This is a genomic window from Gluconobacter japonicus (assembly GCF_015244665.1).
In the GTDB taxonomy this organism is placed as follows: domain Bacteria; phylum Pseudomonadota; class Alphaproteobacteria; order Acetobacterales; family Acetobacteraceae; genus Gluconobacter; species Gluconobacter japonicus.
Window position 1 is genome coordinate 266303 of sequence record NZ_JABCQN010000003.1, and the last position, 230686, is coordinate 496988.

At 54.8% G+C, this 230686-nt stretch carries 207 protein-coding genes, 6 tRNA genes, 3 pseudogenes and 1 CRISPR repeat array (2 of these 217 cut by a window edge); of the genes and pseudogenes, 108 read left to right on the forward strand and 108 right to left on the reverse strand.

Annotated features, from left to right (window positions below):
- Together secD and secF are read left to right on the forward strand one after the other, a co-directional pair.
- A protein-coding gene (gene secD / locus HKD32_RS07660; RefSeq protein ID WP_026017428.1) for a protein translocase subunit SecD crosses the window boundary here: on the forward strand, positions 1 to 1387 show its 3' portion. The gene continues 155 nt to the left of window position 1, outside the view; 1387 of the gene's 1542 nt are visible here — the last part of the coding sequence; its start codon lies off the left edge, out of view; it ends in the stop codon at positions 1385 to 1387.
- Between the two features lie 5 nt (positions 1388 to 1392).
- Positions 1393 to 2340 (forward strand): protein translocase subunit SecF, encoded by a 948-nt coding sequence (gene secF / locus HKD32_RS07665; protein WP_062016049.1) that lies wholly within the window; start codon positions 1393 to 1395, stop codon positions 2338 to 2340.
- Positions 2341 to 2417: 77 nt separating this feature from the next.
- Here secF and HKD32_RS07670 read toward each other — a convergent pair whose 3' ends face one another.
- Both HKD32_RS07670 and mscL read right to left on the reverse strand, forming a co-directional pair.
- Complete coding sequence (locus tag HKD32_RS07670; RefSeq protein ID WP_194257805.1) at positions 2418 to 2750, reverse strand: hypothetical protein; 333 nt, start codon at positions 2748 to 2750, stop codon at positions 2418 to 2420.
- Positions 2750 to 3208, reverse strand: coding sequence for a large-conductance mechanosensitive channel protein MscL (mscL, locus tag HKD32_RS07675; protein WP_194257806.1), 459 nt, complete (start codon positions 3206 to 3208; stop codon positions 2750 to 2752). The genes HKD32_RS07670 and mscL overlap by 1 nt, the downstream gene beginning before the upstream one ends.
- A gap of 191 nt (positions 3209 to 3399) precedes the next feature.
- Here mscL and rpmE point away from each other — a divergent pair, with 191 nt between their 5' ends.
- From rpmE to HKD32_RS07705, 6 genes are all read left to right on the forward strand, one after another.
- Positions 3400 to 3624 carry a 50S ribosomal protein L31 gene (gene rpmE / locus HKD32_RS07680; RefSeq protein WP_007281980.1) on the forward strand — a complete coding sequence of 75 codons (225 nt, stop codon included), beginning with the start codon at positions 3400 to 3402 and terminating at the stop codon, positions 3622 to 3624.
- 155 nt (positions 3625 to 3779) lie between these two features.
- A complete protein-coding gene (locus tag HKD32_RS07685) occupies positions 3780 to 4262 on the forward strand; it encodes an Hsp20 family protein (RefSeq protein ID WP_194257807.1) in 483 nt (160 codons plus the stop codon).
- A gap of 212 nt (positions 4263 to 4474) precedes the next feature.
- Positions 4475 to 5059 carry a DUF1013 domain-containing protein gene (locus HKD32_RS07690; protein ID WP_010501648.1) on the forward strand — a complete coding sequence of 195 codons (585 nt, stop codon included), beginning with the start codon at positions 4475 to 4477 and terminating at the stop codon, positions 5057 to 5059.
- Between the two features lie 162 nt (positions 5060 to 5221).
- The gene (locus tag HKD32_RS07695) at positions 5222 to 5422 is read left to right on the forward strand and encodes a YdcH family protein (protein ID WP_007281975.1); all 201 of its coding nucleotides are present in this window, start codon (positions 5222 to 5224) and stop codon (positions 5420 to 5422) included.
- Complete coding sequence (gene purE / locus HKD32_RS07700) at positions 5422 to 5946, forward strand: 5-(carboxyamino)imidazole ribonucleotide mutase (protein WP_010501649.1); 525 nt, start codon at positions 5422 to 5424, stop codon at positions 5944 to 5946. Before HKD32_RS07695 ends, purE begins: the two co-directional genes overlap by 1 nt.
- On the forward strand, positions 5943 to 7073 hold the full coding sequence (locus HKD32_RS07705; RefSeq protein WP_194257808.1) for a 5-(carboxyamino)imidazole ribonucleotide synthase: 1131 nt from the start codon (positions 5943 to 5945) through the stop codon (positions 7071 to 7073). The genes purE and HKD32_RS07705 overlap by 4 nt, the downstream gene beginning before the upstream one ends.
- 7 nt (positions 7074 to 7080) lie before the next feature.
- Here HKD32_RS07705 and radC read toward each other — a convergent pair whose 3' ends face one another.
- On the reverse strand, positions 7081 to 7839 hold the full coding sequence (radC, locus tag HKD32_RS07710) for a RadC family protein (protein WP_194257809.1): 759 nt from the start codon (positions 7837 to 7839) through the stop codon (positions 7081 to 7083).
- A gap of 124 nt (positions 7840 to 7963) precedes the next feature.
- Positions 7964 to 8418: a CRISPR direct-repeat array (repeat unit 28 nt; unit sequence GTGTTCCCCGCACACGCGGGGATGAACC).
- Positions 8419 to 9114: a JAB domain-containing protein gene (locus HKD32_RS07715; protein WP_010501652.1), complete on the reverse strand. Its 696-nt coding sequence runs from the start codon at positions 9112 to 9114 to the stop codon at positions 8419 to 8421.
- Between the two features lie 27 nt (positions 9115 to 9141).
- On the opposite strand from HKD32_RS07715, the gene HKD32_RS07720 reads away from it, so the two are divergent.
- Genes HKD32_RS07720 through HKD32_RS07740 form a run of 5 tightly spaced genes read left to right on the forward strand, consistent with a single transcriptional unit; the run spans position 9142 to position 15478 of the window.
- A complete protein-coding gene (locus HKD32_RS07720) occupies positions 9142 to 11367 on the forward strand; it encodes a UvrD-helicase domain-containing protein (RefSeq protein ID WP_194257810.1) in 2226 nt (741 codons plus the stop codon).
- Positions 11367 to 12272: a 50S ribosomal protein L11 methyltransferase gene (locus HKD32_RS07725; RefSeq protein ID WP_061933026.1), complete on the forward strand. Its 906-nt coding sequence runs from the start codon at positions 11367 to 11369 to the stop codon at positions 12270 to 12272. Before HKD32_RS07720 ends, HKD32_RS07725 begins: the two co-directional genes overlap by 1 nt.
- A gap of 2 nt (positions 12273 to 12274) precedes the next feature.
- Positions 12275 to 12805 (forward strand): GNAT family N-acetyltransferase, encoded by a 531-nt coding sequence (locus tag HKD32_RS07730; RefSeq protein WP_061933024.1) that lies wholly within the window; start codon positions 12275 to 12277, stop codon positions 12803 to 12805.
- Positions 12802 to 14592: an aminopeptidase P family protein gene (locus tag HKD32_RS07735; RefSeq protein ID WP_061933022.1), complete on the forward strand. Its 1791-nt coding sequence runs from the start codon at positions 12802 to 12804 to the stop codon at positions 14590 to 14592. The genes HKD32_RS07730 and HKD32_RS07735 overlap by 4 nt, the downstream gene beginning before the upstream one ends.
- Before the next feature lie 43 nt (positions 14593 to 14635).
- Positions 14636 to 15478, forward strand: coding sequence for a transglycosylase SLT domain-containing protein (locus HKD32_RS07740; protein WP_061933020.1), 843 nt, complete (start codon positions 14636 to 14638; stop codon positions 15476 to 15478).
- A gap of 11 nt (positions 15479 to 15489) precedes the next feature.
- Here HKD32_RS07740 and HKD32_RS07745 read toward each other — a convergent pair whose 3' ends face one another.
- Entirely contained in the window at positions 15490 to 15657 is a 168-nt protein-coding gene (locus HKD32_RS07745; RefSeq protein ID WP_167347224.1) for a hypothetical protein, read from the reverse strand.
- 581 nt (positions 15658 to 16238) lie between these two features.
- Here HKD32_RS07745 and HKD32_RS07750 point away from each other — a divergent pair.
- Positions 16239 to 16790, forward strand: coding sequence for a twin-arginine translocation signal domain-containing protein (locus tag HKD32_RS07750; RefSeq protein WP_061933018.1), 552 nt, complete (start codon positions 16239 to 16241; stop codon positions 16788 to 16790).
- A 125-nt stretch (positions 16791 to 16915) separates the two neighbouring features.
- Positions 16916 to 17301, forward strand: a pseudogene (locus HKD32_RS15205) (IS5/IS1182 family transposase); the annotation flags it as partial.
- Positions 17302 to 17534: 233 nt separating this feature from the next.
- Here HKD32_RS15205 and HKD32_RS07755 read toward each other — a convergent pair.
- From HKD32_RS07755 to gatC, 4 genes are all read right to left on the reverse strand, one after another.
- A tRNA-Ser gene (locus HKD32_RS07755) sits at positions 17535 to 17626 on the reverse strand.
- A gap of 95 nt (positions 17627 to 17721) precedes the next feature.
- Positions 17722 to 19179: an Asp-tRNA(Asn)/Glu-tRNA(Gln) amidotransferase subunit GatB gene (gene gatB, locus HKD32_RS07760; RefSeq protein ID WP_061933016.1), complete on the reverse strand. Its 1458-nt coding sequence runs from the start codon at positions 19177 to 19179 to the stop codon at positions 17722 to 17724.
- Complete coding sequence (gene gatA / locus HKD32_RS07765; RefSeq protein ID WP_061933014.1) at positions 19176 to 20663, reverse strand: Asp-tRNA(Asn)/Glu-tRNA(Gln) amidotransferase subunit GatA; 1488 nt, start codon at positions 20661 to 20663, stop codon at positions 19176 to 19178. The genes gatB and gatA overlap by 4 nt, the downstream gene beginning before the upstream one ends.
- The gene (gene gatC / locus HKD32_RS07770) at positions 20663 to 20950 is read right to left on the reverse strand and encodes an Asp-tRNA(Asn)/Glu-tRNA(Gln) amidotransferase subunit GatC (protein WP_023942393.1); all 288 of its coding nucleotides are present in this window, start codon (positions 20948 to 20950) and stop codon (positions 20663 to 20665) included. The genes gatA and gatC overlap by 1 nt, the downstream gene beginning before the upstream one ends.
- Before the next feature lie 67 nt (positions 20951 to 21017).
- Here gatC and ruvX point away from each other — a divergent pair, with 67 nt between their 5' ends.
- On the forward strand, positions 21018 to 21509 hold the full coding sequence (ruvX, locus tag HKD32_RS07775; protein WP_010501673.1) for a Holliday junction resolvase RuvX: 492 nt from the start codon (positions 21018 to 21020) through the stop codon (positions 21507 to 21509).
- A gap of 22 nt (positions 21510 to 21531) precedes the next feature.
- On the opposite strand, the gene HKD32_RS07780 is transcribed toward ruvX, so the two are convergent.
- Both HKD32_RS07780 and HKD32_RS07785 read right to left on the reverse strand, forming a co-directional pair.
- Entirely contained in the window at positions 21532 to 21687 is a 156-nt protein-coding gene (locus HKD32_RS07780) for a hypothetical protein (RefSeq protein ID WP_167347223.1), read from the reverse strand.
- A gap of 123 nt (positions 21688 to 21810) precedes the next feature.
- Complete coding sequence (locus HKD32_RS07785) at positions 21811 to 22035, reverse strand: hypothetical protein (protein ID WP_228118866.1); 225 nt, start codon at positions 22033 to 22035, stop codon at positions 21811 to 21813.
- Positions 22036 to 22287: 252 nt separating this feature from the next.
- Here HKD32_RS07785 and HKD32_RS07790 point away from each other — a divergent pair, with 252 nt between their 5' ends.
- From HKD32_RS07790 to HKD32_RS07800, 3 genes are all read left to right on the forward strand, one after another.
- Entirely contained in the window at positions 22288 to 22542 is a 255-nt protein-coding gene (locus tag HKD32_RS07790) for a hypothetical protein (RefSeq protein WP_010501675.1), read from the forward strand.
- Between the two features lie 349 nt (positions 22543 to 22891).
- Positions 22892 to 23098: a cold-shock protein gene (locus HKD32_RS07795; protein WP_010501677.1), complete on the forward strand. Its 207-nt coding sequence runs from the start codon at positions 22892 to 22894 to the stop codon at positions 23096 to 23098.
- A gap of 93 nt (positions 23099 to 23191) precedes the next feature.
- Positions 23192 to 23359: a DUF2256 domain-containing protein gene (locus HKD32_RS07800; RefSeq protein WP_194257811.1), complete on the forward strand. Its 168-nt coding sequence runs from the start codon at positions 23192 to 23194 to the stop codon at positions 23357 to 23359.
- Between the two features lie 102 nt (positions 23360 to 23461).
- Here the strand turns inward: HKD32_RS07800 and HKD32_RS07805 are convergent.
- A tRNA-Val gene (locus HKD32_RS07805) sits at positions 23462 to 23536 on the reverse strand.
- Positions 23537 to 23613: 77 nt separating this feature from the next.
- On the opposite strand from HKD32_RS07805, the gene HKD32_RS07810 reads away from it, so the two are divergent.
- The 3 genes from HKD32_RS07810 (at position 23614) to HKD32_RS07820 (ending at position 26731) form a co-directional block, all read left to right on the forward strand.
- Complete coding sequence (locus HKD32_RS07810; protein ID WP_194257812.1) at positions 23614 to 24495, forward strand: N-formylglutamate amidohydrolase; 882 nt, start codon at positions 23614 to 23616, stop codon at positions 24493 to 24495.
- Positions 24496 to 24606: 111 nt separating this feature from the next.
- Positions 24607 to 26067 (forward strand): xylulokinase, encoded by a 1461-nt coding sequence (xylB, locus tag HKD32_RS07815; RefSeq protein WP_194257813.1) that lies wholly within the window; start codon positions 24607 to 24609, stop codon positions 26065 to 26067.
- Positions 26068 to 26131: 64 nt separating this feature from the next.
- Positions 26132 to 26731, forward strand: a complete 600-nt coding sequence (locus HKD32_RS07820) for a nucleoside 2-deoxyribosyltransferase (RefSeq protein ID WP_010501685.1) — start codon at positions 26132 to 26134, stop codon at positions 26729 to 26731.
- 345 nt (positions 26732 to 27076) lie between these two features.
- On the opposite strand, the gene HKD32_RS07825 is transcribed toward HKD32_RS07820, so the two are convergent.
- On the reverse strand, positions 27077 to 28555 hold the full coding sequence (locus tag HKD32_RS07825) for an MFS transporter (protein ID WP_194257814.1): 1479 nt from the start codon (positions 28553 to 28555) through the stop codon (positions 27077 to 27079).
- Between the two features lie 358 nt (positions 28556 to 28913).
- On the opposite strand from HKD32_RS07825, the gene HKD32_RS07830 reads away from it, so the two are divergent.
- Positions 28914 to 30350: a GGDEF domain-containing protein gene (locus tag HKD32_RS07830; protein WP_061933002.1), complete on the forward strand. Its 1437-nt coding sequence runs from the start codon at positions 28914 to 28916 to the stop codon at positions 30348 to 30350.
- A 16-nt stretch (positions 30351 to 30366) separates the two neighbouring features.
- Here HKD32_RS07830 and HKD32_RS07835 read toward each other — a convergent pair whose 3' ends face one another.
- Positions 30367 to 30981 carry a YitT family protein gene (locus HKD32_RS07835; protein WP_061933001.1) on the reverse strand — a complete coding sequence of 205 codons (615 nt, stop codon included), beginning with the start codon at positions 30979 to 30981 and terminating at the stop codon, positions 30367 to 30369.
- Positions 30982 to 31309: 328 nt separating this feature from the next.
- Positions 31310 to 31384: transfer RNA gene (locus HKD32_RS07840), tRNA-Val, on the reverse strand.
- 122 nt (positions 31385 to 31506) lie between these two features.
- Between HKD32_RS07840 and HKD32_RS07845 the strand changes: the two genes are divergently transcribed.
- On the forward strand, positions 31507 to 32631 hold the full coding sequence (locus HKD32_RS07845) for an acyltransferase family protein (RefSeq protein ID WP_228118867.1): 1125 nt from the start codon (positions 31507 to 31509) through the stop codon (positions 32629 to 32631).
- Here HKD32_RS07845 and HKD32_RS07850 read toward each other — a convergent pair.
- The gene (locus HKD32_RS07850; RefSeq protein ID WP_194257816.1) at positions 32613 to 34487 is read right to left on the reverse strand and encodes a hypothetical protein; all 1875 of its coding nucleotides are present in this window, start codon (positions 34485 to 34487) and stop codon (positions 32613 to 32615) included. The genes HKD32_RS07845 and HKD32_RS07850 overlap by 19 nt on opposite strands.
- Before the next feature lie 11 nt (positions 34488 to 34498).
- Entirely contained in the window at positions 34499 to 35431 is a 933-nt protein-coding gene (locus HKD32_RS07855) for a mitochondrial fission ELM1 family protein (RefSeq protein WP_194257817.1), read from the reverse strand.
- Here HKD32_RS07855 and HKD32_RS07860 point away from each other — a divergent pair.
- Positions 35415 to 36653 carry a DEAD/DEAH box helicase gene (locus HKD32_RS07860; RefSeq protein ID WP_194257818.1) on the forward strand — a complete coding sequence of 413 codons (1239 nt, stop codon included), beginning with the start codon at positions 35415 to 35417 and terminating at the stop codon, positions 36651 to 36653. The genes HKD32_RS07855 and HKD32_RS07860 overlap by 17 nt on opposite strands.
- On the opposite strand, the gene HKD32_RS07865 is transcribed toward HKD32_RS07860, so the two are convergent.
- Together HKD32_RS07865 and HKD32_RS07870 are read right to left on the reverse strand one after the other, a co-directional pair.
- Positions 36650 to 37714: a glycosyltransferase gene (locus HKD32_RS07865; protein WP_061932991.1), complete on the reverse strand. Its 1065-nt coding sequence runs from the start codon at positions 37712 to 37714 to the stop codon at positions 36650 to 36652. The genes HKD32_RS07860 and HKD32_RS07865 overlap by 4 nt on opposite strands.
- On the reverse strand, positions 37705 to 38910 hold the full coding sequence (locus HKD32_RS07870; protein WP_061932989.1) for a glycosyltransferase family 4 protein: 1206 nt from the start codon (positions 38908 to 38910) through the stop codon (positions 37705 to 37707). The genes HKD32_RS07865 and HKD32_RS07870 overlap by 10 nt, the downstream gene beginning before the upstream one ends.
- Before the next feature lie 150 nt (positions 38911 to 39060).
- Between HKD32_RS07870 and argE the strand changes: the two genes are divergently transcribed.
- The gene (gene argE, locus HKD32_RS07875) at positions 39061 to 40254 is read left to right on the forward strand and encodes an acetylornithine deacetylase (RefSeq protein WP_234781811.1); all 1194 of its coding nucleotides are present in this window, start codon (positions 39061 to 39063) and stop codon (positions 40252 to 40254) included.
- The gene (locus HKD32_RS07880) at positions 40251 to 41300 is read left to right on the forward strand and encodes a M14 family metallopeptidase (protein WP_061932985.1); all 1050 of its coding nucleotides are present in this window, start codon (positions 40251 to 40253) and stop codon (positions 41298 to 41300) included. Before argE ends, HKD32_RS07880 begins: the two co-directional genes overlap by 4 nt.
- On the opposite strand, the gene glyA is transcribed toward HKD32_RS07880, so the two are convergent.
- Positions 41297 to 42601 (reverse strand): serine hydroxymethyltransferase, encoded by a 1305-nt coding sequence (gene glyA / locus HKD32_RS07885; RefSeq protein ID WP_010501708.1) that lies wholly within the window; start codon positions 42599 to 42601, stop codon positions 41297 to 41299. The two genes, HKD32_RS07880 and glyA, sit on opposite strands and share 4 nt — an antisense overlap.
- Positions 42602 to 42693: 92 nt before the next feature.
- Here glyA and HKD32_RS07890 point away from each other — a divergent pair, with 92 nt between their 5' ends.
- The 3 genes from HKD32_RS07890 to HKD32_RS07900 are packed head-to-tail and all read left to right on the forward strand — an operon-like array spanning position 42694 to position 45519.
- Complete coding sequence (locus HKD32_RS07890) at positions 42694 to 44136, forward strand: APC family permease (RefSeq protein ID WP_194257819.1); 1443 nt, start codon at positions 42694 to 42696, stop codon at positions 44134 to 44136.
- Between the two features lie 16 nt (positions 44137 to 44152).
- Positions 44153 to 45151: a porphobilinogen synthase gene (gene hemB, locus HKD32_RS07895; RefSeq protein WP_061933352.1), complete on the forward strand. Its 999-nt coding sequence runs from the start codon at positions 44153 to 44155 to the stop codon at positions 45149 to 45151.
- A 56-nt stretch (positions 45152 to 45207) separates the two neighbouring features.
- Positions 45208 to 45519: a YraN family protein gene (locus tag HKD32_RS07900; protein ID WP_268761860.1), complete on the forward strand. Its 312-nt coding sequence runs from the start codon at positions 45208 to 45210 to the stop codon at positions 45517 to 45519.
- Positions 45520 to 45522: 3 nt separating this feature from the next.
- On the opposite strand, the gene HKD32_RS07905 is transcribed toward HKD32_RS07900, so the two are convergent.
- From HKD32_RS07905 to purB, 9 genes are all read right to left on the reverse strand, one after another.
- On the reverse strand, positions 45523 to 45822 hold the full coding sequence (locus HKD32_RS07905; protein ID WP_061932981.1) for a hypothetical protein: 300 nt from the start codon (positions 45820 to 45822) through the stop codon (positions 45523 to 45525).
- Positions 45823 to 46013: 191 nt separating this feature from the next.
- Positions 46014 to 46349, reverse strand: a complete 336-nt coding sequence (gene grxD / locus HKD32_RS07910; protein WP_007281919.1) for a Grx4 family monothiol glutaredoxin — start codon at positions 46347 to 46349, stop codon at positions 46014 to 46016.
- A gap of 89 nt (positions 46350 to 46438) precedes the next feature.
- The gene (locus HKD32_RS07915; protein WP_023942351.1) at positions 46439 to 46669 is read right to left on the reverse strand and encodes a BolA family protein; all 231 of its coding nucleotides are present in this window, start codon (positions 46667 to 46669) and stop codon (positions 46439 to 46441) included.
- Positions 46670 to 46672: 3 nt separating this feature from the next.
- The gene (purL, locus tag HKD32_RS07920) at positions 46673 to 48877 is read right to left on the reverse strand and encodes a phosphoribosylformylglycinamidine synthase subunit PurL (protein ID WP_061932979.1); all 2205 of its coding nucleotides are present in this window, start codon (positions 48875 to 48877) and stop codon (positions 46673 to 46675) included.
- Positions 48874 to 49575: a phosphoribosylformylglycinamidine synthase subunit PurQ gene (gene purQ, locus HKD32_RS07925; RefSeq protein WP_061932977.1), complete on the reverse strand. Its 702-nt coding sequence runs from the start codon at positions 49573 to 49575 to the stop codon at positions 48874 to 48876. Before purQ ends, purL begins: the two co-directional genes overlap by 4 nt.
- Complete coding sequence (locus HKD32_RS07930) at positions 49572 to 49973, reverse strand: Rap1a/Tai family immunity protein (protein ID WP_061932975.1); 402 nt, start codon at positions 49971 to 49973, stop codon at positions 49572 to 49574. Before HKD32_RS07930 ends, purQ begins: the two co-directional genes overlap by 4 nt.
- Positions 49970 to 50212, reverse strand: a complete 243-nt coding sequence (gene purS, locus HKD32_RS07935) for a phosphoribosylformylglycinamidine synthase subunit PurS (RefSeq protein ID WP_061932973.1) — start codon at positions 50210 to 50212, stop codon at positions 49970 to 49972. Before purS ends, HKD32_RS07930 begins: the two co-directional genes overlap by 4 nt.
- Positions 50209 to 50973, reverse strand: coding sequence for a phosphoribosylaminoimidazolesuccinocarboxamide synthase (gene purC / locus HKD32_RS07940; RefSeq protein ID WP_010501729.1), 765 nt, complete (start codon positions 50971 to 50973; stop codon positions 50209 to 50211). Before purC ends, purS begins: the two co-directional genes overlap by 4 nt.
- A 143-nt stretch (positions 50974 to 51116) precedes the next feature.
- On the reverse strand, positions 51117 to 52448 hold the full coding sequence (gene purB / locus HKD32_RS07945) for an adenylosuccinate lyase (RefSeq protein WP_061932971.1): 1332 nt from the start codon (positions 52446 to 52448) through the stop codon (positions 51117 to 51119).
- Between the two features lie 90 nt (positions 52449 to 52538).
- On the opposite strand from purB, the gene HKD32_RS07950 reads away from it, so the two are divergent.
- The 3 genes from HKD32_RS07950 to HKD32_RS07960 are packed head-to-tail and all read left to right on the forward strand — an operon-like array spanning position 52539 to position 55471.
- Positions 52539 to 53141 carry a YjbE family putative metal transport protein gene (locus HKD32_RS07950; protein ID WP_010501731.1) on the forward strand — a complete coding sequence of 201 codons (603 nt, stop codon included), beginning with the start codon at positions 52539 to 52541 and terminating at the stop codon, positions 53139 to 53141.
- Positions 53122 to 54999, forward strand: a complete 1878-nt coding sequence (locus HKD32_RS07955; RefSeq protein WP_194257820.1) for a transglycosylase SLT domain-containing protein — start codon at positions 53122 to 53124, stop codon at positions 54997 to 54999. The genes HKD32_RS07950 and HKD32_RS07955 overlap by 20 nt, the downstream gene beginning before the upstream one ends.
- A complete protein-coding gene (locus HKD32_RS07960; RefSeq protein ID WP_010501733.1) occupies positions 54986 to 55471 on the forward strand; it encodes a CinA family protein in 486 nt (161 codons plus the stop codon). Before HKD32_RS07955 ends, HKD32_RS07960 begins: the two co-directional genes overlap by 14 nt.
- 56 nt (positions 55472 to 55527) lie before the next feature.
- Here HKD32_RS07960 and HKD32_RS07965 read toward each other — a convergent pair whose 3' ends face one another.
- From HKD32_RS07965 to HKD32_RS08020, 12 genes are all read right to left on the reverse strand, one after another.
- A complete protein-coding gene (locus HKD32_RS07965) occupies positions 55528 to 55842 on the reverse strand; it encodes a hypothetical protein (RefSeq protein ID WP_010501734.1) in 315 nt (104 codons plus the stop codon).
- 93 nt (positions 55843 to 55935) lie between these two features.
- Entirely contained in the window at positions 55936 to 56409 is a 474-nt protein-coding gene (locus HKD32_RS07970) for a type II toxin-antitoxin system RatA family toxin (RefSeq protein WP_010501735.1), read from the reverse strand.
- Entirely contained in the window at positions 56409 to 57377 is a 969-nt protein-coding gene (gene lipA / locus HKD32_RS07975) for a lipoyl synthase (protein ID WP_010501738.1), read from the reverse strand. Before lipA ends, HKD32_RS07970 begins: the two co-directional genes overlap by 1 nt.
- A 4-nt stretch (positions 57378 to 57381) precedes the next feature.
- A complete protein-coding gene (gene lpdA, locus HKD32_RS07980) occupies positions 57382 to 58788 on the reverse strand; it encodes a dihydrolipoyl dehydrogenase (protein WP_061932967.1) in 1407 nt (468 codons plus the stop codon).
- A gap of 3 nt (positions 58789 to 58791) precedes the next feature.
- Positions 58792 to 60021 carry a pyruvate dehydrogenase complex dihydrolipoamide acetyltransferase gene (locus HKD32_RS07985; protein WP_061932964.1) on the reverse strand — a complete coding sequence of 410 codons (1230 nt, stop codon included), beginning with the start codon at positions 60019 to 60021 and terminating at the stop codon, positions 58792 to 58794.
- A gap of 6 nt (positions 60022 to 60027) precedes the next feature.
- Positions 60028 to 61395 (reverse strand): pyruvate dehydrogenase complex E1 component subunit beta, encoded by a 1368-nt coding sequence (locus HKD32_RS07990; RefSeq protein WP_061932961.1) that lies wholly within the window; start codon positions 61393 to 61395, stop codon positions 60028 to 60030.
- Between the two features lie 5 nt (positions 61396 to 61400).
- Positions 61401 to 62405 carry a pyruvate dehydrogenase (acetyl-transferring) E1 component subunit alpha gene (pdhA, locus tag HKD32_RS07995; protein WP_010501745.1) on the reverse strand — a complete coding sequence of 335 codons (1005 nt, stop codon included), beginning with the start codon at positions 62403 to 62405 and terminating at the stop codon, positions 61401 to 61403.
- A 170-nt stretch (positions 62406 to 62575) separates the two neighbouring features.
- Entirely contained in the window at positions 62576 to 63499 is a 924-nt protein-coding gene (gene trpC / locus HKD32_RS08000) for an indole-3-glycerol phosphate synthase TrpC (protein WP_061932957.1), read from the reverse strand.
- On the reverse strand, positions 63496 to 64587 hold the full coding sequence (trpD, locus tag HKD32_RS08005; RefSeq protein WP_194257821.1) for an anthranilate phosphoribosyltransferase: 1092 nt from the start codon (positions 64585 to 64587) through the stop codon (positions 63496 to 63498). The genes trpC and trpD overlap by 4 nt, the downstream gene beginning before the upstream one ends.
- On the reverse strand, positions 64584 to 65180 hold the full coding sequence (locus HKD32_RS08010; protein WP_194257822.1) for an anthranilate synthase component II: 597 nt from the start codon (positions 65178 to 65180) through the stop codon (positions 64584 to 64586). Before HKD32_RS08010 ends, trpD begins: the two co-directional genes overlap by 4 nt.
- Before the next feature lie 48 nt (positions 65181 to 65228).
- The gene (trpE, locus tag HKD32_RS08015) at positions 65229 to 66641 is read right to left on the reverse strand and encodes an anthranilate synthase component I (RefSeq protein ID WP_061932952.1); all 1413 of its coding nucleotides are present in this window, start codon (positions 66639 to 66641) and stop codon (positions 65229 to 65231) included.
- The gene (locus HKD32_RS08020) at positions 66641 to 68578 is read right to left on the reverse strand and encodes a peptidylprolyl isomerase (protein WP_061932950.1); all 1938 of its coding nucleotides are present in this window, start codon (positions 68576 to 68578) and stop codon (positions 66641 to 66643) included. Before HKD32_RS08020 ends, trpE begins: the two co-directional genes overlap by 1 nt.
- A gap of 123 nt (positions 68579 to 68701) precedes the next feature.
- Here HKD32_RS08020 and tpiA point away from each other — a divergent pair, with 123 nt between their 5' ends.
- The 4 genes from tpiA (at position 68702) to kdsA (ending at position 72364) form a co-directional block, all read left to right on the forward strand.
- Positions 68702 to 69502 (forward strand): triose-phosphate isomerase, encoded by an 801-nt coding sequence (gene tpiA, locus HKD32_RS08025; protein WP_061932948.1) that lies wholly within the window; start codon positions 68702 to 68704, stop codon positions 69500 to 69502.
- Positions 69499 to 69849, forward strand: a complete 351-nt coding sequence (gene secG / locus HKD32_RS08030) for a preprotein translocase subunit SecG (RefSeq protein ID WP_061510564.1) — start codon at positions 69499 to 69501, stop codon at positions 69847 to 69849. The genes tpiA and secG overlap by 4 nt, the downstream gene beginning before the upstream one ends.
- 62 nt (positions 69850 to 69911) lie before the next feature.
- Positions 69912 to 71543 (forward strand): CTP synthase, encoded by a 1632-nt coding sequence (locus tag HKD32_RS08035; RefSeq protein ID WP_015074107.1) that lies wholly within the window; start codon positions 69912 to 69914, stop codon positions 71541 to 71543.
- Positions 71540 to 72364 carry a 3-deoxy-8-phosphooctulonate synthase gene (kdsA, locus tag HKD32_RS08040; RefSeq protein ID WP_061932946.1) on the forward strand — a complete coding sequence of 275 codons (825 nt, stop codon included), beginning with the start codon at positions 71540 to 71542 and terminating at the stop codon, positions 72362 to 72364. The genes HKD32_RS08035 and kdsA overlap by 4 nt, the downstream gene beginning before the upstream one ends.
- On the opposite strand, the gene HKD32_RS08045 is transcribed toward kdsA, so the two are convergent.
- Entirely contained in the window at positions 72352 to 72837 is a 486-nt protein-coding gene (locus HKD32_RS08045; RefSeq protein WP_228118868.1) for a DUF3429 domain-containing protein, read from the reverse strand. The genes kdsA and HKD32_RS08045 overlap by 13 nt on opposite strands.
- A gap of 101 nt (positions 72838 to 72938) precedes the next feature.
- Here HKD32_RS08045 and eno point away from each other — a divergent pair, with 101 nt between their 5' ends.
- Together eno and HKD32_RS08055 are read left to right on the forward strand one after the other, a co-directional pair.
- Positions 72939 to 74219 carry a phosphopyruvate hydratase gene (gene eno / locus HKD32_RS08050; RefSeq protein ID WP_061932942.1) on the forward strand — a complete coding sequence of 427 codons (1281 nt, stop codon included), beginning with the start codon at positions 72939 to 72941 and terminating at the stop codon, positions 74217 to 74219.
- A 137-nt stretch (positions 74220 to 74356) separates the two neighbouring features.
- A complete protein-coding gene (locus HKD32_RS08055; protein WP_061932940.1) occupies positions 74357 to 74686 on the forward strand; it encodes an FtsB family cell division protein in 330 nt (109 codons plus the stop codon).
- 102 nt (positions 74687 to 74788) lie between these two features.
- Here HKD32_RS08055 and rpmG read toward each other — a convergent pair whose 3' ends face one another.
- Positions 74789 to 74956: a 50S ribosomal protein L33 gene (gene rpmG, locus HKD32_RS08060; protein ID WP_007281888.1), complete on the reverse strand. Its 168-nt coding sequence runs from the start codon at positions 74954 to 74956 to the stop codon at positions 74789 to 74791.
- Positions 74957 to 75263: 307 nt separating this feature from the next.
- Between rpmG and lexA the strand changes: the two genes are divergently transcribed.
- Positions 75264 to 75989: a transcriptional repressor LexA gene (gene lexA / locus HKD32_RS08065; RefSeq protein WP_061932938.1), complete on the forward strand. Its 726-nt coding sequence runs from the start codon at positions 75264 to 75266 to the stop codon at positions 75987 to 75989.
- Positions 75990 to 76041: 52 nt separating this feature from the next.
- On the opposite strand, the gene HKD32_RS08070 is transcribed toward lexA, so the two are convergent.
- From HKD32_RS08070 to HKD32_RS08085, 4 genes are all read right to left on the reverse strand, one after another.
- Positions 76042 to 76647, reverse strand: a complete 606-nt coding sequence (locus HKD32_RS08070; protein WP_061932936.1) for a hypothetical protein — start codon at positions 76645 to 76647, stop codon at positions 76042 to 76044.
- 101 nt (positions 76648 to 76748) lie between these two features.
- Entirely contained in the window at positions 76749 to 77351 is a 603-nt protein-coding gene (pgsA, locus tag HKD32_RS08075) for a CDP-diacylglycerol--glycerol-3-phosphate 3-phosphatidyltransferase (RefSeq protein WP_010501774.1), read from the reverse strand.
- A 108-nt stretch (positions 77352 to 77459) separates the two neighbouring features.
- Positions 77460 to 79379: an excinuclease ABC subunit UvrC gene (gene uvrC, locus HKD32_RS08080; RefSeq protein WP_061931064.1), complete on the reverse strand. Its 1920-nt coding sequence runs from the start codon at positions 79377 to 79379 to the stop codon at positions 77460 to 77462.
- A gap of 315 nt (positions 79380 to 79694) precedes the next feature.
- Positions 79695 to 80702 (reverse strand): dipeptidase, encoded by a 1008-nt coding sequence (locus HKD32_RS08085; protein ID WP_061931061.1) that lies wholly within the window; start codon positions 80700 to 80702, stop codon positions 79695 to 79697.
- 80 nt (positions 80703 to 80782) lie between these two features.
- On the opposite strand from HKD32_RS08085, the gene HKD32_RS08090 reads away from it, so the two are divergent.
- Positions 80783 to 81580 (forward strand): exodeoxyribonuclease III, encoded by a 798-nt coding sequence (locus HKD32_RS08090; RefSeq protein WP_061931119.1) that lies wholly within the window; start codon positions 80783 to 80785, stop codon positions 81578 to 81580.
- 17 nt (positions 81581 to 81597) lie between these two features.
- Here HKD32_RS08090 and HKD32_RS08095 read toward each other — a convergent pair whose 3' ends face one another.
- Positions 81598 to 82332 (reverse strand): response regulator transcription factor, encoded by a 735-nt coding sequence (locus tag HKD32_RS08095; RefSeq protein ID WP_010501781.1) that lies wholly within the window; start codon positions 82330 to 82332, stop codon positions 81598 to 81600.
- Between the two features lie 155 nt (positions 82333 to 82487).
- On the opposite strand from HKD32_RS08095, the gene HKD32_RS08100 reads away from it, so the two are divergent.
- The gene (locus tag HKD32_RS08100; protein WP_194257823.1) at positions 82488 to 82997 is read left to right on the forward strand and encodes a L,D-transpeptidase family protein; all 510 of its coding nucleotides are present in this window, start codon (positions 82488 to 82490) and stop codon (positions 82995 to 82997) included.
- On the opposite strand, the gene HKD32_RS08105 is transcribed toward HKD32_RS08100, so the two are convergent.
- On the reverse strand, positions 82994 to 84817 hold the full coding sequence (locus HKD32_RS08105; RefSeq protein WP_194257824.1) for a cation:proton antiporter: 1824 nt from the start codon (positions 84815 to 84817) through the stop codon (positions 82994 to 82996). The genes HKD32_RS08100 and HKD32_RS08105 overlap by 4 nt on opposite strands.
- A gap of 98 nt (positions 84818 to 84915) precedes the next feature.
- On the opposite strand from HKD32_RS08105, the gene HKD32_RS08110 reads away from it, so the two are divergent.
- A complete protein-coding gene (locus HKD32_RS08110; protein WP_228118869.1) occupies positions 84916 to 85440 on the forward strand; it encodes a GNAT family N-acetyltransferase in 525 nt (174 codons plus the stop codon).
- Here the strand turns inward: HKD32_RS08110 and HKD32_RS08115 are convergent.
- From HKD32_RS08115 to HKD32_RS08125, 3 genes are all read right to left on the reverse strand, one after another.
- Positions 85388 to 86716: an RsmB/NOP family class I SAM-dependent RNA methyltransferase gene (locus tag HKD32_RS08115; RefSeq protein ID WP_061931048.1), complete on the reverse strand. Its 1329-nt coding sequence runs from the start codon at positions 86714 to 86716 to the stop codon at positions 85388 to 85390. The genes HKD32_RS08110 and HKD32_RS08115 overlap by 53 nt on opposite strands.
- Before the next feature lie 56 nt (positions 86717 to 86772).
- On the reverse strand, positions 86773 to 88266 hold the full coding sequence (gene guaB, locus HKD32_RS08120) for an IMP dehydrogenase (RefSeq protein ID WP_061931045.1): 1494 nt from the start codon (positions 88264 to 88266) through the stop codon (positions 86773 to 86775).
- Between the two features lie 149 nt (positions 88267 to 88415).
- Positions 88416 to 88489: transfer RNA gene (locus HKD32_RS08125), tRNA-Gln, on the reverse strand.
- A gap of 157 nt (positions 88490 to 88646) precedes the next feature.
- On the opposite strand from HKD32_RS08125, the gene HKD32_RS08130 reads away from it, so the two are divergent.
- From HKD32_RS08130 to HKD32_RS08140, 3 genes are all read left to right on the forward strand, one after another.
- Positions 88647 to 89771, forward strand: coding sequence for a Ppx/GppA phosphatase family protein (locus tag HKD32_RS08130; protein ID WP_061931042.1), 1125 nt, complete (start codon positions 88647 to 88649; stop codon positions 89769 to 89771).
- Entirely contained in the window at positions 89768 to 90568 is an 801-nt protein-coding gene (locus tag HKD32_RS08135; protein WP_023942314.1) for an RlmE family RNA methyltransferase, read from the forward strand. The genes HKD32_RS08130 and HKD32_RS08135 overlap by 4 nt, the downstream gene beginning before the upstream one ends.
- 84 nt (positions 90569 to 90652) lie before the next feature.
- Positions 90653 to 92014 (forward strand): sodium:solute symporter family transporter, encoded by a 1362-nt coding sequence (locus HKD32_RS08140; protein ID WP_061931039.1) that lies wholly within the window; start codon positions 90653 to 90655, stop codon positions 92012 to 92014.
- Here HKD32_RS08140 and HKD32_RS08145 read toward each other — a convergent pair.
- The 4 genes from HKD32_RS08145 to hpnD form a co-directional block, all read right to left on the reverse strand.
- On the reverse strand, positions 91982 to 92614 hold the full coding sequence (locus HKD32_RS08145; protein ID WP_061931037.1) for a nucleoside phosphorylase-I family protein: 633 nt from the start codon (positions 92612 to 92614) through the stop codon (positions 91982 to 91984). The two genes, HKD32_RS08140 and HKD32_RS08145, sit on opposite strands and share 33 nt — an antisense overlap.
- Positions 92614 to 94569, reverse strand: coding sequence for a squalene--hopene cyclase (gene shc / locus HKD32_RS08150; protein WP_061931116.1), 1956 nt, complete (start codon positions 94567 to 94569; stop codon positions 92614 to 92616). The genes HKD32_RS08145 and shc overlap by 1 nt, the downstream gene beginning before the upstream one ends.
- A gap of 106 nt (positions 94570 to 94675) precedes the next feature.
- The gene (hpnE, locus tag HKD32_RS08155; RefSeq protein WP_061931034.1) at positions 94676 to 95971 is read right to left on the reverse strand and encodes a hydroxysqualene dehydroxylase HpnE; all 1296 of its coding nucleotides are present in this window, start codon (positions 95969 to 95971) and stop codon (positions 94676 to 94678) included.
- A gap of 4 nt (positions 95972 to 95975) precedes the next feature.
- Complete coding sequence (gene hpnD / locus HKD32_RS08160) at positions 95976 to 96851, reverse strand: presqualene diphosphate synthase HpnD (protein ID WP_061931031.1); 876 nt, start codon at positions 96849 to 96851, stop codon at positions 95976 to 95978.
- Between the two features lie 135 nt (positions 96852 to 96986).
- Between hpnD and HKD32_RS08165 the strand changes: the two genes are divergently transcribed.
- Complete coding sequence (locus HKD32_RS08165; protein ID WP_061931028.1) at positions 96987 to 97430, forward strand: cupin domain-containing protein; 444 nt, start codon at positions 96987 to 96989, stop codon at positions 97428 to 97430.
- Positions 97431 to 97513: 83 nt separating this feature from the next.
- Entirely contained in the window at positions 97514 to 98689 is a 1176-nt protein-coding gene (locus HKD32_RS08170) for a pyridoxal phosphate-dependent aminotransferase (protein WP_061931025.1), read from the forward strand.
- Between the two features lie 41 nt (positions 98690 to 98730).
- On the opposite strand, the gene hpnC is transcribed toward HKD32_RS08170, so the two are convergent.
- The 3 genes from hpnC to hpnA are packed head-to-tail and all read right to left on the reverse strand — an operon-like array spanning position 98731 to position 101725.
- Complete coding sequence (hpnC, locus tag HKD32_RS08175) at positions 98731 to 99591, reverse strand: squalene synthase HpnC (protein WP_061931022.1); 861 nt, start codon at positions 99589 to 99591, stop codon at positions 98731 to 98733.
- Positions 99588 to 100730 carry a glycosyltransferase gene (locus tag HKD32_RS08180; protein WP_061931019.1) on the reverse strand — a complete coding sequence of 381 codons (1143 nt, stop codon included), beginning with the start codon at positions 100728 to 100730 and terminating at the stop codon, positions 99588 to 99590. Before HKD32_RS08180 ends, hpnC begins: the two co-directional genes overlap by 4 nt.
- Entirely contained in the window at positions 100730 to 101725 is a 996-nt protein-coding gene (gene hpnA, locus HKD32_RS08185; protein WP_010501810.1) for a hopanoid-associated sugar epimerase, read from the reverse strand. The genes HKD32_RS08180 and hpnA overlap by 1 nt, the downstream gene beginning before the upstream one ends.
- Before the next feature lie 138 nt (positions 101726 to 101863).
- On the opposite strand from hpnA, the gene HKD32_RS08190 reads away from it, so the two are divergent.
- Positions 101864 to 103030, forward strand: a complete 1167-nt coding sequence (locus HKD32_RS08190; RefSeq protein ID WP_061931016.1) for a lysylphosphatidylglycerol synthase domain-containing protein — start codon at positions 101864 to 101866, stop codon at positions 103028 to 103030.
- A complete protein-coding gene (locus HKD32_RS08195; RefSeq protein WP_061931113.1) occupies positions 103030 to 103908 on the forward strand; it encodes a prephenate dehydrogenase/arogenate dehydrogenase family protein in 879 nt (292 codons plus the stop codon). The genes HKD32_RS08190 and HKD32_RS08195 overlap by 1 nt, the downstream gene beginning before the upstream one ends.
- A gap of 54 nt (positions 103909 to 103962) precedes the next feature.
- On the opposite strand, the gene pyk is transcribed toward HKD32_RS08195, so the two are convergent.
- The 4 genes from pyk to HKD32_RS08215 all read right to left on the reverse strand — a co-directional run bounded on the left by pyk (position 103963) and on the right by HKD32_RS08215 (position 107584).
- Positions 103963 to 105393 (reverse strand): pyruvate kinase, encoded by a 1431-nt coding sequence (gene pyk, locus HKD32_RS08200; protein ID WP_010501813.1) that lies wholly within the window; start codon positions 105391 to 105393, stop codon positions 103963 to 103965.
- A gap of 25 nt (positions 105394 to 105418) precedes the next feature.
- Entirely contained in the window at positions 105419 to 106354 is a 936-nt protein-coding gene (locus HKD32_RS08205) for an SH3 domain-containing protein (RefSeq protein ID WP_194257825.1), read from the reverse strand.
- Positions 106355 to 106433: 79 nt separating this feature from the next.
- A complete protein-coding gene (locus HKD32_RS08210) occupies positions 106434 to 106811 on the reverse strand; it encodes a DsrE family protein (protein ID WP_061931013.1) in 378 nt (125 codons plus the stop codon).
- The gene (locus HKD32_RS08215) at positions 106808 to 107584 is read right to left on the reverse strand and encodes a HesA/MoeB/ThiF family protein (protein ID WP_061931010.1); all 777 of its coding nucleotides are present in this window, start codon (positions 107582 to 107584) and stop codon (positions 106808 to 106810) included. Before HKD32_RS08215 ends, HKD32_RS08210 begins: the two co-directional genes overlap by 4 nt.
- A 97-nt stretch (positions 107585 to 107681) precedes the next feature.
- On the opposite strand from HKD32_RS08215, the gene HKD32_RS08220 reads away from it, so the two are divergent.
- Positions 107682 to 108212: a DUF2939 domain-containing protein gene (locus HKD32_RS08220; protein WP_061931007.1), complete on the forward strand. Its 531-nt coding sequence runs from the start codon at positions 107682 to 107684 to the stop codon at positions 108210 to 108212.
- Positions 108213 to 108225: 13 nt separating this feature from the next.
- Here the strand turns inward: HKD32_RS08220 and HKD32_RS08225 are convergent, their stop codons facing one another.
- Positions 108226 to 108450, reverse strand: a complete 225-nt coding sequence (locus HKD32_RS08225) for a DUF3126 family protein (protein WP_010501823.1) — start codon at positions 108448 to 108450, stop codon at positions 108226 to 108228.
- 190 nt (positions 108451 to 108640) lie between these two features.
- On the opposite strand from HKD32_RS08225, the gene HKD32_RS08230 reads away from it, so the two are divergent.
- Positions 108641 to 109240: a hypothetical protein gene (locus HKD32_RS08230; RefSeq protein WP_061931004.1), complete on the forward strand. Its 600-nt coding sequence runs from the start codon at positions 108641 to 108643 to the stop codon at positions 109238 to 109240.
- Positions 109241 to 109278: 38 nt separating this feature from the next.
- On the opposite strand, the gene HKD32_RS08235 is transcribed toward HKD32_RS08230, so the two are convergent.
- From HKD32_RS08235 to HKD32_RS08260, 6 genes are all read right to left on the reverse strand, one after another.
- Complete coding sequence (locus tag HKD32_RS08235) at positions 109279 to 109980, reverse strand: pyridoxine 5'-phosphate synthase (RefSeq protein WP_061931001.1); 702 nt, start codon at positions 109978 to 109980, stop codon at positions 109279 to 109281.
- Complete coding sequence (pdxA, locus tag HKD32_RS08240; protein ID WP_061931107.1) at positions 109977 to 110972, reverse strand: 4-hydroxythreonine-4-phosphate dehydrogenase PdxA; 996 nt, start codon at positions 110970 to 110972, stop codon at positions 109977 to 109979. Before pdxA ends, HKD32_RS08235 begins: the two co-directional genes overlap by 4 nt.
- Position 110973: 1 nt before the next feature.
- The gene (locus HKD32_RS08245; protein ID WP_061930998.1) at positions 110974 to 112392 is read right to left on the reverse strand and encodes a M20/M25/M40 family metallo-hydrolase; all 1419 of its coding nucleotides are present in this window, start codon (positions 112390 to 112392) and stop codon (positions 110974 to 110976) included.
- 4 nt (positions 112393 to 112396) lie between these two features.
- Positions 112397 to 115603, reverse strand: a complete 3207-nt coding sequence (locus HKD32_RS08250) for a glycosyltransferase (RefSeq protein ID WP_194257826.1) — start codon at positions 115601 to 115603, stop codon at positions 112397 to 112399.
- A 48-nt stretch (positions 115604 to 115651) separates the two neighbouring features.
- Positions 115652 to 116218, reverse strand: a complete 567-nt coding sequence (locus HKD32_RS08255) for a protein-export chaperone SecB (protein ID WP_061930993.1) — start codon at positions 116216 to 116218, stop codon at positions 115652 to 115654.
- An 82-nt stretch (positions 116219 to 116300) separates the two neighbouring features.
- Positions 116301 to 116591 (reverse strand): hypothetical protein, encoded by a 291-nt coding sequence (locus HKD32_RS08260; protein WP_194257827.1) that lies wholly within the window; start codon positions 116589 to 116591, stop codon positions 116301 to 116303.
- 165 nt (positions 116592 to 116756) lie between these two features.
- On the opposite strand from HKD32_RS08260, the gene HKD32_RS08265 reads away from it, so the two are divergent.
- The 6 genes from HKD32_RS08265 (at position 116757) to HKD32_RS08290 (ending at position 121411) form a co-directional block, all read left to right on the forward strand.
- Complete coding sequence (locus HKD32_RS08265) at positions 116757 to 117089, forward strand: lipopolysaccharide assembly protein LapA domain-containing protein (RefSeq protein WP_023942288.1); 333 nt, start codon at positions 116757 to 116759, stop codon at positions 117087 to 117089.
- An 8-nt stretch (positions 117090 to 117097) separates the two neighbouring features.
- Positions 117098 to 117808: an orotidine-5'-phosphate decarboxylase gene (pyrF, locus tag HKD32_RS08270; RefSeq protein ID WP_061930990.1), complete on the forward strand. Its 711-nt coding sequence runs from the start codon at positions 117098 to 117100 to the stop codon at positions 117806 to 117808.
- A complete protein-coding gene (locus HKD32_RS08275) occupies positions 117805 to 118440 on the forward strand; it encodes a phosphoribosylanthranilate isomerase (RefSeq protein ID WP_061930987.1) in 636 nt (211 codons plus the stop codon). The genes pyrF and HKD32_RS08275 overlap by 4 nt, the downstream gene beginning before the upstream one ends.
- 40 nt (positions 118441 to 118480) lie before the next feature.
- Positions 118481 to 118571, forward strand: a tRNA-Ser gene (locus tag HKD32_RS08280).
- Positions 118572 to 119573: 1002 nt separating this feature from the next.
- Positions 119574 to 119951, forward strand: a complete 378-nt coding sequence (locus tag HKD32_RS15210; protein WP_228118871.1) for a hypothetical protein — start codon at positions 119574 to 119576, stop codon at positions 119949 to 119951.
- Positions 119951 to 121411, forward strand: coding sequence for a PepSY-associated TM helix domain-containing protein (locus HKD32_RS08290; RefSeq protein ID WP_194257828.1), 1461 nt, complete (start codon positions 119951 to 119953; stop codon positions 121409 to 121411). The genes HKD32_RS15210 and HKD32_RS08290 overlap by 1 nt, the downstream gene beginning before the upstream one ends.
- Before the next feature lie 356 nt (positions 121412 to 121767).
- On the opposite strand, the gene HKD32_RS08295 is transcribed toward HKD32_RS08290, so the two are convergent.
- The 4 genes from HKD32_RS08295 to HKD32_RS08310 form a co-directional block, all read right to left on the reverse strand.
- Positions 121768 to 124170 (reverse strand): penicillin acylase family protein, encoded by a 2403-nt coding sequence (locus HKD32_RS08295; RefSeq protein ID WP_228118872.1) that lies wholly within the window; start codon positions 124168 to 124170, stop codon positions 121768 to 121770.
- Positions 124171 to 124368: 198 nt separating this feature from the next.
- The gene (locus HKD32_RS08300) at positions 124369 to 125544 is read right to left on the reverse strand and encodes a serine hydrolase domain-containing protein (protein ID WP_061930980.1); all 1176 of its coding nucleotides are present in this window, start codon (positions 125542 to 125544) and stop codon (positions 124369 to 124371) included.
- 95 nt (positions 125545 to 125639) lie between these two features.
- A complete protein-coding gene (locus HKD32_RS08305; RefSeq protein ID WP_010505371.1) occupies positions 125640 to 127016 on the reverse strand; it encodes a methyl-accepting chemotaxis protein in 1377 nt (458 codons plus the stop codon).
- 134 nt (positions 127017 to 127150) lie between these two features.
- Complete coding sequence (locus HKD32_RS08310; RefSeq protein WP_061930977.1) at positions 127151 to 127915, reverse strand: GntR family transcriptional regulator; 765 nt, start codon at positions 127913 to 127915, stop codon at positions 127151 to 127153.
- A 177-nt stretch (positions 127916 to 128092) separates the two neighbouring features.
- On the opposite strand from HKD32_RS08310, the gene HKD32_RS08315 reads away from it, so the two are divergent.
- From HKD32_RS08315 to HKD32_RS08340, 6 genes are read left to right on the forward strand one after another with little or no spacing between them, the layout of a single operon-like run.
- A complete protein-coding gene (locus HKD32_RS08315; protein WP_061930974.1) occupies positions 128093 to 130444 on the forward strand; it encodes a TonB-dependent receptor in 2352 nt (783 codons plus the stop codon).
- Positions 130445 to 130449: 5 nt separating this feature from the next.
- The gene (locus HKD32_RS08320) at positions 130450 to 131802 is read left to right on the forward strand and encodes an NCS2 family permease (protein WP_194257829.1); all 1353 of its coding nucleotides are present in this window, start codon (positions 130450 to 130452) and stop codon (positions 131800 to 131802) included.
- Positions 131803 to 131813: 11 nt separating this feature from the next.
- A complete protein-coding gene (locus HKD32_RS08325; protein ID WP_194257830.1) occupies positions 131814 to 132890 on the forward strand; it encodes a nucleoside hydrolase in 1077 nt (358 codons plus the stop codon).
- Entirely contained in the window at positions 132883 to 134661 is a 1779-nt protein-coding gene (locus tag HKD32_RS08330) for an adenine deaminase (protein ID WP_061930965.1), read from the forward strand. The genes HKD32_RS08325 and HKD32_RS08330 overlap by 8 nt, the downstream gene beginning before the upstream one ends.
- Positions 134661 to 135923, forward strand: coding sequence for an amidohydrolase (locus HKD32_RS08335; protein ID WP_061930963.1), 1263 nt, complete (start codon positions 134661 to 134663; stop codon positions 135921 to 135923). The genes HKD32_RS08330 and HKD32_RS08335 overlap by 1 nt, the downstream gene beginning before the upstream one ends.
- Positions 135920 to 136573 (forward strand): phosphoribosyltransferase, encoded by a 654-nt coding sequence (locus HKD32_RS08340; protein WP_061930960.1) that lies wholly within the window; start codon positions 135920 to 135922, stop codon positions 136571 to 136573. The genes HKD32_RS08335 and HKD32_RS08340 overlap by 4 nt, the downstream gene beginning before the upstream one ends.
- A gap of 20 nt (positions 136574 to 136593) precedes the next feature.
- Here HKD32_RS08340 and HKD32_RS08345 read toward each other — a convergent pair whose 3' ends face one another.
- Complete coding sequence (locus HKD32_RS08345) at positions 136594 to 137478, reverse strand: DNA/RNA non-specific endonuclease (protein ID WP_194257831.1); 885 nt, start codon at positions 137476 to 137478, stop codon at positions 136594 to 136596.
- A gap of 174 nt (positions 137479 to 137652) precedes the next feature.
- On the opposite strand from HKD32_RS08345, the pseudogene HKD32_RS08350 reads away from it, so the two are divergent.
- Positions 137653 to 138407, forward strand: a pseudogene (locus tag HKD32_RS08350) (IS5 family transposase).
- Positions 138408 to 138423: 16 nt separating this feature from the next.
- On the opposite strand, the gene HKD32_RS08355 reads toward HKD32_RS08350, so the two are convergent.
- Positions 138424 to 139701 carry an MFS transporter gene (locus tag HKD32_RS08355; RefSeq protein ID WP_194257832.1) on the reverse strand — a complete coding sequence of 426 codons (1278 nt, stop codon included), beginning with the start codon at positions 139699 to 139701 and terminating at the stop codon, positions 138424 to 138426.
- A 443-nt stretch (positions 139702 to 140144) separates the two neighbouring features.
- On the opposite strand from HKD32_RS08355, the gene HKD32_RS08360 reads away from it, so the two are divergent.
- The 6 genes from HKD32_RS08360 (at position 140145) to HKD32_RS08385 (ending at position 150337) form a co-directional block, all read left to right on the forward strand.
- A complete protein-coding gene (locus HKD32_RS08360; protein ID WP_010503341.1) occupies positions 140145 to 141437 on the forward strand; it encodes an NAD(P)/FAD-dependent oxidoreductase in 1293 nt (430 codons plus the stop codon).
- A gap of 234 nt (positions 141438 to 141671) precedes the next feature.
- Entirely contained in the window at positions 141672 to 142448 is a 777-nt protein-coding gene (locus HKD32_RS08365) for an SDR family NAD(P)-dependent oxidoreductase (RefSeq protein ID WP_234781758.1), read from the forward strand.
- A 532-nt stretch (positions 142449 to 142980) separates the two neighbouring features.
- Complete coding sequence (locus HKD32_RS08370; RefSeq protein ID WP_228118873.1) at positions 142981 to 144309, forward strand: DUF2252 domain-containing protein; 1329 nt, start codon at positions 142981 to 142983, stop codon at positions 144307 to 144309.
- 106 nt (positions 144310 to 144415) lie between these two features.
- Positions 144416 to 145294, forward strand: coding sequence for a formyltetrahydrofolate deformylase (gene purU, locus HKD32_RS08375; protein ID WP_061930937.1), 879 nt, complete (start codon positions 144416 to 144418; stop codon positions 145292 to 145294).
- A gap of 109 nt (positions 145295 to 145403) precedes the next feature.
- On the forward strand, positions 145404 to 146630 hold the full coding sequence (locus HKD32_RS08380; protein ID WP_061930935.1) for a metallophosphoesterase family protein: 1227 nt from the start codon (positions 145404 to 145406) through the stop codon (positions 146628 to 146630).
- Positions 146630 to 150337 carry an AAA family ATPase gene (locus HKD32_RS08385; protein WP_194257833.1) on the forward strand — a complete coding sequence of 1236 codons (3708 nt, stop codon included), beginning with the start codon at positions 146630 to 146632 and terminating at the stop codon, positions 150335 to 150337. Before HKD32_RS08380 ends, HKD32_RS08385 begins: the two co-directional genes overlap by 1 nt.
- A 19-nt stretch (positions 150338 to 150356) precedes the next feature.
- Here HKD32_RS08385 and HKD32_RS08390 read toward each other — a convergent pair.
- Together HKD32_RS08390 and HKD32_RS08395 are read right to left on the reverse strand one after the other, a co-directional pair.
- Positions 150357 to 150441 (reverse strand) — tRNA-Leu (locus HKD32_RS08390).
- Between the two features lie 141 nt (positions 150442 to 150582).
- Entirely contained in the window at positions 150583 to 151365 is a 783-nt protein-coding gene (locus HKD32_RS08395; RefSeq protein ID WP_061930928.1) for a class I SAM-dependent methyltransferase, read from the reverse strand.
- 181 nt (positions 151366 to 151546) lie between these two features.
- Between HKD32_RS08395 and ypfJ the strand changes: the two genes are divergently transcribed.
- From ypfJ to HKD32_RS08415, 4 genes are all read left to right on the forward strand, one after another.
- Positions 151547 to 152404: a KPN_02809 family neutral zinc metallopeptidase gene (gene ypfJ / locus HKD32_RS08400; protein WP_061930925.1), complete on the forward strand. Its 858-nt coding sequence runs from the start codon at positions 151547 to 151549 to the stop codon at positions 152402 to 152404.
- A 129-nt stretch (positions 152405 to 152533) separates the two neighbouring features.
- On the forward strand, positions 152534 to 153052 hold the full coding sequence (locus HKD32_RS08405; RefSeq protein ID WP_194257834.1) for a hypothetical protein: 519 nt from the start codon (positions 152534 to 152536) through the stop codon (positions 153050 to 153052).
- Positions 153049 to 153942 carry a cytochrome-c peroxidase gene (locus tag HKD32_RS08410; RefSeq protein ID WP_061930919.1) on the forward strand — a complete coding sequence of 298 codons (894 nt, stop codon included), beginning with the start codon at positions 153049 to 153051 and terminating at the stop codon, positions 153940 to 153942. The genes HKD32_RS08405 and HKD32_RS08410 overlap by 4 nt, the downstream gene beginning before the upstream one ends.
- Positions 153943 to 153991: 49 nt before the next feature.
- On the forward strand, positions 153992 to 154450 hold the full coding sequence (locus HKD32_RS08415; protein ID WP_061930916.1) for a c-type cytochrome: 459 nt from the start codon (positions 153992 to 153994) through the stop codon (positions 154448 to 154450).
- Here HKD32_RS08415 and HKD32_RS08420 read toward each other — a convergent pair whose 3' ends face one another.
- The 4 genes from HKD32_RS08420 to zigA all read right to left on the reverse strand — a co-directional run bounded on the left by HKD32_RS08420 (position 154451) and on the right by zigA (position 158291).
- Positions 154451 to 155149 carry a cytochrome c1 gene (locus HKD32_RS08420; protein WP_061930913.1) on the reverse strand — a complete coding sequence of 233 codons (699 nt, stop codon included), beginning with the start codon at positions 155147 to 155149 and terminating at the stop codon, positions 154451 to 154453.
- Complete coding sequence (locus tag HKD32_RS08425; RefSeq protein WP_061930910.1) at positions 155149 to 156333, reverse strand: cytochrome b; 1185 nt, start codon at positions 156331 to 156333, stop codon at positions 155149 to 155151. Before HKD32_RS08425 ends, HKD32_RS08420 begins: the two co-directional genes overlap by 1 nt.
- Positions 156334 to 156341: 8 nt before the next feature.
- Complete coding sequence (petA, locus tag HKD32_RS08430) at positions 156342 to 156998, reverse strand: ubiquinol-cytochrome c reductase iron-sulfur subunit (RefSeq protein ID WP_061930907.1); 657 nt, start codon at positions 156996 to 156998, stop codon at positions 156342 to 156344.
- A 93-nt stretch (positions 156999 to 157091) separates the two neighbouring features.
- Entirely contained in the window at positions 157092 to 158291 is a 1200-nt protein-coding gene (gene zigA / locus HKD32_RS08435; RefSeq protein ID WP_061930905.1) for a zinc metallochaperone GTPase ZigA, read from the reverse strand.
- Between the two features lie 95 nt (positions 158292 to 158386).
- Between zigA and HKD32_RS08440 the strand changes: the two genes are divergently transcribed.
- The 3 genes from HKD32_RS08440 (at position 158387) to HKD32_RS08450 (ending at position 161775) form a co-directional block, all read left to right on the forward strand.
- Positions 158387 to 159001: a DUF1826 domain-containing protein gene (locus HKD32_RS08440; protein ID WP_061930903.1), complete on the forward strand. Its 615-nt coding sequence runs from the start codon at positions 158387 to 158389 to the stop codon at positions 158999 to 159001.
- 4 nt (positions 159002 to 159005) lie between these two features.
- The gene (locus HKD32_RS08445) at positions 159006 to 159572 is read left to right on the forward strand and encodes a hypothetical protein (protein ID WP_061930900.1); all 567 of its coding nucleotides are present in this window, start codon (positions 159006 to 159008) and stop codon (positions 159570 to 159572) included.
- A gap of 109 nt (positions 159573 to 159681) precedes the next feature.
- Positions 159682 to 161775: a phosphocholine-specific phospholipase C gene (locus tag HKD32_RS08450; RefSeq protein WP_194257835.1), complete on the forward strand. Its 2094-nt coding sequence runs from the start codon at positions 159682 to 159684 to the stop codon at positions 161773 to 161775.
- Positions 161776 to 161824: 49 nt separating this feature from the next.
- Here HKD32_RS08450 and nadC read toward each other — a convergent pair whose 3' ends face one another.
- The 7 genes from nadC to HKD32_RS08485 all read right to left on the reverse strand — a co-directional run bounded on the left by nadC (position 161825) and on the right by HKD32_RS08485 (position 169745).
- Complete coding sequence (nadC, locus tag HKD32_RS08455; RefSeq protein ID WP_061930895.1) at positions 161825 to 162682, reverse strand: carboxylating nicotinate-nucleotide diphosphorylase; 858 nt, start codon at positions 162680 to 162682, stop codon at positions 161825 to 161827.
- Positions 162679 to 164160: an L-aspartate oxidase gene (locus HKD32_RS08460; protein WP_061930892.1), complete on the reverse strand. Its 1482-nt coding sequence runs from the start codon at positions 164158 to 164160 to the stop codon at positions 162679 to 162681. The genes nadC and HKD32_RS08460 overlap by 4 nt, the downstream gene beginning before the upstream one ends.
- Before the next feature lie 2 nt (positions 164161 to 164162).
- A complete protein-coding gene (nadA, locus tag HKD32_RS08465; RefSeq protein WP_061930889.1) occupies positions 164163 to 165146 on the reverse strand; it encodes a quinolinate synthase NadA in 984 nt (327 codons plus the stop codon).
- 80 nt (positions 165147 to 165226) lie between these two features.
- Positions 165227 to 166111, reverse strand: a complete 885-nt coding sequence (locus HKD32_RS08470) for an NUDIX hydrolase (RefSeq protein ID WP_061931098.1) — start codon at positions 166109 to 166111, stop codon at positions 165227 to 165229.
- A gap of 98 nt (positions 166112 to 166209) precedes the next feature.
- Positions 166210 to 167280, reverse strand: a complete 1071-nt coding sequence (locus tag HKD32_RS08475; RefSeq protein ID WP_061931095.1) for an NAD(P)-dependent alcohol dehydrogenase — start codon at positions 167278 to 167280, stop codon at positions 166210 to 166212.
- Positions 167281 to 167382: 102 nt separating this feature from the next.
- Positions 167383 to 168741, reverse strand: coding sequence for an amidohydrolase family protein (locus tag HKD32_RS08480; RefSeq protein ID WP_061930886.1), 1359 nt, complete (start codon positions 168739 to 168741; stop codon positions 167383 to 167385).
- Positions 168738 to 169745, reverse strand: coding sequence for an ABC transporter substrate-binding protein (locus tag HKD32_RS08485; RefSeq protein ID WP_194257836.1), 1008 nt, complete (start codon positions 169743 to 169745; stop codon positions 168738 to 168740). Before HKD32_RS08485 ends, HKD32_RS08480 begins: the two co-directional genes overlap by 4 nt.
- A gap of 317 nt (positions 169746 to 170062) precedes the next feature.
- Here HKD32_RS08485 and HKD32_RS08490 point away from each other — a divergent pair, with 317 nt between their 5' ends.
- Positions 170063 to 171073: an isopenicillin N synthase family dioxygenase gene (locus HKD32_RS08490; RefSeq protein WP_061930883.1), complete on the forward strand. Its 1011-nt coding sequence runs from the start codon at positions 170063 to 170065 to the stop codon at positions 171071 to 171073.
- A 13-nt stretch (positions 171074 to 171086) separates the two neighbouring features.
- On the opposite strand, the gene HKD32_RS08495 is transcribed toward HKD32_RS08490, so the two are convergent.
- Genes HKD32_RS08495 through HKD32_RS08515 form a run of 5 tightly spaced genes read right to left on the reverse strand, consistent with a single transcriptional unit; the run spans position 171087 to position 175966 of the window.
- Positions 171087 to 172268 carry an MFS transporter gene (locus HKD32_RS08495; protein ID WP_194257837.1) on the reverse strand — a complete coding sequence of 394 codons (1182 nt, stop codon included), beginning with the start codon at positions 172266 to 172268 and terminating at the stop codon, positions 171087 to 171089.
- Between the two features lie 59 nt (positions 172269 to 172327).
- On the reverse strand, positions 172328 to 173638 hold the full coding sequence (locus HKD32_RS08500) for a lipase family protein (RefSeq protein WP_061930877.1): 1311 nt from the start codon (positions 173636 to 173638) through the stop codon (positions 172328 to 172330).
- The gene (locus HKD32_RS08505) at positions 173635 to 174507 is read right to left on the reverse strand and encodes a methylenetetrahydrofolate reductase (protein WP_194257838.1); all 873 of its coding nucleotides are present in this window, start codon (positions 174505 to 174507) and stop codon (positions 173635 to 173637) included. The genes HKD32_RS08500 and HKD32_RS08505 overlap by 4 nt, the downstream gene beginning before the upstream one ends.
- A complete protein-coding gene (locus HKD32_RS08510; RefSeq protein ID WP_194257839.1) occupies positions 174504 to 175358 on the reverse strand; it encodes a tetrahydrofolate dehydrogenase/cyclohydrolase catalytic domain-containing protein in 855 nt (284 codons plus the stop codon). The genes HKD32_RS08505 and HKD32_RS08510 overlap by 4 nt, the downstream gene beginning before the upstream one ends.
- 26 nt (positions 175359 to 175384) lie before the next feature.
- Positions 175385 to 175966 carry an NAD(P)H-dependent oxidoreductase gene (locus HKD32_RS08515; RefSeq protein WP_062503432.1) on the reverse strand — a complete coding sequence of 194 codons (582 nt, stop codon included), beginning with the start codon at positions 175964 to 175966 and terminating at the stop codon, positions 175385 to 175387.
- Positions 175967 to 176113: 147 nt separating this feature from the next.
- Between HKD32_RS08515 and HKD32_RS08520 the strand changes: the two genes are divergently transcribed.
- Together HKD32_RS08520 and HKD32_RS08525 are read left to right on the forward strand one after the other, a co-directional pair.
- Positions 176114 to 176869 carry an IclR family transcriptional regulator gene (locus tag HKD32_RS08520; RefSeq protein ID WP_194257840.1) on the forward strand — a complete coding sequence of 252 codons (756 nt, stop codon included), beginning with the start codon at positions 176114 to 176116 and terminating at the stop codon, positions 176867 to 176869.
- A gap of 8 nt (positions 176870 to 176877) precedes the next feature.
- Entirely contained in the window at positions 176878 to 177756 is an 879-nt protein-coding gene (locus HKD32_RS08525) for a bifunctional 5,10-methylenetetrahydrofolate dehydrogenase/5,10-methenyltetrahydrofolate cyclohydrolase (protein ID WP_061931089.1), read from the forward strand.
- Between the two features lie 36 nt (positions 177757 to 177792).
- Here HKD32_RS08525 and HKD32_RS08530 read toward each other — a convergent pair whose 3' ends face one another.
- Positions 177793 to 179151, reverse strand: a complete 1359-nt coding sequence (locus HKD32_RS08530; RefSeq protein WP_194257841.1) for an FAD-binding oxidoreductase — start codon at positions 179149 to 179151, stop codon at positions 177793 to 177795.
- A complete protein-coding gene (locus HKD32_RS08535) occupies positions 179148 to 179984 on the reverse strand; it encodes a creatininase family protein (protein WP_061931086.1) in 837 nt (278 codons plus the stop codon). The genes HKD32_RS08530 and HKD32_RS08535 overlap by 4 nt, the downstream gene beginning before the upstream one ends.
- 225 nt (positions 179985 to 180209) lie before the next feature.
- Between HKD32_RS08535 and HKD32_RS08540 the strand changes: the two genes are divergently transcribed.
- From HKD32_RS08540 to HKD32_RS08575, 8 genes are all read left to right on the forward strand, one after another.
- Positions 180210 to 180734 carry a DUF2165 family protein gene (locus tag HKD32_RS08540; RefSeq protein ID WP_061930858.1) on the forward strand — a complete coding sequence of 175 codons (525 nt, stop codon included), beginning with the start codon at positions 180210 to 180212 and terminating at the stop codon, positions 180732 to 180734.
- A 124-nt stretch (positions 180735 to 180858) separates the two neighbouring features.
- Complete coding sequence (locus tag HKD32_RS08545; protein WP_228118874.1) at positions 180859 to 181860, forward strand: ABC transporter substrate-binding protein; 1002 nt, start codon at positions 180859 to 180861, stop codon at positions 181858 to 181860.
- Complete coding sequence (locus HKD32_RS08550; RefSeq protein WP_061930850.1) at positions 181857 to 182654, forward strand: ABC transporter ATP-binding protein; 798 nt, start codon at positions 181857 to 181859, stop codon at positions 182652 to 182654. The genes HKD32_RS08545 and HKD32_RS08550 overlap by 4 nt, the downstream gene beginning before the upstream one ends.
- Positions 182651 to 183415, forward strand: a complete 765-nt coding sequence (locus tag HKD32_RS08555; protein WP_194257842.1) for an ABC transporter permease — start codon at positions 182651 to 182653, stop codon at positions 183413 to 183415. The genes HKD32_RS08550 and HKD32_RS08555 overlap by 4 nt, the downstream gene beginning before the upstream one ends.
- A complete protein-coding gene (locus HKD32_RS08560; RefSeq protein WP_061930843.1) occupies positions 183412 to 184695 on the forward strand; it encodes a cytosine deaminase in 1284 nt (427 codons plus the stop codon). Before HKD32_RS08555 ends, HKD32_RS08560 begins: the two co-directional genes overlap by 4 nt.
- The gene (locus HKD32_RS08565) at positions 184695 to 186323 is read left to right on the forward strand and encodes a CocE/NonD family hydrolase (protein WP_061930839.1); all 1629 of its coding nucleotides are present in this window, start codon (positions 184695 to 184697) and stop codon (positions 186321 to 186323) included. The genes HKD32_RS08560 and HKD32_RS08565 overlap by 1 nt, the downstream gene beginning before the upstream one ends.
- A 5-nt stretch (positions 186324 to 186328) precedes the next feature.
- Complete coding sequence (locus HKD32_RS08570) at positions 186329 to 186754, forward strand: cupin domain-containing protein (RefSeq protein WP_010503212.1); 426 nt, start codon at positions 186329 to 186331, stop codon at positions 186752 to 186754.
- The gene (locus HKD32_RS08575; RefSeq protein WP_061930836.1) at positions 186751 to 187530 is read left to right on the forward strand and encodes a cysteine hydrolase family protein; all 780 of its coding nucleotides are present in this window, start codon (positions 186751 to 186753) and stop codon (positions 187528 to 187530) included. Before HKD32_RS08570 ends, HKD32_RS08575 begins: the two co-directional genes overlap by 4 nt.
- A gap of 135 nt (positions 187531 to 187665) precedes the next feature.
- Here the strand turns inward: HKD32_RS08575 and HKD32_RS08580 are convergent.
- Positions 187666 to 188319: pseudogene (locus HKD32_RS08580) on the reverse strand (IS5/IS1182 family transposase).
- Between the two features lie 133 nt (positions 188320 to 188452).
- Positions 188453 to 190855, reverse strand: coding sequence for a TonB-dependent receptor (locus tag HKD32_RS08585; protein WP_194257903.1), 2403 nt, complete (start codon positions 190853 to 190855; stop codon positions 188453 to 188455).
- Between the two features lie 394 nt (positions 190856 to 191249).
- Here HKD32_RS08585 and HKD32_RS08590 point away from each other — a divergent pair, with 394 nt between their 5' ends.
- Positions 191250 to 192248, forward strand: a complete 999-nt coding sequence (locus tag HKD32_RS08590) for a LysR family transcriptional regulator (RefSeq protein ID WP_228118875.1) — start codon at positions 191250 to 191252, stop codon at positions 192246 to 192248.
- A 4-nt stretch (positions 192249 to 192252) separates the two neighbouring features.
- Here HKD32_RS08590 and HKD32_RS08595 read toward each other — a convergent pair whose 3' ends face one another.
- Positions 192253 to 193368, reverse strand: a complete 1116-nt coding sequence (locus tag HKD32_RS08595; protein WP_061930833.1) for a THUMP domain-containing class I SAM-dependent RNA methyltransferase — start codon at positions 193366 to 193368, stop codon at positions 192253 to 192255.
- A 263-nt stretch (positions 193369 to 193631) separates the two neighbouring features.
- Here HKD32_RS08595 and HKD32_RS08600 point away from each other — a divergent pair, with 263 nt between their 5' ends.
- The 7 genes from HKD32_RS08600 to HKD32_RS08630 all read left to right on the forward strand — a co-directional run bounded on the left by HKD32_RS08600 (position 193632) and on the right by HKD32_RS08630 (position 201673).
- Positions 193632 to 194654 (forward strand): aldo/keto reductase, encoded by a 1023-nt coding sequence (locus tag HKD32_RS08600; protein ID WP_061930831.1) that lies wholly within the window; start codon positions 193632 to 193634, stop codon positions 194652 to 194654.
- A 325-nt stretch (positions 194655 to 194979) separates the two neighbouring features.
- Positions 194980 to 196626: an FGGY-family carbohydrate kinase gene (locus tag HKD32_RS08605; protein ID WP_061930828.1), complete on the forward strand. Its 1647-nt coding sequence runs from the start codon at positions 194980 to 194982 to the stop codon at positions 196624 to 196626.
- Between the two features lie 32 nt (positions 196627 to 196658).
- Positions 196659 to 197975 (forward strand): ABC transporter substrate-binding protein, encoded by a 1317-nt coding sequence (locus HKD32_RS08610; protein WP_061931077.1) that lies wholly within the window; start codon positions 196659 to 196661, stop codon positions 197973 to 197975.
- 12 nt (positions 197976 to 197987) lie between these two features.
- The gene (locus HKD32_RS08615) at positions 197988 to 198896 is read left to right on the forward strand and encodes a carbohydrate ABC transporter permease (RefSeq protein WP_061930825.1); all 909 of its coding nucleotides are present in this window, start codon (positions 197988 to 197990) and stop codon (positions 198894 to 198896) included.
- A gap of 1 nt (position 198897) precedes the next feature.
- Positions 198898 to 199725 carry a carbohydrate ABC transporter permease gene (locus HKD32_RS08620; RefSeq protein WP_061930822.1) on the forward strand — a complete coding sequence of 276 codons (828 nt, stop codon included), beginning with the start codon at positions 198898 to 198900 and terminating at the stop codon, positions 199723 to 199725.
- Positions 199726 to 199778: 53 nt separating this feature from the next.
- Positions 199779 to 200882: an ABC transporter ATP-binding protein gene (locus HKD32_RS08625; RefSeq protein ID WP_061930819.1), complete on the forward strand. Its 1104-nt coding sequence runs from the start codon at positions 199779 to 199781 to the stop codon at positions 200880 to 200882.
- A gap of 17 nt (positions 200883 to 200899) precedes the next feature.
- Entirely contained in the window at positions 200900 to 201673 is a 774-nt protein-coding gene (locus HKD32_RS08630; protein ID WP_061930817.1) for an SDR family NAD(P)-dependent oxidoreductase, read from the forward strand.
- Positions 201674 to 201715: 42 nt separating this feature from the next.
- Here the strand turns inward: HKD32_RS08630 and HKD32_RS08635 are convergent, their stop codons facing one another.
- The 3 genes from HKD32_RS08635 to HKD32_RS08645 form a co-directional block, all read right to left on the reverse strand.
- The gene (locus HKD32_RS08635; RefSeq protein ID WP_194257843.1) at positions 201716 to 203743 is read right to left on the reverse strand and encodes a phosphocholine-specific phospholipase C; all 2028 of its coding nucleotides are present in this window, start codon (positions 203741 to 203743) and stop codon (positions 201716 to 201718) included.
- A gap of 12 nt (positions 203744 to 203755) precedes the next feature.
- Entirely contained in the window at positions 203756 to 206125 is a 2370-nt protein-coding gene (locus tag HKD32_RS08640) for a TonB-dependent receptor (protein WP_194257844.1), read from the reverse strand.
- A 188-nt stretch (positions 206126 to 206313) separates the two neighbouring features.
- Complete coding sequence (locus tag HKD32_RS08645) at positions 206314 to 207666, reverse strand: inorganic phosphate transporter (RefSeq protein WP_194257845.1); 1353 nt, start codon at positions 207664 to 207666, stop codon at positions 206314 to 206316.
- A 383-nt stretch (positions 207667 to 208049) separates the two neighbouring features.
- Here HKD32_RS08645 and HKD32_RS08650 point away from each other — a divergent pair, with 383 nt between their 5' ends.
- Positions 208050 to 209705, forward strand: coding sequence for a phospholipase C (locus HKD32_RS08650; RefSeq protein WP_194257846.1), 1656 nt, complete (start codon positions 208050 to 208052; stop codon positions 209703 to 209705).
- Between the two features lie 155 nt (positions 209706 to 209860).
- Positions 209861 to 211033: a cytochrome-c peroxidase gene (locus HKD32_RS08655; protein ID WP_061930802.1), complete on the forward strand. Its 1173-nt coding sequence runs from the start codon at positions 209861 to 209863 to the stop codon at positions 211031 to 211033.
- 4 nt (positions 211034 to 211037) lie between these two features.
- Here the strand turns inward: HKD32_RS08655 and HKD32_RS08660 are convergent, their stop codons facing one another.
- The 4 genes from HKD32_RS08660 to qhpR form a co-directional block, all read right to left on the reverse strand.
- Entirely contained in the window at positions 211038 to 213167 is a 2130-nt protein-coding gene (locus HKD32_RS08660; RefSeq protein WP_194257847.1) for a M3 family metallopeptidase, read from the reverse strand.
- Between the two features lie 81 nt (positions 213168 to 213248).
- Positions 213249 to 213797 carry a DsbA family protein gene (locus HKD32_RS08665; protein WP_061930796.1) on the reverse strand — a complete coding sequence of 183 codons (549 nt, stop codon included), beginning with the start codon at positions 213795 to 213797 and terminating at the stop codon, positions 213249 to 213251.
- 11 nt (positions 213798 to 213808) lie between these two features.
- Positions 213809 to 214231 carry an alternative ribosome rescue aminoacyl-tRNA hydrolase ArfB gene (arfB, locus tag HKD32_RS08670; RefSeq protein WP_194257848.1) on the reverse strand — a complete coding sequence of 141 codons (423 nt, stop codon included), beginning with the start codon at positions 214229 to 214231 and terminating at the stop codon, positions 213809 to 213811.
- 40 nt (positions 214232 to 214271) lie between these two features.
- Entirely contained in the window at positions 214272 to 215333 is a 1062-nt protein-coding gene (qhpR, locus tag HKD32_RS08675; protein WP_194257849.1) for an AraC-like transcriptional regulator QhpR, read from the reverse strand.
- Between the two features lie 182 nt (positions 215334 to 215515).
- Here qhpR and HKD32_RS08680 point away from each other — a divergent pair, with 182 nt between their 5' ends.
- The 6 genes from HKD32_RS08680 (at position 215516) to HKD32_RS08705 (ending at position 222636) form a co-directional block, all read left to right on the forward strand.
- Positions 215516 to 216898 carry an ethanolamine ammonia-lyase subunit EutB gene (locus HKD32_RS08680; protein ID WP_194257850.1) on the forward strand — a complete coding sequence of 461 codons (1383 nt, stop codon included), beginning with the start codon at positions 215516 to 215518 and terminating at the stop codon, positions 216896 to 216898.
- A 2-nt stretch (positions 216899 to 216900) separates the two neighbouring features.
- A complete protein-coding gene (gene eutC, locus HKD32_RS08685) occupies positions 216901 to 217695 on the forward strand; it encodes an ethanolamine ammonia-lyase subunit EutC (RefSeq protein WP_194257851.1) in 795 nt (264 codons plus the stop codon).
- A complete protein-coding gene (gene eat, locus HKD32_RS08690) occupies positions 217692 to 219056 on the forward strand; it encodes an ethanolamine permease (protein WP_061930784.1) in 1365 nt (454 codons plus the stop codon). Before eutC ends, eat begins: the two co-directional genes overlap by 4 nt.
- Positions 219057 to 219104: 48 nt before the next feature.
- The gene (locus HKD32_RS08695; protein ID WP_194257852.1) at positions 219105 to 220550 is read left to right on the forward strand and encodes an outer membrane beta-barrel protein; all 1446 of its coding nucleotides are present in this window, start codon (positions 219105 to 219107) and stop codon (positions 220548 to 220550) included.
- 135 nt (positions 220551 to 220685) lie between these two features.
- Positions 220686 to 221423: a DeoR/GlpR family DNA-binding transcription regulator gene (locus HKD32_RS08700; protein WP_337905509.1), complete on the forward strand. Its 738-nt coding sequence runs from the start codon at positions 220686 to 220688 to the stop codon at positions 221421 to 221423.
- Positions 221416 to 222636, forward strand: coding sequence for a multidrug effflux MFS transporter (locus HKD32_RS08705; protein WP_194257853.1), 1221 nt, complete (start codon positions 221416 to 221418; stop codon positions 222634 to 222636). The genes HKD32_RS08700 and HKD32_RS08705 overlap by 8 nt, the downstream gene beginning before the upstream one ends.
- A gap of 14 nt (positions 222637 to 222650) precedes the next feature.
- Here HKD32_RS08705 and HKD32_RS08710 read toward each other — a convergent pair whose 3' ends face one another.
- Complete coding sequence (locus HKD32_RS08710) at positions 222651 to 224246, reverse strand: alkaline phosphatase D family protein (RefSeq protein ID WP_194257854.1); 1596 nt, start codon at positions 224244 to 224246, stop codon at positions 222651 to 222653.
- 162 nt (positions 224247 to 224408) lie between these two features.
- Here HKD32_RS08710 and HKD32_RS08715 point away from each other — a divergent pair, with 162 nt between their 5' ends.
- The 3 genes from HKD32_RS08715 (at position 224409) to HKD32_RS08725 (ending at position 228635) form a co-directional block, all read left to right on the forward strand.
- On the forward strand, positions 224409 to 224909 hold the full coding sequence (locus HKD32_RS08715) for an RNA polymerase sigma factor (protein ID WP_228118876.1): 501 nt from the start codon (positions 224409 to 224411) through the stop codon (positions 224907 to 224909).
- Positions 224906 to 225844, forward strand: coding sequence for a DUF4880 domain-containing protein (locus tag HKD32_RS08720; RefSeq protein ID WP_194257855.1), 939 nt, complete (start codon positions 224906 to 224908; stop codon positions 225842 to 225844). The genes HKD32_RS08715 and HKD32_RS08720 overlap by 4 nt, the downstream gene beginning before the upstream one ends.
- Positions 225845 to 225944: 100 nt before the next feature.
- Positions 225945 to 228635 (forward strand): TonB-dependent receptor plug domain-containing protein, encoded by a 2691-nt coding sequence (locus HKD32_RS08725; protein ID WP_194257856.1) that lies wholly within the window; start codon positions 225945 to 225947, stop codon positions 228633 to 228635.
- Positions 228636 to 228677: 42 nt separating this feature from the next.
- Here the strand turns inward: HKD32_RS08725 and HKD32_RS08730 are convergent, their stop codons facing one another.
- A protein-coding gene (locus HKD32_RS08730; protein WP_194257857.1) for a TonB-dependent receptor crosses the window boundary here: on the reverse strand, positions 228678 to 230686 show its 3' portion. Its footprint extends 349 nt past the window's final position; only the last 2009 of its 2358 coding nucleotides appear in the window; the start codon falls outside the window, past its right edge; it ends in the stop codon at positions 228678 to 228680.

Sequence of the window (230686 nt, forward strand, 5' to 3'; positions counted from 1 at the left end):
TCTTCAGCTTGATCTGAAGTCTCTTGAGCATGATCGTTTGCAGTCCCTGCAGGATCAGGCGCGTCAGACCCTTCTGGATAAATCTCTCGGTTACCGGGATTTTCAGAAGGACGATCAGACCGCCAGTCTCAGCTTTGCGCCGCGTTCAGATGATGAGCGTGCTGCAGCGTTGAAGACCATGCAGGATCTTCCAGTTGTTGTGCCGGATGAGTTCCATGTCACAGAAGCGAATGGTCGCATTGTCCTGACGCTTCAGCATGACGCCATGCTGGCCCGTGCCCGCGATGCTGTGGCTCAGTCCATTGAGATCGTGCGTCGTCGTATTGATGCGACGGGTGCGATTGATCCGAGTATTGCCCGTGAAGGTGATGACCGGATTGTCGTGGAACTGCCGGGCGTGAGTGATCCGGAGCGGATCAAGACCCTTCTAGGAACGACTGCTCGTCTAACATTCCGTCTGCTGGCGCCCAATCCCAGCGTCGCAAGCCCCGGCTCAACGATGCTTGAGGATATCAGCACGCACTCTCAGGTTGCTGTTCAGGATCATGTCGATGTTGATGGAACAGATCTGACGAACGCTGGTGCTGTTATTGATCAGCAGAGTGGTGGTTGGGCTGTCACGTTCCAGCTTAACAGTGCTGGCGCGACAGCTTTTGCGAACACGACCCGCGCGAATGTCGGCAAACGCTTTGCGATTGTTCTGGACAACAAGGTTATTGAGGCTCCGAACATCATCAACCCGATCACGGCTGGAAGCGGCCAGATTACGGGTGGATTTGATGCGCATAGTGCGTCTGACCTTGCCCTTCTGCTGCGTGCTGGTGCCCTTCCCGCTCCGCTCGCCGTCATTGAACAGCGGACGATTGGTCCGAGCCTTGGTGCAGCCTCTATCCATGCCGGTATCATCAGCCTGGGTGTGGGCTTCCTGCTGGTTGTTGTGTTCATGGTGCTCTTCTACGGACGCTTTGGTCTGTATGCTGATATCGCCCTGTTTGCGAACCTGATCCTGATGGTGGCGATCCTCTCGCTGTTCCAGGCAACGCTGACGCTACCGGGTATGGCGGGTATGCTTCTGACATTGGGTATGGCGGTGGATGCCAACATCCTGATCAACGAGCGTATCCGTGAGGAAGTGAAGCGTGGTCGTGGGCCGTTGCAGGCTCTTCAGGCCGGGTTCGAACGTGCGACCAGCACGATCGTGGATAGTAACGCCACGGCGTTTCTGGCTCACGTCATGCTGTTCGTGTTCGGTACGGGGCCGGTGCGAAACTTCGCTCTGACCATCACGATCGGTATCGTGACGACCCTCTTTACGACCCTGCTGCTGTCACGCTTCCTTGTCGTGCGGTGGTATGCCCTTGCCCGTCCCAAAGAACTGCCGGTCTGAACGTCATGCTGTCACGTCCCCTACTCCGTTTTGTCCGTGACGATCGGCGCATTAATTTCATGCGTGGCCGTCACATGGGGCTTATCGTTTCGGCGGTTCTCTCCATTGCGTCTGTTATTCTGTTCTTTCAGCCGGGTTTGAAGCTTGGTCTGGATTTCCGGGGTGGCATCATTGTTGAAGCTCAGACGCCTGGTGCGGCTGACTTTGGTAAACTGCGCTCTGCTCTGGAAAAGGCAGGTATCCATCCGGATGCCGTGCAGGCTTTTGGTTCTCCGCGTGATGTACGGATCTCGATCAATGCACCTGAAGGTGCTGACCGGGAGGCTCAGACGCAGAAGCTTGTAGATGGCGTCAAGACTGCCATCTCCGCTGCTGAGCCTGGAACGCAAGTTTTGCGGGCGGATGCCGTTGGTGCTTCCGTGTCTTCCGAACTGTTCCGGGATGGTCTGCTGGCGCTCGGTTTCAGTCTTGCGATGATCCTGGCTTATATCTGGATCCGCTTTGAGCGTGAGTTCGCCATCAGCGCGGTTATCACGCTCATCCTTGATCTGACGAAGACGGTTGGTTTTCTGGCCATCACACGTTTCGAATTTGATCTGGTTATGGTGGCAGCCCTGCTGACGATTCTTGGTTATTCAACCAATGACAAGGTCGTGGTTTATGACCGGATCCGGGAAAATCTGCGCAAATATCGCACGATGCCGCTGCGGGAGCTTCTGGATCTTTCCATCAATGAGACGCTGAACCGTACGCTTGGAACGTCCATGACGGTGTTTCTGGCGGCTCTACCTCTGGCGCTGTTTGGTGGCAGTACCCTGACGGGTTTTGCGACTGTCATGCTGTTTGGTATCGTGGTCGGGACGTCTTCTTCCATCTTCATTGCGGCGCCACTCCTGCTGCTGATGGGGGAGAAGCGTCTGCGTAAGGGGGGCTCCACTCCCGAAGCGGAATGAGCTTTTCTCCAGAATTTTGAGACAAAAAAAACCGGCTCCATAAGGGCCGGTTTTTTTTGTTTCAGAGGTCTGGCTGTTTAACTCGACAAGCTGCTCAGAAGTGCTGCGATTGCAGCATCCGCCTTTCGGTTTTCCGCAGATGTCTGAGAGCGCATCGCATTCAGAACGGCTTTTTGGGCATCATGATCCAGAGAGATCAGCTTTGGAACATTCCGGGCGGTAATCCGCCCTCCCATCAATGCTCCGCGCGCCATGCCGTGAGCCATAAGATAGGCATATAAGCGGGCATTTGGGGATGGTGGCACGCCTTCCATCGGACGTGCCACGCATCCTGCAAGCAGGCCTGTCATCAGAACAAAAATGCTCATTCTTTGAATGAAGGTCGTTCCGGGAAAGGCCTGCCGAGACATCAGGACGCCTTGCTGGCGAGGATGTCGCGGATTTCCGTCAGAAGGACTTCTTCCTTTGTGGGTGCTGGCGGAGCTGCTGGAGCAGTTTCTTCCTTACGGTGCAGCTTGCCGATGAGGCGCACGACCCAGAAGATGAAGAACGCAACGATCAGGAACTGGATGACGGCATTCAGGAAAACACCGACGTTGACGGTGACGGCACCAGCCTTCTGGGCTTCTTCAAGGGTGTCCTTAACCGGTCCTTTGAGGGTGATGAACAGGTTAGAGAAGTCAACACCGCCGGTCAGAAGGCCGATGAACGGCGTCAGGACGTCCTTGACGGCGCTGTTCACAATGGTTGTGAACGCTGCACCGATGATCACGCCGACGGCGAGGTCCAGAACATTGCCGCGCATGATGAATTTCTGGAAATCGCTGACCCAGCCCAGAGTGTGCAGGGCGTGTTTCGTTTCGCTCATAAAAAACCTTTCTTGGGGGAGCCGCAGAGACGCGGTTGCAGGCCTGAAAAGTTATGCCTGCATCAGCCCAGAAATAAACGGACTCAGGCGATCCCGTAAAGTCTGCTTTCATCCTGTAGGACTTTCCGTTATACGCGCCTCATGATTCGCTCCGGTCGGTATCGGAGCTTTCTTCCTGGAGTAGAGAATTCATGAAATCCGGCATCCATCCCGACTACCACGAAATCACCGTCATCATGACCGATGGCACCGAATACAAGACCCGCTCCTGCTACGGCGAGCCGGGTGCCACCCTGCGTCTGGACGTTGACCCGAAGTCCCATCCGGCATGGACGGGTGTGCAGCGTATGCTCGATACCGGAGGCCAGGTTGCCAAGTTCAACAAGCGCTTCGCTGGTATCGGTACCCGCAAGTAAGCTTGTCTGCCTCCATGCGCGCCTCTTGAAGCGTCGCAGGACAGGTACCATCTGGAATATCGGTCATGACGCCTTTCGGGTCGTGACCGATAGACCAATCGCGGTTCGCCTCTTTGGGAACTGCGCCAGATGAACCCTGCCTTAAGGAGGTTTCCATGTCCTACGACTTTACGCCGTTGTTTCGCAGCGCAATCGGCTTTGACCGTCTGGCCCGCATGGCCGGAAATGCTGCCAATGCTCAGGCCATGCCGAGCTACCCCCCTTACAATATCGAAAAAACGGCTGAGACGGATTACGCTCTGACCATGGCGCTTGCCGGTTTTGGGCCGGAAGATGTCGAGGTGCTTCAGGAAGAGAACACGCTTGTCATTCGCGGGCGAGTGCCTGAGAGCAACCGTGAACGCGAGTGGCTGCATCGCGGCATTGCGACGCGCGCATTCGAGCGCCGGTTTGTGTTAGCGGATCATACCGAGATTGATGAAGCTGAATTGCGGAATGGATTGCTGACGATTGTTGTTCGGCAGGTTGTGCCGGAAACTGCAAGGCCACGTCGTATCCCCATTGTTACTGCGGCATCGTCCCAGACGGTCTCGCATGAAGCCCAGCATTGTCATATTGAGTCACATCAGGCGGCATGACGACGGGAGGCAGGGCTGCTTTTTGTTCAGTCCTGCCGTTTCGACCTTGACCGGAGGCCGGATGGTGCCCCATATCGTTTCCATTATCGCCGCGCATCCAGCAGGTGCCGCGATTATATCCCGAGCGGGCTTTCAGTTCTCCTCTCCGGGTACGCCAATCGGTGCCTGCGCTTTCGCGGGCCCCTGAAGCGCCCCACAAGGAACGCACTGACATGACTCTGCCTTTGATGCCCAAGGCCACGGCCGTCTGGCTGATCGAAAAAACCGGCCTGACATTCACACAGATTGCTGAGTTCTGCGGCATGCATCCGCTTGAAGTGCAGGCGATTGCTGATGGCGAAGTTGCTGCCGGCATCAATGGCTACGATCCAGTCAAGAATCACCAGCTTTCCGAAGCTGAAATCAAGCGCTGTGAAGCCAACCCTGACGCCAAGCTCAAGATTCTGTCTTCCGGAAGCCCGGTCAAGCGCCGTGCCAAGGGGGCCCGCTATACGCCGGTTGCGAGACGTAACGATCGGCCGGATGCGATTGCGTTTATCCTTCGTCAATTCCCGCAACTCACGGAAGCCCAGATCGTCAAGCTGCTTGGCACGACGAAGGATACCATCATCAAGGTGCGTGATCGCCAGCATTGGAATAGTGCCAACATCAAGCCCCGCGATCCGGTTATTCTTGGGCTGTGCACGCAGATGGATCTCAATGCTGCTGTGTCAGCGGCTAATGACCGTCTTGCGCGTGAGGGACATACCCTGCCAGTTGTCAGCGCGTTTGACGCCCACGAAGACGAAGCTCTCTAAGTCAGACGATGGGGATGCAGTGCCGGATGGGGCTGCATCCTTTTTTATTGGCATGGGCTGGAAACAACCTCTGCCTTTTTGCCTGTGATATGGAGACATGATGGTGGACGGAACGACTTCAGTTCTCCATCATGCCCAGACAGAGTTCCGGGACTGACAGCGATGATGACTGACAATAATGCCATGCTCAGACGCCTCCACGAACTGCGGAGCGAGCATCGCGATCTTGATACAGTCATTGAGCGTCTGGTGGACCATCCCCTCAACCAGCTCCAGCTTCAGCGTCTCAAAAAACGCAAGTTGCAGCTTAAAGACGAGATTTCCTGGATCGAGACCCGTCTGATTCCGGATAACATTGCCTGATGAGCCAGATCCTTTCTTCCAGCGAGACCCTTCAAGCCGAGAGCGCCGTGCGCGTTGGCGTCATCATGGGAAGCCAGTCTGACTGGGAAACCATGAGGCATGCCTGCGATATTCTGGATGAACTCGGTATCGCCCATGAACGTCGGATTGTCTCCGCGCACCGCACGCCTGACCGTCTTGCCGACTATGCCCGGACGGCCCGGAGCCGTGGGTTGCATGTGGTGATTGCGGGCGCTGGCGGCGCTGCCCACCTGCCAGGTATGTGTGCGGCATGGACCTCTTTGCCTGTTCTGGGAGTTCCTGTTGAAAGCCACGCCCTGAAGGGACAGGACAGTCTTCTGTCCATCGTTCAGATGCCGGGTGGTGTGCCTGTGGGAACACTGGCAATTGGCAAGGCGGGCGCGAAAAATGCTGGCCTTCTGGCTGCCTCTATTCTGTCTCTCTCTGATCCTGAACTTGCGGCGCGGCTTGACGCATGGCGCGGCACGCAGACGGCTGCGGTTGCGGACGTACCAGTCGAATGACAGTGCAGACGAACGCCGTATTTGAGCCGGGGAGCACGATTGGGATTATTGGCGGAGGGCAACTCGGCCGCATGTCAGCCATGGCTGCGGCCAAGCTGGGCTATCGCGTTCATATTCTGAACCCTGCTCCGACGAGTCCTGCAATCGAAGTTTCGGCTTCTGCGACGATTGGCTCGTATGATGATCCAGCGGCTCTCGAAGAATTTGCATCTCGTTGTGATGTCATCACATTTGAATTCGAGAATATTAGCGCCGAAGGATTATCGCTTCTGGCGAAGCATCGGCCTGTTCGCCCTGCAGGCGAAATCCTCCGTGTGAGTCAGGATCGTATTCTGGAAAAGACGCGTCTGGCCAAAGCGGGGATTACACTTGCTCCCTGGAAGGCTGTGTCTGGCCCGGAGGACCTGAAGGCTCTGGAAGAACTCGGTTTTCCTCTCCTTCTGAAGACCACGCGTTTTGGGTATGATGGCAAGGGGCAGTTCCGCGTTGAGAGTGCGGAAGCGCTTTCTGCACTGACAGATCTTCCCTACCCTCTTGTTGCCGAGAAGATGATTGATTTCCAGCGTGAACTGAGCGTCATGGTCGTGCGTGGTATTGACGGGACTGTCCGGTGTTTTGATACGGTCGAAAACCGTCATCGAAACGGTATTCTGGATGTCACTCTCGCACCTGCCCGGATTATGCCTGATGTGGCTGAGGAAGCTCAGGCGATCGCGATGAAAATTGCGATGGAACTGGAACTTGTAGGCATCATGGGGGTGGAACTGTTCCATGGAGCCGATGGTCAGCTTCTGGTGAATGAAATTGCTCCTCGCCCGCATAATTCAGGGCACTGGACGATGGATGCGTGTTTGATCGACCAGTTTGAGATGCACATCCGCGCTGTGACCGGGTTACCTCTACCGCCTGCACGGCGTCATTCAGATGCCGTCATGCACAACCTTGTTGGTCCGGAAGATATGGCGCGCGTGACGGGTATTCTGGCAACGGATGGCGCATCGCTTCATCTGTACGGAAAACGTGAAGCCCGACCGGGCCGGAAGATGGGGCACGTTAATACGATTTTTCCTCGTGGTGCCCTGCCGGGTGAACTGGCGCTGGAAGGTCTGCTGCCCCCACGAGGCTGAAGCAGTTCTAGAGCAGGCCTGTACGCTGAAAGCTGGTATGGCGGCCATTTCCGATGATGAGATGGTCCGTAAGTTGAATGCCCACCACTTCCAGCGCAGCCTGAACCTGCTGGGTCATCTGGATATCGGCCTGTGAGGGCGTTGGATCGCCGCTAGGGTGGTTGTGCACCAGAACGAGAGAGGTTGCTTCTACCTCTATAGCGCGTCTGGCCACTTCTCTTGGATAAACGGGGGTATGGTTGACGGTCCCGCGGGCCTGAGCCTCATCTGCAATGAGGCCTTGCTGCTCGTTGAGAAAAAGAATGCGGAATTGTTCAATATTCTCACGGGCAAGCCGGGCTGTCAGATAGTCGAGCAGCTTCTGCTCACTATCGAGCAAATCGGCCGTTGGTAACCGTTCCCGGTTATACCGGAGCGCTGCTTCCTGCAGGACGCGGATCATGGGAACCATGTGGTTACCCATGTCCCTGATGCCTGCGAGTTCCCGATTGCTGGCGGAAAGCAGGGCTGCCACCGAACCAAAGCGTTCCAGAAGTGCTGGAACGAGGGTGTCCACTTTTTCTTTACGGCCCGTAAAAATCTGAACGATCAGGCGTAACAGAGTGTCATCGTCCAGGCGCCGTCCCCGCCCGCTCAGAAGGGCGACAGGGGGCGGAATATGCTCGTTGTTTGTCGGCTGTGGGCTGATGGAAAATGGTACGGTTTGGAAAAGGATTTTTCCTGAGTATTCAGCAAACCCATCATCAGAGGCCGGAGCATTAGTCATTTGTTTTTCTGGCACTGTAAGGCGCAGAAGATCAAGGTAGCATCGGCACTCAAAAAAGCTTAAAAAATCGGTAGATTTTTCGAGGGCTGTTTTTCCTTTGGAAAACAGCTATCTAACAGGAAGAGTGTTCCCCGCACACGCGGGGATGAACCGCAAAATGGCGCGCAATTCAGAACCGGCATGATGTGTTCCCCGCACACGCGGGGATGAACCGACTGTACGGCGTCCGTACACCTTACCGACAATGTGTTCCCCGCACACGCGGGGATGAACCGTATGCCCGCAAAGGGATCAATCTGCCTGACCTGTGTTCCCCGCACACGCGGGGATGAACCGGCGGCTGGTTTCAATGTTCCGACACTTGATGCGTGTTCCCCGCACACGCGGGGATGAACCGAACGACAGAACCGTGTCCGAACTCTCATTCGTGTGTTCCCCGCACACGCGGGGATGAACCATCGCCGTGCCTGATCCCTCGTCCGACTAGGGCGTGTTCCCCGCACACGCGGGGATGAACCGCAATGACAAATCCGTACAGCATTGGCCTGAACGTGTTCCCCGCCCATGCGGGGATGAAATTTACAGAAGGCCTTCCTGTCTGAGGCTGCTGAGAGTTGCTGTTTTGGTGCTGATAAGGACATCATGCAGAACAATGGAGAGTGGCCTGAGAGCGTTTTCCAATGTTCGTGCGGCTGTTGAGAGGGCTGGTGCTCTCAGGGCGGGCTGGACGTGTACGCCGATGATGGCTGTAGCGTGCAGAGCCAGGGCGCGAATGGCGATGGCGCGGTTCAGGAAAGTAATATCTTCCTCTTCGGGGGCAGCTTCATCAGCGAGGAGCCGGTTGCGGTTATCCAGATAGAGAACGCGAAGCTGTCCGGCGACTGCGCTTTTCAGTGCTGTTTCAAGGTACTCTGTCAGTTGGGGCCAGTTTCCCAGAATGGGGCGTTCACGGTGTTCCGCTGAAGCGAGGCGTTCTGCGGCGACTGATGGCAGACGAAGGGCTCGGATGGTATCGTCGTTCAGGCCGGCATTTCGCAGATCCCGCGTTGGCGCACGGAAGACGTTGATGAGACTTCCGAAGTGGCTGATGAGGCCCTTGGCAAGAGGTTTCGTGTCTTTGCGCGGGATCCCCAGGAACAGCAGCATTTCCAGAAGTTCGTAATCCGCAAGGGTTTCGGCACCGTTGGTTTCGACGCGGGTCCGCATCCGGGCGCGATGTCCCTGCGGCCCAGTACCGCGTGTCAGGTCAATCCGGGAAGATGATGTGTTGGCCATAGGAGCATCACACTCTATATCGGGAGTGTGCCGCAAGACCCTCTCATCCCCACCCCCGACTATCTCTCCCGTCTGAACCCGGAGCAGAGACGTGCCATCGAAACTACCGAAGGCCCGCTTTTGATCCTTGCTGGTGCAGGAACGGGAAAGACCCGCGTTCTGACGACACGGTTTGCCCATCTGCTTCTGACTGGCCGTGCCTATCCGAGCCAGATTCTGGCCGTGACCTTTACCAACAAGGCGGCGCGGGAAATGCGCGAGCGTGTTGGGGCGATCCTTGGCGAGCCGGCCGAAGGGCTATGGCTCGGCACGTTTCATGCCATCTGCGCGCGGATGTTGCGGCGGCATGCGGAATATGTGGGCCTGACGAGCGGGTTCAATATTCTGGATACGGACGATCAGCTTCGTTTGTTGAAGCAGATCATGGAGCCGTTTCGGCTGGATACGAAGCGTTGGCCGCCAAACCAGCTCATGGGGATTATCCAGCGCTGGAAAGACCGTGGGCTGACGCCGGATCGCGTGACGCCTGCTGAAGATACCGATTTTGCCAATGGGCACGCGCTGGCGATCTATCGGGCCTATCAGGTGCGGCTGCGGGAACTGAATACCTGCGATTTTGGCGATCTGATGCTGCACATGGTGGAGATCCTGCGGTCCCAGCCGAACGTGCTGGCGCAGTACCACCGCATCTTCCGCTATATTCTTGTGGATGAGTATCAGGATACCAACACGATCCAGTATCTCTGGCTGCGTCTGCTGGCGAAGCGCGAGCATGGTCCGTCCAACATTGCCTGCGTAGGGGATGACGATCAGTCGATTTATTCCTGGCGTGGGGCCGAGGTTGAGAACATTCTGCGGTTCGAGCAGGATTTTCCGGGCGCAGCGGTCGTAAGGCTGGAGCAGAACTATCGGTCAACGGCGCAGATCCTGGCGGCTGCTGCGGGGTTGATTGCTCATAATGAAGGGCGTTTAGGCAAGACACTTCGACCAGGACGCGAGGACGCGCAGGGCGAGAAGGTGCAGATCATCGGTGTTCGGGATTCCGATGAGGAAGCCCGGATTGTCGGCGGAGCGATTGAACGTCTCCATGCCGATGGGCACCCCTTGTCCGAAATGGCTATTCTGATGCGGGCCGGTTTTCAGACGCGGCCCTTCGAAGAGCGCCTGATGACGATAGGTGTCCCCTATCGGATTGTTGGCGGTCTGCGGTTTTATGAACGGGCGGAAATCCGGGACTGTCTGGCGTATATGCGGGTTCTGTCGCAGCCTTCTGATGATCTTGCGTTCGAGCGCATCATCAATGTTCCCAAGCGTGGTGTGGGTGCTGTCGCGGTGCAGAAGCTGCATGGGCTGGCGCGCACCCTGCCCGGCCCGTTGACGGCTGCTGTTCTGACGCAGATTGAACAGGGCGCGCTCAAGGGAAAGTCCAAGGAGGCTCTGACCAGTCTGATGGAAGCGTTCCAGCGTGCGAAAGCGACGCTGGAGACGGAAGGTCAGGTTGTGGCGGTCGAGCAGCTTCTTGAGGATAGCGGTTATTTGCAGATGTGGCGCGATGACCGGTCTGTGGAAGCGCCGGGGCGGCTCGATAATATCCGTGAACTTTTGCGTGCGATCGGTGAGTTTGCGACGCTTGAAGGTTTTCTGGAGCATGTGGCGCTTGTCATGGATACGGAAAGCGAGACGACCGACGATAAGGTCAGTCTCATGACGTTACATGGTTCCAAGGGGCTGGAGTTCGATACGGTGTTTCTGCCCGGTTGGGAGGAAGGCGTTTTCCCGTCTCAGCGGTCTCTGGATGAAGGCGGGAACCGGGCGCTCGAAGAAGAACGGCGTCTGGCCTATGTCGGGCTGACGCGGGCGAGGCTTCGGGCCATCGTTGTTCACGCGGCCAGTCGGCGGATTTACGCGAACTGGCAGGCGTCGATGCCGAGCAGGTTTATCGAAGAAATTCCGTCCGAATACGTTCAGACAAGTGGGCAGTCTCTTGAAAGCCGGCGGCAGGCTGCAGCGGCGCCGTCCATGTTTGCGTCCGGGCCTTTTACGAGCACCCGTCCTTCCGGGATGTCTCAGGTCCCTCGCCCCCGCGTCACGGATGTGCAGCCGCCGGCGAATGTTCCGGTTGGAGCGACGGTTTTTCATCAGAAGTTTGGCGAGGGCACCGTGATTGCGGTGGATGGCAGCCGGCTTGAAATCAACTTTGAAAATGGCGGCATCAAGCGCGTCATGGCAAATTTCGTGGAGATCAGATCGTGATGGCACCCCGCAGCATTGGCCGACGCCATGCCAGTGCGCTTGAAACCCTGTCCATTACGGTGGAGGAGGAATACGTTCCTCTCTTCGAGCAGGTTCTGATGTGCGTCTGCGAGACCGTTGGTATTTTCGAGGCTGATGACGAGCAGAAATACTGGCGTCTCGAAGGCGTTAAAGACATTGGCTATAAGGAAGACGAGCTTGAAAGCGCGTTGGCTGTGGCTCGGCTTCTGACGGGGTGTGATGCTGAACTTGTTCGGGAAGCGACCGAGGCTGAGGGTTGGCTGGCGCGGACGTATGAGTCCTTTCCGCAGCAGAATGTTGGCAAGCGTTTTGCCATTCGCGGCACGCATCTGCATGGTGCCCCGGACCAGTCCCGCCTGACCATCACGCTGGATGCGGGTATCGCGTTTGGTTCGGGTGAACATGGCTCGACGCGGGGCTGTCTGCGCGCTCTGGAAATGGTGGCCTACCGCAAGCCTCGGCACATTCTGGATATGGGATGTGGATCGGGCATTTTGGCCATGGCGGCAGCCAAGCTGCTACATCGTCCCGTTCTGGCAGTGGATATCGAGCCATGGTCTGTTCGGACGGCGAAGACCAATGCCCGGTTGAATGGCCAGGGTAATTTGCTGGATTGCCGCTTTGGCAATGGCTGGAATACCAATCAGGTGCGGGTCAAGGCGCCGTACGATCTGGTGTTTGCTAATATTCTGGCGCGCCCGCTCTGCCGGATGGCACAGTCTCTAGCCCTGAATCTTGCTCCGAACGGTACCGCCATTCTGGCGGGTCTGCTCTACACACAGGCCAATATGGTTCTGGCGGCACATCGCCGTCAGGGGCTTGTTCTTGAGCGGCTCTTGCGTGAAGGCGACTGGGCGACACTGATCCTGCGCAAGCGAGGCTGATAATGGTGTTCGTGATCCGAGGCGTTCAGGATGAGGACCTGCCTGCAATTCTGCGGATCACGAATCATGCGATTGCCCATACGGATGCCTTGTGGATCAGCACACCATTCACGCTGGAGCAGCGTCAGAAATGGGTTTCGGATCGCTTGGTTCAGGGCTTCCCGGTGTTCGTGGCTGTGAGCGAAAACGGAGACGTTTGCGGATATGCTTCCTATGGGGCTTTTCGCGCCTTCGAGGGCTACGCCAAGACGATCGAACACTCAGTGTATGTGGATGTCGAGCATCAAGGACGAGGTCTCGGGCGCATGTTGTTGGCCCGATTGATCGATCATGCCAGAGAGGCCGGTTTCCATGTCATGGTGGCTGGTATTACGGCTGGTAATGAGGCTTCGGTTGCTCTTCATCGCCAGTTTGGTTTTCAGAACAGCGGTATTTTACCTCAGGTCGGGCGAAAAGGCGGGCGCTGGCTCGACCTTCTCTTCATGACACTCTGCCTTGAGGCAGTATTCGAACCGGAAAAGGATTTTCCATGACCGTTTCTTCCATTCCCCTGAATGAGCGCCCTGCCCTTGTTCGCAAGGCCTGTGAGGCGCTGGGAGTTTCAGGCTTCATTATTCCTCGTGGAGATGAATATCTCGGGGAATATGTGGCTCCCTGCTCTGATCGTCTTGCCTGGCTGACGGGTTTTACGGGAAGTGCGGGTCTTGCAGTTCTTTTGCCGGACGCAGCGGCTGTGTTTTCCGATGGTCGTTATACGGTTCAGATGGAAGAGCAGGTTCCGCATGAGCTATGGGAGCGGCGACATGTGACGCTGGAACCGGCTTCGGATTGGCTGGCGGAGAAAGCAGCCGGTTTGCGGGTTGGCTACGATCCGAAGCTGGTCAGTCGTTCCATGCTGGCCGCATGGGCTGCGCCGGGCGTTGAACTGGTTCCACTGACGGTTAATCCGATTGATCAGGCTTGGACGGATCAGCCTTCCGCTCCGGCGAGCACTATTGTTGAACAATCGCTGGCGCTTGCAGGGGAAAGCAGTACGAGCAAACGGGAGCGTCTTGCTGCATTCCTGATGCGTTCGGGTCAGGATGCCGTTGTGCTCGCGGATTGTACCTCTATTGCGTGGTTGCTGAACATCCGTGGGAATGATGTGCCCCTCACCCCTGTAGCGCACGGCTATGGTATTCTTCATGCTGATGGCAGGGCAGAACTGTTTGCAGATCCTGCTCGCCTTGAGAGCGGTCTGGTCGATGTTCTAGGTGCAGATGTTGCAGTCTATACGCCGGAGCTGCTTGAAGAGCGTCTGAGTACGCTGGCGGGCAAGGCTGTTCGGCTTGATCCGGTGACGACGCCGGTGTGGTTTGAAACGACCCTGAAAGCTGTTGGCGCCAAGGTTGTGGATGGTAATGATCCGTGCACCTTGCCCAAGGCCGTCAAGAACGGTGTGGAGCAGGAAGGGTCACGCCGGGCGCATAAGCTGGACGGGATTGCGATGGCGAGGTTCCTGCATTCGCTGTCTAGCTCAGCAGCCGGTCAACGTGAGACGGATCTGGTCGACCGTCTGAACGGCTTTCGTGCCCAGTCTTCTGATTATCGGGAGCAGAGCTTTGACGCGATTTCTGCGGCGGGACCGAATGGCGCGTACCCACATTATCGTGCGGAAGTCGGCAAAGACCGGGTTCTGGCGCAAAACAGTGTGTATCTGATTGATAGCGGTGGTCAGTATCCGTTCGGGACGACGGATATTACCCGCACGCTATGGATCGGGCCTGATGCCGCTCCGCAGAGCATTAAAGAGAATTTCACGCGTGTTCTGAAGGGAAATATTGCGCTTTCGCGCGTGCGCTTCCCCCCCGGTACAACGGGGCATCGTCTGGACACTCTGGCGCGTGCTGCGCTGTGGGAAATCGGACTGGATTACGATCACGGGACAGGTCATGGAATTGGCAGTTATCTGTCAGTTCATGAAGGGCCGCAGAACATTTCCCCTGCCCCTCGGCCAACGGCCCTGGAAGCGGGTATGATCGTTTCCAATGAACCCGGATATTACGAGCCGGGTAGGTATGGCATTCGTATTGAAAACCTGATGCTCGTAAAGCCATCAGCTTATCATGGCGCCAAGGGTGTTTTCCTCGAGTTCGAGCTCTTGAGCTATACGCCGATTGACCGCGAACTTATTGATGTGACGTTGTTGGATGATGCTGAACTGGCGTGGCTGAACGCCTATCATGCTGAAGTTCTGACGCGTGTTGGACCTGATGTTGAAGCGGATGTTTTGGGTTGGCTTGAACAGGCCTGTGCGCCTGTGCTGAGAAATAACGCCTGATCTGGTAAGCGTTTCTTCATATTTCCCGGTCATATAGAGCATTATGACCGGCAAAACGCTTCTCCTGCTCTTCTGCATTGTTCTGGGCTTGCCGAAATTGGGGCATGCTAATGACTGGGATGTGGCGGGCGCTGTTTGTCACGAGGCGGTTGCTGATGCCGAGCGAAATACAGCTATTCCGTCTGGATTGTTAAACGCTATCAGTCGTGTGGAAAGTGGTCGCCGCGATCCGCTGTCGGGTCAGGTCGTAGCATGGCCTTGGACGGTCAATGCCGCAGGACGGGGATATTTTTACGGTTCAAAAGCAGACGCTATTGCCGCAGTAGAAGAGTTTCGGCGGGCAGGAATCGTTTCGATTGATGTAGGGTGCATGCAGATCAACCTGCATCACCATGCTGACGCGTTCGCTTCGCTTGAAGAGGCGTTCGATCCATTCAGAAATGCTCGTTATGGAGCTCTGTTTTTAAGAAATCTTTTCAGTCAGTTTCACGACTGGCCGGCTGCTACTGCGGCCTATCATTCACTGACCCCCTCTTTAGGTGCTGAATACGAACAGCATGTGATGGCGGTCTGGAATGGAAAGCCTGATACTTATCGACCCCCTGACTTCCTGCCTCAGGTTGTCATGACGGGCACAGGCCCCAGGGTCCTTATGCCGGAACCGACGTGGCATGCACCCAGCCAGAGCCAATATGCTTATCCTCGTCCTATTCCGGCCCCGCAGAGAATTCAGGGGGGAGAGGTAGGACGTGTCGTTTATGGGCCCCCACCTCGTGTCATCAGGCGACCCGAAAATTCTGGAAGTAATGTGTCTGGCGCAGGCCGCGGCCGGGACCTGATGTCTTACAGGGCCGCGCCTGTCCGATTGGCCTGGCGCCAGAATTAGAAAAACCGATGTCAGTTATGTGGTGCCGTCCACCGGTTCTGCTTGTAGCCTGAGTATGGTCCGGGTGTATCCCCCTGGCGCCAGTGCGTTCGGTCTGTCCGGTCATGGTGGTGATGGTCGACGCAGGCTGTCAAAGACAGGGCAAGCAGTACGGGCCCCAAGAGCAGATGGAACCTCATGATGTTTCTCCGTTAAAGGCCGGCCGGATATAAGCAGGCCGACGATAACGTCTCATCTGGTTTAATGTTGCGGGGGAAAACCTGTCAAAAGATGATAGAGATAAAGCATCAGGCGATAAAGCGCCTTTAACAGTTCCCAGAGATCGCGAAAGACCTCGAACGGATTGAAGTTTCCACCGAAAGACAGTGTGAATTATTCCTCGAAAAAATATATTTCGTAGTGACGTTTTAGAGAGTGGAATTGGCGCGAGACCAGATATCATACTGCTGTTAATTAGCTTTGCTATAGGCTGGCTGACTTGCTCCATCAAGACATTCCGTGTGACGCTTGGTGTCAATTTGTTAGCCTTTAAGAGCAGTGAATTTGCATTTCTGACACTGAAAAATAAGTGTTTCCTACTTTTAATTTTAGGCCAGACGATATTCTTTGATTGACAGGGATTTTTCTTTAATGAACGCAATTTCTTTTTGTTAATAAGTAATTCTTCAAACAGCTATCAATGAATTTTTCTGATGGTTATTTGAGTTGTTGATAGATTGTATCTTAAAAATATTAAATGTTTTATTTAAAAGAGAATTAAATGATTAATAATCGCAGAGATTTTCTTAAATTCCTTGCGGCAGGATCTGCTCTCGGTACGTTAGGGGCATGCACGATCACAAGCTCTGGAAATGTAACGACCGTGACGCTGAACGTTGCAAAAGTCAAAGCTTATGGAGTTGCAGGCCTTAATGCCGTAACAACAATCTTATCTATCGATGCGGTAGCTTCAGCGATTGGCACCTCATCTGTAACAGCAATAGAAACTGCTGGATTGACGCTACAGAATGCTTTGACTGCATTTTTAAATGCAGCAGGCTCGAACGTCACAATTACTTATGACAGTACGTCTTTTAAGAGTCAGATTGATTCCATTTTGGCAGATTTACAGAATGTCTCTTCGTTGCTTGGAGTAGCTGTATCTCAGGCATCATCTATGTTTCCTGGCTCGATCCTGGAGAACGCCGGTACGGTTGTATCTGCTCTGAAAACAATTCTGTCTATCTTTGAAGGTGTACTTGGAATTGTATCTGCGCCCGTTTCACGCATGACGGAGGAGCAAGCCTTCCGAATTCTGCACGTTTTCCTATGAGTGCTCGCGTCGCCCTACAGACAAGTTTGAGGGCCTGATCTGGAGAAGGCTGTTGCCATCCCCTTCTTTGGCTATGAACGTGTATTTATACCGACCTGAAGTGTTTCCGGCTGATCTAAAAATGAAAGGCCACAGGTGCCGCCTCCAGTGATGGTATGAGATTGAAAGAAGGACTGCTCGATAGCAGCAATACCGCATCGGATGTCTGGGCCGGCACGACCTATCAGTCAAAAGCCAATGAAGCCTTCATAGAAAGGCAGGGTTTTGTTCCAAAGGTTTACAGGAAAAAGCCCCATCTCAAGCCTATGCCCTGACACGTCCAGAGATTAAATACTGGAAAATCGGTCATTCGGTCCCGGGTCGATCAAGTCTTTGTTGAACGCAAAGCACAGACGGGACTGTTTGTCCGGACGCGGGTATTGCCTATGCCATCATGGGGATCGGACGGGCCAATATCATTTACAACATGCGCCGCTTTCTGTTTCTGGAGCAGGTCAGCGGCCCAATTTAGAAACAAGGCTATAACGTTCCCTACTCTAGCCTTAGATGCAGAGTGAAAGTCATCGCCCAGAACCATCAATGCCTACTGATTGCAGTCCAAAATCAGGACAATGGCACTTCAATCAACGATTCTTCAATTTCTCCAGGGTGCCGCAAAGATGACGCTAGAGCAGTGACGTAGCGTTAACCTGAGGTAATTTTGTTTTTGATTAAGTGCTTATTTTTCTTAGGAAAAATTAGGACTGGCGGAGGGGATGGGATTCGAACCCACGATACGACTTACATCGTATAACGGATTAGCAATCCGCCGCCTTCAGCCTCTCGGCCACCCCTCCGCGCTAAAACGCGATTTTTTGTATCGCGCTTGCAGGAGCGTTCTTAGGGGGGAACGGCGTTGCCGTCAAACCCCCCAAGACACTTTTTTTACGTCTTATTCTGAAAGAAGCTTTTTCAGCATTTCGTTGACCAGAGCCGGGTTACCTTTTCCTTTCATGGCCTTCATTGTTTGGCCCACGAAGAAGCCAAACAGTTTGTCCTTGCCGGATTTGTATTCCGCAACTTTATCGGCATTCGCAGCCAGGATTTCGCGGATAGACGTTTCGATCGCTCCGGTATCCGTGACCTGACGCAGCCCCTTGCGTTCAACGATTACGGAAGCCGATTCGCCGGTTTCTACCATGTCTTCAAGGACTTCCTTGGCGATCTTGCCATTGATCGTGGAGTCCGAAATCAGAGCCAGAAGCTCGCGCAGGCCTTCTGCGCTGACTGGACTGTCCTCAATGGAACGGCCAGTCCGGTTCAGGGCTGCGAAGAAATCTCCGAGCATCCAGTTCGTGGCCAGACGGGCATCTGCCCCCTTCGCAACAGTCTCGTAGAAGTCTGCGACGGCCTGTTCTGCGGTCAGGACGCTGGCTTCATAACGGCTGACACCGTAGTCCTGCTCCAGACGTTCGCGCTTGGCTTCTGGCAGTTCCGGGAGGGCAGCTTTCAGTTCATCAACCCAGGATTGTTCGATGACGAGCGGCAGAAGATCCGGGTCTGGGAAGTAGCGATAATCATGCGCGTCTTCTTTGGAGCGAAGCGAACGTGTTTCGCTGCGGACGTGATCGAACAGACGTGTTTCCTGATCGACTTCGCCGCCCGCTTCCCAGATCTCGATCTGGCGCTGTGCTTCGACTTCGATTGACTGCATGACGTAGCGGATCGAGTTGACGTTCTTGATCTCGCAGCGGGTGCGATATCCTTCTTCGCCCGGCTTGCGTACAGAGACGTTGACGTCAGCACGCATGGAGCCTTCTTCCATGTTGCCGTCGCAAGTCCCAATGTAGCGCAGAATCTGGCGAAGTTTACGCAGATAGGCGCCAGCTTCTTCCGGCGAACGGATGTCCGGCTCACTGACGATTTCCATCAGCGCCACGCCTGCGCGATTCAGGTCGATGAAAGAGCGTGTCGGGTCCTGATCGTGGACGGACTTGCCTGCGTCCTGCTCCAGATGGAGGCGCGTGACGCCGATTTCACGCGTGGTTCCGTCTGCCAGATCGACCAGCACCTTGCCCTCACCCACGATCGGATGGGCGAACTGGCTGATCTGATAGCCGGTTGGAAGATCGGCGTAGAAATAGTTCTTGCGATCGAAGCGGCTGAACAGATTGATCTGTGCATTCAGACCAAGACCCGTACGAACTGCCTGCGCAACGCATTCCCGGTTCAGAACAGGCAGCATACCCGGAAAGCCTGCATCAATCAGGCTGACATGCGTGTTTGGCTCGCCACCATAAGAGGCGGATGCGCCGGAGAACAGCTTGGCATTGCTGATGACCTGGGCATGAACTTCCAGCCCGACGACGATTTCCCATTCGCCGGTGTTGCCGGTGATACGATAGCTCATGCCGACACTCCTGCATGGATGGCGGGTCTGTGGGTGAAGGACGCAGCCTGTTCGATGACGTGACCTGCGGCGATCAGTGTTTCTTCGTCGAAGAACTTGCCGATGAGCTGAAGCCCAAGCGGAACGCCTTGTGCGTCCAGACCGGCCGGAACGGACAGAGCCGGAACGCCTGCCATGCTCGCTGGGACAGTAAAGACGTCGTTGAGGTACATCTGCACCGGATCGGTTGGCTTCTCGTCCTGTGCGAAGGCGCCGGATGGAGCGGTCGGCGTCAGGATCACGTCCACATTTTCGTAAGCGTTCAGGAAGTCACGCTGGATCAGCGTACGGACCTTCTGCGCGCGGAGATAATAGGCATCGTAATAGCCAGACGACAGAACGTGCGTGCCGATAAGGATACGACGCTTCACTTCCTCGCCAAAGCCTGCTGCACGGGTGGCTTCGTAAAGTGCATCCAGCGAGGAACCATTGACGCGTTCACCGAAGCGGACGCCATCATAGCGAGCCAGATTGGACGAGGCTTCTGCCAGTGCTGCGATATAATAGGTCGGCAGACCGTACTTTGTGTGCGGCAGAGAAATATCGACGATTTCCGCGCCGGCCGCCTTCAGCCAGTTGATGCCCTGCTGCCAAAGTGCCTCGATTTCCGCAGGCATTCCCGGAGCATGATACTCCTTGGGAATCCCAACGCGCAGGCCTTTGACGCCGCGTGTCAGAGCGGCTTCGTAGTCTGGAACAGGTGTATCGACGCTTGTGGAATCCCGCTCATCGAAACCTGCCATGGATTTCAGAAGAATCGCGCAATCCTGAAGGTTGCGAGCCATCGGGCCAGCCTGATCCAGCGAGCTTGCGAAAGCGATCGTGCCGAAGCGGGAGCAGCGGCCATAGGTCGGCTTGATACCAGCAATGCCTGTGAAGGCGGCCGGCTGACGGATCGAACCGCCTGTGTCCGTACCCGTTGCGCCCAGGACCAGACCCGCAGCCACAGCTGCGGCAGAGCCACCAGAAGAGCCACCAGGAACCAGCTTGGCATCAGAGCCATTGCGCTTCCACGGGTTTTCAACCGGACCGAAAGCGGAAGTCAGGTTCGCGGAGCCCATGGCGAATTCGTCAAGGTTCAGCTTGCCCAGAAAGACTGCACCGTCACGAAGCAGGTTGGACGTGACCGTGCTTTCGTAGGGGGGGACAAAATTGCCCAGGATCTTGCTGGCAGCAGTGGTGCGGACGCCATTCGTGCAGAACAGATCCTTGATGCCGAGGGGGATGCCCGTTAGCGGTCCGCCCTCACCTTTCGCCAGAACCTCATCGGCAGCCTTGGCGGCTGCACGAGCCTGATCAGGCGTGCGAGTGATGAAGCTGTTGAGGCGGCCGTCCAGACGCTCGATGGCATCAAGATGAGCATTCGTCAGTTCAACGGCGGAAATCTTGCGGGCCTTGAGGGCATCCCGGGCAGAAGCCAGCGTAAAATCATGCATGCTGGACATTATTCGACTACCTTCGGAACCGTGTAGAACGGACCTTCACGGTCCGGAGCGTTGGAAAGCACGTCATCACGGCGATTGCCGTCCGTGACGCGGTCTTCCCGCAGACGTGGCTTGGCAAGGCCCGTGCCGATCATGGGAGGCACATCCGTGACGTCCACTTCGTTAAGCTGTTCCACCCAGTCGATGATGGATCCCATCTCCTTGCCGAGAGCGTCAACCTCTCCCGGTTCGAGACCAATTCTCGCCAATCTGGCGATGCGCGTGACCGTTTTCGCGTCGAGCGACATGAACATTCCTGAAAAAGAGGAAATTATGGTAGCTTTTCAGCCGTCAGACGGATCATAACGCCGGGATATGTCCCTGTTCAATCCACATGACCTCCGTAATGTCCTTCAAACTGATCAGCGCATCCTCGGGATAGACCCAGGATCGAAGACGATCGGTGTCGCAGTGACAGATGTTTCCCTCATGCTTGCCTCTCCTCTGATTGGCCTGAAACGGCGCAAACTTGGAGAAAATGCGAAGGAGCTTGCAGAGATCGTCAAGCGTCAGGATGTTGGGGCGATTGTTGTCGGATTGCCATTGTCACTTGATGGATCTTTTGGCCCTGCAGCGCGCGCGGCATCGGATTGGACAACGGCTCTTTCCGAACGTTTGGGCGTGCCTGCGTGTTTGTGGGATGAGCGGTTGTCTTCGAGTGCGGTGAATCGTTTTTTGATTCAGGATGCAGATATGACTCGGGGTCGACGCGCTGAAGTCGTGGATAAGATGGCTGCTGCCTACATGCTTCAAGGCTGGTTAGATGCGACCAAGCCTGAGTCTGTTCAGACCTTTTTCCAAGACTAGAAAAACTGATGCGAGTGCATCTTTACATAAAGCTGAGACCAATAAGAATTCCGACGATAGAAAGACCAATCAGGATGCAGACCGGAAGCATAAGGCTGGAGAGCAAGGACTCTCCCTCCTCTGTGGTATCCAGTGCGACATCGTCTTCAGCGTCATCTAGATCGGTTTGGTCTGTCATGTCCTAAAGCATAAGACAGGCCTCGGAGTGATGCGAGTAAATTATGGCTCATCACTCCGTTTACTATGGTCAATGAGAGGATTTTCTCTCTGTTATTGTTTCTTGTCAGTCAGATTTGTGCCCTCAATGTTGGTCTCGCACGGGTAGACACGCCTTCAGGGTCTCATGGAGGTCTGGTTGCGTGTGTACCGGAGGGGTGCTCACGGTCCAGAGAAGGACAGACGGTGTCATGTGTGACCGCGGCTTCAGAAACATATCCGAATGTCTGGCGCAGGCTTCCAGCATTCCACCTTTGATGGATTCATCAATTCTGTTCTGAAGAGAGAGGCTGGAGATTTTGTCGACCATGAAACTGCCCTCCATTAATCTGGACCAAATATACCCTATTTGAACTGTGAGCGGTAGAAAAATCCTGTTCCAAGGGGAAAAATTTATCAGTCCGATCAGAGTGGTTTATGAAAAGATGGAAAAAGCGCCTTTCTGCGCTGTTGTCGAAAATGTTTCATCTTTCATGAGGCGGTACGGCTAGATTCTCTGCTTTCAAAGGAATTGACACCATACATGAAAGAGCCTCTCCTCTCGCTAAGGAGGACCATTATCATGGCCGATGAAGATATTGCTGGTGACGAAGTCGCAGGTTACCTGATCCGCCGCGAGCTGGAGAATGGGGACGATGAGTTCTGGAATCCTGCGGAAAAGTGGGTTTCGGATCCAGGTGATGCCGAACTCTATGAAGAAGAAGATGAAGCCAACGCGGTTGCTGATCTTCTGAGCGAGAATGACACTCTTTCTATCACTGTCGAAGAAGTTCTTTATGATGACGGTGAAGAAGACGAATTCAACGACGGCGAGTAAGTTTCTTTGAGTTTTGTAAAAGCCGGTCCACCGTGGAGGTGGTCCGGCTTTTTTGTTTTTCAAAGAAAATTCAAGCGGATGAAAATTATTTTTCTAAAAATCCGTCTGAGAATTGAATGATAAAAATATTGCGTTTCAAATATTTGGGTTCTTTCTCGTTTTATAATGACAACATTATTTTCAGTATATTTTATGTTTTTCTTGCATTTGTATATCGCTTAAATATATATCGTCATTGGCGGATGCTTTTATCCGGATCATGGATGCGCGTTGCATCAATTTTTCCCTTAAAAGTTATGATTGCGTGCGTGTTTTGCGCGCGACCGCCTTTCTAATAAGGAGCCTCGTTATGACAACAGGCACCGTAAAATGGTTCAACCCGACCAAGGGTTTCGGTTTCATTCAGCCAGAAGGTGGCGCTCAGGATGTGTTTGTTCACATTTCTGAAGTTGAGCGTGCAGGTCTGCGGACTCTGAACGAAGGCCAGGAGGTTTCCTTCGAGGTCGAAGCTGGCCGTAACGGCAAGAAGTCTGCGGTCGCTCTCAAGGTCGCATGACGTCCGGACATTCTTGCCTGTAGAAAAAGCCGCCTGTTTGGGCGGCTTTTTTGTATACTTTGCGCGTGGATATTCTCAAGAACTGAAAAAATTATGCGCGGTAAGGGAAAAATTGACCGTAGGCCTGCTAAGGCTCATTTGCCCGAAAAGATTTGTCCTGTTTGCGTCCGGCCGTTTTTCTGGCGTCGGAAATGGGCCAAGGACTGGGATCAGGTCAGATATTGTTCAGAAGCCTGTAAGCGAGCCAAGCGCGAGGTATGATTATTTTTGCTTGTTAAGGGGCTATAGTGCCGCTTAGAAAAGATGCTGGTTCAAGCATTCTTTGAGTTGCAGATTTTTAGGAAAAATTCTGACCGGATCGGGTGGTGGGCGCAACAGGGATTGAACCTGTGACCCCTACCATGTCAAGGTAGTGCTCTACCGCTGAGCTATGCGCCCCCGATCCGGTGAGGCGGTGTTTAGCTGTATCAGTTCGGGGTGACAACCCCCAAAAATGAAAAAAATGCACCGAGGTTATGACGACCCTTCCCCCCTATCCTGCTGTTATCATTAAAAAACCTCAGAAAACTGCCATTCCGATTGTGGTTTCCTCTCCCCATTCCGGAGAAAAATATTTTCCCGATTTTCTTCAGATGACCCGATTGTCTTTACGGGAGCTTCAGCAGACAGAAGACAGGTTCGTTGACGGGTTGTTTAACTATACCCCTGAGATGGGCGGTACGCTGCTGACGACAGAATTTCCGCGTGTCTGGTGTGATGTGAACCGGGATTGTCGGGAACTGGATCCGGGAATGTTTCGTCCCGCACTGCCGAGTGAAGGTCTTGTGCAGAGTGCGAAAGTCCGGGCGGGATTTGGTGTTATTCCGCGATGTGCTTCTCAGGGACGGCCGATTTACACTCATTGCCTTCCTGTCGAAGAAATTCATCGGCGGCTGCAGCTAGCGTGGATCCCTTACCATGAGAGCCTGAACAGATTGCTTAAGGAACTAAAGCAACAGTTTGGTTTCGTGATTTTGCTGGAAGCACATTCAATGCCACCTCTCCCCCAGGCTCGTGCGTGTGACATGGTGATCGGAGATATGCATGGAAAATCCTGTTCCCAGCACCTTACGGAAACGGTGCAGCAATCTCTGTGTCAGCTTGGATATGAGGTTCGGCGGAATGTTCCTTATGCAGGCGGATACATTACAAGTCATTATGGTCGTCCCGCTGAAGGAATACATGCCATCCAGTTGGAGATCTGCCGCTCGCGGTACCTGAACCCTGCGACCTTGCAACCATCGCGTGGTTTCCTGCAGGTTCAGAGTGATATGGCAGTCCTTCTGGAGACTCTTTCTCGCTTTATGGAAGACCGTCTATCCTGGCACGCCCCTTCCAGAGTGCAGTCAGCCTCGTGATGGCTTTTCTGTGGCATCCGGAAGATTGGGACAGTCACTTAAAATTGCGGTGAGTAGCAGCCGGAAGTATGCCCTAAAGGCGTGTTTTTGAATCTGAGTTTGGACAAGTGCATGTTTCTGGGAATTGACGTCGGGACATCCGGAATCAAGGCTTTGCTGGTGGATGAAAACCAGCACGAAGTTGCTTCCCATACGGAGAGCCTGACGGTGAGCCGGCCTCATGCGGGGTGGAGCGAGCAGGATCCGGAAGACTGGTGGAAAGCCGCTTGTCGCGCCATTGATAAACTGCACGGTCAGCATCCTGAAGCGGTTGCGGCGATCCGTGGCATTGGTCTCTCAGGACAGCAGCATGGCGCGGTTCTGGTTGACGCATCTGGTGAAGTCTTACGCCCGTGTATTCTTTGGAATGATACGCGTGCAGAAGCGGAATGTGCACTCTTTGAGGAACGGTTCCCGCTCAGTCGTGAAGTGACGGGCAATATTGCCATGTCGGGCTTTACCGCTCCAAAGCTGCTCTGGGTAGCACGGCATGAGCCCGAAATTTTTGCCAGGATCCGGCATGTTCTGCTTCCAAAAGCGTGGCTGCGGTATCGGATGACTGGCGAGATGATTGAAGACATGTCGGATGCTTCGGGGACGCTCTGGCTGGATGTTGGGAAGCGTGCCTGGTCGGTCGAGGCTTTGAAGGCCACTGGTTTGACGCTGGCCAATATGCCAACTCTCTGTGAAGGAACGGAGCCTGCCGGTGTTCTGAAGGAGGATCTGACGCACCGTTGGGGCATGACGTCTGCGCCTGTATTTGCGGGAAGTGCCGGAGACAATGCTGCCGGAGCGGTAGGCCTTGGCGCTATTCGCAATGGGGATGCTTTCGTTTCTCTGGGAACCTCAGGCGTTGTGTGGGTGACAACCAATGAGTTCAGGCCAGAGCATCAGTCTGCCATTCATGCTTTCTGTCATGCCGTACCGAAAACCTGGCATCAGATGGGGGTAACACTTTCTGCCGCTGCGTCTCTCGCCTGGTGGGCAAAAGTGTGTGGTGTAACGGAGCGGGAACTGCTGGCTGAGCTACCAGAGCGCCCTGCCCGCCCGTCATCTGTTCTTTTTGCGCCTTACCTGTCCGGAGAGAGAACGCCTCATAATGATGGGACCATCCGGGGCGGATTTGTTGGATTGTCTCATGATACGAGCCGGGCAGAATTGACGCAGGCTGTTCTTGAAGGGGTCGCGTTCTCTTTTCGTGATGCTCTGGAAGGTTTGACGGCTTCCGGGTCCGTAATCACCGAAGCCGATGTGATTGGTGGGGGATCTCGCAGTCCGTTCTGGATTGCTATTCTGGCTTCGGTTCTTGGTTTGCGGCTGCACAGCCTTGCACATGGGGAGCACGGAGGTGCGTTCGGGGCAGCGCGGTTGGCCCGAATTGCTGCGACGGGTGAGAGTGTGGAGAGTGTGTGCACACCGCCGGAGCGGGTTTCTGCCACTGATCCTGTCCCGGAATTACAGAACGCCTACGATCAAGCCTATAGCCGCTATCGTCGTCTCTATCCTGCTCTTCGGGGAATTCAGGACGCCTGAATACACCAAACAGGCCGAAAAGAAGATGTTTTGCCTGTGATGCCGGTATGATAATCCCGGTCATATGCAGGCAAAATTTCCTTCCGTTTATCTGGCCGGTGATCTGGTGTTTCGGCCGGATGCGCTCTCTCTTTTCGAACGTCTTAAAGCCATCTGTGCAGAGGTAGGCCTTGAAGGTATCGCCCCTTTTGACGGGCAGGCTGAAGCAAGGCTGATGCCGCCGGGGCGGGAGACCATTCTGGCTTTCGTTCGTGCGGATCGCGAACTGATGGATCAATGTGATGGCGGGTTGTTTTGCGTAGATCCATTCCGTCGTTCAGCGGATATGGACCCTGGGACTGCGGTGGAAATTGGCTACATGCACGGTCTGGGAAAGCCGATGGAAGGCTACACTGTGGATGGTCGGCTTTATCCTGAAAAGGTCGAAGCTTACTGGCATGAAGCCTGGGGGGAACCGCTTCGTGCACGGAAAGAAGATGGGGCACCCACTTCGGGGAGTATGGAAGATCCGGACGGAATGCTGGCGCATTCCGAAGGGTTGTATCAGAACGGCATGATTGATGGATTTATCGGGTTTTCTGGCGGACAAATTGCGGTAGATGCCGATTTTTATGAAGCGTTTCGGAAGGCTGCAAAACGTCTCTCTGAGCGTCTGGGCCGTTAAGAGATCACAGCCCTTCTGGTAAGGACAAATGATCGTCAGACTTGCTTGCGGGGCTGATGATCATTGTCTTTGCATGAAGGAAATCGCGGTGCGCACGTCTGGTCTGATGCTGATTGCCATACTGGGGCTGTCTGCTTGCGCAGTCCCGCAGCGGGAAGATACCCGGGCAGATCTTTTAAGGCCCGTCAAAAGCGACCGCTCGGGAACAGACCTCTCCTCTGCTTTTCAGAAAGACGGAAAGGTCCATGGGACCATGTCGATGAGTTCCGGTTTTGGGGCTGGCTCAGGGATGGGCACTGGGGGCGGTCCTTCTTCTCTGAATGGCCCAGTTGGATGGTAGCCGTTTTATTGCGTATGGGTTCGAAAACTCGATAGCGGCGGAGCCACCTCTTCGAGAGATTTATTCTCGGCATCAACGCCGAAAATCCACGCGACAATACTGGCGCCAATCATAAGAACGGCTGCAAAAACATATCCTGCAACAACGGAATCAAGTCGACCCGTCTCAATCAGGTATCCGAAAAGCACGGGAGCTGCCGCGCCACCAAATAATGTTCCCAATGCATAGAAAACCGCGATCGCGAAAGCGCGCATTTCAAGTGGAAAAAGCTCACTGGCGGTCAGATAGGCAGAAGAAGCTGCTGCAGATGCAAAAAAGAAGACGGCGCTCCAGCCCAGTGTCTGGGTAAGTGCAGTCAATATTGAGGCGTGCATGGCCCAGGCCACCATCATCATGAGCAGTCCCGAAAGCGCGTAGCTTGTTCCAATCATGCGACGGCGACCGATCGTATCAAACCAGCGTGCCAGAAGAAGCGGTCCGAGGAGGTTTCCAAGAGCCAGAGGAAGAATATACCAACCCACATGCCCCGTAGGGACGGACAGGTAAGTGGTTAGAACCATTCCATAGGTAAAGAACACAGCATTGTAGAGAAAAGCCTGTGCAATCATCAAAACAAGAACGTAAAATGTTCTGCCGCGATAATCCTTCAACATGATCCGGATCATATCCAGTGGCATGAAAACGCCTGCGGGATAGATCAGAACTTTTGGGAGCGCACTGCTGCTTTCAAGGTTTGATGAGTGGGCCTCCATTTTGGAAACGATGGCTTCGGCTTCCCGTATGCGGCCATGTGTCATCAGCCAACGAGGGCTTTCAGGAACAAAAGCTCGCAGGAAAAGAATGATGAGGCCAAGCATGGCTCCGATGGCAAAGGAGACCCGCCATGCAATGGCAACGGGGAAAACAGTGGTGTTTAGAAGGGCTATGGATCCCAAGGCCCCAAGGGCTGCACCTGCCCAGAATGTTCCATTGACCATGAGATCAACACGTCCGCGCAGACGGGCGGGCACCAGTTCATCAATGGCTGAATTGATTGCGGCGTATTCTCCGCCAATGCCGAGACCTGTCACCATGCGGGAAAGAGCGAAGCTAACCGTCCCCCATGCGCAGGCGGATGCACCCACACCAAGGACATACAGTCCGAGTGTCAGGAAGAAAATCTGTTTGCGTCCCAGTCGATCTGTCATCCAGCCAAAAACAAGAGCCCCGAGGACTGCGCCTGTTACGTAGGCGGACGAGGCAAGACCAACGCCTTCAGCGCTCAAGTGGAGCGTATCTGCTCTTTGAAGTGACGGCCCGAGGGAGCCGATGATGGTTACTTCCAGCCCGTCAAGGATCCATGTGATTCCCAGTGCAATGACGATGAGCATATGAAACCGGGACCAAGGTAATCGGTCCAGGCGCGCAGGGATATTTGTTTCCAGTGGCTTTCCATTGTGGAAAGCGTTGATGGAAGAATGGAAGTCCTGAACATTTTTCTGCAAGTCAGTCCCCTTTCTGCTTTCACGTCCAGACAGTTGATTAATGCTTTAGGAAACGCAGGGAGTTTGACGTTGCAGTGGCAAAAAGTGCTTAGAGCGCTCACATTTTCTCGAGTGGTCGACGCTGGAGAAAAGAGTATCAGTAGGGCACAGGAAAATTTCTGGAATTTATTTCCAAATTCAATGTTGGAAAACGCATTGTTGGACAAGATTAATTTTCTTTTTGTTAACCTGGTGTAACTTATTTTTCAAAATAAAAGATTGATTGTTTGTTTTGAGCTAATATCTTAAGATATTAGAAAAGGTTATTGAGGTAAATTCAATCTGTTACTCTTTAATCTTAGGAACAATTTAAAGTCGTATGTTGTCCCGGATCGCAGAAAAATACACTCCTGCATTGCTTGTTGGCGGAATTGTATTTTCTGCTGCCGTAATCGGTATTTATTCCAGACATTTTGGTCAGCTTGCCCAGATATGGCCAGCAAATGCGCTCCTGCTCTGGATGATGATTACCTATCGCCAGCTTGACCGATGGCCCGGATGGTTAGGAGCCTGCATTGGCTACTTGCTGGCAGGCTGGATCATGAAAGACCGGTTTGTGGTCAATGTCTGGCTTGCATCCGCCAATCTGGCGGGTGTTTGTGCCGGATATCTTCTGTTCAGAGTATTCAGAAAACGCGGGAATGGGCTTGAGGGACCTAAATCAGTTCTCTCTCTTCTGCTGGTCTGTAGCGGAGCTGCGGGTGCCTCCGCATCTGTCGGAACACTTCTTGCAATATCCCTTCCCGGGACGACGACATGGAGCCGCTTTATTTTGTGGTTCAGCAGTGAACTGAATCGTCATCTGGTCCTGTTGCCTGTGTGTTTTTCAGGCCGGGAATGGTTTTCCCGACAGACCCTCCGTCACTGGTACCAGATTTTCAATCTTCGGAGTGTGAATGTCGCTCCGGCAGCAAGTCTGGCTATATCTGTGGTTCTTGCAACTCTTACGGGCGGCCCGGGGGCTATAGCATTTCCGGTTCCTGCCCTGTTGTGGTGTGCCTTGAGTTACACGGTTCTGCCGTTGTGCCTCATCATCCTGATTTTTAACGTCTCTGTGATGGGGATAGTCGAGGCCGGGCTTCTGGACTTCGGCCAGGCATATCCGCATCTTGCGGGAATCGTTTCCTTCCGCCTGGGACTGTCGTTCCTGGTACTTGGTCCATTGACTGTTACTGCAATCATGACAACACAACGTGCTTTGGTCGAGCGCCTGAATAAATCCATTACTTGGGATAGTCTGACAAAAGTTTTGAGTCGACAGGCCTATCTGGAGCAGAGTGAGTCTTTCATTGAGAGAGAAAGAAAGAAAACTACTTCAGGAATTTCTATTCTGATGCTTGATATTGATCAGTTTAAAAGAATTAATGATACATACGGTCATTTTGTTGGAGACAATACTCTGGAGGCAGTCGCTAAAGCGATTTCGGATATTTTGTCCGAAGGGCAGATCTGTGGCCGTCTCGGAGGCGAGGAGTTTGCGCTTACCATTTCGGTTGGAGCGCTTGATAAAGCGATCTGTCTGGCTGAAAAGATCCGACAGTCTGTTGAGAAAATCCTTATTCCAGTAAATTCGGATACGTTCATTCATATGACTGTTAGTATCGGTGTCGCGTTTCAGTGGCTTACAGAGGATTTGAAGTTTCGTGATCTGTTGGCGCAGGCGGATGCAGCGCTTTACGAAGCCAAGTCCAACGGACGAAATCAGGTTGCGCTATCCTCGTCGCTATTGGAGGAACTTGCTGTTCACGTTTCCTGATGTCGGAATTTGTTTTTTAATGGCCGATGTAGCGGCCTGGTCTATGGAAGACCACGAGAACGCTACTCATCGCAAATGCACTGATGGCGGAGAGTACAGCTTTTTCCCATGGCAGGAAGAAGGCTGAGGCAGCGAGAATGGCAGCATCAATCATGATCTGTACGCGACCGGCATTGAGGCCGCGGCTTTTCTGAAGCCAGAGCGTTATAACACCTGTGCCGCCAACACCTGCCTGATGGCGAGCCAGAGACAGAATTCCCATGCCAATGACGGTACCTCCAAAGAGAGCCGCAAAGAGTGGTTGAATGTAGGAAAGTGTCATGATGGCGGGGAGAAGGCTGGATAGGACTGTAATACCAAAACTCGCAAAGGTTGTTTTGAAGGCGAACTGTGGCCCCATTGCTCGGATTGCAAACAGCAGAAACGGGATATTGATGAGTGTGAACAGGTTTCCAGGCGTCACAGGGAGAAGGTATGAAAGCAGCAGTGCAATGCCTGCAACGCCTCCGGTGACCAAGCCGGCCTTGTGAAGACACATCAGGCCCATGACAATCAGGGAGCAGCCGATGAGAAAGGCATAAATATCCTCGGCATAAGAATGGCGCAGTCCAGGTCCGTATGGCGAAGTCATATCCGGAAAATCCAGCCGTTCAGCAAAAAAGCCACTTCGTAAACCGAAATGAATTGATGATATTTTCAGCCAGATAGTTCAGCTTTGACGTACTGCCCAGCCCCATTCAGCATCGGAAAATATTGTTTCAAGAATGCCATCCTGGACTTGTTTTAAACTTCTTTTGATACGCAATAAGCGGCTGTTTGAGCCTGCACGATGGTGCAGGTTACGATTCTCGGGCGAGCCTGTTTTTAAAATTATGCCTTGGCGTCCGGGAGAGACATGCTCATAGCGAAGTTCTCACTGACTATATGAGATTTGAGGCAGATTTTCAGCGAAGTTCGAATGGTGGGCACGACAGGGATTGAACCTGTGACCCCTCCCGTGTGAAGGGAGTGCTCTACCGCTGAGCTACGCGCCCATTCGATGGACGGGCTTTTATCAGTGGGCCAACTCCCTGACAAGACGCTTTTTTCGCCACGCGCCCGCCTTTCTTTGAACTCATTGCGCCTCCAGAAACACTTTGTCTGACAGGGAATGGCAATGAAACGGAATGCGGCTCTGGATTGTATGCGCGGTGCTGCAATCCTTCTCGTCCTTGGAAACCATCTTGGGATCCGTGTTCCCCTCGCTCATACGGCTTTGGGTGATTTCCTTCCGCACTGGCTTTTGGTTGGCATGAACTACAATGGTGGCGAAGCTGTCAGCATCTTCTTTGTGCTGTCGGGCTTCCTGATTGCATCGCGCGTCATTCAGCGATTTGGAGAGCTGGATCAGATCCAGCCCCTGCCCTTCATTGCTCATCGGGCCGCACGCATTCTGCCGTGCCTTGTGGCACTCGTCACGGTGTTGGGACTGCTCGATTATATCGGCTTCGAGGACTATCGCTTCGTGAAGCCGGGCCAGAGTTTTTCCGGTGCAACACTGGCTGCGTTCGGTCTGTACTTCAATGTTTGGCAAGCACGGCATGGCTGGAGCGTGGCAGGTTGGACCGTACTCTGGTCCCTCTCGATTGAAGAACTGTTCTATCTCTTTTTCCCGTTCTTCTGTCACCTGAACAGTCGTATCCGGGTTGGGGTTCTCGTTGCTCTCGCCATCACCGCGCTGATTTACAGGGCAACATTGCATGGCAACGAAATCTGGCGCGAACAGGCAACGCTGACGGGCGTCGGAACCATCGCAATGGGCGTCCTCATGGCGATTGTTGCTGCCGACTACAGACCCAAAGGGCGCTGGCCTGTTGTCATGGGGGCTGTGGGTTTACTCATGATGCTGGCGGAGATGTGGGGCCCGATGTCTTGGTGGCGCCTGCTCCCGAATGGCCTGATCGCTATCTTTTACGCCGGGATTGCCATGCTGGTGCTGGCCTGTGGCTGGAGGTCTTTCGAAGGAGGCGCAGGAAGCTGGTGGGTCCGCCGAATGGGGCAGTTGTCCTATGAGGTTTATCTGACACACATGTTCGTTGTCATGGCGGCTGTGCGGATATGGAAACACAACCACTGGCCACAAAGTATGGGCTGGATCGTCTATCCGATCTGTCTGGTGCTGATCTGGGGGCTGGGAGAAGCGGTATCCCGCTTCTTCTCCCGCCCGGTTGCCCTCCTGCTGGACCGGGAAGTTGCCTCCCGGTTCCGACAGCGGGTGCTGGTTCAGAACCCGAACATGTGATCGAGGGAGAAGCCGCCTTCACCATTTTCGAGGCCATGATAGCCGAACAGTCGGCACGTCAGATCACGGATCAGAACATATCCGCCAACGCCTGCCCGCGCCAGGTGCACGCCTTCGAATAGGTCATGCGGACGGACCATGAAGGAACCTGACGGCTGAATGTGGATGGTGGTCTCCGCGATGAGGCTGCCATCTGCGGCATGAAGCAGCAGAACCGTTTCGGACGGACTGGTGCCTTCGATGGAGGCCGGATGGATCAGGCAACAGAAACTCCGCAGTGCATCATGGCCAAGTTTCAGGAACAGGCGTGTCGTCAGGCCCGGCGGCGGTCCGGAATAGGACTGCGGCTCGGAGCGCCATGTCATCAGCGTGTTGAAGATGTGGGCGCCAAAGCTGGTTTCGGCAGCATGATCCGTGTCCCGGTTGCGATAGCGCATCAGGGCATGAAGCCAGCCATCTGCCTCCCCGCCATCGCGAAAATCATAGACCAGATCAGCGTGGCCCGGACGATCGGTCAGGTCATGCAAGGCAATCGCCGTGGAATGGTCGCGGGGCAGATTTCCGAGGAAATGCGAGCCGACGGGCTGGCCAGCCTCATCGAAAATATCGAGCCGAACGGGGAGTGTTTCCAGAGCTTCGGACATCGGGTTGGGCTGAACGAAGCTCTCGAACTTCGCCGGATTCAGAATGGGGAATGGCAGAAGGAACCCACGGCCCAGCGACGCTGCGAAGTTCCGGATAGCCGGGTCTGGACGGATATTGTCCCGCTCGACGTTCAGGTGCGCAATACGGGTTCTTCCACGCTGTTCGATTTCGTAGCGGGGACGTACAAGATGGCGACCAGACCGCATTTCAAGCTGCGCTGGCCAAGCCAGATCCGGAAAAAGTGCCCCGACATTAACGGCCAACGTCTCAAATGGCCCAATCACACGATCCACGCCCCGATGATCGTTCACGCCCATTGGGTTGAACGTAATGGCGCCAGCCGGAATGGTCGTGGCGTGGCTGTTCTGTACCCAGACCGTGAGGGTTTCGTCGGCTTCAGGAGCGGGAAGCGTCGCATAGCGCACAGACGGCCAGGCGTTGGCGTCATGTGTGACTGAGAGGCTCGGATCGCCGTTCTTGCCCCACACGTCGAGCGCATATTTCACGACGTCATGCCCGCGGGCACCAATGACGTGGATGAACAGTTGTCCCATGAAGGCAGGAAGACCAAAGCGTTTACGGATATCCGCACTGTCGATGGTGATGCCAGCGCCAGCGTGTTCAACGGGCTGTTCCCACTGCGCGATGATCTTCCCTGTTCCGTCATAGAGACGCAGCCAGTAACGCAAATTCTGCGCGCCGTAATTGGACCAGTAGTTCGCTGTGACGATCCGCGTGGAGAAGCGGTCATCATCGCGGAAGAATGCAAAATTCGTCGCAAAATTCAGCTTGTCGAGATACGGACGGCCACGAACGATCATGTCGTCCGGTAGGCGTGCAGGCGCGAGTGTGTGAAGGTCGCGGCCGTTCAGGAGTGAGTCCAGCCGACCACGCATTTTTGCATCGTCGAAAGACAGCGCGAGGATGATATCCGCATCCACATGCGGCAGGTCCACAAGGGCTTTTCGCGCACCGCCAAATCCGTCCGGCTGGCCGACCTGTTCCGTATCATGAACCAGAACGACAGAGGGGCGCAGGCCAGGATAAAGGGCCACCAGCGTCCGGACCGTATCTTCGGGATCGTAAATGGCGATCGTCTGCCCGGCGAAGTCCTGCTCCATCCACGTCAGCGCCTCGGCGGCAAGCGGGTGGGCCAGCGCCTTGTAGAGCACATTGCCACCCTGTGGACCGAACGTGCGGATATCGAGCATAGAGGGCCCTTTCAGAGCTTCAGTCGTTGGCGCATTTCTCTCGCCGTAGCAGGGGTGTCGTCAAGCGGGTGGACGGACCAAGGTTCAAGATCGGGGCTGAAGGGTCGGATACGCCCGGCGTTCTGGAGGGTTTCGATAAACCTCCCAATCCGAGTGGACTTGCCGGGCAGCGGCAGGATCATGACCGGAGCGGTCGTCGCCGCGGCCTCCGAAATCATTGAGACACTGTCTGTCGTGACGGCAAGGACGTCCGCGCAGGCCAGCATCCCCAGATAGGGGTTATCGTTGCCCTGTCCTTCCAGAATCCGTATTCCCGCCGGGATGAGTTTTTCCTTCAGGACCGTCAGCGCGGCGGCATCCGTTCTGCGGGATGGTGTCAGAGCGGCCTGCATACTATTGCGGCTGGCGAAAGCGATCAGTCCATCAGCCATTTCTGCTGCTTCGGCGGCTCCAAGAGAAAAACGTCCATTCGTTCCGCCGATCAGGATAGACAGGAGTGGTCTGTTATCAAGTTTCAGGCGGTCTTCCCACGCGGTGCGTGCGACCTCTAGCTTGTGCGGCGTTACGGGGTGAAGCGCATTGCGAGAAATCAAAACATTCTCGCCGGTGATGCCATCATGTGTATTGGCGATTACGAGATCGAACTTGGCCAGCGCTGTTCTCGGGTTCTGGATCTGGACGACCGGTAGCCCTTCCCGTCTGGCAACAGCAGCCCCGACAATCCCGCCCGTTCCGCCAATGCTGATAATGAGGCGGCTATCAGGCGAAATGCTGATCGGAGCAATCCGTTTCAAAGGAGAAGGCCAGTAGCGGGCTGGAAAGTGGCCCCAGGGTTTGCGGATCAGAACGGGCCGGAACTCCCACTCAAGACCTGCCTTTTCGGCCAGCCCTGCCCCCTGTGCCCGCATGCCGGCGAAGTCTTCTGCGATGATTGTTGCCCTCATGGCGGGCCTCCTGAAAAAAGAGCTATTTCCCGAAACGGAAGAAATTTGGCAAGAAGCGCATATGACGATGCCAGAAACACCCTCGACTGACACTCCTGACGGCTTTGCCGCTTTTGGGCTGATCCCGCCTCTTCTCGCCACATTGGAACAGGTAGGGCACAAGCGGCCCAGCACGATTCAGGTTCAGGCCATCCCGCCTTTGCTGAAGGGGCGCGATGTTCTTGTGGCATCCCAAACGGGCAGCGGCAAAACGGCTGCTTTTGTTCTCCCCATGCTTCAGATCCTGTCCAAGGGTGAGAGCGCCCATGGGCCGCGTGCACTGATTCTGGAGCCAACGCGTGAGCTGGCTGCGCAGACAGCCGCAGTTTGCCGCCAGCTCGGCCGTCGCCTTTCCCTGAAGACGCGTGTGATCTGTGGCGGAACATCACGTGAACAGCAGGTTCGTTCCATTGTCGATGGCGTTGACATCGTTGTCGCTACGCATGGTCGTTTGCTGGATCTTGTGATGCAGGGTGATCTGGTTTTGGAGTACCTGAGCTATCTCGTTCTGGATGAGGCTGACCGTCTTCTGGATGAAGATTTTTCCGAGAGCATGACGGCTCTGACACCTTACTTCCCCGACGTTCCACCCCAGACGGTTTTCTGTTCTGCTACGCTGCCGGAGCCAGTCATGGATCTAGCCAAGCGTGTGACGCGTGATCCTGTTCGGGTTGAGGTGGCTGCAGAGACGTTCACGCCCAAGAAGATCCGCCAGCGTGCGATGTTCGTGGAAAAGGAAGACAAGCCTGAGACGGTAGCCCGTATTCTGGAGCGTTTTCCGGGGCGGAGTATGGTGTTTACCCGCACGAAGGCGAATGTTGATCTGTTGGCGAGGGTTCTGCGCAAGCACAACATCAAGTCTGAAACCCTGCACGGAGATCGGACGCAGGGCGCGCGAAACAAGGCGCTGGATCTGTTCCGTCAAGGACGCGTGCCGGTGTTGGTCACGACGGATATTGCGTCCCGCGGGCTGGATATTTCCGATGTGGATCTCGTGATCAACATGGATATGCCTGAGACGCCCGAAGCTTATGTTCACCGCATTGGGCGGACCGCGCGTGCGGGTAAGAAGGGCGCTGCGTTCTCGCTCATCAATATTGATGAGCGTTTGTCCCTTCGCGATATCGAGAAGCACATTGGCTATCGCATCCGAATTGCAACGGAAGATGCCCTTGATACTTAATCCGCGGCACTGAGGATTTTTTGCCCCAGGGCCTGCCATGCCTTAGCGCTGTCAGGGACCGGGGCGATAGGCGGCGGAGCATTTAGAAGCTGAGCAATGGCTATTGCAATGGACATGGAATCAGGCTCGCAGAGCATGGCTTGGGCATGTCCGGAAAATTGTTCTGACAATCCACCAACATTGGTGGCCACCACATACCGCCCCCCCGCAACGGCCATGGCGCCGACACCGCTTTGCGATGCTTCCCGATATGGAAGAAGCAGTACGTCTGCCCAGGCGATCAGCCGCGACAATTCGTCTTCCGGCACCCAACGATTTTCTACGATCACGTCGCGCATTCCGGACAGTTGAAGCAATTCCGGGCTTTGAGGGCCTTTCCCGATCACTCTGCAATCTACCCTCATTTCCAGTTGAGGAAGGGCGTCGGCAAGAAGATCCAGACCCTTGTAGGGAAGTAATCGACCAAACATCAGCAGCCTGGGTTTCCCCCCATGACTGAAAGGCGGAGGTGCCTCGGTTCCCACGAAAGGCGGATGTGAGAGGGAAACAACCGGTTTTCTGCGACAGATGGTATCGCCTGACAACACAGTGGCGACGTGCTGGCTGAATGTCACCAGAAGAGACGACTGGCTAATAAGCGCTTTTTGCAGAAACATCTGTAACGGGTAGCCGTCTCCCGGATGGGCCCTGGCGTCATGAACAATCGTCACGACTTTGACGCCTGCCCTTCGAAGAGCATGAGCCATAAGAACATCAAGCGGCGCTGGCATCGCGCAGATGGCGATGTCCGGCTTGTCCTGGAGCATCGACAGGAACAGTTTTGAAATGATCAACGGGGCCTGAAGAAATCTGCCCAACAATCCGAAGGCGGATCTGTAGGTTTTGAACACCAGAGCATCTTGCGGGGCATGATGACTGTGAAGGATCTCCGCGTCTTCCGACAGGCACAATCTCACGGAGACGTCTGGTAACGCTGTCAGCCCATTGGCGAGGTCGACCGCAATGCGTGGTCCTGCTCCTCTTTTGCCCCATTGCCAGACAAGGACAGTCTTTATCGCCACGCTTCAACTCCTGCCGCGTGGATGGCTTTCAGAAGGCTGGTTCCGTCGAGATGCTTTGCAATGCGCTTCTGAGCCGCAGTTCCAAGGCGAGCCCGAAGATCAGGATGGTCTGCTGCCAGACGAAGGGCCTGCACCGCCGATTGCCTGTCCGGCAGTGCCCAGCATGTCTGGGGCATCTCCAGCACGCCTCGGGGGTCATGGGCGGGGACGAGGCTATAGGCGGCAGGGAGGCCGCAGGTGCTGTCCAGAAATTCTGCCGTAGCAGACCAGTCGGTTGCAACAACGCATCGACCCAGAGCCATTGCCTCGGCAACGACAAGGCCGAAACCCTCGCTGCGATGCAGGGACAGGACGATATCACAGCATTGCATCAGGGCCAGACGATCGGCTCCGTTGTAATGTTGTGTCTGTATCTGGATGTTGGGGGCACCGTTAACAGCTGTGCGAATGGCGGCCATATCTTCAGGATAATGTTCCGTATGGCCGATTTTCAAAATCAGGATTCTGTCTGGACGATCCCCGAACGCTTCACGAAACGCCAAAATCGTATCAATCGGGTTTTTACGCACCATGCTGGACGCCAGATTGAAAGAGACCAGAACAGTAACGGCCTTTTCTGGTAGCCCGAAAAAAGCCCGGTTCCGTGCGGAAGGTATCTGCCCTGCAAGGCCCACGGGATGTTCCACAATCCGCACTGGACGATTCAACGAAACCAGAGCATCTGCCGTAAATCGGGACGGTGCCCAGATTTCATGAATATGCCGTCGTGCATGTTTCCAGGTATCTGGTACGATCGGGAGTTCCCAGGCCCAGTATCCGATGACTTTACGTCCCGTTCGGAGTGTGCGTGGCATTCTGAGCAGCACGGCTGGGAGCATCGGTGCGTTGACGTGTACGATAAGCGGCGCGCCGGGCCCGACAGCGTCTCCATCCAGTCGGTATGTTTCAATGTCCCAGGTGGCACAGAGAATGCCGAGTTTGCGAAGGGCTGCCACCATAAGACGTGCACCTTCGCCCAGACCGGAACCTCGGCTGAACTCCCCTGCAATGATGACACCAGAGGCGTGTCGAGGGTAACTGGCTCTGACGCCAGGCGTTACGATGGCTGTCGCCCATGCAAAGAAGCGTCGTCTTTGCTGCGGGGGAAGTTTTCGCCACAATCTGTGAAAAACAGAAAGGCCCGCACTGCGACTCACAGAAAATCCTTCAAGGTGTTTTTGGGAAGGCGCGAAAAGTGTCGGAAACTAAAACCACAATTTTCGCGCTTCATTTTTTACAACGTGTTGCGGGCGTACACATCGTCCTCCTCTCCTCTCCCAAAGTCTCTATGGTGAGAGGTGAGGAACGTGCTTACAGTACAAGCTATGACGGATCAGCGCCCCATTTCCCTCAATGCAGAAACGATTCTTTCGGCATTGATATCGTTTGATACAACGAGCAGCCGATCCAACCTGCCGATCATCGAATGGATTGAAGCCTATCTGGCGTCACACGAAGTTCCTTTCGTTTGTTATCCAGGCGGAGACGAAGGGAAATGGAACCTTCACGCTATCATCGGCCCGCAGACTGCTGGTGGCATAGCGTTCGCTGGGCATGTGGATTGTGTCCCGGTCGAAGGGCAGGACTGGTCATCCGATCCATTTGTTTTGCGTGAAGAGAATGGCTGTCTCTACGGGCGTGGCACCGCAGACATGAAAGGCTATGTGGCTTGCATGCTGGCCGCTATTCCTGACTTCAAGGCCATGGCACTTCCCAAGCCCGTTCATCTCCTTTTCACCTGTGATGAAGAGATTACCTGCGATGGTGCGCGGCATCTGATTGCAGATATCCAGCGTGCCGACCGGCTTCCGGAACTCTGTGTCGTTGGCGAGCCAACGATGATGAGTCCCGTGATTGCGCACAAGGGCCGTTTTGCCGTCAGAGTCCGGCTTGTGGGGAAGCCCGGTCACTCCTCTCTTCCGGAAGGTGGTCGAAACGCGCTGCATGCCATGGGGCGAGCCATTGCGTTATGTGCGGATGAAGCGGATCGGTTTGCTCTCGCAGGGCGTCGGATTGACGGCTTTACGCCTCCCTACACCACCATGCAGGTCGGGCTGGCTTCAGGAGGGAGTATTCTCAATATCATTCCTGAGCATGCGCAATTCGATGTGGAATGGCGGAATGTGCCGGGAGACGAAGGCGCTGAAGAGTTCCTGAAACTCCAGAATACTTTGGCGTCTTTGGATGAGGATCTTAGAAAGAATAATCCCGAAGGCGGTATCAGTTATCTCCAGTTGGTAGATCTTCCGCCCCTCGCCTTGCCTGCGGACCATCTTCTAACCGAGATAACCTGTCAGATCACGGGTCGAAACAGTCCTGGCATGGTTTCTTACGGCACCGAGGCTGGTATCTATCAACGGGGCGGTATGGATAGCATTGTCTGTGGGCCTGGCGATATTGCACAGGCTCATCGGCCGGATGAATTTATTACCAGAGAACAACTGGAATGTTGTGAAAAGGCGCTGCGAGATTTTGCGCGGAGGGTAAGCGGGACAGCATGAGTTGCAAGGCCGGCCAGAGACATCATCCTATCAGGATCCGTCAGCCTCGCCTGACGGAGGACCTGCCAGGATGTGGTCGTCCGGCTTATCCTTTGGATATATGTCTGAAGGTTCCGGATCTTTCTGCCTGGCGTAATACGGCCTCTGGCGTTCCCGGTGTTCATGTTTTTGATTCCGGTTTGAGTGGCCCTGACCTCGTCATTGTCGGGATGGTCCATGGTAACGAGTATGCAGGTGGGCATGCTCTTGAAATCCTTCGGCAGAATAATCCGGTTCCGCGTACCGGCCGGCTGACGCTGATTCTTGCAAACCTGGCCGCCTTTGATCGGTTTGAGGCAAACACGCCGATGGCCTCCCGTTATCTGACGGAAGATCTGAACCGTCTGTGGCATCCGTCACGGCTGAACAGTGGCGAGCAGTTCAGTGAACTGGATCGAGCCCGACAGATTTTACCTTTTATCGAGCGGGCAGATCTGTTGTTGGATCTTCACTCCACACTTTGGCCATCTGATCCCGTCTTTATTGTGCCTCCGCGACGGCGTTCCAGCGATTTCGCCTGTATTCTGGCCTCCGAAGAGCATCCGGCCGCATTGGTTTTGACTGACCTTGGGCATCAGGGGGGCTCACGCCTCGTTGAGTATTCCCGTTTTATGGCAATTGGTGGAACTGGCCGTGCCTGCCTTCTGGAAGCCGGTCTGCACTGGCAGCCAGAGACCGTGGAGATGATGGTGAAGATTTCCGAGCGTTTCCTGAAAGACGCAATGCGGATTCATTTTCAGGGACGTGGAACCGATACGAAGCAGCCCGCAGAGATGGGCGTCGTGACGGATAATGTCCTGGCGCGAAGCGCAGACTTTAGATTTGTGGAGCCATGGGTTGGCAATACCTGCATCCCGAATGCGGGAACCGTCATCGCCCGGGACGGACATGATCTGATCTGCACACCTTATGACAAGTGTTTACTGATCGTTCCGAATTTGCGCCCCAGACAGGGGCAGCTTGCGGTGCGGCTGGCCAGACGCACCGCAGTCCACCTCAACGCTTAGGCGGAAGCGCGATCATAGATCGGGAAGCGACGGCAGAGCGCCTTCACTTCTTCATGGACACGGTTGGTCGTGTCATTGACGTCGCCCTCTTCCAGAGCTGCCGTCAGAACTTCGTCCATCATGCGGGCAATCGTGCGGAATTCTTCTTCGCCGAAACCACGTGCTGTTGCAGCAGGGCTGCCCAGACGAATGCCGGACGTGACGAACGGCTTTTCCGGGTCGAACGGAATGGCGTTCTTGTTAGCCGTGATGCCAGCGCGCTCCAGAATTTCTTCTGCAAGCTTGCCCGTCACCTTTTTGGGGCGAAGATCAACCAGCACCAGATGGCTGTCCGTGCCACCTGTCACGATGTCGAAGCCACGTAGCTGAAGTTCGTCGGCCAGTGCCTTGGCATTGGCTACAACGCGCTTCTGGTAGTCGCGGAAATCGTCCTTCAATGCTTCACCAAAGGCAACGGCCTTGCCAGCGATGACATGCATCAGTGGACCACCCTGAAGGCCTGGGAATACGGCAGAGTTGACCTTCTTGGCCAGCTCTGCGCTGTTCGTCAGGATGATGCCACCACGGGGGCCGCGTAGCGTCTTGTGGGTCGTGGACGTCACGATGTCCGCGTACGGGAGCGGGCTCGGATATAGGCCAGCTGCGACCAGACCGGCAAAATGCGCCATGTCCACCATCAGATAAGCGCCAACTTCGTCGGCAATCTTCCGGAAGCGCGGGAAGTCGATGACGCGCGGATAGGCGGAGCTGCCGGCGACGATAATCTTCGGCTTGTGCTCACGGGCCAGTTCTTCCATCTGATCGTAATCGATCAGGCCGTCCTGCGCGCGCACGCCATACTGAACGGCGTTGAACCATTTGCCGGAATAGTTCGGAGCTGCACCGTGGGTCAGATGTCCGCCAGCCGCGAGGCTCAGACCCAGAATGGTGTCGCCCGGTTTCGCCATTGCCATGAAGGCTGCCTGATTGGCATTGGCACCAGAATGAGGCTGCACGTTTGCAAATTCTGCGCCGAACAGCTTTTTAAGGCGTTCGATGGCGAGGGTTTCAACGCGGTCCACGTCAACGCAGCCACCATAGTAGCGCTTGCCCGGAAGGCCTTCAGCGTACTTATTGGTCAGAACAGAGCCCTGCGCTTCCATCACGGCAAAAGATGCCATGTTCTCGGACGCGATCAGCTCGATACCATCCTGCTGACGGGTCAGTTCGTCGTTCAGGATGGCGGCAACTTCGGCATCAGCCTCTTTCAGAGGCGCGTGGAAAAAAGGATTCAGCGTGGACTGGCTGGCGTGTTCCGACATCGTGGTCCATTCTCCAGGGTGAGTTCGCCCCGTCACTACCGCAGAATGCGCGCGTCGGCAAAAACAATCCGTATTTCCAACGAGGATCTTTCATGACCAATCCGCTCTGGCGGACCAAGCCTGTGTCTTCCGCTGCGTCTGACAATACAGGCCTGAAACGTGTTCTTGGCCCCTGGCATCTCATCGCACTTGGCGTCGGTGTGACCATTGGTGCTGGTCTGTTCTCGCTGACAGGCGTTGCAGCAGGCCAAAATGCAGGCCCTGCCGTCACGCTGTCCTATCTTATTGCTGCCCTCGCCTGTGGCTTTGCCGGCCTCTGTTACGGCGAACTGGCTGGTATGATCCCGTCAGGCGGGTCGGCGTATTCTTATGCCTATGCATCCATGGGGGAGTTGATCGCATGGATCATCGGCTGGGATCTTGTGCTGGAATATACAGTGGGGGCTGCTGCTGTCGCCTCAAGCTGGTCCGGCTATGTGGCCTCCTTGCTCTCGGGTTGGGGAATCACGATTGATCCGAGGCTTCTGGCTACGCCCATGACGCCCGTGACACTTTCGGACGGGTCAGTCGTCAGCTCCTGGTTCAATTTCCCGGCGGTTCTGGCCATCTGGGTCGTGACGGCGTTGCTGATGCGCGGTGTCAGCCAGTCCGCTGCCGTGAACAATGCCATCGTGGTGATAAAGCTGACAGTCATCGCGTTGGTACTGGTATTCTGCATCCCGCATATCAAGCTGGCCAATTACCATCCTTATATCCCACCGAATGATGGCACCTTCGGGCATTTTGGCTTCTCTGGCGTGATGCGTGCCGCGGGGATGGCCTTCTTTGCCTATCTGGGATTCGATATCGTCTCCACCACCGCGCAGGACAGCAAAAACCCGGCTCGGGACATTCCCGTGGGGATTATAGGAAGCCTGCTGATCTGTGGTGTTGTCTATGCTGTGTTCTCGGCAGTTCTGACAGGCGTTGTGAACTATAAAGGCATGGCGAATGATCCAAGCCCGGTTGCAACAGCGATCGATGCTGCGGGTGCGCCCTGGCTCGCCAGTCTTGTGAAGCTGGGAATTACTGTCGGGTATGTTTCTGTTCTCTTTGGACTGCTTCTAGGACAGGCACGCGTATTTCTGGCGATGTCACATGACGGCCTGCTTCCGAAAGTTTTTGCGAAGCTGAACACAGGCACTCATACGCCGTGGACGTCCCATCTCTGTTTTGCTGCGCTCACAAGTGTTCTGACAGCCGTGTTGCCTATTAGTGAATTGGGCAACATGACATCCATTGGAACCCTCCTTGCATTCATCATCGTCTGCGTTGGTGTTCCACTTTTGCGGATGCGGGAGCCTCAGGCGCCACGTCTCTTCCGTGTGCCAGGTGGCCCGATCATTCCGGTTCTGGGCGTGCTGTCCTGCGGTGCGGTCATGGTGTCTCTGGACCTGCTGACCTGGGTCAGGCTGGTTGTATGGCTTGCAATCGGGCTGGCGATCTATTTCTGTTACGGAGTACGTCACAGCCTGCTTTCCAGATCAAAAATATAGGAGCATGATTGGGGGCATGACGAACGCATCATTCCCCCTCTTCCGCCCGCGGCGTAATCGCCACGATGCCTTTACACGTCGGCTGGTTCAGGAAAATCGACTGCACGTCGATGACCTGATCTGGCCGATTTTTGTTTGTGAAGGCGAAAACCAGCGCCAGAAAGTGTCTTCCATGCCCGGTGTTGAGCGCGTCAGCCTCGACAACCTAGTGGAGCATGTCCGCCCGGCTGTTGAATTCGGCATTCCGGCGGTTGCCATTTTCCCGATCACGCCAGTTGAACTGCGTGATGCAACGGGTACCGAAGCTCTGAACCCGGACAATCTGATGTGCCGCGCGTCGCGCGTCATCAAGGAAGCCTTTCCAGAGCTTGGTGTTATTGGTGACGTGGCGCTCGATCCCTATACGGATCATGGCCATGACGGCGTTATCAAGGATGGCCGTATCCTTAATGACGAGTCTGTTGAGATCCTGCGTCAGCAGGCGCTCAATCAGGCGCGCGCTGGAAACGATATTATTGCGCCGTCTGACATGATGGATGGTCGTGTGCAGGCAATCCGCGAGACGCTTGATGCCAACGGCTTCGAGACCGTCCGCATCATGGCCTACACGGCAAAATATGCTTCCGCTTTCTACGGTCCTTTCCGTGATGCGCTGGGATCGGGTGGCCTTCTGACGGGTGACAAGAAAACCTACCAGATGGATCCGGCCAATTCGGATGAAGCTCTGCGTGAAGTTGAGCAGGATATTCGTGAAGGAGCCGATATGATTATGGTCAAGCCGGGAATGCCCTATCTGGACATTATTCGCCGTATTCGTGACCGTTTCTCGGTGCCGACCTTTGCCTACCAGGTGTCAGGTGAATACGCGATGTTGGCTGGCGCTATTCAGAATGGCTGGCTTGAGCGGGATCGTACCATCATGGAAAGTCTGATCGCTTTCAAGCGTGCTGGCTGTAACGGCATCCTGACGTATTTTGCGATTGATGCTGCCCGCCTTCTGAAAGAAGAGCACTGATTAACCGTCGCGCGAAAGGCGTTCAGGCATATTACGGTGGCCTGAACGCCGAGGAGATCGCTAAACGCCATATGGTGGAGGCAGGGCTGGACATTCTGGCTCAGAGGCTCAGAACACCCTATGGCGAGATTGATCTTCTGGTCGCGGATGAGAACTGGATCATTGGGGTGGAAGTCAAAAGCCGCTCTACGCTTCGAGATGGCGCAGAGGCTCTGGCTCCTCGTCAGGCAGAACGCCTGATGGCGTCATTCGGTTATATTCTGGAAACCAGACCCGAATGGTGTCGTCCCAATACGCGATTCGACGTTATTGTCGTCGATCGCACGGGACAGGCGAGACGCATCATGGATGCGCTACGCCTCACATAAAGATCAGGTACGGCGGCTACGTGTATGACGATGAGCTGCCGTCGCAACAGAAGCGTGCGGACGGTAAGCCACGTTCCGGATCACAGCGCGATGCCCGCTCCATGCCATGGAATGGCTTGCAGAGTGACGAACGAAATGAACAACAGGGCGGTGATAGACTGGCGTGGCCGTCAGAGCGTCGAATGTCAGCTTGCTGGCTTCAAAATCGGTAATGGCTGCACGGGCATGAGCTTTTCCGGCTCCCATGCAAAGTCCAACTCCCATAATGCCGAGAGCAATTCGGCCAGCCCACTGTCGCGCCATTGATGTGATCCCATCCCTGTTCTGATGAGTTCACCGTATGACGTAAACGCAGAGTTCGACAACCCCGTTTGGGTAAGTTTTAGAAAAAATCAAGGTCTTGCCATTTTTGGGCGCAACATGGCTGAATTGTGGCGGTCGCAGACCTTGCAGAGCGTTGAATTCCGGCCATTTTACAGGCCGGAATTAACAAATCAGGCATTTGCCGTAGCGATTCCCTTTTCAGTCAGCAGCGTTTCAAGTTCGCCGCTCTGGTACATGTCCGTGACGATATCGCAGCCACCGACGAACTCACCCTTGACGTAGAGCTGAGGAACGGTCGGCCACTGGGAGAAATCCTTGATGCCCTGACGGAGTTCAGCGCTTTCAAGAATGTTGCAGGTCTCGAACGGAACACCAAGATGCGTCAGGATCTGCACAACGCGTGCAGAGAAGCCGCACTGTGGGAAGAGCTTGTCACCCTTCATGAACAACATGACCGGGTTTGCGTCGATCAGGTTCTGGATGTGCTGGAACACGGTCTCGGACATTAGGTTTTCCTCTTATGGGCAGAAGAGAGGGGGGCAACCCCTCTCCCACTGTCAGCAGTCACTTCAGAAGGGAATGATTCCCTCGCAGTTCAAGGGGTCAGGGTTTTGAGAGCCATTGCGTGAAGCTCTGTGCCCATTCGGCTTCCGAACGCATCATAAACCAGTTTGTGCTGTCGTACACGCGAAAGCCCCTGAAAGGCTTCACTGACGACCGTGCAGGCATAATGATCGCCGTCTCCAGCCAGGTCCTGGATCGTAATTTCAGCATCCGGGATCGCTGCGAGAATCGTGCGTTCGATTTCAGCGGCACTCATCGGCATAATTCACACCTCCTCACCCATGAATTTCGGGAAAAAGGCAGCGTTGATCTTGCGCAGCCTGCTGGCTTCCAAGGAAATCCCGTCAGCAAGGTTCAGTGACGTGCCGCCAGAGCGACCCAGCTTGCGTGCCGGAACATGAGCTTTTTCAGCCGCGGCAATAAGCTTCTGGGCATCTGGTGTTGCCACGACATAGCAGGCCTGATCTTCACCAAACCAGAACGCATGCAGAGGAAGATTGGACGGAGGCGGATTCAGCGTACAGCCAACGTCCCCAGCCATGACCATTTCGGCAATCGTGACCAGAAGGCCGCCATCTGCGATGTCATGACAGGCTGTCACAGCACCGGCTTCGATCTGACCGCGGACAAAATCGCCATTCCGGCGTTCGGCCACGAGATCAACATGAGGTGGAGCGCCCTCTTCCCGGTGGCAGATTTCACGCAGCCACAGGGACTGACCCAGTTCGCCACGGATTTCACCAATCAGGACAAGACCGTGCGCATCAGGCATGGCAAGTCCAATCGAGCGTGAGGCATCTGCCAGTACACCAAGCGCACCAATAGCCGGCGTCGGAAGAATGGCCTGAGCCAGACCTGTCGGAGAGCGCGTCTCGTTATAGAGCGAGACGTTGCCACTCACAACCGGGAAATCGAGCGCGCGGCACGCATCGCCCATGCCTTTGATGGCTTCTGCGAACTGCGCCATGATTTCCGGACGTTCCGGATTGCCGAAGTTCAGGTTGTCCGTCACGGCAAGCGGCTTCGCACCTGTTGCCGTGATGTTGCGCCATGCTTCGGCAACAGCCTGCGCCCCGCCAATTTTCGGATCCGCCTGACAATACCGCGGTGTGCAATCAGTCGTGAGGGCGAGACCCAGACGGGTGCCTTCCACGCGAACAACAGCAGCATCAGCCGCACCAGGACGACGCGCCGTATTGCCGCCGACAGACCCATCATACTGGTTCCAGACCCAGGCGCGGGAGGCCAGATCCGGGCAACCAATCAGCGTCAGAAGAGCATGTTCCACACCCACTGGATCAGCCGGAGGCTGAATGTGGCGTGGTTTTTCCAGCGGCACAGTCGGGCGGTTATAGATCGGAGCTTCATCGGCCAGCGGTGCCAGTTCGATGTCAGCTTCGATCACGCCTTTGTGCTTGACCGTGATTCGTCCGGTATCGGTCAGATGCCCGACAACAGCGAAATCCAGCTCCCACTTTTCGAAGATGGCGCGCGCCTGTTCGGTGCTTTCCGGCTTGAGAACCATAAGCATCCGCTCCTGGCTCTCAGACAGCATCATCTCATAGGCGGACATGTTGGGCTCGCGCTGCGGAACCGCATCAAGATCCATCTCAATGCCGACGCCACCCTTGCCCGCCATTTCAACGGCAGAAGACGTCAGGCCGGCAGCGCCCATGTCCTGAATGGCGACGATCGCATCGGTTGCCATCAGTTCGAGACAGGCTTCAATCAGAAGCTTCTCGATGAACGGGTCTCCGACCTGCACGGTCGGGCGCTTGGATGCGGCCTCCTCGTCGAACTCGGCGGACGACATGGTGGCACCATGAATGCCATCACGGCCCGTCTTGGAGCCGACATAAACGACCGGATTGCCCACACCAGCAGCTGCAGACAGGAAGATCTTGTCCTGCTTGGCCACGCCAACCGTCATGGCGTTGACGAGCGGATTGCCGTCATAAGCCTTGTGAAAGTTGACTTCGCCGCCGACCGTCGGAACGCCTACGCAGTTGCCGTAGCCACCAACGCCGCGAACCACGCCGTCAACAATACGGCGCGTTCCCGGTGTTTTCGGATCACCGAAACGCAAGGCATTCAGATTGGCGACCGGACGGGCGCCCATGGTGAAAACGTCACGCAGGATGCCACCCACGCCGGTCGCAGCGCCCTGATAGGGCTCTATGAAAGACGGGTGGTTGTGGCTCTCCATCTTGAAGACAGCAGCCAGACCCTCGCCAATATCCACAACACCTGCGTTTTCGCCCGGCCCATGGATAACCCACGGAGCCTTGGTTGGCAGCGTCTTGAGATGGATGCGGGAGGATTTGTAGGAGCAGTGCTCCGACCACATGACCGAGAAAATCCCAAGCTCCGTAAAGCTCGGGGTCCGGCCCATGATGGTCAGGACCTTCTCATATTCCTCGACCGTCAGACCGAAGGACTGAGCCAGTTTGGCGTCGATTGTCACACTCATCCGACGAGAGCCTCCACAAGGCCTTTGAAGAGCGGCACACCATCGGTGTCACCGATTTCCGGGTCAGTCAGGTTTTCCGGGTGCGGCATCAGACCGCAGACACGGCCGTTTTCGCTCAGGATGCCGGCGATGGAACGAGCGCTGCCATTTGGGTTCACATGGCGGTCATCATGCGAAACCTCGCCTTTGGCACCACAGTAGCGAAACGCCACACGGCCCTCACCTTCGAGACGTGCAAGCGTTTCGTCAGAAGCGGTGTAGTTGCCGTCCCCATGCGCCAGAGGCGCGCGGAAAACATCGTCGGAAGACCAGCCCTGCGTGAAGGGAGACGATGCGTTCTCGACCTTCAGATGGCAGTCCTGTGACAGGAACCGCAGACCGGCATTCCGAAGCAGCGCACCCGGCAGAAGATGGGCTTCCGTCAGGATCTGGAAGCCATTGCACACACCCAGAACGTGACCGCCCTTCTCGGCGAAGGCTTTGACCTCGCGCAGGATGGGGGAATGAGCCGCCATGGCGCCACTGCGCAGATAATCCCCAAAGCTGAAGCCACCCGGCAGAACCACGAGATCCAGATCACCGAGAGATGTCTCACGATGCCAGATCATTTTCGGGGTCTGACCAGAGACCAGTTTCAGGGCATGCACCATGTCGCGCTCCCGGTTCGTGCCGGGAAATACGACGATACCTGCCTTCATTTCTGGCCCTCCGCTGGAGCCGATGCTGCGGCATGGCACGGATAAGCCTCGTGCAGAGCACGATAAACGGCCTTTCCACCAGGCTGCGTCAGGGCATCAGTGTGCGCGTGCAGCCATGAAATCAGCTTGCCACGAACCTGCGTGGTGGTCTCACTCGTCGGAACGCAGAACGACACCGGGGCGCCGGCATCATCGGCATAGCTGTCGTATTTCTTGGCCCAGACTTCGCTGTCCATCACGCCAGCGAGATAGGCATCGCACAGAGCAGTGGACTTGTTGGCCGAGCACATATTGCCCAGAGCCTTGCCGGAGACCTTGGAGACGCGTTGTGCGTGAGCCGGAACGGCAGTTGCAACCAAAAGGCCGGTTGCCAGAAGGGCTGCGGAGAAGAGCTTCATGCTGCCACCTCGACGCTGAAATCCTCGATCACTTCATTGGCCAGAAGAGCGCGGGCCATGGCTTCACCCTGCTGGATCGCCTCGGCCTTGTCCGTTGCAGGGACGTCCAGTTCGACAACGCGGTTCACACGGACTTCGCCGATACCTTTGAAGCCAAGAGACTCAAGTGCATGGCCAACAGCCTTGCCCTGAGGATCAAGAACGCCGTCTTTCAGGGAAACAAAAACGCGGATCTTCACTGTACTGCCTCCGGACCCTTGAGGTCTCCATTGCTGGCTTCGGGAAGAATCCCGAGACGCCGTGCGACTTCCTGATAAGCCTCTTCGACGCGGCCCATGTCCCTGCGGAACCGGTCCTTGTCCATCTTCTCGCTGGTTTTGGCGTCCCACAGGCGGCAGTTGTCTGGAGAGATCTCGTCAGCGACGATGATCCGCATCTCCTCGCCTTCCCACAAACGGCCGAATTCCAGCTTGAAATCAACGAGCGTAATGCCGACACCCATGAAAATTCCCATCAGGAAATCATTGGTCCGGAGTGCCAGTGTGTTCATATCATCCAGGTCCTGCGGCGAGGCCCAGTCGAACGCGGCGATATGCTCCTCCGAGACCATTGGGTCTCCCAGGGAATCATTCTTGTAATAATATTCGATGATGGTGCGTGGCAGGCGCGTTCCTTCGGGAATGCCCAGACGCTTGGCGATGGAACCGGCCGCGACATTGCGGACCACAACTTCCAACGGGATGATCTCGACTTCCCGGATCAGCTGCTCGCGCATGTTCAGACGGCGGATGAAGTGCGTGGGGATGTTGATGTCGTGCAACTTCATCATCAGGTGTTCGCTGATGCGGTTGTTCAGCACACCCTTCCCCGTGATGATGCCACTTTTCGCACCGTTTCCGGCGGTGGCGTCATCCTTAAAATACTGCACGAGTGTTCCGGGCTCTGGTCCTTCAAAAAGAACCTTGGCTTTGCCTTCGTAAAGCTGGCGGCGGCGGGCCATGAGCAATCCTTACTGCGTTGCGCCGTCCCGGTTCACAGGGATGCGGAAACGGCTGGTCCAGCGACGGTTTTCCGGTTCCATAGCATTGCGGAACCGGAACCGCGAGAGTGCGGGAAAACTATTCCCGCCCAAGTTTGTCCAGATTAGCCGAAAACGCGGCTGTAGATACGATCAATCTGCTTGAGATGCTGTGCCGGATCGAAAGCGCGATCCAGAACCTCGGCACTCACACGACCTGACACTTCCGGGTCTGCCTCCAGATTTTCGCGGAACGTGCGGAAGCCCGGCTTACCCAGCTTCGTCCAGGTCTCCATGGCGTTGCGCTGCACGATCCGGTAGGCGTCTTCACGGGAAATCCCGGCACGGGCCAGAACCAACAGAACTTCGCCGGAATGGACCACGCCACCAAGGCTTTCCATGTTGGCGATCATCTGATCCGGATAGATCACCAGCTTTTCCATCATGCCAGCCAGACGGATCAGCGCGAAATCAAGCCCGATCGTCCCGTCCGGGCAGATGTTACGCTCCACGGAAGAATGGCTGATGTCCCGCTCATGCCACAGTGCCACGTTCTCAAGGGCTGGAACGACGTGCGAGCGGATCAGGCGGGCAAGGCCAGTCAGGTTCTCGGAAAGAACCGGATTCCGCTTATGCGGCATCGCGGAGCTGCCCTTCTGCCCCTTGTGGAAAAACTCTTCCGCTTCCCGGACTTCCGAACGCTGGAGGTGACGTACTTCAACGGCCAGACGCTCAATGCCACTTGCAATGACGCCAAGCGTGCAGAAGAATGCAGCGTGGCGGTCACGCGGGATGACCTGCGTGGAGACGCTCTCTGCGACAAGCCCGAGCTTGTCGGCGACATATTCTTCAACAGCCGGGTCGATATGCGCGTAGGTGCCAACGGCGCCAGAAATGGCGCAGACCGCGATTTCCTTGCGAGCCTGAAGCAGGCGCTCTTTGTTGCGGGCAAATTCAGCGTAATGACCAGCCAGCTTCAGGCCGAAGCTCGTTGGCTCTGCATGGATGGCGTGGCTGCGGCCGATCGTGACAGTCAGCTTGTGCTCATAGGCGCGTGTCTTGAGGGCTTCCAGAACGCGATTCAGATCTTCCAGAAGAAGATCGGCGGCCTGAGTCATCTGAACAGACAAACATGTGTCCAGCACGTCGGAAGACGTCATGCCCAGATGAACGAAGCGGCTGTCCGGACCAACTTTTTCCGCAAGCCAGGTCAGGAACGCAATCACGTCATGGCGCGTTTCAGCCTCGATCTCGTCAATTCGGGCCAGATCAGCATCGGAGAATGCAGCCATGGCAGCATCCCCCTTCTCACGGATGGTTTTGGCTGATTCGACAGGCATAGCGCCCTGTTGAGCCATGGCTTCACAGGCCAGAGCTTCGATTTCGAACCAGATCCGGTAACGGTTGGCGGGCGACCAGATCGCGGTCATCTGGGGGCGGCTGTAACGCGGAACCATGAGAACTCCGGAAGCGAGTGGGGCTTTACGAGGGCTGCTTAGACCAAATACGAAGAGATTGCACGGACCCCTTTTGGAAGAAATGACCCTTTGACGCCCGATACCCTGACCCACGCCCTGATCGCGCTCGCGCAGGTAACGCTGATTGACATTACCCTTGCCGGAGACAACGCGGTTGTCATCGGGATGGCGGTGCGTAGTCTCCAGGGGCGTCAGAGACGGCTTGCCATCCTGATCGGGACAGCTTTTGCAGCTCTCCTGCGTGTGGGATTAGCCCTTGTTGCCGCACGCCTTCTGGCGGTTATCGGCCTGACACTCGCCGGTGGTTGCCTGCTTCTGTGGGTCTGCTGGAAGATGTACCGGGAACTTCGTCACAGCGATGCCGAAGCGGAAGTGGATGCTCCGTCCCGACTGGGGCCTGCCATTCTCAAGATTATCGTGGCCGATCTTTCCATGAGCCTGGACAATGTTCTTGCGGTTGCAGGGGCTGCTGTCGGACACCCTTGGATTCTCGTTGGCGGCCTGGCTTTTTCCGTATTGCTGATGGGAATTGCGGCGTCGTTCATTGCAGGGCTCCTTGCCCGTTATCGCTGGATCGCCTGGTGTGGTCTGCTTGTTGTGCTGGCCGTGGCGATTGAACTCATCATCCGCGGCGGAGGAGAAATCTGGCATCATGTTGTGCTGCCGAGCTAAACGTCCCGTTCTGCTGGCTGCGGCTCTTTTTATGGGAGCCGCAGCGCCTGTTCCGAACGTAACGCCCCCTGTCCGGGACAGGCTCGTCCAGTGGCTTCAGCTGGTGTCACCTGGCGCAGGTAATCTCCCTGCAGAGACCTATCAGGTATTTCTGGTGCAGACGCCGACTTGGCCGCAGCGGGCAAAAATGATGTGGCGTTACCAGACCGCCCTCGCCCACACATCCGATCCGGCAATGCTTGACCGGCTTTGCCCAACATTGCCGCTGACAATGGTGGCAGCATTTCTGGCATGCTCCGACCATGTGTCGGATGCCGCTGCAAAGGCCCGTAATCTTTGGATTTCTGGCGCTGGTAATGCGCAGGAGGAAGTTTCTCTTCTTAGCCTTTACGGTGCGACTTTTACCCCAGAGGACCAGTGGCGCCGCTATGAGCGTCTTGAAAGCTCCGGACAAATTTCGGCTGCAAGTCGCCAGGTTGATCGCCTTCCTGCGGATCGGCAGGCATTAGCGGAGGCCCGCCTCGCCGAGCGTGCAGCGTCTCCAGATGCCGACACGGCTTTCAATACTCTTTCATCTCGTGATCGGTCAGACCCCACGCTGCTCCGTTATCGTTTGAAGGCGCTGCGGCGTGGAAATCGTCTGGATGAAGCATTAGCCCTCTGGATGTCGGAAGGCTATGCTCTTCAGGCTGCTGCCCCATCGCACGACTGGTCGAGCGAAAGAGCCAATCTTGCGCGAGCTTTTCTTCTGGCAGGCCGGACGCAGGACGCTTATGCGCTTGCCCAGGATACGACACTGCCTCTTACCGAAATTGATCGTCAGGAAGCCCAAAATCTTTCGGGTTTCATCGCTTTGCGACTGCTTGAAGACCCGCAAAAAGCCGAGCAGTTTTTCAGTCCTTTGCAACAGGCAACCTCGCTCGCCATGCAGGCGCGAGGTTGGTACTGGACCGGGCGAGCCCGACAAGCCCTGAAAGACGATGGTGGTGCACAGATGGCCTTCCAGCAGGCCACACGCTTTCCCACGACATTTCATGGTCAGCTCGCTCAGGCTGCACTGACTCAAGAACTGTCCTTGCTTGTCTCCGGTGCGTCGTCACCTGATTTCGATCATGCCCTCCTGCAGGATTTGCAAGCACTCCCCGCTCTGAATGCGGGGGTATTGCAGAGACAGGATCTGGTTGAGGCGGCCTCCGAACTCGCACAGTCGGGCGATCTGGAGCATGCAAAAGATTTTCTTCTTCTACTTCAGATCGCAAATCCATCACCTGAAGGGCAGAAAGCGGTCGCTGATCTGGGGGGACGTTTGAATGTTCCAGCTGCTGAAGTTTTTGCAGCACATGCCCTGTCTCGAAAAGGAGTGGCTCTTTATCCGCAAGGGTTTCCTGATCCTTGGCCTGCAGCCTCTACAATCCCGGTGGGTCTCCTTCCTGCTATTATTCGGCAGGAAAGTGGGTTCGACCCTTCTGCAATCAGCAGTGCACATGCCATTGGTTTGCTACAAATTCTTCCTGCAGCAGCGAAGGATGTTGTCCGGCGCGGTCATCTCGGCGGAATCAATGTTTCAGCTGCAGCCTTGCTCAATCCGCAGACCAATCTGACCGTCGGAAACGCATATGTGTCGCAGCTTCTGACACGGTTTGAAAATACCATTCCCTATGCACTCGCTGCCTATAATGCAGGTCCGCACAGAGTGGATCTCTGGCTCAAGGCAAATCCTCCGGCTGATCCGCTGACGGAAGATGGGCTTCTGGATTGGATCGAGCGCCTGCCTTACCGGGAAACGCGGATGTATATCGAGAATATCGAGGCAAACATGATGGTTTATCGGGTGAGTGCAACCAATGTCCGAAACTGACTTTCAAACCCTTTCGGAAACCGTGCTGAAGCATCTTTCCGACCGCAAAATGCGCCTTGTCACCGTAGAAAGCTGTACAGGGGGAATGATCTGCGCGGCATTGACAGATATCCCGGGATCTTCAGCTTTTATTGAGGGCGGCTTTGTAACGTATTCCAATGCTCTTAAAACAAGCGCCGCCGGTGTTCCTGAGGATATTTTGTCTCGCTATGGGGCAGTCAGTGAGGAAACTGCGCAGGCTATGGCGGAAGGTGCATTATGGCATGCGACGGATGCTACGATCGCCATTTCGGTTACAGGCATTGCGGGTCCTGATGGCGGAACGCTTACCAAGCCTGTTGGAACGGTTTGTTTCGGGTTGTCCATCTTTCAGGGGGCAAGTCTTACAGAACGCCATGTTTTCCCAGGTAACCGCTCAGATATACGGCGAGCGACAGTGAGACATGCTCTGGATATGATCCTGAAAGTCTGAAATAAAAAATCCCCGCTGCCGAGCGGGGATTTTTTATTAGCCAAACGATTGGAAACTTACTGTCCGTCGTTTGGAGCAGTCGCAGGCATTGTGGAAGCTGGCGGGACTGATGGCGCAGGAGCCGTAGGAACGACAGCAGATGTCGGAACCGTTGCAACCGGTGTCGGCGGTGCTGGAGGCTGGACCTGAACCGGTGTCTGTGCCTGCTGGAGAGAACGTGCGTTCAGGGCATCAGTGGCTGAGACTTCATCGGATTTCTGGGCATGCGCACCAGACTTCTTGTGATGGTGGCCGTGATGTTCGGCCATGGCAGGAGAAGCAGCAGCAATCAGAGCCGAGAGAGCAAATGCGCCGAAGGAAAGCGTCTTCATTGCGTAATCCTTTCATGACACCATTCGGTGGTTGGGCCTGAAACGGCCCATGGCCCAAATAGTTCATAATATATTACGGTATTTCTTTCTCGGTCAGGAAAGTCCTGGCTGTTGAGCTGCGCGGCTCTGAGCTGTCTGTACCCCATAGGTATCCCGCGCTCTTTTGATGAACGCGGAGACCATCAGGCGAACACCTTCGTTGAACACCACGCCCATGGCATTTTGCAGCAGACGCGAACGAAACTCGAAGTCCACGAAGAAATCGACCAGACAGCCCCGTGGGTCCGGCGTGAACGTCCAGACATTGTTCAGATATCGGAAAGGCCCCTTTTCGTAGCGGACCCGAATACGTGAGGGACGCTCGAGCGTAACGCGGCTGGTAAACGTCTCGCGAAAAGGTCCGAAACCGATGGTCAGGTCTGCTACAAGTTCCTGCTCTGTCTGGGACTTGATGGCGGCTTTGACACACCATGGCAAGAACTGCGGATATTTCTCCACATCTGCCACCAGATCAAAAAGCTGTTCCGGTGTGTAGGCAATCAACCGTTGCTCGGCATGTGTCGGCATCAGAGACTTTCTTTCAGACGGCTGTTCCGCGCGGCCTGGAGCTTCGCGAAATCGCTGTCCGCATGATAGGAGGATCGCGTCAGAGGGCTTGCGCTGACCTGAAGAAATCCTTTCGAACGGGCAGCGGCAGCATAGCCGTCAAACTCTTCCGGCGTAACAAACTTTTCGACAGCCGCATGCTTGACGCTTGGCTGAAGGTACTGCCCCAACGTCAGAAAATCGACATCGGCGACCCTGAAATCATCCATGACCTGCCATACTTCCATCTTCTCCTCACCAAGGCCCAGCATCAGGCCAGACTTGGTGAAAATGGATGGATCGAGCCTCTTCACACCGTCCAGCAGACGCAACGACTGGTAGTATCGCGCACCTGGGCGAATTGTGGGATAGAGACGCGGTACAGTCTCGATATTGTGATTGAAAACGTCCGGCCGTGCCTCCACCACGATCTCCAAGGCACCTGGTTTCCGAAGAAAATCAGGCGTCAGGATCTCAATGGTTGTTTCCGGGGAGGCTGCACGGATCGACTGAATGACATGCGCGAAGTGACGTGCACCGCCATCCGCAAGATCATCACGATCAACCGATGTGATAACAACATGCTTCAGGCCCAGCTTCGCGACAGCTTCGGCAACCCGGCGCGGTTCATCGGTATCCAGCGCCTTGGGCAGGCCTGTGGTCACATTGCAGAACGAGCAGGCCCGTGTGCAGATTTCCCCCATGATCATCATGGTCGCATGGCGCTGGGACCAGCATTCCCCGATATTCGGGCAGGCTGCTTCTTCACAGACCGTAACCAGATTGGCCTCCCGCATCAGAGCCCGTGTCTCGTGATACACGGGATGATTGGGCGCCTTTACCCGGATCCAGGATGGCTTGCGCTGGATCGGGTTGTCAGGACGATGTGCCTTCTCCGGGTGGCGGAGAGCAGACATCTCACGATGATCTATGGTGATGCGCTGGGACATGGCGTCAGATATGGAGCGGACCGTCGAAGGCCGCCAGAGTGGCTTCGTGCATCGTCTCGGAAATTGTCGGATGCGGGAACACTGTCTCGATCAGTTCTGCTTCCGTCAGTTCACCAGTACGGGCAATGACATAGCCCTGGATCATTTCCGTGACTTCCGCGCCAATCATGTGTGCGCCCAGAAGTTCCCCTGTCGTGGCATCAAACACGGTCTTGACCATGCCTTCCGTCTCACCCATCGCGACGGCCTTACCGTTCGCCATGAATGGGAAACGCCCGACACGAACCTTGTGGCCTGCGGCAATAGCCTTTTCCTCGCTCAGACCCACCGAAGCGATCTGTGGGCGGGAATAGGTGCAGCCCGGAATGTTCAGTGCATGCAGAGGCTGTGGGGAACGGCCGGCAATCTTTTCAACGCAGAGAATGCCTTCATGGCTTGCCTTGTGAGCAAGCCATGGAGCGCCCGCAACGTCACCGATGGCATAGATACCCGGCTCTGCCGTGCGACAGAAGCCATCCGTGACAATATGCGTCCGATCGACCTGAACCTTGGTCCCTTCAAGGCCAAGATCCTCAACGTTTCCAACAATGCCAACGGCGCAGATCACGCGATCCACCGTCAGGTCAACCGTGCCGGATGCGCTTTCAATGGTGGTGGAAACCTCGTTTTCACCTTTTTGAAGCGGACCAACCTTTGCGCCGGTGATGATCTTCATCCCCTGCTTCTCAAATGCCTTGCGAGCGGCGGCGCTGATCTCGGGGTCTTCGGCAATCAGAATTCGGTCCGCAACTTCCGCAATGGTCACTTCGCTGCCCATGTTGCGATAGAAGGATGCAAATTCGATACCAATGGCACCAGAACCAATGACCAGCAGGCGTTTCGGAAGCTCGGTCGGGGTCATGGCTTCACGCGCACCCCAGATCAGCTTGCCATCTGTCTCCAGACCCGGAAGCTGACGGCCACGTGCGCCAGTCGCCAGAATGACGTTGGGCGACTTGATGACCGCCACTTCGGCGTCATCCTTGGTGATGGAAACCTTGTGCGCTTCCCCTGCCCGGCCAGCCAGTTTTGCCCGACCGTCAAAGGTCGTGACTTTGGCTTTCTTGAGCAGATGAGCAATGCCGCCGCCCATACGGCGTGCAATACCGCGGGATCGCGCAACAATCTTGGGGAGATCAAAAGACACATTTTCGGCCGAGAAGCCGAAGGTGCCCAGATCATGCAGGAGGTGATGAATCTCGGCAGACCGCAGGAGCGCTTTGGTTGGAATGCAGCCCCAGTTTAGGCAGACACCGCCAAAATGCGTGCTTTCCACGATGGCAACGCTCATGCCGAGCTGGCTTGCCCGAAGTGCTGCGACGTAACCGCCAGGACCGCCACCAACAACGATCAGATCGAAAGTATCGGACATGGATCAGACCACCAGAGTGTAAGGGTTCTGTACGATATCGCGCAGGGCGTTCAGCCACTGTGCGCCAAGCGCGCCATCAACGGCACGATGATCAACAGAAAGTGTCGCCGTCATGACGGTTGCAATTGCAAGCTGGTCTCCCCGCACAACAGCGCGTTTCTCACCTGATGCAATGGCCAGGATACCAGCCTGCGGCGGATTGATGATCGCCGCGAAATCCCGAACGCCAAACATGCCCATGTTCGAAATGGAGAACGTGCCGCCCTGAAATTCTTCCGGCTTCAACTTGCCTGCACGGGCGCGCTTGGCCAAATCCTTGGCTTCACGGCTGATCTCACGCAGGGATTTCTGGTCCGCATTGCGGATAATCGGCGTGATGAGGCCTTCCGGGATGGAGACAGCCATCGAGATGTCCACATTCTCGAAATGCAGTGTTTCGGCATCGGTAAACTGAACATTGAGACCGGGCTGCTTCTTTAGTGCGAGCCCGACCGCCTTGATCATCATATCGTTGACGGAGATCTTGAAGCTGTTGTCCTCAGCCGTGGCGTTCAGTTTCGAACGCAGGGCCAGCAGAGCATCAAGTTCGATGTCCACGGATACATAGAAGTGCGGAACCTGTGTCTTTGATTCCGTCAGGCGCCGCGCAATCACCTTCCGCATTGTGGAGTTCGGAACGCGCTTTATATCCCCGTCGGTAGCAACCGGGGTCGCAGGGGTCGTTTTCGGCGCGACCGGTGCAGCGTTGCCGCCCTTCTCCACATCCCGCTTCAGAATACGACCGTTCGGGCCGGTCCCGTTTAGGGATCCAAGAGCAATTCCGCGGTCTTTAGCCATGCGTTTTGCCAGCGGGGAGACGAAAATACGCTCGCTGCTCTCCTCTTTCGACGCGGCTTTGGCACTTGCTGGAGGTATATTTGCAGCAACAGGCTCAGCGGCCGGAGCAACGGCAGCAGGAGTCTGTGCCGCAGATGCGTCAGGTACATCTTCGCCTTCCTCAACCAGAATGGCGATAGGTGTGTTGACTGCAACACCCTCTACGCCTTCCTGAACAAGAATGCGGCCGAGAATACCCTCGTCCACGGCCTCGACTTCCATCGTGGCCTTGTCGGTCTCAATTTCGGCGATCACATCGCCGGCTGAAACCTTATCGCCCTCATTCTTGAGCCAGCGGGCCAGTTTGCCTTCGGTCATTGTCGGCGACAGGGCCGGCATCAGGATATCGGTTGCCATTGTTGGTCAGTCCCCGAACTGCTTGCGGACTGCTTCCACAACCCATTCGGGTTTCGGAAGTGCCAGTTTTTCAAGATTGGAAGCATAAGGCAGCGGCAGATCAAGGCCGCAGACGCGGGCTGGCGGTGCATCGAGCCAGTCGAATGCCTGCTCAACGGCAACCGTGCAGATTTCTGCACCGATACCTGCAACCGGCCAGCCTTCCTCAACGGAGACAATCCGGTTCGTCTTTTTGACGCTCTTGATGATGGTCTCGGTATCCACCGGACGCAGAGTGCGCAGGTTGATGACTTCGGCCTCAATGCCTTCTTCGGCAAGTTTTGCCGCAGCATCCAAAGCCACGCCGACCATGATGGAGAACGCGACCAGCGTAACGTCCTTGCCTTCACGTTCGATCTTGGCCTTGCCAATTGGCAGGATGAAGTCTTCATCCGTCGGGCATGGGAACTTCTGTCCGTACAGAATTTCGTTTTCCAGCACGACAACCGGGTTCGGGTCGCGGATAGCCGCGCGCAACAGGCCCTTCGCATCAGCGGCAGACCAAGGAGCCACAACCTTCAGTCCCGGGATATGAGCATACCAGCTTGCAAAGCACTGGGAGTGCTGTGCGCCCACGCGCGCTGCGGCACCATTAGGGCCGCGGAATACAATGGGGCAGCCCATCTGACCACCGGACATATAAAGTGTCTTGGCAGCAGAATTAATAATATGATCAATGGCTTGCAGAGAAAAGTTCATGGTCATGAACTCAACGATCGGCTTCAGCCCTGTCAGTGCTGCGCCAACTGCCATTCCCGTAAAGCCATGCTCGGTGATTGGCATGTCGATGACGCGCTTTTCACCAAATTCGTCCAGAAGACCCTGACTGATTTTGTACGCACCCTGATACTGGGCAACTTCCTCACCCATCAGGAAGACGTCTTCGTCGCGGCGAAGTTCTGCGGCCATTGCATCCCGCAGCGCTTCACGAACAGTGATGTTCTTCGTTTCGCCCCAGTCCTTTTCCTCTTCCGCCTGTTTGATGGCCGGAGCCTCAACGATGGCAGGAGCAGATGGGGTTTCAATCGCAACAGGTGTGCCAGCAGCCGGATCAGCCGGACGTGTTACGTTGTCTGCCGCCGCCGCATCTTCACCGTCTTCAAGCAGAACGGCGATAGGTGTATTGACGGCAACGCTCTCACTGCCTTCGGGAACCAGAACCTTGCCGAAGACGCCGTCTTCAACAGCTTCGACTTCCATCGTGGCCTTGTCGGTTTCAATTTCAGCGATCACATCGCCCGACTTTACAGCCTCGCCCGGCTGACGGAGCCAACGCGCAATCGTACCTTCGGTCATGGTCGGCGACAGGGCCGGCATCAGAATCAGAGATGCCATGGAACTCAGGCCTCCACCAGAATATCAGTCCAGAGCTCGGATTCATCCGGCTCCGGGCAGGTCTGTGCAAATTCGACAGCGTCAGCCACAACGGCCTTCACGTCAGTTTCAATGTCTTTGAAGATGTCTTCGCCAATGCCATTCCGCAGCATTTCAGCCTTCAGATTTTCGATTGGATCGCGCGTGCGACGCATTTCCTCGACTTCGGTCCGCTGACGATACTTCGCCGGATCGGACATGGAGTGTCCGCGATAGCGATAGGTTTCCATTTCCAGCAGGAATGGTCCCTTACCTGCGCGGCAATGCTCCATGGCTTCCTGAGCGGCCTGATGCACGGCGAAAACGTCCATGCCGTCAACCTTGCGGCTGGGGATACCCCAAGGCTCGGCATTGCGGGAAAGATCTTTGGATGCCGAGGCGCGCTCGATGGACGTCCCCATGCCGTAGCGGTTGTTTTCGATCACATAGATGCAGGGCAGCTTGTGCAGGGCGGCGAGATTGAAGCTCTCGTAAACCTGCCCCTGCGCAGATGCACCTTCGCCAAAATAGACGATCGAGACTTCGTCCGTGCCACGATAATGGTTGGCAAATGCCAGCCCCGTTCCAAGTGCAACCTGAGCACCGACGATGCCGTGGCCACCGTAGAACTCCTTCTCACGGGAGAACATGTGCATGGAGCCGCCCTTGCCGCGGGAATAGCCACCGGAGCGACCTGTCAGTTCGGCCATGACGCCACGGGCTGTCATGCCGGCAACCAGCATCTGGCCATGATCACGATAGGACGTGATGGACTTATCGCCCTGCTTCATGTTCAGCCCAATGCCGACCACAACAGCTTCCTGCCCGATATAAAGATGGCAGAAGCCCCCGATGAGCCCCATTCCGTAGAGCTGCCCAGCCTTTTCCTCAAAACGTCGGATCAGGAGCATGTCCTTGTAGGCACGCTTCATTGTCTCCGGCGAAAGGGCCGGACCGTTGCTCCGGATGGAAGCGGACGTTGTCTCGTCCATGGCGGTCTCCTGGAAATGCACAAATCTGGGGAAGCTCTTACCGATACTTGGCCTCGAAGGCCAGAGTGACCCCAGTTACATCTCCGAAAGGAGAAGCAGGGTCCGGAAGCTTAACGGAAACGCCCTGTTGAAGAGAGACGCGAAAGCGCCCCCTTCAACAGAGCCGGATGTCAGGTAAAGCCAAGAAGGCGACGGGCTGCTGCTCCCGGATCATCTTCGCGAAGGAGGCTCTCTCCAACCAGTACGGCGCTGGCTCCTACCTCACCAACCTTGAGAAGGTCGTCCTGCGTTTTGATACCGCTTTCAGAGACCACCAAGCGATCTGGGGGAACCATGGGAGCCAGATCCAGTGTCGTCTGAATGTCTGTTTTAAGCGTGCGAAGATTGCGGTTGTTGATACCGATCAGCGATGTATCAAGAGCCAACGCACGGTTCAGTTCATCTGCGTCATGCACTTCCACCAGAACGTCCATATCCAGACCACGGGCGATACCGATGAGTTCGGATGCCTGCGTTTCTGTCAGGGCCGCCATAATGAGGAGGATACAGTCCGCACCGATCAGGCGGCTTTCATGCACCTGCCATGGGTCAAGAATGAAATCCTTGCGGAGAATCGGGAGGCTGCAGGCCTCACGAACAGCGCGAATATCGTCCGTGCTGCCATGAAAGCACGACCCTTCCGTCAGAACGGACAGACAGGTCGCGCCCGCTGCCTGATAGGCCTGAGCAATACCGACAGGATCGTATGTCGGGCGAAGAACACCTGCGGACGGGGAAGCTTTCTTGATTTCGGCAATCAGACCGACCTGTCGGTCTGCCGTCAGATGCTGGAGGGCTTGTCCGAAACCGCGCGTTGGTGTCGTGACTTCACGCGCCCGGAGCGTAATGTCCTTGAGTGACATGATCTGGGAGCGCTGCTCTACGTCCACGCGGGTACGTGCGCAGATACGAGCCAGAACGTCGCTCCTATCTGTCGTTTCGGCTGAAGGGTCCTTGATGGGTGGCGTGGTCGTTTCCGGGACTTCCGGGTCAGGAAACTGCTCTACCCCTTCAGGTGCATAGGTCATCGCTGGTCGCTGATGCATGAAGGTCATGATAGTCCTGCATTTGTCTTGGTAAGGGAGGCAATGGCAGTACGCGCCCGTTCCAGGGCTGTCCGTGCATGCCCATTATCAATGGAACGAGCCGCCAGTGCCATATTGTTACGGAACGCCTGTGCGTCAATCGTGCCATTATGCACGATAGTGCCGCGTCCAGCCACATGAAGGGCAGCGGCGGCATTCAAAAGAACGGTATCACGGTAAGGTCCGTGCGCCCCTTCAAAGAGTGCAGTCAGGGCCTCTGCGTTCGCAGTGGAATCTCCGCCGCGGATGGCAGAAATTGGAGTGAATGACAGTCCCGCGATGTCCGGTTCGAATGTCATTCGGCTGATTGTACCGTTTTCGAGGCTTACGATTTCAGCAGAGCCGGCAAGTGTCAGTTCATCGCTGCCGCCCTCGTCCGTCGTGCCATGAACAGCCCAGACATGTGTGCTGCCAAGGCTGCCAAGGGTCCGGACGACTGGTTCACACCAGCGAGCGTCAAAAACACCAATAAGCTGACGCTGCACCTGAGCCGGATTGCAGAGCGGTCCAAGCAGATTGAAAAGTGTTCGAAATCCTAGTGCCTTACGGACAGGAGCCGCGTGGCGCATGGCCGGATGATGAAATGGTGCGGCAAGGAACGCCAGATGGTTCTCCTGCAACTGAGCACTCTGGAAAGCCGGATCGTCGATCGGCGGAATGCCAAGCTTTTCCAGAACATCAGTCGCACCAGATCGGGACGAAAGCGCACGATTGCCATGCTTGGCTACCGGAACACCCAGCCCTGCCAGAACGAACGCAACGGCGGTCGACACATTGAGTGTGCCAAGTCCGTCGCCGCCCGTCCCGCAGACATCCAGCGTATCCGCCGGAACATCTGGCAGCGCTGTCATATAACGGCGGACGGCCTGAACAGCCCCCGTCAATTCATCAGCAGCTTCACCGCGCATCTTGAGCGCTGTGAGGAAGGCCGCAATCTGGGCAGGTTCCACCTCTCCTGCCATGATTGCCGAAAATGCGTTTTCAGCATCGTCGGTGGTCAGAATAGAACCGTCGGCAACGCGACGTAGAAGAGATGGAAAGTCAGCTTTCTCCGTCATGCCGGCTCTACGGTCTTGTGCGGAATGCCAGCGATCGTCAGGAAGTTCGCCAGTAGTTCGCGGCCTGCCGTAGAGGCAATGCTCTCCGGATGAAACTGAACGCCATGCACATCGTAGTCCCGGTGACGGACGCCCATGATAATGCCGTCCTTCGTAGACGCATTAACGATCAGTTCCGGGGGAATGCTTGCTGGCTCCAACGTCAGGCTATGATAGCGCACGACGTTTACCGGGTTAGGGAGGCCAGCGAAAACACCGGTGTCGTCATGGTCAACCGGGCTGATCTTGCCATGCATTGGAACCGGTGCCCGGACGACCTTCGCGCCGAAAACCTGCCCGATTGCCTGATGGCCGAGGCAGACACCGAAGACCGGAACCTTTCCCGCCGCCGCACGGGTCAAATCACAACAGATACCTGCACCATCGGGTGCGCAGGGGCCAGGCGAAATCACAATGGCGGAGGGCTTGAGGGCAAGAGCCTCCTCGACGCTCAGGGCATCATTGCGCCTCACATCACATTCAACGCCCAATGCACCCAAGTGATGCACGATGTTGAATGTGAAGCTGTCGTAGTTGTCGATGAGCAGGATCATGGCAACAGGATGGCCTTCACGTTTCGTTACGTCAAATGCAACATTGTTTCAGGATTTTGCTGCGTTGGAGACAGCGACTTCCGCGGCCCGGAAAAGTGCTCTCGCCTTTGCCTGCGTTTCGCGGAATTCCGAGTTCGGATCACTGTCCGCCACGACGCCGCAGCCTGCCTGAACATACATCTGGCCATTCTTCAGAACGGCCATCCGTAGCCCGATGCAGGTATCCATTTCCCCATCCGCACCAAAATATCCAACGCAACCGGAATACGGCCCGCGGCGGGTTGGCTCCAGTTCGTCGATGATTTCCATGGCACGGATTTTGGGCGCGCCTGTCAGCGTTCCGGCCGGGAAGGCAGCAACAAGCGCATCCATGGCGGTCTTGCCAGCCTTGATCTGCCCCGTGACTGTCGAAGAAATGTGCATGACGTGACTGTAACGCTCGATGACGAACTGATCGGGCACCTGAACGGTCCCGAGTTCCGAGACGCGGCCCACGTCATTCCGTCCCAGATCAATGAGCATGAGATGCTCGGCGAGTTCCTTCTGATCCGCGAGTAGCTCTTTCTCAAGCTCCAGATCATGTGCCCGGTCGTTGCCACGTGGACGGGTGCCAGCGAGGGGGCGGACCGTGACTTCCCCTGCCCGCAGACGGACGAGAATTTCCGGTGAGGAACCGACCAGTGCGTAATCTTCCAGTTCCATCAGGAACAGGAACGGAGCCGGGTTAATGCGCCGGAGGCTTCGGTACAGCGCAAGCGGAGACAGCGGGAATGGCGTTGTGAAGCGCTGGCTTGGAACGATCTGGAATGCGTCACCGGCCGCGATGTAATCCTGCGCGGTTCGGACATTCGCTTCGAACTGCTCCTGCGTTACGTTGGAGGATGGGGGAGCAAGTTCGGTGCCCGCAGGCAGCGTTTCCGTTGCATCTTCCAGAGGGGCAGCCAGGGCAGCCCGCGCCCGATCCAGCAGGGCATGAGCTTCTGCGGTTGTCATGGCGCCACGGACTGGCACCGCGAGCGTCAACTCATCACGGACCGAATCAAATACGGCGAAAAGCTGGGGTCGGATCATGATGCCTTCCGGCAGATCCAGATCATTGACGGGAGCGTTGGGCAGGACTTCCATCTGGCGAACCATGTCATAGCCCAGCACGCCAAATACGCCGCCGATCATGGGAGGCATATCGACTGGGAGGTCCATCTGGCTCTGGTCGATGATGTCCTTCAGCGTCTCCAGCGGTTTGCCCTGAAGAGGTGTTCCATCAAGGGTCACCTCCCCGTTCCGGCACTTCCAGACCAGATCAGGCAGAAGGGCAATTACGGAATAACGGCCCCTCGCTGCGCCACCTTCCACGCTTTCCAGTAACATCCGGTAAGGATCGTCGGAAAGACGGGACAGGCGCAGATAGGCTGAAACCGGGGTCAGGAGGTCTGCGGCTTCGATACTGTGAACAATCGGCATCACTGCGCTCCGTTAGCGGCCGCCGGGGATGTCGAGGCCACCACCTGATTGAACAGGTTCATGTTCATGTGTGAGACGGGAACGGTCTTTTCCAGTGCTGCGTCCAGAGCCATCGGGATGTCAGCCTGCAGGGATTGAACATACTGAGTGTCCAGATCGTGGCGCAGAGACTGGCTGTCACCGGCATCGCCTGGCTTCTGCGCCGTCACGTTGACCAGCCAGAACGCATCCGGGCCTTCATACATGCCGGTTGCGCCAACCTTTAGACCGAAGGCAGCCCGCAGAACATTCTGCGGCAGGGACTGGTCGGGATGAACGCGGGAAACGGCAACGTTCTTGCGTAGGTTTACTGCCTCGGGCTGGTTGTCCAGAGCCTTGGCCAGCGTACCCTTCTTGGCTTCCGTGAACAGAGCCGTGACGCGTGCATCAGCGGCATGACGCTGCTGGTCTGCGGTCCAGGCCTGAACGACCTGATCGCGGACTTCCGTGAAGGGACGCAGAGTGCCCGGATGAACTTCGTCAACGGCAACTGCAAATGCAGAGCCATCTGGACCATTCACAACAACCGGTTGTGCATCCTTCTTCTGGGAGAAGATGTGCTGAATGATGGACTGACGCAGATTGGCATCGCCCGGGATCGGAGCAGGTACGCCGTCCTGCGTCATGCCACGGGCATCAAGGGAACCTGCCGCCGGAACCGCACCAAGATTGGACGGAATTTTTTCAAGCGTCGTTGAGCCTGCAATCGCGTCCTGAAACTGTGCAAGGCGCGCCTGAAGAGCCTGCGGGGCTTCCTGTTTCTGGACCTGATCGCGCAGATCGTTCTTTGCCTGTTCGAAGCTTGTCTGATGCGGTGCGACAACATCGGTGATGTTGAAGACCACCCAGCCTGCTGCCGTTTTGGTCGGGCCAGTGATCTGGTTTGCCTGGGCTGCAAATGTGAGCTTGGCCAGCTCCGGGCTCGGGATGTCACTCTGGCGCACATGCGGAAGAGCGACTGCTGCCGCGTCCGGATAGGCCTTCTGGATAGCGTCCCATGCGTTTGTATTGCGCCATGCCGTTGCGGCAGCGTTGGCTTTTGCCTCGTCCTGGAAGGTCAGAACCTGAAGCGTCCGGGTTTCAGGAACGTTGTAGGTCCGGGCCTGGAAATCATACAGCTTGTGCAGGACGTCATCCGGAACTTCGATCGTCTTGGCAACGCTGTCTGCCGTCATCACAACCATCTTGGCATGACGGTATTCCGTAGTGCGGAAATCCTGCGGGTGATTGTCGTAATAGCGGTGAAGCTGTTCGTCTGTCGGTGCAGCAGTAACCGTACCAGCCGTGAACGGTACGCGCAGAACATCCAGAACGCGCTGGTCTGCATCAAACGCAAAGAGACGATCCATCAGGGACGTCGGTGCCTGTACGGATGCGCCCATGCCCTGAAGCAGTCCGCGGGAAATGATGTCCTCGCGAATCATCTGGATCAGACGCTTTTCAGTAATACCGATGCGCGTCAGGCGGTCATTCAGCATCGTGCGATCGAACTGGCCCGCAGCATTATGAAAGGCTGGGATCGCGAAGATTTCCTTGCGGATCAGTTCATCGGGTACATTCATCCCTGCCCGTTCACCAGCAAGCTGAACTTCGTTCTGGATCACGAGATTGTGAAGAACCTGACGGGCGATCTGCTGCTTGGTGCCATCGGGAAGATGGGAAGCATCCGCCAGACCCATCTGCTGCGCTGCGGCTGGCAGTTGGGTGGAGAGCGCCCGTGCCAGATCGTCTGGCGTGATGCTGCGGCTACCGACCTGCACAATCGTGTTGGAGCCACTGGTCCCCATATTGGAGTAAACATCCCCTACGCCCCACCCGATAAAGGCCAGGAAGATCAGGATTGCGGCGGCACGGCCGGCCCAGGAGTCAACGAGAAGATGGCGTAGTGTGGTAATCATAGGGTCAGGACGGATCCGGATGGCGGGATGGTGCAGGCGTGGAAGGCCCGCTAAACTTGCGGCACCATAATGTCGTGAGCCGCGCTTGACCAGTAAGCGGACGGCTCACCCTCAGGAGGAAGCATGGACGTATCGCCGAAACTCGTAATCGGTAACTGGAAGATGAATGGCTTGCGGGAACAGACCGTACAGCTTGCAACTGCCGTAGCCGAAGGCGCACGCTTCCTGCCTGACGACGTCAAACTGGTTATCTGTCCGCCCTTCACCCAGCTGGAGCGCGTGTCTGATATTCTTGAAACAGTTGGCACTGATTCAAAGCTTCAGTTAGGTGCGCAGGATTGCCACACCGCCTCGTCAGGCGCACACACCGGCGAGATTTCAGCGGATATGCTGGCTGATGTTGGTGTTAAGTACGTTTTGCTGGGACATTCCGAGCGGCGCCAGAACTGTGGGGAAACGGACGCTCTCATTCGTCTCAAGGTGCAGGCAGCTGAAGCTACTGGACTGGTGCCGGTTGTCTGTATTGGAGAAACCATGGTCGAGCGTCAGGACGGGCGTGCGGCGACTGTTCTGGCCAGCCAGATCGATGGATCTCTGACTGATAATTTCAACGGCGTTCTGGCTTACGAGCCCGTCTGGGCTATCGGGAGTGGCGTTACGCCGTCCCGTGATGAACTGGAGCGAACGCTGTTTCTTCTACGCGGATTGTTGCAGTCCCGCCTCAAGATGGATGACATTCGCGTGCCAATCCTGTATGGCGGCTCCGTAACACCGGCCCAGGCGCCGACCATTCTTTCCATCGGGGTGCTGGGCGGAGTGCTGGTTGGCAGTGCGAGCCTGGACGCGAAAAGCTTCCTGCGCATTGCTGAAGCCGCATCGCTCCGCCTGTCCTCCCAACCATTGTCCGGACCCTATCGTTCATGACCACTTTCCTGCTTGTCATCAATCTGCTGGTCACACTGGCCCTGATCGGTACGATCCTGATCCAGCGTAGCGAAGGCGGCGGCCTTGGTATCGGCAGTAGCCAGGGCATGGGCTCTTTCATGACCGGCCGTGGAACGGCAACGCTTCTGACGCGCGCGACCTCTGTTCTGGCTGGCGTTTTTATGCTGCTTTGCCTTGTTCTGGCCCTTCTGAATCGTGGCGCCTCCTCTGGCGTCGGAGGCCATGACATTCTTGCTGATCCGCCGGCTCCGGCCGCCGCAACAACAGCTCCTGCTGCTCCAGCAACCCCTGCCGCTCCGGCTCCTGCCGAGACGCCTGCTCACTAACTGAGTCGGGAAGCATCTCGACGCTTCCCCTCGCCCCCACCTTCGGTGTATGAGGAGCGCCCATGACGCGCTTCGTATTCATCACCGGCGGTGTGGTATCTTCTCTCGGCAAGGGCATCGCTTCTGCGGCTCTTGCTGCTCTCCTCCAGGCACGCGGCTACAAGGTCCGCATGCGCAAGCTGGACCCCTACCTGAATGTGGATCCGGGCACGATGAGCCCGTATCAGCATGGTGAAGTGTTCATCACCGATGACGGGGCTGAAACAGACCTCGATCTCGGTCATTATGAGCGCTTTACGGGCGTCCACGCCCGCCGTGCTGACAATACCACGACAGGCCGTATCTATTCTGATGTCATCGCCCGCGAACGTCGCGGCGACTATCTTGGCGGAACCGTTCAGGTCATTCCGCACATCACGGACGCAATTAAGGACGTCGTGGTGGCTGGTACGGAAGACTATGATTTTGTTCTGGTGGAAATCGGTGGAACGGTTGGCGACATCGAGAGCCTGCCTTTCCTTGAAGCCATTCGTCAGCTTCGCAATGATCTGGGCCATAACCAGACCATGTGCGTTCACCTGACGCTGCTGCCGTATATTCCCTCAGCGGGCGAACTGAAGACGAAGCCGACGCAGCATTCCGTCAAGGAACTGCAGAATGTTGGTATTCAGCCTCAGGTTCTGCTGTGCCGTTCGGATCGTCCGATTCCGGAAAACGAACGTCGCAAGATCGCGAATTTCTGTAACGTGCGCCCGGAAGCTGTGATTGCGGCACTGGATGTGGACACGATCTATGCGTGCCCAATCTCCTACCACAATGAAGGCATGGACCGCGAAGTCCTGCGCTATTTCGGTCTGCCGTTCGAAGGCTCACCGGATCTGACCCGCTGGGAAAAGATCGTCCATGCGATTCGCGAGCCTGAGGGCGAAGTGAATGTTGCTGTCGTAGGCAAGTACACGGCCCTGCTGGACAGCTACAAGTCGCTGGCCGAAGCCCTGCTGCATGGCGGGATCGCGAACAATGTCCGTGTAAAGCTCGACTGGATCGAATCGGAAGAATTCGAAAAGACGGCTGACATTGCCGAGCGCCTAAAGGATGCAGATGCCATTCTGGTGCCGGGCGGCTTTGGTGAGCGCGGTGCGGAAGGTAAGGTCCAGGCCGTTCGCTATGCCCGTGAAAACGGTATCCCGTTCCTTGGGATCTGCTTCGGTATGCAGATGGCTGTCATCGAATGCGCGCGTTCGCTTGCTGGTCTGCCCAAGGCCTCTTCCACGGAATTTGGCCCGACGAGCGAACCGCTGGTTGGCCTCATGACGGAATGGGCTAACGGCAACGAACTGATGCGTCGTCGCGAAGGTGGAGACCTTGGTGGCACAATGCGCCTGGGCGCCTTCCCTGCCAAACTGGCTCCGGGCTCCCGCGTTGCTGAAATCTACGGCAAGACGGAAGTGCGGGAACGTCATCGTCACCGTTGGGAAGTGAACCTGCATTACAAGGATCGTCTGGAAAAGACGGGTCTGCGTTTCTCCGGCATGTCTCCGGACGGCGTTCTGCCAGAAGTTGTAGAATATCCGGATCATCCATGGTTCATCGGCGTGCAGTACCATCCGGAACTGCTCTCCAAACCGTTTGATCCGCACCCTCTCTTTGCAGGCTTCATCGGTGCAGCCCGTAAGCGGACGGAAAGCAAGTGAGCTTTCGCGTCGGGGAACTCGAGATTGGTCAGGACCGGCCGTTCACCCTGATTTCAGGGCCGTGCCAGATCGAGTCCCGGGACCACGCAGTGGAGATGGCAGATGCCCTCTCCACGATCTGTCGGGAGCTTGGCATTGGGCTGATCTATAAGAGCAGCTACGACAAGGCGAACCGCAGCTCCGTTAATGCGGCGCGCGGAGTAGGTATGGAAAAGGGGCTGGATATTTTGGCCTCTATCCGTGAGCGCTTTAATGTTCCGGTTCTGACTGACGTTCATTCTGCCGAGCAGTGCGCTATCGCGGCACAGGCAGTGGATGTTTTGCAGATCCCTGCTTTCCTGTGTCGGCAGACGGACCTGCTCCTTGCTGCGGGTCAGACGGGCCGAGCCATCAACGTCAAGAAGGGCCAATTTCTGGCTCCCTGGGACATGGCCAACGTTGCGGCCAAGCTGGCTTCGACGGGGAATGAGCGCATCATGCTCTGTGACCGCGGAACGAGCTTTGGATACAACACGCTCGTCAGCGACATGCGTGGACTGCCGATCATGGCGCAGACGGGTTATCCCGTTGTTTTTGATGCCACGCACTCGGTCCAGCAGCCAGGAGGTCTAGGGGCTTCGACAGGTGGGCAGCGGGAGTTCGTTGAACCCCTCGCCCGGGCTGCGTTGTCGATCGGTGTTGCCGCTGTCTTTATTGAGACGCATCAGGACCCTGACAACGCCCCGAGCGATGGCCCCACCATGGTTCCGCTTTCGGAAATGCAGAGCCTTCTGACGCGCCTGAAGGCCTTCGACGCGCTGGCGAAGTCTTACAGCGTATAGTTCTGCAACGGTGCGAGGGCTGCCATAAGGAGACTTATGACGGCCCCTACTGTCAGAACGGCCCGCAAGGGCATGTAACCGGGTGGCAGCGCGCCATGCTTCCAGGCCACCCTTTCCACAGCGAATGTGGAAATGAAGCCGATGACTTCCAGCAGGTATCCGGCACGCAGACCGCCAAGCAGTCCGATGCACAGTGAAAGCCATGCCCAGAGCGCAGGGCAGACTCCCAGCAGGAGTCTCTGACGATCACGATCTGCCGTTCCCTGAACTGTGATGATGTCAGGTCGTTCCATGGCCAGTCCCCAGTGGACAGCTCCTAAAAAGGACAGGATACATGCGCCGTACGCCAGAAGAATGACCGTCAGATGCGGCAGTGGGGAGAAGAGCCCTGCCAGAAAAATCCAGCCTCCCAGCGTCAAGAACGGGAGGAGTCCCGCGAGGCCAAGGATCAGGGCGAGAAAAGGAAGACGCATGTCGTCGATTGACCTTATGTTCTGATTTTGAGACGAAACGGTGATCCGTCCCGAACGGTTATGAGCCACACCCGGTTCACGCATATCCAGGAGAGCTTCCATTGAGCGCCATTGTTGATATCACTGCCCGCGAGATCCTGGACAGCCGTGGTAACCCGACCGTTGAGGTTGAGGTTGAGCTGTCGTCTGGTGCCCGCGGTCGTGCCGCCGTTCCCTCTGGTGCTTCTACTGGCGCCCACGAAGCTGTCGAGCTGCGTGACGGGGACAAGTCCCGCTACAACGGCAAGGGTGTTCTGAAGGCCTGTGGGTTCGTTGAAGACGAAATCCTTGAAGTGCTGCAGGGCGCCGAATCTGAAGACCAGATCGCCATCGATAACGCGATGATCGAACTGGATGGCACGCCGAACAAGTCCCGCATCGGTGCGAACGCCATCCTTGGTGTTTCCCTTGCGGTTGCCAAGGCGACAGCCGAAGAGCTGGAGCTGCCGCTTTACCGTTATGTCGGTGGCGTTTTTGCACACACCCTGCCCGTTCCGATGATGAACATCGTCAACGGTGGTGAGCACGCAGATAACCCGATCGACATTCAGGAATTCATGATCCAGCCGGTTGGTGCGCCAACGATCGCTGATGCCGTACGCATGGGTTCTGAGATCTTCACAGCGCTGAAGAAGGGTCTGTCTGCTGCTGGTCACAACACGAATGTGGGTGACGAAGGTGGTTTTGCTCCGGGCCTGAAGTCTGCTGACGAAGCTCTGAGCTTCATCACGAAGTCTGTTGAGGCTGCGGGTTATCGTCCGGGTGATGATGTCACGTTTGCGCTTGATTGCGCTGCGACTGAGTTCTATGCCGACGGCCGCTACAACCTGAAGGGTGAAGGCAAGGAATTCGATTCTTCCGGTATGATCTCTTACCTGGAAGACCTGACGAAAAAGTATCCAATCGTCTCTATCGAAGACGGTCTTGCTGAAGATGACTGGGAAGGCTGGGCAGAACTGACCTCACGTCTGGGTGGTAAGCTCCAGCTCGTCGGTGACGATCTGTTCGTGACGAACCCTGAGCGTCTGCGTCGTGGCATCAAGGCTGGCACGGCCAATTCCCTGCTCGTGAAGGTGAACCAGATTGGCACGCTGACGGAAACGCTGGAAGCTGTCGAGACGGCTCACAAGGCTGGCTACACCTGCGTGATGAGCCATCGTTCCGGTGAGACGGAAGACGCTGTGATCGCGGATCTGGCTGTTGCGACCAACTGTGGGCAGATCAAGACGGGTTCCCTCTCCCGCTCTGATCGTACGGCCAAGTACAACCAGCTAATCCGTATCGAGCAGCAACTCGGTAGCGCGGCACGTTATGCAGGTCGCAGCATTCTCAAAAATGCCTGACCAGAAAGCCGGCCCCTTTTGGGGCCGGTTTTTTTTGGAAAATAATCAGGTGTCTTTTGACATGAATGATTGTTTCGCTCTGTCTCTCTGAGGTAGGCTGTCAAAACGTTTGAAAGCCAAGGGAGACTGTACCCCGCGTGAGACCTCTTCGACTCATCAAGCGCGCCATCCGTACGGTTGCGCCGCCAGTCCTGTTTCTTTCCCTAACGGCTTATTTTGGCTGGAACGCTCTGCACGGAGCGCATGGTATTCACGCGTATCAAGATCAGCTCGTTCTTCAGCAGCAGGCTCTTCAGGCACAACAGGATGCCAAGGATGAGCAGGCTGTCTGGCATCGGCGGGTGCTGGCTCTGAAAGAGAAGGCACTTGATGCTGATATTCTCGATGAGCGGTCACGGGCTATGCTGAATCTGACTCGGAATGGGGATATTGTTGTGCCCTATAGTCCGCACGACAAGCTTTTCTGAGGTCAGTTTTTGAAAGAACCGCTTAATCGGTTCTTTTTTGTGGGGGCAACAAAAAAGGCGACCGTAAGGCCGCCTTTTTAAACTCGTATGATCCGCGAGGTCTTACTTGATCTTGGCTTCGCGGAAGGTCACATGCTTGCGAGCGACCGGGTCATACTTACGGACTTCCATCTTGCCCGTAGCAGAACGTGCGTTCTTCTTCGTGACATAGAAGTAGCCGGTGTCAGCCGACGAAACGAGACGGATCTGAATAACGTTGGTTTTTGCCATGATACCCTCGGGCTTGCGCCGTCCTGATGCCGCTCGCAAGTGTCAAAGCAGCAGGTTGATCTAGTTCGGCGCACCATGCTGATTTGTCTGTCTCAGGTCAAGGCTTTCTCGTGAAAATCCGCTGATAACGTGTCTTTTTTCGGAAAAATAATCAATTTTAGCCGCTAAAACTCATGTTTTCAGGGCATTGACGTCCTTGTGGTCCGGTAAAGAGGAACCTATAAAGAACAAAAGGGAGATACATGTTGGTCATGTGTTCTGCCTGTTTCCAGATTATGCCTCCACCGAGGCGCACAGGAGCGCCTGTATGCTGACGCGCAAGCAGCACCAGCTTTTGCTATATATTGACGAGCACCTTCGCCGGACCGGGTATTCTCCCTCTTTCGACGAAATGAAGGATGCGCTCGAGCTCCGCTCCAAATCAGGTATTCATCGCTTGATTTCCGCTCTTGAGGAACGGGGCTTCCTGCGTCGGCATCATCATCGTGCCCGAGCGTTGGAGGTTCTGCGTCTTCCTCATATGGGAATGGATGCGCCCCATGCCGAGAGCACTGTTGCGCAGGCTCTATTCGTGCCGACAGTCGTCGAAGGTGGCCGTCAGGCTATGGAGGGGGCTTTTTCGGAAGCGCCGCGCTCGCCCGTCGAAGATGTGAGTGTTCAGATTCCTCTCTACGGGCGTATCGCGGCAGGTCTGCCGATTGAGGCTCTTCAGGATGAGAGCACCCATATTCAGGTACCCTCTTCCCTGCTTGGCACGGGTGAACATTATGCCCTGACCGTTGCAGGCGATTCCATGATTGAAGCGGGCATTCTGGACGGAGATATGGCGATCATTCGCCGTGGCGAACTCGCGGATAATGGCCAGATTGTCGTGGCTTTGATTGATGGTCAGGAAGTGACACTCAAGAAACTGCGTCGGCGTGGTTCTACGATCGCTCTTGAAGCTGCCAACCGGGATTATGAAACCCGCATTCTTCCGGCGTCACGTGTTCGCATTCAGGGGCGTTTGGTAGCGCTCTTCCGTCAGTATTGAACGTGTATGGTTCCTGTAAGTCCGCGAGGGCCTTCAGGAACCATTATGCAGATTAATGTTTCGGGGCAGCTGGAATGCCGCGGACAACCCGTACCGTTCCGTCAGGAGCGATGAGCGTACTTGTGCCATCTCCGTTTGGAATGATGATTGTCTTGTCGGGGTTTTTTGACAGGAAATGGGGCGCGTTATCTGGAACGCTTGTCGGAAGTGCCGGGATGAGGTTGCTTCGATCCTGAGACACACCATAACGTGTATCCGAACTTTCTCCAGCCGATATGCTTGCCCCTGGTTTCATCTGATGTCCCATGGACCCCAAAGCACCAGAGCCGGCAATTCCTCCCATAAAGGTTTTGTCGATTGAGGCGCCGCCGAAATATGTCGCAGGATCGCCCAGAGCGCGATTGAACACACTATCGGGGTTTTCAACATCTTTCAGGGTTGGCAGAGGCTGAGGAGAGCCAGGCCATATATTGCCGCCTTCCGGAAGGATCGGCGTGGAGGCAACTGTTTCCCCGCGAGCACGACGCAAGTTTTCACTATCCCCGTGTGGCGCGTTAGGATTGCTGCCTGACCACAGAGCTGTATCGTTCAAAAACTTGCCCATGCCCGAACAGCCACTCAGGGCGAGAGGTAATGCCAGTAGAGCGGCCTTACGCATTGCATACTCCCATAAGGTCGATCATTGACCTTTAGCGATCATTGCGTGAAAGCGCCAGATGATGGGATGATAACTGCAATAATAATCGTGCACAGTCCAGATCAGGATACGATCTTCGAGGACTTGCGCGGATCAGATGCCATCATTCTGGAAAGGCCAACTGTAAGGTAGCCCCAGCCACTGAGAACTGTTGGAATAACTGAGATCCACAGCAAAATACCACCAATCAGCGTGGCGGGCAGAAAGGACAGATGAAGAGCGGCAGCGGCCTTGTCTCCACCAATCAGGAAGCCAATGGCGACCATCTGGATGCCGGTCTTCCATTTTGCCAGACGGGTAGAAGGAAGGGTTTCCCGCTGGGAAGCCATGTATTCACGCAGACCGCTCACAAGGATCTCGCGCAGCATAATAATGATCGCGGCGTAGAGCGAGAATACCGGAAGAACCGTCAGGCCAGCCAAAGCCAGTAGCAGGGCTCCTACCAGGAGCTTGTCCGCGATGGGGTCCATCATGCGCCCCAGTTCGGACAGCATCTGCCACCGGCGTGCCAGAGCACCATCCAGATAATCCGTGATGCAGGCCGCCGTATAGACAACACAGGCTGCTACATTCCCCAGTGCGGAATGCAGGGCTAGCAGAGCGACCAGAACTGGAATGGCCGCTATGCGAAGCAGGGTCAGGACATTTGGCAGATCAGTGAGCATCGAACGCAGTCTAGAACAGTTTGGCTGGTTCCGGTATGCGCCAATCTGATCGGGATGTGTGTATTTTTTGTGCCAAAAGGAGATGGAGCCTCGATCCTCACGGAAATGTCAGCTTTGCGTCCGGAGCCATTCAGGATGAAAATGTCCGTATATGGCTCTGGCAATGCCTGAACTGATTCCTGGCGCTGTTTCAAGCTCTTCAAGGCTGGCCTGTCTCACACTTTTTGCAGAGCCAAAGTGATTCAGAAGAGCTTTCTTGCGAGCACCGCCGATTCCCGGAACGTCATCCAGTTCTGATTTTCGCAGTCCTTTGGAGCGCCCTGCCCTGTGTGTTGTGATGGCAAAGCGATGAGCCTCATCGCGTAGGCGCTGGAGGTAGTAAAGAACCGGGTCTCGCGGTGGAAGCTGGAATGGGGGCTGGGTTTCCGTAAAGAACCATTCTCTGCCCGCGTCCCGATCCGGCCCTTTGGCAATCGCCACGATGGGAATGTCCGTCACGCCCAGATCATTCAGGACCGCGCGGACTGCATTGAATTGCCCCAGCCCGCCATCAATCAGTAGAAGATCCGGCCAGTCTTCGGGTCTCTCGCCTTCTTCCCTGTCCTTGCTAAAACGACGTTCCATGACTTCACGCATCATGCCGAAATCATCCCCGGGAGTGACAGGCCCTTTAATGGCGTATTTCCGGTACGATCGTTTTTCAAACCCTTCCGGGCCGCCCACGACCATGACACCATAAGGCGCCTGCCCCATGATGTGTGAGTTGTCATAGGTTTCGATACGTTTGGGCGTTTCTGGAAGGTTGAAAACCTTCGCTACACCTTCAAGAAGCTTTTTCTGGCCCGTATTTTCCGCAAGCTTCCGTTCCAAGGCTTCGCGCGCGTTCAGGGCGGCGTGATCGACGACATTCTTTTTTTCGCCACGTTGCGGAAACGAGATTTCAACCTTCTGCTCACGCCGGATGCTAAGGGCTTCCTCAACAAGTTTCTGTTCTGGCAAGGCATGATTCACCAGAATGGACGGTGGTGGAGGTTTGTTGTCGTAGAACTGCAGCAGGAATGCTGACAGGACATCCGCAGGAGCCTCCTCTTCGGCATGGACGGGATAGAACGCCCTATTGCCATTATTTCGGCTGCCTCGGATGAAGAAAACCTGAATGCAGGTCTGACCTGCGTCCTGCCAGATCGCTACGATATCGGCATCATTGATGGACGCCGGATTGATAATTCCCGAGTTCTGGATGCTTGCAAAACCGCGGATACGATCGCGGATCGCCGCAGCCTTCTCATATTCCATGGCCTCGGAAGCCCGCTCCATTTCGATCGCCAGTTCCTGTTGCAGCTCGGTATTTTTGCCTGACAGGAACTGCTTCGCCTGCATCACCAGTTCCGTGTAATCAGGCTTGGAAATGCGATCCACGCAGGGTGCGGAGCAGCGTTTGATCTGAAAAAGCAGGCACGGACGGGTCCTGCTGTTCAGAACAGAGTCCGAACACGAGCGGAGAAGGAAGGTCTTCTGCACAAGGTTCAGCGTCTGGTTCACAGCCCAGGCCGAAGCAAACGGCCCCCAGTATGTCGCACCTTTAACCGGCTTGCCACGCTGTTTGGTGATCTGCGGGAACTCGTGATTTTCCGTCAGCATCAGCCAGGGGTAGCTCTTGTCGTCCCGCAGCAGGATGTTGAAGCGCGGCTTCATGCGCTTGATGTAGTTTGCTTCCAGCAGAAGCGCGTCTGCTTCCGTTCTGGTAATGACGATCTCCATTGAGACCGTCATGGACACCATACGGCGAAGGCGTTCAGGAAGCTGGTTGATCCGCGTATAGGACGACACGCGTTTCTTGAGGCTCAACGCCTTGCCGACATACAGAACCTCTCCCTTCTCTCCCAGCATCCGATACACGCCAGAGCTGTAGGGAATGGTCTTCAGAGCCTCGCGGATTGCGTCCACGCCCTGTTTTTTAACAGTCGGAACAGGGACTTCCTCACCCATCATTCTTGTTTTCATCTCCTTGGGCGTGAGGTCATTCATGCCGGTTCTTCAGTCATCCACTGAACCTGTGGACAAGTCTGTGGGTTGCTCCATGACAGAATCATGAAGGCCAAGGTTTGCAAGCCCTGCCGTCAGATTGCCTATTTTTTAATCATTAAACGTAAATAATTGAAAAGACTTATAAATTCTTTCCGTTGCATGGATGGGTGAGAAATTTTTCCCATTCTTGGCTTTGGTTGAACGGGACCTCTTGACTCTTAAAAGCATGGTGGACGAGTGCACTTCGCTTTAAGTCTTCATGGTCCCGTTCTGTTCCCGTTTGAGAGAACTTTTCTACTGAGCTGAGGGCGATTTTCAGGCTGAAATTGATGCTTGTTCGGCCTTTTCCATCAGCCGCAGCATGTTACCACCCCAGATGGCAGAAAGATCGTCCGGTCCAAATCCAGCAGCTTCCAGAGCACGGGTCACGTTTCGCGTTTCTGTTGCGTCTTCCCAGCCGGGAATGCCACCGCCACCATCGAAGTCAGACGAAACGCCCACGTGCCTCACCCCGATGCGCTCGGCAACGTAAGCCACATGCCGGGCCAGATCTTCGACGGTTCCACCGCCTCCTTTGCGGAGGAAAGACCCCATAGCCGTAATCTGAATCAGGCCATCAGTCTCTTTAAGGCGATCCAGCTGTTCGTCATCAAGGTTGCGGGGGTGGTCGCATAGACTGCGGACGCAGGAATGGCTGGCGAATACAGGTGTCGTGGAGAGTTCGGACGCCTGCATCATTGTAGATTTCGCAGTGTGCGACACATCCACCAGAACGCCATGCCGGTTCATCTCATGAATTGTCTCGCGGCCAAGTTCTGACAGGCCACCATGAAGCGCGGTGACATCGTTCAGGCTTTTGAGAGGAATGGCTGCATCCGCCAGCACATTATGCCCGTTATGGGTCAGCGTCATATATCGAACGCCATAGTCCCGGGCCAACTGGCCGATTCGGGCGGGGACACCACCAAGGGCATGAGCATTCTCAATGGCGGGTACGATGGCGAGAGCATTGTTTTTGAAGGCTGAACGAACATCCTGAGCTGTCCGGCAGACACGAGCCGCCAGCCCGTCCTGCTCTCCTCCCAGAGAATTAATGACCTTCAGCATGGCCTGCACACGCTCCCAGGCCTCTTCATGGCCCACCTCGTCGCGTGGCCCTTGTGGAATGTAGGCTGCAAGGCAGACGGATCGCAGTTTGCCCTGATGGCACTTCCGAACATCCACTTTTCGCGGGTTATCCGAAGACCAGGCATCGTTCATGTCGGGCCAGGGAATGTCGATATGAGTATCGAAAGTGAGAAGCGTGTCGTGAAGGTCAGTCATGATCCGTCCTAGATCGGGTGGAGGCTTTCTTGACGCAAGAGGTGCTTGTCAAAGAGGGCAATTCAGTCGATCCAGAGGTGATGCGTCTGATTACATGGAACATCAACTCCCTCCGGCTTCGACTGCCCCTTTTGCAGAAGCTGGTCGAGGAGGAAAATCCGGACATCGTCTGCCTTCAGGAGACGAAAGTTCCCGATCCGCTCTTTCCGGCTGAAGCGCTAACTGCGCTCGGACTGCCCTATCAGCTCTATCGCGGCATGAAGGGTTACAACGGGGTTGCGATTCTTTCGCGCCTACCCCTGACGTCCGTTGCGAATACCCCGAACTGGTGTAACCGCGAGGATTGTCGGCATATCGCGGCCTCCGTCGAGACCCCTGGCGGTCCGGTTCTGCTGCATGATTTCTACGTTCCGGCCGGCGGTGACATTCCTGATCCGGAAGAAAACGAGAAGTTCGCCCACAAACTTGCCTTCGTGGAAGAAGCTGCTGCCTGGTTTTCGGAGACGCCCCCTGCCCGCAGTATCGTGGTCGGAGACCTTAATATTGCGCCACTGGAGCATGATGTCTGGAGCCACCGTCAGCTTCTGAAGATCGTCAGCCACACACCGCCGGAGACAGAACGGCTCAATGCCTGGATGGCGACAGGTTTTCAGGACGCCATGCGGCGTATCACGCCTGAACCGACCAAGCTCTATACGTGGTGGTCTTATCGGAACAAAGACTGGAAAAAGTCTGACCGTGGGCGTCGTCTTGACCATGTCTGGATGACGCCTGACCTGATGCCGGGATTACGGGATATCCGTATTCGTCGGGATGTGCGGGACTGGGAAAGCCCGTCAGATCATGTGCCGGTCGTGCTGGATTTTGATCCAGCCTGACCGGCTTGCTCCCGGCTTCAGGCCGGGAGTGATTCCGCTGTAGCGACTGTTTTGCCCTCTGGATCAAGGCGATAACCGCCCCCTTCCGTGATGAGCAGGGATGTCTTGGTCGGATCCGGCTCGATCTTCTGACGCAGACGATAGATATGCGTTTCAAGCGTATGGGTCGTGACGGCTGCGTTGTAGCCCCAAACCTCGTTCAGAAGAACCTGGCGTGCCACGGGGCGATGCCCTGCACGATACAGATACTTCAGGATCGCTGCTTCCTTTTCCGTCAGACGGATCCGGCGGTTACGCGCGGTCTCGACGAGGAGTTTTGCGGAGGGACGGAACGCATAAGGCCCGATTTCAAAAACAGCATCTTCGCTGTTTTCAAAAATCCGGAGCTGTGCGCGAAGTCGGGCCAGAAGTTCGCCAATCCGGAAAGGCTTGGCCACGTAATCATTGGCACCGGCATCCAGGCCGCGAACAATATCGCTTTCATCATCTGAGCCGGTCAGGATGATGATTGGCATGCGAACGCCCTCACGACGCAACTCCGCACAGAAATCGCGTCCATCCCCATCTGGAAGGGTGATGTCCAGCAGCATCGCATCATAGCGTGCCCCCGGCTTCTTCAGCAGTTCCCGAGCAGTCGCGACAGAAGTCGCTTCAATCGTCTCAAGTTCGCCACCGTGCTGGAGCTGTTCTGCCAGCAACTGCCGGAGTGTGTCGTCGTCATCAACTACGAGGATGGGGCGGGGACCTGCCATAATACCTGTCTCGTCTTATCTGAGCGGAAGCGTCACATCCGCGTGGGTTCGCGTTGATAAGCCACGCATCTAATTCTTCTCTCCCCATTGCTGGAAAGCGAAGCAAACTTGCAACATGAGGTATGACAAATGCAAATTGAAAAGAAAACAGCCTGATGACTAAAGCTAATTTGAGAATCGCTGAAAACCGCGCTTTTCTCTACTTCCGAAACGAAATTATTCCGGCTTTGATTGGATCGGGCGGCATACGTCTTGACAAGCGCGAAGGCGACCACGCGACGCCGGTCGGAGAGTTGCCTCTCCGCCGTATTCTCTATCGTGCTGACCGTACGGAAAGGCCGGTTTCCGGCGCTGGCCTGCCCATTGAGCCGATTGCTCCATCAGATGGATGGTGCGATGACATGGGTTCTTGCGACTACAACCGGCCGGTTACTCTCCCGCACGCTGCCTCATGCGAAAAAATGTGGAGAGAAGACCATGCTTACGATCTCTGCATTGTGATGGGATGGAACGATCTCAAACCCGAGTCGGGGCGTGGATCAGCAATTTTCCTGCATCTGCCGACTGTGACGGGGTTTACGGAAGGGTGCATCGCTTTACAGGAACGCGATCTCCGCCGCGTCCTGGCACAGGGGCTAACCTCGATTATTGTGGAAGCGCCCTAAGACGCTTCCCCTTCCGCTTTGGTCTGATCGGTAGGTGGGACCATGGAAATCATCAGATCTCCCGGCAGTGGTACAACCGTTGTCGGGTCCTCGGCGGATCGAATAAGGATGGCTGTCCGTCGACTGACGAGAATATCCAGTCGGTTATCATCCGTTCCGAAACCGCCTGCATTCGCGTCTGTTGCTACGCGGGACGTAAAGCGCCACCCCTGCTCAAAAAGCGTATCGAACAGGGTGTAGTTCCACGCAGGTTCTCCAAGAACCTTACCACGCGAATCACGGGACAGGCCGTGATAAAAATCAAGTCTCGCTACACCAGGGCTGATCTGGAACACGCGTTCCCGCCCCATGGCCGGAGCCAGATGGCCACAGATCATGCCGTTATAAATACCATCACCCGTCGTCGCGATCAGGTAATCAGCAGGGCGCTCCTCAAGGGCCTCCTGCCCGTGCTGAGACAACAGTTCCGTGCGCAGAACCGGAATATCCATCTGCGCCGCTGGCATCAGGGCACTCGATCTGTTGTCCACGAGAAGGACTGGAATACCTTCCCGGTGCAGGCACGCTGCAAGATCAACGGACCATCCGCTGGCACCCAGAATGGCAATCGCCGGATCGTTTGAAAGGGTGAGTTTTAGCGCTCTTGCAATGGGTCGAAGCGAGAAGCCATGCAGGATCATTGTGACGGCAATGACCGCGAACACGGCTGGCATAATCAGGTCAGCGGACTGATAGCCGGTTTCCTTCAGGCGGATGCCCGCAGCACCTGCAACAGCCGCAGCTACGATACCGCGTGGCGCGATCCAGCCAACAAAGAGCCGTTCTTTCCAGGGCATGCTTGTGCCGAGCGTGGAAAAGAAAATCCCTACAGGCCGGACGACAAACAGCACAACGAGGGTCAGCATCAGGATCGGGATGGAAAGATGCTTGAGAACATCCCGATGCAGGTCGGCCGTTAGCAGAATAAACAGCACCGAGACCACCAGAACCACCATGGATTCCTTGATACGACGCAACTCGGCAACGCCTGGAACATGGAGGTTGGTCAGAGCCATACCGAAGATGGTTACGGCAACCAGTCCTGCCCCTTCCATTTCCAGATTGCAGGCCGTGAAGATGACCAGCGCCATGGAAATGAGAACCGGCGTCTTGAGGATTTCCGGCATCATGTCGCGCGTGAAAAGATAGCGGATCAAATAAGCAGGAAGGATACCGGCTGAAATGGATTCCGTTGCTGCGGCCAGAAGGTCTGGCAATGTGTGGGTAAAGAATACGCCAGTGTGCAGATCCACATGCAGCAGCATCAGTTGCAGAACAACTGCCGCAAGAATTGCGCCTAATGGATCGTTGACAATGGCTTCCCATCTCAGGAAAGCTGCGACCCGGGGCTGAAGCTTGGCGCTGCGCAGGAGTGGAAGCACGACAGTTGGGCCTGTCACAACGATGATGGCTCCGAAGAGCATCGCTGTACCCCACTCGAGATGGGCGACATAATGAGCTGCAAGTGACCCCAGGACCCAGTTGATGGGCAGGGCAAGCATCGTCAGGCGTGCGACGCCCTCCCCGGCTTCCCGCAACTGGCGAATGTCCAGCGCCATTCCCCCCTCGAACACCACGATGGCAACAAGGAGCGAAACCAGTGGTCGGAAGACCCATCCCATCGTCTCGGATGGGTGCAGAAGGCCGAGCCCAGGCCCGAATAGCAGTCCTATGGTAAAGAGAAGGACGATCGCGGGAAGGCGAAACCGCCAGGCGACCCACTGGGCCAGCATTCCGGCCCCGAATGTCAGGGCTATGCCGAGGAAGATATCATACTGCATGTGTAAGAGCGCGTCTGTCCCGTGCTGACTTGGAAACCGGCATCATAACCCGGATCATGGTTCGGGCCTAACCGTCTCACTTTACAGGGAGTATCTGCATGTCAGAATCGAAACTGGTCATCCGCCCTGCGCAATCCCTGGATCGGGAGGGGATCTGGCGTGTTCTTGCGCCTGTTCTCAAGGCTGGCGAAACCTATGCCCTTTCGAGGACATGGGGCCGTCGGCAGGCCCTCGGATATTGGATGGCTGTCGAACATCGCGTGTTTGTGGCGGAAAGTTCTGACGGTGAGATCGTCGGAACTTTTTATCTTCAGGATAATCAGTCAGGTGGTGGTCGACATGTCGGGAATGCGGCCTTCGTCGCGTCTCCCGGATACGGTGCTGGCCGTCAAATGGGTGAGTTTGCCCTGAAAGAAGCGCAGGCCTTGGGCTACCGGGCTATGCAGTTCAATTTCGTTGTCAGCACCAATGACCGCGCCATCGCACTCTGGACGCGTCTCGGTTTCCGGGTGGTTGGAACACTTCCTGGTGCCTTCAACCACCCCGAGCGCGGCTATGTGGATGCTCTTGTTATGTGGAAGGAGCTTCTTCCGTCCGAGCAACGGGCTCCAGACGCTGCATGACGCAGGCGAAGAAGCCGTCTGTTCCGTCCCGAAGCGGGGTCAGGGAAAACTGGGCCTTTTCGCGGAGTTCAGCCGGAAGAAGGTCAGGCAAATCTTCTGTTGGAACGCGAACAAAGTCCGTCCTGCGCTTCAGGAACGCATCAATCTGCTGGCCATTTTCAGCAGCCAGAAGAGAGCACGTCGCGTAGATCATCCGGCCGCCCGGTTTGACCAAAGATGCTGCACGATCAAGGATTTCGGACTGTTTGATAACAAGTTCTTGAATGTCCTCTGGCGTCAGGCGCAGGCGTGCATCCGGGTTGCGACGCCACGTGCCCGTTCCTGAACACGGCGCGTCTACCAGAACACGATCGAAGCTCGCAGCACGACGTTTGGCCCATTTGTCGCCTGTCACCAGAAGGTGGCGTTCAACGTTGTGAACGCCTGCCCGACGCAGACGCTTCACCGCACCTTCAAGGCGTTTCTCGTGAACGTCGCAGGCAACGATATGGCCTTTATTTTCCATGGTCATGGCAAGGGCGAGCGTCTTGCCGCCTGCGCCTGCACAGTAATCCAGAACGCGGTTGTCTGGGCGCGCATCAGCTGCCGCGACAACCAGTTGCGATCCTTCATCCTGAATTTCGACCAGGCCATCCTTGAAGGCCTGTGCGGCCGTGACGGGCTGACGCCCATCGAGGCGCAGACCCCATGGGGAAAGCTTGGTCGGAACAGCATTTAGCCCTTCCCGCTTCAGCGCACGTAGAGCGTCTTCCCGCGTGCCCTTCAGAAGGTTCACGCGCAGATCCAGTGTGGGTGCGCCCAGCATGGCTTCCATCTCATCCGCCATGCGGGAACCGAAGGTCTCGCGAAGCGCGGGCTCGATCCAATCCGGATATTCCAGGCGGATAGCGATTGGTTGCTTCTGGCTGGAAAGTTCTTTTCCTTCCAGATGCTTGAGGTTGATATCCTCACGCGGCGTCAGAGGGTTTTGGGCATAGCGCTCGCCGCTGAACATCATCCGGACCTGATCCATCGTCGTGCCAGACAGCAGCATGGAGGCTGCGCAGAGCAGGCGTGGAGAAATGTCGCCTTGACTGCCTTCCAGATGCCAGTGCAGCCGTCTCCAACCACGAAGCACATCCCAGGCCAGTGTGGAAATGGCGCGTCTGTCTCCGCCACCGATATAGCGGCGTTCACGGAAGAAAGCGTTGGCGGTGGCGTCTGCGGGACGGCGGGGCGCATTCTGGATCGCACAAAGCAGATCAATGGCGCCGGAAAGGCGAGCTGCGGGGGTCATATGGCCCCCGTAGCCGGTTTGGCCTCTCAAAGCGAGAGGCCAATGCATATGAAATGTCAGTCCCTACGGTAGTTCGGGGCTTCACGTGTGATTGTCACGTCATGAACATGGCTTTCACGCAGGCCAGCGTTTGTGATGCGACGGAACATGGTACGGACTTGAAGATCAGCAACTGTGGCAGATCCGGTGTAGCCCATGCCGGCCTTCAGGCCACCAACGAGCTGATGCACGACCGGGGCCATGCCACCCTTATAAGGAACCTGCCCTTCGATCCCTTCCGGTACAAGCTTCAGCGTGTCACGGACTTCCGCCTGGAAATAACGATCCGCAGATCCCCGAGCCATAGCACCAAGAGAACCCATGCCCCGATAGGACTTGTAGGCGCGTCCCTGATACAGGAACGTTTCGCCCGGGCTTTCATCTGTGCCAGCCAGTAGTGAGCCTACCATCACGACGTCAGCACCAGCGCCGATAGCCTTCACAATGTCGCCGGATGTCCGGATGCCACCGTCCGCGATGGCCGGAACGTCAAGTTCATGACAGGCCGCGGCGGTTTCCATAACGGCGGAAAACTGAGGGACGCCTACACCGGCAACAACACGCGTGGTGCAGATGGACCCCGGACCGATACCTACCTTGATGCAGTCGGCGCCGGCTTCAATAAGTGCGCGCGCTGCCTGCGGCGTGGCGACGTTGCCCGCAATGACCTGAAGAGCGGGATGACGCTCTTTAAGGGTCCGGACGGTGTTCAGAACGCCATGTGAGTGGCCATGCGCCGTATCTACGACAATGACGTCTACGCCAGCTTCCACGAGGGCCGCTGCGCGAGTCAGTCCGTCTTCGCCAACGCCAACAGCCGCAGCACAACGCAGGCGGCCCTGATCGTCCTTGATGGCGAGCGGATGAGTTGTGGCCTTGTCCATATCCTTGACCGTAATCAGGCCAATGCAGCGACCGCCCTCATCAACAACCAGAAGCTTTTCAATACGGTGGCGATGCAGCAGTGCGCGGGCTTCTTCTGGCGCAGCGCCGTTCAGAACCGTGACAAGGTTCTCTTTCGTCATCAGATCGCGAACGCGGGTATTCAGATCCGTCGTGAAGCGGACGTCACGATTGGTCAGAATGCCAACAAGGATGCCTGTCCCGTCTTCCACAACGGGCAGACCCGAGACGCCATGGCGGGCCATGATGGCGTTGACCTCTGCCAGTGTCTGGTCTGGACCAACGGTGACGGGATTGACCACCATGCCGGATTCAAAGCGCTTGACGCGACGAACCTGCTCGGCCTGCTCTTCAATGGAGAGGTTCTTGTGAATGACGCCCATGCCGCCCTGCTGAGCCATGGCAATGGCCATGCCATCTTCCGTCACCGTATCCATGGCGGAGGACATCAGGGGAATGTTCAGCTCGATGGTGCGTGTAAGGCGTGTACGTGTCGACGTCTGGGCCGGAAGCACGGATGATTCAGCTGGCTCGACGAGAACATCGTCAAATGCCAGTGCCTCGCGAATGCGTGCGCTTAGATCAGTTGTGCAGGAAGAAGATGTCATGCCCGCTGGCCCCCGTTGGTCATGCGTCGTGAGACGCTGAAATCAGAACCGGGAGCCAAAAGGCCCGACCGGCCGTTGGCGGGTCCTCATAGACTAATTTCCCCCTGGAGGGGAAGTCTCTTTTTTGCGGTAGATTTTAAGGAATTTCTTGGCTGGGAGACCTGGATTCGAACCAGGGCTGACCGGGTCAGAGCCGGTAGTTCTACCGCTAAACTATCTCCCAAGCGGTGAGTGGGTGTTTACCCATCACGGCTGGGTGACGCAAGGGGGCATTTTCATTTTTTTTAGAAAAACTGATATTTTTCTTGCGGTCAGACGTTTTCCCGTCTCATGCTGCTTATCCAAGGTCCCAAAACGGGCAAATCGGGAGCCTAAACAAGATGATGAGGCAAGGAACGGAGCACAGGCTATCAGGTCAGGCGTCAGTACGGACGTCTAGTACCCGTCAGACCGGACCGTTCTTTGGTGCCATTGATCTTGGAACCAATAATTGCCGTCTCATGATTGCTGCCGGAACAGCCAATGGTTTCCGTGTGGTTGATAGCTTCAACCGCTCCGTTCGTCTTGGCGAAGGACTGCGTTTGAGTGGCCGCCTGGCTGAAGAGTCCATGACGCGCGCGCTGGATGCTCTGCGGATCTGTGTGGAACGCATGAAGCAATGGCCCCTTTCCCACGTTCGTGCCGTTGCAACGGAAGCCTGCCGCAAGGCGGCGAACGGTCGCGAGTTCCTTGAGCGTGTTCAGAGCGAAATCGGCCTGACCATCGACATCATTACTGCTCGCGAAGAAGCCGAACTGGCTCTTGAAAGCTGCTCTCCGCTTTTCCGTGTGCCGTCTCATGCCCCTGCCCGGGCTGAGCGTGGCGTTCTGTTCGATATTGGTGGTGGGTCAACCGAAGTTGCATGGGTCCGGGTGGATCAGGCTCGCAAGTCCCAGACTCTGATCGGCACAACCAGTATGCCTGTCGGCGTCATTACCCTTCAGGAAATGTTCGGCGAGGGTCACGGCTCTTCATACGAAGAGATGGTGTCTTACGTTCAGAGTCATCTGGCTGATTTCGAGAATATTCACCGCATCCGGAGGGAAATCACCCAGGGGAATGCCTGTCTTCTGGGAACCTCGGGGACGGTGACGACCCTTGCTGGTGTGGCTCTTTCCCTGCCTCGTTATAATCGTGCGGCGATTGATGGCCTGACGTTGCCGGGCGACGTCATGCGCGAAGCCATCAATACGTTGCGCGGGCTTTCGAGAAATCATCTTTCCGCCCATCCATGCGTGGGAGAGGATCGTGTGAAATATGTTCTTCCGGGTTGCGCAATTTTCGAGGCAATTCACCGCGCATGGCCTATAGAAGAGGTCACGATTGCCGATCGGGGGTTGCGTGACGGCATGCTGCTGCGTATGGCCCGCGATCATGGCCAGCGTTTCACACGGGAACGCCGCAGGCCCTATCGTCATGTCACGCCCCGTTCAAGGGGCCCTCTCGGGAATTACGCCACGATATGAAGCCGCCCAGATCCCGCTCCGGTTCTTCTAAAAAGGATACGGGACCCAAGCGCATCCCTGGAAAAGCTCTTAAGAGCGCAGCCGCCCCCGGGGCTGCTGATGCCACACAGGACGCCTCTACATCCCAGACAGCCCGTAACAAGGTCGTCACGCTCCGCACTGCCCGTGGCCGTACGACGGCCCAGCAGCGCTGGCTGAACCGTCAGTTGAATGACCCTTATGTGGCTGCCGCCCGGAAGCAGGGCTGGCGGTCTCGTGCCGCTTTCAAGCTGATCGAAATTGATGACCGTTTTCACATCATCAAGCCAGGCGCGCGCGTCATTGATCTTGGCGCGGCTCCTGGTGGCTGGTCACAGGTGGCCGTCAAGCGTGGTGCAGGGCATATTGCGGGCGTTGACCTCCTGCCCGTCGATCCCGTGAGTGGAGCCGAGATCATCGAAGGTGATTTCACCGATCCTGAAATGCCGGACCGCCTGAAGGAAATTCTTGGCGGCCCTGCGGATCTTGTGATGTCTGATATGGCTCCCAATACAACTGGTCACGCAGCGACCGACCATATGCGCATCATGGGGCTTGCCGAAGGTGCGCTCGACTTTGCTATGCAGGTTCTTGCCGAAGGTGGCAGCTTTGTTGCCAAGGTTTTCCAGGGCGGCTCTGAAAAGCAGATGCTTGATTCCATGAAGCTGGCCTTCGCTTCCGTCAAACACGTCAAGCCGCCTGCTTCCAGAAAAGAATCAAGCGAGCTGTACGTCATCGCTACCGGGTTTCGTCCCGAACGTCTGACCGAAGAAGACTAACCTCCCTTCTGATGAGTGCTTTTCAGAAGCGCTCATCAGTTTGCGCGCTTGACCGGAACATGTTGCGGCTACAGAACGGACAGGATGATCCAGAGCCTGACCGTAATCCTGCTGTACTTGGCCTCCCTGCCCGTCTTCGCGCTAATATTGGCGCGGCAGCCTCACAAGGATTTGCCGCCCTGGGCCATATGCCTGTCACTGGTGGCCACAGAAACATCAACACTCACAATCGTTAGTGTTCCCGGCGTTGCCTTTCTACATGGCTATGTCTTCTTGGGGCTGGCTCTGGGATACCTGTTTGGGCGCGTTGCCGTTGCGATATGGTTTCTGCCGCTTCATGAGCGCGGCGCCACATCCATTTACCGGTATGTCGGACAACGTTTTGGTCATCGTCTTCAGAAGCTCGTCTCTGGCACATTTCTCCTGACACGTCTTCTGGCGGAAGGGGTTCGCCTCTATGCAGGCATCCTTCCTGTCTCCCTCCTGTTTGCGAGTATCGGATACCCCGTCCCTGACTTCGTTTTGCTCATAGGCATCGTCGTGCTGACATTGGCCTACACGTTGGCGGGTGGTCTGAAGGCTGTGGTGTGGTCCGATACGCTCCAGCTTGTTCTTTATCTGGGCGGAAGTGCTGCCTGTGGCATTGTGCTGTTTGACCGTATTGGTCCTGCCGTCTTTCATGCCGCCCCACTCTTCACATCCGGTTTGCCCGCTTTCACCAACCCGTTCTCGGTAACGGGTGCCGTGGTGGGAGGAGCGATCCTCTCCCTGGCGTCTCACGGGACGGATCAGTTGATGCTACAGCGCTGCCTTGCCGCCAGAACTCTTGGAGGCGCGCGTGCTGCGATGATCGGAAGCGTCTTTGTCGTGGCGCTTCTCTTCGCATTGCTTTCTTTTATAGGCGTTGGGCTGCATGTTCTCTGGCCGGAGTATCAGGGCGCGCCAGATGCACTTTTTCCGAAGTTTATTCTGACATTACCGCCGATTCTCCGCGGATTGCTGATTGCGGGTATTTTAGCCGCGACAATGGGATCGCTTTCCAGCGCAATGAATTCCATGGCTGCGGCAACCAGAAGTGACTTCTTTCCTAAAAACACGCTCTCCCTGCGCACGGCGACATCGTTCTGGGCTGTTTTGCTAGTCGCAACCGCTTTGTTGTTTTCGCACCCGACCGGCTCTGCTGTCGTGTTCGGTCTCTCCATAGCGTCCTACAGCTACGGTGCGACGTTAGGCATTTTCCTGCTGGCCATGCTCGCGCATTCTCGGGACGAAACAAGCGGAATTGCTGGTTTTCTGGTATCTATTGCCGTGTTGGGTCTGTTGGCGATGGTGCGTCTTGATGGGCACCCCATCGCCTTCCCATGGCTGGTTCCAGCTGGTGTTATCGCTGCGTTCGTAGGCGCGACCGTTTTCTCAAAACTGCGGCGGATAGGTTTCCAGAAATAAGGCAATGGCCTTCTGGGCCGCTGCTGCGTCTCTTCCAAGTCCCATCAGGGCTGGAATCTGCTTGGGATGTCTCACGAGAGAGCCAAGCAATCCGGGAAGATATATGGCACCATCTTTCAAGCCATCACGAGCAGCAGGCGGCAGATCCCGGTCCGAATCATCGCAGACCACCCTTAGCACAGCAAAGGGCTTGCCTGTCTGGGCAACCGCGCCACTTTCCATATCGACCGCCACGCAACGGGTTTGGCCGTATAGAAGGCTTTTTTCTTCTGCTGTCTCGATAAGGTTGTTGCTGTGCAGAAGACCTCCACGGCGCGCATGATCGGCCCCGAAGCATCTGCTCAAAGCAATGTCTGCGTTGTAGGATTTGTCCTGAACAACGACCCGGTCTGCCACGATGATCGTTCCCGGCACAACGCTGGACGATAGACCCCCGGCACAGCCAAAGGATAACAGCCGGGTTGCACCTGCTTGAACAAGCCGTGCAGCTCCCTCTACTGCGCCAGATGCTGTCGCGTTGCTCAGAGCAATCGGGGCAGCAGGCAGGAAGCGGCGGATAATGCGCGCTTCCTGCTTCATTCCAACCAGAACACCAAGCATCAGAAACCGTATTCCACTCGGCCCGTGTTGCTGGTTCCCAGATTGCGATATCGGGACAGGGCCTGAAGCGGGAAGAACTGCTTGTAACCATGATAACGAAGGTAGAAGACCTTCGGGAAGCCAACGGCATTGTAGGCTTCTTCCTGCCATTCCCCGTTCTCATCCTGCTGGGACATCAGGAAATTGATGCCGCGCTTGACGGCCTCACTGTCCCTACGTCCCACAGCCATGAGGCCCAGAACAGCCCAAGCCGTCTGCGATGGCAGGCTTTCTTTGTAAATCCCCGGAGGTGCGCCCTCATAGGTCGCGCAATCCTCACCCCAGCCGCCGTCCGAACGCTGAATATCTTCAAGCCAGTTCACAGCGCGCTTCACCATGGGATCGTCATAGGAAATGCCTGCGATATTCAAAGCGCAGAGAACGGACCATGTTCCGTAGATATAATTTGTCCCCCAGCGCCCAAACCAGCACCCTTCTTTTTCCTGCTCTTTGCGGAGGTAGTCCAGAGCCTTGTCGATCACCGGGCGATCTTCCGGATGACCAAGCTGGCATAGGAAGGAAATGCACCGGGCCGAGACGTCTGCCGTAGGAGGATCAAGGAGTGCGCCATGATCCGAGAACGGAATATGGTTCAGTACCTCAAGGTCATTATCGACGTCGAACGCGCCCCAGCCTCCGTTCGTACTCTGCATTCCGATGATCCATTCGCGGGCGCGCTCAATCGTCTCACGATTCTCTTCGGGATCAACACGATGCAGCAGCATGCCGACAACAGCCGTGTCATCCACGTCTGGGTAATAATCGTTTTCATACTGAAAGGCCCATCCCCCTGGGCGCAGATCGGGCGTGTTGATTGCCCAATCACCCTTGACGTCGAGGATCTGACGATCTCTCAGCCACTCGGCACTTTTCTTCAGCTTTGCGAGGGTTTCATCACGCTTTGTCGGATGTGCTCCGGACGCAGCTTCCATCATGGCCAGACCGGACAGCCCTGTATCCCAGACAGGGGACACGCAGGGCTGGCAGTAAATTTCGTCGTCCTTGTGAACCAGAAGATCCTGAATGGACTCCCATGCCGTCACAACACGCGGATCACTATCCGGCACACCCAGGGCACGATACAGCATGACCACATTAGCCATGGCAGGATAGATTGCACCGAGGCCGCCCCGGCTCAGGCGCGGCTCGATAAAGCTGATGGCCGCCTTGAGGGCTTTGTCATGAACTGTCTTGGGGATGAGCGGCAGGACTGGCCGTAACGCCGTATCCAGATGCTTGAACGCGCGACCCCAGATAGAGCGGTAAGGCCCGCGTATCCAGTCTTTGACCTCAGATGGCGGTTTGACGAACAGTTCCTGTATATGAATACCGCGAGGGTTGACGGCCTGAGGCTTCAAAGCCCCCACAGCCAGCATGGGAGCGAGCACCGCGCGAGACCAGTAAGACATGTTCCACACAGAGAAGAAAGCCTTCCTGGGGAGGAGCATCAACTCAACCGGCATAACAGGTGTCGCGTCCCAGGGAACTTCCCCAAACAGCGCAAGCTGAATACGAGTAAAGACGTTGGAGCGCGCTGCGCCACCATGGTCCAGAATGGCTTCACGTGCGCGCCGCATATGCGGCGCGTCAATGCTGTCACCAATGGCCTTCAGGGCAAAATAAGCTTTGACCGTTGCAGAAAGATCGAAGCCACCACCGAAGTATAGGGGCCAACCACCATGCTCGCCCTGAATGCGACGGAGATAAACGCCAATCTTGTTCTGCTTTTCCTGATCGATCCGATCCAGATAGTGTTCCAGAAGAACGTATTCAGCAGGAATGGTGGCATCGGCTTCAAGCTCGAAAACCCAGTGCCCATCGTCCTTCTGACGTTTGCCAAGGGCTGCATGAGCCCCCTCGATCGCACGAGTGACGTCATCTCCCTCAATGGGCTTGTGGGAAAGGGTCTCGCTCATGCGGTCTTCTTTTTCGTCTGGATAGATCAACATTATTCAGGTCTTCCGGGACATGCAGCCCTCATAAAGGGGAGTGGTGTTACAGGCATAGCTTCGTGAGTGCGCCTCACGATTCCGTGTGTTTTATGGCTGAACGGAATCCCAGAGCGCTGACTGCTGCCAATCCTGACTGGATTGCCCCTTCAATGGTCGAAGGAAGGCCTGTGTTCGTCCAGTCTCCGGCAAGTGCCAGGTTTGCCGTGTCGGTTTTGGCTGTAGGACGGCGGCGGTTCTGCTCGGGTGTTGCGGCAAACGTAGCCCGCTTCTCACGCAGCAGGCGTGCTGGAGGCATCGCAACAGGCAGGGGCTGAGGCAGAACGGGATCAAGCGCGCGTCTGATTTCAGACCAGATCGTAGCCAGCATTTCGTTGCTGTCGCGGTCGGTGTAGCGATTGGCGGCGCTGACTGTTACGGACAGGACGTCACCCTTCAGGAAGATCCATTCCGAAATACCCCCGACAAGCCCGACAAATCGTGCCTGCGCGACGACGCCCCGTGCTTTGACGGGAGCCGAGAGCTTGAAATGCGCATTCGCGATGCTTTCGAAAGCATCAGGAGCAATGATTTCCGGAAGCAGGCTTTGTGCCACAGGTCCGGGTACAGCCACGATGACATGATCTTCCGGGCCAAGCTCAATTCGCCCTTCTGTGGTCTCGATGGCTGTAACACGCCCTTTTTCACGCTCGATTGCGCTGACCCGCACACCGGTACGGATTTCTCCATGATAGCGCCGCAGGTAGGCAAGAGCCGGGTCCACCAGCGTTTCGGAAAGTCCGATTTCAGGGAACCAGGGACAGCACGCCATCCCACCTTGCGCCAGAGACTTGCGGATCACATTTCCCAGGAGCAGCGCGCTTCCTGTGTGCAGGTCTGTGTTAAGAACCGAAATTGCAAAGGGTTCTAAAAGGCGGCGGCTGAACTGACCCGGTTTGAGGCAGTCTTCAACGACCGTATTGTCATTGGCTTTCAGAAAGCGTCCCAGAGACGCAAGTTCTGAGAGCTTCATGCCAGGCACGCGGCGACCACCGGGAAGTGCCCAGAACGGTATCTTTCCCTTGGATAAACGCAGCGTCCACGCCAGATCGTCCTGCAGATCATAGTAGGGAAAAATTGGAATACCCGGGCCACTCAATGTGTGACGGGCGCCAAGAATATCAAGATAACGAAAGGTCAGACCATTTGCAGACAGGATCAGATGATTGCCGTTATCAATCAGGGCATCGAGTGTCTTGTCATGAAATGAACGTGCTCGTCCCCCACAGGCCGGACCCGCCTCGTAAATCGTGACCTTGGCCTGTGCGGCAAGTTCGACGGCCGCGGAAAGACCCGCCAGGCCGCCACCAATGATATGAACGTGGCTCATGGGCTTATTTCACATATGCCGCCAGAGCGCGGACCGCACGCCAGCCTTTGCTGACTTTTGCTACCGCCTCAGGGTTCTTCCACCCTCTTTTTTCCAAAGCATTCAGAACCGGCTCGTAGGATGCTGCCATCATCCGCGCCGGACGCATCGCCTTATGATCACAGTCCTTCATGGCACGGCGTGCCTCCCGGAAATGGTCATGGGCGCGTTTGGCAAGGATGTGGCCTACGCCATCCAGACCATGAGCGTACAGGGCTTCTTTCGGATCGCTGGGAACATTGAAGCGTTCGAGCAGTTCTGACGGCAGATAGAGACGGCTGCGTTCGGCATCTTCAGCAATATCTCGCAGGATGTTCGTGAGCTGAAGCGCTCTTCCCAAATGCTTCGAGACAAGGTCGGCGGCTGGCGAAGAATCGCCGAACGCCCGGACGGACAACCGGCCAACTGCTGACGCAACGCGATCACAATACAGATCAAGCGTTTTTTCATCTGGTGCGATGATGGGATCACCGCAATCCATGGCCATTCCGTCAATGATAGCGTGGAAATCTTCAGCCCGCAGATCGAAACGAAAAATGGTCGCTACAAGCACGCGGTCCAGAGCATCGCGCGTTTCACCCTTATAAAGGCGCTCGATGCGGTCATGCCACTCCTGCAGAGCCTGCAGCGGATCTGCAACTCCTGCATCACCGTCAGCAATATCGTCTACCTCGCGGCAGAAGGCATAGATTGCAAACATGGCCTGACGTCTTGCTGTCGGCAGAACCTTCATACCACGCGCAAAAGACGTGCCGGATGCAGTAACGATATGCTCCACATGGTCAAGATCGGCCTGCGCGCAGGGAAGACCGGAAGAAGCACGCGCCCTGCTGAAAACCATGTCTGTCCCCTGTCCTGTTTCAGAAATGCTGCGTTCTAACGCCAAACGGGCCTGTCACAAAGTCGGCTCGAACGGAATGGGATGCCATACGTTCCTATGATGCCAAAAGGCAACACCCTTCCATCAGGAGGTCCCATGAAGTTCAGTCTCTTTCTTGCCACCATCGCTGTCTGTTCGAGTTTGTCTGTGGCTCAAGCAGAATCGTCGTCAGCCAAAGCCCATGCCGATCATCTTCTGAAAGCCACGCATTCATGGAACGGCGTAGCCTACGCGCCTTATACGACGGCCCAGCCGGAGCTCAGCATGATTCGCCTGACGATCCCGGCCCATACGGCCCTGCCCTGGCATAAACATCCGTTTCCGAATGCGGGATATGTTCTGCAGGGTTCCCTGACAATTCAGGACAAGGAAAGTGGTAAAAGTCAGACGTTTCATCAGGGAGAAGCTTTTGCGGAGTCCGTGAATGACGTTCATCGCGGTGTGTCAGGAAACGAACCGACCATTCTCCTTCTGACGTATGCTGGTGCAGAAGGAGAACCTACGTCTGTTCCGGTAGACAAACAAAATCCTGAATATTGAAACTGGAACTCAATTGGCCCTTTGACAGACAGATCGTTTCGTTTCTAATATGTTTTCAGACATTCTAGGAGCGTGAACCGAGCATGACCGACCGCCTGTCCTCTGAAGCAAAAGATGATCTCCTTTCACGCGGTTACTCCCGTCGTAGTCTGGGCCGCGTAGCTGCACTTCTGAGTGCAGGCATGGCGGTACGGTCTATCGTTGGGCGCGCTGAGGCCTCCCCTCTCACGGCACTCCCGCCTGGCGATGTGACCAAAATGGTCCGTATTGGCAGCAATGAGTGCTGGACCGGTCCTTTCCCCGCTGCTGCCAAGGCTGGTGCTGCTGCGGTTTTCGAAGGAAACCGCTACGACCCTACGGGTCATACGCGCGAAGATCTGATCAGCACGGCTGCCAAGATTGATAATATTCCAGAGAACTGCATTCTGCCTTGGGGCGGGTCTTCTGATCCACTCTGCCGTACGATTGTGACGTTCTGTTCTCCGACCCGTGGCCTTGTGACGGCTGATCCGAGCTACGAAGCGGGCTGGGTCGCGTCTGAATGGCTCCAGATTCCGCTTAAAAAAGTGCCTCTGGATGCGTCAAACGGTTACAAAACCGACGTAAAGGCGATGCTGAAGGCGGATCCGAACGCTGGCGTTTATTATATCTGTTCGCCCAACAATCCGACCGGTACACTGACGCCGCTGGAAGATATTCGTTGGCTGGTCGCGAACAAGCCGAAAGACTCCATCGTTCTTGTCGATGAAGCTTATATCCACTTCTCCAATGCTCCGAGCGCTGTTGCGCTTGTTGCCGAAGGGCGGGATGTTGTCGTTCTGCGAACATTCTCGAAAATGTTCGCAATGGCTGGCCTGCGCCTCGGCTTCAGCATGGCTCCCCCTGCCCTTCATGAAAAAATGATGCGCTACGATGGCGTAAACCAGACACACATGCTGCCTATCCCGGCGGTTGTGTGTGGCACGAAGAGCCTCACCATGAAGGCCGATATCGATGCCCGTCGTCGTGAGATGATTGCGGCCCGCGCCATGACCTACGACCATCTTCAGAAAAAGGGGATCAGCTTTATCCCGTCTGATGCAAATATGTTCGTTATTGACTGGAAGCGGCCTGCCGGGCCGATCAAGGAGGCATTCCTGAAGGAAAACATTATCATTGGTCGTTCCTGGCCGGTCTGGCCCAATGCATCCCGCATCACGGTTGGCTCGATGAGTGAAATGAAGAAATTCTGTGCGGCACTGGACCGCATCATCGGCTGATAGTTCAAACGGGAGGCTTTCTGGCCTCCCGTTTTTTTTATTCAGTGCGTCGGCCAGTAGCGCATTGCCAGAAGCAGAGCTTTTGCCCCGTCGGCTTTTGTAAGGGCAACCCGTTCGGCCACCGGGTCCTGTCGGCGCAGGCGCTTGGCCAGAATATGCGACAGTTCCACAATGACAGCGGCCTCCAGCCGCATCCGCCGATCCCGGATCAGCATTGGAAGACCGCGTGCTTCACGGTTCAGTGCATCCACCCCATCCAGCATCCTGTCGAAAACCCGTCTCAGGCCGGGCTTACTGCGTACCAGCCTCAGGTCGTCAATATTAACGCCCTCTTCCTCAAGCCAGGGTAGTGGAATGTAGCAGCGGTCCAGAACCTGAAGATCTTTTGCTGCATCCTGCAGGTGATTAATCACCTGAAGCGCTGAACACAGAGCATCTGAAGGTGCAAGGGTTTCGTGCCCTTCTGCGTGAAGCAGCAGTAAGAACCGACCGACAGGATTGGCGGAATACCGGCAGTAATGCAGGAGTTCCTGCCAGCTTTCGTATCTTGTTTTCTCTGCATCCATGCAGAATGCTTCAAGAAGATCTGTCGCTGTCTCTAGCGGTACGCCTGTCTTGAGAAGAACATCTCTCAGTTTCACCGCTGTCTGGGCATCGGCTCGTTGCGGAGCCTGTAGTTCTCCTCTGATGACGGCCGCCATCCCACGCAGTCGGGCAATTTTCTGCTGCGGGATTAGTTCGGATGTATCCACCATGTCATCCGCCACGCGGGCGAAATTGTAATAGGTATGAACATACGGGCGGAGATGGCGGGAAATCAGCAAAGAACCAACGGGGAAATTCTCGTCGGTTTTGCCTTTGTCAGAGGTGACGTCTTTCGTCCCCCAGATGTCTTCTGTCACGATGCCTCATCCGTATAGGAGCGATTTTTCCAGCGTACGCCAACGCCCCTGTGATGGTCGATCGCCGAGCCGATGGTTGCGGCCATATAGAAGGCGGCAATCAGCGGCAGCGGCAACGCGCGCCATAAGGGAAGTCCGAACCGTCGCAGGGTTGGAAGAAATGTAGCGCAGGATAGGAGGTAGGTCAGTAGTCCAACCTTTCTCGTACGCCCTTTCCCAAAAACGGTCAGTCCGATAGGAAGGAGCCAGATCAGCGTCATTCCGAAAATGGTCACAAGAAGCAGGAGCGGCGATTGCCGGAGTTGGACGTAAGCCGTCCGGGCGATCATTTCCCAGATGTCTTTCGCGCCACGATATGGTCGAACCGACCATGCGAGCGCGCTGTGGCCCAGGTAGAGGCGGCCGCCGGAGCGTTTGACATGCGCTGCAAGGGTGCAATCGTCGATGAGTGCTCCCCGGATAGCCTCAATGCCACCAATCCGCTCCAGTGCGCGTCGGCGAAGCAGAATGGTCCCTCCTGCTGCGCCTGCGATTTTGGATCGCTCGTTTGCCGTCCATGCAAAAGGGTACAGCATGGCGAAGAAATAGACGAAGGCCGGAACCAGAAAGCGCTCTGCAGAACTCTCACAATTCAGAGCCACCATTTCGGAAACAAGATCCAGATCGTCTGCACGGGCCTTGGCGAGAAGCGTCGAAAGATGCTTCGGCGCATGCATGATATCTGCGTCGGTTAGCAGGATGTATCCGTAAGGCCCAATGTGGTCCAATGCCTCCTGCGCGCCCTGATTGACAGCCCAGAGCTTGCCACTCCACCCGGCAGGACGCGAAGCACCGGTCAGGACGGTGAGACGTTTGTGTGGGTCAGACAGGGTGCGGGCCAGATCGCCTGTTCCATCTGTGCTGTTATCATCTACTAGGATGACCGACAGTTTCCCGTCATAATCCTGTTCAAGTAGCGACGTCAGGCACGCTTCAATCGACGCGGCTTCATCCCGCGCGGGCACGACGATTGCGACGTCAGGGGCACAGGGCGGAGCGGTGGAAGGTTTGAGAACCGGTCCGCCCTGCCAGAATTTTCCATGGAAGAGCGTCAGGTAGATCCAGGCGCCAAGGCTGGTGAGTGCACTTCCATAGAGCATTATTTCATCCGTCCATGCAGACGGAACCACGAAATGGCGTCCGCTATGGCGTCCCTTGCAGGCCGGGGGGCATAGCCAAGTTCCCTCTGCGCCTTCATCGAAGAGAAAAACATCAGCTTCCGAGACATGGCGAGTGTTTCACGGGTGACACGCGGCTCAATTCCAAAGCCTCGAGCCAGCCATTCAGATACGACAGCCACCGGATAAAGCCACGACTGCCTGAGCTTGATGCGGGGCGGTTTGACGCAGGCAATCTCACTCGTGAGACGAAAAAGATCCCCCAGCATCATGTTCTCCCCGCCGAGAATATATTTCTCGCCGATCTTGCCGCGTTCAAGCGCCAGAACATGCCCTTCGGCAACGTCATCAACATGCACGATGTTGAGGCCTGTCTCCACATAGGCTGGCATCCGACCGGATGCACAATCGAGGATCATCTGACCTGTGGGTGTTGGCTTAATGTCGCGCGGACCAATCGGCGTCGAGGGATTGACGATGATTGCAGGAAGTCCCTTTTCACGAACCAGCTTCAGAACTTCCTGTTCTGCCCGGTACTTTGAAAGCTTGTAGGTCCCGATAACGGTGCTTTCCGTGACGTAGGTTTCTTCGTCTGCCGGCGTACCGTCCTTGTTGAGCCCAAGGGCCGCAACGGAAGAGCAGTACACGATCTTCTCTACGCCGGCCTCCAGGGCAGCCAGCATGAGGTTCCGCGTCCCCTCCACATTGGCTTTCATCATCACTGCGGGGTCGGGAACCCAGAGTCGGTAATCAGCCGCGACGTGGAAAAGAATTTTTACGCCTTTAAGCGCTGCCGGAAGAGTCGAGGGATCGGAAAGATCTCCGATGGCAAGTTCCGCGTCGAGCTCTGTAATGTTGGATCGGTCCGAGTTTTCCCGAATAAACAGACGCAGGCGGTGCCCACGTTCCCGGAGCACGCGGGCAACAGCAGAACCGACGAACCCGGTAGCCCCTGTAACGAGTGTGACATCGTTCATGGTGGCAATCTTCTCCTTGGTTCATCAGCAACAGGTTGAAATTTTTCGCGTACCTTACTGCTGCTGGCTTTCGGGGGAAAGCGTCTGCAAGACTGGAATATTGGAGAACTGTGGGTTAGAGCGTGTTGCAAACGGCATGTGACGAAGACGTTGAAAAAAACTCTCCCCATTATCCTCTCCCTTCTGGGCGTGGCTCTCTTCACATTCATTGCAGCCAAAGCAGGCGTTCATCCTGTTATGGAAGCTCTTGGAAAAGTCGGTATCGGAGGGTTCTTCCTTCTGGTCATGGCTCAACTCGTGGTGGACATTGGACTCGGTATCGCCTGGAAGGCTTCCGTTCCCCAGATCGGTCTCCTGAGACTGATTGGCGCGCGTCTGGTGCGAGATGCAGCCGGGGCCTGCCTGCCCTTTTCCCAGCTTGGTGGAATGGTGCTCGGTGTTCGGGCCACTCTCGCAGGGCGCCGTGCTCAGGCGGTGGATGGGGAAGATCTGCACTGGCCTGAAGGCGTGGCGTCCAATCTGGTAGATATCACCACCGAGGTTCTTGGGCAGATTGCGTTCATTCTGGTTTCAATCCTCTGCCTTGTCGGTCATCAGGGAGCTGCGCGGTTTATCTGGCCACTGATGGGTGGCATGGTTCTTCTGTCGCTCGGGATCGCAGGGTTTATCTGGACCCAGCATCGTGGCGGGTCGATGGTTCGTAAGGCTGCGATGTTCTTCGGGCGTCATATTGCGGCTGACTGGCGCGAAAGCCTGATTGGAAACACCGATATTTTTCAGGCCCGTCTGGAAGCTCTGTGGAGCCGCCCGGACCGGATCATGCTGGGAGCATTGTCACATTTCCTCTGCTGGATCGCAGGTGCTTTCCTGACATGGATCGCGCTCATTCTTCTGGGAGCGCATGTCGGATTTCTATCAGCGCTCGCTATCGAAGGCGTCGTGTGCGGGATCATGTCAGCAGGATTTCTTGTCCCCGCGGCTCTGGGAGTGCAGGAAGCAGCCTATGTCGCTCTTGGTCTGATTTTCGGAATTGATTCACAGATTTCTTTGAGTCTATCTCTACTGCGTCGTGGAAGGGATATTCTGATAGGTATTCCTGTCCTTCTCGGCTGGCAGTTTGTTGAAATGAGCCGCCTTCGCAAGGAAAGCGGCACTTCTACCGCTTCTTCAGAGAAGACTGTGACATCCGTTTTGAAGACAACAACATCCGTCATGGCCGCAAGTAGCAAGAAAGACGGCTCGTCTCCTCGTGAAGCCGAAGATAAGGACGCCGCCGCATTTGCGACGTCGCCGCGTATTCTTTGATGGCCCTTTTCAGATCTCTTGCCGTTGTTGGCCCCGGACTGATTGGATCTTCTGTCCTGCGTCGTGCGCGCGAAACAGGTCTTCTGGCAGACACGTTGATTGCAGCGGACATTAACTCAGCAGTGCTGGAGCGTGTCCGAGACCTGAAGATAGCGGATGTTGTAACAGACAGCATGGCTGTGGCGGCTCAGGCCGAATGTGTCATGATCTGTGTGCCGGTTGGTGCTGTTGAAGCGACGGCGCGTGCTATCCTTCCCTACATGAAGCCGGGTTCTATTTTAACAGATGTAGCCTCGGTTCGGGGGCAGCTTGGCCCTACGATTCAGGCCCTTCTGCCAGAAGGCGTTGCATATGTACCCGGCCATCCAATGGCGGGTACCGAGCACTCTGGGCCGGATGCAGGTTTCTCGACGCTGTTTGAAAACCGCTGGTCCCTGCTCGTACCACCAGCTGGCGCAGATGAGAAAGCTGTGCAGAAGGTCCAGCAGCTTTGGGAGCTGTGCGGCGCCAGAACCAAAATCCTGTCTGACGACAAGCATGATCGTATTTGCGCCATGGTAAGCCACCTGCCTCATCTGCTGGCATTTACCATTTGTGACACAGCCGATAATCTTTCCGAAGAAATCCGTGCTGCTGTTCTTGATTATGCAGCTTCAGGGTTTCGGGATTTCACACGTATTGCTGCCTCGGACCCGGTGATGTGGCGGGACATTTTCATCGCCAATAAGGATGTTCTTTTGGAGACCCTTGATCGCTTTGTGGCAGATGCTCAAGGCATGGCGCAGGCAATCCGGGAAAGCGATGAAGCTGCTATTACAACCCGTATTGAACGGGGACGCAGGATCAGACGAACACTGATTGAGAATCGTCAGGCCTGATGGTTGGATTTTCTTCCATCCAGCAACGGGCTGGATGGAAGAAATATTTGAAAATCAGGCTGTTATGATGCGAAGCGTATTTGTGCTTCCAGCAACGCCGTAAGGCAGGCCAGCCAGAACAATAACATGATCGCCAGGTCGGCAAAGCTGCATAGAACATGCCATGGCCGCAGTAGGCTCTGCCAGTTCTTCAATGCTCTGGGCGATATGCTCTTTCTCCACAACTCGTGGAAACACACCCCAGACAACGCAAAGCCGCCGTGCGACTTCCTGATGAGGTGTGACAGCCAGAATGGGGCAATGGGGCCGCTCGCGGGCCATGCGGAGTGCGCCACCGCCACCCTGTGTCCGGACACCGATGGTCTTTGCGCTCAGAGCCGTACTGACCTGCCAGGCCGCCTGAACAATGGCGTTCTGAACGGTCCCTTCGGGCTTTGGACGGGCACGGTCCATACGGAGGCGCCACTCGACGTCCTGCTCCACGCGAGACGCGATGCGAGCCATGATGGAAACGGCTTCAATCGGGTATTTACCCGCTGCGCTTTCAGCTGAAAGCATGACAGCATCAGCCCCATCATAAACCGCGTTGGAAACGTCTGAAACCTCAGCGCGTGTTGGTGTCGGGCTTTCGATCATGCTTTCAAGCATCTGCGTTGCCACGATCACAGGACGGCACTGACGGCGTGCTTCGGTAATGGCACGCTTCTGGGCAACGGGAACTTCCTCTGGCGGGAGTTCTACACCGAGATCACCACGTGCCACCATGATGGCATCAGACAAGCGCACGATGCGCTCTAGATCTTCCATCGCCTGCGGTTTTTCAAGCTTCGTGACGATCGCTGCACGACCCTTGGCGATTTCGCGAGCTTCTTCGACGTCTTCAGGACGCTGCACGAAGGAAAGCGCTATGAAATCCACACCCAGCGAGAGCGCAAAGTCGAAGTCCTTGCGATCCTTTTCGGTCAGCGCAGGAATTGGCAGCGTGACGTCAGGAACATTGACGCCTTTGCGCTCGGAGAGCTTGCCACCAATAACAACTTCCGTTTCAAGCGCACCATTGAGAACATTAACGACACGCAGCTTGAGTTTGCCGTCGTCGAGGAGAAGATGGCTTCCGGGCTTTGCTGCCGAAATAATTTCCGGATGTGGGAGGCAGACACGATCGACATTGCCCGGGGTTTTATCCAGATCAAGCCGGAAAGGCTTTCCTTCTTCAAGGATGACCGGGCCGTTCTCGAATACGCCAACACGCAGTTTCGGTCCCTGAAGATCAGCCAGAATAGCGAGAGGGCGTCCCACTTTCGTTTCTGCCGCACGGATCGCTGCATGACGTTCGCCATGATCTTCATGAGCACCATGAGAGAAGTTCAGGCGGAAAACGTTTACCCCGGCCTCAGCCAGAGACAGGATCATCTCGGGCGAGGATGAGGCCGGACCAAGAGTTGCGACGATCCGCGTACGACGATGATGGGAGCTGGATGTCATGGAGTGGCGTCCTCGCTAGGAAAAATCAGTTGGGTTGAATCGTCTCGCCAGGGAGCAGTCCCCAGAACAGACGACGTGGCAGCCATCCCTCGTAGCCTTTGACGACCACGTGGCACCATTGAGAACTTTGTGGGCAGGCTTTGATGTTCCCCACAGTTCCCGGCTGAAGGACCGCAACCACGCTGCTGTCTTCCTCCGGATGGCTCATGAGGAGAACATCACTTTTATGCGCGCGGGCTTCTTCCTGAGTCGCAACATGTCCCAGAACGCGCGCATCTGCGCGACCGATATGGTCTCCGTCCTTTTCGGAGGCCTCACCTGTTTGTGCTTTCACACCTTCCGGTGGAAGTCCCGGAATAACAAAGGTACGGCTGCCATAAAGGGTGGCTTGATGTACCCAGCCTTTCTGCCCATCAGAATCTTCAACCAGGCGCCAGACATCGAACTCGCGTTCGATTTCGACGGGAAGACCGCGGCGGTGATAGACCCAGTCAATCGGATACCGATCCCCGGGCCCACGGCGCATGTAAACTTTGTCGGCTCTTAATGCCGCGTAGCGCGGCAGAGGCAGACCCGTGTTGCTTCCCTTGTCGGTCGGTGCGTCAGCCGGTGGAGCATCGGGGGATGGCGCTGGCGTCTGGGTTGCGCTGGCAGCCGCAGCCCCGGCGGCACCCGCTGATACTCCGGCAGCAAGAGGCGCGGCATGACGCGTGACAGTCGTATGTCGTGCGGCGTGATGGGTCTTTTTGGAAGAACTGGCAGTATTACCCGTATTCTTCGAAGGCTTTTTCTTCGCATGCGGGGCTTTGGCAGCTTTCGCATCGGTCTTGATCGCATGGTCATGCTTATGATGGGCCGCTTCTGCGGGAGAAATGACCATCAGGGCCGTTGCCGCTGCGAAAGACAGCAGAAGCTGACGGCAGCGCAGGGTTCGGGACAGAGGAGTGACAAGCGTTCTCATGAGCGCATCCCTGCCAAGGGTGGAGAGTTTCGGCAAGCCACCAAATGACGAAAATCGCGATTTGGATACGGGAAACAGGTCACAGTGCAAGGATCGGTCGGTCTCCGGCCTGCTCCAGAAAAGTGACAATACCGCGAACGGAAACTGTTTCACACAGAGTGTCTGGTGTCAGCCCTGTGAGCGCAAGCCCCGTTTCGCAGACCATAAGATGTGCTCCGAGTTCAATGACAGCTTCACGTAAATCCTGGAAGCTGGCGACGCCTCTGTTGTCCAGCTCGGCATCGGAGGTGATGTCTTTCAGGCCTGACCAGTCTTTTGCGAGAGCATGAACGCTTCTGCCACCAGCAAAAATCGTTACCGTGCGCCCCAGAGACAATGCGCCAGCCGCGACGATCAGCGCATAATGTGCGCGTTGCCAGGAATCATCTGCAAGCGTGATGAACATGGGGGCTGTCATGCGTGTTGATCCGATTGCGTAGAAGGATGAACCGGACACGCCGGATCTCTGGCCAGAGGAAAGCTTCTCAGAGTACCGGCAAGAGCATCCCACATCATGAGACGCGTGTCCTCCCTGCCCTCAAGCTCCATGATTTCCCTCATGACTTCCACAGCCATCAGGCTCCCCATAACGCCTGTAGCGGCTCCTAGAACGCCAGATTGGCCGCAGGTTGCAGCTTCGGTTTCAGCCGCTTCGGGAAAAAGGCATCGATAACATGGTCCTCCATGTTGAGGACGAAATACAGCCAGTTGTCCTGCAAACCCCTGAACTGCGCCGGAGACGAGCGTTTTGCCATGCCGGACACAGGCGTCCGAAACGGCCAGGCGTGTTTCGAAATTATCAGTTCCGTCACAAACCAGATCATATTCTGGAACGACGTCATTCAACGTATCGGCATTAGCCCTGACAGCATGCGTGTTCACCGTGACCAGAGGGTTGATGTCGCTGAGATGATCAGCGGCAGCCTCTACTTTCAGGCGGCCGATATCTTTCGTGCCGTACAGAACCTGTCTCTGAAGATTGCTGAGTTCCAGAATATCATGATCCATCAGCCCAATCCGGCCAATCCCCGAGGCTGCAAGCTGTTGGGATAAAGGCGCCCCCAACCCTCCTGCTCCAACAACCAGAACAGAGGCATTTTTCAGCCGCGCCTGCCCGATGGCCCCGACTTGGGGAAGCAGGATGTGGCGGGAATATCGCTCAAGCTCGTCGTCGGAAAAATCAAGAGTCATGGACTCAAGATAATTGCTGACTTTTCAGACGGAAAGACGTTAGATTCATCATTGTCCACATCTCCCCGGATTTTGGGGTTTGTGCGGAGGCGCGATCATGCAGAATTCTTTCTGGAAAAAAACTTCCCGGACACGGCAGGGCCTCGGCGTCGGCCTTGGCGCGACACTCGCTGCCTATGCCATCTCCCCCTATCTGGCGCTGTGGGATATTGATCGCGCCATGAAGGGAAATAACCCGGCGCGTCTTGTCCCGCATGTGGACTGGACGTCGCTTACCCATTCCCTCAAGGAGCAGTTTAAACCCCCCGCACCTGCGTCAGAGGATGAATTGCCGGATTTTGGAAGTTCTTTTGCGGGCAATGCCATATCAAACGCGATTGATACGGAACTGTCCCCTAACACTCTGATGACAACCGCACATCAGTTGATGCCCGCAGATGCGTCCATGTCATCTGGAGGGGGCTGGCCTGTGTGGGGTGGCCTGCACGCCCATTTCGTGAGCCTCAACAAGTTCGAGGCGCAGGTGGACCAACCGGGGCAGACACCGTTCGTCCTGCATATGAAATTCGAGCACTGGGGCTGGAAAATCACGCGGTTCGATCTGCCGCAGTCTGCCCCGCGGCCCTGAGTCAAAGGGCCGTTCAGGCCGGAGGAAGGTCTTCCTCAAGGACAGTGATGTGAATGGCGTAGGACACCTCGCCCTCGTCCTCATCACGATGCACTGTGCCGATAACTTCGCCTGCGACCGCGAGTTCAACACTCATTCCCTTACGGGCTGGCTTGGTAACTGTCAGTTTCTGTGAGCCGAGAAGACGCTGCAATGTCGTCTGAAGGCGTGTCACTTCGGAAGGGGTCATATCGGCCATCGGGTGGCACTCCTGAGTTTTGGCAAGGTCTTGCCCTGTAGCTCATCGTTACCCTGAAAGGAACCCATCTCCCCTACCCTGAATGGTATTCCTGTTGTAGAAACCGGGCTCTTCCAATCTTTCGCCCTGTTCCCCGGCTGTGCCCGGAGGTTTAGGGCGGGTCATCCTGACCTTGCGCAAAGGAGACAGAATGCGCCCCTCCGTCCTCCGTGTTTTTGGAGCACTTGCAGCCACCGTCACCCTTTCCGGATGCGGATATTTCGATTCCCGTAATGCTCACAAGGCCCAGTTCGAGATGGTCGGTATGACCAGCTACGATGTTCAGGCCTGTGCTGGGCTTCCGGGCAGCACCAAGAAGCTGAACGATACGACAGAAATCTGGCAGTACGATGGAACCCAGAGCACGCCGACGATTTCGTCGGATTCCGGCCTTATTCCTGCACAGTCGATCATCAGCATCTATCAATCCGCTTTTGGCGGCGGCGGAACGACGTGCCGCATGGTGCTTCGTCTTGACCATGATCGCGTTTCCGAAGTGCATTACACTGGGAACGACGACGAATATATCGGAACGGACGGTATCTGCTCCATCATCACGCGGGGTTGCGCACGTCAGCGTGAATCGACCATGCATCGTGTAAATGCTGGACCATTTGGTCCTGTTTCTGCTTTCCACCCGCCTGCGACACCGCCGCAGAGCAGCTCGGCAACATATTCGGATCAATCCGGAAAGTACGTACCGCAGTTCAGTAAAGACAAGACACAGGCTGTTATCCAGCCTGCTAAATAAGAGGCCAGGCCGGGAGGAATCTCCCGGCTTTTTTGATTTTATGGGCAGTTAATAAGATATTTCATCTTTCTGACGGCTGGTCCAAGCCCGGAAAAAACTGCCTCACTGATCAGAAAATGTCCAATGTTCAGTTCCGCCAGCCCTGGCAGCTTGGCGATAGGCGGCACATTGTCATAAGTCAGGCCATGACCGGCATGGAGTTCAAGGCCACAATCGGCAACGGTTCCCGCTGCCTGATGCAGACGTTCCAATTCTCCACCTTTGCCATGGGCATAGGCGCCGGTATGCAACTCGACCACAGGCGCACCGAGTTCTGCTGCTGTTTCGATCTGTCTTGTATCAGGGTCGATAAACAGTGAGACCCGAATACCGGCATCTCTCAGGCGAGCAATTTTTGGGGCTAGGATCGCTTTATGCCCGGCAACATCAAGCCCCCCTTCAGTTGTGACTTCAGCACGTTTTTCTGGGACAAGGCAGCATGCGTGCGGTCGGAGAAGACAGGCGATACGGACCATCTCTGCAGTCGCAGCCATTTCGAAGTTCAGCGGTGCCGCCAAAGCCTTAAGGCGTGGCATATCGGCGTCCCGGATATGTCGACGATCTTCTCTGAGATGAGCTGTAATTCCATCTGCACCCCATTGGATCGCCAGTTTTGCAGCGTCCACGGGATCGGGGTAAGCATCGCCACGGGCGTTTCGCAATGTGGCAACGTGGTCAATATTAACGCCAAGCCGGATCATTGGCTGTTTCTCCTTCTGTGCTGGGACATGAAATCTGCCAGTCTGAGTGCTGCCAGAAGACTGGAAGGATCTGCCCGGCTGGAACCACCAACCGGGGCGGCAATGTCAAAGGCTGTCCCATGATCCGGGGACGTTCGAATAATGGGTAGGCCCAGAGTGACATTGACGCCCTCTGCCATATCGAGCGTTTTGAGCGGAATTAGGGCCTGATCGTGGTACATGCAGATTGCGACGTCATATTTCGGGCGGGCCGTGGCACTGAACATTGTATCTGGTGGATAAGGCCCGGAAACGCACAGCCCTTCGTTTTTCAGTTGAGCAATAGCCGGACCGATAATCGTCTGTTCTTCGGTCCCCATCAGCCCCTCTTCCCCTGCGTGAGGGTTCAGACCGGCAATAGCCAACCGAGGGGATACAAGCCCAAAATCGTTTTGCAAGGCACTATGCGTTGCCCGTGCCACGGCGATAATACGGTCTGTCGTGAGAGTTTCCAGGGCACGTCGCAGTGAGACATGAATGGTGACGGGAACGACTTTAAGCTGAGGGGATGCGAGCATCATGACCTCTTGCCCTGTCGTCTGACAGAGGGCCGCCAGAAATTCCGTGTGCCCCGGATAAGCGAAGCCTGATGCTGCCAGAATGTGCTTGGCAATAGGATTGGTCGTGACACCGCCTGCCCTACCCTCCAGAACAAATCCAACAGCGCGTTCGATGCTTTCGATGACGGCTGGCGCATTGTCTGACGTTGGCTGTCCCGGCGTCACAAGAGTTGGGCACGTTATCGGGAGAACGGGTAGCGCGTCAGAAAAAGTCTGCTCTGCATCCTCTGGCTTTTCAATCAGCCGGAATGGAACTGCGTTGTTCAGTAGGACGGGATCGCCCAGCCAGAAAAAAACTGGCCCGGTGGTCCGGAGAGCCTGCCATGCGGCAACGGCAAGCTCCGGCCCGATACCGGCAGGGTCACCGAGAGTCAGGGCGATCGGAGCTGTCATATCAGCCGGCATTCGCCAGAGCGGCAAGTATACGGACCCAGGAGCGAATACCCTTGTGGAAGGCTTCGAGACCGTATTGCTCATTGGGGGAATGAATGCGGTCATCTGCCTGTGCAAAACCGACCATCAGAGCATCCAGTCCTAGCGCATCCCGTACTTCACCAGCGACAGGAATGGAGCCCCCGCACCCGATGGTAGCTGCTGGCACGCTCCACTCATCCGTCAGAGCCTTGAGTGTTGGCGCAAGGAACCGGCTGTTCCGGGAAACTTCAAAGCCCGGTGAACCGCCATGTGGTGTAAACGTGACTTTTGCATCCGCTGGAAGAGCCGCTTTGACATGGGCACGGAATGTGTCCCGGATTTTTTCAGGATCCTGTCCCGGAACCAGTCGGAAGGAAACTTTAGCCATGGCTTTTGCTGGCAGAACGGTCTTGAACCCTTCCCCTTCATAGCCACCGGAAATACCGTTGATTTCACAGCTCGGACGACACCAGGTCTGCTCAATGGCGGTATAGCCCTTTTCACCTGCTGCGATGGAGAGACCAGCTTCTTCGAGAAGGGCCGCATCATTCGGGAACAGGGTTTTCCATTGTGCCCGTGTCTCTGGCGACGGGTCCTGAATGCCGTCATAAAAGCCGGGAAGCGTGACCCGGCCGTCAGCATCGCGCAATGTTGCAAGGGGCTGGCAGAGCAGTGCGATCGGGTTTGCTGCTGCGTTGCCATAAATGCCCGAGTGCAGATCATGCGATGCACATTCAATGACGATCTCTTCTGCCATCATCCCGCGTAGCGAAGTCGTGATGCCTGGCGTGGTTCGATCCGCCATGGACGTATCACACACAAGCGCGACGTCGGCTTTCAGCTCTTCTGCATTTTCCCTGAGAAAGGGAAGCAGATTGGCGCCCCCGCATTCCTCTTCCCCCTCGAGAAGGACGCTGACCTGAACAGGAATGGATCCATGAACTGTTTTCCATGCACGGCACGCTTCAAGGAAGGTCATGACCTGTCCTTTGTCATCACTGGCTCCACGCGCAACAATGACCTTTCGACCTGCACCATCCTCTACAAGGCGCGGTTCGAAAGGCGGCGCTTTCCAGAGATTTTCAGGGTCGGTCGGCTGGACGTCATAGTGCCCATAAAACAGGACATGAGGTTTGTCTGCCTGAGGAATGTCGTGTGCCACGACCATCGGATGTCCCGGCGCGGCCCATTGAACATCCCTGACATCCACGGACAGCCCCATCTCTGCCAGATCCTGTCGCAGCCATTCTGCGGCCTTACGGCAGTCTGCCGCGTGGGATGGCTGGGTGGAAATGCTGGGAATGCGCAACAGGCTGAACAGCCTTTCAACTGCACCGTCCAGAGACTTGTCAACGTGAGACAGGACAGCATCAAGAGGAAGGGATGTTGAAGTCGTCATAGGGTCAAAGTTCCGAAAGCGGTAATGAGATGCCAACACGAGGCGTCAGGGTTCTGATGGCCGGTGCTTCTTCCTGTGCCTCAGAGAGATGAGAGTCCTCGATTTCTGGTAGAGGCTCCTCAGCTTTGCGAGGGGACAGGCGAATGGGTGCTGGTGCAATGGGGCCATTAAGCCTGTCCTGCCTGATCAAACGTGGGGCATGAGCAGGAAGCAGAATAGGCGTCTGCCCGGAAGCCAGGTTCAGAATATCTTTCACCTGCTGATCAAAAGCTTCCGATCCAGACAGGGACGTGACGAAGTGTCTGGCGTTTTGACTGACGCGATTCCAAAGGCCTTCATCCTGATACAACCGTATCACAGCATCTGCGAAAAGAGCCGGGTCACAGAAGCCACCTGCAACGCATTTTTCAGAGTCTTCTGACCAGCCAAGTTGCTGCATGGTCGTTTCTGTCAGCACGGCGGGAAGGCCGACGGCGGTGGCATCGAGAATTTCCTGCGCGGGAGCACTCATGACACGGGAAGGATCGATCATGATCCTGCGGGAACGGTAGAGTGCAGCCATGTCGACACTATCAGGAAGCGCTTCAATCCCTACCGCCCGTGTGTAAGGGGTTAGGTCAATATCGCTGCCTCGATGTCCAGCAAACAGGATGGTCGCATCAGACGGAAGACGGCCGGACAATTCATGCAAAACCTGATGCACAAACCAATCCAGCCCATCATGTGCCGCGCAGCCCGAAGTGGCGCAGGGTAGCGCAAAAAGAATTCCAGTACGATCATGAAAGCCTGGAACTGTCGTAGGAATGACGCGCGGGGCATAGTTGAGTTCAAGTACGTTACCATAACCGAGCGCACGGAGATTTTCTGCTTCTTCGGCATGGGAACAGGCAAGCGCCTGACACATCCAGGCGTCTGCCAGTTCGCGATCAAGATCATCGAGCATTTGCTCGCGATCATCATGCGCACCAACGCGTCTTCGAAGATAATTTTCCTCCGCTGCGGTTCCATCAAGATCCAGAACCATATTCAATTTGGGAAGAATGGCAGAGTGCGATCGCAGTATGGCACCTGTGCGATGGAGTGTGTTGGCTCCCGTGACCCAGAGAACATCGAAGGATGCAGCGCGATCATTAAGGAATTCCGGGAGCTCTGAAATATCGCTCTCGTTCATGATTTCTACGTTCGAGGGGAAATCGAGTGCGACTGTTACAGGATCGGTCACGCCCCCTTCCAACGGGAAGACTGTCACGTGGTACCCCTTCCGGCTCAGGGCCAGAATCAATTCCTGGGTTCGAAGGTGGGGCGAACCGAGAAAGCGGTGAGGTAATGTGGAACACAGCACCAGCACTGTCGGTACGCCAGATGCAAAGCGCGCTCTGAAAACAGACGTCCCGACCATAGGGTATCGGGAAAGTATGGCTGAAAATCTACGTCTTAACCAAGTTTGATTTCTTCGCAGGAACTCTTCAGGTAAAGCGGTTGGTGGCCGGGTCCGATCCAGAACGGAAGGATCATAGACAATCTTACCGCCCGCCTGACGCAGGGCCAGACACAACGACAACAGCCGGGTTTCTGATCCAATACAAACCTGGTCAATGCCACCACACGCCGCCAGCTTGTCCCGTCGACAGAAAAACATGCCAACAGAGATGGCATCTACCTGACGGCAGAACCCGATCTCGGGCTCGTTTGCGCGCTGACCCGTGCCAAATCTGAGGGTCGAAGCATCCCGCCAGACAATCGTACCTGCTTCAAGAACCCGGCCATCAAGCCCCAGAGATTGCCCCCCGACAGCCCAGACATCCGGGGAATCAAAGGCACGTAAAGCGGCAGACAACGTATTGGGGAACGGTTGTGTACTGGGTTCCATCAGGAGAACAATATCGGCACGCGCAAGCTCTACGGCATGACGGATCTGCTCTGGTGTGGTTGTCCGGGCAGTTGGACGAAGAACGCGGATACCTCTTACAAGACGCTCGATCTGCGTCGTTTCATCGCTCGATCCGGTATCTACGATGATGATATCGATTGCCCCGGCTCCGTTTGCATGCAAAGCGGACAGTGTAGAGAGTGCCTCCAGAAACTGGTTGGTTACCGGGATGACAACGCTGATTTCTGGAGAGCGGATCAGGCGGAAGTCCAGAGGAGAGCGAACAATGGACGGGATCAGTGTCCCCGCTCGTTGCAAATCCAAATTCCTGTATTGCTCCGCAGAAGCATCCGGAATGTCCTGCGTGACAGCAATCTTTCCTTGGGACTGGACCCAGAGCGCAAATACGTCTTCGAATTGACCTTCTCTCAGCTTACGCTGAATTCCTGGCTCTTCGGAAAAGCTCTTCAGATCTACATCGACCTGAGGCATACGCATCTCACGGGCGCCATAACGCACAAAATGATCATATCCGTTCCGGAACCCGCCATCGGTCACGATCTGTGCGACATCCGGATACAAATGGGCGTAGTGGCTTTCGCTAAACCATTGGTTCGGGTTGTATGCGCGCGGAGTGGTATTTGTCAGATAGTGATGCAGGGCGTTCAGGAAAACACCGTCTTTGATGGCATTTTCAACATCCGGATAGGTAGCAAGATACCATTCCGGATCAAAATACCAGGAACTCCGACATAATCCTGCCTCTGATGACATCAGGAACTGTCGAAAATCACCTTTGCCGATATCGTAGGAAATGCCTCGGGTCAGGCTGGCCATCCGGAAAACAGAGGACTTGAAAAAAGCGTGTGCCTGTCTCTGTTCCTGTTCACCGTCTGTCAGATAATGGTCATATCCGTTGCTGAAACCCTGAGAAATCAGGACTGGCAGGCTAAGGTCTGTATTGCGGGTAAAATATTCAGTTTCCGAGAAAAGCCAATGTGGTGAGCGACTACGAAAACCGCTTTCGCAATAATGCAGAAAGCCACAACTGAAGACGCCATAGCTGATTCCGTCCCGCACATCCGGGTTCTGCCTCAGATACCATTCTTCATCGAAAAACCGGTTGGGAGACAGGCCTTGGCTTGCCCCCCGCTCCAGCCAATGGTGCTCCATGGATTCATTGCTGAGATCCAGAACTGAACCGTCACTTTTGAGAAGCTGTTCCTCACGAAGAAGACGCGCGTAGCGGGTTCGATACCATTCAGCATCAAAGCGGCCCCAGACCGGAGGTCTGCTGCCGGAAAAGGCTGGAGAAGCAAGAATATAGTCTTTCAGGCTCATGACGACCTTGTTCCCGCACGCGTCTTTATCTTTGACGATTGAATGTTATCAGCCCTGCTGAAGCCGACGGTTCTGCCAGAGGTCATGGAAATTGATGGGCTGGATATTCCCAACAGGAAAACCAGCTTCCCGGACGGCATTGAGCATTGCTGCCCGGGCCGAGGGGAAAAGATATTTCGGAGCTTCGACGAGAAGAAGCGGCTCTGCAATAGCCTGCGTCATTGCTCCTGAAAGACCAAAAAGGCCCGCATAAGCAATATGGATTTCATAGAGCACGCGAGGAGCAGGGGCATTCGGGACCGGAGCGGCATCCAGACCCTGAGCGCGGATGACCAGAGTAACCTCGAAGCTTGGCTGTCCGCCGCCGGGGAGTTGCCGGGCCGTCACATCTACGGTCATGCCTACATGAGGTTGAGCCGGGATGTCACGATAGATGTCAGGAGTGTTCTGAACGTCAATGGACAGGGTACGAAGATACTGAGAACCAACAACCAGCGCAGGGCTGGTTTCAGAGGACACAGAACTTCCGGACGCGCCCTGAAGTGTATCTGCATGATTGTGATCGTTCATCCTGACCTTACCTGTAATCTGCACAGCAACAGTCTGCGTTGTCATTTGAAAACGCAGGACAATGACATAAGCCTATCTTGTGTCATGAGGGGGAGATTTTGGCTACCCAAAGGCTTTTTAAATCAGACTATATGAACCGTCCACGCAGTATTCCGAGTGCCGGAAGAGGCGTCCACCGCCTTGGAAGTTCTGCGCGGGCGATCCGACGAATATGGTAACTGGGTGGCGGCTGTTGCTCACCCATCAGGAAGTAAGCGTATGCCCGGACCTGCGATGTCCGCCACTGGCAGTCTGACTCTGCGGCTTCGCGCGAGACATAAATGTCTGCAATGATCGTGCGTTTCCCCTGTGATGCGATTACGGCCCATAAAATGTCGGCTTTTGGCAATGCCGGGCGGAGTGGTATGACTTCAGGCACGGCGGTCCCTTTCAGTAAAATACTGGGAATGTTATCGCCTTAACGGAACGTCAGCATCGGTGCTTGGTTATGTCCCGTGACAAGAGCACACCATGAGTGCTGACAGGAAATCAATCCTCCTGAGGGCGTCTTGCCGCCCTGCAGGCAGCACGATAGGACTTCCCCATGCTGAGACTTCTTTTTATCGTTATTTTTCTGGCTGCTCTGATCGTTTTTGCTCTGAGTAATACTGATCTTGAACCAATCTGGCTGATTTCTTTCGGCTGGCATCTTTCGGTGGGAACCCTGGCGCTAGGCATCGGTGTTGCTGGCCTGATTTTTGGCTTCCTGACTGGCTGGGTTGGCGAACTGCGGCAGCGTTCGCGCGCTCGCCGGTCTGAAGCACATGTTCGCACGCTGGAAAGCCAACTGGTGGAGCTGCACCAGCGGCTTGACCGTCTTCAGACCCCTCCCGTTGCCGCAACAACGACAGTCCCCTCACCTGAAAACCGGATCTGATTATCACCATGTCCAAGAGAACCAAGCTGATTGCTGCTTTTGATACGAATAGCCGGTCACAGGCAGAAGAGTGGTCCGTGACCCTCGGCAAGACGGTCGATGCCATTAAGCTTGGGCTTGAGTTTACTTATGCCTGCGGTCTGGATGCGGTTCGGGCTGTCTCGACAGGACACCAACTCTTCCTGGACCTCAAACTGCACGATATTCCCAATACCGTTGCTTCCGGTCTTTCCGCGCTTGCCCCTTTACGACCTGCCCTGACGACCATTCATGCCTGTGGTGGAGCGGAGATGATTGCCCGCTCTCGTGAAGCGCTGGAAAAGGCATGTCCAGATGAAGCGCATCGTACTCGTTTGCTGGCCGTTACTGTTCTGACGAGCATGGACGAAGCTGGCCTGCACGAAACAGGCGTAAATGCTACGCCGCAGGAACAGGTATTGCGGCTCGGCAAGTTGGCAATCTCGGCGGGAGCGGATGGACTTGTCTGCTCGGCCCACGAAATCGCGCTTTTGCGTGATGCTTTGGGCGACAAACCTGTTCTGGTTGTGCCGGGTATTCGTCCTGCTGGCAGTGCCTCCAACGATCAGAAGCGGATCATGACGCCAACACAGGCGGCTCAGGCTGGCGCGGACTGGATTGTTGTCGGACGCCCCATCACACGTGCTCCTAACCCTGCTCTCGCAGCCCAGGAGATCATGGCTGAGCTTGCCAGCGCATGATCGGCGTCAAGATCTGCGGTGTGCGGGATGTTTCAACCATGCAGTTCTGTGGCGGTTTGCAGGTCGATTGGGTTGGTTTCGTCTTTTATCAGGCCTCCCCGCGTTATGTGACACCCGAGCAGGCTAAGATTTTGAATGATAGCGCGCCTTCCCGGTCCTTGGGCGGCCCTGAGCGCGTCGGCTTGTTCGTCAAGGCGGATGACGAAGCAATCGAACAAACCCTTCAGTCTGTGAAGCTTGATGTTCTGCAGATCTACGACACTGAAGAAAGAGCGAAAGCCATAAGGGAACGTTTTGGTCTCCCTACATGGCTTGCGAGAGGTGTAGCTTCATCGTCTGACCTCCCTTCCCGTTCTGAACTTGATGGGTATGTGATTGAGGCTCCGCATCAGGAAGGAGACGGCCGTCCAGGTGGTTTAGGGCGTACATTTGACTGGACATTGACCAAAAGCTGGTCTGCCCCAGCGTTCTGGATGCTGGCAGGAGGCCTGAACCCTTCCAATGTTGGTAATGCATTGCAGGCCAGCGGAGCGCCTGCAGTAGATGTATCTTCGGGGGTGGAAGATAGCCCTGGCCATAAGTCTCACGATTTAATCAAAAAATTTGTCGAAAAGGCGCGTTTTGGGGGTTGATCTCCGAAAGAGCTTTTCGTAAATACCACCTCGCTCGACAGGAGAGATGGCCGAGCGGCTTAAGGCGCACGCTTGGAAAGCGTGTGTACGTTAATAGCGTACCGTGGGTTCGAATCCCACTCTCTCCGCCAGTGATACCCCTACCATTAGTGACCGTTATTGACCAGGGGCAGCCATTTCTGCCCCTTCCCTCAACTTGGTTTGTGTCCACTAGTGATCTGAACAAATCATAAACAAAGTGCTGATGGGGGTGTCGGTTCTGACAAACGGAACTGTGCGGAAACCGTACTCAGAGTGTCATACTTCAGTACCGATCAGGCAAGGTTGGTGATGGAGATCAGCCAACCTTCACTGTGTGGTTCTTTTGGGACGGCTAGTTCGGATATTGGTTGTCCCGATCAAATGTTCCGGATGCATTTTCTGGAGGGGGTGGAGGACGACAGCCATCTGGGGGAGGTGGACGGTGGGCCTGATCATCCATTGGCGGTGGCGGGGGTCTGTTTCCCATTTGACTGTTATCAGGCGGCGGCCCTCTTCTGTCTCTATCAGGAGGTGGGCCACATCTATGATCTTGCGCTTTATCGTTGCCCGACTCTTTGTCATCATTTCCATAAGATGGAGCCGCCTGACTCACGGTTGTATAAGTCTGTCCGTTATAGACAGTGGAACTCTGAGCAAGCGTAGCCGCAGGAAGCAATAGTCCTGCCGCCAGAAGAAATTCACCGTATCTAATTAGCATAACTCACTCCAAATCGACGGTGTTATCTACGGCTTGTGGTGAGAAGCTGCAGTTAAGAATGGCAACGCCCTGCTTCAGGGCATTGGGCTTATCAAATGTTATTCAGTGTGAAGGCTTTTGTAGAAAAACCTGTGTAGTGGTGGGTGATCGTGGTGCATCCAGGTCGGTTGTTTCATCCTGAAGAATTTTTATATCGCAATGAATGCTCAATGAGTCTGGTAAAGATCACCATCGATTTCGTCACAGTTGGTGTGCTTATGTCTGGAATATCTACTCAGCGATCTTTCGTTACCAAATTAATCGTTCGTTTGTGGTAAGACATGGTTTTTGACCAATAAGTTTGAGAAGCGAACACCTGATCGGTCATGATAGTTTTGAAGGTGTAGCAACTGGTATGCGCGAGAATGATACGGTTCATACTGCGGCTGAAGGAAAAAATTGCATGTTGTCGCGCGGGCTGATGTCTTCCGATGGCCCTTCTAAACAAAAAACCGTTCTGAAACGCAGGTCATCGCCTGGTCCCCAATGGATTGGCAGAGGACTTGTCAGTCTAGCTTTGGCTTGGACTTTTGCCCATTTCGTGACGCTTGGTTCACCACTCTGGGGACCCGGCACTCGGCATGATGCCGTGATTTTCGGACAGATGATTGCAGTGGGTCTGTTTCCCATATTGTTTCTGATTGCATTCGGGATGAAAAATTTTTTGCGTGGCACTATTGTCGTTGGGATCGCCTGCCTCATTGCAGCATCTGGCTTAATGATAAATCGCTGATGCAGGATACTCTTCGTACGCGCATGGGATGGCTCCATGCATGGATTGGGTTTTCAGCCGGACTGCTTCTTTTTTTTGTTTTCGTGACAGGCAGTCTTGCAGTCTTCGATACCGAGCTAACGCGATGGCTTCAGCCGGAAGTTCCGCCGCAAGCAGCGCCCTTCTCTGTTCAGGCTCTTGATCGCACATTGCCTGATGTCCAGTCTCTGCTGAGACAAGGGGAAAAGCCTTTTATAACATTGCCTTCAGCGCGTGACCCCGTCATGCGTGTCCAACACCATGACGGCTACGAATTTCTGAATGTTCCCTTCAATCCTGAGACAGGTGAGCGGATTAACGCGCGTGCTACTGCGGGGGGAACATTTTTTTATGACCTGCATTACACGATGCGGGCGGGGCTGTATGGCGAAACCCTCATCGCCTTTGCTGGCCTAGCACTTCTGGTCACAGTAGGGTCCGGTATCATCATTCATCTGAAAGGGTTGATACCGGACCTTCTGCTCTTTCGGCCGTTTGCTGCAAGACTGAGAGCTTGGCTGGATGTCCATATCCTTGCCAGTGTCCCCTTTCTGCCCTTTGTCATCATGATGGCTTACACGGGTACCTTTATTCGTGCCCGTACGATTTTCCCGCCTGTGTCCTATATAGCGTCGTTTGAGGCGCTTTTTGCGACCCATCCCTCCCCCGATGTCCCTGCAAAAGAAGAAAGGCCAGAGATTCCTCTGCTGCCTTCCCTGCCTCCGTTGCTGTCACAATCTGAGCAGATCTTGGGCATCGGACAGATCGGGCATATTCTTTTTCTGAGTGATAGCATTCTGTTCACGCGGACTGATATGTCTGGCCCGCTTCTGACGCGCGAACATGTCGATTTCAGTCCGAGAGATGGCCATTTTCTGCGCCATGTTCTGCTTCCTACCCCTGTGACGCATGCGCAGCAGTTGATGGAAGGTCTTCATTTTGCCCGTTGGACAGGTTCTGGATTGCGCTGGATGTATTTTCTATCCGGCGTTCTGGGGGCAGTCATGTTCGGGAGCGGATCTGTTATCTTCCTGATGAAGCGTCGCAGACAATCCGGGGACCGTATTATGTTTCGTATTGCCGAAGGGCTTACGATCGGGGCGCTTCCAGGCTTCCTTCTGGCAACACTCACATTTTTCTGGGCCAATCGTTTGTTGCCAGTCTCCCTGACGTCTCGTCCTCTTGCTGAAGTTCACAGCTTTTTTGTTATGTGGTGTTTTAGTGCTTTAGTCGGGCTTCTATTGTGCCTGTGGGGAAGATCGACACTTGGGTGGAAACTACAGTTGGGCCTGCTTGGGGTATTGGCGATACTCCTCACGCCTCTTGATCTACTGACACGATCTGGAGTGTCTGTTTTCCATGCTCCAACGGTTTTTGCGACGACGGATCTCTGCGCCCTTCTTCTGGGGCTGATATCGTTTCAGATGGTTCGTCGATTATGATCATTGTTCTTTGCATCCTGCTCTGTAGTGCAGGGTTGGTCATGCAGGCGCTCTGTGAGCCAAAAATGCTCCGGTTCGCTAAACTGTTCCAATACAAGGCCTCATATCACGTTCGAATAGGACGCTTTATGTCTCTTTGTCTTGCGTTTCTCTGTTCGTTATGGGCGGAACCAAAAACAGCTATTGTTGTGTGGGCAGGATCTTTTTCATTTAGTGTCATAATTGTAGCGATAGGCTGGGCTGTTTTCTCTCGCTACAGGGAAGCTTTTCGATCATAGGTTTCCCCCGAAAAGAGCCTGCTGGCGGGCAATTTTATCGAAATACCCACCTAATAGATCCCTTTATCCGTCGGGGTGTTACGGCCTGAAAAAATAGTGTCGGACAGTATGTTTTTTAATGTTCGACCAAGAAAAATACAGGGGCTGCATATCTCCCTTAAGCCAAGGCTCGAAGAAATCCGAATAATTCCCTGTCATGGGATCAGCAGACTGACCAGGGAAATTCAGGAATAGAGAGTTATCCCAGCTTCCTACATCACAAACCATCAGAAAACTTGCCCCACCCGTCGTGGCATAGGGATTTTGACTTGTATGGTATGGATTATACCATCGAGCCATGACCGTATATGGATCGCCACCACTCCCATAATTTTCCCCGCCAATGTTTGGAAATGCATTTTGGATAGAGGTCAGGTTGCCCAGAACATGCCCCAGAGTAACGGTGTGAAGCGCTCCCCATTTCCAAGATGCGGGTAATGCGCCAAGGCGTGACGTCAGTTCACTGACTGCCTTTTGAAGGCATCTTGAGAGTATCTCATCCCTGACACTTTGAGCGTTATTCCCGAAATGTTTTTCCGGAGACTGGAGCAACGCAAGCTGGACCGACGGACTCAAAGGCGCCGGAAGCAGATCGTGTAGTTCTGAGGGGATAATAGCGGCATGAATGGCCACGCAGAGATGCGTCCACCAGACTTCATAAAGTGCTGCTGCCGGACTGTCGTGATCTATCTTTCCATTCCAGTTTTTCAGAAGCTGGTAAGCAAATTTTGTTCCCTCACTTTGTTCGGGCAGGAGTTTTATGACCTGAAGGGCCAGTTGCGAAACTGTATCATGCTGCAAGTCAGCACTGTCCTGCACTGTTCCATGACTGGTCGCATCAAGAACCTGAGCGACTCTTTCATAGCGGAACGGCTCACTCCATTCGTAACTGACCTTGCGGTTTGTTTGTGAATAACCCGACGGCAGGTTCATTTGGTTAGATGTTCCAAACCATCCATTTGCAGGGTTGAAGCTAGATGGAAGATTATCCATCGGTTGCAGGCCTTCCCAGTCATAGAGGCCATCGCCCGGTGCAGGCATCATGCCGTCATGCTGCTCGGCTCTCTGTGGAAGTCCACCAGCTGCGTGCCAGCCAATATTTCCCTGCCCGTCTGCATAGGTGAAGTTCGTCGGGCTGGTGTGTGCACGTAAAGCCTCACGAAAAGACGTCCAGTCGTGAGCAAGGTTGATGCCAATATTGGCCAGTAGTCCATTGGCACCGGGATAAAGCCATGTTGCGGAGACGGCAACGGCACGAGAGCGCTCTGGATCTTCGGAAATAACAGGACCTTGTGCCGCAAAGCGTAACGTAACCGACTGGTCTTCTGAATTCCGCGCAGCGATACGGACGATTTCTTCCTGCATCTTGCGCCATTTGCCACGATGCCAGTATCGGCTCGGATCATTCGTGTGTGTTCTAAGGATGAAAAGATCTTCCTGATCGATGTGGAAGTTGGTTCGACCAAATGCAATATGATCATTATGCCCCTGCATTACGCCTGGCATACCCGGAGAGCCTGCTCCGATAACATCCAGGCCGGGAGCTGTCAGATGAATGACATGTCGTGGCCCGGGAGCGCCAAAAGCAAGATGTGGGTCATTGGCCAGAATTGGTCGACCTGTCGCAGTTCTGTCAGACGCAACCACCCATGAGTTGCTTCCTTCATTATTCTTCCGATGAGAAGGATCGCCTTGAAGGGTAGCTGCGCGGATTTCTCCTAATGGGAGCCGCTGTTGTAGTACGCCGAGATGGCCCAGATCTTGCTCCGAAAAGCTGTGGACATCCAATCCAGGTAAGGGCTGAGGCGTATAGGCTGGCTGGAGAGGTGTGACGAAACTATCGTAGGAGAGTGCGTCCCGAGCGGCGAGACGCGCACGACGAATTTCCAGTTCTGTATTACCGGTCACTTCAGCCCTGATCCGGACAAGATCGCGGACGCTCCATTCCAGCGGCTCGTATTTAAAGATCGAAAATTCGGCTGGAAGATGCTCAGGGTTGTCTTTTACGCTCCGGATATAGGCATTGATTCCGGCTACATACGCTTGAGCCGCATCTTGTACGGTTGAGTGATAGGCCGCCAGTTCTGCATCAGCATCGCCACGAAACAGGAAAAGTCTGTTGGCTACGTCACTTGCAACAAAGGCTTCTCCAAAAACCTCTGCCAGTCGACCCAGAGACTGGCGATGGCTGAAATCCATTTGCCAAAGACGATCTTTTGCAACGAGATAGCCGTTTGCGAAATAGGCATCTGCAATAGAGCCAGCTTTAACATGAGGAATACCCCACTTGTCTTCCAGAACCTCGAAGGGGGCATTCAGACCCTTCAATCCTTGAATACTCTGCGCCTGCGCTCTTTCTGGTCGATCAAATATTGTAACCGCAAAAGCTGCACTCGCCATTAGAAATGATCGACGGTTCAGTGTCGGATGAGGAACGGACATTGATGGATCCTGATCATTTTTGGTGTCGTAGGCTTGTTTTTATCGCAGGCAAAAGCTTTTGCGATGAATGAAGCATGCGAAGTAGAATTGTTTCTGTTGTAAAATCAGTGGCTAGCAAGATCTATTAATGAGAATTTTGTTTCTGTTAACCTTAGGTTATGGCGATCAGAAGCAATTCCTCTGATCGCAAATCTGCATTTAGGTGTGCGATGTCAGCCCCAAATCGCGGGCTGCTTCCGTTGCGATATCATGGCGAAGCTTGACCACGCTGTGCCCTCCGGATGGATGCACACGGTTGGTGAGGATCAGCACGTAGCTGTCACTGTCTGGATCAATCCAGAGAGACGTTCCTGTAAAACCCGTGTGGCCAAAGGAGTGATGCGAGAAAATATCGCCTCTGGGTGTCGAATAATGCGTTGAAATGTCCCAACCCAGTCCGCGTAAATCAACCTTTCCTGCAGGTTGTTGAGGGGTAGCCATGAGCAGGAGAGTCTCGCGCTTTAGTGGAAATGTACTGGGGCGCCCTGCCAGCCGATCAAGCAATGCCTGCGCATAGAGGCACATGTCATGGGCGTCTGAAAATAGGCCTGCATGACCTGCCACGCCTCCCATTCTTCGGGCTGTTGGATCGTGAACAACTCCACGTAAAAGAACATTTTTCTCGTCGTATTGCGTAGGAGCAATCACTGGCTTCAAGGATGTATCTGGAAGATAGCCAGACTGTGTCATTCCAATTGGGGTCAGAATATTTCTGCTGACATAATCGTTGAGAGCAAGGCCGCTGACCTTTTCAACAATCAGGCCAAGGGTGATGAAATTGATATCACTGTAAACGAATTTTTCAGCAGGAGGATTAGCCAGAGGGGACGTCATGGCGCGACGGACTGCCTCCGACTTTCCACTCCAAGCGTCTTCCAGTGGGAGGTCCGCAGGCAAGCCGGAATAATGTGTCAGAAGAAGGCGGAGGGTGATGCTGCCTTTACCATTTATCCCAAACGCAGGGAGATAGCAGGTAACAGGGTCATCAAGATGCAGGTCCCCTCGTTCTACTAATTGCATGACAGCCAGAGCCGTCATTGTCGGCTTGGTCAGGGACGCCATATCAAAATGCGTCTCCCACGTCATTGGTTCCTGCTGGGGAACCAATGCTCGGTTGCCGTAGACATATCTATGAACAATCTGTCCCTCGTGACCGATGGCGACAACTGCCCCTGGAGCTTGACCATCTCGTATGGCTGTTCTGACCAATTGATCAACGTCCGCGAACTGAGCCTGTCGCGGCCGAGCACACGCTGTAAGCATCGAGCAGGTAAGTGCCATGCTGCTGGTCAGGAAAGCTCTCCTGCCTAAACCTTCTTGAGGCAACATCATCATGGCCGTTTCTCCAGCGTTTAATTCTTACGATTTCGAAAGAAGGAGGAGAGTAACTGGCCTGAGATGAAGTGCAAGCGTCCATGACAGGGGAAATTTCAGGGATGAGCGGAGCGGTATGTAAAGTGTCCCACAACCTTATGAAGCTGCTGTGCCTCATGCTTGAGGTTGTGGCTGGCTGTTGTGGTTTCCTCAACCATTGCGGCATTGTGCTGTGTTGCCTGATCCATGGCACCGATCCGGGTATTGATACCGGAGAGGCTTGCGGCCTGATCGGTGGCTGCCGAGGAAATACTTTCAACCAGAGACGTAATGCGACCGACATTGGTCGTGATGGCGCTAATTGCCTGATTGGCCTGGGCTACTAACCCTACGCCTTCAGCGACCTTGGTGCCAGAAACGGAAATAAGGGCACGAATTTCTTTTGCAGATGTAGCGGAGCGATGGGCAAGATTGCGGATTTCAGTGGCTACTACTGAAAATCCTGCCCCCGCCTCTCCCGCGCGTGCTGCTTCGATCCCGGCATTGAGTGCAAGAAGGTTTGTCTGGAATGCCATTTCCTCCATCAGACCAATTGTTGCCCCCACCTTTCCTGAAGATGCTTTGATGCCTTCCATGGCATTATTGGCCAGTAGCATGACTTCCGCGACAGCTATAGCTTCGTCGCGTGCGCCCGATGCGGCAAGTCTGACATCCTGTACGGCCTGAGCCGTTTCCTGAACTTTGGTCGTTATCGAACTGACAGCCGTAGCGGTCTCAGCAAGATTGGCAGCCTGCTGTTCTGTCCGTGCGGCCAGATCATCGGCAGCGGACGATATTTCTGCTGTCCCACTGGCAATGACCGAAGCTCCATCTGCAATCTGTTCTACAGACGAACGGTAATTGGTAATCAGAGCGTTGAAGTTGAACCGGAAATCCTCAAATTTTTCTTGAAATGGTTCAGGGAACGAGAATGTCAGGTCGCCGGTTTTGACAATCTCCATGCCTGCACAGATCTGTTCGATTGTGTCACTTTGAATCTGGCGAATTCGGTTGCTTTCTTCTGAGAGACGCATTTGGGCCTGAGCGGCTTCACGAGCTTCTCTTGCTGCGTTTTCCTGCGCTTTGATACGGTGCTGACTGCTGTTTATGAACTTGAGAAGGGATTTGGCGAGCCGACCTGCATCGTCGAACCGATCACCGTAAGGAACACGGGACTCAAAGTCCCCATCTGCAACCTTTTCAGTTGCGTCGGTAATTCTCTCAAAAGGAACGGCAATAATGCGAATTGCGAAACTGCCGATCACCAATGTCAGGATGATCTGAAGCAGGACACCGCAAAGCTGTGCGATAATCTGAGCCCCTCCGTAGTGTGCAAGAAATCTCTTGCACACTTCATCGACAACAAACTGCACGGCAGAAACGACGAGAAGGGCCGTGATGATGACCCGAAGTTTCTGTCGGATCGGAGCTTTCGTTTCAATCCAACGGAGCAAGGGAAGGTCTCCCGAAAATATAATGGCAGCCGTATATGGGTCAGCACGACTTCCAGAACCCGGAAGAAATCTAGAGACAGTTTCTTAATTTATCCTGAATGGATCAGGCAGTTTTTTTCCATCATGCAGAGGGATTAAAGGGCTCCTTCGCTGAGCATTTCTCCTTCTGCTGTGATGCGGAAATCTGCCGTGCCTTCAGTGACCAGGAGGCGGCTGTATTCGCATGCGCTCTGTCCCACGCAGGTGGTTACCCGCTTTATCCGCATCAATGCTGTACCCGGATCCACCTTGAGCCACTGGGCAACATCCTGAGAAGCTCGGGAAAGGCCAATGGAAACATCGGCGTGACTGATTCGAAACTTGAATATGTCCTGAAGGATTGAGGTGGACGTTGTGCGGCCCGCCAGTTCTGGTGTGACCATTCTGGCAAGTGACCCCGGATAGAAAACTTCCGTCACACCCAGAGGCCCCTGCTCGGAACGATAACCGCGCCGGATGAAAAGAGCGTCGTCCTTCAGGGACAATGCCTTTGCAACTTCTTCGGGTGGTTGTCTCATCCTGTAATCAAGCAGCGTCATTTCAGGGCTTAAACCCTTGCCCGCCAGGATTTCAAAAAAGGAATGAATGGTCTGCTGTCGGCCTGGTCGATGCAGTGCTCCGACAAATGTGCCTCGCCCGTGCTGGCGAACAACGACATCCCGTTCCGCAAGGTAGGAAAGGGCCTGCCGAACGGTAATACGGCTCACCCCATACATCTGGCACAGCTCTGCCTCTGAAGGCAGGCGATCCATGAAGCGACTGTCCTTTCCGATTAGCCCGGAAATATGGTGCCCCACCTGAAGATAGAGAGGGGTTGGACCATTCGGATCCAGATCTGACGAAAAGACAGCATGAGGCATAAAGAAAAAATCCGGGGAACGTTTCACTTTTGGATTGAACGAAGATCGCTGAAGCGGTAGTAGGACGTCTTATAACAACTTAATACGTCTTTGCCGATTCATGTGTCGTCTCCTTGTCTGACCCATGAGGCATCTGTGTCACTTCGGGCGTCTCCGTATCGTTTGAGAGCTTCTTCCATGCGCGCTTCGACCTTCCTGAGTACAGCCGTTATCGGCAATCTGTTCTGTGTGGTAGCCTACGCCGCCCCTGTTGCAGATACAAAACACGCTGCGGAGAAACGGCATTCTCCCTCCCCTCGCAAGAGTATAAAAGCTGCACAGTCACGACCGGAGGTTATCCGTGTCGCGGCGGAATCAGTAGCCGGCGGCCGTATGGTCCCGCAGAATGGCACCAAATCCCGTAGCGAAATTACTCAGGCGTATATCGCTAAACAGGCCCCTACCCCGAACGTCTTCAAGCTTCTTGGTAATCTTCCGGGAGCCAATGTTGCGAGCGCCGATCCATTCGGGATGGTGAGCGGCAATATGACGATCCGGGGCATGAACAGCGATCAGATCGGCTTCACGGTTGAGGGCGCTCCCCTGAACGACATTGGTTCGTACATGGCATTCCCAACGGAATGGGTAGATTCTGAAAACCTCAACGAAGTGACGATGCAGCAGGGTTCCGCTAATCTTGATTCGCCAGTGATTGGCGCATCAGGGGGCATCGTGACAATGAACCTGATCGATCCCTCCCATAAAATAGGTGCGACTATCGCCGGATCATTCGGTTCATACAACACCCATCGTGAATATGTCCGCCTTCAGAGTGGTGACATTGGAAATACGGGGATGCGTGCCTTTGTAGCCTGGTCCCATCTGGAAGAACCGCATTTCCGTGGTGCAGGCGACGACCATAAGCAGCATGTCGATGCCAAACTGGTAAAAGACTGGACGAATGGCAGCCGCAGCACAGTCGCCGTAACGTTCGACGATTCCATGAAGGTCGCCTATCTCAATCCAAGCCTCTCAGCCTGGCAGAAATATGGACGTGGAGCCAATTACACAGAGGCTTTCTCCCCGACGGACACTAAATACTGGAAGCTTCATCAAAGTCCGTATCGCGTTCTTATCCTGAGTGCGCCTCAGAATATTGTCGTGAATGATAAGTTAGGGTTTGATTTCACACCGTATTTCTATTGGAACTCGGGTACGATTGCTTCCGCATCGCTGCTTTCTGAAAATTCCATTTATTCAGGAACGCACAAATACAGCATCGATCTGAATGGAAATGGCACCACGACCGACAAGGTCATGATGTACACGCCATTTGGAACGCCGTACGTGTATCGCCCAGGACTTGTCTCCAAGGTTCATTATACCGTGGGGCGTCACACGCTTGTTTTTGGTTACTGGTTCGATTGGTCCCGTCAACGGATGGTCAATCCTTACAGCGCTGTGGGAGAAAATGGTGGCCCTGCGAATGTGTGGGGCTATCTGGGGAATGTTAAGCTGTCAGACGGAACGCGGCTGGCCAGCTATGACAATCTGACGATCACGCGTGTTAATACCCTGTTCTTCGGCGATACATTTAATGCGCTGCATAACCGTCTGCGTGTGGAGGCCGGAATCAAGGAATCCATGGTGACGCGTATCGGCTACAACTATCTGCCGGGCGCACAGTATCGCACGAGCATGAATGCAGCCGTTGCGACCCCCAATCTGGGGGCACGTTATCGGATCGACAGCCACAATCAGGTCTTCGCGGATGTCGCAACCAATTTCCGCACCCCGACTCTGAATGCGCTTTACAACACATACAGTGCTTCCACGGGTAAAGTGGCAACGCTGGCCAATCCGTCCCAGAAGACGGAGTATTCCATTTCCGAAGAGTTGGGTTATCGCTATCAGGGCGATGTCCTGAACGGTTCCATCACGTTCTTCAATTACAACTTCACGAACCGTCAGGTTTCTACGCAGGTTACGATCAACAACGCGCAGATTACCCAGAATATCAATGCAGGTGGTCAGACGTCTCGGGGTGTTGATGTAGAGTTGGGTCTTCGCCCCTGGCATCATTTGCGTCCTTACGTCTCCGCTGAATACCTGCATGCGACGATCGATAACAATTACCAGGTCGGTTCAGATTACCTGCGGACTGCCGGCAAAACTGCTGTTCGTAGCCCAAATGTTCAGGCATCCGTTGGCCTGGATTATGACGACGGAACCTACTTCGCGGGTTTTGCCGTCAAGTATGTCGGCCGCCAGTTCTCGACGTTCATGAACGATCAGGCCATGCCGGGGTATGTGAACGCTGACATGAATTTCGGGTATCGTGCGCCAAAGATCTTCCATACGCATCCGGAAATCAGGCTGAACCTCATGAATGTTGGCAATAACAAGTATCTTTCCGGTGTGGCAGGTGTCGCTGCGTCTTCAAGGGCATCGCAGGGTGTTTATGGCAGCACGATCGCAGCTCAGGGCTCCCCGACTTATTATGTGGCTGGCAGCTTTGCGGCTCTCGTAACCGCCAAGATTGATCTCTGACCAGTATGTTGCGACAGCATCTGGACCGGTTTTTCGGGCTCACGGCCAGCGGGACAACTGCTGGCCGTGAGGTTGTTGCAGGCCTGACGACCTTTGCTGCAATGGTTTATTGCGTAGCGGTCAATCCGATGATCATGGCAGAAGCCGGGATGGATCGTGCCAGTGTTCTGAGCGCGACATGCCTGATCGCAATTTTCAGCACGACCCTGATGGGGCTGCTTGCCAATCTCCCCCTCGGTGTTGCGCCCGCCATGGGCTCGAATGTCGTTTTTGCGATCATTCTCGTCAAACAGATGGGCGTTCCCTGGCAGTCTGCACTGGCACTGGTGTGTCTGACGGGTGTGATCTTCATGGTCATGAGCCTGACGCGCCTTCGCGAGAGAATTGCGCACGATATCCCCGATACACTCCGGATCGGGATTCAGGTCGCGGTCGGACTGGTCATCATGTTTATTGGAATGCGAAACTCCGGTTTTGTTGTTCCCAGCCCTTCGACCTTTGTGACCATGGGGCCGATCACCAGCCCAAAAGTCCTGGTGACGCTGGCCGGGTTCATTCTAACACCTGTTCTGGTTGCACGGCGTGTGCCTGGCGCTCTGATCCTGTCCATTATCGCCCTGACGATTGTGGGTCTTTTCCTGCCAGATGGAAAAGGCGACACCGTCACGCGCTGGCCGGAACATGTTTTTGCCCTGCCCCAGTGGCCGCACGCTACCGCTTTCCAGTTGCAGCCGCTCTATCTTGTACAGCACATTCTTTATGTGCTCCCGATGCTGTTCTTCTTCCTGTGCACGGAGCTTTTCGGCACTCTGGCTAATCTTCTGGGCGTTGTAACCGCGACGGGTATGGTCTCGAAAAGCGGTCGTATTCCCCGTGCCCGGGAAGCATTCATCACGGATGCGGCGGGTAGTATTCTGGCCCCGCTGCTGGGGACATCTATCGTGACGGTCTATTCTGAGTCCATCACGGGGGTACATGCCGGGGGGCGAACCGGTCTGACTGCTCTGGTGATCGCGGGTGGGTTTCTGGCAGCCCTGTTTCTGTGGCCGCTATTCATGATTATTCCACCACAGGCCACCGCCCCCTCCCTCCTGATGGTTGGAATGATGATGTTTCAGGGCGTTCGGCATCTGGATTTGTCAGATCTTCGGGAGAGCGCACCAGCCGCGTTGACATTCATTATCGCCCTTCTGACGGGCAATCTTATCAACGGCATGGCCATTGGAACCTTTTCCTATACGGCCATGGCTCTCGCCACAGGACGCGGACGTGCCATCCCGCCCGTCGTGTGGGGGCTTTGCGTCATCTTCATTCTGTTCTTCGTTGTTTCCGCCCGAATGCACGGCCATCACGCCTGAGAGGACCCATCATGTTTTTAAAATCAGGCCTGCCGGCCCTTCTGCTTGGGCTCGCCTCTCTGCTTCCTTTTCGTGCGCAAGCGGCCTCCGATCCCAATTACATTATCATTGACAATGATTTTGCAGGGCCCGGCGGCACCAATATCCAGTCTGTCATTCCGTTCCTTGGACAGCCTGACAAGGCAACACTTCTTGGGTTTACCGTTGTGGTTGGTGATGGCTGGGAAAATGAGGCCGTGGCTCATCTGTCCCGTTTTCTGGATATCGCCGGGACACCTTCGGGCATTCCTGTCGTTTCGGGGGCAACGCAGCCGCTGGTCAATTCGCGGGCACGGCTTCTGGCATGGGAAAAATCAAACGGAAAAATGCCATGGAAAGGAGCATGGCGAGGAGATGCGCCTGACTTTCAGCCGCCTGTAAAGGCTCTGAAGGAAGGTTCGACAGACCGGAAGACGCTCCCTGAAACGGCAGCTCTTTTCCTGATCAGAGAGGTCCATGCACATCCACATCAGGTAACGGTCCTCGCCGCGGGTCCACTGACGAACGTCGCTCTGGCGATCAAGCTGGATCCAGATTTCGCATCGCTTTGTCGCCGTCTGGTATTCATGGGTGCAATCGTGGATGGAAATCTCGCGCAGGTGACGGAAAGTGCGGATTACTACACAGACTTCAATCTGATGTTTGATCCGGAAGCCGCCAGCATTGCGCTTGAAGCGCCATTTCCAGAAGTGATCTCCATCGGAGCGGTCGCAAATCCGATCCGCATGACTCCCGACATTCGGGACAGAGCCACACAGACACCTGGCGCGGTTTCAGACTATCTGCGTCGGTATTTCCACCCTCAACCTATGTGGGATGAACTTGCCGCCGCGATTGCCGTAGATCCGACGCTTATTACACGCACTGTTACCGCTTATATGGACGTCGATCTCACGCACGGTCCGAATTATGGCTATGCGCATGTCTGGCCGGAAAGCACACGTCCTCATATTGGCGAACGTCCTGTGAAAATCGTGACCGCAGTTGATACGTCACGCTTCATCCAGACTTTCGTGGATGCGGCCAACCGGATGAATACGCATGGTTGATGTAAACTGCTCGCTGGCAGACCCTCACCTGCGGAGGCGCGCGGTTGATGCGGCTATGGGGCGTACGGAGTTTGATGTTCTGCTCTGTAATGGCCTTGTCGCGGATGTTGCGACCGGGGAGCTTCGGGAAGCTGATGTAGGTCTGGTCGGCTCCCTGATCGCCAGTACGCACCCTCGGGGTCAGCGTCAGGATGCCCTGAAAGTTTTTGATCTCAAGGGAGCTATTGTTGCTCCTGGCCTCATCGACGCGCACATGCATATCGAAAGCTCGATGATTACTCCGCGTGTCTACGCGCAGACTGTTGTTCCTCAGGGCACAACGACCGTCTGCTGGGATCCGCATGAAATCGGAAATGTCAGTGGTCTTGCGGGAGTTCGCTGGGCGATCGAGGCGACTAAGGGTCTTCCTCTGCGCATTCTGGTCGAAGCCCCTTCCTGTGTTCCGTCCGCTCCTGGCCTGGAGCGCTCCGGTGCGGTGTTCGATATTTCTGCCATGGAAGAGATGCTCTCCTGGCCTGAAGTGATTGGCGTCGCTGAAGTGATGGATATGCGCGGGGTTGTAAATGGCTCTCCGCGTATGAGCGGGATCGTCAACGCAGGCTGTGCAAGTGGAAAGCTGGTCTGCGGTCATGCGCGCAATCTTGGAGGTAGGGATCTTCAGGCTTTCATGGCAGCGGGCATTGAGTCAGACCATGAATTGACCAGTAAAGCTGATATTCTTGAGAAGCTTCGTTCAGGTATGACGCTTGAACTTCGCGTCTCGCATGAAAATATCCTGCCTGAAGCTGTCGCTGCTTTTGAAGACCTCGGCTGTGTTCCCCAGACCGTGACGCTTTGCACGGATGATGTTTTCCCAGACGATCTGTTGCGCCGTGGCGGCATGGTTCACCATCTGAAATGTCTGGTTGCTCTGGGTATGAAACCGTTGGACGTTCTGCGGTGTGCGACCTTGAATGCAGCAATGCGTCTGGAACGGCGCGATCTCGGATTGGTCGCAGCTGGCCGACGGGCCGATCTGGTGGTTTTCGAAAATCTGAACGATTTTACCCCTCTGGAAGTTTTTACGTCCGGTGTGCATTCCGCTTCTCGCGGCGTGCTTCTGGCAGACCTCCCTTCCGAATTGCCTGGCCTTCCTTTGAACACCGTCCGACGTTCGCCAGTAACAGCGACCGATTTCAAAGTTCCTGCTCCGAACGTGCAGAAAGTCCCCGTTCGTACGGTCCATACGCCTCGTACAACCCGATGGGGGCAAAGAGAGATGGAGGTTGAGAACGGGTATCTCGTGCTTCCTGCCGATACGGCGCTGATGGCGGTCTTTAACCGTTATGGAGAAGATAGTCCGCCCGGTCTTGGGGTGCTTGAGGGGTGGGGGGACTGGTCTGCCACAATCGGTACCACCATTCTTCACGACAGTCATAATCTTGCGGTTTTTGGCCGTGCCCCGGAAGATATGGCTCTTGTGGCGAACACGCTCATCGCTGGTGGTGGCGGAATGGCTGTTGCTCGTAATGGGCAGATCGTGGCGCACGTTCCTTTGCCTGTCTGCGGGCTTTTGTCTCCTGAAAGCCCGGATGTGGTGGGAGAACAGTTTGCTGCCGTGCGAGAGGCTGCGGCTGCGGCTACGACATGGGATGGTCCAACGTCCATGATCAAGCTCGTAACCGGCGCTTCCCTTGCCTGTAACCCCGGTCCTCATGTCACGGATCTTGGTATTGCAGATGGCGGTACGGGAGAAATCTTTACCAACATGATTATTGAGACGGCCTTCTGATGCATTTCCCTCATGACGTCGTTGCCATGCGCCGCGCGTTGCACCGTTTTCCGGAGACAGCCTTTCTGGAGTATCGGACAGCTTCAATCGTCGCCGAGCGTCTTGCCGAACTGGGCTATGCCGTAAAAGTAGGCGCGGACATCATGTGCATGGAGAATGTTCGCGGTATTCCCTCAGTTCAGGATGTGGAGGCAGCGAAATCTGCGGCCCTCCAAGCCGGAGTCAGTCGGGAATGGCTGGATAAGATGCCGGCAGGACAGACAGCAGTCTGTGGTGAGCTTCAACGTGGAGAGGGGCCGGTTCTGGCACTCCGCTTTGATATGGATGCCCTGCCCGTTCATGAATCGGATATCGGAGAGCATCGTCCAGCCGTTGCGGGATTTGCCTCTCAATGTGAAGGGCGGATGCATGCCTGCGGGCATGATGGTCATACCGCCATTGGCCTGGCTGTTGCAGAGCGTCTTGCCCATGTAAAATCCCAATGGACCGGCACGTTACGCTTTATTTTTCAGCCCGCGGAAGAAGGTGGTCGTGGGGCGCAACCCATTGTTGCCAGTGGCTTGCTGGACGATGTTGATGTGTTTCTTGCAGCGCATCTTGGATGTCAGCTTCCGAGTGGACAGATCGCCCTTTCTGCGGATGGCTTTCTATGGGCTGAAAAATGGAATGTCACCTTTAACGGGACGGCAGCTCACGCAGCCATGTGTCCCGAGGAAGGGCGTAACGCTCTTCTTGCGGCGTCTCTTGCCGTGCCCGGTCTTTATGCACTCCCGCGGGATGGTCAGTCTGATACCCGGATCAATGTTGGCCTTTTCCAGGCGGGGCGAACCCGCAACGTCATCGCGGATCATGCCTACCTTGAACTGGAACTGCGTGCTTCCGCTCAACAAGGGCTTCAGCGCCTGACGGAAGGAGCAAGACGAATGCTTGAAGGCGCTGCACTCAGTCAGGGCGTCCATGTTGACATTGACGTTTACGGAACAGCCATCAGTGCCCAGTCGGACGATGCAATCATGAGGCGTCTTGAAGCTGCGGTTCACGAAACACGGGCTGGAACAGTGGTTCGGAACTGGCCTATTGGCGGTGGTGACGACGCCACTTTCATGATGCAACGGGTGCAGGAGCGTGGCGGCCACGCAGGATATTGCCTAATCGGGGCTGATATTGCTGCACCGCATCATGCAAGCTTGTTTGATTTCGACGAAAACGTCCTTGAAAAGGCTGTAAACCTTCTGGTTGCCTTCGTCGAGAGGTCCACATGAGTACCTTGCCCTTCTGGCAGCACTTTGCGCCTGAGGAAGATCTCTCCGCGCCTTATACGGATCGCTTCAGAGTAAGGATTGGACCTCACCGACTGGACCTTCCTTTGCGGATTCTCCCAGATGGACAGCAGGCTGTTTCCTCTTTGCTGGTGAATCAGGCTTCTTTTACCGTGATGGATGCGCTGTCCGACAATCTGTCTGAAATCGCCCGTTCCCTGATGCCTGATCTGATCGTCGGTATGCCAACGCTCGGTTTGGGTCTGGCTGCAACGGTTGCAAGGGCCTGTGGGCTTGAACGCTACGTCCCGTTAAGCACATCCCGCAAATTTTGGTATGATGACAGCCTATCAGCGCCGCTGTCATCCATCACCAGCCCGGATAAGACCAAAAGCCTTTATCTGGACCCAAACCTGTTGCCCTTGCTTCAGCGTGCAAAGCGGATTGTCATCGTGGATGATGTTGTCAGCACGGGATTTTCTCTGGAGGCGGCTGTCAAAGTTCTGGGCAAGGCTGATGCCTCGCCGTATGCGGCTCTCTGCGTCATGACGCAAAGTCAGCGTTGGCAGGGTAAATTTTCATTTCCTGTCATGAGCTGTTTTTCATCGCCACTCTTCAAACCATGTGATGGTGGCTGGGTTGAGCAGGACTAGGTGTCCGCTCGATTGAACCGTTATGGTCTGAGAGCCTGCACAAGGGCGCGCAGCGCCTTCTGGGCTGCTTTGGTGCCCCACTCTTTCAGAAGTTTCTTCCCGCTCGAACGGTGAGCAAGGGCATAAGGACTTTGCCGCACAGGCGGCATCGCTGAGACGTGATCTTTGAGGGATGCCGGTAAGGACGGGAACGGATCAATATTCACAAGCTGGGTCAGCATGGCCACAGAAGTGATCTTGCAAGTCGGATGAGACGTGTTGAGACAGACATAGGCACCTGTTCCATTTCCGGCCGGATCGTAGACTGCTTTCCATGTCACGGCTGGAACAGGAATACGGTTGGTCCCAATCGTTTTCTGGAAATGGTCTGGATCATATCCAGGGCCTGTCACGACGAAGATTTCGCCTTCCTGCTCAGCCCATCCTCTTACGGCACTTTCGACTCCTTCCCATGCTCCACGGTTTAATTCGGCTGTCTGGGGAACGATATTTGACAGCAGAAAAGACTGGTTCTGGGAGGTTGTGTCCGGTTCGTCTCCGCTCGGGGTCATGTGCCCTCGATCATAGCCAGAGGAGCGATAATCTGAGAGCAGCGCCAGCATGGTCCGGGGAAGCCGATCATCTGGCTGGAAACTGCCATTACGCTGTGTTTTTCGGGCGAGAGTAACGTTTTCTTCAGTCAGGTTTTCGGCGGACCAGAGCGGACTTTTGGTCTGTTCGGATACGAGAACCGCATAGCCATCATTGCACAGCAGGACTGTCCCGATTTTCTGGGTCTCTGACAGAAGAGCTGGCGGGGTATTGCCCGCGAAAAACTGGGGGCAGCTTGCGGCCTGCGCTGCATGAAGGATTGCCAACTCAAACAGCGCTCCCAAAACGATACGCTGTCCAAGCCCGATGTTCATGGTTTGATAAGTCCTTCAGCTTTTTATAAGGCTGGAAAGGAATAATGATATTATCTTTCTAGAACAATATCATAGCGTGAAAATCAACCTGCGCTGAAGTGGGCGTTTGTCTAGGCTCAGGCCCCATTGATTTGATTGTGGAAATCTGATTCAGGCTCTGCGAGGAGACTGGAGATGAGCGACTTGTTTTGGCTGACGGACGAACAGATGGAGCGTCTGCGGCCCTTTTCCCAAAGAGCCACGGCAGACCCCGCGTTGATGACCGCCGCGTGCTGAGCGGCATCATCTTTGTGCATCGGAACGGCCTGCGCTGGCGTGATACACCCCGAGAGTACGGTCCATATAAGACGCTCTACAACCGTTGGAAGCGCTGGGGCGCCATGGAGATCTTCGCCCGGATGATGGACGGTCTGGCTGCCGGAAAGGAAGAGCCCCAGACCATCATGATTGATGCGACGTATCTCAAGGCACACCGCACGGCTTCAAGCCTGCAGTTAAAAAAGGGGATCCAGGCCGCCTGATCGGTCGCCCCAAAGGCGGGATGAATACCAAGCTACATGCGGTCACCGATCAACATGGACGACCGCTGAGCTTCTTCATGACTGCGGGACAGGTCAGTGATTACACCGGTGCCGCGGCTCTGCTGGACAGCCTTTCTATGGCACAGTGGATGCTGGCGGACCGGGGTTATGATGTGACTGGTTCCAGGATGCCCTGGAAGAAAAAGGGATCAGGCCTGCATTCCGGGACGGAGATCCCGCAGGAAACCGATAAAATACGACAAGTGGAAATATAAACGACGCAACCGTATCGAGATCATGTTCGGGAGACTTCAGGACTGGCGGCGGGTCACAACAAGCTATGACAGATGCCCGACCGTCTTCTTCTCAACCATCTGTCTCGCTGCAACCGTCATCTTCTGGCTATGAGTCCTGAGCCTAGGCCTCATGCGTTTTTCGGGGAGCGCCACAAGGCGATACTTCCAATCAGGGCTGTAAACACAACATAGATTGCGGGTGCCAAAGGTGTATGCGGCGTCAGGGACGAAATAATTGCCGGAGTTAGCCCTCCGAACACTGCGTAGGAAATATTATAAGAGAGTGAGAGCCCTGAAAAGCGAACCATAGCGGGAAACGCGCGAAGCATCCCAATTGGAACCAGTCCTACAAATCCGCAGCATAGACCGCTGAATGCCGCCCATAGTATCAGCATATGAGGGAAGTATGGCGCGACACCATACAGACCCAGAGCGCCGGCAGAGAGAGCAGCGCCACTGATGACCCCGAGACCCTTTAGCGGGAAAATGTCTGTCAAACTGCTCATCACCACGACTGAGACTGTCAGGCAAAGAGTCGCAGCCAGACTGGCAATCATCGTCTCAGCGGGGGAGACATGATGAAGTGTCTGCATTAGCGGAGGCATCATCAGAACGAGAACAACAATGGCTGCAGTCAGGGTCCACGTTGTCATCATGGAGCAGAGAATGCCCCGCCGATGATCACGAAGGAGGATTTTCGCAGGGAGGGTCCCTGCAGTTTCGGCACGCTCATGCATTTCCCGAAAAACAGGGGTCTCTTCCAGCCACCGCCGCAGAAACATGGCTCCAAAACCGAAAATCCCTCCAATCACGAACGGAATACGCCATCCCCATGAGGATACGACGTCGGGTGCAAGAACGGCATGGAGAAGGAGGATAATGATGGAGCCGAGCAAAATACCGCCGGTCAGTCCTCCCGTCAGAAGGCCGGTCGCCAGACCTGTTCGGCCTGCCGAAGCGTGTTCAGATACAAAAACCCAACCGCCCGGTGCTTCACCACCAATTGCAGCCCCTTGCATGACCCGGAGTACCAGAAGGGTTAAAGGAGCTACGACGCCCAGCGTTTCATATCCTGGCAGCAGCCCCATGAGTAAGGTTGGAACCGCCATCAGAAGGACGCTGAGCGTGAAAACTTTCTTTCGTCCGGAAACATCGCCAAAATGCGCCATAACAAGGCTGCCTAGTGGCCGTGCGAGATACCCTGCCCCAAAGAGACCGAATGCCTCTGCCTGCCGAAGCCATTCTGCCTGGCTTGCAGGAAAAAAATGAGCTGCAATCAGCTTGGCCAGAAAGGCAAAAATAACAAAATCGTAGAATTCCAGTGCTCCTCCAAGAGATGCAAGCGCAAGGATACGAAGCTGGGAGAGGCTGAGCGCAGAAGGCACAGCGTCCGGGCGAAGCAACATAGAAAAATGATCCCTGCTCTTGGGGAAAGAAAGACGGATAGCTCATTTTGAGCCGGTAACCGGGGTGGTTATGTTATTTGTTTCTAGAAGTCCATAATTAATGGAAGATAATATCTCAATCTGACTAAAATTTAGCCGAAAAATTTTTGTAATTTGACTCTGCTAAATTCAAAAAGATCTTATTTCGAAATTGTACTTCGCTCTATCAGAGAGACACTCTGGAAGTATAAAAATATTTTTCTGAACCTTAAATACAGAATATATTATATATTCATTTTTTTGAAAAATAATAAATAAAACAAAGTAAAAAAATATAATCAAATTTCCGATACCTAGCGAAGCTCATGAAAATATTATTATTATTTCCTGTGGAATTCTGTATTTTTTTTCGAAGTTCTTTAGCAGCTCAAGCTTCAGATGCTTGGGCGGAGGCTTTGAAATTCATGAAACCACAATCAGAAATTCTGATCGTCGGAGGCGGTGTCGCAGGTCTTTCGCTTGCGGCGAGTCTGGGCAAAACCTTGGGAAAGCGCCGTAAGGCACGCATCACGTTAATTGACAAAAGCTTTTCCCATGTCTGGAAACCAATGTTGCACTGCTTTGCGGCAGGAACGGTTGCCAATGAAAACGACCGGATCAGCTTTATCACCCAGGCCAGTGAGCATCACTTCGAATTCTGGCCGGGTGAAGTTGTCTCGATTGACCGTGAGAACCGTCAGGTAGTTCTCAGTCCTTTTCATGCTTCGGATGGTTCTCTAGTCCTTGAAAGCCGGACCATCCGTTATGATACGATCATTCTCGCGATTGGAAGTTGTGCGAATGATTTCGGCACGCCTGGGGTCAAGCAGCATTGTCTCTGTATCGACAATCTCGTGGAAGCCAATGTTTTTAATGAAAAATTCCGTATGGAATTGATGCGAGCTTTCGCACACGGTTCGGAATTGGACATTGCTATTGTAGGTGGTGGCGCTACGGGAACCCAACTGGCTGCCGAACTTCACAAAGCTCTTGATATCGTTGACCCATACAGCCTGCATGCGTTTGGAAAAACACCCCCAAAACTGAGGGTGACCCTTCTTCAGTCAGGTCCGCGTATTCTGCCCGCTTTTCCAGAAGCGGTATCGCTTGCCGCCCAGCAGGAGCTTGAGCGACTTGGCGTCACGGTAAGAACATCTGCTCGCGTGGCAGCAGCAGATTCAACTGGCTTTATTCTTAAAGACGGTACGCATATTCCTGCCAAGCTTCGTGTCTGGGCTGCGGGTGTAAAAGCCCCGGAGGTGACGCAGACTTATGGGAATCTTTCTTTAAATCCAACAGGCCAGATCCTGACACATTCAAATCTCTGCTCCATTGATGATGACCGGATTTTTGCTGTAGGCGACTGCTCATTCATCAAGGATGACCCCCTGCCCGCTACGGCTCAGGTCGCGCGGCAGCAGGCTCTTCATCTCGCACGACATCTGCCCGCGTTTGTTGAGCGTGGAGTAAAGGTCCCCGGGTGCGTTTTCAAAAACAAGGGCGCCATTGTCGCTTTGGGGAAATACAACGGGTGGGCAACGCTCCCCGGAGGAACAGTCTGGGGCGGTGGTTTTTTCCATGGTTTTTCAGCTCGGATGGCACATCTCTTCCTCTATCGCAGGCACCAGATTGAACTATTCGGGTTCTATAGAGGACTTATTTCTCTTTACTCAGACTGGATTGAAACTTTTGTGCGACCATCGGTAAGGCTTGATTGAATTTCTATAACGTATCTGTTTTTTACAGCTGTCAGCTCTTTATTTCCTTTGATTGGGAAATAAAGAGCTGTTCTCTAAAAATATCTTAATTTATTCCAGTCAAACGAATGCGGCATTTTATTTCTGCCTGCATGGGGATATAACGCGGATATGTCCTCACAGATTGTTTCATAAATGTTTCACTCTCTGCAATGTGCGTCGAAAACTGCTTTAAACGGCTCCAGAACCGCTATTGTGACGGGGGTATCTGGTGGGATTGGGGTTATTGTGGCCCAAACCCTTCTGGATCAAGGCTACCATGTGGTCGGTCTGTCGCGAACGCATCCAGAAATTGTACATGAGGCATTTACGTTTGTTCCGTTTGATGCCTCAGAAACAGTCAAACTGGAACAAGTCTGTGAAGACATTGCCAGAAACTTTGTTTCTGTGCCTGTTTTGATTCACTGCGCAGCAATCATAACGCCGACCAACGTGGAGGCGATTGGAACAGACGACGTTCTGCGCCAGATTTCTGTCAACCTGACGATGCCAGTTGTTCTGACCTCCAAGCTTTTGCCCTCGATGGCAAAAGGAAGCCGGATTGTTTTTGTAAACTCCATGGCTGCGACAATGCCTCTGGCTGGAAGCAGTATCTACGGTGCCACGAAAGCTGGTCTCCGTAATTTTGCACTTTCCCTCTCTCAGGAGGTGGCGCATCGCGGCATTTCAGTGTCATCCATCTTTCCCGGCGCTGTTCTAACTGAAATGTTGCGTCAGGAAATGGCGTCAGGCGGTTCTGTTCTGAACTTTGTGAGTTGCCCGGCTACCCCTTGCGCCGTGGCGCGGGAGATTGTCGCTCTGATCAACAAGCCCAGACTGGAACGCTTTTTCCCTGCCCTTGACGGGGTTTTCGGCGGCCTGTGTATGTTGATGCCTGGATTGTTGCGAATTTTGATGCCTGTCCTGACATATTTTGGGAAGCGGGGTTACGCGCGAGCCATTCGCAAAAACCTCTTCCAGAATAAAGCCTGATTTTCTGCTCACGGTTGGACGTGGAGCAGCTATTTGGACATGCAGGTGCAGTAAACATGAACTGCTGAGAAAATTATGAAGCCTGACATCCAGAACCAGTTTGCATGAACATGGCCTGCTGCATCCAGAGTAGTGGTCATACAGGCGATAAGAAAGAAGCCGGTCATTAATGCCCCGGACAACACGATCCATATAAGCCGCTTCTTGTTCATCTGTGCTGTTACTTTCGTTATTGCCCTAAGTCAGGAGGGAAAACTGAACCCAAAAATTCACCTAGGCAAGAGATTGGAAAAAATTATCAGCAAAAAAATCTCAAAATTTAGAAATATTTCATTTAAGTCTTTGTTTTTGCTTATATTATAAAATTTAGTAAATTATAAAAGTTTGTGGGTGACTTCATGATTTTCTGAATGGTCTCTGTTTGGCTATGATCAGGTCGTCTGCACTCTCAAGAGGCACGAGAATAATGTCTGGAAAAGATTGCTCCATACCTGCAAGTCATACTCTTTTATCCCGGCAGGATAGCCGTTGTATGGGAGCAAAATTGCGGAAATCCATGCCTCGTGCTGCGCAGGCTGAATGGACGCTTCTGGCAAATCGCGTAGATCCAATCGAGATCCTGAAGCAGCAGGGGCTGACGCGTATATCCTCCCTTCTTTCTATCCGTTACGATCGAATGAAGGTCTCTCCCTTCACGTTTCTACGGGGTGCTGCGGCTGTTATGGCGCAGGATCTGGCCAAGGCGCCAGTTTCTGGCATTCGCGTTCAATCGTGTGGAGATTGTCACCTCGCAAATTTTGGGAGTTACGCCTCTCCCGAAGGGGTGCCGGTCTTTGACATCAACGATTTTGACGAGACTCTTGATGCTCCTTTCGAGTGGGATATCAAACGCCTCGGAACGTCCCTCGTGCTTTCTGGGCAGGAGAGCGGCCTTTCTCCGAAAGCTTCCAGACAACTCGTGAAAACCATGTCCTTGGCTTATACGCAGCAAATGGCGCGACTGGCGGGGATGACACCCTTGCAAGTGTGGGTAGATCGCATCGACCTGATGGCGGCAATTTCTGACTTTGAAGACCCGAAGGTCAAAGCAAAGGCGGAAAAGCTTCTTTCCGCTCGCTTTGATGCCGCCAAAGGATATTTTGGTCTTGTCAGTAGCGACAAAAGCGGACCGTCCCTGAAAGAAAAACCTCCTCTGGTTATGCGTTTGCCCGACCAGGAAGAGACCATCCGCCTCGCTTTCGCGCGCTACATCGCTACCCAACCTCCTGAGCGCGCCATTCTGTTAAAGCGTTACAATCTGCGCGACGTCATCTTCAAGGTTGTGGGTATCGGAAGTGTCGGCACGTTTTGCGCTATTGGCCTGTTTGCGACGGCTGATGGAGAGACCATGCTTCTTCAGATCAAAGAGGCCCAGATATCGGTTCTTGAGGCAGGATCCCCTCCTTCACCGTTCAAAAATCAGGGCGAGCGCGTCGTCACAGGTCAACGGATCATGCAGGCAGTCTCAGACACGTTTCTGGGGTGGACGCACAGTAATGCGTCCATTGGGGGCGATACGCCGGATATGGCTGGCGCAGGACGGCAGTTTTACGTGCGTCGCGTCAAGGACAGTCGTCTCGCCGCGATCGGCACTGATGTCGCTCAGGAAGGGCTGGAAGATTATGCGCGCTTGTGTGGCCGCACTCTGGCGCGTGCGCATGCCCGCTCCGGAAATGCCAGCATGATTTCCGGCTATCTTGGGAAAGGTGCAGGATTTGCGGACGCAATGACCGAGTTCTCGGAAGTCTATGCCCAGCAAACCGAAACCGACTGGGAAAACTTTGTCGCCGCTCTGGAGCATGGAAGGCTTGCTACTGCATAGAAGTCAACTTTAACGCGGCAGGGTTTTACCTGATGTGGATCACCGACTATAGGAAAGCCAGATTAACCAATATGCCCGGCGGCTTTCCTTAGGCGGACTTCCCTTCATGATACGTCAGTCATCGTCTCTCACGACCTATATCGTCACATTCAGTTGCCCGAACCGCCCGGGTATCGTCGCTGCGGTCAGTCAGCGACTTTTCGAGTTGGGTGCGAATATCACTGAGGCACAACAGTTCGATGACATGGCTAGTACCCGGTTTTTCATGCGGATCGTCTTTGAACTTCCCAAGGATGGTCTTTCAGAAGAGACGTTAAAGACGGAGTTTGCCGGGCTGGCTAACATCTTCTCGATGAATTGGTCCATCAGCGACCGTTCAAAGCGTCTCAAGGTTCTTCTGTTCGTTTCCCGCTTTGATCACTGTCTCGTGGATCTCCTGTATAGGTGGCGGCTTGGCGAACTCCAGATCGATCCTGTAGGCATTATCTCCAACCATCCCCGGGAAACCTACGCGGATCTGGACTTCCACGGCATTCCTTTCCACCATCTGCCGATTACGAAAGAGACCAAGGCAGAGCAGGAGGAGCGGATCTGGACGGTCTTTCAGGACAGTGGTGCGGAACTCGCTGTCCTTGCCCGATACATGCAAATCCTGTCGAATGAGATGGCAACACGTCTTTCCGGGCGTTGTATCAATATTCATCACTCGTTTCTGCCAGGCTTCAAGGGGGCCCGTCCCTACCATCAGGCGTTCAGCCGAGGGGTCAAACTGATCGGGGCCACAGCCCATTATGTGACAAGCGATCTCGATGAAGGTCCGATCATCGAACAGGACGTGGAACGGATTTCTCACGCAGACGATCCAGATGATCTGATCCGCAAAGGCCGGGATATTGAACGCCGGGTTTTGGCCCGTGCCGTCCGGTATCATGTGGAGCGTCGGGCCATTCTGAACGGAAACAAGACGATCGTTTTCACGCCCTGAAACAGCTCGATGATCGTGCAGTCTGGCAGACCGGAAGTGCTTGGACATGCCTTTTCCGATGTGTCAGCATGGCGCGTCATATCCTGAGCAGTTCTGGTAGAAACAGTCTTTGAAACCCGTCAAAATTCTTCACACATCCGACTGGCATCTTGGTCACGAACTTTCAGGTCACTCGCGTGAGGCAGAACACGATGCTTTTCTCGGCTGGCTTCTGGATGAACTCGAAGAACAGGCCTGTGACGTCCTGCTTGTCACAGGGGACCTGTATGACATGGCGAACCCGCCCGTCTCGGCACAGCAGAGACTCTATGCCTTCATAGCAAACGCCAGAAACCGGTTGCCGCATCTCCAGATCATCATGATCGGGGGAAACCATGACAGTGCCCTGCGGATTGATCTTCCAGGCGCCCTCGTTGATGAGCGGGTTTATCTTGTCGGCGGTCTTCCGAAAAAGAACCGTCAGCCAGATTTCGAACGGATTTGCATCCCGCTTAAGAATTCGGAGGGTCGGGTTGCCGCCTGGCTCGGAGCAATCCCTTTCTGCCGCCCCGGCGATCTTGGAAAAGAAAGCCTCGAAGAGCTTTACGCGGAAACAACCCGGCAGCTTTTGGCTCGGGCAAATGGCCTTCCCATTGTTCTCACCGGGCATCTGCATGTTGCCGGAGGGGATGTGTCAGAGCTGTCAGAGCGTCGGATCGTCATAGGGGGCGAAGAAGCGCACGCCGCGTCCCTGTTCAGCACAGACGTTACCTATGGTGCTCTCGGGCATCTGCATCGACCGCAGCAGATTTCTGGACCGTCACTGGTTCGCTACGCAGGTTCCCCCTTCCCGCTCTCCGTGACGGAACGCAACTATAAGCATTCCGTGACCTTGGTAACGCTGACGCCGGGTACGCCGGTGGTCCAAGAACTTTTAATTCCCCGGGCTGTTCCTTTCCTGCGTATCCCCAATGGGGCTCCGCGTTGTCTTGATGATGTCGTGAAAGAGCTTGAGGCTCTTCCTGTGGAAACACTCCCGCGCGATCAGCAGCCGTTTCTGGAAGTTTCCGTTCTCATGGAGACTGCCGAACCTCATCTGCAAGCCCGGATTTTGAATGCGCTGGAAGGGAAATCCGTTAGGCTGACGCGGATCAACCGTGTTGTTCAGCAACGCGGTCACTTGGGATCACTGGCGGATCAAAGACAGGAACTGGCCGACCTCCAGCCCGAAAAGGTTTTCGCGGCACTTCATGAGCGGAAATACGCCACGAGCCCGGACGCAGCGCTAGAACGCGCCTTCGCCGAACTTCTGCTTCTGGCAGAAACCGCAGACCCTACTCTTTCGAAGGCAGACTGATGCAGATCCTTGCAATCCGTGGCAGTAATCTTGCCAGTCTGGCTGGATCATTCGAGGTCAATTTCAATACGGGGGTTCTGGCTGATGCCGGCATCTTCGCGATTACCGGCCCGACGGGGGCTGGGAAATCCACGCTTCTGGATGCCATCAGTCTCGCCCTTTTTGACACCATTCCCCGTTTGGAAAGTGCTCCCAAAACAGGTCAGATCACGCAGGATGAGATTGGCCCGCAGGATCCCCGGGCGATTTTGCGGCATGGCTCCGGCCACGGTTTCGCAGAGCTCGATTTTATCGGACGAGACGGTCGAAGCTATCGCAGTCGTTGGGCAGTCCGCCGCGCCCGGGACCGTGCGGAAGGTAAGCTTCAAACCAGTACGCTCGATCTGGAATGCCTTGATACCGGGGAACGGCTGGGCGGGAAAAAGACAGAAACCAAAGCGGAAATTCTGCGGCTCGTCGGTTTGAATGCACAACAGTTTGGTCGGGCTGTTGTGCTGGCGCAGGGAGAGTTTGAAGCCTTCATCAAGGCAGATGGCGATGAACGGGCACAATTGCTCGAAAAGCTGACAGGCGCTGATATCTACAGTCGTGTTGGCAGGATCGCTTTTGAGAAAGCCCGTGATGTCAGAGCGGGATATGACACTCTGGAAAGGCAGATTGCGGCGATGAACGGCCTCGACACAGAGGCGCGCCAGTCACTGGAAGAAGAACGACAAGCGGCAAAAGTCGCTCATGACGAAAAGCTGGCGATCTGTGAACAATTCCAGACCGCTCAGGACTGGCATGACAGACTGTCGGATCTCAAAGCCAAGCGTGGTGCCGCATTCCAGGCCTGCGAAGCGACACGGCAGGCCTGTGATAATGCAGGTCCTCGCTTCACTGCGCTTGAACGCCATAAACAGGCTCTGACCCATATGGCGGCTTGGGAAAGGCTGAAAGATACCGAAGGCAGAGTCCGTCAAGCAGAAGACGCCGCTTTTCAAACCCGACAGACTGAACAAAGTGTCAGCCATGCCATGACGTGTGCTGAAAATGAGCTTGAAACTGCGACACAGGCTCTCGATGCTGCCAAGTCTGCGCAGCAGGACGCTGCTGCTGCTCTTCACGAAGCCCGACAACTGGACATGGAGTTAAAGCATGTCACGGAAGGGCTCGACCTTGCGACGAAAAGCCTCAGCAAGCAGACTGATATTTTTCAGAGTGCTGATACGGCTTTAAGAAAAATCACGCAGACGGTTCTTGATGTTCAACTCAGGAAAAACGAACTCACGGCCTGGTTGAAAGAGCACTCCAACCTTGCAACACTGTCCCCTTTTGAAGCTGACCTGATTTCTGATTTCAAGGCTCACGCCACTCTGCTTTCTCAACGCTCAGGACTTGAAGAAGCAGAACATCTGGCGGGTTGTCAGCATTTGGAAGCCGTAACACAAACCCGAAATGCCAAAGAAGCGCTCGAAAATGCCGCTCAGGCTCTGAAATCTTCCGAGGAAGCGACACGGCAGGCTGAAGAAGATTTGCCTCGCCCGGAACGCTTTGAGCATCTGACCTTATCTCTTCGTGCACTGGAAGCCATTCAGAGAAAAAATCTGGAAGTAAATCGTCTTCATGAAGACGTACAGAACTCTGAAACGAATTATGGAAAAACAGTTGATGATATTCAGCGTCTGACTGCTGAAGAGGCAGACTATCAGAGTGAACTCACTCAGCTAGAGACGGAAATCCCAATTCTTTCAGCTATTTTAAAAGAGGCAAAGCGTTCGGAGGAACACTGTAGAAATACAACCAGTGACGCAGCCATGATGATGCGAGCAGCCTTGATGGAGGGAGAGCCTTGCCCGGTTTGTGGGGCGACGGCCCATCATCTTGACGCATTGGATGCCATGCTTGGCGGCGCAGTCGAGGTCGCGCGGAAAAGGACAGACGATGCTGCGACTGCGCTTGAGACCGTGCGTGATCGTGCAACGGTTCTGGCGACCCTAAGTGAGGCAGTGCACGAGCAACTCCGCAAGCTATATGACCAGCAGCGTCACCAGAATATGGCGAAAGAGGCCTGTCAGGTAGCGTGGACATCAGGTGTGGAGCAGTTGGAGCGAGACTGTCGGGCTTATGGTCTGGACAACAAGCTGTCCGGCCACGCCTTAACCGACGAGACGCAAAAACGCCTGACGGCTCTCAGTCAGGAGCAGGCCGCACTTCATGCAAAAATGCAGTCACTCGATGAAGTCCGAGCAGCAGAGCGCATAGCAAGAACGCATCACGATACAGCCCGACAGGCTCACGAGCACGCTGAAACTCATTACCGGGTCGCAGAAGACAGGATGAAAGAGGCGCGCCAACTGCGTCTTCAGGCCGACGCAGAGCAGACGCGTTTGGAAAAGTGTCTGGATGACAGACTTTCTGACGTCATTGCATGGCGTGATCTGTCAGAAGATCCTGTCATGTGGCTGTCTCGCACTCTTGCGGCGTGGCGTCAGAGGACGGATGCGCTCTCCCAGTTGGAAAGTGATTGGTCAAGCCTGCATGCCGCACATGTGCGTGCTGAAGGTGAAGTCCAGGCAGCGAGAAGATCTCTGGCAGAGATCCAGGCGGACTGGCAGGCAAGGAGCGATGTCTATCAGGTTCTGCTTCAAAGACGTTCGGGCTTGCTTGATGGGCAACCCGTTGACAACGTTGTTGAGGCTCTTGCCGGAGCAGTCAAAGTCGCTGAAGACGCATTTCAGAAGGCACAGAATGCCAGAAATGCTGCATCAGAGCTTGCGGTGGGCGCAAGAGCGCGTCGTGAGGGGGCGGAAAAGCTTTTTGAAGAAACCCAAAAAGAGCTGGTTGATTTAGGCGAAAGCTTTGATGCTCGGCTGGAGCGTGAGGGGTTCAGCCGTGCAGATATTGGAGAGGCCGAGGCTCTTGGAGTGGACTATGCCACGTCTGAAGAGAGGGCGCTGTTTGAACTGAACAAGGCTCATAGTGATGCGTGCGCGGCCCTGAGGCCCCGTGAAAGTGATTACGCACAGCACGACGCCAGCAGGCAGGCAGTTTTTGAGATTGCTGATCTGGAGCAGCAGCTTCTAAAGGCGAAAGCAGCCGTCGCAGATGCTCAAACCGCGCTGACCCGATTGGAAGCGCGGATTATTCAGGACGACGAAACACGATTTCACACAGCTGAACTTAGGGCGCAACTCGCAGCAAAGCGTGCGGATGGTCATGTCTGGGAGCGGCTGGGAGAGATGCTGGGTGACGCTCAGGGAAAGAAGTTCCGTAATTTCGCACAAAGCCTGACGCTTGATCATCTTCTCGACTTTGCAAATGAACGCCTTGCTGATCTTAAACCCCGTTATACCCTTCAACGGGCGCCCGCAGGGGAAATGCTGATCGAAGTCATTGATAACGATATGGGAGGGCTGGTTAGAGGATTGCAGAATCTTTCCGGCGGGGAACGCTTTCTTGTCAGTCTTGCGCTAGCCTTGGGACTTTCTGAAATGTCTACCGGGCGCGGCATTCGGATCGAAAGCCTGTTTATAGATGAAGGGTTCGGAGCGCTGGACTCTGCAAGCCTGGGACAGGCGGTTGCTGTGCTTGAACACCTTCAGGCGCAGGGGCGCCGCGTTGGTGTGATCAGCCATGTAGAGGAACTCAAGGAACGCATCCCCGTAAAAATCGAGGTAACGCCTTTATCAGGTGGAAAAAGCCAGATCGCGATTGTCGTCGATTAGGACTGACAATTTTATGCGATGGTACGGGCAGAGGGACTTGAACCCCCACAGCTTGCGCCACCAGAACCTAAATCTGGCGTGTCTACCAATTCCACCATGCCCGCGGACTGTGGGGTGGGTCTATACGAACTCTTCGGTATCGGCAATGGCATTTGTGGTCATGACATTGAAAATGTTGACCCCGCTGCCTGATACAGATCTGGCTATATCAGGCTCTTCCTCACAGGATGCTCGGGATTTGAAGTTCAGTCTTTAACCTTCTGGAACTTCAGAACAAAATTGTCGCCTTCCCCAATGGCTTCATATTTTGCATGGTCCGTTGCTCCCAGTGCGTAAGTGGGAGGCAGCGTCCAGATCCCTTTGGGCCAGTTGGCTGTATCTTTCGGGTTGGCATTGATTTCAGAACTGCCAACCAGTTTGAACCCCGCCTTCTGGATCATGTCGATTGCATAAGACTGCCGAACATATCCGTCTTTCGCCATCGGATCCTGAGGGGCGCTGGTATTGCCGCGATGATCCTCAATGCCCAGTATGCCACCCGGTTTGAGGACCCTGTGAATGGCGGCCAGCATTTCCGGCGCGTTTCCGGCTTCCATCCAGTTGTGCATGTTGCGGAATGTCAGGACGAGATCAACGCTGTTTGCAGGCGCAAAATCCAGATGCTGCCCGTCAAATTGCGTGGTTTTGATCCGTCCGTAAATGTCTGGACGTTCGGACTGAAGCTTGCTGATAGCCTGTTTTTTCAGGTCAGCAGGGCCTAACGCGACGGTGTATGTGCCATGATCATACAAATAAGGCGCCAGAATTTGCGTCCAGTACCCCCCTGATGGCCAGATTTCCAGAACATGAGCGTCTGGCTTCAACCCGAAAAAAGTCAATTCTTCAATGGGATGGCGGACCGCATCACGCGCTACAAAAGCGGGCGTTCTTTCCGGAGAGTGTACAGCCTGATCCAGGGTTGGCCCGGCAAACGCGGACGTAACGGTCAGGAGAGGAAACAGACACAGGAAGGCATATTTCGACAGCATGAAAGTGCTCCAGTCGTGAATCTCATAACTGTGGCTTCAAAACTGAAAAAAGTCTTTACTCATCTGAGAAAATTTCTGAGAGCAGAGGCGTTGTTCCGCTTTCGGATATGTTTCTTTCAACCGTTGGCAGGCACTTTCTGGCAACGCTCTCTACCGGCAGTAAAAACAGGACTGGATACCCATGCGTCTGGACGATCAGCGGGAAAGCACCAACATTGACGACGTGAGAGGTTCCGGTGGGGGTGGTCGCACGCCTTTGCGGATTGGCGGTATTGGTGGCGTCATTCTCGTGATTGGTGCGCTCTATTTTGGGGTCGACCCCCGCATCGTCCTGAACCTTTTGCAGACTGGCCCGTCATCCGACAGTTCGACGGTTGCGCAGGTTCAGCGTCCAGCCAATGATGCTGGCAAGCAGTTTATTGCCCGTGTTCTCGGATCAACGGAAGACGTCTGGACAGCATACTTCCAGCAGATGGGACGCACATATCATGATCCCCGGCTGACGCTTTTCAGTGGTGGCGTACAATCCGCCTGTGGCTATGCACAGACATCGGTTGGGCCATTTTATTGTCCGGCGGATCACAAGGTGTATCTGGATCTCCAGTTCTTTCAGGAGTTGCAGAACCGGCTTGGAGCGGGCGGCGATTTTGCAAGAGCGTATGTTGTTGCCCATGAGATCGGGCATCATGTTCAGAATGAGCTTGGCATCATGCAACAGGTCAGCCGACAGGGCGATGCGTCTCAAAAAGGGGCCAACGGGCTTTCTGTACGTGTGGAGCTTCAGGCCGACTGCTTTGCTGGTGTCTGGGCCAAACGGGCGAATGACGCCAAACATCTTCTCGAAACGGGGGATATCGAGGAAGGCATGAATGCGGCTGCTGCTGTTGGTGATGATCGGCTGGAGCGTCAGGCGAGAGGATATGTCGTTCCTGACAGCTTTACACATGGCACTTCAGCCCAGCGCGTCAGTTGGTTCAAACGCGGTCTGAGCAGTGGTGACATCAATCGCTGTGACACGTTCAGCGCGCCGAGCCTTTGATATCGTCGGAGTATGCCTGATACTGCGCGCTACAGAATGAGATGACATCTTTCGATGCCGTCATGAGTCTGGAAAAGTGCGAAAATATGATGCTTCATGCTTGGATTGCCGTTGATCAGGATATTCATCATGAAGCGTATCTTGCTTCCCCTTTCCATTGCTCTGTTTGCCTGTCATGCAGGTTCTGCTCTGGCTGACGACGCAAGTTGCAAAAGTGGTCTGCATCCCCTGCCCGCCGGCTATGAAGGATGGAGCAATCCCTCCCCTTTAAATGCCGCAACTCAGGCTGGTGCTCTCTCTGCCAGCAGGCTGACATTGGGACATGCCGCCACAATCCGGCTCGCTCACACTCCGGATGTGCATTTTGTAGAGCGTCCGGCAGAGCCAGGCGGAAGTGTCAGTTTCAGTGGCATGGTGGTTTTTGAGGCGCCTAAAGATGGGACATACAGGGTTATGCTCCCAAACAAGACATGGATTGATGTCCTGCAAGGGATTGTTCCAGCCAGTTCGACTCACCATCAGCACGGACCAGATTGTTCCGGTATTCGCAAGATGGTCGATTTTCCACTTAAGTCTGGCACTTACACGCTACAGCTTGCCGGAAGTGGCCAGCAAGATATTCCCGTTATGGTTTCCTCTGTCCCGTGAGGATTTCTGGGCTGTTTCTTCTCGTGGTGACAGTGAGTTGGTTGCCAGCAATGGCTTGTGCGACCTCTCTGTCTCCCGAGAGGGCCGAGACAGAGTTGGGGCATCGTCTTTTCTACGATGCCGACCTGTCTCTGGATGGAAGCATGTCCTGTGCTACCTGCCACGAGCAAAGACATGCTTTTTCTGATGGAAATCCCACACATCCCGGCGTGACGGACGAACGGGGTATCCGTAATGTTCCCTCCCTCGCCAATGTAGGATTATTCCACAGCCTGACATGGACAGATCAACATGTCACTTCTCTGGAAAAGCAGATCTTTATTCCCCTGAGCGGGAACCATCCTGTTGAGATGGGCATGACCGATATGGCCGAGCTTTCTCGGCGCCTTTCGACAAATCCCTGCTATCGGGCTCTTTTCTCAATCGCATTTCCAGAGAGTGCTATGGACATGAGGCACTTCTCTATGGCGCTTGCGGCTTTTGAGCGCACCCTAGTGTCAGACCACGCTGTTTGGGATCAGCCGGATCATAAGGAGACAAGCGAGCAGAAGCATGGGGAGATGTTATTTTTCGGGAAAGGAAAATGCTCGGTTTGCCATAAGCCACCGTTGTTCATGGACCAGCATTTTTATGTTCTGGGAAAGCTTAAGGGTGGCCCCATCAGAACGCCGTCTCTTCGTAATGTGGAAGTCACAGCCCCGTATCTGCATGATGGGTCCGCGGCTACTTTGGCGGCTGCCATTCGGGCTCATCCGAATACAGATGTTTTATCTGACACAGAAATAGCCAGCATTACGGCTTTTCTGTCTCTTTTAACGGATCAGACATTTCTCTCACGTCAGGACTTCGCCTTGCCTGCCGAACAATGCCCTGTCAGGATTGCACAATGAAGGATCATTGCGTCCATGATCTGCTGATAGGACATTCAGGGTGACGTCTATGCTCAAGTGTACCACCTTTTTTCTGACAGCTGCTTTGGCGGCACTCTCCGTTGCTCATGCAGAAGATGGTCTGGCAATTTACAACAGTCGGTGCAGCGTTTGCCATCAAGCTGCGGGGATTGGTTCTCCTAGCCAGTTTCCTCCCCTTAGTGGCCGGATTGGTAAGATCGCGGGCTCTCCTGAGGGCAAAGCCTATCTGATCCATGTTCTGCTGAACGGCCTTCACGGGCCGCTTGAAGCTTCAGATGTGAGCTACATGGGTTATATGCCCTCCTTCAAATCCCTGAGTGACGAGGATCTGGCGGCAGTTTTGACCTATGTTTCTTCGTTAAATACGCCTGGTACGCCACCGGTTTTTTCTGCAGACGATTTCAAGTCGCAGCGCGACACTCCCAAAAAAGCCAAGGACATTCTGGCAGAGCGTGAAGCGCTGGATGCTCTGCATCCCCTTCCCTAATCAAGGCAGTTTCCTTGTTCGTTTTGCCCAGATCCGTCGTTTGAGAACAAACAGAAAGCCGCTCAGAATGACCAGATAGGACAGGACGAACAGTCCCGTTCTATGTCTAGTATGAAGATGTGGATGCGCGGTCCATGAGAGAAATGCTCCAACGTCATGTGCCATCTGCGGAACGGTAGCGTTTGTCCCATCAGTATATTTGATTTGTCCGTCATGGAGTGGCGGAGGCATGGCAATGTGAAGATGGGGCATGGCGGTATTGTAATACGAACCGGGTGGAAGTTTTTTCCCTTCTGGCGGGGAGGTATAAGAGACCAGAATATCGATAATTCTCTTGATTCCGCCTTTCTGTGTCATAGCCAGACGTGAAAAATCTGGTGGAAGACCGCCGTGGTTGGCCATGCGCGCCATGCCGGCTGTAAGGTAGGGAGAACCGATAACATCTGAAGGATGAGCAGGCCGTGTCTTTGGGTCGCCATCATCATCTAAGCCATCGGGGATTTCATGCTGGGCAGCATAGGCTTTGATATCCGAGACGGACAGGCCCAGCTCTCGCAGATCGGCATACGTAACATGATTGAGACTGTGGCATGAGCTGCAAACCTGCCGAAAAACCTCGAGGCCACGCTGTTCGGGTGTAGAGGCATGAACTGCAAAAGCCGGAAACGCCAGCATACTGGCTATAAAGAGACGTCTCATTAAAAATGCTCTTTTCGGTGGCTGGCCTGTTCTCGACGTGCAATCATAGGAAGCAGGCCCAGAAAATAGACATACCAGTACGCGACAGCGGCACGGCTGATCCAGAGCCAGAAAGAACTTGGAGGGCTCATCCCCGCCAGACCAAGAGCCAAAAAAGCAAGAAACAGAAGAGGCAGAGCCACTCGGAGCCAAGGTCGGAAACGGGCTGATCTGATCGTCGAAGAGTCAAGCCAAGGCAGCGCGAACAGAATGACGATGCTGCCTGTCGCAAGAATAAGACCACCGAGTTTTGAGGGGACGGCCCGAAGGATGGCGTAAAACGGGGCAAAATACCACTCAGGTGTAATATCCGAAGGTGTTATCAGCGGGTTGGCCTGAACATAATTGTCGCTCAGCGTCAGAAAGTCAGGCGCGAAGAAAATCAGCGCCGCATACACCAACAGAAAAAGGCAAAGACCCAGACCGTCTTTCGTCGTGTAATAGGGGTGGAACGGCACGGTCTGGTCAGGCTCCGTCAAATCCTTGCCGGTCGGGTTATTGGACCCTGTAACGTGTAGAGTTGCGACATGCAGGACAATGACGCCGATGATCGAAAATGCCGTGACAAAGTGCAGGACAAAAAGACGGTGCAGCGCAACATTGCCCAGTCCTTCCCCGCCCAGAAGCCAGGATGCTAAAGGCTTTCCAACAAGTGGAACTGTATTGACGGCATTCACCACGACGGTCGCACCCCAGTAAGACATCTGTCCCCAAGGAAGAACGTAACCGGCAAACGCCGTAATCATAACCAGAAGCAGTAGTCCCAACCCTGTCAGCCAGACCAGTTCACGCGGCGCCTTGTAGGAGCCGTAATACAGGCTGCGTGCAATATGCACATACAGGGCTGCGAACAGCATGGATACGCCGCCCATGTGTATGGATCGGATGAGCCAGCCTGATGCGACCTGCCGATCGATGGTTTCAACACTTGAAAAGGCGTCGGCAAGCGTCGGTGTGTAATTGAGCGCGAGGAAAATACCGCTAAGGACCAGAAGCGTCAGTGAAACAACTGCGAATGCCCCGAAATTCCAGAGATAATTGAGATTTCGCGGCATGGCGAATTCAACATACTCACGCCGGAAAGCCGATAAGATTGGCAGTCGGGTATTCAACCATGTCGATACGGATTGAGGACGTTCAGTCATGGTTGTGCTCAGATTTGTCGAATGTTGGCGATATCGAAGTCAGGATCGCCTTTACTCTCGCCGATACGCAGATGTGTGTCAGAGATCATCGTCACAGGCGGAACCGGGAGATTATACGGCGCAGGCGCGTCTTTAAAAGCTCGACCAGCGCTGTCAAACTGTGACCCATGACAGGGGCAAAGGTATTTCCCGGAGGGCTCGGCCTGTGTTGGAGCATCAAATGTTGGGACGCAGCCCAGATGCGTGCAGATCCCGATCATGACGCCGATGTCGGGGGTAATGGACCGATGCCAGTTTGCTGCATCCCTTGGTTGTTGCGGCATACGGGACTCAGGGTCACGCAATTTTTGAAGAAGCGCCGGATCCTGAAGTTTTTTCAGCATTTCCGGTGTTCTTTTCTGCACAAAAACGGGCCAGCCCCGCCATGTGACAACACTCTGCTGGCCCGGTTTGAGCGTCGAGAGATCCACGTCCAGAATGTCGCTCTCGCCAACATGGTTGCTGCGTGTTCCGTTCAGGCTATCCAGAAAGGGATAAGCCAGCGCACATGCGCCAGCGCATCCCATGCCAACAGTCACGGTAGCCAGAACATCCCTGCGTCGAGGTCCCCGCTCCAGTTTGGAGTGGGGGGTGTCAGAAGTCAGGGAGGCATCGTCTTGTGTCATGGGTTCCGCTCGAAATGGACCGGCCCCAATCATCGGAGTGCACCATGGGAGGTGTCAATCTCAAAGCGGTTTATTGTTTTCGTATGATTGTCATTATTCCCAGACAGGAAATGGATCCGGGAGAGTGTCATAGTGCCAGGGCATGAAAATGCCATCCGCATTTTCTGGCATCAGGCAGTTATCCAATGCGGCCCGAATATCTGCTTCATCCATGTTTGCGCCAATAAAGACCAGTTCCTGCCTCCGATCTCCATATGTATCGTCCCAGTATTTTGCGAGTGTTGCGCGCCAGGCGTCATCATCAGGCCAGGAATCCTGCGGCACGCTGCTCCACCATCGCCCTGCAGCCTGATTGCGGGCCAGCGCACCGGCAATGCTCAGTTCACCAACCCAGTCCGGTCGTGTTGCAAGCCAGAAATAGCCTTTGACGCGCACAACGCCTGACCATGACTGTTCGATAAATTGTGCAAAGGCTTGTGGGGAGAACGGACGACGGGCTCTGTAAACAAAACTCGAAATTCCGTATTCCTGCGTTTCTGGCACATGGTCGGCATGACCATAGAGTTCCTTGAACCACATCGGATGCTGGTGAGCCCGATCAAAGTCGAAACGTCCAGTGTTCAGGACTTTGTCCAAAGAAACAGTGCTCTGACTGGTTTCGAGGACTTCGGCATCTGCATTGAGAGATCTGATGATGAGTCGAGCTGCGTCCCTCTGTTCAGGTGTTGCGGTATCAACCTTGTTCAGAAGCACCACATCGGCGAACTCGATCTGCTCCACAAGAAGGTCAACAAGTGCCCGTTCGTCGTCTTCACCTGCGACCTCTCCCCGATCTTTCAGGAAGTCTGTTGAACCATAATCGCGGAGCAAATTCACCGCATCCACAACTGTCACCATGGTATCGAGGCGCGCAATATCGCTGAGACTACGGCCGTCCTCGTCCCGAAACTCGAAGGTTGCGGCGACAGGAAGTGGTTCTGCGATGCCTGTTGATTCGATCAGCAGATAGTCGAACCGTTTTTCACAAGCCAGTCGATCGACTTCCTTGAGAAGATCATCCCGCAAGGTGCAGCAGATGCATCCATTACTCATTTCGACGAGTTTCTCATCCGTACGGGAGAGATCACTCCCTCCCTGTCGTACCAGATCCGCGTCAATGTTCACTTCGCTCATATCATTGACGATGACGGCGACTTTCCGCCCTTCGCGGTTGTTCAGGATATGATTGAGAAGTGTTGTTTTTCCGGCTCCAAGAAAGCCGGAGAGAACGGTAACGGGCAATCGGTCATCCATGATGACAAAAGCTCCTTGATGGAATGAACGGTCTTGCGTGAAAGGCTTATATAGTTATGATATAACATATCAATATATAGAGTGATTTTGTTGCGATGTCATCATGCCCGACGCGTCACCAACTGGTCAGCCAATCGTCTTTCAGGGAAATACTCTCCCCGGAACGCACGATTGCCATCCATTCTCAAAGACTTACTGAATCCATCAGAAGAGCCTCTGAGAGTCATCTCCGGAATGGTGCGCGTCTGGCCATGGCTCAAGGGACGCTGGAGACGATCTGTAGTGGTCTTACTGAAGCTTTCCCGGATGAAACTCTCCCTTTGCTGGCGGATATGATTGATCTTGCAAGCCGATATCAGGAGGTTTCCGGGCATCAGACGTTACGCGTTCGGCTTGAGAAAGTGACAACGGACAGTTGCCGAAAATTCCATGTTGACTGTGTGGGGCTGCGATTGCTCCGCACTTATGTCGGCCCTGGTGTTGAATGGACGGCAGATGGAGGTTTGACCATTCATCAGGCTCCGGATGGAGCCGTTGTTTTTCTCAAAGGAAAGCATTTTCCGGGATGGTCTGAAGCAACCAGTGTCCGCCATCGCTCGCCACGTTTATCGGCTCTTCCGATTGAGAAACGCCAGAGGCTTCTTCTGACAATTGACGAAGCTGGTGCATGTGGAGCGTCCATGGACGCTCCTGTAATGATTGCGGCCTAATATCATGTTTGTCATTGAAAGCTGGCCTGATCCTGTCCTCGCCGATGCTCCGCGTGTTCGAGCCTCAAGTCGACCGGAAATTCTCGTAGATCTCGCCAGGACGGATTTGGATATGATTGTCTGGACCCGGAAAGTGCCGAACGACTGGCAGCAGAGATTGCAGGGTCATCAGCTTCCTGCAGAAGATCTTTTTCTGGATGGAACACTCAATGATATTCTGAGTCAGTTGAAGAGGTCCGCCATCCGTGAGCGCTATCCGGCCTTCATGATTGAAGATGTCGAGCAGACAGCAGCTCTGGCAGCCGCATTTGCTGTCTCAGATCGGATGGTCTTGCGGCTGACATCAGAACAACAGCCAGAGCAGCCGTTCGGGAAAACCAAACTGCGAGCGTTTTGCTGCTATGGATCCGGGCAACTCCATTGGAAGTCGGGCACGTTCAATGGCTACGATCCGACCAGTAGCCTATCTCCTTTTGATCTTGCGTTCGTTCCTTCCTGGAGTGGGGACAGGGTGCGCGTCAGTTGCGAGGCTAGTCCACAGGCTGTGTATCTTGCGTTGTCTGTTCTCTAAAGCCCATTCACAAAACAAACATAAAATATCGTGCTCTTGCCTCGTGATTTTCAAACATCAGGCATGGTAACCATGCGTCCAGTTCTGACTATTCGAAAGAGATGATCCGGTGACCGTAAAACTCGACCGTCGTGGCCTGCTGGGTCTTGGTGCCGGTTTTTCCCTGAGCGCTCTCCTGCCCTCGATCCAGCGTGCCCGCGCCATTCCTGCGCACCGTGAAAGCGGAACGCTTGAGGATGTGCAGCATATTGTCGTGCTGATGCAGGAAAACCGTTCATTCGACCATTATCTTGGTCATCTTTCAGGCGTTCGTGGTTACGGAGATCGGCATGTTGTTCGCGGCCCCGACGGTCAACCCATCTGGTGGCAGCAACGACAGAAGGCCGAAAACGGCTGGATTACGCCGTTTCACCTCCCAACCCAGACGTCTAGCGCGGAGTGCGTTATCGACCTTGACCATAGCTGGTCGCCCACGCACGCGGCGATCAACAAGGGTTGGAACAATCAGTGGCCCCGTCACAAAAAAGATATGACGATGGGGTACTACACGCGCGAAGATATTCCCTTCCATTATGCATTGGCGGATGCCTTCACGGTCTGCGACCATTACTTCTGCTCCACACCAACCCAGACGCATCCAAACCGCTTCTATCTGATGTCCGGGATGGTCGATCCGAATGCCACGGGTGGCGGCCCAATTCTCGACAACGTGGACTGGGTAGACCGGGAGTTTTACCCCAAGGTGCCAGATCCGTTTACCTGGACAACCTATCCGGAGCGTCTGCAGGATGCCGGTGTTTCCTGGCAGGTGTATCAGCAGGGTCTTTCTGGCGCGGATATCGAAAACGGAAATTTCGGTACCAACGTGCTGATGTGTTTCAAGAATTTTGCTGAGGCACAGCCAGGCTCCGCGCTACATGACCGCGCCATGACGGCCCGGACACTGGATCATCTCAAACAGGATGTACTGGCCGACAAGCTTCCGCAGGTTTCTTGGATACTGCCTCCAGCAGCTTACTCCGAACATCCGCGCTGGACACCGGGATACGGGGCAACATTTATTGCCCATGCTCTTGATGCCCTGACGGCAAATTCTGACGTCTGGGCCAAGACAGTCTTTCTGGTCATGTATGACGAGAATGACGGCTATTTCGATCACATGCCGCCGCCACAGCCTCCTACCCCGGTTCTGCCCGGCCTGAGTACTGTGTCCACTGAAGGCGAGATCCACAGGCATCTCCAGAACTTTGAAACACAGCGCTACAAGCCTGACAATCTGCCGTATGGCCTTGGTCCGCGCGTTCCTGCCTTTGCCATTTCCCCGTGGAGCACTGGTGGCTTTGTCTGCTCGGAAGTCTTTGATCACACATCGGTCATTCGCTTCATTGAGAGCCGGTTTGGGGTCAAGGAAACCAACATCACGCCCTGGCGCCGTGCGGTTTGCGGCGATCTGACAAGCGCGTTTGATTTCTCCCGCAAGAGCCATGTGAAAGTCCCGCTCCCCGATACAGCTGTATACAAGAAAATCGCGGACGCTTCCTGCAAGCTGCCCAACCCGGTCATTCCTCATCAGAGCACAGTTGACGATATCGGAGATCAGGAGCGTGGCGCGCGCCCTGCCCGTCCGTTGCCATACAATATGGCTGTGGATCTGGTTGAAGACACGCCTGATGCGGTGGCGTTCGAGATCCGAAATACGGGGACGGTCGGTGCCAGCTTCTATGTCTATCGGGACGGAACAACCGAAACGCCGCGCCGTCATACGGTGGAGCCCGGTAAAGCCGTCAAGGATCGTTGGGATATTTCGCATGAAGGCCAGCATGACTTTACGGTGCTCGGCCCGAATGGCTTCGCGCGATATTTCAAGCGTGCTGTCCCATCAACGCTAGTGCTACGGGCTCACCACCAGAAAGAAACAGGACAGCTTGTCCTTGACCTGAGGAATACTGGTACGGTCAGTAAGAACATCCTGATCAAGGATAACGCTTACGGTTCAGAAGACAGGCCGCTTTCCATAGCAGGTGGTCAGGCACTGGCTGTGTCTCTCGATCTAACTTCAAGCCGTCAATGGTATGATGTCAGCGTGTTGGTCGATGGAGAAACCGGTAATGGCCAACGCTTCGCAGGGCATGTGGAAACCGGCCGTGCCAGTATTACAGACCCTGTCATGGGTGCGGTCATGGCTCATCAAATCAACGGCTGAGCATAAACCTCTTGAGGACTACTTTCGGGTAGTCCTCAAGAGGCCATTCTTAGCCTTCAATATCCAGTCCGATATCGAGAGCCCTGACGGTATGCGTCAGCCAGCCGAGGGAAATGATATCGACACCGGTTTCCGCAATCGGACGAACTGTTTCAGGGGTGATGCCGCCTGATGCTTCCGCGATACCTCTTCCATCAATCAACCTGACAGCCTGACGCAACTGATCCGGATTCATATTGTCGAGCAGATACGCGTCTGCGCCCCCTGCGGACAGAGCCTCTTCAAGCTGCTCCAGGGTATCAACCTCAAGCTCGATCTTCATGAGATGACCCGCACGGCTCCGGGCCTTGGCAAGAGCAGCAGACACGCCGCCACAGAGTGCCAGATGATTGTCCTTGATCAGAATGGCATCATCCAGCCTGTAGCGGTGGCTGGATCCTCCACCGGCCCGAACAGCATACTTCTGAACGGTCTTCATTCCGGGTAGCGTCTTGCGCGTACAGCAGATGCGTACGCTAGTCCCATGAACTGCATCCACAATTTCGCGCGTGGCTGTTGCGATGCCACTGAGATGAGACAGAAGGTTCAAGGCGGTTCGCTCGCCAGCGAGAACGATTCCAGCCCCTCCTTCGACAACTGCCAGAACATCACCTGAAACGATTTGCTCCCCATCGTTTTTCTGAGGCAGGAACCGAACGCTTTTATCCAGAAGCGTGAAAGCAAGTTCAGCCCCTTTCAGTCCCGCAAGCACACCCGTCTTTCGGGCACGGAAAATGACCTGCAATGGTCGGTCCGGGTCTAGTAGCGCCTGCGTCGTGACATCGCCGCCCGTTCCAAGGTCTTCCAGAAGCCCTGTACGGACCAGAGGCTCCCAGAGAAGATCTGGCAGAAAAGTCTGGAATGTCATGAGAGTAATCTTTCAGGAACAGGGAGATCTGACAAAGTGAGACTTATTCGATAAGGATCTGTTATTTCAAGATAATCTGTCCGGTAGTGACTTCCTCGGCTCTCGCGTCGTTTGAGCGCGGACTGAGCCACGAGGGCCGCCACAAGGGCTCCGTCGTTTGTTTTAATGTCCGGTAGAGCTACATGAAGGAGCGTCTGAAGGCCGGTTTTGTCTCTGAGAATTCCGGCATACTGACTCATGAGTTTCGATATCTGGCCTGAAAACTGCGAGTGAGCTTGACAGGTCGGTACAGAGCGAAGGGGTATGTGCTGATAGCCGAAATGGTCGATATCTTCCGCTGCCCATTGCCCCGTCAGGAAGGCTTCCAGCAGGGAATTGCTGGCCAGACGGTTCGCACCATGGAGGCCGGTGCAGGCTGCCTCGCCTGCCGCCCAGAGGCCGGAAACAGAGGTGCGTCCGCGCGCGTCCACGTCCAGGCCACCCATGTGATAGTGCATCGCGGGGCTTACCGGGATGGGGCTTTTCTCTGGATCGACGCCAATGGCATGGCAGGCTGCGGTAATGGCCGGAAACTGCTGACTGAACACTGTCTCCCTCAAGCGCCGCCCATCCAGAAAAACGTCATGCCCCTCCCGGATATGAGCAAAAATGGCTCTGGCTACGACATCCCGAGATTGTAGCTCGTCCGTAAAGCGCTCGTTCCTCTCATCCACAAGAATGGCTCCAGCACCTCGAACGGCCTCACTGACAAGTGGGCGCCGTCCCGTCATCGAACCAGTTTTCAGGGCCGTAGGATGGAACTGGGTGAACTCCATATCAGCCACCCGCGCACCCACTCGAGCAGCGTGCGCAAGGCCTGATCCGCTCACTGTGGATGGACTGGTCGCCTCGTTATAAAGTGCCCCTATTCCTCCCGAGGCCACAAGGCATGCAGATGTGGGCAGGAAACCTGCGGATGTATGGACACCTCGCAGACGTCCATCCTGAACTATCAGCCCGTTGAGGCGGGTGCCTTCCAGCACTGTAATGTTCTCGCGGGCCTGCACGCGTCTGATGAGCGTCTGCATAATGGCCGCCCCGCTCCCATCGCCTCCGATGTGCAGAATACGCTTTCGGGAGTGTGCAGCTTCCAGATGCAGGTCCAGAACTCCGTCTTTCCGCGAGAATGGAACGCCCCAGTCCAGCAGAGTCTGGATAACCTGAGGCGCTGCGGTTGTTACGCGTCTTACAACCTCAGGCACACTCAGACCCGCACCAGCAGCAAGCGTATCCGCTGCATGCAATTCCGGTGAGTCATCCGAACCGATGGCTGCCGCGATCCCTCCTTGCGCCAGAGAGCTGGTGGCCTCCAGTCCTAATGGTGACGGTGTGAGGATGACGCAGGGTTGGCGCAGATGGAGTGCAGCGGACAGGCCGGCCAATCCTGCCCCAACAATCACGGGCTGACCGGCTAGAGCGCTCAGAAGAGCCTTGCTCATGGCTAGATTGCCAGCATCCGTTCTACGGCCGCTCGGGCAGGTGCTTCAAGGGCGGAAGGAATGGTGACAGGTGTTTCCATATTTTCCAGAGCGCGACGAATGCCAGCCAGCGTGATGCGCTTCATGTGCGGGCACAGGTTGCATGGGCGCACAAACTCCGTCTCTGGATTGAGTGTCGCCAGATTGTCGCTCATCGAGCATTCGGTCACGAGCAGCACCTTTTCCGGCTTCTGTGTGGCCACATAGTCAATCATGTTGGCTGTCGAGCCTGAATAATCAGCTTCAGCCACCACCTCAGGCGGACATTCCGGATGGGCTATGACCGTCACGCCCGGATGCATGCGCCGATACTGGCGGATTTCCTGTGGCGTAAAGCGCTCATGGACCTCGCAGTGGCCCGGCCAGGTCAGCATTTCAATGCCGGTTTCGTTCTGGATGTTCTGTGCCAGAAACTCATCCGGGATCATGATGACACGCGGCACGTTCAGGCTCTCGACAACGCGTTTCGCGTTTCCAGACGTGCAGCAGACGTCTGTTTCGGCTTTCACGTCAGCGGTGCTGTTGACGTAAGTCACGACCGGAACGCCGGGATAACGCTCTTTCATTTTCCGCACGTCTTCGGACGTGATGCTCTCCGCTAACGAGCAGCCTGCCCGCTCGTCGGGAATCAAAACGGTTTTGTCGGGATTCATGAGCTTGGCGGTTTCTGCCATGAAGTGAACGCCTGCCATGACGATCACATCCGCTTCGAGATCCTGAGCATCCCGCGCGAGGGCAAGGCTGTCTCCGCGGATATCGGCCACGCAATGAAAGATTTCGGGTGTCTGATAGTTGTGAGCGAGAATGACGGCATTCCGCTCCTGCTTCAAACGCAGAATGGCTTCGATATCATCCGCATAAAGCCGCTCCCAATCCTCTCGGGCCATCAGGCGGGAGACGGGTTCGTAAAGCCTGTCTCGGCTTTGCAAGGCACTTGGACCGCCCATGATGGACTCCGTAAACTATTATACTCTGATTGAGCATATAGTATCTTACCCCATCAGCAACACGTCCATGCAACACATTTTCAGGAGATCTCCTCCAGGGGGAGCTTGGCACCCGAAAGATAACAGTTTTCAGAATTCTCCCGGCGGAACCTGTAAAGCCGCGCAGGACGTCCCTGTACACCGCTTTCGTAGCGGTCCGTTTCTTCTACAAGCTGTTGATTTTGCACAAGGCGTCGGAAATTCTGCTTGTGCATGAGACGACCCGATAGGGCTTCCATGGATTGCTGAAGATGCAGGAGTGTAAACTCTTCGGGAACGAGTTCGAAAACGGCTGGCGTATAGCGAATTTTTGCGCGTAGCCGTGAAAGCGCTGTCGCGAGAATGCGTCGATGGTCCCAAAGCATGGATTGACCATTGATCTGCGGTACGGTGTTCGGCCGCGCCTCCGGTACCAGACCTGCTTCCCAGAGCAGTTCATATCGTTCCAGAACGGCATCGTCATTCCAGATCTCACCATTCAGCCCAAACGCCTGATTGCAGCGTTCAAGCCTGTCGGTTTGATCGCCAGCCCAGCTTTTCAGTTGATCTTCAATGGTCTTCAGAACTGTGAGGCAGCCATTGGTGCGGCGGTCTTCCCATGGGAAATAGTTGTACCAGCTCTGCCAGCCACTCTGTGTTTGTCCGCCGCGGGTCAGGGCCATGTAGGAAATACGAACCAGCCTGTCTTGCTGGGCCTGTGCCGCATCCCCGAACGTATATAGCTGCTCCACATGCCCCAGTCGAAAGCCTGTCTGTTGCTCGACCCAGTGCCTCAGACCGCGCTGAAGAGAAGTATGCTCGGTTTCCAGAGGTCCGGCTGGCAGGCAACGGCCGTCCTGAAGGGTCAGAACTTCTGGCATGCCGTTCTGCAATGTCGTCAGAACGGCAACCAGTTCGGCACGGCAGGTTGCTACGTGGTGATCCATGCCGAGATCGTGCCTTTTCACCACAGGATCAGTCTTTACACTCATAGAGTTTGTTTTCTGCGAAACAGGCTGGAAATCATCTGTTTCGCAGAACGATATCAGCCTTCGAGTGTTGCTGGCATGGAGGCCATGTCGATGACAAACCGGTACTTCACATCGGAGCGAAGCACGCGATCATAGGCTTCATTGATTTCATCCATGCGAATGACTTCAATATCGCTGGTGATGTTATGTTTCCCGCAGAAATCAAGCATTTCCTGCGTCTCCTGGATGCCACCAATGGCCGAGCCTGCAAGACTGCGGCGCTTTGCAACGAGGCTGAAAGCCCCGATGGACATCGGCTTTTCCGGAAGACCGACCAGAACCATGTGCCCGTCCTGTTTCAGGAGCGCGAGATAGGCATTGATGTCGTGGTCGGCGGAGACGGCATCCAGAATGAAGTCAAACCGGTTCGCTTCTGCTGCCATGGCATCGGCATCACGGGAGATGACAACCCGGTGTGCGCCGAGACGCTTGCCGTCTTCGATTTTGCCGGGAGACGTCGTGAACAGTGTCACTTCTGCCCCTAGTGCCACGGCAAATTTGACAGCCATATGTCCAAGGCCGCCAAGCCCGACAACACCGACTTTATGGCCAGCGCCGATCTTCCAGTGCGCCAGTGGAGACCAGGTCGTAATACCCGCACAGAGAAGAGGTGCCGCAGCGGCTGGATCCAGATTTTCGGGAATGCGAAGAACAAACCCCTCATCCACGACAACCGCACGAGAATATCCGCCGTATGTGTAGGCACCTTCTACGGGGAACGCCGTATCGGGGCTGTTATAGGTCCAGGTTGGGCCGGCGTCGCAATACTGCTCCAGCCCAGCTTCACAGGACGCACAGGACCGGCATGAATCAACCATGCAGCCTACACCGACCAGATCCCCAGCTTTGAAGCGGGTGACATCACGCCCTACGGCGCTGACACGCCCGATGATCTCGTGACCGGGTACAACCGGATAGGACGCTGGTCCCCACTCGCTTCGGGCTGTGTGAATGTCCGAATGGCAGACACCGCAATGGGTGATGTCAATCTGAACATCCATTGGACCACAGTCCCGGCGTTCAAATGCGAATGGCGTCAGCGGAGACGTCGGACTGGAAGCGGCATAACCAACGCAGGTCAGCATGGAATTTCCTTTTCTGGGAAGACAGATGGGAATTCGAATGAGAACAGCAAGACTATCAGAGGATGGCCTGAAGCCATAGGTCATGCCTTGTATTGCTTCCCGTCACGACACTGCGAGGCACCCTACAACGCTTTTCGCTTCTGCCAGGAGTGCTTCCAGATCCAGCCCTGGAATCATTCCGTCCACCACAACGGGTTTTCCATCCATCAGGACATGCCGAACAGTCGTAGCCCCAGAGACGACCGGCGCTATCAGCGGATCATGCATCCCTGCGCACCGAGGGGCATCCAGACCATGAATGACCACATCTGCCGTCGCTCCCACTTCTATCCGACCCACATCCGAAAGCCCCAGAATGGCAGCTCCTTCAGAGGTGGACCAACGCATGACGTCTTCAGCGGTCACTGCTCCTGCTCCCTGAACTGCGCGATGGACCATCCACGCGCAATGCATTTCTGCACTCATGTCACACGCTTCATTGGACGCTGCACCATCAACAGCAAGAGAGACGCGGCCTCCCAAGGCATCCAGAGCAGGTGCGGGTGCAATTCCTGAACCAAGTCGACAATTGCTTTGTGGGCAATGCGCCATGCCAGTGCCCGTCTGGGCAAGAAGCCTGAGTTCGCTCTCATCCAGATGGACCAGATGTGCGAACCACACATCATTTCCGACCCAGCCATGCTCCGCCACGAACTGGACGGGTCGCATATTGTATGTTTCCAGGCAGAACCTGACGTAATTCTCCGTCTCTGACAGGTGCGAATGCAGGGAAATGCCCATACTTCGTGCCGCCACGCCCATCTGGCGTAGTTCATCAGGCGTGACGCCCCATGTGGGCGTATTGGGTGCCAGAGCAATCCGACGTTTCGCGTTCGGCCCGGACTGATGATAGCGGCTGACAAGCGCATCGACGCGCTTGAGCATGACATCCAAAGTTTCGGTCGGGGCAGGAATAACCTCGTCCGTATCGAATTTTCTGGTCCGTGTTGTTCCTCCCCGCGCCAGAACGTAGCGAAGACCCAGATTTTCGGCTGCCTCGAACAGAACTGCAGCCGGGTCATAAGCATACATGTCTGCAAACAGGTAATGATGGTCCGCAACCGTCGTGCAGCCTGACAGAAGCAATTCCACCATTCCCACCCGTGCAGCAACACGCAGGGCACGTTCGTCGATGCGGCTCCAGTAGGTGTTAGGAACAAGACGCAGCCACGGCTCAAGCGGCTTATTGATGGCCGTCGGGATTGCCTTGAGAACACTCTGGAACAGATGGTGATGCGTGCTGATCAGGCCGGGCGAAACAACACCGCCTTTCGCATTAAGCACTGTTTCTCCATCCCGTGGAGACAACTCGCCAATTTCGACAATTTTTCCATCACGGATGCGAAGACTTCCCGTTCTTCTGGCTGCATCACCTTTCAGGCCGGTGAGAATACCGCAGATGTTGTGGATAAGGAGCGTCATGTGGGCATGATCCGGAGGTTATCTACAAATTCTGTTGTGAAAGCGCTCTTCCAGTTTGCATCGGCTGGGAGAAGGTTTTGACTGACCATGAAATCCCGTGTCGCCTGCCATCGGGCAGTCGTCATTGCGCCCAGCCCTTTTGCCTGGACATCATCCGACAGAAGGACATTTGCTTTCTTCAGCCCTTCGTAACCGAAAGTCAGGTGCTCAGGCGTCATGTTTGGATTGGCTTTCAGGATCAAAGCATTCCCCGAAGTGGGATCCTGAAAATAGTCGCTCCAGCCAAGTAGCGATGCTTTTACGAAACTGTTCACCTTGTCTTTGTCTGTCTTCACCATCTGCTGGGTGGTGACCATCGGGGCGCCATATGGCGGATATCCCAGATCCTTGAACAGAAAGAACTCGACTGGCACGTTCTTCAATTTCGCATCCCACAACTCGGATGACGCGTAAGCCTGCACGGCCATGGTTTTATCAAAAAAGAAAGGCTGAAGGTTGAAAGAGTAAGGCCTCGCCTGCTCTTCCGCATAGCCAAAGCGTTTCCTGAGCCATGGCCAGAAGGTCGCATGGGACGACGAGGCAATCAGGATGGGATGATCTTTAAGCTGCTGAAGATCAGTAACTCCAGCGTGCGTCATCAGCCCCTGCTGATCATGTTGGAACGTACTCGCCACGGCAACGAGGGGAATACCAGACGCGACAGCAGAGAGAAGCTGGAAGTCATATCCGGTGATGAAGTCGGCTCGTCCGGCTGCAAGAAGTTGCGGAACATTCATCTGCGGGCTGGCTGCCTCAATTGTGACGTCCAGCCCTTCCCGTGCATAATATCCTTTGGCAAGCGCCTGATAAAAACCGCCGAATTCTGCCTGTGCATACCATGATGTGACGAGCTTTACGGGCGTGCCAGCAGCACGTGCTGTCTGAATGAACGGCATGGAAAGCGCGCCAAGACCGGCGGTCAAACCGAGGAGAGACTGGCGGCGACCAAGCATGATTCTGGACATAAGGGGACATTCTCCCGTTTCGCTGTGCATACAGTTTATGAACCGAAATGATTTTTCCGGAAGTCTCTATTTGCGTTTGATCTGATGCTGTTTTGATGACGACGCTTTGGAATTGACAGCGCGGTCTTTGATATGTTTTGAATTTTGAACGAGTATAAGCGGTCGGGATCTTCAAGAAGATTTTGGGCATTGCTCCAGCAGGTCTGCGCAACAGGCTTGGATGGAGGAATATGTTCGGAGTCATCCCCCTTTGTCCCCCATTCATTTTACGCGTGGTCCCTGCTGTCTTTCGTCAGGCATAAGGAGAGACTGCGCAAATGAGCACTTCAGCCACGATACCTATGAGTGAAATTGAGACCGAGCGCCGCATTGGCGGAGCTGGAACCAGTATCGTCAGAGACATTCCCAGAATTGACCTATCGTCATTCGAAGAGCGTAAGAAGGAAATCGCCGAAGCTCTATGGTCGGCGGCGACTGAAATTGGGTTTTTCCAGGTCTATAATCACGGCATTCCGCAGGACGATATTGACCGGGCGTTTTCGCTAGCTGAGCAGTTTTTCACTCTTCCTGTAGAGACAAAAGCAACTCTTCCATTGAAGCCAGGCACCAATGCTGGTTGGGAGTTTAGGGAACAGGTCCGGCCCTCAACGGGTACGCCTGACCATAAAGAGTCCTTCCAGATTACGCTTCCACGCATGGCGGGGCTGTGGCCGCACGATGCGGATATTGCCGGTTTTCAAAGATTTCTCACGCAGTTCGAACATCAGAACTGGGTGCTGGGAATGAAAATCCTGTCGTGTTTTGCGATGAAGCTCGGCTTCGATGAAGATTTTTTCACATCGCGGCATGAACCTTCTTCGCCGGATTATCAGTGTACCCTGCGCCTCATCCACTACATGAGCATGGAAAATGCCAAGCCTGCAGACTTCAACAACTGGCGCGCTGGAGCACATTCAGATTTTGACTGCCTGACCCTGCTGCATCAACGGGCGGGCGAAGGCGGATTACAGGTCTGTCCGGGGAAGGATGTTGATAGTGGGGCGTGGACGGACGTTGAGCCAGCCACCGGTTACGTGACCTGCAATATTGGTGACATGCTCATGCGTTGGAGTGATGACAAACTCCTCTCCACTTTACATCGCGTCCGGATGCCGAAACCCGGTGAGTATCTTGGAGAACGGTTGTCCATCCCGTTTTTCTGTCAGGCTAACCGCGATGCGATCATTCAGGGGCCGGATAAGAAATACGCGCCTATCTCGGCTCAGAATTATCTTCTTGAGCGCCTTCAGGCCAATTTCGCCGCGTTGCAAAAAACCAAGCCTTCATAACGCGGCGGGGCCTTTAGGCTGCGACGCGATGCTGTCTGACCTGGAAAATGGTCAGACAGCCTATGCTCAGGGCGCAGAATGCAAACAGGGCATAGCTGGTCCAGAGTGTAGTGGAAAAATAAAGATAAGGCATCAGGACGGCTGAAACAGAAATGAACTGCCCGACTGTGCCTGCGACTGCACCACGGGTTTTCCGGTCTGTTGCAACGACGGGTAGCAGGGACATCCCTGCTCCACTCAGGCCGCTATAGGCGAAAGTCCAAAGGAATAGTCCGAGAGAGGCGATCACCATCGTGCTGCCCGGGAAAAGCAGCATCCATTGCGCGGCCATGCCGATCGCCGCCATGACGCAGAACATGACGCGGGAGCGACGTTCCGTCCCCACACAAAGACTGACGATCAGACCTCCAGCCATCATCACGACGATCTTTACGATTGCCACTTCGGCCGCAGACGCCGCCAGACTGACATGATGCACACGTGCCAGATAGGATGGCGCAATCAGGCTTGTCCCATACGCGATACCATTCGGGAGCGTGACCGAGAGGCCGAGTGCGGTCACCAGCCAGGGTGAGAGTTTTTTGACAGGGCCGGAAGGAATTTCCGCCGTTAATGGCTCTTTCAGGCTGACGAGGGTCAGAATGCCGACGGCCAGAATGATCAACATCAGAACCATATGAGACAGGCAGGCTGCCTGCCACCGTCCGCCTGCAAGGAACGGAATGGCGAGGAGCAATCCAGCAGAATATCCTGCAGGCGCAAAGGTGGACCAGAACGCCAGCGCACGGGAACGGCTTTTATCTGGGAGGTAACGCATGAACAGAACGGGAGAACCTGCAGTTGCGAAGGCAAAGCCGCATCCGCAAAGCATGAGGCCAATTCGCAGGCTCCAAAGCGTAGAGGTAGACAGCAGAAGCGTATCGCCGATCAGCGTCAAACCCACGGAAATCGGGAAAGCTTTTTTCACCCCGATGCGATCAACGATCATGCCAAAAAGGAACGACGTGAATGCTGCCGGAACGGAGAAAAAGGAAAGGCTTGTTCCTACTGCTCCCGGAGCGGCATGCCTTGCGTCTGCAATGGCACTTATGAATGGCACGACCAGTCCGACAACGGCCATGGATAGTGCGGAGTAGACGTAAATTATCAGAACGAGAAAGAGGTAGTAGCCTGGTCTGTCATCCGTGGTCTGCATAATCTCGTATCCTTGAAAGAAGCCGGCCACGGGCCTGGCTACAGGGCGTTTTCAGGCTCTCAGTTGTTCCATGGAATGTTTGGAAGTGGCTTTTCGACAGGTCCAGGGACAGTGATGGCAGAGCAGTTCTGTGGAGGCGTTCGCCCAGCCAGAAGGCTCTTTACATAGGGAACAGAGTCCTTCAGCGAGACATTGACCGCGCCATTATGCGTGACGCCCGGATAACGCTGCCACAGAACATGCGTCCCGGCGTCGCACATTGCTGCCACGGCATTGTACTGGCCATTTACCCCTGCCTCACCGTCCGCCAATCCGGTGCCAGCGAAGACGGGAAAGTTGATCCGAGCGTCAGGAATGGTGAATGCGGTATCATGCCCGGTTTCAAAGGAGGATAGCTTGTCATTGAACAAGGCATCGCTTTGCACCTTCATCTCGTCGGCCTTGTCGAAAAGATTGTGTAGACAGGCATGCCGCGCAATTTCAGACATCTTGCGACCGACATCGGTCATAACGGCTTGGCTGTCCGTCTCCGGATGTAAAGACTGATCCGACCCTTCCACCCGAAGCATGGCGAAAGCAGAGTCCATTTTCGTCGCATCTGTGTAGACTTCCGGGATGGGGGAGTGTTTGGCCGTCGGCGAAGGCGCAAAGCCCGTGACAAGGCCGGTTGCGACGACGCCGTGGATTTTCAGGTCTGGGGCGTAAGAAGGAGCCAGCCAGGCTGTGCCTAATGCAGCCCCAGAGCCCTGAGACTGGCCGACCAGAACAATCCAGTTCCTGATCTGTCCCGGAAGTCCGCTTAGAGATGCGCGCAGACCATCCAGAACGCTGTACCCCTCCGGTCGGTACAGAAGATAAGGATGTGGCCCCGGTGTGCCCAGCCCCTGATAGTCGCTGGCGATCACAGCAAAGCCTTCAGAGAGCCAGCGAGACAGATAGGCCTTGTCACGGCTGGAATATCCCCGCCAGGATGGTGCGCAGACGTCCGCAATGCCAGTAGTTCCATGCTCCCAGGCGACAACTGGCCACCCGTTTGCAGGCATTTTGCCTTGTGGCAGCAGAATTTGTCCGGAAACTGCAACCGGGCCACCTTTCCCCAGACCATTCGTCGAAGAGTAGAGGATCCTGATTCCACGGCTGGTGCCTTTTGGGAGTTTTGTCGGATCCATATCTTCCTGTTGGATCAACTGGCCCGGCATCGACGGAATGGCTGTCTGGGGACGATAAAACGCGCTGACGCCGCCGTCTCCGTAGAGATCACTAATGAGTTGTACGTCATGAGACACAGGGGCTTTGTTTCCCGTCTCCGAACATCCTCCCAGTATGAGGAGTGCTGCCATGGATGTGAGAACGGAGGGTCTATGTGTCATGACGGTTCTCCAGTGCCTGAACAGGACAGGTTACGGCGCCATTCGAGCGTACGGGCGATGGCTCCAAACGGATAAAAGTGCAATCCGTGGAAGAGTGTATCCGGGGTTTCGGCAATGGATCCGGCGATCGCATCCACCAGATCTTTTGGATTGCAGGGGATGAACCAGCGATGCAGTTTCCAGCGTTGTTTCTGCATGAAGCGCAGGGATTGCCCAACACCGCAGGCCAAACCGTAACGAACCAGCGTCTTGGGTGTCGTCAGGCCATACACGCCAAGATTGATTGGCAATTTTATCCCTGCGGCCCTAAGGCGCTTTTCCCAATCCAGAACTGGCGCTGCATCGAAGCAGAACTGCGTGATAATCTGCATGTTCAGACCCTGCGCCCGGGCCAGCTCCTGTTTCCGGAGCAGATACTGCTCCAGTTGCTTCTCCGAAGCCTGTGGGTGCCCCTCCGGGTGGCCTGCCACATAGACCGTTCTGATCCCGGCCTGGGCAGGAATTTCCGTTTCCAGAACCTGAACGGTGTCTGTGAAAATCCCGGCAGGTTTGTCTGCCCCGCCTGCGATCAGAAGCATGCGTGGAATGTCGCGTTCGATCAGTGCAGCGCAGATGTTCCGAAGATGCTCAGTGTCTCTGATGGTGCGAGCTGCAACATGTGGGACCGGAAGATACCCGCAGAGTTTCAACAGGTCACAAGCGGCGAGAACATCGACGAACGGTACGCCGGGCAGCCATGTCACAAAAACTCGCAAGCCGCGATCAAGGTCTGGCAAAACTCCTGAGAGTTCAAGAATACGGGACGGCAAAAGCTCGATTGAGCTTTCTCTCATCAGATCTGCACGAACCTGATCAATTGATCTGATCATGCGGCCCCCTTCTTTTCAGCAAGATCCAGAACGGTTTTCAGAAGCATCATGCGCGTCATGACGCCAAAGCTTCGGTCAGGGGGTGTCATCCATCCTGCGACTTCGGCGACATCTGGATGAACATCCCCACGGAGGGTGCCCCCCGGCCAGCTCATGCCGACATCAATCACAACAGCCCCTGCTCCGACCATATCCGGTGTAACCAGATGAGCGGAGCCAGAAGCTGCTATAATGATATCAGAATTTTTCAGAATATCTCTCAGATTTTTGCTTTTACGATGCAATATCGTAATGGTTGCATTGCGCGATTGTCCAGAGAGCAAGAGGCTGGCAGGCAGACCAACCAGCTTTCCCCGTCCAAGGATGGCAACGCGCGCCCCATCAAGGGCGAGGCCTGTTTCTGAGAGGAGAGCGTCAATGCCTCTTACGGTGCAGGGAATAACGGATGGCTCAGAAGTGGTCAGGGACAACAGATTGACGGGATGAAGCCCGTCAACGTCCTTATGAGGGCTGATGGCCTGAATGACCGCGCCTTCATCCAGATGAGATGGCAGAGGGAGTTGTACCAGAATACCACTGACAGCATTATCTGCATCCAGCATCTGGACCTGCGTCAGAAGCGCGGATTGCGTGACCGACTGTGGAAGAACCACCTTTCGGACGTCAATCCCAACCTTCTTACAGTCTTCGATCTTGCGAGTGACATAGGTTGCACTCTGGGGATCGTCTCCCACTTCAACAAGAGCAAGACAAGGCACAATACCCTGTCTCTGGAGCGTCACTGCTCTGTTACGGCTCTCTTCCAGGAGCCGTAGCCCTATAGCCTCCAGATCAAAGAAACGAGCAGTCACAGCATGTCCTCCTGCAAAGAGCCGGTTCAGATGGCTTTCAGCTTACGGATTACTTTTTTCATGAAAGTCCGGCGGGCATCCAGCGTCGTGTTGTTCATGTTGTAAAGCCCCAGATAATCCACGCTGACACGACGGTTCATCACGGCGCGCAGGAAACGGGTTCCGTTCTTCCGTGGCGGATCTCCCAGAACAAAGGCTCTGTGGCGGGGGCATCCATATGTCGTGACCGTCATGACTTTCTTGATGTTCGTAAAGCCAGGTGAGAGCTTACCGTCGAGCAGCTTGAAGGATACATCCGGTAGAAAAACGCGATCAAAATAGCCCTTCATGATCGCGGGCCAGCCGAAGTTCCAGACCGGGTGGCATAGAACAAGAACATCCGTGCTTTGCAGGCGCTTCACATAATCGGCCACACGGTGCTGATTGATCGTCACGTCATGATATTCGATGCGATCCTGCGGGCTGAGCACAGGGTCAAAATTGTCCCGGTACAGATCCAGACTGTCCACTTCGTGCCCTTCCGCTTCCAGTGTCTGGGTCACCAGTCTGAATAAGGCAGCGTTGAAGCTGTCTTCCAGGGGATGGGCAAAAATGACGTGGACTTTCACAAGGCACTTCCTGATTGGATGTTTTTTAGAAACAATATGTTCGATATACGAACACTTGTTCGATTTATTTATTTTAGGCATAATCGTTTTCAGCCTGCAATGATATTCGCAACATCATGCATGGTTTTCTGCAAGGACCGTCTTCCCATGGATCAGCCCCTACCCGTTCCTGAAACGGAAATTTCCCTGACTTTCGCCAAAGGCCTTGAAGTTCTAAGGGCGTTTGATGGCAGTCAGACGGACATGACTGTTGCAGATATTGCTCGGAAAGTCGGGCATACGCGGGCAGCAACGAGACGTTTGGTTCGCACCCTTGAATCTCTCGGTTATGTCAAAGGGATAGAGCAGCGATACCGTTTAACGGCGCGAGCTTTGAAGCTTGGTCTGGGATTTCTGCAAAGCCGTTCAATCGGGCACCTGGTTGGCCCAATCCTGCGAGCAGAATCCCTGGCGCTGGGTGAATCGATCTCTCTCGCACTTCTTGATGCGATGGAGGCGATCTATGTGTTTCATAATCCTGCAGACAAAGCTGCAGAAATGGCGGGCCATACCATTGGCAGCAGCATGTCTTTGGCAACGACGGCCACGGGTCAGGCCATATGTGCTTTTCTGCCTTCAGCGACGCAGGAGCAGGTTCTCCTGGCCGCCAAACTTTCCAAAACAGAGCATGATGAACTGACGCGTCACCTGACGGAAATTGCAGCGCAGGGCTTTGCTCTTAAGGATATTTCGCCGCAGGGCGATCTGCGTGCACTGGGCGTCCCCGCTTTCAACCTCGATGGAGAGGTTGCTGGCGCTCTCAGCGTTGTCTTCCCGGCAGACCGCTACGACGATGCACAGATCCGGCATTCTCTTGTCCCTCACCTTCAGCGATGCGCGACGTATCTCGTCAGCGCCCTGTGAGACCGCATATGACAACCATTCTGCACACCTCTGATCTGGCTGAACATTATCTGGGGATGCTCAAAGCCCAGATCAGGAATCATCCGGACACGAGACCTACTCTTGCGGTGATCACTGGGTCTTCAGAGGCCGGCCCACAGGCCTATATCCGGCGCATTGCGGCGCTGGGTGAGTATGGCGGCATCACCATAAAAACTGTCGATGTTACAGGACAGGATGAGAGTGCCTTCTGCAAAACGGTTCGGGAACTGGGTGTAGATCCGCGAATAGATGGCATTTTGGTGCTCTTTCCTCTCCCAGATGGGATTTCGCGCGATGCCGTTCTTGCTGCCATCTCTGCTGATAAGGACGTGGATTGTCTCCACCCGCTTAATCTGGGGAAAGTGACGGCTGGAACTCCCGGATTTCAGCCCTGCACTGCCACTGGAGCAGTGATGGCGGCGGAATATCTTGCAGGCGACCTTCGGGGAATGAACTGCGTCATTATTGGCAGTTCACCTGTGGTTGGGCGGCCCTTGGCGATGTGTTTGCTGGATCGGGGTGCAACGGTTTCCGTGGTTCATATTGATACGCAGGATATTCAATCTCACTGCCGTCATGCAGACATCCTGTTCTCGGCTGTTGGCAAGGCCAGACTTGTAAACAAAGCGTGGATCAAGCCGGGGGCTATCCTGATTGACATCGGGATCAGTTATTGCCCGGCAGAGGGGCGCGTTGTGGGAGACGTAGATCTTGAGTCCGTCGATCACATCGCATCGGCCGTTACAGCAGTTCCAGACGGCGTCGGACCGCTCACAACGTGCACCCTGCTGGCTAATACAGCCAAAAGCGCTTTTGATCGTATGGGGGTGAGCTTTACCTTCCCGAACTTGCCTCGTCAGGGATAAAAAAAGCCGGGAAGATGATCTTCCCGGCCCTCTGCCTTAATCCTGAGGCTCCAGCGTTCTGGCGCTGAGCATTTTGCCCGGATTAAGCAGAAGCATCGGATCATAACGCGTCTTGATAGCGGCCAGATCCGGCGAGGCCACACGATGCATGCCACCCTCCTCGATCGTCACTACATGAGGATTGGCAATGTTCACGCCACGCTTTTCATGTTCCGCGATGATGTGATTGAGGCGGTCTTCATCCGTAAAGCGAATGACCGGAAGAGCTGCACAACTGCCATGACCACCCATCGGGAAAAATTCCAGATGCATCATCAGTTCATCAGGGAAAAGTGCCCGGATTTCCGCAACCTTGTCGAGTGTGCCATCTGCCGGATACCCGCACTGGAGATAGGTATATCCACGGTCCTTCTTCAACACCTGAAGTGTCGTGTGATTCCACGTCAGTTCATACAACGGCGTTGCGCCGGACGTGTTTTCCATGTCCCGCGTGTTGGCTTCGTAACAGAGCTTACCACCTGCCTTAGTTGCTAGAAGCTTGACTGTCTCTATTCCTGCCGGAGCAATCATGAGAATGACGAGGGATGCTCCCTCTGGGACGTGCTCGCGCACAGAGGCAAAAAACGGTGGTAGGTCGCCATCCACAACAGAGACGAGCTTCTTTTGTATCCCGCTCTGCAACGCAATGTCTCTTGCGAAAACAGCAGCCTCATCGAAAGAAGCGAACGAAACGGCCATATCCTGCCAGTTCACGGCAGGTTCCACCCCGATTTCAAGCTCGGTAATCAGCCCGGTCGTTCCATAGGTATGCAGAACACTGTGAGCATCCTCGCCCCGTAGCTCTACAACTTCGGGCTCTTTACCAAGTGTCATCAGACGCAGGGCCAGAACATTTCCCGGCGATGAGAGACCGCCCCAGCGAACCGATCCAATGCCGCCGGAACCACCTGCAATAAAGCCGCCAATCGTGGCTGTCCGCTTGGTGGAGGGATACATGCGGACTTCCCAGCCCTGCTCCTGTAAGGCTCGATCCAGATCCAGCATATTCATGCCAGCCTGCACGCGTGCAATGCCATCCTTGACCCATAGCAGCTTGTTCAGTTCTGTCATTTCAATGACAGCCCCGCCCTCCATCGGAACGGCCTGACCATAATTGCCAGTGCCCCCTCCGCGTGGGGTCAAGCGTGTCTTCGTTTCGCGTGCTGCAGAGGCAATCTTGAGAAGATCCTCTTCATTACGCGGCATCACGATACAATCCGCAAAACAGCTGTCGAGCTGTCGCTTCAGAATCGGGCTGTACCAGTAGAAATCACGACTTTTGCGCTTTACGAGAGCCGGAACCGTCTGAACAGGAATGTCACCGAGCAACGAGAGGAAGGTTTCAATACTGCTCATCGGCCAAGATCCTCAGTGATGGGGCGAATGCGGTCGAGTGGGTATTCTGCAATTTCTGCAAGAAGCTCAAGGAAACCCTTGATCCATTGGTTGGCAACGGCCTCGCCCTTTTCCGCCGTCGCAATGCCCGCATTGCCAGCGGCCCCGGACGGATGAATGTCATGGGTCAGCCAGCCAAAACCGACACGGCCTTCTGCTTCCAGCCACTTCGCGGTCTCGGCCAGTTTCTGTGGCCAGGGCTCGAAATTGTCTGCGCGGCTCATATCCACGAGGTCGGGCCGAAGATGCAGCATCAGAGAGGTTTCGATGTCGCCGCCATGAATGCCGTACTGGCGCTCTTCGGCTGTGAACATACCATCCGGCACACCAAACCGGGACCAGCCCACACAAACAACAAACATTCCATGCGTTCGACGAAGCGTTCTTGCAACAATATCAAGGATCTGTGGCTGTCCACCATGGGAATTCAGAAGAACCAGACGCTTTACACCCGAACGCGCAACACTCTCGCCAATCTCGATCAGAACCTGTGTCAGGGTCTGAGCACTCAGCGTCAACGTACCAGGATACGCCACATGCTCCTCACTTTTTCCGACAGCCTGGATCGGAAGCGCGGTCGCTGGAACTGTTGAAGGAAGAGCTTCGAGAGCCTTGTCGAGCAGCATCTCGTTGATGCAGGCATCCACATAGACTGGCAGATGTGGGCCATGCTGTTCGACAGCAGCCACCGGCAGAATTGCCACCGTTTCTGGCGGAAGATGGCGGAACTGGCGGGAAATCATGTCACACCAATATTTCTTGGGCCAGAAAACCGTCTCGGGGCTGCTTGTCATGGGCTTGGCTTCCGTTGTTCGTCGTGTGGAATGACGCATCCCGGTCAAGCCGGGCCGACAAATTTCCTGTTCCGATATGATATTATCCCGGAACGAAAAGATATGAGAAACAGGAACTTTGCAACTTTTAAAGCATCTATTTTCGATCATATGAGTGCAAAAAAAAGCGCACAAACTGCTCGGACATTCCGCTAGCGTTCCTGAAAATCCCTTGGAAGGTCCGGCATGTCACTCTCTTCTTCGCCCATGAATCCCACTCGCGCCATACTCCTGAGTCGGGCGTCTAAAACCGTCATGGTCGCGTCTCTTGGAGTGTTTGGAATTCTGGTAGCCGTAAATAATATGACGGATTACGGATCAAACTATGAGTTTGTCCGTCATGTCCTGTCTATGGATACGACATTTCCGGGCAATGCGCTGAGATGGAGGGCCGTCTCATCCCCCGTACTCTGGCATCTCTTTTATGTTCTGATCATTGCAGCGGAATTCCTGACTGGTGCCTTCTTCTCCCTCGCTGCGTTGCAAATGGCACGGGCGCTAAAGTCGTCCTCTGAAGAGTTTCGCTCTGCCCGTGCGCTGGTTCCTGTCGCGACCGCATTGGGCTTCATGATCTGGTTCTTCGGTTTTTCTGTTGTCGGTGGTGAATGGTTTGCGATGTGGCAGTCCCATGTCTGGAATGGGCAGGAAGCGGCGTTCCGTTTCTTCATGACAATGCTGGGTGTGTGTGTCTTCACGCAGCAGGGAGACTGAGTGCATCCTTTTTGCGTGCACAAAGAGGTGAAAAAGGTATCGGTCCGGCAGCAGAATAAGTCTTCACAGCGGAACGAAAAAGCCGTTACGGTCTGATTATAAAAATCAAGTCGGGAGGCAGCGCATGACATTACCAAGGCTCAACCGCCGCAGCATGCTTCAGGGCATCATGGCTGCGGGAGCTCTGTCTTCCCTGCCTACCACAAGAGCCAAAGCTGCGACGAAGCCGCTCAGTCTCCTGACTAACTGGTATGCTCAGGCAGAGCATGGCGGCTATTATCAGGCGGCAGAAGACAGTCTTTACGCTCAGCAGGCTCTGGATGTCTCCATTCAGATGGGCGGCCCCCAGATGAACATGACGCAACTTCTGATGGCTGGTCAGTGTGATATCGCCATCATGCAGGGCGAAGAAGCGATCCGCTGCGCCATTCAGGGTATCCCGGCCGTCGCGATCGGCACGACCTTTCAAAAGGGTGTCGGCGGCTTGATGACTCACCCGGATATCCACGATATCGCCCAACTCAAGGGGCATCCCATTCTGATCAGTTCGGAAGGCCGTGCCAGTTTCTGGATATGGCTCAAAAAACGGTATGGCTTCACTGAAGATCAGGTGCATCCTTACACCTACAATCTTCAACCTTTTGCCTTCAATCCGCAGATGGCTATGCAGGCTTTCGTCTCGTCCGAGCCTTACGGTGCGAAAAAGGCGGGCATTCCTTTCAATTTCTTCCTTCTGGATGATCTTGGATACGCGGCTTACGGAAACGTTCTGATGGTGTCTCGTAAGACACTTGAAGAGCGTGGTCCGGAATTACGGAAATTCATTGCTGCCAGCAGCGAGGGCTGGAAGCGTTACATCTTCGGAGATGCCAGTAAGGGCGATGCCGCCATTCGCAAGGCTAATCCGGATATGAGCGCTGATCAGCTCGTCTGGTCTCGTCAGAAGCTGAAAGAAATCAAGGCTCTTGGAATGCCTGGAGCCCCTATCATGACGATGAATGATGAACGCTGGAAGCGCATTTACGATATCCAGCTCGCCGCTCAGCTTGTTCCAGAAAACCCGCAATGGAAAAGTGCCTACACGCTTGAATGTGTCCGCGATGGTCTGGCGACGGTTCCGGCATGAGCAGTCCCGTCCTTTCCCTCGCGAGCATTGAAAAAATTTTCCCTAATGGCGTCCGCGGACTGTCTCCCGTCGATCTCACGGTTGAAAAAGGAGACTTTGTCACGCTCATTGGCCCATCGGGTTGTGGAAAAAGCACCCTTCTCAAGCTGATCGCCAATCTGCACACACCATCCGGTGGCAAAATGAACTGGTGGGGTGGAAATTTTGGCGACGTCGGCCGCAAGGGGCGCCGCATGGCGTTTGTGTTCCAGGATGCCACGTTGATGCCCTGGGCGACGATCGCGAAAAATGTGCGTCTGCCTCTCGATCTGGAAAAAGTAGACCGCTCCACGGCGGACAAGCGTGCTTTGGCGGCTCTGGAACGCGTAGGCCTGGGGCACGTCACGGAGCATTACCCGGCCCAGCTTTCCGGCGGCATGAAAATGCGTGTGTCCATCGCTCGGGCGCTTGTCACGGAACCTGACCTTCTCCTGATGGACGAGCCATTCGGTGCTCTGGATGAATTCACGCGCAATCGTCTGGACGAAGAAATGGCGCGGCTTTGCTATGAAGACGGCCTCACAACGCTGTTCGTAACCCATGCCCTGCATGAAGCGGCTTTTCTTTCCAGCCGCGTCATGGTGATGGCAGCCCGTCCGGGTCGTATTCATGCCCAGTACGAGATCGATCGGTCCATCCTGCGCAATGAAGAGTTTCGCCTGTCGGATCAGTTTGCGGGGATCAGTCGGGAACTGGCCATTCTTCTGGAAGACGCCAGTCGGGAAAGCATGATCCAGCAGGAGATGCGCGCATGATGTCCTCCCGCACGTTCTCGCTACTGGCTCCCATCACGCTCGGTATCATTATTCTTGGGATCTGGGAGGGGATCTGCCGTTTCTGGCATATCCCGCCTTATCTGATGCCGTCTCCCTCGGCCATATGGCGCGCCCTGATACTCGATGGTGTGGCGCTGCTCCATGCCCTGCTCATCACGCTGGAAATCACGTTCGCTGCCTTGATCGCTGCTGTTGTGGGGGGCGTGCTCGTCGCATTCCTGCTGGTGCAAAGTCCTCTTATCGAGCGTTGCCTGATGCCTTACGTGGTCATCATGCAGGTCACGCCAATTGTGGCGATTGCGCCTTTGATCATCATCCTGATTCACAACACGCCGCTTGCTTTGACGGCCTGTGCGGCCTTGGTCGCGATCTTCCCGGTCATTTCCAACACACTCCAGGGGCTACGGAGCGTTGATCCTGATCTGGCTGCTTACTTCCAGATGCACAAGGCCTCGCGCCTTCAGACGCTAATCCGGCTTCGCATCCCCAGCGCGCTTCCCATGTTCATGGCGGGTCTGCGGATTGCCACCGGCCTCTCCCTGGTCGGCGCGATTGTTGCCGAATTTGTTGCGGGAACAGGCGGAAACTCAGCTGGTTTGGCCTATCAGATCCTTCAGTCAGGCTTTCAGATGGACATCCCGCGCATGTTCGCGGCACTTTTCCTCATTACCGTCGCTGGCCTCGTCCTGTACGCCGCCGCTGCCAGCCTGCAACGCTTCGCCCTGAGACACCGCTCATGACCTTTTCTTTTCCCGCTGGCCAGTCTCCCTCCGGCCTTTTGAACGTGAGTATTCCCAAAAATCTGGGTCCCTCAGTACTCGCAGGCAGCAAGCTCTGCGATATCGCACTCGAGAACGGACACATCGCGGAGATCGTCCCGGCAGGCCAACTTCCTCATACCTCGGGAAACGTCGATCTGAAGGGGCAAATGGTCTGGCCCTGCTTTGCCGATAGTCACACCCATCTGGACAAGGCCTTCATCTGGGATCGGACGCCCAATCCCGATGGAACATTCATGGGTGCACTTCAGGCGACGACACAAGACCGAGAGGCTTACTGGACAGAGGCGGATGTAGAAAGCCGCATGGAGTTCAGCCTGAACTGTGCCTATGCCCATGGCACAAGCGCGATCCGGACCCATCTGGATACGTTCGGTGTTCATGGAACCCGGGTCTGGCCCCTTCTCCGCAGACTACAGAAGAAATGGGCTGGAAAGATCGCGCTCCAGGGCGTCTCCTTGACTATGCCGGAACGCTATATGGGCGAAGACCGGGACGGTATTGTGCGGAGTGTCGCGGAGACAGAAGGCGGCGTTCTGGGTGCCGTCCTGATGAAGCACAACACGACGGAAGAGGCGCTAGACGTGCTGTTCGGTCTGGCGACAGAGTACGGGCTGGAACTGGACCTGCATGTCGATGAAAACGGCGAAACAGGTGGCACCGCGCTCGAACTGGTGGCGCAGGCGGCACTCAGGCATCGCTTTCGCCATAAGATCCTGTGCGGGCATTGTTGCAGCCTGACCGTGCAGCACGCCGCCGCCCAGACACGCATCATCTCGCTTCTGGCCGAAGCCGGGATTGGTATCGTCAGCTTGCCTCTCTGCAACATGTATCTTCAGGATCGGACTGCTGGCCGAACCCCGCGCTGGCGGGGCGTGACATTGTTGCAGGAACTGGATGCCGCAGGCGTGCCGGTCATGCTGGCAAGCGACAATGTGCGCGACCCCTTCTACGCCTATGGAGATTTCGACATGCATGAAATCCTTCAGGGCGGCACACGCATTGGGCATCTCGATCATACCATTCGGCCATGGGTGCAGTCCGTTACCAGCCGTCCAGGAGACTGGATGGGGCGCAACCATCGTCTTGAGAAAGGGGCCGTGGCCGATCTTATCGTTTTCCCGGCCCGGAACATGAACGAGTGGATGAGCCGCAATCAGACAAATCGTACGGTTCTAAGAGCGGGGCGCGTTATCGACGCCGTACTGCCAGCCTACGAAACCCTTGGAGGAAGACTCTGATGGTTGCTCTCAAGCCGCGTCGCACGGAAGCCATGCTGACACGGGATGGTATTCGTCTTGTGGCGGATATCTGGGAGCCGGAAGGAGATGGTCCTTTCCCCGTTCTTCTCATGCGTCAGGCGTATGGTCGGAAGATTGGTACGTCACTCTGCTATGCACCGCCCGAATGGTATGCCCGTCACGGTTATATTGTCGTCATGCAGGACGTCCGTGGTCGTGGAGCTTCAGGTGGCGAGTTCGTTCTTTTTGAGCATGAAGCAGAAGATGGCGCCGATACGATTGCCTGGGCCGCTTCGCTTCCTCGAAGCAATGGCCGCGTCGGCATGTTTGGCTTTTCCTTTCAGGGGAGCAATCAGCTCTTGGCAGCCGGTGAAAAGCCGGAGGCGCTAAAGGCGATTGCGCCAGCCATGATTGGCTGGCAACTGGATCGGGATTGGGCGTACGAGAATGGCGCTTTCGCGATGCGTGCGAACATCGGATGGGCCACACAGCTCGCGGCGGAAACGGCCAGTCTCAAGGGAGACTACGAGGCTCAGCAGATCCTGTTTGCTGCCAGCCGCGGGACGTCCTTCAATGGACGTCAGCCTACCGTTCCGGCGCATGACGCCTTACTGGCCAAGTATAGTCATTACACCTGCTGGCGAGACACGCCTCCCGGTGATGCGTACTGGGACAAAATCTCTCCCGCTAGTCGCTTAAGCGATATCGCAAAACTAGCTCCAGCGGTCCTATTGATCGGTGGATGGTATGACAGCCATCTTCCCGGAACGCTCGAAGCTTACCGCGCGCTCTCCCCCCATACCCCGACCCGGCTCATTGTCGGGCCATGGGCTCATTTTCCTTGGGACCGCCATATCGGGGATGTGGACGTCGGTAACGATGCCATTACAGACATTGATCAGCAACAGATCAGGTTCTTTGATCAATGGCTGAAATCAGAACCTGAGCAGCAGGTCGCTCCTGTTCGTCTTTTCGATATGGGGGCGTGCCAGTGGCAGGATCTGCAAGACCTTCCAGAAGGAAACACACAGGCATTTCCATATGGGAGTGGGCGCGCCGCCATTGATACCCGAGATGGCGCCTTGGCTCATGCGGTGCCTGATGATGCGCTGGCTTTGTCTGAAAGCCTTACTCTTGATCCATGGCGCCCTGCAGCGCCATGTGGCGGCAGCTTTGGCTTTCCCGGTGGCCCCGTAGATCGGGCGCGAACAGACGCTCGGTCAGACGTGCTGATCTTTACGACACCCCTGCAGGAGACGGACAGACTTCTGGCAGGGACTGTCACAGGCTGTTTCGAGTTCGAAAGCGAATACGAGAGCTTCGATATCCACGCCACTCTGTCTCGTGTGGACAGTCACGGAAAGGTTCACCCGCTTGCCGAAGGCTATGCCTTGGCTAAGCCCGGTCAGACTCTCCTTCCGATGCGTGGCACATGCTTGACCCTCAAAAAGGGTGAACGGCTCAGGCTGTCCCTCTCCCTCGCCTGCTTCCCGGTCTTTCCGATCAATCCCGGTACAGGCGACAGCCCCATCGCGGCGCCGCTCGATCAACAGCAGGTGACAACAGTTCACCTAAAAACAGGCTCGGGCACCTACCTTCTTCTTCCTTGGCTCAAACAGGAAAGCTAACTCTCATGTCTTTTGCAAAATGCAGCCCCGATAGTGTTGAAGCCTTCCGGATTGCGCCGGACTCAACCAATTACTTTGCCATCCTGTTTGATAGGAAAGCTGGTGATTATTCTTCCATAGCTGTCGTGGAAATCTTTGAACCCGGAGGAGCCACGCCTCCGAATACACATACAGACGCTGACGAAATGTTTTTCGTTCTTTCGGGTACGGGTCGCGCCTGGTGTGACGGCAAAAGCTGTGAGCTGAAAGCCGGAGACGCTCTTCTGGTTAAACCTGGCTCGGAACATGTTCTGGAGAACACTGGCACTAGTAAGCTTTATACGCTGACTGTCATGACACCGGATGAAGCTTTTGGCGACTTAATTCGCAGCGGTATTCCCGTTAAGCTGGACGCTGAAGACCTGGCTGTACTCTGCGGAGGGAGTCAATGAGACGTTTGGGTAGCACATATGCTAACAGTTGGGGTGCCACAGAGGCTTCTATCAGTCTGCTACGACCAGACCGTAAATCCAGAACTGTCAGTCTTCCATCCGTTCCACAAAGTCTGACTCTTGATCTGGCAAAAACTGCGATCATCGTCATCGATATGCAGAACGATTTCTGTCATTCTGAAGGCTGGCTCGCCTCTATTGGTGTCGATATTTCTGCCGCGCGTCGCCCCATCAAGCCTTTACAGACGCTCCTTCCTGTCCTGCGAGAGCATGATGTTCCGGTCATCTGGCTGAACTGGGGCAATCGTCCGGATAAACTCAACCTACCCCCCTCAGTGCTGCATGTTTACGATCCGGCCGGGGAAAATAAGGGCATCGGATCTGCATTGGGCGCAGCAGACAGGAAAGTGCTTGAAGATGGGAGCTGGAATGCTGCCATTATCGACGAACTACACGTCGAGGCAGAGGATATTCATGTTGCAAAATACAGGATGAGTGGCTTTTGGGATACTCCTCTTGAAGGGATCCTGAGAAACCTGCGTGTGGAGACCCTGCTTTTTGCCGGCGTCAACAGCGATCAATGCGTTCTAAGTACGCTCACGGATGCAGGGTGTCTAGGGTATGATTGTATTCTTCTCAATGATTGCTCAGCGACAACCTCTCCGGAGTTTTGTGAGCAGGCTACACTCTATAATGTCCGACAATGTTATGGGTTTGTCGCATCCGGATCTGATCTTGTGAAAAATTTGAACTCCAAACTTATAACTGAAGCATAATATTTCAAATACGCAGGAAGTCGAAAGGGCATATGTGAGCATCTACCGTAACGTGTTGCACTATCCTGAGGATTCCTAAAATTTTTTACTTTTAATTACGTGATAACCCTGCATCTTTGCTGTCGTCTTCATGGATTAGATTCCGAAAATTACTGGGGTAGCGAGTACAACCGTGTAAAAGAAGGCTGTAAGACGTCTGTCGTAGAAGGTTGTAATGCGGTGCCAGTCCTTGAAGACGTTCGAACATGATCTGTATACGTTTGTAGCGGCGCTTGCCGTATTTGAGGGCGCTGTTCCAGGATGTTTACCTCTAAATACAGGGCTTGATACTTTTTCCTGCAAGGAACCCTTGGACCTGTCGGCATTATAGTCTGGTCGACGAGCAGTCGTTGAACCTTCAGCACTTATCGAACAAAGCGGCGGCATTGATATAATTAATGGTCTGCCCTTGCAGTCATGAAGAAGCTCAAAGGGTGATTGTTCGCACCGTTAATGGGCTAATGGAATTAAACTTGGTGTTCATTCCGCCTTTCGGGCCGATCAGACGACCCGTATTTTTTTACCTGCAGATTGGAAGCCGTACGATGCGCCTTCAGATAGGTCGCGTCGATCATCGTCTTGCGATCGAAGAGCTCGTGAGCAACCAGACCTTCCATCATCCGCGGGAAGAATGCCCTTGTGATACCACTGAGTTCCGCCAACAAAGCCTATTGCGATTGATGAAAATATTTAGCTTAGCATCTGACGATCATCTACTCGGGTCTTGTCGTGGCTCTTTGGAAAAGACAACCTAAGCGGCGCTACCTGCTTGCCACGTTAGATAAGCAGCGATTGTTTTGCATTTTTATTATTAAATTGTAATGGGTTTATAAACAAATATCCCCTGAATTTTCAGGGGATATTTGTTTGGTAAAAATATTTATCAGAACGCTGTGGAAATTGTTCCAGTCATGCTGAAGCGCGGCTCAACATAAAACTGGGCGCCTGAACCCGTTTTGGAAAGATTGCCATTTATCAAGCGGACTGCCTGTGTATTTGTGGCTACGCCGACTACACCAGTACGAACAATGGAGCCTGTCAGGTTAGTAAAGTTCAAGCGGATGGTGGGAGATTTAGCATACCACACTGGCTTGAAGTGATACCCTAGAGACAGTGTATTGGTCACATAACCCGGAATGCGCTGATCTCCGGCGATAGAGACAGATTGCGGGCCGGTATAATGAAGGGTGGCGTTGGCAAAGAAGCCTTCGTGAGCGTATGTCAGGCCAAAGTTTGCCATGACGTGAGGCGAAAGAGGAGCCTGTGTTCCTTTTGTCCGGAATGCAGTCAGATTTCCCAAAGCATCGGATGCTGCAATATTGGTATCCATCCGGGCATTCAGGTACTCAAACGATACATAGGGGCTAAACCCGTAGATCGGCTGCGTGGAAAGCATTGCGTCAAAGCCGCGTGCGGTCTGATTACCAGCATTGACGACGCCACTCTGATTATTACCCAGATAAGTGCTGAGAAGTCTGTTGGTAATATTGTAATTAAACAGATCCAGATCAACAATGACATATTTGTCATTGTAGCGGTATCCGAGCTCTTCCTTGATGGAATACTGGTTCTTTGGCAGTGTTCCGGTGTAGGTTGTGTTGCCTAGTGCCGATGCTGAAGGCTGACGGAAGTCACCTTCAGCGTTCACATACACCTGATGATGATCGTTGAAGTGATAACTGATCGAGAGATGGGGCAATGGTGCAGTCAGGTTCTGACCCATCTGCTTGTTGCCAGGATATGTTCTGTACCAGACATTGGACATAACATACTTGAACCCAGCATTGACCAGAAGCCGATCATGGAAATACTTCGCTGTTTCCTGAAGGAATAACGAATGAATTTCATATCCGGTCGTATTGCCGGGGTAAGAGCGGCTGCTTCCCGAGTAAACCTGATATGCAGCATCATTCGGGCTCGGATTTGAGCCGTCTGCCTTTGTTACGCTGGTTGGGAAGTGCTGCGTATAATCCTGATTTTCGTACCAGTAACCGAAATCGAGATGGTTATGTTTGTCGATATCGTAGCCAAGCTTGGCTGTCGCACCGACATCAAGTGCACCATTTTCCTGGAAGTAGCTGGTCAGAGGCGTACCTGAGGCAATTGTTTCGCCTGACTTATAATTCGTGGTGCCTTTTGCAAAGCCACCGGAAGAGCCATCCCAGCCCTGCCCCCAGTTATAGTACGGGCGTAGATCGAACTGAAGCTTGTCTGTAAGAACGACGTGAATTGGCGCACTCAGGAACAGCTGGTTCCAGTGGTCGATATTATTTTTCCAGTAATCATTTCCGGTCGGATCAAATTCAGCCTTACGTCCGTATCCGACGCCCGTGTCCTTATACTGATGGAACTGAGCGGCTGTTGGATAACGGTCAATTACGAAGTCTTCGTAATTCCAAGACATGAACAACTTCGCATAAGAACCGTTTTCCCAATCCTTACGAATGCCAAAGTCGAGGTGACGGCGCTGATTGATGCCGGCCCCCATCCAAGATCTTGCATGAGTATTGGAGAATGAAAGATAGCTGCGCAGGCCCGTCTTCGCAATATCACCGGACTCAACACGAAGAAATTCGCGCGACAAATTGTTGGTGCCGTATGAAAAATCAATCAGCCCCCCCAACTGGTGGGCGGGATCATGAGATGTTTCATTCATTACGCCGGCAGCAGCAGATGTCGCAGGCAGGTCGATTGGAGAAGACCCTGGCATCATGCTGACGCTATCAAGGTTTTCAGAGTCAATATCTTCCGCCATGTAGGATGCGCTGGCTGCGGGTGCCCCATCAACCATGAGGGCCATGTCGGCATCAGTCAAGCTTCGACTCTGAATGCGACCGCCCTGCATGCCTGATGTATCGGGTGTGGAAACGTTAACACTTGGCAGGTTTTTGATGAGATCAAGTGCCGTACTGGTTGGGCTCTTGGCCTCGATGAAGGCTTTGGTAATGGTCTGGATAGCGTAAGGGGCTGTTTCCACCCGCATCATTCCGCCGCCGCGACTACGTGCTAGACGGGACGTAGAAACAGTTACGTGTTCGTCCCCTGTAGAGTTAATCGACGACGGACGACGCATCTTGGGGTGTTCAGGGGTAGCAGTCACAGCGGCATCACGAGAGGCACGCTGGCTCTGAACTGCGGCGCCATGAGCGTGAGCTGTTTTGTGTCTGACGTGGCTGGTTGCAGCCCGAACTGGTTCAGCAACGGATACTGAACCAAAACCCGCCAGACACGTTACAAGAAGGAGGGCCTTCTTATAAGACTGTTTTTCAGATCGATACGGACACATAACCTGCTGGCTTCCCCTGCTGCAAGACACTTAACGTTCTCCACAGGACCTGGTCTCCGATCAGAAGACCCTTCCCATAACGGACTCGTAACATAATCGAGCACTGCCTCAAAAGGCGAATAATTGCCTCGCAGTGATATCAAAAAGAGATCACTTACGAGATATGCCAGACTTGTGGATCTTTTTACACAATGCCGGAAATGTTTTGCAATACAGTCATTTGGTAGATTTTAAAGTTTCAGACAAATAAAAAACTATTGAATAACATATACTTAGGTTGGGTTACCTCAATGGGTTGTGCTTGGGGTAAGTGCATTTTTCTGACATCCTCTCCAACAGAAATGGCTAATGTGTTTTTTGTGCCACTACTATTTTGAAAGCTGCTTTACCCCCTTTGAGGCGTCTCAGTGCGAAAGCGGTACAAAATCTTGAAAAAATTTTAAATATTCCTATTGTTTATCTTTTGGGTGAAAGTTTTACCATGCTGCACAGCCGACTTCTGGTCTATCTGGATACAGTCGCCCGTTGCGGCTCCATAAGAAAAGCAGGAGAACACTTGAACGTCGCTTCCACGGCGATCAATCGGCAGATTTTGGCGTTAGAGCAGGATCTTGGTGCTCCAATTTTTCAGCGCCTTCCTAGAAAGCTTGTACTGACAGCCTCTGGGGAAATCTTGCTGGCGCATGTTCGTGAAACTCTGAAGAACATGAATCACACGCGCCAAATTCTGGAAGATCTGAAAGGATTGAAACGTGGCGAGTTCTCGATTGCCACAATGGTGGGGCCGGTTTCTACCTTTCTTCCGCTGGCTTTAACAGACTTTCATAATACGCATCAAAATGTACGAACTCATGTCAGTACCTATGGCACGCATGATCTGGTCGAAGTAGTCAAGAATGGTCAGGCCGATATCGGAATAGGTTTTGATATTCCATCAGAAAATGGACTGGTCATACAGGCATCCAGAAGTGTGCCCCTCGGTGTGGTTATGAGTGTGCAGCATCCTCTTGCTCATCAGGAATCTATCAGTCTTGAAGATTGTAATGCTTGGCCACTAGTGGTGGCAGATGAGAGTATGGCGATCCGTCCTCACCTGGAGGATCTATATACGGCGAAGGGATTGACCTTTACGCCTTCTCTTGAAACCAACTCTATTGAACTCATGCGACAAATGGCTCTTGTGCCGGGAAATATTACGTTTCTGACGCCGCTCGATATTATTCAGGAACAATCCGAGGGAAAACTCAAGTTTCTCACATTACGAGAAAACGGCATTCATCCTCAGACGGTTTCGATTGTTGCTCGTTCGAAAATTTCAAACCCCTTCACGTCTCTTTTTATTGAAAGAGTTGAGTACTTTCTTCAAGAATATAGTTCGGCCCATTTTGTCTAAAATACTACTTCAGTACGTCTGTCTGGAATAGAAAGACCTTCAATCCACCATGAGGGATTGGAGCACTCGTTGGTAGGAACGGCAATCCGCTTGCGTGAGCCAGTGATTTTTCCGTTGTGATAATTCCTACCCGCCAGCCTTTGAAATGCTCAAGCAATCGCGTACCGAGCGCTCTATACAAAGCTGACAGTTTCTTTTTGTCGCCAAGGCGAGTGCCATACGGAGCATTCAGAATTACCAAACCTGGCGGGCCAGCAGGAGGCATTATATCGCTCACTGTAGCCTGACTGAAGGTTGTATATGCTGTAACATCAGCACGCTCAGCGTTGGCTTTGCTCATCGCAATTGCTCCGGCGTCTCGATCGCTTCCGTAGAAGTGAAATTCCGGGGTGCGCTGGCTTTTCACTTCGCGCATCTGCTCCCACGCAGCTGAGTCGAATGTGGCAAACCGTTCAAATGCAAACTGCCGTGAGCGACCCGGATTAAGGCGCGCTGCGATTTCAGCCGCCTCGATAACGAATGTTCCTGATCCGCACATAGGGTCAAGAACGGGTTCCTGACCGGTGTATCCACATTTGCGCAGAAACAGTGAGGCCATTGTTTCACGCATGGGCGCGCGATTAACGGCTTCCTTATGGCCCCGTCGGTGCAGAAGATCACCGGATGTATCCAGACTGAGCGTACAGAAATTATTCTCGATCCGTGCGCGAACAATAACAGGTGCAGTTTCGGAATCTGGTGCTCCAAGCGTCTCTGTGATGGCTTTGGAAATGCGTTCAGCTGCGGCTCCGCTATGATAAATTCGCGAAGATGAGCACGAAACTTCAACTTGGAACGGCACGTCAGGTTTGAGCAATTCACTCCAAGGGATTTCCTTGGAGCGGAGTTCAAGTTGATTCAGATATTCAGCACGGAATTGCGCAACGCGTGCCAGAACCCGGCTGGCACCCCGGACCCAAAGGTTTGCGCGCCAGACTTCAGGCCATCCTCCCCGCAGTGTCACTCCCCCAGGAACAACTTTGGGCTGGCGAAACCCTTTCAGTTTCACCTCGGCGCAGAGCATGTCTTCAAGACCGGGGGACGTTGCGAGAAAAATTTCAAAGTGCCTGTTTTTCGTCATTGGGCCTCCATGACAGGAAGCGACGTGTAGAGCAATCTTTTCTGCTACATTCGGGGGTATAATGGGCTTATTTCCGGCAAATTTTTGTCAAGTAACCAGACATGATTGTAAAGTTATCGTGCCATCGTTATTTTTTTTGCAGGTGAAGCGTAAATAACCATACTCTTGGAAGCCCCCTGTGTTGGTCACAAAAGTGAAGCCAGCGGCCTTTCCGTAAAATTTCGTCCCATGTCGTGAACATAATCCCCTCGGGAGGATCGACGATGAAGCCATCAGAAACACGCAAATTTGGCCGTAACAACTTTAGTGTTACAGCTTTTGCTTTCGGGACCGCGCCGCTTGGAAATTTTCTGCAGGAAGTGCCCGAAGAAGCCGCCAATCAGATGATACAACATGCCTGGGATGCAGGAATCCGGCTATACGATACGTCTCCGATGTATGGTCATGGTCTGGCTGAACTGAGGCTCGGACAGGCTCTCAGGTGGAAAAACCGGGACGACTTTGTTGTTGCCACGAAAGTTGGCCGCACACTGCATGCCGCGCCTCGTGCCAAAATCGATTTCGCTCCCTGGGTCAATGCAGCACCCAACCGCATGAAATTTGACTATACTTATGACGGGACAATGCGATCCTTTGAAGATTCATTACAGCGGTTAGCTCTTGAACGGATCGATATGGTGTTTATCCATGACATTGACCGGTTCACACACGGGCAAAACCAGCCAGAAGTTTTCAAACAGGCAATGGACGGAGCCTGGCGAGCGCTTGAAAAACTGCGTACCGAGGGTGTCGTCAAGGCTATTGGCGTTGGTGTGAATGAATGGGAAGTTTGTCATACCGCCCTTCAACAGCATGATTTCGACTGCTTTTTGCTTGCGGGTCGTTACACCTTACTTGAACAGGATGCTTTGCGGGATTTTCTACCGCTTTGTGAACAAAGGAATGTCACGTTACTTGTCGGCGGGGGCTTTAATTCGGGTATTCTCGCCACAGGCGCTGTAAAGGGGGCTAAATATAATTACGCTCCTGCTCAGCCGCATATTCTCGAACGCGTTTCCCGCATTGAGGCTGTTTGTAAACGACATCACGTTCCGTTGCCTGCGGCGGCTCTACAGTTTGTGGTGGCACACCCGGCGATTTCGTCTTTTTGTGCAGGCACCCGGAATACCAGTCAGCTCACGCAAAACCTGGCATGGTTCAGTCATCACATTCCAGAAAAGTTCTGGATTGACCTCAAGACCGAGCGCCTTCTGGCTGAAGATGCACCAACCCCTGTTGCAGCATAACGTATCGTCTGGAGAGGGGGTGGCACCGGTTGTCGCCCCTCTCCAGATCTCCGTGACATTCATCTTTTTGCGATCTGTACGTTTTCTTTTCCAAATTCCATTTCGCGCTATGGACAGTCAATCTGCTATATGTAACATAAATACCGTTATGTATTCTGGAATAAGCGTTATCTTTTGGAGTGACAGAACATAGCGTTATCGAGCTTCTTCCAAGGTCATCCATGCTTGTCATGACCTTGAAGGTCTCAGGCGTTGTGAATGACTCTGAAAAGATAGCTCTCCCGGGATCTTGGTAATCTGCACGTTACAAACTGGGTATGGCCTTATGGATCTGGTTCTTGGAGTTGATGTTGGAACAGGGAGCGCCCGAGCAGGTCTCTTTACCCTTGATGGGGAAAAGAAGGCCTCTGCCGTCCAGCCGACACGTACATGGACGCCAGCCCCTAACTATGCCCAGCAGTCTTCCGCCAATATTTGGGAGGCTGTTTGCACCGCAACTCGCGCGGCGCTTTCCAAACTCGATCAGCCCTATCGGATTGTAGGTATTGGCTTCGATGCAACCTGCTCTCTTGTCGTCCTTGATCCAGAAGGCCGTCCGTTATCTGTCGATCCTGAAGGTGCGGATGGGCAGGATATTATCCTGTGGGCCGATCATCGTGCCCTGAAGGAAACCACCGAAATTAATGCCGGTGGCTACGACGTCCTGCGTTATGTGGGAGGAAAAATCTCCCCGGAAATGGAAACGCCAAAGCTTCTTTGGCTCAAACGGAACCTGCCGGATATTTTCGCCAAAGCTGGGCATTTTTTCGATCTGCCGGATTTTCTGACATGGCGGGCTACAGGCTCTCTCTCTCGCTCAGCATGTTCCACGGCCTGCAAATGGACCTATCTGGCTCATGAAGATCGTTGGGATGACACTTACTTCAAAGCCATTGGTCTTGAAGAACTGACAGAGAATAATTTTTCCCGGATCGGCAATGATATTCGTGCATTGGGCGGGATTGTTGGCGAAGGTCTGAGTGCTGAGGCCGCTGCTGAGCTAGGTCTTGAGCCCGGTATTCCTGTTGGAGTGTCTGCCATTGATGCGCATGCAGGTGGTATTGGCGTCTTCGGTATTGAAGCAGCGGGAGCGCTTTCAGATGATGTACTTGAGCGCTCAATTTCGCTAATCTGTGGCACGTCCAGCTGTCATATGGCAGCGTCCAAAGAAGCGCGATTTGTTCCGGGCGTCTGGGGGCCATACTGGAACGCCATGGTTCCTGACATGTGGCTCAATGAAGCGGGTCAGTCTGCAACTGGCGCGCTGATTGACTTTGTCATTTCCAAGCATGCTTCTGGTCCTGCGCTCAAGCAGGAAGCAGAACAGTCGGGTACAAACATATACGCGCTGCTGAACGATCGCGCGGATGCTCTTGAGCAGGGTAAACTTCCGGGAACGAGCACGGCGAACCTGCATGTGCTCCCGGATTTCCATGGGAACCGCTCCCCGCACGCTGATCCTGACCTCAAGGGTGTCGTGAGCGGGCTAAGCCTCTCAGCCAATACGGATGATCTGGCGAAGCTGTATCTCGCTACGCTGCAAGGTCTCGCATACGGCACCAAAGACATCATTGATGCGCTCAATGCCCAAGGCTACCGGATCGACACGATCCTCGCCACGGGGGGTAGCACCAAGAATCACGTTTTCCTGCGTGAGCATGCTAACGCAACAGGCTGTCGCATTCTCCTGCCCGAAGAGCCGGACTCCGTTCTTCTGGGGGCAGCCATACTTGGTGCCGTCGCCAGCGGCGAATACGCGGACCTTCGCACCGCCATGGCCCGGATGAGCCATGCCGGAACCGAAATCCTGCCTGATGAGCGCACTACCGCTTATCATTCAGCCAAACGTTCCATCTGCCATGACATGCTGAATAGCCAACTCGCATGGCGTCAGCAGATGCGGGACGTCCTCGAACCTGCCCCTTCTCACTGATCCTGCATCCTTTTTCGAAAGGTCTGAGTTTCATGTCCCGTCTAAAGTCACTCTGCGCGCTGACCCTTCTCTTGAGCGGTTCAGTTCTTTCCTCGGCTCATGCTGCTGGCACCCTGACAATCGCCACCGTGAATAACGGCGATATGATCGTCATGCGGCAGCTTTCCTCGGAATTCGAGAAAGCCCATCCGGATATTCATCTGAACTGGGTAACACTGGAGGAAAACGTCCTTCGCCAGCGTGTTACGACCGATATCGCCATGAAGACAGGGCAGTTCGACGTCGTGACCATTGGCAACTATGAAGTTCCCATCTGGGCCAAGCAGGGCTGGCTGACGGAACTCAAGCCGGATGCAGCCTATGACGGAAATGACGTCCTCCCATCTGTGCGTGACGCTCTGACGTCTGACGGCAAGCTGTACGCCCTGCCCTTCTACGCAGAAAGCGTCATGACCTATTACCGTAAGGATCTGTTTCAGAAGGCTGGCCTGACCATGCCAACAGACCCGACTTACGACCAGATCCGCCAGTTTGCGGACAAGATCACGGACAAGGCCGGTCAGGTCTATGGCATCTGTTTGCGCGGCAAGCCGGGTTGGGGCGAGAACATGGCTTATGTCAGTTCACTGGCCAATACCTATGGCGCCCAGTGGTTTGATATGTCCTGGAAGCCTCTGTTGACGTCTGATGCCTGGAAGAAGGCGCTGACATGGTACGTTTCGGCGATGAAGGAAGATGGCCCTCCGGGTGCCACGTCCAACGGCTTCAATGAAAATCTGGCCCTGTTTGCCAGCGGCCATTGTGGAATCTGGATTGATTCCACCGTCGCTGGTGGTCTGCTGTTCGACCCGAAGCAGTCACAGGTGGCTGACAAGGTTGGTTTCGCATCGGCTCCCAAAGGTCCGTATGGCAAGGGCCCGACATGGCTGTGGGCCTGGAGCCTCGCCGTTCCGGTTAGTTCCCATCAGAGTGCCGATGCCCAAACCTTTATTACATGGGCGACGTCCAAGGATTACGTGAAGCTGGTTGCCGACCGTAAAGGATGGGTTGCCGTTCCTGCAGGCACGCGCGCATCCACCTATGCTGCCCCTGAATACCAGAAGGCCGCACCCTTCGCCTCTTTCGTGCTAAACGCCATCAAGACGGCTGATCCGAACGGACAGACGGCTCAGCCACGTCCTTACACTGGCGCACAATTCGTGGGTATCCCAGAGTTCCAAGCCATGGGAACGCAGGTTGGGCAGACCGTTGCCGCTACACTCTCCGGTCAGATGACGGTCGATCAGGCTCTTGCGTCCGCACAATCTTCCGTAACCCGTTCGCTGCGCCAGTCCGGCCGCGCCAGATAAGGCTCCAATGCCATGCAGGTCGTCGTCGAACATAACCCCACACCGGGTGCCTCCGCGCAGAAGGGAAAAGGAGCAGGTTTCCTGCTTCTTTCTCCGGCTGTTCTGATTCTTCTTGTCTGGTCGATCGTCCCGCTGGGAATGACCCTATGGTACTCCCTTCTGAACTATAATCTTGTAGACCCGACGCTTCACGGCTTCGCAGGCTTCAGCAATTACTGGTACCTGCTGACCGATCCTGATTTCCTGCACTCCCTCCTCAACACGTTCATTCTTGTAGCTGGCGTGCTGGTCATCAGTGTTGGTGGCGGGACACTTCTGGCTGTCCTGTATGATCAGGAGTTTTTCGGACGTGGTATTGCCCGTGTGCTGGTGATTTCTCCGTTCTTCATCATGCCAACGGTCTCCGCCCTGCTTTGGAAGAACCTGATGCTGCACCCGATTTATGGCGTTTATTCCGCCATGATGCGGGCTGTCGGCCTCACACCGATCGACTGGCTGGCGAAGTTTCCGCTTCTGACAGTCATGATGATCGTTGCATGGGAGTGGCTTCCTTTCGCTGTGCTTATTCTCCTCACAGCCGTTCAGTCGCTGGACAGCGAGCAGAAAGAAGCCGCCCGTATGGATGGCGCAGGTCCTATCGCACGGTTCCGTCATATTATTCTGCCCCATCTGGGGCGTGCGATCAGTGTCGTGGTCATGATCGAGACGATCTACCTGCTGACGGTTTTCGCAGAAATTTCTGTGACGACGGCTGGCGGCCCTGGCGTGGCGTCCACCAATCTGGCTTACCTGATTTACTCTCGCGCCCTGCTTCAGTTCGATGTGGGCGGTGCGTCTGCCGGTGGTATTATCGCCATCATCATCGCCAATATCGTTGCGGTCTTTCTCGTCCGTTCCGTTGCTCGCAATCTGGAGGTGTGAGATGGCCGTCAAAACGAAACGCAGTACTCGGATTGCCGTCACCCTTCTGGGATGGGGCATTGCTCTTTGGCTCTTTTTCCCGATTTTCTGGATGATTCTGACCGGCTTCAAGAGCGAAGTGGAAGCGGTATCAACGCCGCCAAAACTGTTCTTTATGCCAACGCTCAGCAGCTATGCGGAAGTTTTCGAGCGTGCCAGTTACTGGCATTTTGCACTTAATACCGTCATCGTGTCAGTCGGTGCGACAGCGGGCGCCCTGTTGCTGGCCATTCCGGCCGCATACTCGATGGCCTTCATGCCTTCAAAACGAACGCGCGGCACGCTGCTCTGGATGCTCTCGACCCGGATGCTGCCCCCGGTTGGCGTACTGGTTCCCATTTATCTCCTGGCCCGCAACACGCACCTTCTGGACACATGCACCGGTCTGGCAATCGTGGATATGCTCACGAACTTACCGATTATCGTCTGGATGCTGTTCACATTCTTCCGTGAAGTCCCGGCTCCCATTCTGGAAGCGGGCCGTATGGATGGCGCTACCCGCTGGCAGGAAATGACAATGGTCCTTCTGCCTCTGGCATTACCCGGCATTGCGTCCACGGCCCTGCTGTCGCTGATCCTCTGCTGGAACGAGGCCTTCTGGTCCCTGAACCTGACGTCTTCCAATGCTGCCCCGCTGACGGCTTTCATTGCCTCGTTCTCGTCCCCGGAAGGGCTGTTTTTCGGCAAGCTTTCCGCCGCCTCTACCCTCGCTGTGGCTCCCATTCTTGTTTTTGGCTGGATCAGCCAGAAGCAGCTTGTCCGCGGCCTGACATTCGGAGCCGTGAAGTGACCGATCTCTTCCTTCCTGCCGTTGCCCCTATGCTTGAAAACGGGATCTGACCCATGGCCACGCTTGAACTCAAGAACATCCGCAAGACGTATCTTACGGAAGAAATTATCAAGGGCATTTCCCTGTCGATCGAGAACCAGGAATTCGTGGTGTTCGTCGGGCCATCTGGCTGCGGTAAATCCACACTTCTGCGCATGATTGCTGGCCTCGAAGACATTACATCCGGTGACCTGCTGATTGATGGTCAGCGCGTCAACGACGTGGAGCCCGGCAAGCGCGGTCTGGCGATGGTGTTCCAGTCCTATGCGCTCTATCCGCATATGAACGTCTACAAAAACATGGAATTTGGTCTGAAGCTTGCCGGGATGCCGGAGGCAGAGCGCAGGCAGAAGATCGAGCATGTTGCCCGTACGCTTCAGCTTGAGCCCTATCTGAATCACAAGCCGGGCCAGCTTTCAGGTGGGCAGCGTCAGCGCGTGGCCATTGGGCGTGCTATTGTCCGTAACCCCAAGGTATTCCTGTTCGACGAACCGCTGTCCAACCTTGACGCCGCTCTGCGTGGCCAGATGCGTGTGGAGCTTTCGGCTCTTCATCGTAAACTTGGTGCCACGACGATCTATGTGACCCACGATCAGGTTGAAGCCATGACCATGGCTGACAAGATTGTCGTTCTTCAGAAGGGTGTTGTTGAGCAGATCGGTTCTCCGCTGGAACTGTACCATCACCCTCGCAACCTCTTCGTGGCAAAATTCATCGGGTCCCCTCCCATGAATTTCTTCTCCGCCATTTTCCAGGATGGCAACGCAGAAGGTTCCACGGTTCAACTTCGGGACGGAACAGTGATGCATGTTCCAGTCGCGCCGCCCGGAATTCTGCCGGGCACTAAGCTCACGCTCGGTATTCGGCCTGAACATCTTGAACTTGCCGCCCCCGGCCCGAATAGCAGCATCGTCGAAGTGATCGAACGGCTGGGTGCGACCACACTCGTTCACGTTCGTCTGGAAGACGGTCAGGTCGTTGTTGTCCAGACGGATGGCTTTACAGACATCGAAGTCGAAACACGCGTGAGCCTGACGTTACCTCCTCAGTACTGTCATCTTTTTGCCCCTGATGGACTGGCCTTTGAGGCCTGTCGTCGTCATCCCCTCGCCGCCTGAACTCAGGAATACTTAAAATGTACATGGAAAAACTTCGTCTCGATGGCCGTACCGCAGTTGTGACCGGCGGCGCACAGAATATCGGCTTGGCCTGCGTGACGGCTCTGGCTGAAGCCGGGGCACGCGTTGTAATCGCAGACCTGGATGAGGCTCTGGCCGCGAAAGCTGCGGAGGAACTTCGTGGTGAAGGGCTGGATGTCAGCAGCATTCGCATGGATGTTACGAACACGGAAAGCGTCCAGACCGCTATCAAGACCGTGCACGAGCAGGAAGGTCATCTGGATATTCTGGTTGCCTGTGCCGGGATCTGTATTTCCGAAGTCAAAGCGGAGGACATGACGGACAGCCAGTGGCTCAAGCAGGTCGACATCAACCTGAATGGCATGTTCCGCTGCTGCCAGGCCGCAGGTCGCATTATGCTCGAGCAGAAGAAAGGGGCGATTGTTGCGATTGGCTCCATGTCCGGGCTGATTGTTAACCGCCCACAGCAGCAGGCGGCTTATAATGCCTCCAAGGCGGGAGTGCATCAGTATATCCGCTCCCTGGCCGCGGAATGGGCGCCTCACGGCATCCGTGCCAACGCCGTTGCTCCAACCTATATCGAAACAACCCTGACACGCTTCGGCATGGAAAAACCGGAACTGTATGATGCCTGGATTGCAGGGACACCAATGGGGCGTGTAGGGCAGCCGGACGAAGTCGCTTCCGTCGTGCACTTTCTGGCTTCGGACGCTGCGAGCCTGATGACGGGTTCGATCGTCAACGTGGATGCCGGCTTTACTGTCTGGTAATCAACATTCGAAACACCGGGCCTGTCATCAGGCCCGGATGTCTCAACTCCGGCGACTCATCAATGGATCAGTCCGGCTTGGCCGTCCGGTCTCCACATGCCCGGCAACCTGTATATGCCCTGCTGTGCCGCCCTTGCGACGGGTGACCGTCAGATCGTACCAGAAGTCACTTCCAGCAAGAGGATAAAAGCGGGATAGCTCCTGCCTAGGCTTTAGAAGAGCAGTCCAGTCAGCTGTCGCACCATAGGCGTCTTCGACAACCAGTTCCGCACCTTCCGACGCAATGCTTTTGAGAAACAGCGTCACGCCTTCCGTCTCTTCGCGAACACGGACCTGCAAATCTGAAATGTTTTTGCCAGAGCGGTAGAAACCATTGGGTCCAGAAAGCGTGAAGTCATCATGCGGATGAAGCGAAATACTTAATGTGGCTCCCTCACCAACAGTATAGTGACGTGACGGGCCTTGCCCTGAGAGGCGAAAAACTGCTCCCTTTACACCTGTGTTGTTGAGAACGATCTCGGCTTTCTCCGTGTTCACCATCAGGTCTGCTGCCAGATGATACGGAAGAGCACACGTCGCCCTCTGCCCTTCTTCCTGCCGTGGCAACGTCTGGTATTGCGGAACCAGAGGTGGAGGCAACATGCAGGACTTGCGGGTCTGCGGCATGTAATCGTCTGTATTGGGAAGATCAGCCTGCCAGCGTGTATCTTTGGCTGAGAAGTCAAAAGCAGATGTCAGATCCCCGCAGACAGACCGTCTCCAAGATGTGATGTTTGGAGCCTGAACCCCGAAGCGCTTTTCAAGAAACATCAGAACAGACGTGTGGTCGAACACTTCCGAATTGACACGTCCGCCCTTGCTCCACGGGGAAATGAGGATGGCAGGTACGCGCGGTCCAAGACCTACAGGAACGCCATGATAGCTCTCACCAGTGACAGACACCGTGCTGTTTCCTTCGTCTCCGCCAAGTACGGGAACCGGAGGAGGAACATGATCGAAAAAGCCGTCATTTTCATCATAGTTCAGGATAAAAACTGTTTTAGACCATACGTCCGGATGGCGGACAAACACATCCATCAGGCGTGAGATCAGATGCTCGCCGTAGCCGGGGGGTGCGTTCGGGTGTTCAGAGAGCGCAGCAGCAGGCACGATCCAGGAGACCTGCGGCAATGTCCCTGCAGCCACATCCTTTTCAAATGCCTCGATCAGGAAGCGCCCTTCGGATGTCGCAGCATTTTCAGCCGTGGAGCCTTCAACAATCCGACGCCCCTGTTGATATTGCCAGGACTGCTCGGAAAGCCCCCGAAAAGCGGTAAACCCTGCCAGAGCGTTGTCTCCGAAATTGTCGTATTCCTGATAAACCTTCCAGGACACGCCAGCTTTCTGAAGCTCTTCGGCGTAAGTCGTCCACTGAAAGGACTGAAATTTCGGATTGTCGTGGCGCATATCGGCCGAGACGTTCCCGTCATCGACGTTCTCGACCGCCTGCTTGCCATCATGTCCGACGCTTAATCCGTTTGTTCCGGAAAACAGAAAAAGCCTGTTTGGATTGGTCGGCCCAAAAATCGAGCAGTGATAGGCGTCGCAGATCGTGAAGGCGTCTGCGAGCGCGTAGTAATAGGGAATATCCCGACGCGTGAAATGGCCCATCGTCATGGCGGTCTTGTGCGGGATCCAGCAATCCCACTCGTTCCAGACTTTCTGGCTACCCTTCCAGCTATGATCCAAGCTGGCGATGCAGGCGCTCGAAGTATGCACCGTGTTCATGCGGAACGGCAGAACCGTGGAGCCCTCAGCGGTCTTTTGTGCGAAGACGGACGTTCCATCGGGCTGACGTGCAGCACGAGGGTCCCCATATCCCCGTACACCGCTCAGGCACCCAAAATAATGATCGAAAGAGCGGTTTTCCTGCATCAGGATCACCACATGCTCGACATCCTGAATGGTGCCTGTTTTCCGGTTGGCCGGAACCGCAAGAGCCTGTTGCAGATTACCGGGCAGTGTTCCGGCAGCCGCAAAAGCGGCTCCCAGTTCAAGAAATCTGCGTCGGCTGGAAAGCGGTCCGGTCATGTGCGGGTCCAATCAGTCGAAGTGCTTGCGAAGCGTGAAGAAGACCATGCGGGGTGCTGCGGCCTGAAGCGTCTGGAAGGTTCCGGATGGGTCGGAATTGACGAAGCCATTGCTTCCAACCGTCGCCACATATTTCTTGTCAAAGAGGTTCGTGACGTTGATCTGCGCATCCAGCCCCCGCAGGAACCAGTTCTGGCTCTGGAAGCGATAGCCAACATTCAGGTTGAAGACGGCGTTGGCTGGAACGGAAGCATCATTGGTATAGGTGTAGTAACGTTTGTCCTGAAACTGCATCAGGACGTTCCCCCAGATTGCGCCGTCATCATAGCCAAGTTCTACGTTGGCAAGATTTGATGGCATACCAACCGTGTGCCGCCCCTTGATGCGGGCAGACACAACGCCATCCGCATACACATTGTCATCATACAGGGAGTTGTTGAAAGCATAGGACGCGAACAGCGACCAGTTCCGTGCAAACTTCCAGTTCGCCGCGACATCCACGCCGCGCGCTGTAACGCCACCCACGTTGCTCAGAACCGAGGCATTGCCCTGGATACCGACGCCTTGCGTCACAGCCAGAAGACGGTTCTGGAACTCGACATAATACCCTGTAACGGAAGCCTGAAACGTCCGGTTATGGAAACGGTATCCAAGCTCTTCCGTGTTGGACATCTCGGGCTTCAGCTTCTTCTGAAGCACTTCAAAGCCAGCTGTCGTTGTGGAGAAAGGACCTGACGTCTGGGCGCTGTCAAAAGCGGCCATATTGCGCGCGTAGTCTGCGAAGATTTCGTTGTGCTGGTTGATGCGATAGTTCGCACCAATCTGCGGCAGAAAACCATTCGAGGCACTCAAAGAGCCGGATGGGTAGGTTGTTCCGGTCGGTGTCCCCATCAGATTGCCGCTCAGAGCACGGGCAGAGTTATCCACGATGAGAGATTTGAAGCCATAGGTGAGCTTCAGTGCTGGCATGATCTGCCATGTGTCGCCCAGATGAACCTGATAAGTTTTGGTATTAAATGTGCTCTGCCACTGGGTGTAGAAAGAATTTCCCTGATACCAGTGAATGGATGACGGAGCCCCGCTGTCCTGAAGCGGGTAAAAACGACGGGCCTGCTCGAAATTGTTGTTTTCGAACCAGAAGCCCCAGTCGATTGTGTGGTTCGCGATCTTATATGTCAGGCCACCGATAAAGCCCGCACGGTGAATGTCATATTCCGTGGTACGGGTCGTCAGCGGTGAGCCTCCCAGAGCCGCTGGCGTCGCGAGATAGGGTGTGACCCATGCGCCCTCACCCGTGTTGGTATGACCATATCCGGTCACGAAGCCTTTAAGGCGGCTCGTGATATCAAAATCCAGACGGCCATAGCCCATGGCATCTTCACGCAGACCTGCAGCATTATAATAGACCGTGTCCTGATTTTCGACACTGGATGGAAAGGCCGTGCCGTTCTGATAGGCCGTGGCAATTTGCTTGGCGAGAGCATAGTTACCTGTAATGTTGTCGAGCCTGTATCCGTATTTACTGATCTGGGCGAGCGAAAGATCCTGATAATCGTTTTCCTTACGCTTGGACCAGTCCCCGAAAACTGTCAGTTTTACATGCTCTCCGAATGGCTGAATATACTTGGCGTTGGCCTGGTCCTGAACCTGAACACCGTCGCCCTTCCACTTGTTGGCGTCCTGATGATTGTAGGACACGTAGAAGCGGCCACCGCCTTTGAGTTCGCCGCTGTTAATACGGGCAAATGTACGCCAAGTTGACGCCGAGCCGATCGTTCCGGCCACATCCACACCGAATTTTTTGGTTGGATCGACGGATGTAAATTGTAACGCACCGCCCAGATCGTTCGATGCCGCTACACCCAGTGCACCCGCGCCCTGTGTCAGCGTCGAGGGACCGTTGTTTTCGGTCTCAAGAGCGCGACCGATAGAGAGCCCGTTATCATTACCATAGGCCAGATTTCCCAAAGGAATGCCGTCCATCGTGAAGCCGAGGCGGCTCTGATCGAACCCGCGGATAACGATCTGCTGGGACCATTCATAAGATCCCAGTGGGTCAGACGACGTGAACATGACGCCTGGTAGTTTGGACAAAGTCTTGAAGGGGCTTGTTCCTGGCGTCATTTCCTGAATGGCCCTACGGGAAATGGTCTGCGTCTCACGCGCGGCGCCTGCCCCAAGAACAACGACGGATTCTGCGGATGCCGCTTCAGTGGATCGCGGCGCGCTCTTTTTGGCAGATACTTTTTTGGCCTGTGTAGTGTGCGACGTGGCCTTTAGCGGGGAATGACTGGAAGCTGCATCGTTTGCAAACACAGTCTGAGGAACTGAGAGAGCGACAATTCCGCTCAGACAGGTCGTCAGGGCAAGCATCATATTCATTCTTGTGTATTCCCGCTAGGGCGTGAATCGGCCCGTGAATTTGCGGGGACGTTATGAAGGCGGTTCCTTTCTGTCGTGTTATCGTTTCAAGACATTGCAATATGGTTTTCACATTTAAGAGCACGGACAAAAAAAGCCCGCCGAATGGCGAGCCTTTTCGATAGGAAAACGGATTTTTCTAAATTTTCTCAAGCAAGAATATAGAACAGCAATGCCGAAACCGTAATTGTAACAGGCAGGGTAAAGAGCCAGGCCAGAGCAATCTTGGTCAACATATGCATGTTGATTCCTGACCCGGACGCCACCATCGTTCCTGCCACACCGGACGTGATGATGTGCGTTGTGGAGACCGGCAGGCCTGTATAACCAGCGGTCATGATCAAGCCTGCCCCGACAACTTCGGAGGCTGCGCCCTGCGCAGGGTTCAGGTGAGCTTTGCCAATCCCCTCGCCCAGCGTCTGAACAATACGACGATACCCGATCATCGTTCCGATGCCGAGGCAGAGCGCACTGAGAAGACGAACCCAGAAGGGTGCGTATTCCACGGTGGGACGAAGTTTCTTGGCGAGTGAGGCTGCTTCTTTTTTCTGCTTGTCCGACGCAGCGGGATTGGACGTTACCGAGCGCAATCCGGACAGAACCTGATAGATGTCTCCCCGCGTCTCAGCCGGGCTCGCATGAATTCCCGCACCTTTTTCAAGACGATCAATGGACGCCATTGCATCAGCCTTGAAAGAGTATCGATCAAATTCTGCAACCAGTGGACGTGCCGCCTGAACGTCTTGACGAATGACATCGTATTGTACCGGAACCTGCGGGTTCAGAGCAAAAGCGGCAGGCATCAGGCCAATGATGGTCAGCATGATGAGGCCGATACTTTTCTGTCCATCATTGTTGCCATGCGAGAAGCTGACCAACGTACAGGTCGTGATCAGCAGTGCTCGCACAATCGGGTTGGGTTTGTGGTGCGGCTCGGGGCGTTGATAAAGCGCCGGAAGATGCACAAACTTCCGGATGAGCAGGAACAGGATGCCTGCACCAATGAAGCCAAGTGGTGGTGAGACGGCGAGTGTCGTCAGAACTTTCCAGATCTGGTTCCAGTCCACGCTATGTCCTAGGTCACGGGCATGAAGAAAGGAGTCTCCAATAGCAATGCCGACAAGCGAGCCGATCACGCAATGAGAAGACGAATTCGGGATGCCAAACCACCAGGTTAGCAGGTTCCAGGCCAGAGCCGTGCCAAACAGAGACACAAGCATGGGAACCGCAGGATTCCCATTCGGTGGCGATAACACATCTGGCGGCAACAGTTCGACCAGCGTGTAAGCCACGGCAATACCGCCGAGGAGCACACCCAGAAGATTCATCAGGCCGGACCAGACGACCGCGACCTTGGGCTTGAGAGAATTGGTGTAAATGACCGTTGCAACGGCATTTGCCGTGTCATGGAAGCCATTGGCAAACTCAAACACGCAGACCAGCAGAAAGCACAGTCCAAGCGCGATGATTGACCAGATAGACTCTGGGGCGAAGTGCAGCATTCTGAATGCCAGCTCCTGGTAAAGGGTAGGTTAATTCTCGTAGCTGCATTCAGGTGTTTGCCAAAGACTGCCTGAGCGTCTTTCATGAAAGTTTCATCGGCGGGAATTATTTCCATCATTTAATGGAACAATCACAATTCTTTCCCGCGCGTTGGGATAAGAAAACTGTGGCTCTATCGCCTGCTTCACTCAAAAGGCTATCCGATGAACCAGCCCGAAAAAAAGCAGCCCCATGAATTATGGCGTGAGACACTCATGTCTGCCTGGAACAACAGACCCAAACCAGAGAAAAGCTCTGGCCTCCATGTCCTTTTTGCCGGTACAGAACGGGCAGATAGCCGCCTGTCCTCCCATTCCCTAACAGATGCTAGATTCCCGCCTGCATGACTTTTCGCGCCACTCTCCTTCTCTCTGCTCTCACGCCTTTTCTGTTGGCTTCAGCCCGCGCAGAAAACGCTCCTCAGGAAACAGAAACCGCGACGCCTATTCGGCATCTGGTGGTGATCTATCAGGAAAACGTCTCCTTCGATCACTACTTCGGGACGTACCCATCTGCCGTAAACCCACCAGGTGAACCGATATTTCAGGCGCGCTCCGATACGCCACGTGCCAATACGCTCGTCACAGCTGATCTTTTACTGAAGAACCCGAACACACGTGCGGAAAACGGAAAAGACGCGTCACTGCCGTTTCGGTTAGATCGCACTCAGGCCAGCACGGCGGATCAGAACCATGCTTACAGCGCCGAACAGCAGGCGTATCATCACGGTCTGGCCGATCTGTTCCCGCGTTATACAGGCCGTGGAACGCCCGGCGGTGTAGGTGCTTTCTCAACCCGTGGGCAGGTCATGGGGTATTTTGACGGCAACACCGTCACAGCTTTTTGGAACTATGCCCAGAACTTCGCCATGAGTGATGCGGCTTATACCGATACATACGGTCCATCCACACCCGGGGCACTGGAAGTCGTGTCAGGCCAGACGAACGGCATGACGATCGTGAAATCTGCCCAGAAGCGCTCCACACCCGAGGTCCAGTCTCCGTTCATCCCGGATGGCCAAGGTGGCTGGACTATGGTTAACGACATTGACCCGGTCGGAGATGTCTGCTCCGTTCCGACCGAACAGGTCATGATGACAAGCCGCAATATTGGAGACCTTCTGAACCAGCAGCATGTCAGCTGGGGCGGTTTCATGGGCGGCTTTGATCTGAATCTGCATAATCCTGATGGAACGACGGGATGCAAACGCCAGACCTATTCTACAGTGGTGGCGCAGAACATTCCCGACTACATCCCCCATCACAACTGGTTCCAGTATTACGCGAGCACGGCCAATCCGACCCATGCGCGCCCTTCATCATCGGATGTCATAGGCCAGACTTTTCAGAAAGACGGGATTCATAAAGACCCGGCCAACCATCAGTATGATCTGAAAGATTTTTACGCGACCGTCCGAGCGGGTCACCTTCCGGCAGTATCCTTTCTCAAGATGCCGGCTCTTCAGGATGGGCACGCTGGGTATTCGGACCCGCTGGATGAGCAACGTGGCGTCGTCAGCGCGATCAATCTGATTCAGAGTAGTCCGGACTGGCGTGATACAGCCATTATTATCGCTTACGATGATTCAGATGGTTGGTACGATCATGCCTATGTCACGCCAACCCACGGGTCCTATGACAACCCGGCTGATCAACTGAATGGCCCCGGTCGTTGCGGAACAGCTCTGGCTCCGGAAGGGGTCTCTGGTCAGCCTGTAAACGGGCGATGCGGCCCTGGGACACGTATTCCACTGATCGTAATCTCGCCATGGGCCAAGACCAACTTCATCAGCCATGTTCAGATCACGCAGAGTTCGATTACACGCTTCATCGAAGATAACTGGTTGCATGGTCAGCGTCTTGGCCAAGGCTCTTTCGACGCGGATGCCGCAGACCTGGCGGACCTGTTCGATTTCGGCCGTCAGCCGCGTCTGTCTCCTGTTTTCCTGAACCCGGAGACGGGTGAGCCTGCCTCACAGCCGTCCGCGTCCCCGCTTTGACCTCACGAACAGTCTGGGGAGCCCTTTATTCCGGGCTCCTTTTGGGCATGTTTTTATCGGGACAACTCCATGCTCAGGGGTGCCTCCCGACAGCAGATGGCAGAAATCCCTGCCCTGTTTCCCTACAACGGCCTAGAATAGAACCATTGTCAGAAATGGCTCAGATAGGGCGGGACATCTTTTACGATCCACTTCTTTCTGGCTCTGGCCGTCTGTCCTGCGCATCCTGTCACGATCCGCATCATCACTACGGGTCGCCGAATAATCAGTCCGTTTTCATGGGCGGGAAAGCTCTCAAAAGCCCCGGGAAACGGGCCATCCCGTCTCTCGCCTATTTGGAGCATGTACCCAATTTCAGTATCGGGCCTGACAACCCGGAGAGCGAAACGGCTCCTGTGCTGCCTGTCGCGGGGGCTACGGCCTCACACGCCGCAAAAAGTGCAATCGCCAGTTCCGCAACAGCCATTGTGCCGCAGGGGGGTCTTTTCTGGGATGGGCGTGCGGATACCCTTCAGCAGCAAGCTCTAGGCCCGCTTTTTGATCCGGCGGAAATGGCTTCCACGCCGTTAATTGCGCGGAACCGCATCGAAAACGCGCCTTATACCAAAAGCCTCAAGGCTCTTGCTGGCCCAGCCGCAGAAACCTCGCCAGATCTGCTTTTATCTGAAGCTCTGTTCGCGCTGGCACGATACCAGATCGAAGAGCCGTCTTTCCATCGTTACAATAGCAAGTTCGATGCGTGGCTTGAGGGAAAGACCCGACTTACACCGCAGGAAAGCGCAGGATATAGGTTATTCAATGATCCCCTGAAGGGCAACTGTGCCGCGTGTCACCTAGATCGACCTCTTCCGGGAAATCTGCCCCCGCTGTTGACGGACCGGCAATATGAAGCTCTTGGTGCTCCACGCAATATGGCTCTCATGGGACCATATGAGAACGGTCATTTCGATCTTGGGCTATGCGAAACCATGCCCGGAGGAGCGGAACAGTCAGGCGCCTATTGTGGAATGTTCGCCACCCCAACACTCCGGAACGTGGCAGACCGCAAAGTCTTTTTCCACAATGGCGTTTTTCATGATCTCCGACGGGTTCTGGATTTCTACGTTCTGAGAGACATTCAACCGGAGCTATTCTATAGCCGCGATGCGCACGGGCATGTTCGAAAAACAGACGATCTCCCAGCGCAGTATCAGTCAAACCTTGATCGAACCGATGCCCCAATGGATCGCAAACCGGGCGATCAGCCAGCACTGACGCCCGAAGAGCGGACGGCTATCATCCGCTTCCTGGAAACTTTAACGGACGGGTGGTCTCCCACCCGCCCGTAAGTTTTTACTTCTGGCTGTCAGCTGTCAGACCACGATGAGCCAGCATCGGTTCAATATCCGGTGCCTTGCCATAGAAGGCTTCAAACATCGGCCCGTAATCCATGGTGTGACCCTTGGACAGGATCATGTCACGGAAGCGCTGGCCGTTTTCACGCGTTAGGCCACCATGCTGCGTGAACCAGGCAAAGACGTCCTGATCCAGCATCTCCGTCCACAGATAAGCGTAATAACCAGCCGAATATCCATTGGACCAGATATGCAGGAAGTAGCTGGACCGGTAACGCGGGGGTATGTTCGCTACATCAAGACCCATGCTGTTCAGTGCATCGGCCTCGAACTTGTCAGCATCCTGACGCGGAGCGCTTGCCGGAAGGGCATGCCACTTCATGTCAAGTTCAGCCGCAGCAACGATTTCGCCCAGAGCATAGCCCTGGTTGAACTTGGCGGCTTTCTTGATCTTGTCGACCAATGCCTGTGGCATAGGCGCGCCCGTTTTATAGTGACGGGCGTAATGCGCCAGGACCTTCGGATCCAACGCCCAGTTTTCATTAAACTGGGACGGGAATTCCACGAAGTCACGGGCGACATTCGTACCAGACAGTGTCGGGTATGTCTGGCTTGCGAACAGACCGTGCAGCGCATGACCGAACTCATGGAACATGGTCGTCACATCATCAGACGTGATGAGCTGTGGCTGACCCGGCGCTGCCTTCGTGAAGTTTGCTACGTTGTAAATGACGGGTTTCGTACCAAGAAGCGAGGACTGGCCAACAAAATTGGACATCCAGGCACCGCCAGACTTCGTGTCGCGCTTGAAGTAATCGAAGTACATCAGGCCAAGCTGTGAGCCGTCCTTGTCGAAGACCTCGAACACCATAACGTCCGGGTTATAAACCGGAATATCTGTAAGCTGCTTGAACGTGATCCCATAAAGCTGATTGGCGGCGAAGAACACACCGTCTGTCAGAACCGTCTTGAGTTCGAAGTATGGCTTCACATCATCCTGGTTCAGCGCATATTTCTCGCGACGTACCTGCTCCGCGTAACGGTTCCAGTCCCAGGGCTTCAGCGTGAAGTTTTCGCCATCACGATGGATTGCGTCCTGAAGAACGGTACCTTCCCGCTTCTGCTCGGCAGCTACGGCTGGAACGAGCTTCTGCATGAAGTCTTCGGCCGCTTCGGGTGTTTTGGCCATCTGGTCATAGAGTGTGTAAGCGGCGAAGCTCGGATAGCCGAACAGCGCCGCCTTCTGGGCGCGTAGCTGGGCCAGTTCGGAAATCGTGGCGCGGGTGTCGTTCTTGTCACCCTTCTCCGCACGGTTCCAGCTCTGTTCGAACAGGGCCTGACGGGTTTCGCGCTTGCTCAGATTTTCAAGAGCGGGCTGCTGGGTCGTGTTCTGAAGCGGGAGAACCCATTTGCCGGTCAGCTTGCGGCTTTCCGCGTCCTTCTGAGCCGAGGCGATGGCCCCATCATCAAGACCGGCCAATGCATCCTTGCTGTCAACGACAAGGGCGCCGTCTTTCGCAGCGGCGATGAGCTTCTGCTGATAGACGGATTCAAGATTGGCCAGCTTGGTGTTGATGGCGCGCAGCTTGACCTTGTCGGCCTTGGACAGTTCTGCGCCAGCATGAACGAACTGCTGGTAATACACATCCAGAAGCTGCGCCTGTTCGGCATTCAGGTTCAGGCTGTCGCGGGTGTCATGCAGTTTCTTGACGCGCGCAAACAGGCGCTCGTTCAGATAGATCTCATCTTCATGCTGGGACAGGCGCGGCGCTTCGCGGCTCTCAACCTTGTCCAACTCTGCATCGCTATTGGCCTGATAAACGCCGAAGAACGTTTCCTGCACCCGGTCCAGCAGACGGCCAGCCTTTTCCATCGCCACGATCGTGTTGTCGAACGTGGGGGCGGCCTTGTTGTTCGCAATGGCCGTAATTTCGCGCAGATGATCGGCCATGCCACGCTCAAAAGCGGGCGCGTAGTCACTATCCTTGATCAGATCGAAGCGTGGGGCCTGATAAGGGAGCGTGCTGGCCATGAAAAACGGGTTGGCCGCGGCAGCTTGAGCTTCGGTTCCGGCGAAAGATCCGAGTGTCAGGGCGAAAGCGGCCCTGATCCAGAGGTTGGAAGTCATTGAAACATCCTGAAAGTCTTATGTTACCGCGACTGTATGGGAGAAGCCGCACAACGTCCAACCCTCTGTTTCGTCAGCGGGTTACGCGAGCAGGCGGTCCGCCCAATCTTCCACGCTGTCCCCGCTGCTGAACGCCGGATTAATCAGCCCATCCACCATGAAGGTCGGAGAGACATGAATGCCGTTCTGCCGAGAGTATTTCGCATGCCACTTTACAGCCTTCGTAACCTCTTCAAGCGTAAAGGCTTCTGCGAGGGCGACCCCGCTATAAGCCTCAAGACGTGCGAGGATTTCAGCCGGAGTGGAGTTCATGTTGGGGCCAGAACAATGGTCGGTGAACTCGAATTCTTCCCGATGGTCCGCCACGGCCAAAAGGACATCATGCGCCCTGTCCCTCCCCTGATCCAGCGTAGAGGCTGCGAGAACGGCGCGAACGATCACGCCGGAGAACATGTGCCAGGGCTGGGACTGAAGGCGGATGTGCACTGTCAGCCGATCCTCTCCGACTTCTTCGAGAAGAAGCGGGATTTTGCGAAGCGCCTTGACAGAAAACGGGCACGTCGGCTCCAGAAACATCTCAAATGTTCTTGCGCCCGTTCCCCATTTCAGTGCGGACAAATGTGCCACCATGTCTTTCCTCCCTAATCGTCCAGACGGACTTTCCGGTTGCGCTTAATTCCTGCCCGATGGGATTTTCCATCCATTCGCCTTTGACGGGCCGCCTTACCCGGACGCGTCGGAACGCGGAAAGCCTGTCGATGAGCAGCTTCACGGATCATTGCTGCCAATCGTTCAATAACGTCTTCCCGATTGCGAAGCTGCGTGCGAAAGCGTCGTCCCGTCAACACGATTTCTCCGTCCCGGGTTGCGCGACTTCCTGCAATTTCAAGCAGTCGGGTCCGTACGCGTTCTGACAATGCCGGAGAGCCTGCTGCGTCAAAACGAAGCTGCGCGGCTGTCGCAACCTTGTTGACGTTCTGGCCACCCGGGCCAGACGCAAAGATATAGGTTACTCTCAGATCTTCGTCTTTGAGGATCAGACCGGGCATGACTTCAACACTCATGCATGCGTTCCTACACGAGGCGGTCTCTCTCAGGAAATACCTATCGACTGGGGCGTCCGTTATTCTGTTGTTGCCAGACACGGGGAGACATTCCAAACCATCGTCGAAAAGCCCGGCTGAAGGCACTTGTTTCGGTATAGCCCAGAAGAATGGCGATTTCGCTGATGTCTCTATTGGCTTCCGTCAGAAGGCGAATGGCGTCAATCTGACGGACTTCATCCAGTAAAGCAGAGTAGGAAAGCCCTAACTGCCCCAGCCGACGCTGCAGCGTCCAGGGAGAGAGGGCAAGTTTCTCAGCAATTTCCCAGAACTCGCATCCTCCATGCGGCAGACAGGCTCTGATCTGCATGATGACCTGCTGCCTTAGAGACGGTGCCTGTTCTGACTTTGCGTTCCCAGGCCCCCGGGCCAATGTTACCAGAGAAGATTTCATGATCTGCAACAGGCCAGCATCCGCTCCCGGCATCCGTGTCTCCAGCCTGTCTCTCCGGAAGATCAGCGCATTTCGCCCTGCCGCAAAACGGATATCTGACTGAAACACATCGCGGTGTTCTCCCGCCTGCTCCGGCTGGTCGTGGGCGAACAGAACGGCCTGCGGGGTCCAGGCTGGCCCCAGTCCTGTTCGGAGAATATTTGCAAACATGCCCATCGTCAGTTCGGCATCATGGCGGCGGTGTTGAATGGTCGGGTCAGTGATCATGTAATCGAGCTGAAACGTCTCAGCAGTCTCGGTCAGGCATGTCACAGTAGAAGCCTGATGATACCCGAAATAGGCGGCCAGATTGCGGACGGCCTGCTCTACAGTCTCAGAACACAGGGCGATGTAGCCAATGAGGCCAAGTTGGTGGGGTTTGAACTGCTGGCCGAAGCACAGACCGATATTTCCATTGCGGGTCTCTATTTCGGCTTCGGCAAACAGACGACAGTAGGCCGCAAGGTTCAAAGCGTCGGTCGGCAAGGCAAACTGCCGTGTTGAAAGGCCGGAACGTCCGGCAATCCGCTCCATGTCTCCGCCTTGAGATGTCAGAAAATCTTCCACCCCTGCAGCAGCTGCGGCAAGAACATGGGCCTTTGATTCAGAGGGCTTTGAAAAGGATAACATCGCATCTTCGTGTTGCTGCTCACTCAACGCGAAGTGTTGGGCGGATTGTTGTCAAATGTCAAAACCTTGTCGTCTGGTGTCAAGTCAGGATCAATCCGAAAAAGATATAATTGCGCTAACGGACAAAACCCAGACCGTCTTCTGATAGAGTTTGGACAGATCAGAGAAACAGGATTGTGGCCATGGCTTACGGATGCACCCTGCGAGGGGAACATTACACGTTCGGGGACCTGAAAACCCTGATGGCCAAGGCCTCCCCAGCGCGTTCTGGAGACGAACTTGCCGGTCTGGCGGCCAGTTCTGATGCTCAGCGAATTGCCGCCCGATATGCTCTGGCAGACTTGCCACTTCGCACGTTCCTTCATGAAACGCTCATCCCTTACGAGGCAGATGACGTCACGCGCCTGATTATGGATACACATGATGCTCAGGCGTTTTCGCCTGTGGCGTCCCTGACCGTTGGCGGCTTCCGGGACTGGCTGTTATCCGATGAGGCCACATCTGAAGCGCTCTCTTCCATCGCTGCCGGGATCACGCCGGAAATGGCGGCCGCTGTCAGTAAGATCATGCGCAATCAGGATCTCATGACGGTCTCCCGCAAGATCCGGGTCGTCACGAAGTTCCGAAACACCATTGGTCTGGAAGGCTGCCTGGCGACGCGCCTTCAACCCAATCATCCGACCGATGATCTGAAGGGAATTGCAGCTTCAACTCTGGACGGTCTTCTGCGCGGGATGGGGGATGCCGTCATCGGCATTAACCCCGCGACCGACAGCGTCTCGAACGGCCTCGCTCTTCTGGAGATGCTCGACCACGCCCGCCAGCGCTATGACATTCCGACCCAGACCTGCGTTCTGACACACGTTACAAACACGATCGAGATCATGAACCGCGGCGGCGCGGTCGATCTGGTCTTTCAGTCCATTGCGGGGACACAGAAAGCCAATGAAGGCTTTGGCGTCAGTCTCGGGATTCTGAAAGAAGCTCATGAGGCAGCTCTGGCTCTCAATCGTGGCATTCTCGGCAATAATGTCATGTATTTCGAGACAGGTCAGGGTGCTGCATTGTCTGCCGAAGCCCATCACGGGGTGGACCAGCAGACCGTGGAAGCCCGCGCTTACGCTGTAGCACGGGCCTATAACCCCCTGCTGGTAAATACGGTCGTGGGGTTTATCGGTCCTGAATATCTTTATGACGGCAAGCAGATCATCCGGGCCGCCCTGGAAGATCATTTCTGCGCCAAACTGCTCGGCGTGCCGATGGGCTGTGATGCCTGTTACACCAACCACGCCGAAGCCGATCAGGATGATATGGATAATCTGATGGTCCTTCTGGGGGCGGCAGGCATCACGTTCCTGATCGGGGTTCCAGGTGCGGATGACATCATGCTCAATTACCAGAGCCTGTCCTTCCACGACCTTCTGAGCCTTCGCAAACTTCTGAATTTGAAACCCGCACCGGAATTTGCAGGCTGGCTGGAGCGGATGGGTCTGTATGATGCGCGGAACGACAAGGTTCTGGACGTCCCGCCCGGACAGACCCTTCTCGGCCAGATGGTGCGCTGACCATGACGGACGACCGCATTACCTCCCCGACATCCCAGATACCAGATCCATGGCAAGACTTGTGCCAACTCACCCGCGCCCGGATTGGGCTGGGCCGCACAGGAAATGCCCTGAAAACCAACGATGTTCTGGACTTTCAAGCCTCTCACGCACAGGCAAGGGATGCCGTTCATACGCCTCTAAACATTGAAACCCTGACGGGTTCTCTGGGCGACGAGCCATGCTACTGCGTTCAAAGCCGTGCGCCCGACCGTTCGACCTATTTGCGCCGCCCGGATCTTGGACGGCGACTTGATCCCGAAGCTGCTGCCACACTTCCAAAAGGTGATTGGGATGTGGTTTTCGTCGCGGGAGACGGCTTGTCGTCCTTTGCCACACAGCAGAGTGCAATTCCCCTGTTCCGGGCTATGCAGGCGCAGCTTGCTGACTGGACCGTCGCGCCTCTGGTCATCGCTACCCAAGCCCGTGTCGCGTTAGGCGACGACATTGCCGTGAGGCTTGGTGCAAGGATGGTTGTCATGATGATTGGTGAGAGACCCGGTCTAAGCGTAGCGGACAGTATGGGTATCTATCTGACCTACGGGCCGTATGTCGGCTGCCCCGATTCATCCCGGAACTGCCTCTCGAACATCCACCCACACGGCATGACCGTCCCGGCTGCGGCAGCAAAGCTTTCCTGGCTGATGCGGGAAGCCAGACACCTGCAGCTCACAGGCGTGGGTCTCAAAGATGCTGCACCTGAAGTCGTAGCCCTTGAAACTTCCGTTCCCCTTCTTGAAAAGGACAACGACCAATGAGCGATGCGCCGTCGCATCTCAACAAGTCCCTGAGTGCATTTCATCTTTGGGGTATTGCCGTTGGTCTTGTTATTTCCGGGGAATATTTCGGCTGGAGTTATGGATGGGCCACCGCCGGAACGCTTGGCTTCCTGATCGCTACCGTGTTTGTCGCGCTGGTCTATACGAGCTTTATTTTCAGCTTCACGGAGCTGACCTGCGCGATCCCACAGGCTGGTGGCCCCTTCGCCTATAGTCATCGCGCCCTTGGCCGATGGGGTGGCCTGATTGCGGGTCTCGCCACTTTGGTCGAATTCATTTTCGCACCCCCGGCAATTGCTCTGGCCATCGGTGCTTATCTGAACGTTCAGTTTCCGCATCTCTCGCCCAAAGTCGCGGCTCTGGGCGCCTACGTGATCTTCATGGCACTCAACATTGTCGGCGTGCATATCGCAGCGACGTTCGAACTGTTCATTACAATTGCCGCCATCATTGAGTTGCTCGTCTTCATGGGCGTCGTCGCTCCCGCCTTCTCGTGGGACAATTTCCTGCATGACGGTTGGGGCGTAGCCCCTCATTTCGGCTGGGAAGCCATGGGGGGCATTTTCGCGGCCATTCCTTTTGCCATCTGGTTCTTTCTCGCCATCGAAGGTGTGGCCATGGCGGCTGAAGAGGCCAGCAATCCGCGCCGCTCTATTCCGATTGCGTATGTTGCGGGAGTTCTCACGCTTGTCTTTCTGGCCTTTGGCGTCATGGTTTTTGCTGGAGGTGCCGGAGACTGGCACGCTCTTGCCAACCTGAATGATCCTCTCCCACAGGCCATGAAGCATGTCGTAGGGGCGCACAGCGGATGGCTGCATATGCTGGTCTGGCTTGGTCTGTTCGGCCTCGTCGCATCCCTGCATGGCATCATCATGGGTTATGCAAGGCAGATCTTTGCCATGGCGCGTGCCGGCTTTCTACCGGCGGTTCTCGGCAAAGTTCATCCGCGTTTTCATACACCGTATACGGCTACGATTGCTGGTGGCGTCATTGGCATTGCAGCCATTTTTTCCGATGATGTCATTTCGATTCACGGTCAGTCCCTGACGGCAACTCTTGTCACCATGGCCGTGTTCGGATCTCTCACGATGTATATCCTGAGCATGATCAGCCTGTTTCGCCTGCGTCAGACGGAGCCTTCCCTGCCGCGCACTTACCGCGCACCGCTCTACCCCGTCCTGCCCGGCATCGCCCTGACTGGCGCAATCGTCCTTTTGGCAGCCGTGACATACTACAATCCCGAAGTCTGCGCGATCTACATCGCATTCATGGCGATCCTGAGCACTGTCTTCATGCGAAAATACCAGAACGCACAAACGCGGCTCAGGGCCGGGGTCTGAGTTTATTCGCTGTCGTCTTTCCCCGAAACTTTCAGGAACGGATTTCGCGTGTCGGACAAACACGTCCTGGCAGTCTTCTGCCTGCTCGTTGGAACGGCTCTCCCGTCTTTTGCTTACGCTCAGGCGGCCGCCACGTCGAATACAGCCATTACGCCGGACGGGACACCCAACCCCAATCCACCGACGACGCTACCATCAACGTCCCATCAGGCTGACAGCACTGATCCGGATATCCCGACTCTGAAAGCGGGAAATCTGTTCTCACCCAAGACTGGGCACTCCTTGTCCTACTGGGATGGGCTGGTCGGCCACCTGACTGTTGAAGCGGGGATCAGCGGTAATCCGTGGACGCGGTCTGGACGAAATTTCGGCCAGTTCTATCTGGACCGCGCCAATACCGTGACTCTCAACCAGATCATGGGCTCAATTTCCCATCCCATCACGTCCATAGGCGGCGGTTACGGGATCGGCTTTGTTGCTGAAGTCATGTACGGATCAGACGCACGGTTCGATCCGACAATCGGTATGGGAGATGGTACGCTCACCGGGCTTTATCAGTGGGCCCCTACTCAGGCACATATCGACGTTCACACGCCGTGGATCTTTCGTCATGGGATCGATTTTCAGGCCGGGCAGATGTATGCCCTCATCGGCGCGGAAGGCACACCTGCCCTCGCCCGCCCGTTCTACTCCTTCAATTACGCATCAGACTATATCGTTCCGTTCGAAACGGTTGGCATCATCGCGACGATGCACCTCAGCCAGCATATGGACTGGATCCTTGGCATCGACGCAGGTAATTCCACGACGTTTGGTCAGGCCGGGAACAATAGTCGCCCCAAAGGATATTTCGGCTTCGCCTGGAATAATCTGATGGGGGGCAAACTGAACCTGCATGCTATCGGCCATTTCGGACCGCAGGGAAACAATGGTGCCAGTCGAACCTCTCCCGCTGGCTGGAGCAGCTCAGGGATCGGCAGGGCTGCAAATAGCCTCATGCAATACAATGCAAGCCTTCTGGCCACCTATCACGTCAACAAAACACTCTCGTTAATGGCGGAAGCGCTTTACCTTCATGATGATGCGTCGCGCGATGATGCTTACGGCGTCACGTCCTACCTGTCGTGGGACATTCACCCGTCTTTGACTTTAAACGTTCGCGGTGAAATTTTCCGGGACAATACCGGCGGGATCATCAATCAGTATCCCGGCAATATGTCCTACACGAACTCCCTGCGGAACCGGCCCTATTTTTACTATGGCGCGCCCCCCACGACCTATGGTGCTCTGACGGTCGGCGTGGCCTATCGGCCACCCTTCGTTAACCGCCACCTTGGAAGTGGCGCCCTGACTGTTCGTCCGGAAATTCGTCTGGATAAGTCTTTCAACGGAACGCACCCCTTCAATCAGGCTACCACGGTCTCTGGCGCAGCCGTCAATAATGGAACCAGCAATATGCTGTGGTTCAATCTGGATGCAGTACTAAGTTTTTGATCTGCCACACCTGAGACTGCCAAAAGCAACAGAGCCCGAAACTTCTTGACAGGTTATGCGTGTTTATGACGGTTTGCGCGTGTTTTACGCCCTTCCGGAGCAAATCCCATCCTCAAAGACGAACGCCTGAGCCAGATCCGTGCCCGTTTGCAAAGTCACGGGCGCGTCCTTGCGGCCGATCTGGCTACTGAATGGCATGTGCCCGTTGATATGATCCGTCGTGATCTGCGCGAACTTGCAGAAGCTGGCGAATGCCGTCGGGTATATGGTGGTGCACTCCGTATGCAGCCGGCTGCGGCGCATATCCATTCCCGCATGGGGGAAAATATTACGCTTAAAAACGCACTGGCCAGCCATACTGCGGGTCTTTTCAAAGCCAAACAGGTGGCCTTCATTGATACCGGCTCCACCAATATTGCCTTAGCAACGTCTCTTCCTCGGGATATGCCCCTGACGGTCGTAACCTCCAGCCCTGCGGTGGCAGTTGCCTTGAGCGATGCAAGCCAGATTGAAACTATCATGATTGGTGGACGTCTTGATGGCGCGACCGGAGGAGTCATTGGCTCGGTGGCTGTTCAATCGCTTCAGCATTACCGGTTCGATCTCTGCTCTCTGGGTGTCTGGGCGATTTCAGCCGAGGGCCCAAGCGTATGGGATCCGGAAGAAGCTGCTTTCAAGCGCGAAGTTCTTAGCCGGAGCGAAACCGTCGTGGTCATGGCAGAGGGCAGCAAGATCGGGTCAGGCGGTCGCTTTCCTGTTGCTCCGCTGGACACTGTTCATACGCTCATTGTCTCAGAAGACGCCCCTTCCGACGAACTTTCCCGCATGAACGCCTCAGGCGTGTCCATTCTCAAGGTTCCAGCTCATGACTGACACGTCTGCCGAAATAACCCGTCCCGTCCAGCGTGATCTCATCATTATTCTGGGGCTTCTGACATGTCTGGGGCCACTTAATATTGATATGTATCTGCCCGGTTTCCCAAACATCGGGCATGACTTTCAGGCCAGTGAAACAGCCGTTCAGTTCAGTCTGACCAGCACCCTCATAGGGCTTGCGGTCGGGCAGCTTCTGGTTGGCCCATTCAGCGACGCCCGGGGACGTAAGATCCCGCTTCTGGGTGCAATGGCTCTTTTCGCCTTGTCATCGCTGTTTTGTGCCGTTGCTTCCAGCATTACGACCTTCATCGTTGCACGCTTTCTGCAAGGCCTCACGGCTTCTGCAGGTCTGGTTCTCTCCCGCGCTGTGGTCAGAGACGTTTTCAACGGCCCCGACCTCGCTCGTTTCTTCTCGCGGCTGATGATCATCAACGCGGTTGCTCCCATGGTCGCACCAATGCTTGGGGGCGCCATTCTGGCTTTGCCATCAGCAACATGGCGCACGATGTTCTGGTTCCTGACGGGATTTGGTATTCTTGCATTAGGCCTTGTAGCGGCTCGCCTGACGGAAACACTGGAACTCCACAGGCGTCTTCCCAACTCTCCCCGTGCCACACTGGAAACATTCCACAGCCTGCTGACGGATCGCGAATTCATCGGTCATGCCCTGACTGTCGGTCTTATTCATGGTGGCAGCTTTGCCTATGTCGCCGGAACTCCCTTCGTCTATCAGGATATCTACGGTGTAACGCCGCAGACCTTCAGTATCCTTTTCGGCATCAACGGTCTGGCGCTGGTGGGGGGGAGCTGGCTGATCGGGCGAGCGGGAAGCATGGCCCGTACCGATACATTCCTGCGTGCATCGGTCATCTGCATCACAGTCGCAGCAGCTCTCATCACCTTGATTGCAACGCTCAAGGGGCCGCTTTTCCTGCTAGTGGCTGCGATCTTCCTCTACATGACCTGTATCGGGATGATCCTGACGGCAACCTTCGTTCTTGCCATCGCAAAACAGGGACACCGCGCCGGGAGTGCCAGCGCGATTCTCGGGTCATTAAACCTTCTGATAGGTGGTGTGGCTGCGCCATTGGTGGGTCTGAGCAAAACGAGTGCCCTGCCCATGGGACTAGTCCTTTTGCTGACCTCTCTGGCCGGCCTGTTCACCTGCTTCCAGCTGGCGTCTCGTCATCAGGAGGATGTAACCCCCTGATGACAGGGGTCGTCTCAGGCTTTTTCAAGACTTGGACGACCACGCTCCACTGCGAAGCTCGCATAGGTGGAAAGCTGCCCATCATGGTTGCTGACCTGATCCAGCGTCTTGAGATCTGCACGCCAGACATCCCGCCCAACATCACAGATGACATAACCACGCTTGTCGGTCGTAGCCTTCAGATGCGGGTTCTCACGGCGAACAGATTGGCTGTGTGCATCATTATCGCCGATACCATCGCCACCTGACGAGATGGACGTCGCCAGGAACTCGACAGAAACCGGTTTCTGTTTGTCAGGGTCAAGAACGAGATTACCCGCGTAATGCCGATGCGCATCGCCCGTAACATTGACGACATTTCCGGGACAGTGATCCCCGATGAACTGAAGCAGCCGGTTGCGGCTGTACATGTAACCTGACCACTGATCCATGCTGTAAAGCAGTTCGGAATGGGCTGATTTCCGGTGAGCGAGATCCATGACCATGACCTGATGGGCCAACAGGTTCCAGCATGTGTCGGACTTGCTTAGCCCGTTGAAGAGCCATTCCTCCTGCTGAGTGCCCATCATCGTGCGTTCTGGTGACCACACATCCGCACCTTGCGGTGCATCCTTGTCACCATAGACCTGATCGCTACGGTACTGGCGCGTATCCAGAACGAACGTGTTCATCAGATCACCAAAGCGGAAGCTTCGGTATATCTGCATGTGGCTCCCATCAGGCAGAGAACTCGCACGTAACGGCATATTCTCGTAATAGGCCTGCATGGCTGCAGCGCGACGCAGGCGGAAGAGGTCCGGCGGTGTTCCGTCCTGATCTGTGTCTCCGGCCCAGTTGTTATCCACTTCATGATCGTCAAAACTGACGAGCCATGGTGCGGCGGCATGTGCGGCCTGAAGATCGGGGTCCATTTTATACTGGGCATAGCGCCGGCGGTATTCGTCCAGAGAGTAGATTTCCGGACCGAAATGGCGGCGAACTGCCGTAAAGGGCTTGCCGTAAACCGTGTGAACGCCAGCGCCGATGTCTGCGCCTTCGTAAATGTAATCGCCGTAATGAAAGATAAAATCGACGTTCTCATTCGCGATGGCGCGCCATGCGGAATAATACCCGAACTCATAATGCTGACAGCCGGCTGCCACAAACCGGAGACGCTGGACCTCAGCACCCGGCAGAGGCAACGTCCGCCCACGGCCAATCGCGCTTTCATGGCCTGCGATGCGGAAGCGATACCAGTATGGCCGATCAGACTGCAACCCTTCGACCTCAACATGCACGGAGTGCGACAGTTCAGGATGAGCGATGGTTTGTCCTGTGCGAAGAACTGTTGCGAATTTCGGATCTTCGCTGATGTCCCAATCCACCAGAATAGGTTTCAGATGCGTCATTCCCCCCGCTTCTTCCATGGGGCGGGGCGCAAGGCGCGTCCAGATGACAAAACCGTCTGTTGCAGGATCACCGGACGCCACGCCCAGTTGGAATGGGGACACGTCAAACGTGGGTTTCTTGTCGAGATTATGGGGGGCGGCAGCAGAAAGCTGCCTGAGACGGTAGGTGAACAGAAGACCCGCTCCAAGGCCGGCCAGTACGCGTCTACGGTTCAAAAACATCGGTCAGAGTCTTTCGCTGAGGTCGAGCAGATGTGTGTTCACTCAAGACAGCGGATCGCCCCGTTTGCCCATGCCTTGCCCGCGTTCTTCATGAAACTGTCACAGACCTGACGTCGTAAATTCCGTAATGCATCGCCGCACGCTGTCCATCCTTCAGAATGAATGAGACGATCCTTGGCGGAAAACTGGTTTCCCTGTCAGCAGGAATGGTTACGTCTGCGCCGACGCATCAGAACTTTCACGCACCGTGATGATGCCGAAGATCACCTGCAAACTGCCCTTGCGAATTACTATGAACGCTCACGGGGACAGGTCACCCATCCAGAAGCCTATATTACCCGAAGCGCGCTCAATCTTCATCTGAATGATCTGAAAAAGGCAGCTTCAGGCACTCTCTCGACCACCGGAGATCAGGAACAGATCCTTGAACTGCGTGATCCTGCTCCGTCTCAGGAAGAGGCTTATGCAGCAAGCCAGAGAATGACACGGTTTCATGAAGGGTGTCGGCAGCTTCCAGAAAGAACGCGTCAGGCATTTCTGCTGAACCGCGTTGAAAAAATGAAGTATCGCGAGATTGCCGGTGCCTTGGGAATCAGTGAAAGCAGCGTGGAAAAGCATATCGCCAAAGCTCTCGTCTTTTTGTCTTCATGGATGGACCAGTGATCCCCTCTGAAAACCTGCTTGCCACTCGTGAACGTGCAGCGGAATGGATCGCTCGCCTCCATGCAGATAACTGCACAGACAATGACCGAGCCGAGTTTGTTCAATGGATACGTGGCGATAGCTGTCGAGCGGATGCCGTGGAGCTTCTGACAGACTACTGGGAACTTGGCGGCGGCGTACAGACAAAAGACATTTTGCAAACATTTACGGCTCCGGATGCACGATCAGGCAAGACGCGACGTCGCGTCTTGCTTGCCCTTGCGTCTGTGGGAACTGTCGCTTTGTTTCCCGTAAACAGAAGTGCGAAGGCTTCCCGTATTTTACAAACACCTGTCGGCCGTACGCTGAGAATATCTTTGCCGGATTACGGTTCCTGTCTGCTGGATTCCGGAAGCCGGATGACGTTGTCTGAAGATGGCAATCGGGCACGGCTGGATCAGGGACAGGTTCTCCTTTCGCCGGGTAGCCGGAAAACATTTCGTCTGTCAGCCCGGAACATTACGGTTTATCTCCCCGAGCAGACATCAACGAATATCCGCTCAGACAATTCATGTACGGACATCACTGCCGTGAGAGGACATATTCTTCTGAGCAAGGGAACGGCTTCGTCGACCGATGTCTGGATCAGGACGGGCCAGCGACTGCGTATTCTCAAGAACGGTCGCATGAGTGTTGACTACCCCAATATGGAATCTCTGCTTTCCTGGCAGACAGGGCGGCTTATTTTCCGGAATACACCCTTGTTGGATGCCATTTCCCAGATCCAGAGATACACCCCCCGGAAAATTACCATTGCCTCTCCAACATTGGAAAACCTCAAGCTGAGCGGGATCTATTTCGTCTCTCAAGGCGATATGTTTCTGCGTATGCTGCCGCGCCTGCTTCCTGTCAGACTGCAAGAACAAGGCAATCATTATATGCTCCGGCCATTGTGACGGTTTCATGAAAACACAGGTAATGTCCTGAGGTTTTTTGAATTGTCATTGTCTTTCTGGGGAGAGCGCTTTTTGCGATCGCCAACAGGATAGAGAATACATGGCCGTGAACGTCCGGTGCCCCCTTCGTGCAGCTTTGTTCCTGACCGTAGGAATGACCATTCTGACCCACACTGCTGTTGCTGCTTCGGCAGGGACTGCAAATGTTCATATTGACCGACAGCCAATGGCACAGGCGCTGGAATCCCTAAGCCGACAGACCGGACAAAGCATTCTTTTCTCTCCTGATCTGGTCGAGCATCTTCAGGCTCCTTCCGTTAGCGGTTCCCTGACCCCGGATGAGGCAGCGGGAAAGCTGCTTAATGGGAGCGGACTGACAGTGGAAGTTGCCCCAGGTGGCGGCATGATCGTCCGTCGCGCAGCGGGCGCAAAGCGGCCACCCAGAGCGAGGCGCGCGCCTCGCGTTCGGGAAGCAAACGATATCGAGCAGATTGTTGCTACGGGCCACAGAACACGGTCCGTCCTCAGTATCAGCGGTGACCAGATGCAGGAGATGATGCCTGGTCAGAACCCGATGCAGGCTCTTGATCTTCTGCCTGGCGTAACATTTACCAACGTCGACCCCTGGGGAAATAACGAACAGAACTCCAGTATTTACGTGCATGGTTTTTCCAACACGCAGCTTGGTTATACTCTTGATGGCGTTCCGCTCGGTGCAGGGGCTTACGGCAATTACAACGGCCTTTCCCCGCAACGGGCGGCCATCAGCGAAAATATTGGTCAAACGGCACTGTCTTCAGGAGCAGGCGCTCTCGGAACCGCATCAACCAGCAATCTGGGTGGAACGATCGAATTCACGACCCGCGATCCCAAGGCGAAAGCCGGTGCAACCATCCGCCAGACTTTTGGAAGCTATTCCACCTTCCGGACCTATGCTCGCCTCGATACCGGCAATTTTGGGAATGGAAACTCGGCCTATGTTTCCTTTTCACGGCAGGATGCCCGCCCATGGAATCTTGGTGAAGGCAACCGGCAAGGAGGCTACCAAGTCAATGGAAAATTCGTTCACAAGGGACAGAACACAACAATTACGGCTTATTTTGACTGGCAGAATAAGGCAGAGCCAAACACGCAGGGTCTGACGGCGCCGACTGATCTCTACGCGCGCGGCGCATTCTTTCCGGATCTGAATGCCGCAATGGCGAATTATCCAGGGATGACGTCTAAATCTCCAGCGCCGGGAACACCCAACAACAAATACTATTTCTCAGCTTCGCAGCGTACGGATTATCTAACCTACCTGAAAATCTCGCATCGGTTCTCCCCTAACCTGACCTGGGATAACCAGCTTTATTTCCACTATGATGACGGCGCGGGCGTGGTTGCAACATCCATTCGCACGAATGCCATTCTAACCATTCTCGGGACATATCTTGATCCGACAGGTTCAAAATACATCAAGAATGGTCAGTTTACATATAGCAACGCCGGAATTGATCCCAAGGTCTGGAATGCAACGGGCGGAACAGGTTTTGCCACCCGCACCACGGAATATGAAGATTATCGTGGCGGCCTGACCAGTACGCTGCATTATCACCTCGGTCACCATAACATCGAAGTGGGAGGCTGGTACGAGCGCAACAACAACACTCAGGGGCGGTTATGGTATCCTCTGACAGCGACAGACACACTGACGCCTTACAAGCGCGCGACCAACCCACTTTTCACACAATGGATGAACGCGTTCTACACCAACACTTTCGTCACGCATTTGCAGGATAGCTGGAAAGTCACCCCTCACCTGACGCTGACGGCGGGTTTCAAATCCGAAATGGTGTATACCAACGGAACATTGCCGATTGCTGCTTTGCCGCAATCCCTGGCGTCTTCCGTCAAGGGTGCAAAGACGATCGTCGATACCAGCACGCATACTGTCGCGGGTGGGACTATTCCGTCCTACAAGCCTTTCCTTCCTGCTTTTGGTGCTTTGTGGAATTTTACGCCACATGAGCAGTTTTTCGCCAACATTCAGGAGAACATGAATTCCTTCGCCCAGACAGGTTATGGCAGCACATCCCCATGGGCTGTGACCAGTCAGGAAGCATTTGAAGACTTCAAACGGACTGGAAAACCCGAAACATCCTGGACGTATGAAACGGGCATTCGAACCAATCGCCCTCTGTTCCTCGGGCCATTGACGGGCATCAGTGGACAGCTTGAATACTACCACGTCGATTTCTTCAATCGATTGGGGGCAATCAAACCACCCAATCAAGGTATTTCAGGCGTTGGCGGCACGGTAGCCAATCTGGGCAGCGTTTCGACAAATGGTATGGATCTATCTTTCACTCTGCGCTTTGGTCAACACTTCTCTGTTTATGACGCAGTGTCGTATGTAAGCAGCATTTACGGCAGTGATTTCATGGATGGTTCTACGCTTTACGCCACAAAAGGCGAGAAAGTCCCTGCTATTCCTGTTTGGTCCGACAAGTTTGCAATCAATTATAATCAGGCAGGATTCAACGCCCAGCTTTTTGGCACCTATATGGGCGTACGACCTGGAACGATCACCAACAGTATCATGGTCCCGCCACGTTTTCAGCTTGGATTCAGCTCTGGCTATACATTTAAGCACATTCCTCACATGCAGAGCCTCAAACTGCAGTTCAACGTCAGCAACCTGACGAACACCCGATCCTGGTCAACGATTACGGCAGGCGATGGCTCAACCTATGTCGGATATCCGACACCACCCCGCATGTTCTTTGGTACGGTAGCTGCGTCTTTCTGAAGCTGACTTGGGGGATGGCTTTTTTCGCCATCCCCTTGCTGTTCAGAAATCTGCCCGAACCCGAACTTCCCATGTAGCCGGACGTCCTGCGACGGCGATGTTATCGCCCCCAACGAAATAACCTCGTGTCACATCGTAATGCTTGTTTGTGATGTTTCGACCAATGCCTTCGATCTTCCAGTGTCCTTTACGGGGGGCGAAAGAAATATACCCGCCCCACAGGGTGTAACCCGGAATGGTATTTGCATCGTTAAGCGCAGTGCTTGTCGTGCGAAGGCTGTAATCCACACCAGAAACAAGGTCATACCGGCCAAGGCGCCACGTATAATCGACAGAGCCATTAGCCGTAAAATGTGGGACTTCCACACTCCGGCCAGAAACGTCCTGTTTCACGCCTACCCAGACACCGTTGACCCGCTTTGAACTCGTAACGGCGCTGAATTCATCATAGGCCCCTTCAACATACGCTCCAGACTGGGCTACACGTAGACCCGGTATTGGTGACCATTCCACTTCGTACTCACCACCAAACATATGCGAACGCGGGGCATTGACGAACAACCCGATCGCGGAACCCGTCGTCGGGCTATAAGCAATCGATTGCACCTGGCGATCAAAATAGTCGTAGTAGAAGAAATCCGCATTGATCCGAAGATTATAGCGCGGAAGGATCAACTTGTTTCCCACTTCGAACGCATAAAGCTGTTCCGGTTTGAATGGATTTGTCATCTGCGTGACGTCAGAGGAGTTATACACCGTAAAGCCGCCCGACTTTACACCTTTACTAAAGGTGAAATAGGCCATGTCATGACTGAATGGATGATACTGAACACTAAATTTGGCAGATGGTAGCGTATAGGACTGACCCTGTTGCGCGACTGTATTCTGAGGATTGGTCACAACGCCGTTGACGAGATAATGGGCATAAACATTATCCAGAGTGCGCTTTTCATGCTCTACCCGCAACCCGCCAACCAGTTGTAGTTTTGGTGTCAAATTGTACGTAACCTGACCGAAACCACTGATGGTATTGACTGTCTGCGAGTATCGGACATCTCCATCAGTATTATAAAGCGCTTCAAAACCCGACTGATACCGGTCATTCAGCCACTGATAGCCATAATAAATACCGCCAATCCAGTGAAGACGCCCAGTCGTATTTGATGAGAAGCGCAGTTCATCTGAGACGACACTGGCGCGCGTATTGAATTTTACATCGGCGAGCGAAAGCGATGAATCATCGAAATTATCGTATTCATTGCGCTGCATGTAATCATAGCTGGCCAGATTTGTGATCGTGAAATCCCTCAGATGCTTCTCGATCCTCAGGCTGCTGCCCCCAGTATCAATATGGCTATAAGGTTTCTGATCCGGGGTCAGGCCAGTCTCTTTGGCAAACTGATTCGATGTGCCCCAACGTGTATAATAGCGGCTGGCAGAAGCTGGCATAGGGTTGGTTGAACTCAGGCTCGTAATGGGACGCCACGCATAAGGGCCTGTCGCGTCGGAGCGATCACGGCTTCCATGCAGGTTCCACTCCACCTTCCAACTCTCTGATGGTGCATAATCCACCAAAAGTCGGGCAGCACCACGGTCGACATTGCCAAGATGAGCTTTTGCTTCCGGATTATATTGCCACGCACCGCCCTGTTGCGTCTCACCGGACAGACGGAATTTGAGCTTGTCGTTGATGGGGCCAGAAATATAACCATCAATTTTCGCGCTATCGAAGCGGCCATATTGGGCTGCAACGCCGCCGGTTAGCTTATCCGTCGGTTTGTTGGTAATGTAATTGATCGCACCACCCGTGGTATTCCGCCCGTACAATGTCCCCTGCGGACCACGCAGCACTTCTACGCGCTGCATGTCGAACATCATACCATTGATTCCGAAGGGCACCGGATTGGCGACCTCATCGATATAGATACCAACAGTTGGAGAGTTGTTACTGGAATAGTTGTTAAACCCTACACCACGAATGGTGTAGGTAAACTGCCCGCTTCCGTAAGACGGCTGTATTTGTAGCGACGGTGTTGCATATTGCAGATCGA

What these genes read in the sequence shown, in the direction of transcription:
- secF (WP_062016049.1), top strand. Translation starts at nt 1,393, where the DNA reads ATGCTGTCACGTCCCCTACTCCGTTTTGTCCGTGACGATCGGCGCATT.
- HKD32_RS07670 (WP_194257805.1), bottom strand. Translation starts at nt 2,750, where the DNA reads ATGTCTCGGCAGGCCTTTCCCGGAACGACCTTCATTCAAAGAATGAGC.
- mscL (WP_194257806.1), bottom strand. Translation starts at nt 3,208, where the DNA reads ATGAGCGAAACGAAACACGCCCTGCACACTCTGGGCTGGGTCAGCGAT.
- rpmE (WP_007281980.1), top strand. Translation starts at nt 3,400, where the DNA reads ATGAAATCCGGCATCCATCCCGACTACCACGAAATCACCGTCATCATG.
- HKD32_RS07685 (WP_194257807.1), top strand. Translation starts at nt 3,780, where the DNA reads ATGTCCTACGACTTTACGCCGTTGTTTCGCAGCGCAATCGGCTTTGAC.
- HKD32_RS07690 (WP_010501648.1), top strand. Translation starts at nt 4,475, where the DNA reads ATGACTCTGCCTTTGATGCCCAAGGCCACGGCCGTCTGGCTGATCGAA.
- HKD32_RS07695 (WP_007281975.1), top strand. Translation starts at nt 5,222, where the DNA reads ATGATGACTGACAATAATGCCATGCTCAGACGCCTCCACGAACTGCGG.
- purE (WP_010501649.1), top strand. Translation starts at nt 5,422, where the DNA reads ATGAGCCAGATCCTTTCTTCCAGCGAGACCCTTCAAGCCGAGAGCGCC.
- HKD32_RS07705 (WP_194257808.1), top strand. Translation starts at nt 5,943, where the DNA reads ATGACAGTGCAGACGAACGCCGTATTTGAGCCGGGGAGCACGATTGGG.
- radC (WP_194257809.1), bottom strand. Translation starts at nt 7,839, where the DNA reads ATGACTAATGCTCCGGCCTCTGATGATGGGTTTGCTGAATACTCAGGA.
- HKD32_RS07715 (WP_010501652.1), bottom strand. Translation starts at nt 9,114, where the DNA reads ATGGCCAACACATCATCTTCCCGGATTGACCTGACACGCGGTACTGGG.
- HKD32_RS07725 (WP_061933026.1), top strand. Translation starts at nt 11,367, where the DNA reads ATGGCACCCCGCAGCATTGGCCGACGCCATGCCAGTGCGCTTGAAACC.
- HKD32_RS07730 (WP_061933024.1), top strand. Translation starts at nt 12,275, where the DNA reads ATGGTGTTCGTGATCCGAGGCGTTCAGGATGAGGACCTGCCTGCAATT.
- HKD32_RS07735 (WP_061933022.1), top strand. Translation starts at nt 12,802, where the DNA reads ATGACCGTTTCTTCCATTCCCCTGAATGAGCGCCCTGCCCTTGTTCGC.
- HKD32_RS07740 (WP_061933020.1), top strand. Translation starts at nt 14,636, where the DNA reads ATGACCGGCAAAACGCTTCTCCTGCTCTTCTGCATTGTTCTGGGCTTG.
- HKD32_RS07745 (WP_167347224.1), bottom strand. Translation starts at nt 15,657, where the DNA reads ATGAGGTTCCATCTGCTCTTGGGGCCCGTACTGCTTGCCCTGTCTTTG.
- HKD32_RS07750 (WP_061933018.1), top strand. Translation starts at nt 16,239, where the DNA reads ATGATTAATAATCGCAGAGATTTTCTTAAATTCCTTGCGGCAGGATCT.
- gatB (WP_061933016.1), bottom strand. Translation starts at nt 19,179, where the DNA reads ATGAGCTATCGTATCACCGGCAACACCGGCGAATGGGAAATCGTCGTC.
- gatA (WP_061933014.1), bottom strand. Translation starts at nt 20,663, where the DNA reads ATGTCCAGCATGCATGATTTTACGCTGGCTTCTGCCCGGGATGCCCTC.
- gatC (WP_023942393.1), bottom strand. Translation starts at nt 20,950, where the DNA reads ATGTCGCTCGACGCGAAAACGGTCACGCGCATCGCCAGATTGGCGAGA.
- ruvX (WP_010501673.1), top strand. Translation starts at nt 21,018, where the DNA reads ATGTCCCTGTTCAATCCACATGACCTCCGTAATGTCCTTCAAACTGAT.
- HKD32_RS07780 (WP_167347223.1), bottom strand. Translation starts at nt 21,687, where the DNA reads ATGACAGACCAAACCGATCTAGATGACGCTGAAGACGATGTCGCACTG.
- HKD32_RS07785 (WP_228118866.1), bottom strand. Translation starts at nt 22,035, where the DNA reads ATGGTCGACAAAATCTCCAGCCTCTCTCTTCAGAACAGAATTGATGAA.
- HKD32_RS07790 (WP_010501675.1), top strand. Translation starts at nt 22,288, where the DNA reads ATGGCCGATGAAGATATTGCTGGTGACGAAGTCGCAGGTTACCTGATC.
- HKD32_RS07795 (WP_010501677.1), top strand. Translation starts at nt 22,892, where the DNA reads ATGACAACAGGCACCGTAAAATGGTTCAACCCGACCAAGGGTTTCGGT.
- HKD32_RS07800 (WP_194257811.1), top strand. Translation starts at nt 23,192, where the DNA reads ATGCGCGGTAAGGGAAAAATTGACCGTAGGCCTGCTAAGGCTCATTTG.
- HKD32_RS07810 (WP_194257812.1), top strand. Translation starts at nt 23,614, where the DNA reads ATGACGACCCTTCCCCCCTATCCTGCTGTTATCATTAAAAAACCTCAG.
- xylB (WP_194257813.1), top strand. Translation starts at nt 24,607, where the DNA reads ATGTTTCTGGGAATTGACGTCGGGACATCCGGAATCAAGGCTTTGCTG.
- HKD32_RS07820 (WP_010501685.1), top strand. Translation starts at nt 26,132, where the DNA reads ATGCAGGCAAAATTTCCTTCCGTTTATCTGGCCGGTGATCTGGTGTTT.
- HKD32_RS07830 (WP_061933002.1), top strand. Translation starts at nt 28,914, where the DNA reads ATGTTGTCCCGGATCGCAGAAAAATACACTCCTGCATTGCTTGTTGGC.
- HKD32_RS07835 (WP_061933001.1), bottom strand. Translation starts at nt 30,981, where the DNA reads ATGACTTCGCCATACGGACCTGGACTGCGCCATTCTTATGCCGAGGAT.
- HKD32_RS07845 (WP_228118867.1), top strand. Translation starts at nt 31,507, where the DNA reads ATGAAACGGAATGCGGCTCTGGATTGTATGCGCGGTGCTGCAATCCTT.
- HKD32_RS07850 (WP_194257816.1), bottom strand. Translation starts at nt 34,487, where the DNA reads ATGCTCGATATCCGCACGTTCGGTCCACAGGGTGGCAATGTGCTCTAC.
- HKD32_RS07860 (WP_194257818.1), top strand. Translation starts at nt 35,415, where the DNA reads ATGATTGTTGCCCTCATGGCGGGCCTCCTGAAAAAAGAGCTATTTCCC.
- HKD32_RS07855 (WP_194257817.1), bottom strand. Translation starts at nt 35,431, where the DNA reads ATGAGGGCAACAATCATCGCAGAAGACTTCGCCGGCATGCGGGCACAG.
- HKD32_RS07880 (WP_061932985.1), top strand. Translation starts at nt 40,251, where the DNA reads ATGAGTTGCAAGGCCGGCCAGAGACATCATCCTATCAGGATCCGTCAG.
- glyA (WP_010501708.1), bottom strand. Translation starts at nt 42,601, where the DNA reads ATGTCGGAACACGCCAGCCAGTCCACGCTGAATCCTTTTTTCCACGCG.
- HKD32_RS07890 (WP_194257819.1), top strand. Translation starts at nt 42,694, where the DNA reads ATGACCAATCCGCTCTGGCGGACCAAGCCTGTGTCTTCCGCTGCGTCT.
- hemB (WP_061933352.1), top strand. Translation starts at nt 44,153, where the DNA reads ATGACGAACGCATCATTCCCCCTCTTCCGCCCGCGGCGTAATCGCCAC.
- HKD32_RS07905 (WP_061932981.1), bottom strand. Translation starts at nt 45,822, where the DNA reads ATGGCGCGACAGTGGGCTGGCCGAATTGCTCTCGGCATTATGGGAGTT.
- grxD (WP_007281919.1), bottom strand. Translation starts at nt 46,349, where the DNA reads ATGTCCGAGACCGTGTTCCAGCACATCCAGAACCTGATCGACGCAAAC.
- HKD32_RS07915 (WP_023942351.1), bottom strand. Translation starts at nt 46,669, where the DNA reads ATGCCGATGAGTGCCGCTGAAATCGAACGCACGATTCTCGCAGCGATC.
- purL (WP_061932979.1), bottom strand. Translation starts at nt 48,877, where the DNA reads ATGAGTGTGACAATCGACGCCAAACTGGCTCAGTCCTTCGGTCTGACG.
- purQ (WP_061932977.1), bottom strand. Translation starts at nt 49,575, where the DNA reads ATGAAGGCAGGTATCGTCGTATTTCCCGGCACGAACCGGGAGCGCGAC.
- HKD32_RS07930 (WP_061932975.1), bottom strand. Translation starts at nt 49,973, where the DNA reads ATGAAGCTCTTCTCCGCAGCCCTTCTGGCAACCGGCCTTTTGGTTGCA.
- purC (WP_010501729.1), bottom strand. Translation starts at nt 50,973, where the DNA reads ATGGCCCGCCGCCGCCAGCTTTACGAAGGCAAAGCCAAGGTTCTTTTT.
- purB (WP_061932971.1), bottom strand. Translation starts at nt 52,448, where the DNA reads ATGGTTCCGCGTTACAGCCGCCCCCAGATGACCGCGATCTGGTCGCCC.
- HKD32_RS07955 (WP_194257820.1), top strand. Translation starts at nt 53,122, where the DNA reads ATGTTGTGCTGCCGAGCTAAACGTCCCGTTCTGCTGGCTGCGGCTCTT.
- HKD32_RS07960 (WP_010501733.1), top strand. Translation starts at nt 54,986, where the DNA reads ATGTCCGAAACTGACTTTCAAACCCTTTCGGAAACCGTGCTGAAGCAT.
- HKD32_RS07965 (WP_010501734.1), bottom strand. Translation starts at nt 55,842, where the DNA reads ATGAAGACGCTTTCCTTCGGCGCATTTGCTCTCTCGGCTCTGATTGCT.
- HKD32_RS07970 (WP_010501735.1), bottom strand. Translation starts at nt 56,409, where the DNA reads ATGCCGACACATGCCGAGCAACGGTTGATTGCCTACACACCGGAACAG.
- lipA (WP_010501738.1), bottom strand. Translation starts at nt 57,377, where the DNA reads ATGTCCCAGCGCATCACCATAGATCATCGTGAGATGTCTGCTCTCCGC.
- lpdA (WP_061932967.1), bottom strand. Translation starts at nt 58,788, where the DNA reads ATGTCCGATACTTTCGATCTGATCGTTGTTGGTGGCGGTCCTGGCGGT.
- HKD32_RS07985 (WP_061932964.1), bottom strand. Translation starts at nt 60,021, where the DNA reads ATGGCAACCGATATCCTGATGCCGGCCCTGTCGCCGACAATGACCGAA.
- HKD32_RS07990 (WP_061932961.1), bottom strand. Translation starts at nt 61,395, where the DNA reads ATGGCATCTCTGATTCTGATGCCGGCCCTGTCGCCGACCATGACCGAA.
- pdhA (WP_010501745.1), bottom strand. Translation starts at nt 62,405, where the DNA reads ATGGACGAGACAACGTCCGCTTCCATCCGGAGCAACGGTCCGGCCCTT.
- trpC (WP_061932957.1), bottom strand. Translation starts at nt 63,499, where the DNA reads ATGACCTTCATGCATCAGCGACCAGCGATGACCTATGCACCTGAAGGG.
- trpD (WP_194257821.1), bottom strand. Translation starts at nt 64,587, where the DNA reads ATGACGGAGAAAGCTGACTTTCCATCTCTTCTACGTCGCGTTGCCGAC.
- HKD32_RS08010 (WP_194257822.1), bottom strand. Translation starts at nt 65,180, where the DNA reads ATGATCCTGCTCATCGACAACTACGACAGCTTCACATTCAACATCGTG.
- trpE (WP_061932952.1), bottom strand. Translation starts at nt 66,641, where the DNA reads ATGCCGATTGTTCACAGTATCGAAGCCGCAGACCTCCTGACCCCGGTT.
- HKD32_RS08020 (WP_061932950.1), bottom strand. Translation starts at nt 68,578, where the DNA reads ATGATTACCACACTACGCCATCTTCTCGTTGACTCCTGGGCCGGCCGT.
- tpiA (WP_061932948.1), top strand. Translation starts at nt 68,702, where the DNA reads ATGGACGTATCGCCGAAACTCGTAATCGGTAACTGGAAGATGAATGGC.
- secG (WP_061510564.1), top strand. Translation starts at nt 69,499, where the DNA reads ATGACCACTTTCCTGCTTGTCATCAATCTGCTGGTCACACTGGCCCTG.
- HKD32_RS08035 (WP_015074107.1), top strand. Translation starts at nt 69,912, where the DNA reads ATGACGCGCTTCGTATTCATCACCGGCGGTGTGGTATCTTCTCTCGGC.
- HKD32_RS08045 (WP_228118868.1), bottom strand. Translation starts at nt 72,837, where the DNA reads ATGCGTCTTCCTTTTCTCGCCCTGATCCTTGGCCTCGCGGGACTCCTC.
- rpmG (WP_007281888.1), bottom strand. Translation starts at nt 74,956, where the DNA reads ATGGCAAAAACCAACGTTATTCAGATCCGTCTCGTTTCGTCGGCTGAC.
- lexA (WP_061932938.1), top strand. Translation starts at nt 75,264, where the DNA reads ATGCTGACGCGCAAGCAGCACCAGCTTTTGCTATATATTGACGAGCAC.
- HKD32_RS08070 (WP_061932936.1), bottom strand. Translation starts at nt 76,647, where the DNA reads ATGCGTAAGGCCGCTCTACTGGCATTACCTCTCGCCCTGAGTGGCTGT.
- pgsA (WP_010501774.1), bottom strand. Translation starts at nt 77,351, where the DNA reads ATGCTCACTGATCTGCCAAATGTCCTGACCCTGCTTCGCATAGCGGCC.
- uvrC (WP_061931064.1), bottom strand. Translation starts at nt 79,379, where the DNA reads ATGAATGACCTCACGCCCAAGGAGATGAAAACAAGAATGATGGGTGAG.
- HKD32_RS08085 (WP_061931061.1), bottom strand. Translation starts at nt 80,702, where the DNA reads ATGACTGACCTTCACGACACGCTTCTCACTTTCGATACTCATATCGAC.
- HKD32_RS08090 (WP_061931119.1), top strand. Translation starts at nt 80,783, where the DNA reads ATGCGTCTGATTACATGGAACATCAACTCCCTCCGGCTTCGACTGCCC.
- HKD32_RS08095 (WP_010501781.1), bottom strand. Translation starts at nt 82,332, where the DNA reads ATGGCAGGTCCCCGCCCCATCCTCGTAGTTGATGACGACGACACACTC.
- HKD32_RS08100 (WP_194257823.1), top strand. Translation starts at nt 82,488, where the DNA reads ATGACTAAAGCTAATTTGAGAATCGCTGAAAACCGCGCTTTTCTCTAC.
- HKD32_RS08105 (WP_194257824.1), bottom strand. Translation starts at nt 84,817, where the DNA reads ATGCAGTATGATATCTTCCTCGGCATAGCCCTGACATTCGGGGCCGGA.
- HKD32_RS08110 (WP_228118869.1), top strand. Translation starts at nt 84,916, where the DNA reads ATGTCAGAATCGAAACTGGTCATCCGCCCTGCGCAATCCCTGGATCGG.
- HKD32_RS08115 (WP_061931048.1), bottom strand. Translation starts at nt 86,716, where the DNA reads ATGACCCCCGCAGCTCGCCTTTCCGGCGCCATTGATCTGCTTTGTGCG.
- guaB (WP_061931045.1), bottom strand. Translation starts at nt 88,266, where the DNA reads ATGACATCTTCTTCCTGCACAACTGATCTAAGCGCACGCATTCGCGAG.
- HKD32_RS08130 (WP_061931042.1), top strand. Translation starts at nt 88,647, where the DNA reads ATGATGAGGCAAGGAACGGAGCACAGGCTATCAGGTCAGGCGTCAGTA.
- HKD32_RS08135 (WP_023942314.1), top strand. Translation starts at nt 89,768, where the DNA reads ATGAAGCCGCCCAGATCCCGCTCCGGTTCTTCTAAAAAGGATACGGGA.
- HKD32_RS08140 (WP_061931039.1), top strand. Translation starts at nt 90,653, where the DNA reads ATGATCCAGAGCCTGACCGTAATCCTGCTGTACTTGGCCTCCCTGCCC.
- HKD32_RS08145 (WP_061931037.1), bottom strand. Translation starts at nt 92,614, where the DNA reads ATGCTTGGTGTTCTGGTTGGAATGAAGCAGGAAGCGCGCATTATCCGC.
- shc (WP_061931116.1), bottom strand. Translation starts at nt 94,569, where the DNA reads ATGAGCGAGACCCTTTCCCACAAGCCCATTGAGGGAGATGACGTCACT.
- hpnE (WP_061931034.1), bottom strand. Translation starts at nt 95,971, where the DNA reads ATGAGCCACGTTCATATCATTGGTGGCGGCCTGGCGGGTCTTTCCGCG.
- hpnD (WP_061931031.1), bottom strand. Translation starts at nt 96,851, where the DNA reads ATGGTTTTCAGCAGGGCGCGTGCTTCTTCCGGTCTTCCCTGCGCGCAG.
- HKD32_RS08165 (WP_061931028.1), top strand. Translation starts at nt 96,987, where the DNA reads ATGAAGTTCAGTCTCTTTCTTGCCACCATCGCTGTCTGTTCGAGTTTG.
- HKD32_RS08170 (WP_061931025.1), top strand. Translation starts at nt 97,514, where the DNA reads ATGACCGACCGCCTGTCCTCTGAAGCAAAAGATGATCTCCTTTCACGC.
- HKD32_RS08180 (WP_061931019.1), bottom strand. Translation starts at nt 100,730, where the DNA reads ATGCTCTATGGAAGTGCACTCACCAGCCTTGGCGCCTGGATCTACCTG.
- hpnA (WP_010501810.1), bottom strand. Translation starts at nt 101,725, where the DNA reads ATGAACGATGTCACACTCGTTACAGGGGCTACCGGGTTCGTCGGTTCT.
- HKD32_RS08195 (WP_061931113.1), top strand. Translation starts at nt 103,030, where the DNA reads ATGGCCCTTTTCAGATCTCTTGCCGTTGTTGGCCCCGGACTGATTGGA.
- pyk (WP_010501813.1), bottom strand. Translation starts at nt 105,393, where the DNA reads ATGACATCCAGCTCCCATCATCGTCGTACGCGGATCGTCGCAACTCTT.
- HKD32_RS08205 (WP_194257825.1), bottom strand. Translation starts at nt 106,354, where the DNA reads ATGAGAACGCTTGTCACTCCTCTGTCCCGAACCCTGCGCTGCCGTCAG.
- HKD32_RS08210 (WP_061931013.1), bottom strand. Translation starts at nt 106,811, where the DNA reads ATGACAGCCCCCATGTTCATCACGCTTGCAGATGATTCCTGGCAACGC.
- HKD32_RS08215 (WP_061931010.1), bottom strand. Translation starts at nt 107,584, where the DNA reads ATGACTCTTGATTTTTCCGACGACGAGCTTGAGCGATATTCCCGCCAC.
- HKD32_RS08220 (WP_061931007.1), top strand. Translation starts at nt 107,682, where the DNA reads ATGCAGAATTCTTTCTGGAAAAAAACTTCCCGGACACGGCAGGGCCTC.
- HKD32_RS08225 (WP_010501823.1), bottom strand. Translation starts at nt 108,450, where the DNA reads ATGGCCGATATGACCCCTTCCGAAGTGACACGCCTTCAGACGACATTG.
- HKD32_RS08230 (WP_061931004.1), top strand. Translation starts at nt 108,641, where the DNA reads ATGCGCCCCTCCGTCCTCCGTGTTTTTGGAGCACTTGCAGCCACCGTC.
- HKD32_RS08235 (WP_061931001.1), bottom strand. Translation starts at nt 109,980, where the DNA reads ATGATCCGGCTTGGCGTTAATATTGACCACGTTGCCACATTGCGAAAC.
- pdxA (WP_061931107.1), bottom strand. Translation starts at nt 110,972, where the DNA reads ATGACAGCTCCGATCGCCCTGACTCTCGGTGACCCTGCCGGTATCGGG.
- HKD32_RS08245 (WP_061930998.1), bottom strand. Translation starts at nt 112,392, where the DNA reads ATGACGACTTCAACATCCCTTCCTCTTGATGCTGTCCTGTCTCACGTT.
- HKD32_RS08250 (WP_194257826.1), bottom strand. Translation starts at nt 115,603, where the DNA reads ATGAGCCTGAAAGACTATATTCTTGCTTCTCCAGCCTTTTCCGGCAGC.
- HKD32_RS08255 (WP_061930993.1), bottom strand. Translation starts at nt 116,218, where the DNA reads ATGACAACGCAGACTGTTGCTGTGCAGATTACAGGTAAGGTCAGGATG.
- HKD32_RS08265 (WP_023942288.1), top strand. Translation starts at nt 116,757, where the DNA reads ATGCTGAGACTTCTTTTTATCGTTATTTTTCTGGCTGCTCTGATCGTT.
- pyrF (WP_061930990.1), top strand. Translation starts at nt 117,098, where the DNA reads ATGTCCAAGAGAACCAAGCTGATTGCTGCTTTTGATACGAATAGCCGG.
- HKD32_RS08275 (WP_061930987.1), top strand. Translation starts at nt 117,805, where the DNA reads ATGATCGGCGTCAAGATCTGCGGTGTGCGGGATGTTTCAACCATGCAG.
- HKD32_RS15210 (WP_228118871.1), top strand. Translation starts at nt 119,574, where the DNA reads ATGCGCGAGAATGATACGGTTCATACTGCGGCTGAAGGAAAAAATTGC.
- HKD32_RS08290 (WP_194257828.1), top strand. Translation starts at nt 119,951, where the DNA reads ATGCAGGATACTCTTCGTACGCGCATGGGATGGCTCCATGCATGGATT.
- HKD32_RS08295 (WP_228118872.1), bottom strand. Translation starts at nt 124,170, where the DNA reads ATGTCCGTTCCTCATCCGACACTGAACCGTCGATCATTTCTAATGGCG.
- HKD32_RS08300 (WP_061930980.1), bottom strand. Translation starts at nt 125,544, where the DNA reads ATGATGATGTTGCCTCAAGAAGGTTTAGGCAGGAGAGCTTTCCTGACC.
- HKD32_RS08310 (WP_061930977.1), bottom strand. Translation starts at nt 127,915, where the DNA reads ATGCCTCATGCTGTCTTTTCGTCAGATCTGGATCCGAATGGTCCAACC.
- HKD32_RS08315 (WP_061930974.1), top strand. Translation starts at nt 128,093, where the DNA reads ATGCGCGCTTCGACCTTCCTGAGTACAGCCGTTATCGGCAATCTGTTC.
- HKD32_RS08320 (WP_194257829.1), top strand. Translation starts at nt 130,450, where the DNA reads ATGTTGCGACAGCATCTGGACCGGTTTTTCGGGCTCACGGCCAGCGGG.
- HKD32_RS08325 (WP_194257830.1), top strand. Translation starts at nt 131,814, where the DNA reads ATGTTTTTAAAATCAGGCCTGCCGGCCCTTCTGCTTGGGCTCGCCTCT.
- HKD32_RS08330 (WP_061930965.1), top strand. Translation starts at nt 132,883, where the DNA reads ATGGTTGATGTAAACTGCTCGCTGGCAGACCCTCACCTGCGGAGGCGC.
- HKD32_RS08335 (WP_061930963.1), top strand. Translation starts at nt 134,661, where the DNA reads ATGCATTTCCCTCATGACGTCGTTGCCATGCGCCGCGCGTTGCACCGT.
- HKD32_RS08340 (WP_061930960.1), top strand. Translation starts at nt 135,920, where the DNA reads ATGAGTACCTTGCCCTTCTGGCAGCACTTTGCGCCTGAGGAAGATCTC.
- HKD32_RS08345 (WP_194257831.1), bottom strand. Translation starts at nt 137,478, where the DNA reads ATGAACATCGGGCTTGGACAGCGTATCGTTTTGGGAGCGCTGTTTGAG.
- HKD32_RS08355 (WP_194257832.1), bottom strand. Translation starts at nt 139,701, where the DNA reads ATGTTGCTTCGCCCGGACGCTGTGCCTTCTGCGCTCAGCCTCTCCCAG.
- HKD32_RS08360 (WP_010503341.1), top strand. Translation starts at nt 140,145, where the DNA reads ATGAAACCACAATCAGAAATTCTGATCGTCGGAGGCGGTGTCGCAGGT.
- HKD32_RS08370 (WP_228118873.1), top strand. Translation starts at nt 142,981, where the DNA reads ATGGGAGCAAAATTGCGGAAATCCATGCCTCGTGCTGCGCAGGCTGAA.
- purU (WP_061930937.1), top strand. Translation starts at nt 144,416, where the DNA reads ATGATACGTCAGTCATCGTCTCTCACGACCTATATCGTCACATTCAGT.
- HKD32_RS08385 (WP_194257833.1), top strand. Translation starts at nt 146,630, where the DNA reads ATGCAGATCCTTGCAATCCGTGGCAGTAATCTTGCCAGTCTGGCTGGA.
- HKD32_RS08395 (WP_061930928.1), bottom strand. Translation starts at nt 151,365, where the DNA reads ATGCTGTCGAAATATGCCTTCCTGTGTCTGTTTCCTCTCCTGACCGTT.
- ypfJ (WP_061930925.1), top strand. Translation starts at nt 151,547, where the DNA reads ATGCGTCTGGACGATCAGCGGGAAAGCACCAACATTGACGACGTGAGA.
- HKD32_RS08405 (WP_194257834.1), top strand. Translation starts at nt 152,534, where the DNA reads ATGAAGCGTATCTTGCTTCCCCTTTCCATTGCTCTGTTTGCCTGTCAT.
- HKD32_RS08415 (WP_061930916.1), top strand. Translation starts at nt 153,992, where the DNA reads ATGCTCAAGTGTACCACCTTTTTTCTGACAGCTGCTTTGGCGGCACTC.
- HKD32_RS08420 (WP_061930913.1), bottom strand. Translation starts at nt 155,149, where the DNA reads ATGAGACGTCTCTTTATAGCCAGTATGCTGGCGTTTCCGGCTTTTGCA.
- HKD32_RS08425 (WP_061930910.1), bottom strand. Translation starts at nt 156,333, where the DNA reads ATGACTGAACGTCCTCAATCCGTATCGACATGGTTGAATACCCGACTG.
- petA (WP_061930907.1), bottom strand. Translation starts at nt 156,998, where the DNA reads ATGACACAAGACGATGCCTCCCTGACTTCTGACACCCCCCACTCCAAA.
- zigA (WP_061930905.1), bottom strand. Translation starts at nt 158,291, where the DNA reads ATGGATGACCGATTGCCCGTTACCGTTCTCTCCGGCTTTCTTGGAGCC.
- HKD32_RS08440 (WP_061930903.1), top strand. Translation starts at nt 158,387, where the DNA reads ATGTCATCATGCCCGACGCGTCACCAACTGGTCAGCCAATCGTCTTTC.
- HKD32_RS08445 (WP_061930900.1), top strand. Translation starts at nt 159,006, where the DNA reads ATGTTTGTCATTGAAAGCTGGCCTGATCCTGTCCTCGCCGATGCTCCG.
- nadC (WP_061930895.1), bottom strand. Translation starts at nt 162,682, where the DNA reads ATGACATTCCAGACTTTTCTGCCAGATCTTCTCTGGGAGCCTCTGGTC.
- HKD32_RS08460 (WP_061930892.1), bottom strand. Translation starts at nt 164,160, where the DNA reads ATGAGCAAGGCTCTTCTGAGCGCTCTAGCCGGTCAGCCCGTGATTGTT.
- nadA (WP_061930889.1), bottom strand. Translation starts at nt 165,146, where the DNA reads ATGGGCGGTCCAAGTGCCTTGCAAAGCCGAGACAGGCTTTACGAACCC.
- HKD32_RS08470 (WP_061931098.1), bottom strand. Translation starts at nt 166,111, where the DNA reads ATGGATCACCACGTAGCAACCTGCCGTGCCGAACTGGTTGCCGTTCTG.
- HKD32_RS08475 (WP_061931095.1), bottom strand. Translation starts at nt 167,280, where the DNA reads ATGCTGACCTGCGTTGGTTATGCCGCTTCCAGTCCGACGTCTCCGCTG.
- HKD32_RS08480 (WP_061930886.1), bottom strand. Translation starts at nt 168,741, where the DNA reads ATGACGCTCCTTATCCACAACATCTGCGGTATTCTCACCGGCCTGAAA.
- HKD32_RS08485 (WP_194257836.1), bottom strand. Translation starts at nt 169,745, where the DNA reads ATGTCCAGAATCATGCTTGGTCGCCGCCAGTCTCTCCTCGGTTTGACC.
- HKD32_RS08490 (WP_061930883.1), top strand. Translation starts at nt 170,063, where the DNA reads ATGAGCACTTCAGCCACGATACCTATGAGTGAAATTGAGACCGAGCGC.
- HKD32_RS08495 (WP_194257837.1), bottom strand. Translation starts at nt 172,268, where the DNA reads ATGCAGACCACGGATGACAGACCAGGCTACTACCTCTTTCTCGTTCTG.
- HKD32_RS08500 (WP_061930877.1), bottom strand. Translation starts at nt 173,638, where the DNA reads ATGACACATAGACCCTCCGTTCTCACATCCATGGCAGCACTCCTCATA.
- HKD32_RS08505 (WP_194257838.1), bottom strand. Translation starts at nt 174,507, where the DNA reads ATGATCAGATCAATTGATCAGGTTCGTGCAGATCTGATGAGAGAAAGC.
- HKD32_RS08520 (WP_194257840.1), top strand. Translation starts at nt 176,114, where the DNA reads ATGGATCAGCCCCTACCCGTTCCTGAAACGGAAATTTCCCTGACTTTC.
- HKD32_RS08525 (WP_061931089.1), top strand. Translation starts at nt 176,878, where the DNA reads ATGACAACCATTCTGCACACCTCTGATCTGGCTGAACATTATCTGGGG.
- HKD32_RS08530 (WP_194257841.1), bottom strand. Translation starts at nt 179,151, where the DNA reads ATGAGCAGTATTGAAACCTTCCTCTCGTTGCTCGGTGACATTCCTGTT.
- HKD32_RS08535 (WP_061931086.1), bottom strand. Translation starts at nt 179,984, where the DNA reads ATGACAAGCAGCCCCGAGACGGTTTTCTGGCCCAAGAAATATTGGTGT.
- HKD32_RS08540 (WP_061930858.1), top strand. Translation starts at nt 180,210, where the DNA reads ATGTCACTCTCTTCTTCGCCCATGAATCCCACTCGCGCCATACTCCTG.
- HKD32_RS08545 (WP_228118874.1), top strand. Translation starts at nt 180,859, where the DNA reads ATGACATTACCAAGGCTCAACCGCCGCAGCATGCTTCAGGGCATCATG.
- HKD32_RS08550 (WP_061930850.1), top strand. Translation starts at nt 181,857, where the DNA reads ATGAGCAGTCCCGTCCTTTCCCTCGCGAGCATTGAAAAAATTTTCCCT.
- HKD32_RS08555 (WP_194257842.1), top strand. Translation starts at nt 182,651, where the DNA reads ATGATGTCCTCCCGCACGTTCTCGCTACTGGCTCCCATCACGCTCGGT.
- HKD32_RS08560 (WP_061930843.1), top strand. Translation starts at nt 183,412, where the DNA reads ATGACCTTTTCTTTTCCCGCTGGCCAGTCTCCCTCCGGCCTTTTGAAC.
- HKD32_RS08565 (WP_061930839.1), top strand. Translation starts at nt 184,695, where the DNA reads ATGGTTGCTCTCAAGCCGCGTCGCACGGAAGCCATGCTGACACGGGAT.
- HKD32_RS08570 (WP_010503212.1), top strand. Translation starts at nt 186,329, where the DNA reads ATGTCTTTTGCAAAATGCAGCCCCGATAGTGTTGAAGCCTTCCGGATT.
- HKD32_RS08575 (WP_061930836.1), top strand. Translation starts at nt 186,751, where the DNA reads ATGAGACGTTTGGGTAGCACATATGCTAACAGTTGGGGTGCCACAGAG.
- HKD32_RS08585 (WP_194257903.1), bottom strand. Translation starts at nt 190,855, where the DNA reads ATGTGTCCGTATCGATCTGAAAAACAGTCTTATAAGAAGGCCCTCCTT.
- HKD32_RS08595 (WP_061930833.1), bottom strand. Translation starts at nt 193,368, where the DNA reads ATGACGAAAAACAGGCACTTTGAAATTTTTCTCGCAACGTCCCCCGGT.
- HKD32_RS08600 (WP_061930831.1), top strand. Translation starts at nt 193,632, where the DNA reads ATGAAGCCATCAGAAACACGCAAATTTGGCCGTAACAACTTTAGTGTT.
- HKD32_RS08605 (WP_061930828.1), top strand. Translation starts at nt 194,980, where the DNA reads ATGGATCTGGTTCTTGGAGTTGATGTTGGAACAGGGAGCGCCCGAGCA.
- HKD32_RS08610 (WP_061931077.1), top strand. Translation starts at nt 196,659, where the DNA reads ATGTCCCGTCTAAAGTCACTCTGCGCGCTGACCCTTCTCTTGAGCGGT.
- HKD32_RS08615 (WP_061930825.1), top strand. Translation starts at nt 197,988, where the DNA reads ATGCAGGTCGTCGTCGAACATAACCCCACACCGGGTGCCTCCGCGCAG.
- HKD32_RS08620 (WP_061930822.1), top strand. Translation starts at nt 198,898, where the DNA reads ATGGCCGTCAAAACGAAACGCAGTACTCGGATTGCCGTCACCCTTCTG.
- HKD32_RS08625 (WP_061930819.1), top strand. Translation starts at nt 199,779, where the DNA reads ATGGCCACGCTTGAACTCAAGAACATCCGCAAGACGTATCTTACGGAA.
- HKD32_RS08630 (WP_061930817.1), top strand. Translation starts at nt 200,900, where the DNA reads ATGTACATGGAAAAACTTCGTCTCGATGGCCGTACCGCAGTTGTGACC.
- HKD32_RS08635 (WP_194257843.1), bottom strand. Translation starts at nt 203,743, where the DNA reads ATGACCGGACCGCTTTCCAGCCGACGCAGATTTCTTGAACTGGGAGCC.
- HKD32_RS08640 (WP_194257844.1), bottom strand. Translation starts at nt 206,125, where the DNA reads ATGAATATGATGCTTGCCCTGACGACCTGTCTGAGCGGAATTGTCGCT.
- HKD32_RS08645 (WP_194257845.1), bottom strand. Translation starts at nt 207,666, where the DNA reads ATGCTGCACTTCGCCCCAGAGTCTATCTGGTCAATCATCGCGCTTGGA.
- HKD32_RS08650 (WP_194257846.1), top strand. Translation starts at nt 208,050, where the DNA reads ATGACTTTTCGCGCCACTCTCCTTCTCTCTGCTCTCACGCCTTTTCTG.
- HKD32_RS08655 (WP_061930802.1), top strand. Translation starts at nt 209,861, where the DNA reads ATGGCTCAGATAGGGCGGGACATCTTTTACGATCCACTTCTTTCTGGC.
- HKD32_RS08660 (WP_194257847.1), bottom strand. Translation starts at nt 213,167, where the DNA reads ATGACTTCCAACCTCTGGATCAGGGCCGCTTTCGCCCTGACACTCGGA.
- HKD32_RS08665 (WP_061930796.1), bottom strand. Translation starts at nt 213,797, where the DNA reads ATGGTGGCACATTTGTCCGCACTGAAATGGGGAACGGGCGCAAGAACA.
- arfB (WP_194257848.1), bottom strand. Translation starts at nt 214,231, where the DNA reads ATGAGTGTTGAAGTCATGCCCGGTCTGATCCTCAAAGACGAAGATCTG.
- qhpR (WP_194257849.1), bottom strand. Translation starts at nt 215,333, where the DNA reads ATGTTATCCTTTTCAAAGCCCTCTGAATCAAAGGCCCATGTTCTTGCC.
- HKD32_RS08680 (WP_194257850.1), top strand. Translation starts at nt 215,516, where the DNA reads ATGGCTTACGGATGCACCCTGCGAGGGGAACATTACACGTTCGGGGAC.
- eutC (WP_194257851.1), top strand. Translation starts at nt 216,901, where the DNA reads ATGACGGACGACCGCATTACCTCCCCGACATCCCAGATACCAGATCCA.
- eat (WP_061930784.1), top strand. Translation starts at nt 217,692, where the DNA reads ATGAGCGATGCGCCGTCGCATCTCAACAAGTCCCTGAGTGCATTTCAT.
- HKD32_RS08705 (WP_194257853.1), top strand. Translation starts at nt 221,416, where the DNA reads ATGACTGACACGTCTGCCGAAATAACCCGTCCCGTCCAGCGTGATCTC.
- HKD32_RS08710 (WP_194257854.1), bottom strand. Translation starts at nt 224,246, where the DNA reads ATGTTTTTGAACCGTAGACGCGTACTGGCCGGCCTTGGAGCGGGTCTT.
- HKD32_RS08715 (WP_228118876.1), top strand. Translation starts at nt 224,409, where the DNA reads ATGAGACGATCCTTGGCGGAAAACTGGTTTCCCTGTCAGCAGGAATGG.
- HKD32_RS08725 (WP_194257856.1), top strand. Translation starts at nt 225,945, where the DNA reads ATGGCCGTGAACGTCCGGTGCCCCCTTCGTGCAGCTTTGTTCCTGACC.